This is a genomic window from Comamonas sp. A7-5 (assembly GCF_039581385.1).
GTDB lineage: Bacteria > Pseudomonadota > Gammaproteobacteria > Burkholderiales > Burkholderiaceae_C > Comamonas > Comamonas thiooxydans.
This window is the reverse complement of the sequence record NZ_JBCPWO010000007.1, coordinates 54,812-239,143: the sequence shown is the minus strand read 5'-3', so window position 1 is coordinate 239,143 and position 184,332 is coordinate 54,812. Positions and strand designations below refer to the sequence as shown.

Below are 184,332 nucleotides of genomic sequence, written 5' to 3'. Positions count from 1 at the left end.
CCGCAAGGGCAGCAGTTACGGCCCGCGCGAGCAGGGCCGTTATGCCCAGGAGTTCTACACCACGGTGAAGACGGCCTATACGCTGGCGTGATGCTTGGGGGCTGTTCAAGCAAGCTGCAAAGCTTGAGGGGCCCATTTTTCAGAAGAAGAGCGAGCATGCCCGGGCCGCGCCGCGCCCGCGGCGAAAGCTGCTACGCTGCAGCCCAGGTTTTCGCTCTTCTCTTCCATGGATTCGCTCACCCCTTTGCGCGCCTTTCGGCGCATTGTCGAACTGGGCAGCATTGCCAGGGCCGCCGATGCGCTCGATCTTTCCTCGGCGGCCCTCAGCAAGCAGTTGCGCGCGCTGGAGGCACAGCTGGGTGCGGTGCTGATCCAGCGCACCACGCGCCGCATGAGCCTGACCGATACCGGCCGGGCCTACTACGCCGAATGCTGTCGGCTGCTCGATGGCTTTGACATGCTGGAGCAGTCGGTGCGGGAGCAGTCCGAGCTGGTGACGGGGCGGCTGCGCGTGAACGCGCCGCTGTCGTTTGCGCTGAGCACGCTGGCGCCGCTGCTGGCGCGTTTCATGCAGCGCCATCCGCAATTGCAGATCGACCTATCCATGGAAGACCGACTGGTGGACGCCGTGGGCCAGGGCTTTGATGTCTCCATACGCCTGAGTGCCGAACTGGCGGACTCATCGCTGATTGCGCGGCGCCTGGCCTCGCTGTCGCAAATGTTGTGTGCTTCGCCGGCCTATTTGCAGCAACACGGTCGCCCGGCCAGCGTGGCCGCGCTGCGTGGCCATGCGCTGCTGAATTACAGCCTGGCACAGGCTGACGACGGCCTGCAAGTTCCGAGCGAAGCACGCGCCAGCGTCAACAACAGCCTGATGTTGCGGGAGCTGCTGGTAGCTGGCATGGGCATTGGTGCACTGCCGTCCTTTCTGGCCCGGCCCGCCATCGTCCAGGGCCAGCTGGAGGCATTGAGCCTGCAAGACTGGGCCGAGCCGCCGCGCCATGTCTACGTGGTCTACCCCACGCAACGCCACCTGCTGCCCAAGGTGCGCGCCTTTGTGGACTTTCTGGCCGAGGCGCTGCCTGTGGCCATGGACGGGGATTCTTGACGCCGGATTAAGAGTCTCTCAAGCGCGCGCCTCTTACTCCTGCGAGGCCTGCGCCCTACGCTTGCTGTCCATCAGCCATGAAGGACACAAGCATGACGCAATGCCATGATTTTTCCTGCGCTCTGCCCGCGCAGGTCGCAGCCCATCCAGCCCCTGAACCGGTCCTGTCCGCGGCAGCGCAGGCTGCTCCCGTCATCGATTTCTTCCACGACGTGGTTTGCGGCTGGTGCTATGTGATGTCGCCGCGCCTGCGTCAGGTGGCCCGCGAGCTGGGCCTGCGCGTACGTCAGCGCAGCTTTGTGCTGCAAGCCTCCCGCGCCGAAATGGTGGCCAGGTTTGGATCCATGGAGCAGGCCAAGCAAACCATTCTTGGGCACTGGGAGGCCTGCGCGCAGCATGACGACACCCAGCGCATCGACATCGAAGGCATGCGCCGCGAAAGCTTTGAGTACCCCAGCGGCCTGGCCGGCGCACTGGCCTGCCAGGCGGCCCAGATGCTAGAGGGCGACGAGGCTCACTGGAATCTGTTCGATGCCATACAGCACGCCCATATGAGTGCCCACCGCAACATAGGCGACGCTGAGGTGCTGCTGGACATCGCCACGCACACCGGCTTCGAGCGCAATGCTTTTGCACGCTGCATGGAAAGTGCCGAGGCCTTGAACATGGTTCACCAGGACCTCGCACTGGCTCAGCACCTGGGCCTGCGCAGCATTCCCACCTTGATCGCCCGGGGCCTGCCACCGCTGCAGACCCAGCCCCTGAACATGCTGCGTGAACGGCTGCGCGCCCTGGTGGGCTAAGCCATTTCCTCTCACTTTTTCACTCGCGCCGAAAGGTGCACCGCTTTCTAGGAAACACCCATGAACTTCGCTTTCCGCGCCCGTGTCCGGCGCTTGCCCACCCTGTTGCTCGCGATGGCTGCAGCGTTCTCCGGCCTGGCCCATGCTCACGGTGGCCACACGCTCCCGGCCGGTGCCGGCCAGGATGTGGGCACCAGCCCCTGGGGGCCGGGCGACGAGATCGGCCGCCTGAACCTGATCACGCCCGCCTCGCGCGCGGCCATCCTGCAGCGCATCACGGGCGGGCAGGTCTATGACCTCGCCACCGAGTACTACGTGGGCATGCCCAGCTGGCAGGACGCCGGCGATCCGCACTACCAGTTCTGGATGACGCACACGCCGCGCGGCACCGTGGTGGACGACCCCATGAACGTGGGCAAGAACATGAACGCCACGCGCAGCTACACCGGCACGGCATTTTCCATGTACAGCCATACGGGCACGCACATCGACGCACTCAACCACTTCGGCATACGCGGCAGGATCTGGAACGGCTTCAGCGCCGACGAGCATCTGGGCGACCGCGGCTGGCAGCGCACAGGCATAGAGAAATTCCCGCCACTGGTGGCGCGCGGCGTGCTGATTGACGTGGCTGCGGCCAAGGGCCTGGACATGCTTCCAGACCAGTACCGGATCACGCGCCAGGACCTCAAGGACGCGCTGGAACGCCAGAACGTGACGCTGCAGAAGGGCGATGTCGTGCTGATTCGCACGGGACGCATGAAGCTCTACGAGCAACCCCAGGCCTATATGGCCAAACCGCCAGGGCTGGGCCTGGATGCCGCACGCTTTCTGGCCGAGGATGCCGGCGCCATGATTGTCGGCGCTGACAACCTGAGCCTGGAGACTTTCCCCTCAGAAGTGGACGATGACTATGTGCCGCTGCACAGCTACCTGCTGGCCCAGCAAGGCATTCCCATCATGGAATTGGTGGCCCTGGACGGGCTCTCGCGAGACAAGGTCTATGAGTTCGCATTCATCGGAAACCCGTTGAAGATCCGAGGCGGCGACGCCGCACCGCTGCGCCCGATTGCCATTCCGGTGCGCTGAGAGCGGCGCTTGCCGGAGCCGGTCCCTGAGCGCCGCTCAGAAAAACAATGTGCGCACCCAGGGCGCGGCCAGCACGTTGACGGCACCGGCAATCATCATCACCAGCGATGCCATCACGGCCTGCACCTCGCCGGCCTGGCGCGCCCTGGCCACGCCGCTGCCATGGGCGGCTCCGCCCCAGCTGGCGCCCGTGGCCAGCTTGCTGCGGATGCGGGGCAGCACACGCAGCACGGTCTCGCCCAGCAGCATGGCACTGACACCGGTCAACAGCACGAACAGCGCCGCCAGATCGGTGGGGCCACCCAGCACTTTCTCGGCCTCGATCGCAAACGGTGTCGTGATGCTGCGCACGGCCAGGCCTTTTTGCAGCGCCTCGGACAGGCCGAACATATCGGCAAACGCAATGGTGGTGGAGATGGACACCAGGCTGGCCACAACCACGCCGGTGGCAATCGACATCCAGTGCTTGCGCAGAAGCTTGCGGTTCTCGTACAGAGGCAGTGCAAATGCCACCGTGGTGGGGCCCAGCAGCCAGACCAGCCAGTGTGTCTGGGCGATGTACTGCGGGTAGCTGACATGGGTCAGCAGCGACAGGCCGATCAGCACCATGGGAGTGGCGACTATGGGCATTAGCAACGGATGGGGATGCTTGTGATACAGGCGCTTGTTGACCCAGTAGCAGACCACGGTGGCCAGCAGCGACAGCAGGCCGATGACTTCATTCGACAGCATGGCTTACTCCTCATCCAGGGCAGAGACATCGCGGCTGGACTTGCGCCTTGCCAGCCACAGCTCGAAGCGATAGACACGATCGACTGCCAGTGCGGTCACGGCCATCACGCAGGCTGTGCTGGCCACGATGACGGCCAGAATGCGCAAGCCCTGATGGCGGATCAGATCGGGGTATTCGGTGACCACCAGCATGGCGGGCACGAAGAACAGCAGCATCTCGGCCAGCAGCCAGTTGGTGCCGCTTTGCAGCCAGCGTGCCTTGACCAGGCCCGAAAAAAGGCCCACGGCCAGCAGGCCGAAACCGATCAGGCCGGCGGGCATGCTCCAGCCGAAATGCTGGCGCAGCACATCCATGGCAATCCAGATGGCACTGAGCAGGCACACTTGCAGCACGGCCTTGAGCAGTTGCCAGAGTGTCTGGGCGAAAGAATGGCTGCCGCCCGGGGCGCGAGGGGCGAAAGCTTCCGTAATCTGTGACATGGGTGAATTCTAGGGTTTTCACCTATATTCATAAAATGACTTATTTTCATTTTTTCCATGCGTAAAAGGAATTCTCATGGACTTGCGCGCCCTGCGCTATTTCATCGAGGTTGTGCGCCAGAACGGCTTCACCCGCGCGGCCGACGCCTTGCATGTGACCCAGCCCACCATCAGCAAGATGGTCAAGGCGCTGGAAGATGAATTCGGTGGCCGTTTGCTGCTGCGTGAGGGGCGGGGCGTGCAGCTCACCGATGCCGGCCAGGTGGTCTATGACCGCGGGATGGAGATTCTTGAACAGGCCCAGCTGCTGCGCCGCCAGGTGGCCGAGGTCGACCACATCACGCGCGGCGAGCTGTCCCTGGGCATCATGCCCACCACGGGCCATTACATGGCGCCGGTGATCGCGCTGTTCCAGCAGCGCTATCCGGGTGTGAACCTGCAGGTCAACGAGCAGGGGGCGCGTGCCCAGTACCAACTGATCCAGGAAGGCAAGCTGGACATGGCGCTGGGCCTGTTCGCGGCCCCCGATCCGGCGCTGGAGCGCTACACCGTGGCGCGTCAGAAGACGCGCGTGGTGCTGCCCGCCCGGCAGGTGACAGACCCGGGCCAACCCATGCGCTGGAGCGATCTGCGCGAGCTGCCGTTTGTGCTCTACACCTCGGACTTTGCTCTGCACGAGCATGTGCTGCAGCAATGCGAGGCGGCTGGCTTCACGCCACAGGTCAAGCTGCAGACGCGCTACTGGGATTTCATAGGCCATCTGGTCGCGGCTCATGTGGGTGTGGCCGTGATGTTCGAGCATGTCATCGCCCGCTATGACCCGCAGCGCGTGGCCAGCCGCCCGCTGGTGGAGCCCGAGATCCCCTGGGATGTGGCGCTGATGTGGCGGCCCGGCTACCTGTCGCGTGCGGCCCAGGCCTGGCTGAACTGCGTGCGTGAGGTGTATCCACAGCCGCTCCTCGGTGCTGCTTTTCCGGATTTTCAAAACTGATAGCTGTTTTCCATTGTCCAGTAAGCGATACAAGGCTTTTTGATGCTTGATGCTAGTCCAGGTCTTTGTTGCTAAGCTTGTTGCCATGCCCCGCCCGTTCTCTTCCAATCGCTCCAGCAACTTGCGCCGCAGCACCGTGGTGCGCCAGCCCGCGCTCCGGCCCGAGGTCACGCGTCTGCTGTGCTTTCACAAGCCCTATGGAGTGCTCAGCCAGTTCACGCCCGAGGGCAAATGGCAGGGCCTCAAGGACTGGATCGATGTGCCTGGTGTCTATGTGGCGGGCCGGCTCGATGCCGACAGTGAAGGCTTGCTGCTGCTGACCAATGACGGCCAGTTGCAGGCCCGCATTGCCGATCCGCGCCACAAGATGGAGAAGACCTACTGGGTGCAGGTCGAAGGCATGCCTGGCGAGACGGCACTGCAGCGTCTGCGCGAGGGCGTGGAGTTGAGCGACGGCAAGACCCTGCCCGCCAAGGCCCGCCTGATAGAACCCCAGCCCCTGATGTGGCCGCGCAACCCGCCGATTCGCGTGCGCCAGAACATTCCCGATTGCTGGATCGAGCTCATCATCCGCGAGGGCAGGAACCGCCAGGTGCGCCGCATGACGGCAGCCGTCGGCCACCCCACGCTGAGGCTGGTGCGCATGGCCGTGGGGCCTTATTCGATTGAAGGGCTGGAGCCCGGCCAGTGGCTGGATGTGTTGCCGCTCAGTGGTTCCTAGCGCAAAGTATCGAGCTGCTGCAGCTCATCTTCGTCTTTCGGCAAGGCCGCTGCCTGCCAGCGCGGCAGCGCCGGCCAGGGGCGAAAGCGACTCCAGCCCACTTGCACCTCCTGCAGATTGCCCCGCAGCAGTTGAAGAGCGGTCGCCAGCTCGGATTGGCGAGTCCGCACGCATTCGCGCAGCGATTGCATGGCTTGCTGGCCACGCCCGAAAAAGCGCTGTCTGCCCAACCAATCGGGGGACGGCTGGCATTGGGCATAGGCCAGTGGCAGGCTGCTGACCTCTCCTTCCACCACGGAAATCAGGGCCTGCAGATGCATGTTGAGTTGCTCCTGCGGCATCAGACCCGCCAGTTGCAACTCCAGCGCATCCTTATGAAAACGATAGCGTGCGGGCAGGGCGGCGCTCAGGGTATAGCTGCTGCCGCTGCGCGAGCGGGCACGGTGACTCAGGATGCGGCTGCCTTGCTCCAGCATCGGGCGGACCAACTGCAACAAGGCCTGCTGGTGCTCGGCATCGTTGTGCTTCAGGGGGATGCGCAACTGCGTGCTGTCATAGCCCCGCCATTGCTCGCGCCAGACCATCCAGCCCGCCGTATGCGGTACGAAGAAAATCAGAGTGATCAGGGAGAGCATGGGCACGATGCCCGCCGCCAGCGACCAGGCCGCCCTGATCTCGGCAGCGGCAGCAGCCTCTTCACCCAGACTGACGAGATTGCCGCTTAGCTTGATAAGGGTGGCAAGACTGATGGCAAATGCCAGGCCACAGATCAGAGAAAGCTGCTCGGGCGAATAAAGGCTGTCGGGCAGATGAATCAGGGCGGCCAGTGCGGCGGCGCATCCCAGCAGAACCACGGTTGCGGACAGCAGATAGAACAGGGCGCAAGGGGCCTGCTGCTGGACATCGAGAGCCGGGTTCTGCTCCAGCTCGCGCAGCAACTGCCTGCGGCGCCACCAGCGCAGCGGCTGCCAGAGCAGGGCGCTGACCGCCAGGCCGGCGAGCATGCTGATGAACAGCGCCGAAAAAGCCCATAGCAGCAAGGCTGCCATCAGCAACATACCCAGTCCGACCAGCCAGTTCATGCCCGCGATTGTCCTTTTGAATTGATAGCTGCTTGTGTTTGACGGACAAGCAATCCAGCCTGTTGTGAATGAAAAATCGCGCTGCCTGCAATCGCAGGTCAGCGCGATGGTTTGATGCTACAGGCTCAGCTGCAGCTCTTGTTGTTGGCGCCGTGCATTCCGGCGGCCTTGGCATCGGCCTCGCTCATGTACTTGCCGTTCTTGGTGGTGCCGTAAAAGCGGGTGCCGGGGCAGTGGTAGATCTTGCTGTCCTCATTGGCCCAGACCTTGCCTGCACCGCCGCCAGGTGCGGCGGTCGAGGCCGGCTTGGCGCCTGCAGCAGCCTTGGCAGTGGCCTGCTGATCAATGCCCTTGCGGCCCGAGCAAGCTCCCTTGGAGGACGCCGCGCTCATGGTGGAGCCATCCTTGCAGACAAAGGTCTGCATGTCCGCCTTGGCAGCAGCAGGGGCCGGCGCAGCCTTTGCTGCGGGTTCTGCCGCCGGCTTGGCGGGCATGGGGGCTGTTTTGGCGGCCGGTGCGGCAGGCGCCGCTGCCGGTGCCTGAGCAAGGCTCGCCCATGAGCTGCTGACCAGGGCTGAAGCCAGGCAAATTTTCCATAAATTGCGCATACGAACTCCCTCCAATAGATGTGATGTCACAAGGCGTGACAGGCGCATGCTGCTACGGAAGACCTGATTCCGCAAGCTTCGGCCGTCAGGCTTCAGGTCCCGCTGACATAGGGGTTCAGCTTGCGCTCGCGGCCAAAGCTGCTTTCCGGGCCATGCCCGGGGATGAAGATCGTCTGGTCACCCATGGGCCACAGGCGCTGAACGATGGAGTCGATCAGCTGCTGATGATTGCCCTGCGGGAAGTCCGTGCGGCCTATGCTGCCGGCAAACAGCACATCGCCGACAAAGGCGCGGTCGATCTGCGGTGAGTGGAAGACCACATGGCCGGGCGTGTGACCGGGGCAGTGGCGCACGTTCAGCGTTTCCTGGCCGATGCTCACCGTATCGCCGTCATGCAGCCAGCGTGAGGGCACAAAAGGCTCGGAATGGGGAAAGCCGAACATGGCGCCCTGCTGGGGCAGACCGTCGATCCAGAACTGGTCGCCCTCATGCGGGCCAATGATGGGTAGCTCGTACTTGGCCGCCAGCTCGCTGGTGCCGCCCGCGTGGTCGATATGGGCGTGGGTGATCCAGATGGCCTTGAGATTCAGACCCAGGCGTTCCACCTCCCACTCGATCTGCTCGATATCTCCGCCGGGGTCGATGACGGCCGCATCCATGGTCTGGTCGCACCAGACGAGAGAGCAGTTCTGTTGAAAGGCTGTGACGGGGACAGTGTGATATTGCAACATGGGTGACTTGTATTTTTCGGGCGTTTGCGTAGTCTCGCGGGCTGCGAACCCCGCAAGCATGACACGGCATGACACGCGCATCAAAAATGCCCGCTCAGATTCTGGCGTCATCCCTCATTTGAGCTAGCATGGATGCGAGTGCCCCATTTTGGTGCGGGCTGCTAAAACGTATTTGTGCTGCAAGGCAGCGGGCATTCGCTTCATGGGAGGCGCCCCGACACAGTTTCAAGATCGTTCAGGCCGTGCCAATGCCCATGCAAGCAAGTTCCTCCTGCGGTAGGAATGGTTGGGGGCGGGTCGGCCTGAAGGGAACCAGTTTTTAAACTCCAGGAGACTCCTCATGTCTACCTCTTCCAACCCGCCGACCGACGCCCAGCGTAGTGACGCCCAGCGTGGTGATGCCCAACTCATCGGCATCCCACGGGAAACCTTCCCGCTGGAAAAGCGCGTGGCCACCGTGCCCGATGTGGTCGAAAAACTCATCAAGCTGGGCTTTTCGGTCGCCATCGAATCGGGCGCCGGCGATGCCGCCAACTTCAGCGATGACGCATATCGCGCAGTGGGTGCCGAGGTGCTGCCCAACGCTGCGGCGGTCTGGGCCGCTGCCGACATCATCTTCAAGGTGCGCCCGCCCACCCCGCAAGAAGTCGCGCTGATGCGCGAAGGCCAGATCCTGATCGACTTCATCTGGCCGGCCCAGAATCCCGATCTGATGCAGCAACTGGCTGCCAGGAAGGTAACGGTGCTGGCGATCGACTCGCTGCCCCGGACATTGAGCCGCGCGCAGAAGATGGATGCACTGACCTCCATGGCCGGTGTTTCGGGTTACCGCGCCGTGATCGAGGCCGCCAACGCCTTCGGCCGCTATTTCAACGGCCAGATCACGGCCGCAGGCAAGGTGCCGCCAGCCAAGGTCTTCATTGCCGGCGCAGGTGTGGCCGGTCTGTCAGCCATTGGCACGGCCGCCAATCTGGGCGCCATCGTGCGCGCCAACGACACGCGCGCCGAAGTGGCCGATCAGGTCACATCGCTGGGCGGTGAGTTCGTCAAGGTCGACTACGAAGAAGACGGTGCTGGCGGCGGCGGCTATGCCAAGGTGATGAGCGAGGGCTTCCAAGCTGCGCAGCGCCAGATGTATGCCCAGCAGGCCAGGGAGGCCGACATCATCATCACCACCGCGCTGATACCCGGCAAACCGGCGCCCAAGCTAATCACGGCCGAGATGGTGCAGAGCATGAAGCCCGGCAGCGTGATCGTCGACATGGCGGCCGAGCAGGGCGGCAACTGCGAGCTGACCGTTCCCAACGAGGCAGTGGTGCGCCACGGCGTGACTATCATCGGCTACACCGACCTCGCATCGCGCCTGGCCAAGCAGTCGTCCACGCTGTACGCCACCAACCTGCTGCGCCTGACGGAAGAGCTGTGCAAGGCCAAGGATGGCGTCGCCGTGGTGAATATGGAAGACGATGCGATTCGCGGCCTGACCGTGGTCAAGGACGGCGAAATCACCTGGCCTGCCCCGCCCCTTGCCCAGGCACCCAAGCCAGCCCCCAAACCGGCCGCGGCTGTGGTGGAACAGAAGAAAAGCGGTCATGGTCATGGCGCTGCCGGCCCGCTGCCTGCCAAGACCTTGGCCATTATTTTTGCGATTGCCGCCCTGGCCTTCTGGTTCATCGGTGCCTACGCGCCAGCGGCCTTCCTGGGCCACTTCACGGTGTTCGTGCTGGCCTGCTTCATCGGCTACATGGTGGTGTGGAATGTGACACCAGCCTTGCACACGCCGCTGATGAGCGTGACCAACGCCATCTCCAGCATCATCGCCATTGGCGCTCTGGTGCAGATTGCACCGCCGGGAACGGCGGGTACCGCTCGCCCTGATGACTTGATTCGTTGGCTGGCCTTTGCAGCGCTGGTGCTGACTGCCATCAATATGTTTGGCGGCTTTGCCGTGACACGTCGCATGCTGGCCATGTTCCGCAAATAAGAAGAACGAGCACAAGAGAGAAACACCATGTCCCAAAGTCTCGCAACGGTGGCCTATCTGGGGGCTGCCATTTTGTTCATCCTCAGCCTTGGTGGCCTGTCCAACCCCGAAACCTCGCGCCGCGGCAATCTGTTCGGCATGGTCGGCATGGCGCTGGCCGTGCTGGCCACCGTGTTCGGCCCGCGCGTCGATGCCGGCGGCATCGCCTGGATCGTCGGCGCGCTGGTGGTCGGTGGCGGTATCGGCCTGTATGCGGCCAAGGTCGTCAAGATGACCCAGATGCCCGAGCTGGTCGCCCTCATGCACAGCCTGGTCGGCCTGGCCGCCTGTCTGGTGGGCTTTGCCAGCTATGTCGATACCTCCATCGAGCTGGCGGGCGCAGAAAAAGCCATTCACGAGGTGGAAATCTACGTGGGCATCCTGATCGGTGCCGTCACCTTCTCGGGCTCGCTGATAGCCTTCGGCAAGCTCAACGGCAGGATAGGCGGCAAGCCGCTGCTGCTGCCCGCACGCCACTGGCTCAATCTGCTCGCGCTGCTGGTGGTGATCTGGTTCGGGCGCGAGTTTCTGCATGCCCAAACCGTGGCCGACGGCATGTTGCCGCTGATCGTGATGAGCGTCATTGCGCTGCTGTTCGGCGTGCACATGGTCATGGCCATTGGTGGAGCCGACATGCCCGTGGTGGTGTCCATGCTCAACAGCTACTCGGGCTGGGCGGCTGCGGCGACCGGCTTCATGCTGGGCAATGACCTGTTGATCGTCACCGGCGCGCTGGTGGGCTCCTCGGGTGCCATCCTGAGCTACATCATGTGCCAGGCCATGAACCGCAACTTCATCAGCGTGATTGCGGGCGGCTTCGGCTCTGGCGCTCCCGCCAAGAAGGGCGATGCTTCTGCGGCCGCAGAGCCCCAGGGCGAAGTGGCACCCGTCAGTGCAGCCGAGACCGCCGAGATGCTGCGCGAGGCAAAAAGCGCCATCATCGTGCCCGGCTACGGCATGGCCGTGGCCCAGGCCCAGCACACCGTCAATGAAATCACCCGGACCCTGCGCGAGCAGGGTGTGGATGTGCGCTTTGCCATCCACCCGGTGGCGGGCCGCATGCCCGGCCACATGAACGTGCTGCTGGCCGAGGCCAAGGTGCCTTACGACATCGTGATGGAGATGGACGAGATCAACGAAGACTTCCCCGAGACCGACGTGGCCATCGTCATCGGCGCGAACGACATCGTCAATCCGGCAGCCCAGGACGATCCCGAGAGTCCCATCGCCGGCATGCCGGTGCTGGAAGTCTGGAAGGCCAAGACCTCGATCGTGATGAAGCGCTCCATGGCCTCCGGTTATGCGGGCGTGGACAATCCGCTGTTCTACAAGGACAACAACCGCATGCTGTTTGGCGATGCCAAGAAGATGCTGGATGAGGTGCTGGGGGCACTGAAGAGTTGATGAGATGGAGTGGCCTCTGCTGAGGCGCTCTGCTCCCTCTGCCGCCTTGCTTTGCAATGCGGGAGCCCGGTGTCCCGGGTTGTGGCATATGCCTGTTCTTGAAATGCCTGCGGTTTTCGGCCGCAGGCATTTTTGCTGTCAGAGATGCTGAACGGCGATTTCACCGAGCAGCACGGCGGCAATCACCAGCATCAGCGTGCCCGACAGGCGCGAGACGGCAAGCGCGGCGGCGGGGCGCGAGCGCAGCACGCTTTGCGAGCCCCAGCCCACGCCGAAGTAGACCACGGCGCAACTGGCTGCATGGACCGCGCCCAGAGCCATGATTTGCGCAAACACCGGCCAGCTCTCGGCAGGCCGCACAAACTGCGGCAGCAAGGCCAGCAACAGCAACAGCTGCTTGGGGTTGAGGCCGCTGACGCTGGCACCCTTGATCGTCCAGTGCCAGCGCGTGCCGCTCTCGGCGTCGTCGGCACTGCCTATGGCTGCCGGGCTGCGCCACAGGCCTACGCCCATCCAGGCCAGGTAGAGCGCGCCGGTGGCCGTCAAGGCGGTGAGCAGGGCCGGGTTGTGCGCCACCAGGGCGCCCACGCCCGCGGCCACGGCCAGCGTGGCCAGCAGCGCGCCGCAGGCCAGGCCCAGCGTGGCGGGCAGCACCAGCCGTCTGCCACGCAGACCGGCCGAGATCACATAGGCCCAGTCGGCCCCGGGCGTGAGCACCAGCAGAAAGGAGACGGCCCAGAAGGCGGTCAAGGCGGCGTAGGACACGAAATTCCCTCGAAAAGCGTTGATGCCGAGAGAATATGGAAGAGGAGAGAGAATGTGCTCTCAATATTCGCCGCCTATCGGCTTGAAATTGGAAGAAACTGCCTCGTGAACTCGCTGGATCGAAAAATTCTTGCTGCGCTCGAAAACAATGGCCGCCTCACGGTGACCGAGCTGGCCGAGCAGGTGGGCCTGAGTCTGTCGCCCTGCCACCGGCGTGTGCGTGCGCTGGAGGAATCGGGCGTGATTCGCGGCTACCGCGCCGAGCTGGACCCCGCGGCGCTGGGGCTGGATTTTTCGTCGCTGGTCTTTGTCACGCTCAAGGACAGCAAGTCCGTGCCTGCGTTCGAGGACGCCGTGGCCCGGCTCGACAATGTGGTGCAGGCCCAGCGCCTGTTCGGTGATCCCGACTATCTGCTGCAGGTCGTGGTGCGCGATCTGCCTGCCTACCAGCGGCTTTATGACGAGCAGCTGACCCGGCTGCCCGGCGTGCTGCGCATGACTTCCACGCTGGTGATGAAGCATGTGGTGATCAACAGGCCGCTGACGTCTGCGATGGAATAAGCCATGAAAAAAGCGCCCGTGACGTGAATCATAGGCGCTTCGGTGTTGCCGATGGCGCTCCTTATTTCGGAGCTTTTGGCGCTTTGCCATCAATGCTTTTGATTTGAAATCAATTCAGAAGCTATATATGTAAAGCACTTGATGCTCCTGAATCAGGAGCATCGGAACTCAGGAGCCCAGCTTGAGCGAGCCCTTCATGAGGGCCGAGTGACCGGGGAAGGAACAGAAGAAGGCATAGTCAGTGCCAGCCTTGAGCTTGCTCGCATCGATGTCGAACTTGGTAGTCTCGCCGCCACCGATCACCTTGGAGTGAGCCAGCACGCGTGCATCGCCGGCCTTCACATAGTCGGCGCCAGCACCAGCGGCCATGCCGTCGGTGATCACGGCCTGCATGTCGGCAGCGGTGCTGACCACGATGTTGTGGCCCATTGCGGTCTTGGGCATCTTGCCCACATGCTTGAGAGTCACGCTGAACTTCTTGCAGGACTTGGGCACATCGATGCTTTTGACATTGAACTGCATGGCATCGTTGCTTTCAACGACGGCTTCGCAGCCTGCCGCCATGGCGGGTGCGCTCAGGGCACCGACTGCACACAGGGCCAGGGTCATCAGGATCTTCTTCATTGGCTATTCCTTTTCCTAAAAGCGAAACGGGAACCGCTGTGGCCTTGTCGCCCTCCAGGTTCCGCAGTTCATTCTTTCGGAAACCTGCCCAGCCGGCTCAGTACAACTCATGCTCGCATGGGTTGTACTGTTGCACCTTGCGCTAACTCAATTCGCCGAGCATGCGTGCGTTCACTGCCTTGCAGGTCGCTGCCGGCGTTGCTTGCGCGCTTCAGATCGCCATGTCGTAACCAATGGTGATGGGCGCGTGGTCCGAGAACTTCTCGCCCTTGTAGATGGACTCGGTGCGGGCCAGGGCCGCGATCGCCGGTGTGGCCAGGTGGTAGTCCAGACGCCATCCCACGTTGTTGGCATAGGCCTGGCCCCGATTGCTCCACCATGTGTAGCAGGCATCCGTGGTGTCGGGCTGAAGCTGACGATAGACGTCGACCAGACCGCCGCTGGCCTCGGTCTTGTGCAGCAACTTGCTCATCCAGTCGCGCTCTTCGGGCAGGAAGCCGCTGTTTTTCTGGTTGCCGCGCCAGTTCTTCAGGTCTTCCTTCTGGTGCGCGATATTGATATCGCCGCAGAGCACGAAGTCGCGCTCTGCCTTGAGGTGCATCAGGTGGCTGTGCATCTTGGCGAGAAAGCGGAACTTGGCCTCCTGGCGCAACTCGCCCGAGCTGCCGCTGGGAAAGTAGGCGCTGATGACGGAGAACTTGCGGCCTGGCGTGTCGAAGCGGGTTTCGACATAGCGGCCCTCGGCGTCGAACTCTTCGATATCGAAGCCCACGACCACATCGCTGGGCTCGTGGCGGGTATAGACGCCCACGCCCGAATAGCCCTTCTTCTCGGCAAAGTGGAAGTAGCCCTTCATGCCGGCCAACACCTCGAAGCGCCCGGCCATATCCGAAGCCTGGGCCTTGATTTCCTGGACGCAAATACAATCCGGCGCAGTGGCTTCGATCCAGGCTTCGGCGCCTTTGGTCGTGGCAGAGCGGATACCGTTGAGGTTGAGGCTGGTTAATTTGAACAAGGATGAATCCATGGTGGTGAGTGAGAAGCCAATGGGCGGTGCAGACCGTCTGGCGCAGGATTTTGTGCAGTTTGCCGTCGATGCGGGCGTGCTGCGTTTTGGTGAATTCAAGACCAAGGCCGGGCGCATCAGCCCGTACTTCTTCAATGCCGGCCTGTTCGACGATGGCGCCAAGATGGCCCGTCTGTCCGAATTCTATGCAAAAGCCATTCTGGCCAGCGGCATGGAGTTTGATATGGTCTTCGGGCCTGCCTACAAGGGCATCCCTTTGGCAGCCACGGTGGCGGTGGAACTGGCGCGGCAGGGCAAGAACGTACCCTTTGCCTACAACCGCAAGGAAGCCAAGGACCACGGCGAAGGCGGTACTTTGGTGGGGGCTCCCCTCAAGGGCCGCGTGCTCATCATTGACGACGTGATGTCGGCAGGTACGGCCGCGCGCGAGTCGATTGCTATCATCAAGGCGGCCGGTGCCGAGCCGCATGCCGTGGCCATCGCTCTGGATCGTCAGGAAATGGCGACAGAGAATGGCCAGGACGTGCCGCACAGCGCCGTGCAATATGTGCGCAATCAGCTGGGCATGCAGGTCTGTGCGATTGCCAAGCTGGCAGATCTGTTGCTTTATCTCGAGCAGCAGGGCGGGGATGCCGGGCGCGAGCATCATGAGCGCGTGCTGGCCTACCGTCAGCGTTATGGTGTTGAAGACAAGGAATAAACACGCAAATGAAGCAGGCCTTGCATGCAAAACTGAGTTTGTATGTGGTAGCTACCGTCTGGGCAGGCGCCATGCCGGCTCAAGCTCAGGCCCCAGCCAATAGCGGCGGTATCTACGCCTGCACGGATGCCAATGGGCGGCGCATCACGGCCGACAGACCTATTGCCTCCTGCGTCGATCGCGAGCAGCGTGTGCTTGGTACCACGGGCGTCGAGTTGCGCCGCGTGGGCCCCACGCTGACCGATCAGGAGCGCAGTGCACAGGAGGCCAAGCGCCGCCAGGATCAGGCCGAGCAGCAACGCCTGCGTGAGGAGCGCTCGCGTGACCGCGCGATGCTGGCGCGCTTCCCCAATCAGGGCGTGCATGACGCCGCCAGAGCCGAGGCCATTGCCCAGGTCAACGATGTGATCGGCGTGGCCCAGCAGCGCCAGGTCGATCTCAAGGAACGCCGCCGCAAGCTCAATACCGAGCTGGAGTTCTATCAGAACGACCTGAAGAAGGCTCCCGCCAATCTGCGCCGCCAGTTGGACGACAACACGGAATCTCAGGCCGAGCAGCAGCGCTTCATCAAGCAGCAGGAAGAGGAAAAGCAGCGCATCAACCTGCGCTTCGATGTCGAGCTGCAGCAGCTGCGCAAGCTATGGGCTGATCTGCAGCCGGCCGCAACGCGCTCGCACTGACGGCTGTGCCTTCAGTCTTCGTGGCCGTCTTTGTGCATGGCCATGACCCGACCCAGCAGCAGGGTCGCAATCCAGGCCACTCCAGCGATGATCAAGGGCATCTGCACCAGCAACGGTGCCTGAGCCATGAGCATCAGCGCATCGGCTTGCCACAGCGCCCCATAACCCTTGAACAAGCCATAGGCCAGCCATAGCAGCAGGCCTGCGCTGGCAATGGCGGCCATGCTGCGCATATTGCGGCCGTCACGGCTGCCTGCGGGGATGCGCAGGGCGGTACGCCATAGCCAGCCCACGGAGGCCAGTACCAGCAGCACGCAGGCCGCAACGGACAGCGGCATCCACAACGAAAGAGGAATCAGCGACATGGCGCCGCACTTTAGCCCAGTTGATCCCTGGATGAAAAAGAAAATACCCACCGAAGTGGGTATGCATGAAGGGGCTTGTCAGCGGCTCAGTTTGCGCGCCAGACCACATGGTGGCCCGGCACGGACTGAATGCCCAGCACAGTGGCGTGGTGGGCGAGCAGCTCTTCGAAGGTCTTGGTGATTTCGCTGCTGGCAGTGCTGCCTTCATATTCCGTGGCCACCTGTGTCGCGGTAAAGGAACTGGCTCCAAAGCTTTGCACGATGTTGCGCAGCTTGTCGAGGTTTGGGGTGAACACGGCGTCCATGGCAGCAACTCCTTTTCGGGCAATCAAACCAGTACTGCCCATAGTTTATCCAGCAGCCCGTGTCAGGCAAGAGGGCCTTTGCCCGCATGGCTATTGATTGATGGAGAGCAAGGTGCGAATCACGTCGGAGCGCGTGATGACGCCGACCAGGGTCTTGCCTCGCAGCACGGCAATGAACTGCACGCTGTGCGATGCCAGCTCGTGCAGCAGATCGCCCATGGGTGTGTCTTCCTGCACGCTCATCTCTGGTGCGCGCATCAGTTCCTGGGCTACGGATTGCACTTTGGATGGCCGGCTGCGCAGGCGCTGCCAGAGGTTTTGCTGCTGGCGCGCGCGGTGATCCTGCCAGAGCCAGTCGAACAGGTCGGCGCGCAGCACGCGGCCAATCAGCTCACCTTGCGCATCGACCACGGGAAGGCTTTTGATCAGATGGCGGTGAAACAGCTCGGCGACCTCTTCGAGCGGAGTCTGCGGGCTCACGGTCAGGAGCTTGGCGGACATGACGGTGCCGCAGTTCACGCTGGACAGCCGGCGCTTGATGGCCTCCTCCTCGGCGGCGGCCAGCAGCTCGCCCAGATCCTCGGGTGTCAGGTTGTAGCTTTGCTCGAAGCGCTGCAACAGCTGCTCCAGATCCTGCTCGCTCAGCGCCAGGCGCGTGGTGGGACGCTGGGTCTTGGCCGCTTGGGGCGGCTGGTGCAGGTAGGGACGGCCGCAGGCGCGGTGGTAGAGCACTCCGACTGCTGCAAGAACGCCTGAGAGCACGGCCATGGGAATCAGCAGATGCCAGCCCAGTGGCGCCATCTGGGCCGCAGCCAGGACCGTCAGCAAGGCCACGGCGCCACCCGGCGGGTGCAGGGCACGCAGCAGCAGCATCAGGGCAATGGCTCCTGCCACGGCCAGCGCGGCCAGCGAGGTCTGGGACAGCGTGGGAAACGCCCAGAGCAGCAGCAAGGTATAGAGCGCAGGCACGGTGTTGCCGACGACACAGTTCCAGGGCTGGGCCAGCGGGCTGCTGGGCACGGCGAAGACCAGCACGGCGGTGGCGCCCAGCGGTGCGAACAGGAACAGGGTGTTGGGAAAGAAATGCTCGACCAGCCCCACCAGAATGCCGGCCAGCGCCAGACCCAGACCTGCGCCGATGCTGGCGCGGATCAGCTCTTTCCAAGAAGGGCGCGAGGCCACCGGCCCCAGGCGCTGCCACATTGTTTGCATGACGGACATAGGCTCAGGCTACGGGGCGCAAATTTGATAGCTGCTCCCGCAATGTTGTATTGATTAATGCGGCAATTCTGTCAAAAAAAGCTCCACAGGGTGAGTTGTGGAGCTTTGGCGGGATTGGCGCCGCTTCAGGCGGTTGCGGCGGCTTGAACGGCTCCGGCACTCAGCATTTCGGCCAGCTGCTTGCGGCCCGAGGGCTGCTCGCGCTCGCGCAGATCGTCGGGCAGAGTGGCGGCATCGGCGCGGCGGCCCACGGCGATCACGCATTCGGGCACCAGATGCTCGGGCAGGTTCAGCACCTTGCGGGCTTCATCGGCAGAGAAGCCGCCCATGGCGTGGGTGGCCAGACCCATGGCATGGGCCTGCAGCGCCAGATAGCCCCAGGCGCAGCCCGCGTCGAAGCTGTGCTTGGCGGCGGAAGCCTGCCTGTCCGACAGCAGCACGATCAGCGCGCCGCCATTCAGGCACCAGCGGCGGTTGGCTTCGTTGGGGATCTGCGAGAACGCCTGCCAGTTCGCGTCATCGCGCAGGGCGTAGGCAAAGTGCCAGGGCTGCTTGTTGCTGGCCGAAGGCGCCCAGCGGGCGGCTTCCACCAGCTGCTCGATCTGGGCAGCGCTCAGTGCTTCAGGCACAAAGGCGCGCGGCGACATGCGCTCGATGAATTGCGCGTGGACGGGGACGGTACTGCTACGGGTGGTGCTCATGGTGATATCGCTGAACTGAAAAGAAAAGGGCCCGCCTACTGTACAGAGGCGGGCCCGAAACCATAGCGCAAGCTCCGGCCTTTGTGCCGGAGCCGGAAAATCAGGACTTCTGACCCGATTGCGCGCCGATACCGCGCAAATGGCGCTCCATGCGGAACATCACCAGCGCCATCATCACCATCACCAGGCAGGAAATCAGCAGCGTGGCAAAAGCCGTGTCCATGCCCAGAAACTCCCACTTTTCCTCATCGGGGTTGTCGCCGCGCAGCTTGGCGGCCGTGCGGTCGAACGACAGTGTGTAGTTGGTCAGCAAGGTATTGACGATCTGCGGGGCGGACTGCTGCTGCAGCTTCTTGGTCAGGCTTTCGTTGCCCAGCACCTTCTCCAGCGCCACGGGCAGCCCCTTGATGTAGGCCGCATACGAGCCCTCGCCATGCTCCATCTCGGCGGCCTGGGCACGGTCGTTGATTTCGGAGGCCAGGTTCACCGGATCCATCAGCATGGCGTCTTCGCCCGAAGCCTCGGCGGCTGCCGCAATCGCTGCATCGGCTGCAGCATCTGCGGCGGCACGGGCCATGCGGTCCTCGCGGGTCAGCGAGATGCGGCGAGCCGTCCAGGCGGCATCCACTTCGGCAGCGGCCGCGTCGGCAGCCTCCTTGTCGCAGCAGGAGTTTTCACGTGCCTCGCGCATCTTGATCTGGCGGTTGACATCGTCGGCCGAGGGCAGGGCATCGCCCTTGAGCAGGGGGTGGATGGGATCCAGCCCCTGGCTGCTGTTTTCCGTTTCTACGCGTTTGCGCGCAGCCGTGTCCCGGTAGATGAAGCCACGCAGCAGGCCGTCGGCCTTGCGGAAATCCGGACGCAGGGCGGGGTCGGCCAGACGCTTTTCCATGGGCACGGCGTTGCCGAGTACGCTCAGGTCGCGACCGGTCTCTTCTTCCATGTACTTGAGGTCGTAGGGCGCATCCTTCCAGTTCAGCGCCGTTGCGCCGGCAGTGGCGGTATCGGGCTTCTTGGGCTTGTAGTGGTCCCAGATCCAGTGGCCCATGCCAAACAGCACAAAGATGGAAAAGGCGAGCAAGACAAGACGCAGAACTTGAATCAGCAAATCTTCTGCGCGGCGCAAGAGGGTCAGCATAGGCAGCAAATCCTTGTAAAAAGCTTGAGTGGTCTGCACTTTCAACTATGAAATTGGAAGCGCGTGAATGATCGCGATTGTAGGAAGCGAATCGGAAAGTCGTAATTTGTTACAGCTGAGTCGACAAATGCACGCTTCCGTCCCGCCCAGCGCTCGTTTTTGGGCCGGGGACGCCGGTGCTGCTCCTCTTCACTTCATGAAGGGGCGATGCACCCAGATCCTGTAACGGAATTACGAAACCGCTGTAATGGAGTTTTGATGGATCGAGGCTGGATCATGGGTAAGACGTCGCTGGATAAATCGAAGATCAAGTTTTTGCTGCTCGAGGGCATACATCCCTCCGCGCTCAAGGTGCTGCATGACGCGGGCTACACCAATGTGGAGGCACTGACCGGCGCGCTGGACGGCGAGGAGCTCAAGCGCAAGATTGCCGATGTGCACTTTGTCGGCATCCGCTCGCGCACCCAGCTCACGGCCGATGTGTTCGCGGCCGCGCAGAAACTGGTGGCCGTGGGCTGCTTTTGCATCGGCACCAACCAGGTGGATCTCAACGCAGCGCGCGAGCGCGGTGTGGTGGTCTTCAATGCGCCTTACTCCAACACCCGTTCGGTGGCGGAGCTGGTGCTGGGCGAAGCCATTTTGCTGCTGCGCGGCATCCCCGAAAAGAATGCCGTCTCCCACCGCGGCGGCTGGAAGAAGAGCGCGGAGAATTCCTTCGAGATCCGCGGCAAGACGCTGGGCATCGTCGGCTATGGCTCCATCGGCACCCAGCTGTCGGTGCTGGCCGAAGGCCTGGGCATGAAGGTCATCTTCCACGACGTGGTGACCAAGCTGCCGCTGGGCAATGCCCAGCAGAGCAGCGGTCTCAACGAGCTGCTGGCCCAGTCCGACATCGTCACCCTGCATGTGCCCGAGCTGGCCTCCACCAACGGCATGATGGGAGCGGCGCAGATTGCCGCCATGAAGCCCGGCAGCATTCTCATCAATGCATCGCGCGGCACGGTGGTCGATATCGAGGCGCTGGCGGAATCGCTGCAAAGCGGCAAGCTGCTGGGCGCGGCCATCGACGTCTTTCCCAAGGAGCCCAAGAGCAACAAGGACGAATTCCTGTCGCCGCTGCGTGGCATGGACAACGTCATCCTCACGCCGCATATCGGCGGCTCCACCATGGAGGCGCAGGCCAATATCGGTCTGGAAGTGGCGGAAAAGCTGGTCAAGTACAGCGACAACGGCACGACCACATCGGCCGTCAACTTCCCCGAAGTGGCGCTGCCCGAGCACCCCGGCAACAACCGCATCCTGCATGTGCACGAGAATCGTCCCGGCATTCTCTCTGCCATCAACCAGGTGTTTGCCGACAACGGCATCAATATCGCAGGTCAGTACCTGCGGACCGATGAAAAAGTGGGCTATGTGGTGATCGATATCGATGCCAAGTCCTCGGCGCTGGCGCTGGAAAAGCTCGCGCAGATTGCGGGCACCATCCGCTGCCGCGTGCTGTTCTGAAGCCTTGGCCGCTGAACGGAAAAGGAGACCTTGGTCTCCTTTTTTCATGGACCGGCCATTGGCGATGCCAGAAGCTGGCCCGAAGGGGCGCGACGGACATGGTGTTGCGCGCCGCTGATGCTAGGCTTGTGCCGTTACAGACCCTCCCGCTTGCACAATGAATACACCAATCAAGAGAGAGTTCACCTTTCGTGGCGTGCTGCTTGGCGCGCTCATCACCCTGGCGTTCACCGCCGCCAACGTCTATCTGGGGCTCAAGGTCGGGTTGACCTTTGCCTCGGCGATTCCCGCTGCCGTGATTTCCATGGCGCTGCTCTATCGCTTCAAGGATTCCAACATCCTTGAAAACAATCTGGTGCAGACCCAGGCCTCGGCGGCCGGCACCTTGTCTTCGGTCATCTTTGTGCTGCCGGCGTTGCTCATGCTGGGGCTGTGGACGGGTTTTCCGTTCTGGCAGACGGCATTGATCTGCGCGGCCGGCGGCACACTGGGCGTGCTCTACACCGTGCCCCTGCGCCGCGTGCTGGTGGTGCAGTCCGAGCTGCCCTATCCCGAGGGCGTGGCTGCTGCCGAGGTGTTGCGCGTAGGCGATGAGCAGCGCCATCTCCACGATCCGGAGAACCAGGGCAAGCCACGCAGTTCGGGCTTGCGCGAGCTGGGCTGGGGCACGGGGCTGGCAGCGCTGTTCGGCTTTCTCAGTGGCGGTCTGCGCCTGCTCGGCGATGCCTTCAATTTCTGGATTCCCGCAGGCGGCGTGGCCTTTCGCGTGGCGGCGGGCTTTTCGCCCGCCCTGCTGGCCGCAGGTTATCTGATGGGCGCGGCCGCAGGCATTGCAGTGCTTGTGGGGCTGGCGCTGTGCTGGGGTGTGGTCGTGCCCTGGCTGACGGCCCAGGCTTCTCCTGCGGCCGGCCAGGCGCTCTCCGAGCTGTCCACCCAGCTCTGGGGCAGCAAGGCCCGCTTTCTGGGTGCGGGCGTCATCGGCATCTCGGCGCTGTGGACCGTGGCCACGCTGGCCAAGCCCATTGTCCAGGCGATTCGCAACCAGCCTGCACGCAGCGTCGCCGAGGGTGCCGGTGGCGATGAAACCGACAAGGACATGCCGCGCAGCTGGATGCTGATGATAGGAGCCGCCGCCCTGGGCGTTCTGTTCCTGGTGGTCAATGACTTCATCGTCGGGCATATGCCCGATCTGGCCGCTGGCGCGCGCTACGGCCTGGCGGCCCTGTGCGTGCTGTTCGCGGCCCTGTTCGGCTTTCTGGTGGCGGCGGCCTGCGGCTATATGGCCGGTCTGGTGGGCTCGTCGGCCAGTCCCATCTCGGGTATCGGCATCATCGCCACCTTGCTCATGGGCGTGGCCCTGCTGGGGCTGCATGCCCTGGTGCCGGCCTATGCCAGCGCCGTCGCTGGGCAGATGGGCATTGCGCTGGTGCTGTTCATGGTTTCGGCCGTTCTGGCCATGGCTGCGATCTCCAACGACAACCTGCAGGATCTCAAGACCGGCTATCTGGTGGGGGCCACGCCCTGGCGTCAGCAGATCGTGCTCATCATCGGCTGCCTTGTGGGTGCGCTGGTCATACCGCCCGTGCTGGATCTGCTCTACAACGCCTACGGTTTTGCCGGCAGCATGCCGCGTGCCGGCATGGACCCGAATCAGGCCCTGGCCGCGCCGCAGGCCACGCTGATGATGCAGATTGCCAGCGGCATCTTCAAGGGTTCGCTGGATTGGAGCATGCTGGGTCTGGGCGTGGCCGTGGGCATTGTCGTCATCCTGATCGATCTGACCCTGCGCAAGAGCGGCAAGGGTGCGCTGCCGCCGCTGGCCGTGGGCCTGGGCATCTATCTGCCGCCCACCATAGGCCTGACGCTGACCATAGGCGCGGTGCTGGGCTGGTGCATTGCCAGAGCCATCAAGGCCTATGCGCAGCGCGGCGGCAAGGACTGGACGGCGGCGGCCGAGGAGCGCGGCCTGCTGCTGGCCTCCGGCCTCATCGTGGGCGAGAGCCTGATGGGCCTGTTGATTGCGGCACTCATAGGCTTCAGCGGCAAGGATGCGCCGCTGGCCCTGGTCGGCGAAGGCTTTGCGCCCGCCATGTGGCTGGGCCTGGCCTATTTCGTGGGCCTGTGTGTGTTCTTTTATCGCCGGGTGCTGCGCAAATGAAGACAGGAAGATTCGACGGGAAACAGGCCGAATATCGCCGGGGCAACTTCGGCTTCGCCCATGAGTGGCTGCAGGAGTTCAAGACGCTGGACGAGGTGCTGGAGCGGCTGGACGCGCTGCGTGCCGCCGACCCTGCACATCGCTACCTCTGCACGCTGGACGATGTGAGCCAGTGCAGCTACACCAGCGGCCATGCGAGCCAGGATGAGCGCCTGTATCTGGATGACCCCGAGGACATGGACTGGGACGACCCGGCGCAGGAGCAGGCCCTGACGCTGGCTTCGCTGCAGCACCGGGTGGCGCAGCTGCAGCGGCCCGAGCTGGTGCAGGACTGGGTGCAGGTCTGCGGCACGCTGCTGCTGGCGGCCGAGGATGTAGATGCCCTGCTGCAGGCCAACGGCAGTCCCGAGGTGCTGCTCGACGAGGTGGTCTATGTCCAGCGTCTGCCCGTGCCCAGCGACGAGCTCATGATTGCGGGCCAGCCAAACGGCTATTTCAGCGCGGACTGGGACAGTTTTCAGAACCACGCTGTCATCCGCCATCTTGCGGTGCAATATGGCTATCGCTTCTTCGGCATGGGCGCCGCATGGATGGGGTTTGTGCGCAGCAGCCTGCCCGATGCGGTGCTGGTCGATCGGCTGATAGAGGATTTGCGCATGCTCTACGGCCAGGGACAGGGCGAGGTGCGGGAACATGCGGGCTGGGTACAGCTGGCGTCTGTGCTGCTATCTCGGCGTACGCTGATGCTGGGCTATGCCGAGAATCTGGCCGAAGGCATGGGGCTGGATCAGCCGCCCTATGAAAGCGCCATGAAAAGCTGACAAGGCTGGATTCATCACCGCCGGAGCCGGCCAGGGGATGCCCGGTTTCAGCGGTGATGGTTTTATAGTGTGCGGGCTACCCCCGCGGCGCAGGCCGCTTTTTGCAACTGAAGGAGAAACCAATGGCAGGTCATTTCGAGTTGAGCAAGAGCAGCGATGGGCAGTTCCGGTTTGTGCTGAAGGCCGGCAATGGCGAGATCATCCTCACCAGCGAGCTGTACAAGGCACGGGCGGCGGCCGAGAGCGGCATTGCCTCGGTGCAGACCAACAGCCCGCTGGCCGAGCGCTATGAGAAAAAGACAGCCAGCAACGGCAAGGAGCATTTCAACCTCAAGGCGGCCAACCATCAGGTTATCGGCACAAGCCAGCTCTATGCCTCGGCAGCCTCGCGCGATGCGGGCATCGAGTCCGTCAGGAAAAACGGCGCGACGACGGTCGTCAAGGATTTGACGGGCACTTGAAGCGCATTGCCGGACAGCTCCTGCTGGGAGCGTCAGAGGCCTTTCAGGCCGCTTTGTGATGCCCGTCCACAAACTGCTCTATGGCGCTCCAGAAGCCGTTGGCGCGGAAGATGGTCGAGTGATTCGCCAGGGCGAATTCCTGCACCTGCACCGCCTTGTCCCTGAGGCCGTGCAGCAGGGCGTCAGTGCGCTCGGGCTGCACCACCTGATCGCGTCCGGCGCGCAGCACCAGAATCGGCCCATGGTAATTGCGTAGATGCGCGGCAGAGTCGAACGGGTCGCGCAGCAGCAGTTCCACAGGCAGCCAGCCATACATGCCGCGCACCGTGTTCAGGATGCTGTCGAAGGGCGTGATCAGCACCAACTGGTCCGGCTGGCGCAGGTCGGCCACGGCAGCCGCCACGCCCGTGCCCAGGCTGCGGCCAATCACGGTGATGGGCAGTTGTGGGTGCAGACGCCTGACCTCATCGAACAAGGCCGCGGCATCCAGCTCCATCAGCTCCTGCGTGGGCTCGCCCTCGCTGGCGCCGTAGCCGCGGTAGGCCAGCATATAGATATCGCTGTGCGGCAGGCTGCGCGACAGCTGCTGGCGCCGGTGGGCAATGTTCTCGGCATTCCCGCCAAAGTAGATCACCGCATTGCGCGCCTTGCCGTCGGCCGGGTGCAGCTGCCAGCCCCGCAGCAGCACATCGGCGCGCTGCAGCGAGAAATCGGTGCTCTCGGCCGCCACCCGTGTGCCGCCACCCGGAAAAATCATCTGGCGCTGCTGCGCAAACATATAGCTGCAGATACAGATATAGACCGCCAGGCACAGGGCCAGCAGCCAGAGCAGGGGCTTGAGCAGCTTGGAGAACATGGAGCGCAAAGATATGGGGGTTGCGCCGGATTGTGCGCAGATTTGTGTGGGTTTGGGGTGCGCTTTACCTCGGCTTTATGTAAGCGGTGGTTTGAGGAATTGATAGCGGGTGGTGCGAGTGATGTCTACGTTTGGGGCTTGTTTGGCTCGTGGTGATGCTTTAGCTGTTTGCCTGATGTGGCGAGGCTGATTGCATGCCTGCTTTGCTTGCAGAGGGCGGGTCTCGGCCCGCCTGCCGACCGACTTTCTGCTGCCAGAAAGTCGGCAAAGAGCCAGCCCCTACTGCCCCCGTCCCTCCGGCTTCGCCTGCGGGCAACCTGCGCCGTCAAGCTCTTGGGGCTGTGCGGCAAAACTCACTGCGCGCTTGCAGCGCTCCGTTCAAACAGGTTGCCGCAGATTGGATGACGATGCAGTTGCACTCTGCGGTGCAACTGCCAGCCCCAAGAGCCTGCCGTCGCAGGCGTGGGCAAAAGGGGCAATACCGGGAGCGGGATAGCTTCTTTATCAAATTGATAGCTGTTACTGCAATCGGAATAAACACTTGAAGCCAATTTCGTCATAGCTCTCGCAGGCCGCACGCTCCCGTATCCACCCGTGTGTCAGCGCCTGCGGCGCGCGGTTCGGGCTGCGGGCATTGGCACCGAAGAGTGCCAATGCATCGTGCTCTGACTTGCGGCAACCTGTTTGAGCGGCGCGCGCAGCGCAAAGCGAGTTTTGCCGCACCGCAGACTGAATGGCGTGACGCAGGTTTGCCCGTAGCGAAGCGTAGGGACGCAGACAGTCGGGGCGCATTCTTGGGGTTACGTTTCTTGTGCGAGCAAGAAAGGTAACTCGCCTGCCGGGGCGAGACCCGGCCTCTGTCGTGTACAACAAAAAAAGCGCTTTTTTGATAGCGGCCTACGTTGATGCGATTGAGCTAGAGGCTCATTTGGCTTGAAGTCTCTGTTTTAGCGACATGCCTGATTAGTGGACTGAGGGCGGGTCTCGGTCCGCCATGCCGACTTACTTTCTGCTGCCGGTATGCCGGACCACCAGAAAGTAAGCAAAGAGCCTGACCCTGCTGCCCTCGTTCCTTCGGCTGCGCCTGCGAGGGGAGCAGACACCTAACTATCACGCCCCCAGCAAAAAGTACCCAGCCTTGTGCTGATTCCGACTGCTGCTGACACATAGCTTCAACCGCGCCTCCATGTACTGGCGTACTTCCGAGCGGTCGCACATCTGGGCCAGGTCTTCCCAATAGAGCAGGCTGGTGAAAGAAGGCTTCGCGGACTCAGCCGCGTCGCCCTCGCTCACTTCTGCGGCGCGCGAAAGGGTGGGAACATAAATAGGTCCATTCACCGGGGCGTAGTGCTGCACGGGGCGGCCTGCTGCTTCCTCCTTGCGCCTGGAAGTCAGCACAAAGTAATGCTGGCGGGCGTCTGCCAGATGGGACTTCTTATCGGCGTCGAAGACCTTGTCCAGCCGCTCCAGCCCTTTGGCCACATCGGCGGCGTAAGTCCAGTTGCTCAGGTATTTGGTCTCGATGAACAGAAAGACCTGCCGTGCGGGGTCTGAGATGAGCACATCGGCCAGCTTGCTGCGCAGGCGCTCGTGGCACAGGTAGGCGTGGGTGTCGAAGGAGATATGGGGGGACTGAAGGCCGAGGTCGTCGCGGCCCGTGACTTCCTGGATGTAGCGGTTGAACTGGACGATGCGCTTGGCATAGCCGGCCGTGAATTCGTTGAAAAAGTAACCGGCAAAAAACTTGCTGCAGAGGTTGCGCTCTTTTTCGGATTCGATGAGTGAGGCGTTCGAGAAGATCACTGATTTTTTCCTGGGCAGGCGCCACAGGGCATGGGGACCGAGGACTGGGATGAGCTGCAAGTAATAAGGCCGCAGGCATATGCTGCCTGCGGCCCTGGAGCGTGCTCCCATTATCTGGGGGCAGAGGCACGCCTTGAGGGACGTGCTTGTAACAGAGTTAGGCCAGCTTGGCCTTGAGCAGCTCGTTGACCTGGCCGGGGTTGGCCTTGCCCTTGGAAGCCTTCATGACCTGGCCGACCAGGGCGTTGAAGGCCTTGTCCTTGCCGGCGCGGTATTGCTCCACGTTGGCGGGGTTGGCGGCGATTACCTCGTCGATGATGGCTTCCAGTGCGCCGGTGTCGTTGGACTGCTTGAGGTCCTTGGCTTCGATGATGGCGTCCACATCGGAGCCTTCACCGGTCCACAGCGCCTCGAACACCTGCTTGGCGGAGTTGTTGCTGATGACGTTGCCGTGGATGCGGGCGATCAGGGTGCCCAGCTGCTCGGCGGAGACCTTGACCTGGTCCATGCCGATCTCTTCCATGTTCAGGCGGCGCGAGATCTCGCCCATGATCCAGTTGGAGGCCAGCTTGGGCTGGCCGCAGGCCTTGGCAGCGGCTTCAAAGTAGGCGGCCATGGCCTGGCTTTGCGTCAACGTGGTGGCGTCGTACTCGGGCAGGCTGTATTGCGCTACAAAGCGCGCGGCCATGGCGCGGGGCAGCTCGGGCATTTCGGCCTTGACCTGCTCCACCCATTCGGGCGCCACGACCAGCGGAGGCAGGTCGGGGTCGGGGAAGTAGCGGTAGTCGGCCGCATCTTCCTTGGTGCGCATGGCGCGGGTCTCGCCCGTGTCGGGGTTGAACAGCACGGTGGCCTGCTGGATCTTGTGGCCGTCCTCGATCTGCTCGATCTGCCAGAGGATTTCGTAGTCGATGGCGATCTGCATATTCCTGAACGAGTTCAGGTTCTTGATCTCGCGGCGCGTGCCCAGCGGCTGGCCGGGCTTGCGCACGGAGACGTTGGCGTCGCAGCGGAATGAGCCTTCCTGCATATTGCCGTCACAGATGCCGATCCAGGTGACGATCTTGTGCAACTCCTTGGCGTAGGCCACGGCTTCGGCGGTGGAGCGGATATCGGGCTCGGTCACGATTTCCAGCAGCGGCGTGCCGGCGCGGTTCAAATCGATGCCGGACTGGCCGATGAACTCGTCGTGCACGGACTTGCCGGCATCTTCCTCCAGGTGGGCACGCACCAGACGCACGGTCTTGAGGACGTTGTTCTTGCCTTCTTCCAGATAGAAGCTGACTTCACCGCCTTGCACCACGGGGATCTCGAACTGGGAGATCTGGTAGCCCTTGGGCAGGTCGGGGTAGAAGTAGTTCTTGCGCGCGAAGATGGAACGCGGCGCAATCGTCGAGCCCAGCGACAGGCCGAGCTTGATTGCGCATTCCACGGCCTTTTTGTTCATCACCGGCAGCGTGCCGGGCAGGGCCAGGTCCACGGCGCTGGCCTGGGTGTTGGGCTCGGCGCCGAAGGCGGTGCTGGCACGGCTGAAGATCTTGCTGTTGGTCGCCAGCTGGGTGTGGGTTTCGAAGCCGATGACGACTTCGTAGCCATTGATTAGTTTCACAGTCATGTTCTTGCTTCAAAAAGTGGGCTGTATCCATGGCGCTGCGCATGAAACCGGCGCGGCCCGATCCAGGGACAGCGAGCAAGGGTCGCCCCGCAGCGAGGCTGTCGTCCCCCTTGAGGGGGAAGGCGCGAAGCGACTCAGGGGGTGTTTCATTTAAATGCCGGCGGGGCTCTTCAGGTGGAAGTCTGTCGCTTGCTGGAAGCGGTGGGCCGCGTTCAGCAGTTTGGCTTCGCTGAAGTAGTTGCCAATCAGCTGCAGGCCCACGGGCATGCCGCCGTCGCCGAAGCCTGCGGGCAGGGACAGGCCGGGCAGGCCGGCCAGCGATGCGGGCAGGGTGAAGATGTCGGCCAGATAGTTGCTCACGGGATCGGCCTTGCCGCCAATGGCCCAGGCCGTCGTCGGCGCGGCCGCGCCGGCGATGACGTCGCAGTCCTTGAAGGCAGCCTGGAAGTCGTCGGCAATCATGCGGCGGATCTTCTGCGCCTGCAGGTAGTAGGCGTCGTAATAGCCTTCGGACAGCACATAGGCGCCGATCATGATGCGGCGCTTGACCTCGTCGCCGAATCCTTCGGCGCGGGTCTTTTTGTACATATCGTTGAGGTCTTCGTACTTGGCGGCGCGGTGGCCGAACTTCACGCCGTCAAAGCGCGACAGATTGGACGAAGCCTCGGCCGGAGCCAGGATGTAGTACACGGGCACGGACAGTTCGGTGCGCGGCAGGCTCACGGGAACCAGCTTGGCACCCAGCTTTTCGTATTCCTTGAGCGCTGCGTTGACGGCTGTGCGGACATCGTCGGACAGGCCTTCACCAAAGAACTCGGCGGGCACGCCGATGCGCAGGCCTTCGATCGAGTCACCCAAGCGGGCGCTGAAGTCCTCGGCGGGGTAGTCCAGGCTGGTGGAGTCGCGGTCCAGATCGGGGCCGCACATTTCGGAGAGCAGCAGCGCGCAATCTTCGGCGCTGCGGCCCATGGGGCCGGCCTGGTCCAGGCTGGAGGCAAAGGCGATCATGCCGTAGCGGCTGGCGCGGCCGTAGGTGGGCTTGATGCCGGTGATGCCGCAGAACGAGGCGGGCTGGCGGATGGAGCCGCCGGTGTCGGTGCCGGTCACGGCCGGGGCCAGACGCGCGGCCACGGCAGCGGCGGAGCCACCGGACGAGCCGCCGGGCACGCGCTCGGTGTTCCAGGGGTTGCGCACGGGCTGTGCCGCGTCAAAGCCCACGGGGGCCACGGCCGAGTTCTCGTTGGCGCCGCCCATGGCGAATTCGTCGCAGTTGAGCTTGCCCAGAGTGACCACGCCGGCATCGGCCAGCTTCTTCACCACGGTGGCGTCAAACGGCGACTTGTAGCCCTCCAGCATCTTGCTGGCGGCAGTGGTGGGGAAGTCCTTGGTGACGAAGATGTCCTTGTGCGCAATGGGCACGCCGGCCAGCTTGCCGCCCTTGCCTTCGGCAATCAGGGCGTCGGCCGCCTTGGCCTGGGCCAGGGTGGCGTCTTCATCGATGGCGACAAAAGCGCCCAGCTGCTGGTGCTGCTTGGCGCGGGCCAGGAAATGCTGGGCGGCTTCGGTGGCGGAGACCTGCTTGGCGCGCAGCTGCGCGGCCAGCTCGGCCACGCTCAATTGGTGGAGTTCGGTTTGGCTCATGTTCTGATGTGTCCCGCGCGTTTATTCGATGACCTTGGGCACGAGGAAGTAACCCTTTTCGGCTGCAGGGGCGTTCTGCATGTTGGCGTCGCGGTTATTGCCCTCACTTACCAAATCGTCACGTAGCCGTAAGGCGACGTCCTGGATGGCTGCCACCGGATGTGACAGAGGGCTGACGCCCGAAGTATCCACAGCCTGCATTTTTTCGACGATGCCGAAAAAGTTGTTTAGTTGCGCGAGCATGCGCTTACTTTCGTCTTGCGACAGTTCAAGGCGGGCCAAGTTGGCGATGCGCGCAATGTCTTGATCGTTCAATGCCATAGAAATTATTTAACAGGGCCGCCGCGTGTAAAGCAGTGTTTCTAACCCTGACAGTAGAAGTTATTCACAGGGGATACGGTATTATCTCGGCTTTGCCGCAATACCTCCGTTCGGCTGGTCATTGTGCAAAAAATGCCCACCACCCAGACTCCATTACCTTACATCCCGGCGACGGCTAGCCGATGCGCAAGCCGTGCCTGAGAGGACCCTGAATGTTCGGAGCTTTCCGTCGGTACTTCTCCACCGACCTTGCCATTGACCTTGGCACAGCTAACACCCTGATTTTCGCCCGAGACAAGGGCATTGTTCTGGACGAACCTTCGGTGGTTGCGATCCGTCACGAAGGCGGCCCCCACGGCAAGAAGGTGATTCAGGCTGTCGGCCGCGAAGCCAAGGCCATGCTGGGCAAGGTGCCCGGCAACATCGAAGCCATTCGCCCCATGAAGGACGGCGTGATCGCCGACTTCGTGATCACCGAGCAGATGATCAAGCAGTTCATCAAGATGGTGCATCCGCGCTCGGTGCTGACGCCCAGTCCCCGCATCATCATCTGCGTGCCCTGCGGCTCCACCCAGGTCGAGCGCCGCGCCATCAAGGACGCCGCCGAAGCTGCGGGTGCCACGGCCGTGTACCTGATCGAAGAACCCATGGCTGCCGGCATCGGCGCGGGCCTGCCCGTCTCCGAAGCCTCTGGCTCCATGGTGGTGGACATCGGCGGCGGTACGACCGAAGTGGGCGTGATCTCGCTGGGCGGCATGGTCTACAAGGGCTCGGTGCGCGTGGGTGGCGACAAGTTCGATGAATCCATCATCAGCTATATCCGCCGCAACTACGGCATGCTGATCGGCGAGCCCACGGCAGAACTGATCAAGAAGCAGATCGGCTCGGCCTTCCCCGGCTCCGAAGTCAAGGAACTGGAAGTCAAGGGCCGCAACCTGTCCGAAGGCGTGCCGCGCAGCTTCACCATCTCTTCCAACGAAGTGCTGGAAGCGCTGACCGACCCCCTGAACCAGATCGTTTCCGCCGTGAAGAATGCGCTGGAGCAGACGCCTCCCGAGCTGGGCGCCGACATTGCCGAGCGCGGCATGATGCTGACTGGCGGCGGTGCGCTGCTGCGCGATCTGGATCGTCTGCTGGCCGAAGAGACGGGTCTGCCCGTGCTGGTGGCCGAGGAGCCGCTGACCTGCGTGGTGCGCGGCTGCGGCATGGCGCTGGAGACTATGGATCGCCAGGGCAGCATCTTCACCAGCGATTAATCGCTGTGCAATGTGGTGTTTTGCGGCACGCGGCATAGTGCGCGTACCGCAGCCACTTCCATGAACAGGGCCTGAGTCCGTGATACGCCTGCATACCGCGCTCTCTTTTTGCATTCCTTCTGATCCAGGTGGCCGTGTGCATGCGGCCATGCTGCGGGAGCACGCATGAGCCTGGACACCCTGGACCACCGCGCTCCATCACTGTTCAAGCAACAGGCCTCGCGCACTTCCCAGCTTGCCCTCTACAGCGCCTTGGCGCTGTTTTTGATGGTGGCCGACGCGCGTTTCAAGATCACCACGCCGGTGCGCGCGGCCTTGTCGGTGGCGCTGTCGCCCGTGCAATGGCTGGTGGCCCAGCCCGTGCTGGCCTACCAGAACGCCAGCCGCTATGCCGAGGTGCAGCAGCAGGCCGTGGCCCGCGAGGATGCTGCGCGCAAGGAGCTGGTCGTCATGGCTCAGCGCGCCGAGCTGGCCGACGAGTTGATCAAGGAGAACGAGCATCTGCGCTCCATGCTGGAGTTGCGTGAGCGCTCGTTGACGCCGGGGCAGGTGGCCGAGGTGGTCTATGACAGTCCTGACCCCTATACGCGCCGCGTGGTGATCGACAAGGGGCAGGCGGACAATATTGCGCCGGGCTCGCCCGTGCTCGATGAAAAAGGCGTGATAGGCCAGGTCACGCGCGTCTATCCGACGCGTGCCGAGGTCACGCTGCTGATCGATCGCGATCAGGCCATTCCCGTTTTCAACCCGCGCACTGGCGCGCGCAGCGTCGCCTATGGCGATGCATCCTCGACCCGCGCCGGCGGATTGGAGCTGCGCTTCATGCCCAGCAATGCCGATGTACAGGTGGGCGATCTGCTCACTACCAGCGGTATTGACGGGCTTTATCCCACGGGCCTGCCCGTGGCCAAGGTGGTGACCGTGGACCGCCGTGCCGACTCTGCCTTCACCCGCATCTACTGCGAGCCCGTGGGCCGCGTGCAGGGTGTGCGCCATGTGATGGTGCTCAAGCCCCAGGGCCGTACCGAGCATCCCGAGGCCGCCAATATGCAGGCCCAGGCCGATGCCGAGAAGGCCGACCGGGCTGCCAAGGCGCGTGGCAAAAAGGAGGCGGCCGCTGCCGAAAAGGAGAAGGCCGCCGCTGAGAAGGCGGGGACCAAGGCCGCCAAGCCTGCAAAGGATCCCGCATGATCATGCCGCGCGGCCAGCAGTTGTTGCTGCCGGTCAATCCTCTGTTCATCGTCGTCACCCTGGTGATAGGCCTGGCCGTCAACATGCTTCCGCTGGGTCGCATAGTCTGGCTGCCGGACATGTTGCTGCTGCTGCTGGCCTTCTGGAGTCTGAACCAACCGCAGCGCGTGGGCCTGGGTATTGCCTTTGCACTGGGGCTGGTCATGGATGTGGACCGAGCCTCGCTGCTGGGTCAGCATGCACTGGCCTATACCTTGCTGGTCTTCGTGACGGGCTGGATGAGCCGCCGCCTGCTCTGGTTCTCGAGCCCCGTGCAGGCCCTGCATCTGCTGCCGGTGTTTGCTGCGGCGCACGGCATTCAGGTACTGCTGCGTGTGGCGACGGGAGGTATCTTCCCCGGCCTGGAGTTTCTGATAGCTCCAGTGATCGAGACCTTGCTGTGGCCCGTGGTCAGCGCTTTGCTGCTGGCGCCGCAGCGCCGTGCGCCGGACAGCGATGAAAACCGGCCTCTGTAGATGAAAGCTCCCTTGAGTCGCTGCGCGCCTTTCCCCCTCTCGCTTCGCGGGGGGGAACGACTGCCTCGCTGCGGGGCGGCCCTTGCTTGCAGTCACTGGCTTGGCGTGCGGGGAGCCTGCGCATGATGGAGATTCGCAACACCGAAGTCGAGCTGCAGCGCTTCCGGATGCGTGCAGTCGTCATGGGCTGCGTGGTATTTCTGGCGTTCTGTCTGCTGGTCTGGCGTCTGCTGGTGCTGCAGGTCGAGCGCCATGAGGAGTTTGCCGAGCGGGCCGAGAGCAATCGCACGGCGGTGGTCCCCATCGTGCCCAACCGGGGCCAGATCCTGGACCGCAACGGCGTGGTGCTGGCGACCAATTACTCGGCCTATACGCTGGAGATCACACGCTCCAAGGTCGAGGATCTGGACGAGACCATCGAAGGGTTGTCCGGGGTCATTGAGATCACGCCGCGCGACCGCCGCAAGTTCAAGCGGCTCATGGATGACTCCAAGAGCTTTGAGTCGATTCCTATCCGCTCGCGCCTGACGGATGAGGAAGTTGCCAAGTTTGCGGCCCAGCGCTATCGCTTTCCGGGTGTGGACATCAAGGCCCGCCTGTTTCGCACCTACCCGCTCAAGGAGACCGGCAGCCATTTGATCGGATACATCGGTCGTATCAATCAAAGGGAAAAGGAAGAGATCGACGACTCCGACGATGCCGCCAACTACCGTGGCACCGAGGTCATGGGCAAGCTGGGTGCCGAAAAGAGCTATGAACTGCAGCTCCACGGCCAGACCGGCTGGGAGGAAATGGAAACCTCGGCTGGCGGCCATGCCGTGCGTCGTCTGGGTAGTCGCCCTGCCACGCCGGGACACAGCCTGCAGCTGTCGGTGGACATCAAGCTGCAGAAGATGGTGGAAGACCTCTACGGCAACCGCCGTGGCGTGGCCATCGCCATGGACCCGCGCAATGGCGAGGTGCTGGCCATGGTCAGCAAGCCGACCTACGACCCGAACCTGTTTGTCGACGGCATCGACCAGGAAAGCTGGAAGGCGCTCAACGAATCGCTGGATCGCCCCTTGCTCAATCGCTCCATGCGCGGAACCTATCCCGTGGGCTCGACCTACAAGCCCTTCATGGGCCTGGCGGGCATAGAGACCGGCAAGCGCACGCCGGGCACGGTGATCCAGGACGGCGGCTCCTGGACTTTCGGCGGCCACACCTTCCGCTCCGGCCATGCGCTGGGCCCGGTGGATCTGGCGCGCGCCATCCAGCATTCCAGCAACGTCTATTTCTACACGCTGGCCAACGAGATGGGCGTGGATGCGATCCACGACTTCATGAAGCCGCTGGGCTTTGGCCAGATCACCGGCATCGACCTGCCCGGCGAGGTGCGCGGCGTGCTGCCCAGCAAGGAGTGGAAGCGCAAGACCTACAAGCGCGCCGCCCAGCAGCAATGGTTTGCAGGCGAGACGATCTCCCTGGGCATCGGCCAGGGCTACAACAACTTCACCATCCTCCAGCTCTCGCATGCGCTGGCCACGCTGGTCAACAACGGCTTGAGCTTCACGCCCCATGTGGGCAAGGAGCTGATCGACTCCGTCACCGGTACGCGCACGGCCATTGTTCAGCCGGCACCCGTCAACCTGGGCTACAAGCAGAGCAATGTCGATGCCGTCAAGCGTGGCATGGTGGGAGTGGTGACTGGCGGCACGGGCCGCGGCGTCTTCGGCAGTGCCAGCTATCTGTCGGGTGGCAAGACCGGCACGGCCCAGGCAGTAAGCGTGGGCCAGAAGGAAAAGTACAACGCTGCGCGTCTGGCCGAGTACCAGCGCGACCATTCGCTCTATATCGCCTACGGCCCGGCCGAAGCGCCCAGGATTGCCGTGGCCGTGATTGTGGAGAATGCAGGCTTCGGTGCAGCGGCTGCCGCACCTATCGCACGCCGCATACTGGACTACTGGCTGGTGGGCAACTATCCCAGCGAGGCTGATATCGCTGCCGTGCGCCAGGGCAAGGCAGGCGCACCGATCGGCACGCCGCGCCGTGTGGAAGATATCTCGGTGCTGTCCGACGACGAAACAGCACCTTGATAAATTGATAGCTATTAACGCTTGCTGTGTAATGGTTTAACGCAGAAAAGCGTCATAGCCAGTTTTCAGAATCAGCATGCTGACCACGCCGATGAAAATCGTGCGCACAAAGCCCGTGCCGTGACGCAAGGCCATCCAGGTGCCCAGCATGCTGCCCAGCACATTGGCCAGGGCCAGCGGAATCGCAAAGTGCCACCAGACATGGCCCTTGAGCGTGAACAGCAGCAGTGCCGCGGCGTTGGAGGCCAGGTTCAGCAGCTTGGCGCTGGCCGAGGCGTTGAGGAAGTCATAGCCCAGCAGGCGCACGAACAGGAACACGAAGAAGCTGCCTGTGCCCGGGCCGAAGAAGCCGTCGTAGAAACCGATCAGCAGGCCGATGGCGCTGGCGGTCAACATCTCGGTGCGCCCTGCCAGGCGCGGCTCGTGGTCGCGGCCCAGCTCTTTTTTGGCCAGGGTGTAGCCCAGCACGCCCAGCAGGATGAAGGGCAGCAGCTTGCGCAGAAAATCGGGCGAAATCAACGTGACGGCCCAGGCTCCGAGAAAAGCTCCCACCAGCGTCGTGCCGATGGCGGGCAGCAGCGTAGCCCAGGTGATATGCACACGCTTGCTGTACTGCCAGGCGGAAATGGCCGTGCCCCAGACGGCGGCGCTTTTGTTGGTGCCAAACAGCGTGGCGGGCGTGGTAGTGGGGAAGGCTGCAAACATGGCCGGCACCAGAATCAGTCCGCCGCCTCCCACGATGGCGTCAACAAACCCGGCCAGGGCCGAGGCGAGGGAAACAAGAATCCATTCCATGGAGTAAATGCCTGCAATTGGTGCATGCCGTGAGCAACGCGCGTTGCCGCTGGGCGGCGCTGCCGGAGGCGGGATGAAGAAGCCAGGGAGAGAGCGGGCTTGAATGCCCGAGGATGGCGCCGGCATTGTCGCACCGCTGCCTCAAGCCTGTGCGCAGGCATAAAAAAAGCGCCCACTGTGGGGCGCTTTTGAACGCATCTTTGATGCTTTTATATGTATTGGTCTGGTTGTGTCGAGTTGTCTCCTCGGCCCTCCATGCTGCTTCGTGGAGCAGCGAGAGTGACGAGAATGTAAGGGCTGCACCTGTGTGGTGCATTGGGGAATTCCCTTGGGTTATATCAAAAACGTCTGACAAATGAATCAGAAAGTTTCGTGACATCCTTATGAGTTTTGAGATATTTCAAAAACAATAGCGTCATATGCTTATAAGCAAAAGATCTCTGAGGAATTTGATTCATGGGGCATGACGCCGCGCGGAATTCTTGCGCTCGGACAGACGTTGCGCTCCAGAGCGAATTTCGGGCGCTGACGGGCTTGTCGCAGTGAATCGCTCGGCTTTTCGAGAGGCCGTTTTTCAGGTCGCGTCACGAATCCACTGCGCCGCCTTCTCGGCCATCATCAGCGTCGGGCTGTTGGTATTGCCGCTGGTGATGGTGGGCATGGCGCCGGCATCGACCACGCGCAGACCCTGCACGCCTCGCACCTTGAAACGGCTGTCCAGGACTGCCATCGGGTCGTCGGCGCGCCCCATCTTGGTCGTGCCTACGGGGTGGAAGATGGTGGTGGCGATATCACCGGCCAGACGCGCCAGCTCTTCGTCGCTCTGGTATTGAGCACCGGGCTTGAACTCTTCGGGTTGGAAGCGCGCAAGCGCCGGCTGGCTGACGATGCGGCGCGTGACGCGCAGGCTGTCTGCCGCCACCTGCCGGTCTTCGGCCGTGGAGAGGTAATGGGGTGCAATGGCCGGAGCCTGGCGGAAATCCGCACTTTGCAGTTGCACCGTGCCGCGGCTGCTGGGGTTGAGGTTGCAGACGCTGGCGGTGAAGGCGGCAAAGTCGTGCAGCGGCTCGCCAAAGGCATCCAGCGACAGCGGCTGCACGTGATATTCCAGATTGGGGTGGGCCAACGCCGGATTGCTGCGTGTAAAGGCACCGAGTTGCGAAGGCGCCATGCTCATGGGGCCGCTGCGCTTGAGTGCGTATTCCAGGGCGATGGCCGCCTTGCCCCAGAGACTGCCGGCCATGGTGTTGAGCGTCTTGGCGTTCTGCACCTTGTAGACCGAGCGGATTTGTAGATGGTCCTGCAGATTGGCGCCCACGCCGGGCAGATCGCGGCGCACAGCCATCCCATGGCGCTGCAGCAATTCGCCGGGGCCTATGCCCGACAGCTGCAGGATATGCGGCGAGTTGACCGCACCCGCGCAGAGCAGCACCTCGTGCCCGGCCTGCACAGTCACCATCTCCTCTCCGGTCCAGACTTCGGCGCCGGTGCAGCGCTGGCTGCCGTCCGGCAGATCTTCCAGAATCAGCTGGCGCACCTGGGCGCGGGTCCACATCTCGAAGTTGGGACGGCCGTAGCAGGTGGGGCGCAGAAATGCCTTGGCAGTGTTCCAGCGCAGACCTGACTTCTGATTGACTTCAAAGTAGCCCACGCCCTCGTTGCAGCCGCGGTTGAAGTCGTCGGTGGCAGGAATGCCTGCCTGCTGCGCGGCCTGGGCAAAGGCGTCGAGTATGTCCCAGCGCAGACGCTGCTTCTCCACGCGCCACTCGCCGCTGCCGCCGGTGCTCTTGCTGCCGTGCAGGCGCATGAATTCTTCGCTGGCGCTGCCGACGGCGTCGAGACGCCAATGGTCTTCATGCTGTTTGAAGGCCGGCAGGACCTGCTCCCAGCGCCAGGTGTCGTCGCCGGTCAGCTCGGCCCATTGCTCGTAGTCGCGGGCCTGGCCGCGCATATAGATCATGCCGTTGATGCTGGAGCAGCCGCCCAGTGTCTTGCCGCGCGGGTAGCGCAGGCTGCGACCGTTGAGGCCGGGGTCGGGCTCGGTCTGATAGAGCCAGTCGGTGCGCGGGTTGCCTATGCAATAGAGATAGCCGACGGGGATATGGATCCAGTGGTAGTCATCCTTGCCGCCGGCTTCGATCAGCAGAATCCGGTGATTCTTGTTGCGGGTGAGACGGTTGCACAGCAGCGAACCTGCTGTGCCTCCGCCGATGACGATGTAGTCGAACTGGGTATCACTCATGGGCAGATCAAAAGGCCGGTACAGCTAGGCGCAGAGGCCAGAGCATCAGGCAGTCATGGGCAAAAAGGCTGGTTCATTAGGTGTGATGAGCTTGCGGGTGTCGATAGGGAAAGCGCTCGCATACTCCTGTTTTGGAAGCTGTCGGCGCAGTGCTGGTTTTGACTTTCGCGGATTTTTGATAAAAATTGCAACGCTATCATTACGTGGCATGCGGCAGCGGCCTACGTGCTGCGCTTGGCATGTTCCCCGCGTGGCGCGTTATGCTGGCCCCTGCGGCCAGCCCGCCTCCCTCAAGTTCTAGGAAGCTTTTCTTTGTCCAGCTCAGACCAACTACCTCAATGTCCGCTGCAGTCCCGCGAGGGTCAGCAATGGGCCGTGCCTGTGGGCCGCTGGAGTGCTGCAGAGCTGGGCGACCGCCATATCTGGCGCCGGCTGGCGCCGCAGATCAGGGCGGTGCCCAAGGGCGCGGCCTGGGATTTGCAGCAAATGGTCTGGTTCGACCATATCGGTGCGCAGCTGCTGTGGGAGCAATGGGGCAAGGCCTGGCCGGCCCACTTGCTGACGACCAAGACCCAGCGCTCCATGCTGGAGCGTGTGGCCAGGTTCAGCGAAGTGCCCGAGTCCAAGCCCGAGCCCTCGGGATGGATGTGCGAGGTCAATCGACTGGGCCAGATGGTGATCGATGCCTGCGGGCACTTTTCCAACTTGATCCAACTGGTCGGTCAGTTGCTGCTGGACTGCCTGCGCCTGCTGCGCAATCCGTTTCGTGGCCCCTGGCGCGATATTTCGGGCCACCTCTATGCGACAGGGGCGACAGCCTTGCCGATCACGGCACTCGTCGGCTTTCTGATCGGCGTGGTGCTGGCCTATCTGATGGCGCTGCAGCTGCGCCAGTTCGGGGCCGAATCCTTTATCGTCAACATTCTTGGCATTTCGCTGATCCGCGAACTCGGGCCGCTGCTGGCGGCGATTCTGGTGGCTGGGCGCAGCGGCTCGGCCATCACGGCGCAAATCGGCGTGATGCGCGTGACCGAGGAGCTCGACGCCATGCAGGTCATGGGCATTTCCCAGGGCTACCGGCTGGTGCTGCCGCGTGCGCTGGCGCTGGCCGTGTCCATGCCGCTGGTGGCGTTGTGGACCATTCTTGCTGCACTGGCTGGCGGCATGGTCGCGGCGGACCTGACCATGGACATCACGCCCTCCTATTTCGTGCAAAGCCTGCCTGCAGCCGTGAAGATCGGCAATCTGGTGCTGGCCATGGGCAAGTCCGTGGTGTTTGGCGTGCTGATCGCCCTGATCGGCTGCCACTGGGGCCTGAAGGTAGAGCCCAATACCCAGAGCCTGGGGCGTGGCACCACGGCGGCGGTGGTGTCATCCATCACCATGGTCATCATCGTGGATGCCATTTTCGCCATCCTCTTCAGAAACGTGGGCTTTTAGGATGAACTACCCCCTGTGCGGCTTCGCCGCTTCCCCCCAAGGGGACGACACCTTCGCTGCGGGGCGGCCCTTGCTCGGCGTCTCTGGCTTGGGTCGCGCCAGCCTCGTGGAGCGGGGGGCACGCCAATGACAGAGGTGATGCACAACCGCCGTATCGAGGGTGCCGTGGGTGATTACGCGCCGCCGCAGGATGTGAAGCCGCTGGTGCAGGCAGTGGACCTGTGGACCGAGTTCGGCGAGGGCGAGTCGCGCTTTGCCGTGCACCAGGACTTGAACTTCGATGTCTACCCGGGCGAGATTCTTGCCTTGGTGGGCGGCTCCGGCACGGGCAAGACGGTGCTGCTGCGCCAGATACTGGGGCTGCTCTCGCCATCGCGCGGCACGGTGACCGTGGATGGCCGGCCCTCGCGCGAGGTCATCAGCGGCGAGCTGGCGGCGAGTCAGGTGGGCATGCTGTTCCAGCAAGGGGCGCTGTACTCGGCCTTCAACGTGCTCGACAACATCGCATTTGCGCTGCGTGAGCAGGGCACCCTGTCCGATGCCGTGGTGCGCGATGCGGCCATGGTCAAGCTACAGATGGTGGGCCTCAAGCCCGAGCATGCCTCGCGCATGCCTGCAGACCTGTCGGGCGGCATGATCAAGCGTGTGGCGCTGGCGCGTGCACTGATGATGGATCCGCCGCTGCTGCTGCTCGACGAACCCACAGCGGGGCTGGACCCCAAGGGCTCGGACGAGTTCTGTGAGCTGCTGCGCGATATCCATGCCGAGCTGGGCCTGACCGTGATCATGGTCACCCACGATCTGGATACGCTGTTCGCGCTGTCCACGCGCGTGGCCGTGCTGGCCGAGAAAAAAGTGCTGTTCACCGGAGCCCCGCGCGACGTGGCCAGGATCAAGCACCCGTTTATTGAACATTTCTTCCAGGGAGAGCGTGGCCGCCGTGCCATGGCCCCGGTGCAAGGCGGCGTGGCCGCAGAGGAAAGCTGATGGAAAACAAGTCCCATGCCATGGCTGCCGGCATCTTCGTGCTGGTGGTGGCGACCCTGCTGGCAGGGCTGGCCGTCTGGCTGACGCGCGACAACCGCGAATACCAGCTCTATGAAATGTCCACCAAGGACGGAGTCAGCGGCCTGCAGCCCCAGGCCACGGTGCGCTACAAGGGCGTGCCCGTGGGCAAGGTGGTGCGCATCGGCTTTGACCCGCAGATTCCTGGCAATGTGCTGATTCGCATTGCCGTGGGCGAGGACACGCCGGTCACGCCGGCCACCTACGCCCAGCTCGGCTATCAGGGAGTGACGGGTCTGGCACATATCCAGCTCGACGATGACAGCAAGTCTTCGCAACCGCTCAAGCCCGGGCCCAGCGGCCTGCCGCGCCTGCCCATGAAGTCATCGCCGCTGAACATGCTGGCCGACCAGGGGCCGGTGCTGCTGGAGCGGGTTGACGAAATTTCACGCCGCCTCAATGCCATGCTGGGTGAGGACAACCAGAAGCGGGTGAGCGTGGCGCTCGACAATATCGCTGCCGCATCCGGCGGGATCAAGGATCTGGCCGAGACCATGAACAAGACGGCCAAGGACTTTCCACAGATCACGGCAGATGCGCACCAGACCCTGCAGTCCCTTACCAAGGCCGGCAATGCCGCCACGGGCGTGGCGACCGATCTGCAGCAGACCGTGCGCAAGGTCAATGCCCCCGATGGTCCGCTGCAGCAGATTGCCGAGGGCACGCAGGCCCTGTCGCAGGCGGCCGAGTCGCTGGGGCGCAGCACTTTGCCGCGCATGAACGGCGCGGCCGACGATGTCTCGCGCGCCGCGCGCAGCATGGGCGCGGCCGCGGGCCGCTTCAATGACAACCCGCAATCCGTCATCTACGGCCAGGGAATGGGCTTGCCAGGCCCCGGCGAGCCAGGGTTCGTGGCTCCGGCCAAGTGAAGCCGCAACAAGGACACGACTTGCGCAAATTCGGAACAGGCAGGCTGTTTTTCGATGGAAATGCCTGCTGCCCAGCCTGGCTGGCCTAAGTCCCAAAGGAATCAATATGGCAGACACAAAGACTTCACTCACCGGCCGCGGAGTATGGCGATTGCTGGGCGCTTCTTCCCTGGTGCTGGCGCTCGCCGCCTGCTCGGGCCTGCCCACGGCGCCCACGCAGCCGGTGCGCTATGACCTGGGCGTGGCCGACCTGGCCGCGCCGGCCGCGAACGCAGCCGCCCCTTTGGTGGCGCCGGTGCCTCTGGTGCTGGCCGAAGTCCAGGCTCCGGGCCTGCCCGAGGGCCTGACGGCCATGTTCTACCGTCTGAACTACAGCGACAGCCAGCAACTGCGTGCCTACCAGAACGCGCGCTGGAGCCTGCCTCCCGCCCAGATGGTGGAACAGCGTCTGCGCATGCGTCTGGGGCTGGAGCGCCCCGTGCTTTCGGGCAAGGACAATGTCCGCCCCCTGTTGGCCGACAAGCGCTCGATTGCGCAGCTGCGCGTGACGGTGGACGAGTTCAACCAGGTCTTCGACAACGCCAGCAACAGCCGTGCGCTGCTGCGCCTGAGCGCCAGCCTGATCGGTGTCGGCGAGAGTGCAGGCAACCAGTTGCTGGGCCAGAAGGTGTTCACGGTCGAGGTTCCGGCTGCCTCGGCCGACGCAGCCGGCGGTGCCCAGGCCATGGCACGCGCGGTGGATGAGGCGGCTGTCCAGCTCAGCCGCTGGTTGCAGGGTTACGGGCGCTAGGGCCTGACCAGTCCCAGGCATTTCCGCTCCCAAAGCCCTGCCATGCAGGGCTTTGTTGATTCCGGGCAAGTCCTGCTTACTCGCGGGCAGCTGCTTTGCTGATGTGGGTCAATGGCCGGGCCGGGCCTTGTTCTTAAGCTGCCAGTTCCTCAACCTCGCACAAGGAACTGCCATGGCCAGCCTCGAATGGAATGCCGCTCTCATTCTGGATTTTCCCGTCATGGACGCGGTGCATGAAGAGTTCGTCACCCTGCTGGCCCAGGTGGAAGCTGCGGGCGACGAGCAGCTGTGCGCGCTCTGGGACGAGCTGATTGCCCATACCCAGCAGCACTTCGATCAGGAAGACCGCTGGATGCAGACCACGGGCTTTGCCACGGGCAACTGCCACAGCCAGCAGCACAAGGTGGTGCTGGCCGTGCTGCGCGAGGGGGCGGTCAAGGGCGGGCAGGGCGATCTGGCCACGATCCGCCATATGGCGGCCGAGCTGGGCCCGTGGTTCAGCCACCATGCGCAGAACATGGATGCCGCCCTGGCCCTGCACATGCGCCGCGCGGGCTTTGACCCGGTGACCGGCGCGGTGCTGGTGCCCGAGGCTTTGCCTGCAGAGCCGATCACCGGCTGTGGTGGTGCCTGTGGTGAAACTGAAAAAATGGAAGTGGTAACTGCCTGAAACTGGCACGCGCTAAGGAGAGAGACAGCGAGCAAGCGCAGCCGCTCAGGGGGTCAAGGGTATATTGCCGGGGAGGCCAGGATGGGGAAGATCTTGATCAGTCCGCCGGCCATCACCTCGATGGCCAGCGCGGCCAGAATCAGTCCCATGAGCCGGGTCATCACATTGATGCCGGTCTTGCCCAGTACGCGGGCAATCGGGTGGGCCAATGAAAAGCACACCATGATGGCTGCGGCCACCACCACGCCGTAACCGACCAGCGCCACATGCTGCCAGATGGTGCGCGCTTGATCGGCATAGATCACCACGGTGGACATGGCGGCAGGCCCGGTCAGCAGCGGAATGGTCAGCGGCACGACGGCAATGCTGTTGCCCTCGGCGGCCTTTTCGACGCCGGCTGCCAGCGTGGCATTGTTGGGGCGGTCTTCGGCGGGACGGGCGTTGAGCATGTTCATCGCGCTGATCAGCAGCAGCAGACCGCCGCCGACCTGAAAGCTTTGCAGCGAGATATTGAAGAACTGCAGAATCTGCAGCCCCAGCAGGGCGCAGACCGCAATCACGCAGAAGGCGGCAAAGGCGGCGGTGCGAATCGTCTGCCAGCGCTGCTCGGCGTCGAAGCCGGCCGTGTAGTGGATGAAGAACGGGACGATGGCCAGCGGGTTGATGATGGCGACCAGAGTGATCAACGGCTTGATATCCATTACAGCTCGCCTCCTGGCATGGGGGGCTTCTTGCGACTGTCGGCCTTTTGTGGGGCTGAGATAGCTTGCATCAACACTCCTGTGAAAAAATGGCCGAATCATCGACGCGGCATCAGCCATTACAGCATTGCTGGCGGCCGCGTCGCGGATTTCCCTTTTGAACCATGTTAAGGAGCTTCGCAATGGGCAGCTTTGTTGAACTGACAGCCGTGGATGGCGCAAAAACCCCGGCTTATGTGGCCATGCCCGAGGGCCAGGCACGCGGTGCCATTGTGGTGCTGCAGGAGATCTTCGGCGTGAACTCGCATATCCGCTCCGTGGCAGACCGCTACGCAGCCCAGGGCTATGTGGCCGTGGCACCCGCCATGTTTGCCCGCGTCAAGCCCGATGTGGAGCTGGGTTACAGCGAAGAAGACATGAAGGCCGGCTTTGCGCTCAAGACCGCGGTGGAAGCCCTGCCCGAGCCGGGCGCGCTGCGCGATGTGGAAGCTGCCGTGGCCCATGCGGCGACTCTGGTGCCTGGCGGCAAGATCGGCGTGGTGGGCTTTTGCTGGGGCGGCCTCATGACCTGGCGCTCGGCCTGCAATCTGGCCAGCGTCTCGGCTGCAGTCTGCTATTACGGTGGCGGCATGACGGGCGAGCTGGAGGCCAGCCGTCAGGCGCTATGCCCGGTGCTGGCCCACTTCGGCAGCAAGGATCATTACATCTCGCTGGAGTCCGTCGAAGCCTTCAAGAAGGCCCAGCCCAAGGTGGAAGTCCATATCTACGAAGCTGACCATGGCTTCAACTGCGATCAGCGAGGCTCCTACAACGAAGCTGCTGCAGTGTTGGCAAGTGAGCGCACTCTTGCCTTCTTCGCTCAGCATCTGGGTTGATATAAAAACAATAGCTGCTTGTGCTTGATATATAAGCACAAGCAGCTGTTTTTATCTAAAGCCCGTTGCCGCTGGGCGGTCCCCCATCAGAGACATCAAGCAAGCGCCGCCGCGCAGCGAGGATGTCGTCCCCCTTGGGGGAAGGAGCGGAAGCGCCTCAGGGGCTCATTCTTTTTCTTCGCTTTCCAGATAGCGTCGGCGCCAGAAATAGGCCACCAGCACCACGGTGATGAACACCATGGCCACCAGCGCCCAGATGAAGCCGTCCTTTTTGTGCACGAACGGGATGAACTCGAAGTTCATGCCGAAGATGCCGGCAATCAGGTTCAGCGGCAGAAAGATGGCCGTCACTGTGGTCAACGTGCGCATGATGTCGTTGGCGCGGTTGCTCTGAGCCGAAAAGTGCATCTGCACGGCGGTCTCGGCACTTTGCTCCATGCGGTGAATGTGGTGGGTCACGCGCTCTATATGTTCGAGCACGTCGCGCGAGCGCACGCGCAGCAGTTCGCGCTCATGCTGGCGCGCAAGTGTGTGCTCGGGCGGCCAGCCCTCCAGCGCCTCGGTCCAGTCCTGCACGGCGGCACGCTGGTCTTCGCAGATTTCATCCAATTGGTGCAGCGCCAGGCGCACGTCGAGCACGCTGGCCCAGTTGCTGAAACGCCTGTTGGGCTTGAGCAGTGCCATCTGCCAGTGGTCGATCTGGCGCGTCAGTGTGCGGCGCAGGTCCAGATAGCCGTCCACCATGCCGTTGACCATGCGCAGCATCAGGTCGGCAGGCTCCACGGGCATCTTGGTGCTGACCTGGCGGCTGTCAGTCTTGGCGGGGCCGGAAATCAGGCGTTGCCAGAAGTTTTCCAGCACAAAGCAGCCGTCGGGATGCACGGACAGCAGGATCTGGTCATACAGCGCAAAGCCCACGGGCTGGGTTTCCACGCGTTGCAGCACCGGCGCTTCGCGCTGGCCGCTGTGGGCCGGGTTGTGCGATGGAGGCGGGGCGCTGGATGCAGCACTGCCGGTGCCTGCCATCACTGCAGGCAGGCCTGGCGGTGTGGCCACGGCTGGCGAGGCGGGGCTTCCATTGAGCGGCGGCAGATGGGCGTTGGCCAGGCGGCGGAACACCAGCACGTCGTACACCGAGGTGTAGTCGTAATTGGAAGGGATTGCCGGATTCAGCAGGTCGGAGACATGCAGGTCCACGAGGGCGGAGCCGCCCAGCCTGACCAACATGGTCTGAATGGCCGGCAGTTGAGCCTCCAGCTCCGAGCGTGTGCAGGAGACCCAGTAAAACCCCGTTGTTGCCGCCTGCGTGGGCAGTCCGTCAACAGGCTGGGCATAGAGGGGAGATATATGCAGCACGCGCATGGGAATAGGCAGTCTCGATGTCAGTGCAAAAAGCAGATGTAAAAACGGCCCGTGCAAGCTGCACGGGCCGTCAGATCATGCCTGAAATGCTCTCAGACGCAAGCATGACCTGCGCCGACAGCTATCAATTTTGTTACAGGCCGCGCAGCTTCTTGGCGGCGTCGATGGCAAAGTAGGTCAGGATGCCGTCGGCGCCCGCGCGCTTGAAGGCCAGCAGGGCTTCCATCATCACGGCGTCGTGATCGAGCCAGCCGTTGGCGGCAGCAGCCTTTAGCATGGCGTATTCGCCGGACACCTGATAGGCGAAGGTCGGTACCTTGAACTCGTCCTTGACGCGGCGCACCACGTCCAGATACGGCATGCCGGGCTTGACCATGACCATGTCCGCGCCTTCGGCGATGTCCTGCGCCACTTCGCGCAGGGCTTCGTCGGTGTTGGCAGGGTCCATCTGGTAGACATTTTTGTCGGCCTTGCCCAGGGCGCCGCGTGTGCCCACGGCGTCGCGGAAGGGCCCGTAGAAGGCGCTGGCGTACTTGGCGCTATAGGCCATGATGCGGGTGTGAATATGGCCTTGCAGCTCCAGTGCCTCGCGGATGGCGCCGATGCGGCCGTCCATCATGTCGCTGGGGGCCACCATGTCCACGCCGGCTTCGGCATGGGCCAGGGCCTGGCCGACCAGCACTTCCACGGTGTCATCGTTGATGATGTAGCCGCTCTCGTCGAGGATGCCGTCCTGGCCGTGGCTGGTGTAGGGGTCCAGGGCCACATCGGTCATCACGCCCAGCTGGGGGAATTCCTTTTTCAGCGCACGCACCACGCGCGGGATCAGGCCGTCGGGGTTCAGGGCTTCCTTGCCATCGGGGGTCTTGAGGCTGGATTCGATGGCGGGGAACAGCGCCAGGTAGGGAATCTCCAGCTTCACGCATTCCTCGGCCACGGGCAGCAGCAGGTCCAGGCTCAGGCGGTCCACGCCGGGCATGGAGGACACGGCCTCGCGCTTGTTCTGACCTTCATGCACGAACACGGGGTAGATGAAGTCGTGCGGCGTCAGCACGCTCTCGCGCACCAGATTGCGGGTGAAAGCATCGCGGCGCAGGCGGCGCGGACGATTCTGGGGAAAAGGAGTAGGGCTGGACAAATGCATGGGGAAAATTGTGCCCCATTCGTCATGGCTTGGCTTGCAGCTGCGTGACTATTCCATGACGGCCGGCGCGACAAGGCCCGAGCTTCGAGGTAAAGACGCGGCGCGCAGCGGCTGTGGCGCAGCGCAGGCCTTTACACTGGCTCCATGCTATGGGTCAAAGCCTTTCACATCGTTTTTGTCGCCAGCTGGTTTGCTGGTCTGTTCTACCTGCCGCGCATCTTTGTCAACATCGCCATGGTCACGCCGGGCTCGGTGGCCGAACGCGAGCGCCTGCTGCTGATGGCGCGCAAGCTGCTGCGCTTCACCACCATGCTGGCCGTGCCCGCGCTGGGACTGGGCCTGTGGCTGTGGCTGGGCTGGGGCTTCGCGGGCGGCTGGCTGCATGCCAAGCTGGCCGTGGTGCTGCTGGTCATCGGCTACCACCACAGCTGTGCCGTGCTGCTGCGCAAGCTGGCGGACAACACCTGTCATAAAAGTCATCGCTGGTTCCGTTTCTATAACGAAGTGCCGGTGCTGCTGCTGATCGCTGCCGTGATTCTGGTGGTTGTCAAGCCCTTCTGAATCTTGCGCTGAGAGTAGGAGGCGACTGTGTCCGATTCCGCGGTGCCGGTGATTTCCATGCGCCATACCTCGGCCTGGCCGCTGGCGCTGGTCTATGGCCTGCTCATCGTCTTTGCCAGCTTGTTCCCGTTCGACGGCTGGCGCGCCCAGGGCATCGACCCCAGCGTATTCCTGTTCGCCAGGATTCCGCCGCCGTACTGGACCTGGTTCGACGTCAACACCAATATCGTCGGCTATGCGCCGCTGGGCTTTTTCCTGGCGCTGGCCCTGATGCGCTCGGGCCAGCCCAGGCTGGCCGTGCCGCTGGCTTTTCTTGCCGGCACGCTGCTGTCGCTGTGCATGGAGTTTCTGCAGATCTATCTGCCGCGCCGCGTGCCGTCCAATCTGGATCTGGTGCTCAATGCCGGCGGTACCTTGATCGGTGCCTTGCTGGCTGCGCTGCTGGAGAGGCTGGGGGCTCTCTCGCGCTGGAGTGCATTTCGCAACCAGTGGCTGGGCGAGGGCGGTGCTGGCGTGCTGGTGCTGCTGGCGCTGTGGCCGTTTGCGCTGCTGTTTCCGGCAGCAGTGCCGTTTGGCCTGGGCCAGGTGCTGGAGCGCATCGACGACACCTTGCAGGACTGGCTGCTGAACACGCCGTTCGAAGACTGGCTGCCGCTGGGCGATTTCGCCATGACGCCGCTGTCGCTGGTGACGGAGATGCTATGCGTAATGCTGGGGCTGTGGATTCCCTGCCTGCTGGCCTATTGCGCCGTGCGCCATATGGGCCGCCGCGCGCTGGCCGGACTGCTTCTGGTGGCGGCAGGGGTGGGGGTGACGGCACTGTCGGCCGCGTTGAGCTGGGGTCCGGCCCATGCCTGGGAGTGGGTGGATCTGCCGGTGCGTCTGGGTGTCTGGGGTGGGCTGGGTCTGGCCGTGATTGCATTGCCTGCCTCGCGCAGCATGTGCGCCGTGCTATTGCTGCTGGTGCTGGTGCTGCATCTGAGCATCCTCAATCAGGCGCCGACGAATGTGTACTTCGCCCAGACCCTGCAGGCCTGGGAGCAAGGCCGTTTCATCCGCTTCTACGGCCTGGGCCAATGGCTGGGCTGGCTCTGGCCTTACGTGACACTGGCGTATGTAGTGATTCGACTCTCACGTCGCCAACAGCCTGCCTAGAATGATCCACCATGAGCGACATCCAGAATCAAGACCAGGCCGGCGGCTACTACCAGCGTCATATTTTCTTTTGCCTGAACGAGCGTCCCAACGGTGAGGACTGCTGTGCTCTGCATGGCGCCAAGGCGGGCTTTGACCACTGCAAGCGCAAAGTCAAGGAAGAGGGGCTTGCTGGAAAGGGGTTGGTGCGTGTGAACAAGGCCGGCTGCCTGGATCGCTGCGCCGGCGGTCCCGTGGCCGTGGTCTATCCCGAGGCTGTCTGGTACACCTTCATCGACGACAGCGATATCGATGAAATCGTCGAATCCCATCTCAAGAACGGCAAGGTGGTCGAGCGCCTGGTGCTGCCCGAAAGCGTGGGGCGCTGATCTGGCTGCCTTGAGTCCTTTGGCCGTCCCGACAGGCTTGCGGCAAGGCGGCGCTTGTCTGGTGCGGCCGACTTTGGGCTTGCTTGTTCAGGAACTTTAAGCGTTTTCAAGCGTCAGCCCAATTACAGCAAGCGCAAAAAGCTACAACTAGGATAGCAATCGTGAATTCCCAGACCGAACGACTGACGCTCACCGGCACCGCCGGTGCCATTGAGGCCCTGCGCGATGCGCCGCAACTGGTCGAAGGCCAGAGCCCCAAGGGCGTGGCCATCATCGCCCATCCGCATCCGCTGTTTGGCGGCACCATGGACAACAAGGTGGTCCAGACCCTGGCGCGTGCCTTTGTTCAGTGCGGCTACACGGTCGTGCGTTTCAACTTTCGCGGCGTGGGTGCCAGTGCCGGCGAATATGACGCCGGCAAGGCCGAGCTGCAGGATTTGCTGGCCGTGGTGCAGCAGGTGGCTCCCGAAGGCCCTGTAGCTCTGGCCGGCTTTTCCTTCGGCGCTTTCGTCACCAGCCATGCGCTGGCCCAGCTCTGGGGTACAGGCCGGGTGCAGAAGGCCGTGCTGGTAGGCACCGCCGCCAGTCGCTTCGAAGTGGCTCCCGTGCCTGCCGAGGCCCATGACCAGACCCTGGTGATCCATGGCGAGGCGGACGACACCGTCGAGCTGTCCGCAGTGATGGACTGGGCGCGCCCGCAGATACTGCCTGTTACCGTGATTCCGCAGGTCGGCCATTTCTTTCACGGACAATTGCCTCTGCTCAAGAGCCTGGTGGTGCGCCACCTGAAGTCCCTGTAAGAGCCATTTCCCACACCTTGACGCACGTGAATTGCTGCCCCGTCTTGGTTAACTCCCTTTTCATAGCGCCAGGCCGAGGTATATCCTTGGCCTTGGCCGTTTCCGACGGTAAATCACCGCGCTTACCTTTGCTTTAGCGAGAGTCCTCTTCATGAAGCCCATCTACTCCACACTGCGTGTTCTGGCCGTTGCTGCCGCAGTGGCGCCTGTGTTTGCCATGGCACAGGTGGCGGCCCCTGTTCCTCCCGAAATTGCAGCCCGCAACTATCTGCTGGTGGACGTCACTGCCGGCCAGGTGCTGGGTGCCAAGGACGTCGATGCTCCCGTCGAGCAGGCATCGCTGACCAAGCTGATGTCGGCCTATGTGGTGTTCGACGCCCTGCGCTCCAAGAAGATCACGCTGGAGCAGCGCATGCCCGTGAGCGAGCGTGCCTGGAAGATGCCCGGATCGCGCATGTTCATCGACCCCAAGATGCAGGTGCCCGTCAATGACCTGCTCAGCGGCATGATCATCCAGTCCGGCAACGATGCCACCATGGCATTGGCCGAGGCCGTGGGCGGCACGGCCGAGAACTTCGTCAAGATGATGAATGACCAGGCCAAGGCCCTGGGCATGAAGAACACCAGCTACAAGAACCCCGAAGGACTGACCGAGCCCGGTCACCTGACGACGGCGCGTGATCTGTCCATCCTGGCCCAGCGATTGATGCATGACTTCCCCGAGTACATGCACTACTACGCCACCAAGCAATACAGCTACCCCGGCACGCCTGCCTCCAACGGCAGCAACCGCAATGCCTTGCTGTTCCGCGATCCCACCGTGGACGGCCTGAAGACCGGCCACACCAACGCCGCAGGCTATTGCCTGGTGGCCACGGCCAAGCGAGACCTGCCCAATGTGGGCCAGCGCCGCCTGCTGTCCATCGTGCTGGGAACGGCCAGCGAAAAGGCGCGTGCCAACGAAAGCCAGAAGCTGCTGAACTGGGGTTACACCGCTTTCGATGCCGTCAAGCTGTTTGATTCCGATCAGCCCGTGGCCACTCCCGCCGTCTGGAAGGGCGCTGCCAATGCTGTCAAGATCGGCAAGGCCGACGGCGCCGTGGTGGTGACCGTGCCCTCGGGCACCGGCGGCAAGCTGACCACCGAGGTGGTGCGCCAGGATCCGCTGATCGCTCCTATCGCCAAGGGCCAGTCCATGGGCGTGCTCAAGGTCAAGTCGGGCGCGGATGTGGTGGCCGAGGTGCCGCTGGTAGCGCTTGAGGCCGTCGAGCAGGCCGGCTTCTTTGGCCGTCTGTGGGACACCATCCGCCTCTGGATCAAGTAAGTTCCCTGGCTGGCAGGAGGCGCTCCTGCCAGCGATAGCTCTTGGTCGGTCATGCAAAGTGTCTTGCTGCCGGGGGGCTATTGCCCACAGGTGGTTGTGCTGATTTGCACAAGCTGGTACATTCGAGGGCTTTTCGGAATTTCCGAAGGGATTCACGTTTCCGCATCGGCATCTGTTGCTGCGGATAAACCTTTTGCTTTCACGAAGCAAATTCACGTTTAGGGACGTTTAATTAATGCCAACCATTAACCAACTCGTGCGTCAGGGCCGCACGGTAGAAGTTGTTAAATCCAAGAGCCCTGCTATGGAAAACTGCCCCCAACGCCGTGGCGTGTGCACCCGTGTGTACACCACCACTCCCAAGAAGCCTAACTCGGCTCTGCGTAAGGTGGCCAAGGTTCGTCTGACCAACGGTTTCGAAGTGATTTCGTACATCGGCGGTGAAGGCCACAACCTGCAAGAGCACAGCGTTGTGCTGGTGCGCGGTGGTCGTGTGAAGGACTTGCCCGGTGTGCGTTACCACATCGTGCGCGGTTCCCTGGACCTGCAAGGCGTCAAGGACCGTAAGCAAGCTCGCTCCAAGTACGGTGCCAAGAAGCCTAAGGCTAAGTAATCAGCCCTGGTTTTTTGAAAACAAACGGTGTTTGATTCGCCTGACTGGCGCGGTCAAACGTAGTGGCCCTGAGCACGAATGTTTTGTGCGGGTCGAGTAAGTGAGAGTTTTGAATAGCTCTCGCGGTATCTGAAAAGATGCCAACTGAAGCAAAGATAGAGGTAAAAAATGCCACGTCGTCGCGAAGTCCCCAAACGTGAAATCCTGCCGGATCCCAAGTTCGGCAATGTAGAGCTGTCCAAATTCATGAACGTGATCATGGAAGGCGGCAAGAAGGCGGTTGCTGAGCGCATCATTTACGGCGCTCTGGACCTGATCGAGAAGAAGCATCCCGGCAAGGACCCTCTGGAAGCTTTTGTTGTTGCCATCAACAACGTCAAGCCCATGGTTGAAGTGAAGTCCCGCCGTGTTGGCGGTGCCAACTACCAGGTGCCCGTGGAAGTGCGTCCCGTCCGTCGTCTGGCTCTGGCCATGCGCTGGATCAAGGAAGCCTCCCGCAAGCGTGGCGAGAAGTCCATGGCTCAACGCCTGGCCAACGAGCTGCTGGAAGCTACGGAAGGCCGTGGCGGCGCCATGAAGCGTCGTGACGAAGTGCACCGTATGGCCGAAGCCAACAAGGCCTTCAGCCACTTCCGCTTCTAATCGGAATCTCGCTCGAGATGCAGGGCCGCATGCAAAAACTTGCTGCGGCCTTGTGTCGATTCTGAGCGCCCCCATATAGAGCTGCTGCCTCCTGCGCACAATGCGGGGCCGGCAGTACTCCCATACGATCAAGCAAGGATCCATCATGGCTCGCAAGACCCCCATTGAGCGCTATCGCAACATCGGTATTTCCGCTCACATTGACGCAGGTAAGACAACTACTACAGAACGTATCCTGTTCTATACCGGTGTGACCCACAAGCTGGGCGAAGTGCACGACGGTGCTGCTACGACCGACTGGATGGAGCAAGAGCAAGAGCGCGGCATCACGATTACTTCGGCTGCTGTGACCTGCTTCTGGAAGGGTATGGATCTGTCCTACCCAGAACACCGTTTCAACATCATCGACACCCCCGGTCACGTGGACTTCACGATTGAAGTGGAACGTTCCATGCGCGTGCTGGACGGTGCTTGCATGGTGTATTGCGCTGTGGGTGGCGTGCAGCCCCAGTCCGAAACCGTGTGGCGTCAGGCCAACAAGTACAAGGTGCCTCGTCTGGCCTTCGTGAACAAGATGGACCGTACCGGCGCCAACTTCTTCAAGGTCTATGAAGGCATGAAGACTCGCCTGAACGCGAACCCTGTGCCCGTGGTGATCCCAATCGGCGCTGAAGAAAACTTCCAGGGCGTGGTTGATCTGGTCAAGATGAAGGCCATCATCTGGGACGAAGCTTCCCAGGGCATGAAGTTCGAATACCAGGACATCCCCGCCGAGCTGGTGGAAACCGCCAACAAGTGGCGTGAAAACCTGGTGGAAGCCGCTGCTGAAGCTTCGGAAGAGCTGATGAACAAGTACCTGGAAGAAGGTACTCTGACTGAAGAAGAAGTGAAGCTCGGCGTGCGTACTCGTACCCTGGCCACCGAAATTCAGCCCATGCTGTGCGGCACCGCGTTCAAGAACAAGGGTGTGCAGCGCATGCTGGACGCCGTGATCGACTATCTGCCCGCTCCTGTGGACATCCCTGACGTTACCGGTACCGACCCCGATGACGAAGAGAAGAAGCTGAGCCGCAAGGCTGACGATGCTGAGAAGTTCTCGGCTCTGGCCTTCAAGCTGATGACCGACCCCTTCGTGGGCCAGCTGACTTTCGTGCGCGTGTACTCTGGCGTTCTGTCCAAGGGTGAGACCGTTCTGAATGCCGTCAAGGGCAAGAAGGAGCGTATCGGCCGTATCGTGCAGATGATGGCCAACGACCGCGTGGAAGTGGAAGAAATCCGTGCCGGCGACATCGCTGCCTGCGTGGGCCTGAAGGACGTGACCACCGGTGAAACCCTGTGCGACATCGCCGCGCCTATCGTGCTGGAGCGCATGGTGTTCCCCGAGCCCGTGATTGCACAGGCTGTGGAACCCAAGTCCAAGACCGACCAGGAAAAGATGGGTATCGCTCTGTCGCGTCTGGCTGCAGAAGATCCTTCCTTCCGCGTGCGTACCGACGAAGAATCCGGTCAGACCATCATCGCCGGTATGGGCGAACTGCACCTGGAAATCATCGTTGACCGCATGAAGCGCGAATTCAACGTGGAAGCCAACGTGGGCAAGCCCCAGGTTGCCTACCGCGAAACCATCCGCAGCACGGTCAAGGACGTGGACGGCAAGTTCGTTCGCCAGTCCGGCGGTAAGGGCCAGTACGGCCACGTGGTTCTGACTCTGGAACCCCAGGAAGCCGGCAAGGGCTTCGAGTTCGTCGACGAAATCAAGGGTGGTGTGGTTCCTCGCGAATACATCCCTGCGGTGGAGAAGGGCGTGATCGAAGCTCTGACTTCCGGCGTGCTGGCTGGCTACCCTGTGGTGGACGTCAAGGTTCGTCTGACCTTCGGTTCGTACCACGATGTGGACTCGAACGAAATGGCGTTCAAGATGGCCGCTATCTTCGGTTTCAAGGAAGCTGCCCGCAAGGCCAACCCCGTCATCCTGGAACCCATGATGGCTGTGGAAGTGGAAACTCCTGAAGACTACGCTGGTACCGTGATGGGCGATCTGTCCTCGCGTCGCGGCATGGTTCAGGGTATGGACGACATGGTTGGTGGCGGCAAGGCCATCAAGGCTGAAGTGCCTCTGTCCGAAATGTTCGGCTACGCCACTTCGCTGCGTTCCATGACTCAAGGTCGTGCCAGCTACACCATGGAGTTCAAGCACTACGCTGAAGCTCCTCGTAACGTGGCTGAAGCCATCGTTGCTGCCCGCGCCAAGTAATTGACGCAGGTTTGACGAATCCGTCATAATCTACGGCTTCCAATCGCGGCAGTCCTTTGAGGATTGCCGCGATTTTTGCCGGTCTGCGATCCCATGCCGTCCTGTTTCCTGTGCGGGGCGAGTCAGCAATGAGGTGCAGACCTTAAACATCACACAGGTTTTTGCTCTTTCGGAGAAATCATGGCAAAAGAAAAGTTCGAACGTACCAAGCCCCACGTGAACGTGGGCACCATCGGTCACGTTGACCACGGCAAGACCACCCTGACTGCTGCTATCGCTACCGTGCTGTCCAAGCACTTCGGCGGTGAAGCCAAGGACTACTCGCAGATCGACAACGCCCCCGAAGAAAAGGCTCGTGGTATCACGATCAACACTTCGCACGTTGAGTACGAAACTGCCAACCGCCACTACGCTCACGTGGACTGCCCCGGCCACGCTGACTATGTGAAGAACATGATCACTGGTGCCGCTCAGATGGACGGCGCTATCTTGGTTTGCTCCGCTGCTGACGGCCCCATGCCCCAGACTCGCGAGCACATCCTGCTGTCGCGTCAGGTGGGCGTGCCCTACATCATCGTGTTCCTGAACAAGGCCGACATGGTGGACGACGAAGAACTGCTGGAACTGGTCGAAATGGAAGTGCGCGAGCTGCTGTCCAAGTACGACTTCCCCGGTGACGACACCCCCATCATCCGCGGCTCCGCCAAGCTGGCCCTGGAAGGTGACCAGTCCGACAAGGGCGAGCCTGCCATCCTGAAGCTGGCCGAAGCTCTGGACACCTACATCCCCACTCCCGAGCGTGCTGTTGACGGCGCCTTCGTGATGCCCGTGGAAGACGTGTTCTCCATCTCCGGTCGTGGTACCGTGGTGACCGGCCGTATCGAGCGCGGTATCGTCAAGGTCGGCGAAGAAATCGAAATCGTCGGTATCAAGGACACCGTCAAGACCACCGTCACCGGCGTGGAAATGTTCCGCAAGCTGCTGGACCAAGGTCAAGCGGGCGACAACGTGGGTCTGCTGCTGCGCGGCACCAAGCGTGAAGACGTGGAACGCGGCCAAGTGCTGTGCAAGCCCGGCTCCATCAAGCCCCACACCAACTTCACTGCTGAAGTTTACGTGCTGTCGAAGGACGAAGGCGGTCGCCACACTCCCTTCTTCAACAACTACCGTCCCCAGTTCTACTTCCGTACAACTGACGTGACCGGCTCCATCGAACTGCCCGAAGGCAAGGAAATGGTGATGCCTGGCGATAACGTGTCGATCACTGTGAAGCTGATCTCCCCCATCGCCATGGAAGAAGGTCTGCGCTTCGCTATCCGCGAAGGTGGTCGTACTGTGGGCGCTGGTGTGGTTGCCACGATCATTGCCTAATTCTTAGAAAAGCTAGGAATTAACAATGTCTAAGCAAAAAATCCGCATCCGTCTGAAGGCTTTCGATTACAAGCTGATCGACCAGTCTGCAGCCGAAATCGTTGATACCGCCAAGCGTACCGGCGCCATCGTCAAGGGTCCCGTGCCCCTGCCGACACGCATGAAGCGCTTCGACATCCTGCGTTCGCCTCACGTCAACAAGACCAGCCGTGACCAGTTCGAAATCCGTACGCACCAGCGTCTGATGGACATCGTGGATCCGACTGACAAGACTGTTGACGCTCTGATGAAGCTGGACCTGCCCGCAGGTGTGGACGTCGAGATCAAACTGCAATAAGAGTTTTGGAAGCCTCGCAAGAGGCTTTTAAGGGTCTTTGTTTAACGCGAACTTGCTTGAAAAAGCAGTTCGCGTTAAAATTTGGAGCTTCGCCTTTGATGCGAAGTTTTATTAACCTTCTTTTGTGTGCTAGGCATGATTGCTAAAGCACAACGCTGGGCCAATTGCAGTTTCAGCGGCAAAAGTTTTGGAGCAAACAAATGAGTCTGAGCAACTCCCTGGGGTTGCTGGGTCGCAAGGTGGGCATGATGCGTCTGTTCACTGATGATGGGGACGCAGTGCCTGTCACAGTGGTGGATGTTTCTAACAACCGCGTGACTCAGGTCAAAACCCAAGAGAACGATGGCTATGTGGCCCTGCAGGTCACTTTCGGTGCACGCAAGGCTTCTCGCGTGACCAAGCCTCAAGCCGGCCACCTCGCCAAGGCGGGTGTCGAAGCCGGTGAAGTGACCCGTGAATTCCGCGTGACTGATGAAACCGCTGGCAAGTATGCCGCTGGTGCCGTTCTGCCTGTGGCAGAACTGTTCAGCGTTGGCCAGAAGGTGGACGTGCAAGGCACCTCCATCGGTAAGGGTTACGCCGGCACGATCAAGCGCCACAACTTCAGTTCGCAGCGCGCTTCGCACGGTAACAGCCGTTCGCACAATGTTCCCGGTTCTATCGGTATGGCACAAGACCCCGGTCGCGTGTTCCCCGGTAAGCGTATGACTGGCCACATGGGCGACGAAACCGTCACTACTCAAAACCTCGACGTGGTTCGTATCGACGAAGCACGCCAACTGCTGTTGATCAAGGGTGCCATTCCTGGTGCCAAGGGTGGCTTCGTTTCCGTGCGCCCCGCGATCAAGGCTAAAGCTTCCAAAGGAGCGAACTAATGCAGCTCGAACTCCTGAATGAACAAGGCCAGGCCGCTTCCAAGGTGGAAGCTCCCGAGACTGTGTTCGGTCGTGAATTCAACGAAGATCTGGTCCACCAGCTGGTGACTGCCTACCGTGCCAACGCACGTCAAGGCACTCGCGCCCAGAAGGACCGTGAACAAGTGCGTCACACCACTGCCAAGCCTTTCAAGCAAAAGGGTACAGGCCGTGCACGTGCTGGTATGTCCTCCTCGCCTCTGTGGCGTGGCGGCGGTCGCATCTTCCCCAATCTGCCCGAAGAAAACTTCTCGCAGAAGATCAACAAGAAGATGTACCGCGCCGGTATGGCTTCCATCCTGTCTCAGCTGGCCCGCGAAGGCCGTCTGGCAGTTGTGGAATCCCTGACGCTGGATACCCCCAAGACCAAGGTGCTGGCAGACAAGTTCAAGGCTATGAACCTGTCTTCGTCGGTGATGGTGATCGCTGAAGAAATCGACGAGAACCTGTACCTGGCATCCCGCAATCTGAAGAACGTGTTCGTGGTTGAGCCGCGCTATGCAGACCCCGTGTCGCTGGTGCACTACAAGAAAGTGCTCGTCACCAAGGGTGCGATCGACAAACTCAAGGAGATGTTCGCATGAGCACTACCAAGTTTGACGAAGGTCGTCTGATGCAAGTGCTGGTCGCTCCCATCGTGTCCGAAAAGGCCACTCTGGTTGCTGAAAAGTCCAATGCTGTGACATTCAAGGTGCTGCAGAACGCTACCAAGCCCGAAATCAAGGCCGCTGTGGAATTGATGTTCAAGGTTGAAGTGGCTGGCGTGTCTGTGGTGAACACCAAGGGCAAGACCAAGCGCTTTGGCAAGACCGTGGGCCGTCGCGACAATGTGCGCAAGGCATACGTGATGCTCAAGCCCGGTCAAGAGCTGAACCTGTCTGGGGAGGCTGCGTAATCATGGCTGTTATCAAGCTCAAACCTACGACCCCCGGCCAACGCGGCGCGGTGAAGGTTACTCGCGACCACCTGCACAAGGGTGAGGGTTTTGCCCCCCTGCTGGAAGCTCAATTCCAGAAGGCCGGTCGTAATAACAACGGTCACATCACAACTCGCCACAAGGGCGGTGGTCACAAGCACCACTACCGTGTGGTGGACTTCAAGCGCAACAAGGACGGTATCCCCGCCAAGGTTGAGCGCATTGAATACGACCCCAACCGTACTGCCCACATCGCTCTGGTGTGCTACGCAGACGGCGAGCGTCGCTACGTCATTGCTCCTCGCAACCTGGAAGTCGGCGCTACCATCATCAGCGGCTCCGAAGCTCCTATCCGCGTGGGCAACACCCTGCCTATCCGCAACATCCCCGTGGGCTCGACCATCCACTGCATCGAACTGAAGATCGGTGCTGGTGCTCAGATCGCTCGCTCGGCTGGTACCTCCGCCACTCTGCTGGCTCGCGAAGGCATCTACGCTCAAGTGCGTATGCGTTCGGGCGAAGTCCGCAAGGTGCACATCGAGTGCCGCGCCACCATCGGTGAAGTTGCCAACGAAGAACACAGCCTGCGCCGTCTGGGCAAGGCCGGTGTGAAGCGTTGGATGGGTATTCGTCCTACCGTCCGCGGTACGGTCATGAACCCTGTCGACCACCCGCACGGTGGTGGTGAAGGTAAGACCGGTGAAGGCCGTCACCCAGTTGACCCATGGGGCAATCTGACGAAGGGCTACCGCACCCGTAACAACAAGCGCACACAGACCATGATCGTGTCGCGCCGTAAGAAGTAAGGGGTAGCAAATGACTCGTTCTCTTAAAAAGGGTCCGTTTGTTGACCATCACTTGCTGGCCAAGGTCGAAAAGGCCATCGCCACCAAGGACAAGAAGCCAGTGAAGACCTGGTCGCGTCGCTCCATGGTCCTGCCCGAGTTCATCGGTCTGACCATTGCCGTGCACAACGGCAAGCAACACGTGCCGGTTTATGTGACTGACCAGATGGTTGGCCACAAGCTGGGTGAATTCGCGCTGACTCGTACCTTCAAGGGTCACCCTGCGGACAAGAAAGCCAAGAAGTAAGGAATAGAACATGTCTGAAACACGTGCTGTTCTCCGTGGCGTCCGCCTGTCTGTTGACAAGGGTCGCCTGGTCGCGGATCTGATCCGCGGCAAGAAGGTGGATCAAGCTCTGAACATTCTCCAGTTCACGCAGAAAAAAGCTGCCGTGATCGTGAAGAAGGTTCTGGAATCCGCTATCGCCAACGCTGAGCACAACGACGGCGCCGATATCGACGAACTGAAGGTCAAGACCATCTACGTCGAGCAAGGCACTACGCTCAAGCGTTTCACTGCTCGCGCCAAGGGCCGCGGCAACCGCATCAGCAAGCCTACCTGCCACATCTACGTGACAGTGGGTAACTGAGGCCTTAAGGAAGAATATGGGACAGAAAATCCATCCTACCGGCTTCCGTCTGGCGGTGAGCCGCAACTGGGCAAGCCGCTGGTACGCTAGCAACCGTGACTTCGCCGGCATGCTGGCCGAAGACATCAAGGTGCGCGAGTACCTGAAGGCCAAGCTGAAGAACGCCGCCGTGGCTCGCGTTCTGATCGAGCGTCCTGCCAAGAACGCCCGCATCACCATTTTCTCGGCTCGTCCGGGCGTGGTGATCGGCAAGAAGGGTGAAGACATCGAAGCTCTGAAGAAGGAACTCGCTGCTCGCCTGGGCGTGCCCGTGGCTGTGAACATCGAAGAAGTGCGCAAGCCTGAAATCGATGCCAAGCTGATCGCTGACTCCATCTGCCAACAGCTGGAAAAGCGCATCATGTTCCGCCGCGCCATGAAGCGTGCCATGCAGAACGCCATGCGTCTGGGTGCTCAAGGCATCAAGATCATGTCTTCCGGTCGTCTGAACGGTATCGAAATCGCTCGTACCGAGTGGTACCGCGAAGGCCGCGTGCCTCTGCACACTCTGCGTGCCGACATCGACTACGGCTTCTCCGAAGCCAAGACGACTTACGGCATCATCGGCGTGAAGGTCTGGGTCTACAAGGGTGACACCCTGGGCCGCAACGATCTGCCCGCCGTGGAAACGCCCCGTCCTGAAGACGAGCGTCGTCCTCGTGGTCCCCGTCGTGACGGTCGCCGTGATGGCCGTGATGGCGCTGGCCGTGGTGGCCGTCGTCCCGCAGGCACCAATGCCGCTCCTGCCGATGGCAGCGACAAGCCTGCTGGCGCTGGTGCTGATTCCGTTAAGCGCGTTCGTAAGGCCGACGCGCCCGCTACAGCAGCGGACGGTAAAGGAGAATAAACATGCTGCAACCTGCACGCCGCAAGTTCCGTAAGGAACAAAAAGGCCGCAACACCGGCATCGCTACCCGTGGCAACTCCGTTGCCTTCGGCGATTTCGGTTTGAAGTCTACTGACCGTGGTCGTCTGACCGCACGCCAGATCGAAGCTGCACGTCGTGCAATTTCCCGTCACGTCAAGCGTGGTGGTCGTATCTGGATCCGCGTGTTCCCGGACAAGCCCATCTCTACCAAGCCCGCCGAAGTGCGTATGGGTAACGGTAAGGGCAACCCCGAGTACTACGTGGCCGAAATCCAGCCCGGCAAGGTGATCTACGAAATCGTGGGTGTGCCTGAAGAGCTGGCCCGTGAAGCGTTCCGCCTGGCTGCTGCAAAGCTGCCTCTGCGCACGACCTTCGTGTCCCGTCACATTGGTGCTTAAGGAGATCAACATGACGAAATCTGCTGAACTCCGCCAAAAAGACGTGGCTGGTCTGGAAGCTGAAGTGAAGTCCCTGCAAAAGGCTCACTTCGGTCTGCGCATGCAAAAGGCCACGCAACAACTGGGCAACACTGCGACCATCAAGGCTACACGCCGTGACATCGCTCGTGCCAAGACCATCCTTGCTGAAAAGCAAGCCGCCAAGTAAGGAGCCGACATGACGGAAGCTAAAACATCCCTCAAGCGCACCTTGATTGGCAAGGTGGTCAGCGACAAGCGTGCCAAGACTGTGACCGTTCTGGTGGAACGCCGCGTCAAGCACCCCATCTACGACAAGATCATGATCAAGTCGAGCAAGTACCACGCTCACGACGAGCAAGGTGAGTACAAGCTGGGTGACGTGGTTGAAATCACCGAGAGCCGTCCTCTCTCCAAGACCAAGAACTGGGTTGCTACCCGCTTGGTTCAAAAGGCTGCTCTGGTGTAAGCCTAACCAGGCCCGCCGGCTGCAAAGCCCTTGAAAACGACCCACAATGCTGTGGGTCGTTTTTTTATTTGGGCCGCCAAGAATGCGGTCCGTGCTTTGCAACAAAGGAGATAGTCATGATTAAAGTTGGTGATGCCCTGCCCGCAGTGACCTTGATGGAATATGTGGAAGTGGAAGGCAATGGCTGCAGCCTTGGTCCCAACCCCGTGAAGCTGCCCGAGGCTCTGGCCGGCAAGACTATTGCCGTGTTTGCCGTGCCCGGCGCATTCACGCCCACCTGCTCCGAAAAGCACCTGCCAGGCTATGTGGCCAAGGCCGAAGAGCTCAAGGCTGCCGGCGTGGACGAAATCTGGTGCCTGGCCGTGAACGATGCTTTCGTGATGGGCGCCTGGGGCCGCGATCAGAAGGTGGCTGGCAAGGTGCGCATGATTGCCGACGGCGATGCGGCATTCGCCAAGGCGACCGGCCTGACGCTGGACCTGAACGGCAAGGGCCTGGGCCTGCGCGCCAACCGCTTCTCCATGCTGGTCAAGGACGGCAAGGTTGCGACCCTGAACGTGGAAGCTCCCGGCAAGTTTGAAGTCAGCGATGCCGGCACCATGCTGGCTCAAGCCAAGGCTTGATGGCTGAAGCCCTGAGTTGCTGCGCGCGGGAATGACGCTCTCGCCGCAAGGCGGCTTGGCGCCACAGAAAAAAGGCATTGCCAAACTGGCAATGCCTTTTTCGCATCAGAGGTTCAGAACAGATTCGCCTTGAGGTAGTGCGCGCCTGGAAGCGGATTGTGATAGTAGGGTTCGATGGGCTCGAAGCCCAGGTCCACATACAGTGCGCGGGCAGACTCCATGTCGTCCAGTGTGTCGAGCAGCACATGGTCATAGCCTGCCTGGCGGGCTATGTCGAGCATGGCTTCGGCCAGTTGACGCCCCAGGCCGAAGCCACGAAAAGCCTTGCGCACGAACAGGCGCTTCATCTCGGCGGCATTGGGGTAGTCCGAGTCGTCCAGAGGACGCAGTGCGCAGCAGCCCGCAATGCTGCCATCCACGCGAGCCAGCAGAATCTGCCCACGAGGCGCAGCATATTCGCCAGGGAGGGCGGCGAGTTCGGATTCGAATCCTTGAAATTCCAGGTCGATGTTCAGGCTGTCCGCATACTCCTGAAAGATCTGGCGCACAGCATCCATTTCCTCCAGGCTGGGCGTCAGCAAGTCCACGGCAGGCTTGTCCACGGCAACTAGGCAATGATGAAAGAAGGCCCAGTGTAGCGGCAAGTGCTTTACATGGTTAAAGCAGCTGCCTGCAGCGTCAGAACTCAGAAAGCAGCGCTCTGGCCCAGTTGATGGACCCACCAGGAGAGAGCGCTTGCCACCACGGCCAGCAATGCGGCCAGAACCCGGGTGCTGGCGGTGTCGCGGCTCGCAGCAACGGGTTCCTCCAGCAATTTGTCGCCCGTGACCATGGCCGGGACCAGTTTGTCGCCCTTGAGGCTGTAGCCGATGAGGGCCAGCAGATGCAGTGCGACCAGTGCGTAAATCAGGTACTGGCCCCAGTGGGCGTGGTAGTTGGTTGCCTTGGAGATCAGCTCGCCGGACACAAAACGCGTCAACGGTCCGCTGAAGGCAATTTCATCATCGCTCATCAGCCCGCTTGCTATCTGCGCTATCAGAACGATTAGCATCGCGATGACCGACAGCGAGCCCAGCGGGTTGTGGCCTGCGCGGTCCTGCGTGGTCGACGCGCCACTGAGATAACGCCTCATGGCCGCCGCAGAAGGGATGAAGCTGCCAAAGCGCGACCAGTACCCGCCGACCAGGCCCCAGAGAATGCGAAAGATCAGCAAGGCCAGCACGACCTGTCCCAGCAGCAGATGCCAGTTCATGGCATTGCCGCCCATCTTGGCGGTGACCACCAGGGCCACGATGCAGATTGCCAGCAGCCAGTGAAACAGCCGGGTGGGCAGATCCCAGATGCGTACCTTGTGTGGCCCTGCTGCGGCAGGTCGAATAGGGTTTGTCATGGCTTGTTCATCGCGAATCGACACCGGCATTGTGCCTGCATGGCGTCGAAAGCCAAGTCCGGAAGGGGCCGTGCGTGCTTTCATGTTCCTCTGCCATACTGGACAGGCAGCCGCCTGCGGCAGGCTGTAGAACCAAGAAAGGATACCCCGATGAAAGCTTTTTCCACTCTGGCATTCGCTGCTGTGGTTGCCACCGTGGCCCTGCCTGCCTCGGCACAGTTCGCCAAGGCTGAAGATGCCATCAAATACCGCCAGAGCGCCTTGAGCGTGCTGGGCACGCATTTCAGCCGTCTGGGCGCCATGGCGAATGGCAAGATGCCCTTCGATGCCAAGAGCGCGCAGGAAAGTGCGGAAATTGTGGCCTTCATGTCCAAGCTGCCCTGGGCCGGCTTCGGCGCCGGCACCGAAGGCGGCAAGGCCAAGCCCGAGGTGTGGAAGGAGCAGGCCAAGTTCCATGATCTGTCGGGCAAGATGGAAGCAGAAGTCGTCAAGCTCAATGCTGCCGCCAAGACCGGCAATCTGGACAATCTCAAGACGGCTTTCGGCCCGGCCGCCAATAGCTGCAAGAGCTGCCACGACAGCTTCCGGAATAAGTAGCCCCCTGAGCCGCTGCGCGGCTTCCCCCCAGGGGGACAGCATCTTCGCTGCGGAGCGGCCCTTGCTTGATGCTCCAGGCATGAAAAAACCGACCATTGGTCGGTTTTTTTTTGTGAGCTGCTGTCGCTTGCTATTTCTGTGTTTTAGGCGCTTTTGATATTGAAGTTGCCTGCTATCAAGCGCTGTCAGCTCTGGTTTTTATCAAGCTGCAGCTGGTTCTGCCAGCAGCTTCTCGATCAGCTTGTGCAGTTGCTCAAAGTCAGGCGCGCCGATATAGCTTTTCACGATCTCGCCGCGCTTGTTGACGATGAAGGTGGTGGGGGTGAGTTGCACATCGCCCCAGGCCTTGGCCACGCTGCCGGTGTTGTCCAGCGCGACCTGGAAGGGCAGCTTGCGCGATTCGACAAAGTTCACGACATAGCTGGGCGGGTCGTAGCTCATGGCCACGGCCAGGGTGTCAAAGCCCTTGCCCTGGTACTTCTGGTAGGTGCTGATGATCTCGGGCATCTCTGCCACGCAGGTGGTGCAGCTGGTGGCCCAGAAGTTCACCAGCGTCACCTTGCCCTTGAGGTCGGCGGTGGTTTTCTGGCTGCCGTCCAGCAGCACAAATGTGGATTGCGGAGCCGCGGTCTGCCCTGCACCCGAATACACCCAGGCCCCGACGCCGATGACGGCGGCCGCCACAATGCCTGCGATCCAATGTTTGCTTGCCATAGAGTTTGATTGTGCACAAATCTTCAGCATCTTGCTGATCTGTGGGTTGGTGTGTCAAACCCGCTGAAAGTTCAGTTCTACTGCTTGACCCACGGGTCAACCCTAGGCTTGTGTGACAGGTCGGGCCCGTGCCGCTGCCGATAATGGGCCATGAAGAAAACAGGACTCTGGGCGGTGAACTTGCTTGCCGGTTGCGCGCTGCTGCTGGCAGCCTGCAGCCCGGCGCTGAACTGGCGTACCACCCAGCTCAAGGATGCGCCGCTGCAAGCACTCTTGCCCTGCGATGCGCAAACAGCCACCCGGCCGATAGAGCTGGGGCTGGGTCAGGTACAGCTGTCGGTCGTGGGCTGCGAGGCCCAGGGCGCGACCTATGCGGTGTCGCATTTCGCCGTGGCCGAGCCTGCACGTGCTGCCGAGGCACTGACGTTCTGGCAGCAGGCAGTGCTGGCGCAGCTGAAGTCGGCAGACGGTGCTGCCGCAAGGCTCGATGCCAGGGGCGATGGCCTGTGGGTGCCCAAGGGCACGTTGAACCTGCCGCAGTCCTTGCGCATGACCTTCGAGGGGCTCGGTCCCCGGGGGCAGAAAGTGGTGGGGCATGGTCTGTGGTTTGCTCGCCTGGAGGGCAGTGGCGCCAGGGTCTATCACGCAGTGATCTATGCCGACAAGCTCAGGTCTGCCGAGGCCGAGATGTTTTTTTCGGGTCTGCAATTGCAATAAGGCCCATCCAGATCATGAGCTTTGTGCTTCATCCACCTCATTGCCCTTGTTGATGGCGGCAACAGGCCATAATTTGCTTTCAAGAACTGTGACTACATGACCACGCGCATTCTTTTGCTCACTCACGCTCCTCTGGCCGCTGCATTGCGCGAATGCGCCCTGCATGTGTTTGCCGATAGCGCTGACGACTTGCTGGCCCTGGACGTGCCTTCCGAAGAGGCGCCCGAGGCCACGCTGGAGCGCGCCCTGGCCATGCTGGTGGCGCATGGCGGTCTGGATGCACCGACCCTGGTGCTGACCGATCTGTTTGGCGCCACCCCATGCAATGTGGCCCAGCGTCTCACGGGCCTGTTGCAGGCCAGGCTGGTGGCGGGCGTGAACCTGCCCATGCTTTTGCGCTCCATAGGCTATCGGCATGAGCCGCTGGATGCCCTGGTTTCGCGGGCCATGGTGGGCGGCAGCCAGGGGGTGATGCAGGTAGCCGGCAGTTCCCGACAAAATCAAAGCGCACGACCTTCCAATGATCAAGACCAATATCACCATCAGCAATAAATTGGGCCTGCATGCCCGTGCATCGGCCAAGCTCACCAAGCTCGCCGGCAGCTTCCCCTGCGAGGTCTGGCTGACCAAGGGCGAGCGCCGCGTCAATGCCAAGAGCATCATGGGCGTGATGATGCTGGCGGCGGGCATAGGCTCCGAGCTGGAGCTGGAAACCGATGGCGTGCAGGAGCAGGAAGCCACGGATGCGCTGGTGGCCCTGATCAATGACAAGTTTGGCGAAGGCCAGTAAAGGCTGCCTCGCCTGTGCCGCGGCTTGACCGCGTGCAGGTGGCAGTTGGACGGTTAGCTCTTTTGATAGCAGGCAGGGTCTTGCTGTTAATGAAGTAGAGCGGTTTTGATGCTGTAGTGCAGCGATAGTTGGCGCTGACTGCTGCAAAAACAAGAGCAAGAAGCAAGCAAAAAGCAATCGCGAAATTCGCGAAAGGGCATTCGCCATGACATTTGCCATCCACGGCCTGGCCGTCTCACGGGGGGTTGCCATCGGGCGCGCGGTCGTTGTGGCCTCCAGTCGCATGGAGGTGGTGCACTACTTCATCCGGCCCGATCAGGTGGAGTCGGAGATCCAGCGTGCCCGCACGGCACGCAATGCGGTGATTGATGAGCTGCGCCGGCTTCAGGAGGAAATGCCCAAGGATGCACCTGGCGAGCTTGATGCGCTGCTCGATGTGCATCTGATGCTGCTGCAGGACCAGGCGCTGGCCGAGGCCATCCGCAACTGGATCTCGGAGCGTCTGTATAACGCCGAATGGGCGCTGACCACGCAGCTGGAAATCGTCTCGCGCCAGTTCGACGAGATGGACGACGAGTACCTGCGCGAGCGCAAGGCCGATCTGGAGCAGGTAGTGGAGCGCATTCTGCGCCACATGAAGGGCGCGGCCAGTCCGCTTGCGCAGGTTGCTCCACCGTTGTCTCCGACGGGCGCTGCACCTGCAACCGATGGACAGCAGCTGCCTCTCGACGTCACCACGGAAACCCCGCTGGTGCTGGTGGCACAAGACCTGTCGCCAGCGGACATGCTGCAGTTCAAGAGCAAGGTCTTTGCGGGCTTCATCACGGCCGTGGGCGGCAAGACCAGCCACACGGCCATCGTCGCACGCAGCATGGACATTCCGGCCGTGGTTGGCGCGCGGGCCGCAAGCCAGCTGATTCGCCAGGATGACTGGGTCATCATCGACGGCAACGAGGGCGTGGTCATCGTGGACCCCACGCCCATCATCCTGGCGGAGTACAGCTTTCGCCAGCGCCAGACCGAACTGGAGCGCGAGCGCCTGACCCGTCTGCGCTACACGCCGTCCCTCACCATGGATGGGCAGAAGGTGGAGTTGCTGGCCAATATCGAGCAGCCCAGCGACGGGGCTGCTGCCGTGCGTGCTGGCGCAGTCGGGGTGGGGCTGTTCCGTACCGAGTTTCTGTTCATGGGGCGCAGCGGCAATCTGCCAGGCGAGGAAGAGCAGTACCGTGCCTATCGCGAGGCCATAGACGGCATGCAAGGCATGCCGGTCACCATCCGCACGCTGGATGTGGGGGCCGACAAGCCGCTGGACAAGGCACAGCCCAAGGACTACTACCTCAACCCCGCGCTGGGCCTGCGCGCCATACGCTGGAGTCTGGCCGACCCCGTGATGTTCCGCACCCAGCTGCGCGCCGTTCTGCGCGCGGCGGCGCACGGGCAGATCAAGCTGCTGTTTCCCATGCTGGCCCATCGCAGCGAGATCGAGCAGACCCTGGCCCAGTTGCGCCAGGCGCAGCATGAGCTCGATGTGCGCGGCGTCGCCTACGGCCCGGTCAAGCTGGGCGCCATGATCGAGATTCCGGCGGCCGCCCTGACGGTGCGCAGCTTTCTCCAATATTTCGACTTTCTGTCCATAGGCACCAACGACCTGATCCAGTACACGCTGGCCATCGACCGTGCCGACGAAACCGTGGCCCATCTCTATGACCCCATGCATCCGGCGGTGTTGCGCCTGGTGGCGGAGGTCATCGCAGCGGCCAATGCCGCAGGCAAGGAAGTCAGCGTTTGCGGCGAAATGGCCGGTGATCTGAGCATGACCCGGCTGCTTTTGGGCCTGGGGCTGCGCAGTTTTTCCATGCACCCCGCGCAGATTCTGGCCGTCAAGCAGGAGGTGCTGCGTGCGGACTCCAGCAAGCTTGCTCCCTGGGCCACCGAGGTGCTGGGCAGCGAATGCCCGGCGCAGATGCTGGCGCCCTGAAGAACCCAGGGAACGACCTCGAGGCCGGCAGAAAAGGGATGGATGAATTACGCACATTCGCAGGAAATCGCCCGTGCGCTCGAGCCGGTGCTGGAAGATGCAGCGCTTGCGCAGCAACTGGCTGCGCAAGCCAGGCCAGCCGTGTGGCTGCAGACCACTGCGGTGAAGGATGAAGCGGAGATTGCGTCCGGCAGCACCAAACTTGGCGGCTGTCCCGACCTGCCAGCCGGTGTGCTCTGGCCCGAGCGAGGACGCTATCCGGACCATGAGCAGCGGGTGAAGCCCCATCGCGAAAACAGCCTTGCTCCCGACAGTCGTTGGCGATGGGCCAGGCCGGAGCAAGTCCAGCTATTTCGCAAAGAGGCCTTGCAGCACGTCGCAAGGCTTGAAAGCACTTTTCCGCTGAGCTTTGTGGCGCAGATCAACTTCGCCGAAGCTCGCTCCGCCGGGACTCTGGATGCGGATTTCCCCGAGTCTGGACTGCTGTCCGTCTTCTACGACCTGATGGAGCAGCCCTGGGGTTTCGATCCTGCCGATGCCTGTGCGCTGAAGCTGATCTTCTCCGAGGGCGATGCCGAGCTCGAGCGGCGCCCGCAGCCGCCGGCGCTGCTAGAGCTGCCCGATCACTGTCAGCTCGCTCCTATGGCCTGCGAACTGCATGCCTGCGTCACGGCCTTGCCTCTGGAGAGCGCTCAGTGGGGTTCGCAGGGCCTGGCGCTTGACGAAGAGCAGCGTGACCGCTTTGTCGAATGGTGGTTCGATGACGCACAAAACGCTGCCAGCAGCGGTGGAGAGGATAGCGGTTGCCATCGCATCGGCGGCTGGCCCACGCCTGTTCAGGGTGATATGCAGACCGAATGCGCGTTGGTGGCAGCGGGGCATTACTGCGGTAATGGCGATGCCTACGCGGACGAGGCCACGCGGGCCGTACGCGATACCGCAACGCAGTGGCTTTTGCTGCTGCAGATCGGCAGCGATGAAAAAGGCGGCATGGGCTGGGGCGATGCAGGCCAGCTCTATCTGTGGATGCGCCGCGACGATCTGCGCGCACGTCGCTTTGACCGGGCGCGGTTGGTGCTGCAGTGTTGCTGAAACCCGCCTGCACCGTGGCTGCAGGTGCCAACGGTTGCGAAATGGCTGCGAAACAGGTGTTTGGAGAATTCTTTTTGTGGGAAACGAAAATTAATTGATATTGATTCTCATTTGATGTTACTATTCATCCCAGCTTGCAGCGCAGGACTCTGGTGGGGTATCAAGTGCTGCATTGCTCAGTTTCATCGTGGGGCGACTCGTCGGGCCTGTTCAGCCTGCAGTCGTTTTTGCCAGCCAGCGGTTTGCCGGTTAGCCAGGCGTTTTTTCGATGCAAACAGTAATTTATTCAAAATTCATAGCTTTTAGCGCATGATATGCAACGATTCTGCTATGAATTGACTATGTAAGCTTTACCAGAAAAGCGCATCAAGCTCCTTATTCAGGAGCTTTATTTTTTTGGAAAATACTGGGGCGTGCAGCACTGCTCATTGCATCCGGGCATGAAAAAAGCAGCCACAGGGGCTGCTTTTGTGAGTGCTGTCTTCGGTGCTCAGACGCCTGCGGCATGTGCCTGCTGGTCGGCGTGGTAGCTGGAGCGCACCATGGCGCCGACGGCGGCGTGGGTGAAGCCCATCTTGTAGGCCTCTTGCTCGAACATCTTGAAGGTGTCGGGGTGCACATAACGGCGCACGGGCAGGTGGCTGTTGGTGGGCGCCAGATACTGGCCGATGGTCAGCATGTCGATGTTGTGGGCACGCATATCGCGCATCACCTGCAGGATTTCCTCGTCCGTCTCGCCCAGGCCCACCATGATGCCGCTCTTGGTCGGCACATCGGGGTGCAGCTCCTTGAACTTCTTGAGCAGGTTCAGGCTGAACTGGTAGTCGGAGCCGGGGCGCGCCTCTTTGTACAGGCGTGGTGCGGTTTCCAGATTGTGGTTCATCACATCGGGGGGGGCCGACTTGAGGATTTCCAGCGCGCGGTCGTCACGGCCGCGGAAGTCGGGCACCAGGATCTCGATCTGCGTCTCGGGCGAGAGCTCGCGGATGTTCTTGATGCATTCCACGAAGTGGCCCGAGCCGCCGTCGCGCAGGTCGTCGCGGTCCACGCTGGTGATCACCACGTACTTCAGGCGCAGCGCGGCAATGGTGCGTGCCAGATTCAGCGGCTCGTTCACGTCCAGCGGATCGGGGCGGCCATGGCCCACGTCGCAGAAGGGGCAGCGGCGCGTGCACTTGTCGCCCATGATCATGAAGGTGGCCGTGCCCTTGCCAAAGCACTCGCCGATATTCGGGCAACTGGCTTCCTCGCAGACCGTGTGCAGATTGTTCTTGCGCAGAATGTCCTTGATCTCGTAGAAGCGCGTGCTGGGGCTGCCGGCCTTGACGCGGATCCATTCCGGCTTTTTGAGGACTTCGGCCTGCTCCACCTTCACGGGGATGCGTGCCAGCTTGGCAGCAGCCTTCTGCTTGGCCAGCGGGTTGTAGTTTTCGGCGGACTGCGCTTCGCGCACGACTTCATTGGTGCTCATGATCTTGCCTTCAGGGTGAGAGACGCGCCTTCAGCTGGCGGCCCAGCACGGATGCGGCCTCGTCCCAGGTTGTCTGTACGCCGATTGTAGAAAGGTCCACCGTTCTCAGCCCTGCGTATCCGCAAGGGTTGATTCGCAAATAAGGTTCCAAATCCATATCGACATTGAGGGCCACTCCGTGGTAGGTGCTGTGGCGGCTGACCTTGATACCCAGGGCGGCAATCTTGCCCAGGCCCTCGAAATGCGGCTCGGGCGCCGGGCTGCCCGGTTCGCGATGTTGCGGACGCTGCTCCAGCATGGCATGGCTGCGCGGATCGTCCAGGCGCACATAGATGCCGGGGGCGCCTGCCACGCGGTGGCCGGTGACGCCGAAATGATCCAGCGTGCGGATCACCGCATCTTCCAGCCGGTACACATACTCTTTGACGAAGTAGCCCATGCGCTGCAGATCCAGCAGCGGATAGGCCACCACCTGACCGGGGCCGTGATAGGTCACCTGGCCGCCGCGATTGGTTGCCACCACGGGAATATCGCCGGGGTTCAGAACATTTTCAATTTTGCCGGCCAGCCCCTGAGTGAAGTGGGGTGAGTGCTCGCATACCCATACTTCGTCACGTGTAGCCGAGTTGCGTGTGCGCGTGAACTCCTGCATCGCGACCACGGTTGCTTCATAGCCGGTGCGCCCCAGAAAGCGCAGGTCCATGGCTTCGGGGGGCTGCAAGGCGGAAGCAATCGGGTTATGGCTCACAGCACGACCTTCACCAGGGGGTGAGAGGTCAGTGCGCGGTAGGTATCGTCCAGTTGCTCGCGACTGGTGGCCGTGATGGTGATGGTCACGCCCAGGTAGTTGCCGCCAGAGCTGGGGCGCAGCTCCACCGTGCTGGCGTCAAAGCTGGGGTCGAATTTTTCGGCGATCTTGGTGATTTCATGCACCAGATGCTCATTCTTGACGCCCATCACCTTGATGGGGAACTGGCTCGGATACTCGATCAGCGAATCCTTGCGCGGGTCTTCTTGCTGGCCGTTCTCGTTGGCGGCAGATGGGTTGGGCGTGTCGCTCATGAAGAGTCCTTGGCTGGAATGAAAAATTGCCGTTGGTGAAACAGCCGGTCAATGAGTAGGAAAGATTGTGCGCCACGCCGGGCAGCCCTGCGCACGTGGGCCTAATCCATGGCTTGGCGAGGCCCGCCAACCGGCAAAGCCCCTGGCAGGCGGCAGACAATTCAGGGTAATCAGGTATTTCAATTAGGGCACACTCGCGCCGCACCAAAGCTGAGGGTGGCAGATGTTGTCACTCAGCGACAACCCTCAGGTCTTGTCAAAGACGTTTTGCGCATGACAGTATCAACCCCTATCTAACGACGGGGGTTTTTACTTATAATCAGAGGCTTTGTAAAAAAGTCTTGCCTGGTCAGCGGTGTGAAAGAAAACATGACAAACATGCCCGCTGATTTTCAGGATGAGGACGAAGTCGAAGACTTCAAGCCCCTGACTGCACAAGAAGCCTCTGCATGGCGTTCGCGCTTTCCGCAGGTTTCTGTCTGGCGCATCGTCATCGTTCAGACGCTGGTCGGCGTTATCGTGGCTTTGCTGTCGTGGTTGATGACGGGGCGAGCAGCCGCAGGCTGGTCGGCGGCGTATGGAGCGCTGGCGGTCGTGTTGCCCGCAGCGCTGTTTGCAAGAGGTGTGGTTCGTCAACGGCCGGGAGGTGCCGGGGCGGCCATGGCGGGGATTTTCGGTTGGGAACTGGTGAAGCTGGTGCTGTGCATCGCGATGTTGGCGGCTGCGCCAAAGCTGGTTCCCGATCTCAGTTGGCTGGCGTTGCTGGCCGGTTTGATTGTTGTGATGAAAACGTATTGGGTTGCACTGCTGGTGCGATCCAGTGTCCGAAAAACTGAAGCTTAAGAAGAGAGTTGACGATGGCCGCTGATGCGCACGCCCCAACTGCAAGTGAATACATCGTTCACCACTTGCAACACCTGCAAAACATCAAGCAGAAGTCCGTCATTGATTTCTCAGTCATCAACTACGACTCGATCGTGGTGGCTGGCGTTCTGGGTCTGCTCGGCATCTTCGTGCTCTGGCTGGCTGCCCGCAAGGCGACTTCCGGCGTGCCCGGCCGCTTCCAGGCCGCCGTGGAAATCCTGGTCGAGATGGTGGACAACCAGGCCAAGGCCAATATCCACAACGCCCAATCGCGCAAATTCATCGCTCCTCTGGCACTGACCGTCTTCGTCTGGATCTTCCTGATGAACGCCATGGACATGCTGCCCGTGGATCTGCTGCCCTATCTGTGGCAAGGCGCTACCGCCGACGAACACGCCTACCTGCGTGTTGTGCCCACCGCCGACCTGTCCACCACGCTGGGCCTGTCCTTCGCCGTGCTGGTCCTGTGCCTGTTCTACAGCGTGAAGATCAAGGGCATGGGCGGCTGGGCGCATGAACTGGTGACTGCACCGTTCGGCACTTCCAAGAATCCCGTCTTCGCCCTGATCCTGGGCGTGGTGAACCTGCTGATGCAGGTGATTGAATACGTTGCCAAGACCGTGTCGCATGGCATGCGACTGTTCGGCAACATGTACGCTGGTGAGTTGGTGTTCATGCTGATTGCCCTGATGGGTGGTGCGGCGGCTATGTCGCTCTCTGGTGTGTTGCTCCCCGTGGGGCACATCATTGCAGGCTCTATCTGGGCAATCTTCCACATCCTGGTGATTACCCTGCAGGCCTTCATTTTCATGATGCTGACGCTGATTTACCTCGGCCAGGCACATGAAGCTCACTGACCTTTCCCTCTTCAACCTTTCTTTCCTTTAATCCCTAGGAGTCATCATGGAAAACGTTCTCGGTCTCGTCGCTCTGGCTTGTGGTCTGATTGTTGGTCTGGGCGCTATCGGCGCTTCGATCGGTATCGCCCTGATGGGTGGCAAGTTCCTGGAATCTTCGGCACGTCAGCCTGAGCTGATCAACGAACTGCAAACCAAGATGTTCATCTTGGCTGGTCTGATCGACGCCGCCTTCCTGATCGGTGTTGCTATCGCCCTGCTGTTCGCTTTCGCCAACCCCTTCCAACTGGTGGCCTAAGCTCCGATCAACGCCCTAAATAGAAAGGTGTTGCCGTGAGTATCAACGCGACCCTGTTCGTTCAGGCCATTGTTTTCCTGATCCTGGTGCTGTTCACGATGAAACTCGTGTGGCCCCCGATTGCGAAGGCACTGGATGAGCGAGCCCAGAAAATCGCCGATGGCCTCGCTGCTGCCGACAAGGCCAAGACCGAACTGACCGCTGTCAACAAGCGTGTCGAACAGGAATTGGCCCAGACGCGCAACGAAACAGCTTCGCGGCTTGCGGACGCCGAACGCCGCGCCCAGGCCATCATTGAAGAAGCCAAGGCCCGCGCGACAGAAGAAGGCAACAAGATTGTTGCTGCTGCCCGCGCTGAAGCTGACCAGCAAGCCATTGCTGCCCGTGAAGCCCTGCGTGAGCAAGTGGCAGCGCTGGCCGTCAAGGGTGCCGAGCAGATCCTGAAGAAGGAAGTCAATGCCGGTATCCACGCTGATCTGCTGAACCGCCTGAAGACAGAGCTGTAAGGAAAGCAAAAAATGGCAGAACTCGCCACCATTGCCCGCCCTTACGCCGAAGCATTGTTCAAAGCCTGCGCCGACAAGGCTGCAGACTTGAACAGCACTGTCGCTTGGGTGGAGGAATTGGCGGCGATTGCCGCCAATCCGCAATTGCGCCAACTGGCCGACAACCCGAACGTGAGCGACGCGCAAGTGTTCGATCTCATCACGGGTGTGGCCAAGTCGGCATTGCCCGAGTCCGCACGCAACTTCCTGCGTGTGGTCCTCGAAAACGGCCGTCTGGACGTGCTGCCTGAAGTGGCAGCCCAGTTCCGCAGCCTCGTGAACAGCAAGAGCGGCTCTTCGGATGCCGTGGTGTACAGCGCTTTCCCGATTGAGGATGCAGCGCTGGCCGAGCTTGGCGCCACGCTGGAAAAGCGCTTTGGCCGCAAGCTGAATCTCACCGTGAAGCTCGATGAATCGCTGATCGGTGGCGTTCGCGTCGTGGTGGGCGACGAGGTGCTGGACACCTCCGTCAAGGCCCGTCTGGAACAAATGAAAGCGGCCCTCACCGCGTAATGCGCTTGAGGTCTCGGCTAACACACAAGAAAGAAGGAAAGAGTCATGCAACTCAATCCCGCAGAAATTTCTGAACTGATCAAGAGCCGCATCGAAGGGCTGGCTGCTAGCACTGACGTCCGTAACCAAGGCACCGTGGTGTCGGTGACTGACGGTATCGTGCGCGTGCACGGCCTGTCGGACGTGATGGCTGGCGAAATGCTGGAATTCCCAGCAGGCGCCGACGGTCAACCCACTTACGGTCTGGCTCTGAACCTGGAGCGCGACTCCGTGGGCGCCGTGATTCTGGGTGCTTACGAGCACATCGCAGAAGGCAACACCGTCAAGTGCACCGGCCGTATCCTGGAAGTGCCCGTGGGTCCCGAGCTGGTCGGCCGCGTGGTGAACGCCCTGGGTCAGCCTATCGACGGCAAGGGCCCCATCAACGCCAAGATGACGGACGTGATCGAGAAGGTCGCTCCTGGCGTGATCGCACGTCAATCCGTGGATCAGCCCCTGCAGACCGGTATCAAGTCCATCGACTCCATGGTTCCCGTGGGCCGTGGTCAGCGTGAACTGATCATTGGTGACCGTCAGACTGGTAAGACGGCTGTCGCTATCGACGCCATCATCAACCAGAAGGGCCAGGGCGTTATCTGTATCTACGTGGCTATTGGTCAGAAGGCTTCTTCGATCAAGAACGTGGTGCGCTCTCTGGAACAAGCCGGCGCGATGGACTACACCATCGTCGTGGCTGCCACCGCCTCTGAATCTGCTGCCATGCAGTACGTGTCGGCCTACGCTGGCTGCACCATGGGCGAATACTTCCGCGACCGCGGCGAAGACGCTCTGATCGTTTATGACGACCTGTCCAAGCAAGCCGTGGCCTACCGTCAAGTTTCGCTGCTGCTGCGCCGTCCTCCCGGACGTGAAGCTTTCCCCGGCGACGTGTTCTATCTCCACAGCCGTCTGCTGGAGCGTGCCGCTCGCGTGAACGCCGACTACGTCGAAGCCTTCACCAAGGGTGAAGTCAAGGGCAAGACCGGTTCTCTGACCGCTCTGCCTATCATCGAAACACAAGCTGGCGACGTGTCCGCTTTCGTTCCCACGAACGTGATTTCGATTACCGACGGCCAGATCTTCCTGGAAACCAGCCTGTTCAACGCCGGTATCCGTCCCGCTATCAACGCCGGTATTTCGGTGTCCCGCGTGGGTGGTTCCGCTCAGACCAAGGTTGTGAAGGGCCTGTCCGGCGGTATCCGTACCGACCTGGCTCAGTACCGTGAACTGGCTGCCTTTGCGCAGTTCGCTTCCGACCTGGACGATGCAACCCGCAAGCAGCTGGACCGCGGTGCCCGCGTGACCGAACTGCTCAAGCAGGCTCAGTACTCTCCTCTGTCGACCGCTCTGATGGCTTCTTCGCTGTTCGCAGTGAACAAGGGCTTCATGGACGACATCGAAGTCAAGCAAGTGCTGCCCTTCGAATCTGGTCTGCACCAGTTCCTGAAGACCAGCCACGGCGCTCTGCTCGACCGTCTGAACGAAAAGCGTGCTTTCGACAAGGAAGGCAAGGACGAAGCTGAACTGACTGCAGCCATTACTGCATTCAAGAAGTCCTTCGCTTAATACCGGCGAGGAGTCATCATGGCAGCAGGTAAGGAAATACGCGGCAAGATCAAATCGGTGGAAAACACCAAGAAGATCACCAAAGCCATGGAAATGGTGGCTGCATCCAAAATGCGCAAGGCGCAGGACCGGATGCTGGCTGCCCGTCCATATAGCGAAAAAATCCGCAACATTGCAGCCCATCTTGGCGAAGCTAACCCTGAATATGTGCATCCGTTCATGCAAGTGAACGATGCCAAGAAGGTCGGCGTCATCGTGGTGACGACCGATAAGGGTTTGTGCGGCGGCATGAACACCAACGTGTTGCGTGTCGTCACCAACAAGTTGCGCGAACTGCAGGATGCGGGTGTTGCGACAGATGCAGTGGCCATTGGCGGCAAGGGACTGGGTTTCCTGAACCGTGTCGGTGCCAAGGTGGTCTCTCACGCTACAGGCTTGGGCGACACGCCTCACCTCGACAAGCTCATCGGGCCTGTCAAGGTGTTGCTGGACCAATATGCTGAAGGCAAGCTGAGCGCGGTGTACCTGGCGTACACCAAGTTCATCAACACCATGAAGCAGGAGTCGGTGGTGGAGCAACTGCTCCCCCTGTCGTCCGAAAAATTGCAAGCCGAGAAGACGGGTGCATCGTGGGAATACATCTACGAACCTGACGCTCAAAGCGTCATCGACGAACTGCTGGTTCGTTACGTGGAGTCCCTCGTGTACCAGGCAGTTGCGGAAAACATGGCGTCCGAGCAATCGGCGCGCATGGTGGCCATGAAGGCCGCTACCGACAACGCCGGCAACGTCATCAGCGAGTTGAAGCTGGTCTACAACAAGACGCGTCAGGCAGCGATTACGACCGAGTTGTCGGAAATCGTGGCAGGCGCAGCCGCTGTGTAAACGGCTTTAACGAACAAACAGATTGGAGCAAAAAATGGCTCAAGTACAAGGCAAGATTGTTCAATGTATCGGCGCCGTGGTGGACGTGGAGTTTGCCCACGGCCAGGTGCCCAAGGTGTATGACGCCTTGAAGCTGGAAGGCTCGGCCCTGACCCTGGAAGTTCAGCAGCAGCTGGGCGACGGCGTGGTGCGTACCATTGCCCTGGGTTCTTCGGACGGTCTGAAGCGTGGCCTGATGGTCACCAACACCGGCAACCCCATCACCGTTCCCGTGGGTAAGGCTACCCTGGGCCGCATCATGGACGTGCTGGGTAACCCCATCGACGAACGTGGTCCCGTGGACCAGACCCTGACCGCTGCCATCCACCGCAAGGCTCCTGCTTACGACGAACTGTCGCCTTCGCAGGAACTGCTGGAAACCGGTATCAAGGTGATCGACTTGGTCTGCCCCTTCGCCAAGGGCGGCAAGGTGGGCCTGTTCGGTGGTGCCGGTGTGGGCAAGACCGTGAACATGATGGAACTCATCAACAACATCGCCAAGGCCCACAGCGGTCTGTCGGTGTTCGCTGGTGTGGGTGAGCGTACCCGTGAAGGTAACGACTTCTATCACGAAATGTCCGACGCTGGCGTTGTGAACCAAGAGAACCTGGGCGAGTCCAAGGTTGCCATGGTTTACGGTCAGATGAACGAGCCCCCAGGAAACCGTCTGCGCGTGGCGCTGACCGGCCTGACCATGGCTGAGTCGTTCCGTGACGAAGGCAAGGACGTGCTGTTCTTCGTGGACAACATCTACCGCTACACACTGGCCGGTACCGAAGTGTCCGCTCTGCTGGGCCGTATGCCTTCCGCCGTGGGCTACCAGCCTACCCTGGCTGAAGAAATGGGCAAGCTGCAAGAGCGTATTACCTCCACCAAGGTTGGCTCGATCACTTCCATCCAGGCCGTTTACGTGCCAGCGGATGACTTGACCGACCCCTCGCCCGCCACCACTTTTGCTCACTTGGACTCCACCGTGGTGCTGTCCCGTGACATCGCTTCGCTGGGTATCTACCCCGCTGTGGATCCTCTGGACTCCACCAGCCGTCAGCTGGACCCCCAAGTGGTTGGCGAAGAGCACTACAAGGTGGCTCGCCAAGTGCAGGGTACGCTGCAGCGCTACAAGGAACTGCGCGACATCATCGCGATTCTGGGCATGGACGAACTGGCTCCCGAAGACAAGCTGACCGTGGCTCGTGCTCGTAAGATCCAGCGTTTCCTGTCTCAGCCTTTCCACGTGGCTGAAGTGTTCACCGGCGCTCCCGGCAAGTACGTTCCCCTGTCTGAAACCATCCGTGGCTTCAAGATGATCGTGAACGGCGAAGCCGACCACCTGCCCGAACAGGCTTTCTACATGGTTGGTACCATCGACGAAGCCTTCGAGAAGGCCAAGAAGCTGGCTGCCTAACTGGCTTGCACCCCCTGAGCGGCTTGCGCCGCTTCCCCCTCTCTTTCAGGAGGGGGACGACGCCCTCGCTGCGGGGCGGCCCTTGCTCGGCGTCTCTGGCTTGGGGTGTGCTTGTTTTAGGACCAGTTTTTACCTTTTCTAGGAGCAAAGATGAACACTATTCACGTTGATGTGGTCAGTGCCGAAGAGTCCATCTTCTCCGGTGAAGCGCGCTTTGTCGCCTTGCCCGGTGAAGCGGGCGAGTTGGGCATTTATCCCCGCCACACACCGCTGATCACCCGCATCAAGCCGGGTTCGGTGCGCATCGAAATGCCTGACGGCAGCGAAGAGTTCGTCTTCGTGGCCGGCGGCATTTTGGAAGTGCAACCCAACTGCGTGACCGTGCTGTCCGACACCGCCATCCGCGGCAAGGATCTGGACGATGAAAAGGCGCAAAAGGCCAAGGCTGCGGCCGAGGAAGCCCTGAAGAACGCCAAGGGCGAACTGGACATCGCTCGTGCGCAGTCCGAGCTGGCCGTGATGGCAGCTCAGATTGCGGCTCTGCGCAAGTACCGCCAGAAGCGTTGATGTGCTGTGCCCATGAGCACATGCCATCAGCAGCAAAAAGCCACCGCATGCGGTGGCTTTTTTTATGGACTGTTGCTGCGGAAATCGAAGCGCACTGTGCTTGTCCCAAAAGGAACTGATCCCGAAACCAGCAGGATTCCGAACCGCGGCAGCGCGCAAGCAGCTTAGCCGTTGCAGGCGGCCTGATAGCCGTAGACCACGGAGCTGTCCTTGGGGTCCACATGGCGTGATTTGCGCACCACGGCCTTGCTGGGGTCTTCGCAGAGGGCTCGGATCTGGGCTTCGCACTTCTTGGGGTCATCCTCCTTGAGCTTGCAGCTCAGTGCGTAGTCGTATTCAGCCGGTGCTTCGGCGCCTCTGGGGCTGATGGAGGAGCAGGCGCTCAGTGCCAGGGCAGAGCTGATGACGGCCAGAGAGAACAGAGATTTCTGCATGCTTGAGTGCTTTCTTAAGAAAATACGGCTGCCCCAAAACTAACACAGCCATGCGGGTAAAAAGGTTTTTTCTGGATGGGGCCCACCTGCTTTTTGCATCACCGGGCCTGTTCGCGGTGCCAAAAACAACAAAGGACATGGATGCGCTACAGCGGTACCTTGACGCAATGGAATGACGAGCGTGGCTTTGGCTGGATAGAGGCCGATGGCGGTGGCGAGCGTCTGTTTGTCCATATCAGTGCTTTTGAGCCGCGCCCGCCCGCAGAGCAGCGTCCTCGGCCCGGTCTGCGCCTGGAGTTTTCCGTCGGCATGGAGCAGGGCAGAAAACGCGCGCTTCAGGTTGCATGGCGCGCTGGCGGCCCAGTGCCTCAGGCACGGTCTTCTTCGGTGCGGCGCAACAGCCCTTCTGCAGGGCGTTTGCAGTCCTCGCGTGCGGTGCCTCAGGGCTGGCATGCCTCCAGTGGCTTCAGCTATGGCGTGTTGCTGGTCTGGCTGCTGATGATGCTGGCCACCGCCGTGATTTGGGGCATACCGCGTATCCTCTGGCTGACCTATGCAGGCCTGAGCATGCTGACCTTCATGGCCTACTGGCAGGACAAATGGGCCGCCCAGAAGGGGCAGTGGCGCACGCCGGAAAACACGCTGCAGACCATGGCGTTGGCCGGAGGCTGGCCCGGTGCCCTGCTGGCCCAGCAGTGGCTGCGCCACAAAAGCAGCAAGACCAGCTTTCAGCTGCAGTTCTGGCTCATGGTCCTGATCAATGTGGCGGCCGTGCTCTGGCTGTGTTCGCCGTATGGGCGACATGTGCTGGCCTGAGGCCTCTGAGGTCTGCAGCCGGTGGGTGCGGCTGCAGAACCGGATCAGCGGTTGCGGCCCGGCAGATGCCTTTGGACCACGGGTGTATCGGGCAGGTTTCGCTGCGTGTTGGCCGCGGATTTGCGCGGGAAATGCGCCTGCAGTTGCCGGTTGACGCGCTCCAGTGCCGATACCAGGCCCATGCTGAAATGCCCGCCCTGGAAGGCGGACTGCATATCGCTGATCAGCGTTTGCCATTGCTCGGCGTTCATGGTGCGGTCCAGTGCGCGGTCGGCCACGATTTCTATGGCGTGGTCGGCCAGCAGCAGGTAGATCAGGACGCCGTTGTTGTGCTCCGTGTCCCAGACATGGAGCTTGGCGAACTGCGAGAGCGCGCGCTCGCGCGCCGTGGCATCGCGCCAGATATAGCTCCAGGGCAGGCCGGCCTCGACGCAGATGCGGACCTGACCGGTGTGGCCCAGCTCGCTTTTGGCGATCAGCAATTCCAGCTCCTTGAGCGTGGCAGGCGGCAAGGCCTTGCGCAGATGCTGTTCGGCCCAGCGGTGTCGCACCAGACGTGCCAGGCGTTGAAAGACATTGCTCATTTCACCAGTCCCCCGAGGCGCCACCGCCACCAAAGCTGCCGCCGCCACCGGAGCTGAAACCGCCTCCCGAGCTGAAGCCTCCCCCGCTGCCGCTGCTCCAGCCGCCGCCCCCGCCGGTACTGATATACGGTCCGCCTCCGCCCCGCGAGAGGTTGGAGAGCAGGGTGAAGATCAGGCCAACAACGCCGGCCACGCCTGCAATCAATAGGCTGGTGGTGATCACATAGGCGGCCGTCCCGGCAATGCCTCCAATGATCAGCGAACCCAGCACGCGGCCGAAGATGGCGCGGGCGACGGCAATCCCGATCGGAAAGCCGAAAAACAGCAGCGGAAGCAGAAAGTCCAGATTTTCGGACCAGGATGGGCCCGACTTGCGCGCCTCGGACTGCGGTGCGGGCAGTTTCTCGCCGTGAATCAGCAGGCTCATCTGCTCGATGGCGGCAGACAGGCCACCCGCATAGTCGTCGGCGCGGAAGCGCGGCTTCATGGCGCCGTCGATGATGCGTGCGGCCTGGATGTCGGGAATCGCGCCCTCCAGCTTGCGCGCCACCTCGATGCGCATGCGCCTGTCGTTCTTGGCCACGACGATGAGAGAGCCGTCGCCTATGTCCTTGCGCCCCAGCTTCCAGTTGCTGGCCACGCGCCAGGCATAGGCGGCAATGTCCTCCGGAGCCGTGGTGGCGACCATGAGCACGGCGACCTGGGCGCCGGTCTCGTCCTCCAGCTTCTTGAGCTGCTCGCTCAGCGCCTGTTGATTGCTCTGGCTCAGCGTGCCGGTCTGGTCGATGACGCGCGCCGTCAGCTCGGGCACGGGCTGCAGCTGAGCGCCTGCGCCACCCTGCGCCAGGGCCGGCAGCGCCGACAGCAGCACCATGCTGGCTAAAACAATAGCTGCAAGCGCTTTGTAGAAAAGGGCTTGAGGCGATGTTTGCATGGGTTTAAAGAGCTGTGCGCGCAACTACTTGCTGCCGGCAGGCGCCGCGGGTGTGGAAAAGTCAACCGCCGGTGGCTGCGAGATCTGGGCTTCGTTTTGCACCGTGAAGGTCGGCTTGACCTTGTAGCTGAATACCTTGGCCGTGATATTGGTGGGGAAGCTGCGCGCCAGCACGTTGTAGGCTTGTACGGTGCCTATGTATTCGTTGCGCGCCACGGTGATGCGATTTTCCGTGCCTTCCAGCGTCACACGCAGATCGCGGAACGCCTGGTTGGCCTTGAGTTCGGGGTATTTTTCCGCCACCACCATCAGGCGCGAGAGCGCGCTGGAGATCTCGCCCTGAGCCTGCTGAAACTTGTTGAAGGCTTCGGGGTTGTTGATCAGCTCGGGCGTGGCCTGAATCGAGGTGGCCTTGGCGCGTGCTTCAATCACCCTGGTCAGGGTCTCCTGCTCGAAGTTGGCCTCGCCCTTGACCGTGGCGACAATGTTCGGGATTAGATCCGAGCGGCGCTGGTACTGATTCAGCACCTCGCTCCAGGCAGCCTTGGATTTTTCATCCAGGCGCTGAAAGTCGTTATAGCCGCAGCCCGTGAGGGAGAGCATGGAGGCCGCAGTTGCGATTGCCAGAAGCCAGCGTTTCATGGGTGTTTCCATTCACGAGATTGAGACGGAAACCATAGCATAAGGCCTTGGCAGGCCAGTGTGCGAGCGCAGCCTGTTGCCCTGTCCGCTGCCCGGTGGCGCTAGCATTGCAATCATGTCCACTGTTTCTCCACTCGATGCCCTGCGTGGCGCACAGCGTCCCGGCCCGAAAACTGCGACCTTGCCGCGCCTGTTGCTGGCCGGGGCCACGGGGCCGCTGGGCAACGAGGTGCTCAGTCGCGTGGTTGGCGCGCAGAACTATGCGCTGGTCCAGGTGCTGGCACGCGAGCCCTATGTCCAGGGCCTGCGTGGCATGGAGTTGCTGACGCAACTGCACGGCGATGTGCAGCAATGGCCTGTGCAGAGCGCCGATGTGGGCCTCATCATGTTTGAGCCTCCGCGTCCCTATTACCAGCGCGAGCGCGCCTTGTGGACGCCCCGGCCCGATCAGCTGCAGGCGGTGGCGCAGTGGATGCAGCGCTGTGGTGTGCATACGCTTGCAGTGGTGCTGCCCCACGATATGGGCAGCCTGCCCCAGGCTTTGAAGCAGGGGCTGGCCAATCTCAATGAGCAAGGCGTGGCCACACTGGGCTTCGAACGGCTGATTTTTGTGCGCTCGGCCAGAGAAGCCCAGAAAATCAATGCAGGCCATTGGCTGCAGCGCACGGCAAAGACCATGCTTTCGGCGCTCAGCTATATGCTGCCGCAGACGGAGCGGCCCGTGCGCGCCATGCATGTGGCCCGTCTGGTGGAGGCAGCCTTGCTCAAGGCACCGCCGGGAATTCATGTGGCTCCGCCTGAACTGGTCTGGCGTGCGGCACAGAAAGACGCCCTGCAGTCAGAGCTGCGGAGCTGGCTGGGTTCCTCATGAATTTCGAACAATTTCGCGCACCTTGGTGGCAGCCCGGAGGTCATGTCCAGACCATTTGGGCTGCACTCTGTGCGAAGGGCGGAGAGTCTCCGACGTGGCGGCGCGAACGCTGGGATACGCCCGATGGCGATTTTATCGATATCGATTTTTCAAGCGGCCTGACAAGTGCAAGCGCTCCCACACTGGTGCTGTTTCATGGCCTGGAAGGTTCTTCCTCCAGCCACTACGCCAAGGCCCTGGCACAGGTCTGCGCGCAGCGCGGCTGGCATCTGGCCGTGCCGCATTTTCGCGGCTGCAGCGGTGAGCCCAATCGCTTGCTGCGTGCTTATCACTCTGGCGACTCGGACGAGGTGGACTGGGTTTTGCGCCGGCTGCAGCAAAGCGCGAGCGGCGAATTGCTGGCAATGGGTGTATCGTTGGGCGGCAATGCCCTTGCGCGCTGGGCCGGGCTGCGGCAGCAGGCGGCTGCAGAACTCGTCAAGGGTGCAGCAGTGATCTGTGCGCCGCTGGACCTGGTGGCCGGAGGCGTCAATCTGGGCCAGGGGCTCAATCGCTGGATCTACACCCCCATGTTCATGCGTACCCTGGTGCCCAAGGCCCTCGCCAAATGGCAGCAGTCGCCGGGGGTGTTCGATAGGGAGCGGCTGCAGCGCGCACGCACCCTGCATGACTTTGACGATGTGTTCACGGCCCCGGTCCATGGTTTCAGGGATGCTGATGATTACTGGAGCCGGGCCTCGGCCAAGCCCCTGCTCAAGCAAGTGGCCGTGCCCTTGTTGCTGCTCAATGCGCGCAACGATCCGTTTGTGCCGGCGCACAGTCTGCCCAGGCCCGATGAGGTCAGTGCCACCGTGCAGCTATGGCAGCCGCCGCACGGCGGACATGTGGGCTTTGCCAGCGGGGCCTGGCCTGCCCATGTGCAGGCCATGCCGCTGGCCGTGACCGAATGGCTGGAGCAGTGGCTCTGAGCGTTCGCAGAATAATCAGGAGATGAGTGATGGATGACATCGTGAAGCAGGCCATGGCGAAATGGCCCAACGTGCCGGCCTGCAGCGGCTGGCTGGGTCTGGATGCGCGCGGCCAGTGGTGGCTCAGAGACGAGCAGGCCCAGGCATGCGGCGCGTTTGCCGGCGGCAAGCCCGGAGCCAGGGGCAATCTGCTGCGCCACGAAAAGCTGGCTGAATTCATCGGTCGCAACTATTTGGCCGAGTCAGATGGTCGCTGGTATTTCCAGAACGGCCCGCAGCGTGTGTATGTGGAGCTGGAGAGTGCGCCATGGATATGGCGTCTGCGATGCACAGAGCATGGCCTGCAGCTGAGCAGCCACACGGGCCAGGAGCTGGCGATCGAACAGGTGCAGCAGGTGCTGCTGGATGAACAGGGGCGGCTTTTCCTGGCGTTGCCGCAGGGCCTGGGCATGGTGCACAGCCTGGACATGCTGGATGCCGCGAATGCGCTGGAAGGCGGCGTGCTGCCCGAGGTGCAGGAGGTCGACAGCGCTTCGCTTCCATTGACGTTTGGCTTTGTGCCTAGCCCGCAGGCTCATCAAGTCTGATCGCTGCCTGTACTGGCGTACAAAAGGCGTCCGGTCAAAAATAACAAAACCGGCCAAAGGCCGGTTTTTGCGGAGCAAAGAGCAGAGCTTACTTGGCTGCATCCACCATGTACTGAATGGCGGCCTTGAAGTCTGCGTCCGAAGCAGTGGAGCCGCCCTTGGGAGGCATGGCCCCAACACCTTGAGTGGCCTTCTGCACCATATCGTCCATGCCCTTGGCAATGAAAGGTGCCCAGGCAGCCTTGTCGCCAAACTTGGGAGCTCCGGCTACGCCACTGGCGTGGCAGGCCATGCAGGTGGTGTTGTAGATGTTCTTGCCCACATCGGAGGCCGCGGCAGCTGCGGGAGCCGGGGCGGATGCAGGTGCTGGCTCGGCGGCTGCAACAGCTGCTGCAGGTGCAGCGGCGACGGGGGCCGCAGGTGCTGCTGCGGGGGCATCACCGGCTGCTGCGCCGGCTGCAGGCTGGGGCTCGGGGAAGTTGGCGCCGGCAGCATTGCTCATATAGACCACGCCACGGGCAATTTCCGTGTCATTGAACTCGCCGCCACCCTGGGCCGCCATTGCACCCTTGCCGGCCAGGGCAGAGTGCACCAGCGTTTCCAGACCCTGCTTGATGCGCGGGCCCCAGGCTGCTGCATCCTGGAATTTGGGTGCGCCGGCTACGCCGGTTTCATGGCAGGCCGCGCATTGCGACTTGAAGACTTCCGCGCCACCGCGCAGAGGGCGGTTGGCATCACGAATTTCTACCGTTCCCACTTTTTGCAGACGCATGGCCTTGGCCATTTCGGCATTGGCCGTGCCTGCGCCCGTGGTGTCGGACGAAGTCACGAACTTGACCAGACCGATGATGACGAAGATGGGAACCACAAACGAGAAGAAGACGGCAAGCAACAGCTGCTTGGGTTTTTTAATGGGGCCTGTATGGGCTTCTTCGTGGTGTTGCTCGCTCATGAAGTCCTCTGAGATCGTGGGATGGGGATGAACAAACCATTATAGAAGTGAGGGTTAAGAACGCCAGTGCACGACGATCCGGGTTGACGGCTGCTGCATAAAGGAGTTGAGTTGGATCAACTTTGTGCAGCCAATTTGTGGCGTGCATGAAAAAAGGCGTCCGAAGACGCCTTGTGTGAGAGTGCAAATCTTGGCCCGATTACTGGGCTGTAGTTGCTGCCGCAGGGTTGTTGCTGGCGCTTGCCTCCGTCCAGCCGCCGCCCAGCACCTTGTAGAGATTGACTTGGTTTTGCAGCTGCGCCAGGCGGACCTGAACCACGGATTGCTCCAGTGCAAACAGTGAACGCTGCGCATCCAGCAGATCCAGGTAGCTGGCCACGCCGTTGGTGTAGCGCAGGTCCGACAGCTTGTAGCGAACCTGCTCGGCCTCCAGCTGACGCGATTGGGCATCAAGCTGATCCTTGAGTGCTCGGCGATTCACCAAGGTGTCGGACACCTCGCGGAAGGCCGACTGAATGGAGCCTTCGTATTGAGCCACGGCAATCTTCTGGCTGGCTTCTGCAACCTGCAGATTGGCGCGATTGCGGCCTGCATTGAAGATGGGCAGATACAGCGAAGGCGCAATCGTGAACGCCGCAGAGTCCGACTTGAGCAGATCGGAGATGTCGGAGCTTGCGAAACCTGCCGAGGCGGTCAGGGAGATGTTCGGGAAGAACAGCGCACGTGCCGCACCAATGCTGGCATTGGCGGCAATCATGCTTTGCTCGGCCTGACGGATGTCGGGCCGGCGCAGCAGCAGGTCAGAAGGCAGGCCCGAAGGAACATCGGCCAGGGCAGGCAGATCGCGCAGTTGCTTGCCTTGCATGCTGGTCATCAGATCGGCAGGCAGAGTCTGGCCCACGAGCAGGGTCAGGGCGTTGACGTCGCGCTCGCGCTGACCGGCTTGCTGGGCCAGCGTGGCGCGTGCGCTTTCGGTCAGCGACTGAGCCTGGCGGTAGTCCAGCTCGGAAGCGACACCGGAGTCCAGTCGCAGCTTGGTCAGCTTGATGGACTGCTCGCGTGTGCCCAGGGTACGACGGGAAATGGCCAGCAACTCCTCGTCAGCCTGCAGGTTCAGCCAGGTGTTGGCGACCGTTGCAATCAGACTGATCTGGGCCGCTTTGCGGCCTTCCTCAGTCGCCAGATACTGGGCCAGAGCTTGCTGCTTGAGGCTGCCGATGCGGCCCCAGAAGTCAATCTCCCAGCTGGGCATGGAAAGGCCTGCCATGTACGAGTTGGCATAGCGGCCCGTGGCGGCACTGGGCTGGCGGCTGGCGCTGCCTGCCACACCGAACTCAGGAAACTGGGCGGCACGCTGGATCTGGTACTGAGCCTGCGCCTTTTCGATGTTGAGCACGGCCACACGAAGGTCGCGGTTGTTGTCCAGCGCGAGCTGGATCACCTGCTGAAGGCGAGGGTCCGTGTAGAACTGCTGCCATGGGATGTCGGCGGCCGCGGTGGTGCCAGCCTGCTCGTCGGCGGCAGAGTAATGCTCAGCCACCGGAGCGGCAGGGCGCTCCAGCGTGGGGATGAAGGAGCAGCCACTGGCCAGCAGCGCGCCGGCCAGTGCTACGGGTAGCAAGGTTTTATTCATGTTGCGAGCCTCCCTGTGCTGCAGAAGTTGCCGCCGGGGGAGTGGCGTTGGAGTCCTGCTTGGACTTCTTGCCAAACAGATTGAACACGGCCACAAAGAACACGGGCACCAGGAACACGGAGATCGGCGTGCCAATCACCATGCCCCAGAACACACCGGTGCCGATCTCCTTCTGGCTGGCAGCGCTGGCGCCGGAGGCGATGTACAGCGGCACCACGCCCAGAATAAAGGCCAGCGAGGTCATCAGAATCGGACGGAAACGCAGGTGACCGGCTTCCAGCGCGGCTTCCAGCGCGCTCTTGCCTTCCGCATGCAGGTCCTTGGCGAACTCCACGATCAGAATGGCGTTCTTGGCCGACAGACCGATCACCGTGATCAGTGCCACCTGGAAGTAGATGTCGTTGGGCATGCCGCGCATCAGCATGCCGGCCACGGCGCCGAACACGCCCAGAGGCACGACCAGCAGCACGGACAGCGGGATGCTCCAGCTTTCATACAGTGCGGCCAGACACAGGAACACGGCCAGGATGGAGAACGCATACAGCAGCATGGCCGAGGAGCCCGCCTTTTTCTCGTCCAGAGACTGGCCGGTCCACTCGTAGCCGAAGCCGTCGGGCAGTTCCTGGGCCAGCTTTTCCATTTCCTTCATGGCGTCACCGCTGGTAAAGCCGGGCTTGGCCTGACCAGTGATGCTCATGGAGGGGTAGCCGTTGTAGCGTGTCAGCTGCATGGGGCCGCTGATCCACTTGGCGCTGACCATGGTGGAAAGCTCCACCAGTTGGCCTTGCGCGTTGGGCACCGTCAGGCGCATCACGTCCTCGGGCTGCATGCGACGAGCCGCATCGGCCTGGATGGTCACACGCTGCATGAAACCGTTGTTGGGGAAGTCCGTGGAGTTGGACGAACCCAAAGCGGTCGCCAGTGTGGTGGCCAGATCGCCCATGCTCACACGCTGGGCATAGACCGCATCGCGGTTGATGTCGACCTGCCATTGCGGGGCGTCATCCACGCCATCAAAGCGCACGCCGGCCAGAACCGGGCTCTGGTTGGCCTTGGCAACCAGCTGGTTGCGGGCTGCCAGCAAGGCTGCATGACCCTTGCTGCCACGATCCTGCAGGCGGAAGGTGAAGCCATCGCTATTGCCCAGTTCCGAGATGGATGGAGGCACCAGGGTAAAGATGAAGCCATCGCGCAGCGCTGACATGGCGCCCTTGGCTCGGTCGGCGAAAGACGTGGCGTCCGAGCCCGGGGCTGTGCGCTCGGACCAGTCCTTGAGCGTGGTGAACGCCAGACCCACGTTCTGGCCCTGGCCCATGAAGCTGAAGCCCAGAATGCTCACGATGTGATCGACTTCGGGCTGGCTCAGCACAAACTTTTCCAGCTCTGCAACGGTCTTGCTCGTGCGTTCCAGGCTGGCGCCGGGAGGAAGTTGCGTCAGCGAGATGACATAGCCCTGGTCTTCCGTTGGCAGGAAGGCCGTAGGCAGTCGCATGAACATGAAGACCACGCCGGCAATCACCAGCAGATAGACGATAAAGGCTTGAGCGGAGCGCTTGACCACACCGGAGAGTGCGGAAGAGTAGCGCTTCGTGCCTGCGTCAAACTTGCGGTTGAACCAGTTGTAGAACGGGCCGAGCAAGCCGGTCTTCTTGTCGTGCGCGTGGCCCTTGGGAATGGGCTTGAGCATGGTGGCGCAAAGCGCAGGCGTCAGCGTCAGCGCAAAGAAGCCCGAGAAGAAGATCGAGATGGCCATCACCAGCGAGAACTGGCGATAGATGTTGCCCGTCGCGCCGGAGAACATGGCCAAGGGCAGGAACACCGTCACCAGAATCACGGTGATGCCGACCACGGCGCCCTGGATCTGGCCCATGGCCTTGATGGTGGCTTCCTTGGGCGGAAGGCCTTCCTCGGCCATGATGCGCTCGACGTTTTCCACCACCACGATGGCATCGTCCACCACGATACCGATCACCAGCACCATGGCGAACATGGCCAGAATGTTGATGGTCAGGCCGGCCACCAGCATCACGGCAAACGTGCCGAGCAATGCAATGGGGACCACGATGGTAGGGATCAGGGTGTAGCGGATGTTCTGCAGGAAGATCAGCATCACGATGAACACCAGCACGATGGCTTCAAGCAGCGTGTGCACCACCTTTTCGATGGAAATCTTCACGAACTTGGAGGTGTCGTAGGGCGAGGACCACTTCACACCGGCAGGCAGGAAGGGCTCCATCTCGGCCATCTTGGCCTTGACCAGCTTGGCAGTTGCCATGGCGTTGGCCGTCGAGGTCAGCTGCACGGCCATGGCCACGGCGGGCTTGCCGTCCAGACGGGACTCGAAAGCGTAGCTTTCAATGCCCAGTTCGATGCGAGCCACATCCTTGAGACGCACGGTGGAGCCGTCGGAATTGGAGCGCAGAACCACTTCACCGAATTCTTCGGGCGTGGTCAGCTGGCCGGGCACCACGATCGTGGCAGTGGTAGTGGTGCCGGGTGTGCTGGGCAGGTTGCCAAGGGCACCACCGGAGATCTGCTGGTTCTGCGCGGCAATCGCTGCGTTGACCGATGCAATCGACAGACCGAAGCCCTGGAGCTTGGCAGGATCCACCCAGACGCGCATGGCACGACCCGAGGCAAACAGCTGTGCCTTGCCCACGCCGTCCAGACGCTGGATTTCAGGCACCACATTGCGGTTCACGTAGTCGGCAATGTCGTCACGCGAAGTCTCTCCAGACTCGGCCTGGAAGGCCAGAATCATCAGGAAGTTGCTCATGGACTTGTCCACGCGCACGCCCAGGGCCTGAACGACCTGAGGCAGGCGAGGCAGCACGCGCGAGAGGCGGTTTTGCACGTCCACCTGCGCCAGATCGGGGTTGGTGCCTGGAGCAAAGGTGACGGTCAGCGTGCCTTGGCCGCCCGCAGGGGCGGAGGCTTCCATATACATCAGACCTTGCGCGCCGTTGATTTCGCGCTCGATCAGTTGCAGAACGGAGTCCGTCATGGTCTGTGACGTGGCGCCCGGGTAGGTCGCTGTCACGTTGATGGTCGGAGGTGCGACCGATGGGAACTGTGCCACCGGTAGCTTGGTGATGGAGATCACGCCCGCAATGATCACGAAAATCGCGATCACCCAGGCAAAGATCGGTCTGTGGATGAAAAACTTTGACATGGATCGTGCCTGTTACTTGGCTGCCTGGCCTTCGCCAGCACCTTCGGCTGGTGTGGTGGCTTTCTCTTGCGCAGGTGCGGCGGGGGCCGCAGCAGAGGGTTGTGCTGGTGCGCCGGCAGCCGCATTGTTGATCTCGACGGGCTTGACCTTCTTGGCCCCCATACCCACCTTGATCAGGCCGTCCACCATGACTTTTTCTCCAGCTTTCAGGCCGGATGTGACAACCCAGTTATTGCCACTGGACTGACTGATCTGAACGGGGCGTGGTGCCACGGAGCCATCCTCGGCCACGATCATGACGAAGTTGCCCTTTTCGTTGCGGGTCACGGCTTGTTGCGGAATCAGCGCGGCGTTCTCGACCTGTGCCTGCTCCAGGTGCACGCGTACGTAAGTGCCGGGCAACAGCAGTCCGTCGGGATTGGGCAGCTCCGCGCGCACGCTGACCTGGCCGGTAGTCGGGTCCACGGTCAGGTCGGTGAACAGCAGCTTGCCGGTGTGTGCGTACTCCTTGCCATCGTCCAAATAGACGTGGACGCGCGCTGCGTTGTCACCTACCTTTGCTAACTTGCCGGAACCGAGCGCTTCACGCATGCGCATGATGTCGGAAGAGGACTGAGTCAGGTTCACGTACAGCGGGTTGACTTGCTGAATGGTCGCCAGCTGCGTGGCTTCGCCCTGGCCGACCAGAGCGCCTTCCGTCACCAGAGCGCGGCCGATGCGTCCGGAGATGGGGGCTGTCACGCTGGCATAGCCCAGGTTGACGTTGGCATTGGTGACTGCCGCCTTGCCTGCCGCAACTTGTGCCAGTGCCGCCTTTTCGTTGGCAATGGCCGTGTCGTACTCCTGCTTGCTGATGGCATTGGCTTCCACCAGGGGCTTGTAGCGGCGTGCGGTGGCAGATGCCTGGGCGAGATTGGCTTCGGCCTGTGCCAGGGTCGCCTGAGCGCTCTGCAGGTTGGCCTTGTATGGGGTGTTGTCAATCTGGAACAGGGCCTGGCCAGCCTTGACATCCGAGCCTTCCTGGAACAGGCGCTTTTGCACGATGCCGGCTGCGCGGGCGCGAACCTGAGCAATGCGCGATGGCTCCAGGCGGCCTGGCAGATCGGAGATCAAAGGCACGTTCTGCATGGATACCGTCACTACACCTACTTCGGGTGGCTGTGCCTGAGCGGCTGCTTGTGCTTTTTGAGCTTCCGCGTTTTTGTCACTGCATGCGACTAGGCCCAGTGCAGCAGCCAAGCTCAGGCCGATGACCATGGAGCGGGTGCCGGATGCGGCTGAATGGGACTGATTGTCGGGAGCCTGGTTTGCTTCATACATCGGGTGCATGAACGTCCTTCCGGTTGACATTGTGAAAACGAGAAAAGAGCGCTGTCCGCAGTGGAGCGCTCGTTCGGGTGGAAACCCTAGATGGTTTCCTGCATATCGGTGCTAGGGAAATTATACATACATGCATAAATGTATAATTGCAAACGCTGCGTAAAGCAGTTGAGAAATGGCTTTTCTCGCGGCGATCTATGGCCGGCGATTGATGGAGAGGGTGAGTGATGGCTCGAAGAACCAAGGCTGAAGCGGATGAGACGCGCACCAAGCTGCTGGATGCGGCTGAAGAGGTGTTTTTCGAGAAGGGTGTATCTCGAACCTCTCTGGGCGATATCGCGCAGCGTGCAGGGGCTACACGCGGGGCGGTGTACTGGCACTTCAAGGACAAGATGGATGTCTTTGTTTCCATGCTTGGGCGCATATGCCTGCCTTTCGAAGAAATCTGTGACGACAGGTATGGTGACCTGTTGCCGCTAGAGCGCATTCGTCACTCCATCCTGTGTGTGTTCGAGAGCTTGGACGAGGATGAGCGCAGACGCAAGGTGTTTGAAACGGCGCTATTCAAAATGGAATACGTGGGCGAACTGGCTGATGTGCGTTTGCAGCATATAGAAAGTTCAGGCTTCGCTCGGGAAAAATTTGCGCACGACCTGGCGGCTGCGGCACAGGGGCAGTCCGTGCAGTTGTCGGTATCCCCGGAAGAGGCTGCTCTCGGTTTGCACTCTCTTTTTGTAGGTCTTATACATGGTTGGGTATTGACGGAAGGGAGTTTCTCATTGGTCAAGGTTGGTTCGATGTCGGTGGATGTCTACTTGTCTGGTTTGGGATTTCAGGTGAATTTGTGATTTGGGTGTCCAAACCCGTGCAATAATTGCGGCTGTTGAATTGTTGTTGGCCGTGCAAGCGGCCTGACGGATTCGCGGCTGTAGCTCAGTGGATAGAGTATTGGCCTCCGAAGCCAAGGGTCGTGGGTTCGATCCCCGCCAGCCGCGCCAGCATCGATCTTCGGCAAGAAAAAAGAAATTTCAAAATTTCTTTTTAAGCTGGAAATAGATGCTACAATTCAAGTCTCTTCGGAGGGGTGGCCGAGTGGTTAAAGGCAGCAGACTGTAAATCTGCCCGCTAACGCGTACACAGGTTCGAATCCTGTCCCCTCCACCAGCAATGGTTGAGAAGAGCGATTGCTAGAAATAGCAGTCACGTGCAGTAGTAAATCTGTGCGGGAGTAGTTCAATGGTAGAACCCTAGCCTTCCAAGCTAATGACGCGGGTTCGATTCCCGTCTCCCGCTCCAGTTTGCGAGCAAAGATTTTAGAAGTTGTTTTTGCAGCTTCTTTGCCCATGTGGCTCAGTGGTAGAGCACTCCCTTGGTAAGGGAGAGGTCGCGGGTCCGATTCCCGCCATGGGCACCATTTTCTGGTGCGCTCGCTTGATAGGGTTGCGCCGAAATCCTCTTGCAGTGAATTAATTTTTTCGGAGTCGGAAAAATGGCAAAAGAAAAATTCGAGCGCACCAAGCCCCACGTGAACGTGGGCACCATCGGTCACGTTGACCACGGCAAGACCACCCTGACTGCTGCTATCGCTACCGTGCTGTCCAAGCACTTCGGCGGTGAAGCCAAGGACTACTCGCAGATCGACAACGCCCCCGAAGAAAAGGCTCGTGGTATCACGATCAACACTTCGCACGTTGAGTACGAAACTGCCAACCGCCACTACGCTCACGTGGACTGCCCCGGCCACGCTGACTATGTGAAGAACATGATCACTGGTGCCGCTCAGATGGACGGCGCTATCTTGGTTTGCTCCGCTGCTGACGGCCCCATGCCCCAGACTCGCGAGCACATCCTGCTGTCGCGTCAGGTGGGCGTGCCCTACATCATCGTGTTCCTGAACAAGGCCGACATGGTGGACGACGAAGAACTGCTGGAACTGGTCGAAATGGAAGTGCGCGAGCTGCTGTCCAAGTACGACTTCCCCGGTGACGACACCCCCATCATCCGCGGCTCCGCCAAGCTGGCCCTGGAAGGTGACCAGTCCGACAAGGGCGAGCCTGCCATCCTGAAGCTGGCCGAAGCTCTGGACACCTACATCCCCACTCCCGAGCGTGCTGTTGACGGCGCCTTCGTGATGCCCGTGGAAGACGTGTTCTCCATCTCCGGTCGTGGTACCGTGGTGACCGGCCGTATCGAGCGCGGTATCGTCAAGGTCGGCGAAGAAATCGAAATCGTCGGTATCAAGGACACCGTCAAGACCACCGTCACCGGCGTGGAAATGTTCCGCAAGCTGCTGGACCAAGGTCAAGCGGGCGACAACGTGGGTCTGCTGCTGCGCGGCACCAAGCGTGAAGACGTGGAACGCGGCCAAGTGCTGTGCAAGCCCGGCTCCATCAAGCCCCACACCAACTTCACTGCTGAAGTTTACGTGCTGTCGAAGGACGAAGGCGGTCGCCACACTCCCTTCTTCAACAACTACCGTCCCCAGTTCTACTTCCGTACAACTGACGTGACCGGCTCCATCGAACTGCCCGAAGGCAAGGAAATGGTGATGCCTGGCGATAACGTGTCGATCACTGTGAAGCTGATCTCCCCCATCGCCATGGAAGAAGGTCTGCGTTTCGCTATCCGCGAAGGTGGTCGTACTGTGGGCGCCGGTGTGGTTGCCACGATCATTGCATAATTGATTTGTAGGGGTATAGCTCAATTGGCAGAGCGTCGGTCTCCAAAACCGAAGGTTGTAGGTTCGATTCCTACTGCCCCTGCCACCTCTTAATGGTGGAATCAACAAGAGCCCGCCTTTGGCGGGCTTTTGTGTCTTGAAATTGCACATTTTTGTGCATTTGAAACAAAATATGGCCACTACTCAGGTTGAAACAGTCAGCTCTGCTGCTGACAAAGCAAAATTAGCCGCTGTTGCGGCTTTAGTTGTTGCTTCTATTGCTGGCTTTTATCTGTTGAGCAAGCAAGGTGCGCTGGTTCAGTGGGCGGCTCTGATTGTCGGCCTGGTGCTGGCTGCTGGCGTGTTTCTGATCTCTGAGCCGGGCAAGCGCTTCATTGGCTTTGCTCGTGATGCTTGGCGTGAGGTGAAGAAGGTGGTCTGGCCCACCCGCAAGGAAACCATGCAGATGACACTGTATGTCTTTGCGTTTGTGGTGGTGATGGCCTTGTTCTTGTGGTTCACCGATAAGACGCTTGAATGGGTCTTGTACGACTTGATTTTGGGCTGGAGGAAGTAATGGCTGATGCAGTCGAAACAGATGTGAATGGTGGAGCAGCGGGACCCGCCAATCCCGATCTGCGCTGGTATATCGTCCATGCCTATTCGGGTATGGAGAAGGCTGTCGAGCGCAATATTGCGGAGCGTATTGCTCGCTCGGACATGCAGTCCAAGTTTGGCCGCATCCTGGTGCCTTCCGAAGAAGTGGTGGAAATGCGCAACGGCACTCGCCGCACCACAGAGCGCCGCCTGTTCCCCGGTTATGTGTTCGTCGAAATGGTGATGGATGACGATACCTGGCACCTGGTGAAGCACACCAGCAAGGTGACCGGTTTCGTCGGTGGTGCCAAGAACCGTCCTGCCCCCATCTCTGAAGAAGAAGTTCGCAAGATCGTCGACCAGATGCAGGAGGGCACCGAAAAGCCCCGCCACAAGGTCGAGTTCATGGTCGGCGAAATGGTTCGTGTCAAGGAAGGTCCGTTCGCGGACTTCAACGGCTCCGTCGAGGAAGTCAACTACGAAAAGAACCGTCTGCGTGTCTCGGTCACCATCTTTGGCCGCGCGACTCCTGTGGAATTGGAATTCTCTCAAGTTGAGAAAACTTGAGATTCGCAATAGAATATAGGGCTTCGCATTTTTTGACTCGATGCGAAGCTTTTTTGTAGAGTCAGCAACCTCGGGGAGCTGTTTGCAGATATTGCAAATGGCGCTATACCCGTAAGGAGCTCAACATGGCGAAAAAAATCGTCGGCTTCATCAAGCTGCAAGTGCCAGCTGGTAAGGCCAATCCTTCTCCTCCCATTGGTCCTGCGCTGGGTCAGCGCGGCCTCAACATCATGGAATTCTGCAAGGCGTTCAACGCCCAGACCCAAGGTGTCGAGCCCGGCCTGCCTCTGCCCGTGGTGATCACGGCTTTTGCTGACAAGAGCTTCACGTTCATCATCAAGACCCCTCCCGCAACCGTTCTGATCAAGAAGGCTGTGAAGCTGGACAAGGGCTCTTCCAATCCTCTGAAGAACAAGGTTGGCAAGATCACACGTGCTCAGCTGGAAGAAATCGCCAAGACCAAGCTGAAGGACATGAACGCCGCTGACGTTGACGCTGCTGTGCGTACGCTGGCTGGTTCTGCCCGTTCGATGGGCGTGATCGTGGAGGGTGTGTAAATGGCCAAGTTGACCAAGAAGCAAAAAGCTCTCCAGGGCAAGGTTGATTCCAACAAGCTGTACTCTTTCGCTGACGCCGTGGCGCTGGTGAAGGAAGCTGCAACTGCCAAGTTCGATGAATCCATCGACGTGGCCGTGCAACTGGGCGTGGATGCCAAGAAGTCGGACCAAGTGGTGCGTGGCGCCGTGGTGCTGCCTCACGGTACCGGCAAGACTGCTCGCGTGGCTGTGTTCGCACAAGGCGCCAAGGCTGAAGAAGCCAAGGCCGCCGGCGCTGACGTGGTCGGCATGGACGACCTGGCTGCTCAAGTCAAGGCCGGCGACATGCCCTTCGACGTGGTGATCGCTGCTCCCGACGCTATGCGCGTTGTGGGTCAGCTGGGTCAGATCCTGGGCCCCCGCGGCCTGATGCCCAACCCCAAGGTTGGCACCGTGACTCCTGACGTCGCTACGGCCGTGAAGAACGCCAAGGCTGGTCAGGTGCAGTTCCGCGTGGACAAGGCTGGTATCGTGCACGGCACGATCGGTCGCCGTTCGTTCGATGCCGACAAGCTGCAGGGCAACCTGGCTGCTCTGATCGATGCACTGAACAAGGCCAAGCCTGCTTCCAGCAAGGGTCTGTACCTGCGCAAGGTGGCTGTTTCGTCGACCATGGGTGTGGGCGTTCGCGTCGATACACAATCCATCTCGGCGTAATTGCTAGAAATCGTCAGATGAGCTTTGCTCATCTGGTGTGGTGGGCTGCGGGAGTTGTTGCTCCTGCAGGTCATCCAAGACCGTTGGTGTGATTTGATCACTTAATCACGAAGGCCAACGCAGATGGCGATCCCGCTGCAGATGGAAATTTTTCCTAAACAGTTGGTCGCTGCAACAAGAGCGTGTATGCAGGGCTTGCCTTGCATATGCATTTGAAGGAGTAGACCTTGAGTCTTAATCGCAGTGAGAAAGAAGCGGTCATCAACGAAGTGACCAGCCTCGCCGCTAAAGCTCAAACGCTTGTGATCGCGGAATACCGTGGCATCACGGTCGCCGACATGACCAAACTGCGTGCCGATGCTCGCAGCAAGGGTGTGAGCCTGAGCGTGTTGAAGAACACCCTGGCCCGCCGTGCTGTTGCCGGTAGCGCGTTTGACGTGGTGGCTGACCAGATGACTGGTCCCCTGATCTATGGCTTCTCTGAAGACGCAGTGGCTGCCGCCAAGGTGGTGGCCGACTTCGCGAAGACCAACGACAAGTTGGTGATTCGCGGTGGCGCGTTCGGAGGCAAGGCCCTGGACATCGACGGCGTTAAGCAACTGGCAAACATCCCCTCCAAGGAAGTACTGCTCGCACAACTGTGCGGCTTGCTCATGTCGCCTATCTCGCGTACAGCCGTTGTGCTGGGCGCTCTGGCGGCCAAGAAGGGCGAAGGCTCTGCCGAAGCGGCAACAGAAACAGCCGCAGCCTGAGTGCTCGGCAAAACCAACCAATTTTAGGAAATCAAAATGGCATTCGATAAAGACGCATTCCTGACCGCCCTGGACAGCATGACTGTTCTGGAACTGAACGACCTGGTCAAGGCTATTGAAGAGAAGTTTGGCGTGTCCGCCGCTGCTATGGCTGCTCCCGCTGCTGGCGGCGCTGCTGGTGGCGCTGCTGCTGCTGAAGAAAAGACCGAGTTCAACGTCGTTCTGACCGACGCTGGCGCTAACAAGGTGTCCGTGATTAAGGCTGTGCGCGAAATCACCGGCCTGGGTCTGAAGGAAGCCAAGGATCTGGTCGACGGCGCTCCCAAGACCGTGAAGGAAGCCGCTCCCAAGGCTGACGCTGAAGCCGCTGTGAAGAAGCTGGTTGAAGCCGGTGCCAAGGCTGAACTGAAGTAATTCAGTGAAATCAAGGGCTGGAGACTCGTAAAAGGGTCTCCAGCCTTTGGCGCTTGTGGAGTGCGCTTAAAGAACACACCAAAAAGCAGGTTTCCTAGGGAGTCTGCTTTTTAGTGTCTTCTGACAATCCGACAGCAGAAGATGCCTTGGTTCGGGCGATGTGCAACGCATCGCCGTCAGCCATGGTTGGTAGTGGCCAACCGCCAAGCCCGCAGGAGAACCCTGTGGGGCAGTCGTCGCAGACCCAGGACTCATGTCTTTGCCCGGAGATCTCATGGCCTATTCTTATACCGAACGCAAGCGAATCCGCAAAAGCTTCGGGAGCCGCGATAGCGTGCTCGAAGTGCCTTATCTGCTGCAGATGCAAAAAGATGCCTATACAGCATTCCTGCAGGCAGATGTAGCCCCCAAAAAACGTACCATTGATGGCCTGCAAGCGGCCTTCAATTCCGCCTTCCCCATCGTCTCCCACAATGGTTTTGTGGAGATGAAGTTTGTCGAGTACAACCTCGCCAAGCCCGCTTTCGACGTGCGTGAATGCCAGACCCGTGGTCTGACCTTCGCCTCCGCTGTCCGCGCCAAGGTCCAGCTGATCATCTATGACCGCGAGTCCTCCACGGCTCAGTCCAAGGTGGTCAAGGAAGTGAAGGAACAAGAGGTCTACATGGGCGAAGTGCCCCTGATGACCGACAAGGGTTCGTTCATCATCAACGGTACCGAGCGCGTGATCGTGTCTCAGCTGCACCGTTCGCCTGGCGTGTTCTTCGAGCACGACAAGGGCAAGACCCATAGCTCGGGCAAGCTGCTGTTCTCGGCTCGCATCATTCCTTACCGCGGCTCCTGGCTGGACTTCGAGTTCGACCCCAAGGACCTGCTGTACTTCCGCGTCGACCGTCGCCGCAAGATGCCTGTGTCGATCCTGCTGAAGGCCATCGGCATGACGCCCGAGACCATCCTGGCAACGTTCTTCGTGAACGACAACTTCCGCCTGATGGACAGCGGTGCGCAGATGGAATTCGTGGCCGATCGCCTGAAGGGCGAAGTCGCGCGTTTCGACATCACCGACAAGTCCGGCAAGGTCGTGGTCGCCAAGGACAAGCGCATCACCGCTCGCCACACCCGCGAGCTGGAGCAGTCCGGCACCAAGTTCGTCAGCGTGCCCGAAGACTTCCTGCTGGGTCGTGTGCTGGCCAAGAACATCGTTGATCCCGATACCGGCGAAATCATCGCCAAGGCCAACGAAGAGCTGACCGAAGCCCTGCTCAAGAAGCTGCGCAGCGCCGGTGTGCAGGACGTTCAGTGCATCTACACCAACGAACTGGACCAGGGCGCCTACATCTCGCAGACCCTGCGCACCGATGAAACCGTGGATGAGTTCGCTGCCCGCGTTGCCATCTACCGCATGATGCGCCCTGGCGAGCCTCCTACCGAGGACGCCGTGCAGGCCCTGTTCCAGCGCCTGTTCTACAACGCCGACACCTATGATCTGTCGCGCGTGGGCCGCATGAAGTTCAACGCCAAGATCGGCCGCGAAGGCGCGACCGGTCCCATGGTGCTGTCCAACGAAGACATCCTGGCCGTGGTCAAGATCCTGGTGGACCTGCGCAATGGCCGTGGCGAAGTCGACGATATCGACCACCTGGGCAACCGCCGCGTGCGTTGCGTGGGCGAACTGGCCGAGAACCAGTACCGCACCGGTCTGGCGCGTATCGAAAAGGCTGTGAAGGAACGTCTGGGTCAGGCCGAGCAAGAGCCTCTGATGCCTCACGACCTGATCAACTCCAAGCCCATCTCTGCGGCCCTGAAGGAGTTCTTCGGTGCCTCGCAGCTGTCGCAGTTCATGGACCAGACCAACCCTCTGGCAGAAATCACGCACAAGCGTCGTGTTTCCGCTCTGGGCCCAGGCGGTCTGACCCGCGAACGTGCAGGCTTTGAAGTGCGTGACGTGCACGTGACCCACTATGGCCGCGTCTGCCCTATCGAAACGCCTGAAGGTCCCAACATCGGTCTGATCAACTCGCTGGCTCTGTACGCCCGCCTCAACGAGTACGGTTTCATCGAAACCCCGTACCGTCGCGTGGTGGACGGCAAGGTGACGATGGACATCGACTATCTGTCGGCCATCGAAGAAGGCAAGTACGTGATCGCCCAGGCCAACGCCGATCTGGATGCCGAAGGCAATCTGGTGGGCGAGCTGGTGTCGGCCCGTGAAGCCGGTGAATCGACCCTGGTGTCGGCCGAGCGCGTGCAGTACATGGACGTGTCGCCTGCGCAGATCGTGTCCGTGGCCGCCTCGCTGATTCCGTTCCTGGAACACGACGATGCGAACCGTGCCTTGATGGGCGCCAACATGTCGCGTCAGGCCGTGCCTGTGCTGCGTCCTGAAAAGCCCATGGTCGGTACCGGCATCGAGCGCGTTGCTGCCGTGGACTCCGGCACCGTGGTCACTGCCAAGCGCGGCGGTATCGTGGACTATGTCGATGCCACCCGCATCGTGATCCGTGTGAACGACGACGAAGCCGTGGCCGGTGAAGTCGGCGTGGACATCTACAACCTGATCAAGTATCAGCGTTCCAACCAGAACACCAACATCCACCAGCGCCCCATCGTCAGCCGTGGCGACAAGCTGGCCAAGGGTGATGTGCTGGCGGACGGCGCTTCGACCGACCTGGGCGAAATCGCCATCGGCCAGAACATGCTGATCGCGTTCATGCCCTGGAACGGCTACAACTACGAAGACTCGGTGATGATCAACGAGCGCATCGTGGCTGACGATCGCTACACCTCGATCCACATCGAAGAGCTGGTGGTGATGGCTCGTGACACCAAGCTGGGTGCCGAAGAAATCACACGCGACATCCCCAATCTGTCCGAGCAGCAACTGAACCGCCTGGACGAGTCCGGCATCATCTACGTGGGCGCCGAAGTGCAACCCGGCGATGTGCTGGTGGGCAAGGTCACCCCCAAGGGCGAGACCACGCTGACGCCTGAAGAGAAGCTGCTGCGCGCCATCTTCGGCGAGAAGGCTTCCGACGTGAAGGACACTTCTCTGCGTGTGGATCAGGGCTCGCAAGGCACCGTGATCGACGTGCAGGTGTTCACGCGTGAAGGCATCCAGCGCGACAAGCGTGCCCAGCAGATCATCGACGATGAACTCAAGCGCTTCCGCCTGGACCTGAACGACCAGTTGCGCATTGTTGAAGCCGATGCTTTCGACCGTATCGAGAAGCTGCTGACCGGCCGTGTGGCCAACGGCGGTCCTCAGAAGCTGTCCAAGGGCGCCAAGATCGACAAGGCCTATCTGGACGGCGTGGAGAAGTTCCACTGGTTCGACATTCGCCCTGCCGAAGACGATGTGGCCGCTCAGCTGGAGTCCATCAAGAACTCCATCGAGCAGCAGCGTCACACTTTCGACCTGGCGTTCGAAGAAAAGCGCAAGAAGCTCACGCAAGGCGACGAGCTGCCTGCCGGCGTGCTGAAGATGGTCAAGGTCTACCTGGCCGTCAAGCGTCGTCTGCAGCCCGGCGACAAGATGGCCGGCCGTCACGGCAACAAGGGTGTGGTCTCCAAGATCACTCCTGTGGAAGACATGCCTTTCCTGGCCGACGGCACCACTGCCGACATCGTGCTGAACCCGCTGGGCGTGCCTTCGCGTATGAACATCGGTCAGGTGCTGGAAGTGCACTTGGGCTGGGCCGGCAAGGGCCTGGGCCAGCGCATTGGCGACATGCTGCAAAAGGAAGCCCGTGCTGCTGAAGTGCGCGCCTTCCTGGAAGAGATCTACAACCGCAGCGGTCGCAAGGAAGAGCTGTCTCAGCTGGATGACGGCGAAGTCATGTCCATGGCCAAGGAGCTGACCACGGGCGTGCCGTTCGCAACGCCGGTGTTCGACGGTGCTTCCGAAGCCGAAATCAAGGACATGCTGAAGCTGGCCTACCCTGACGACATCGCTGCCGCCAAGGGCCTGACCGAGACACGCACTCAGGCGTATCTGTATGACGGCCGCACCGGCGAGCGCTTCGAGCGTCCGACCACCGTGGGCTATATGCACTACCTGAAGCTGCACCACTTGGTTGACGACAAGATGCATGCCCGCTCCACCGGTCCTTACTCGCTGGTGACGCAACAGCCTCTGGGCGGTAAGGCCCAGTTCGGTGGTCAGCGTTTCGGTGAAATGGAAGTGTGGGCGCTGGAAGCTTACGGCGCCGCCTATGTGCTGCAGGAAATGCTGACTGTGAAGTCCGACGACGTGGTCGGTCGTACCAAGGTGTACGAGTCCATCGTCAAGGGCGAGCACTCGATCGAAGCGGGCATGCCCGAATCGTTCAACGTGCTGGTCAAGGAAATCCGCTCTCTGGGCTTGGACATCGAGCTCGAACGTTCTTAAGCACTATTAAACAGAGAGCTGCAACCGCTTTAAAACAAAGGATTTGCGCTTGGTTCGTTGCTGAAACCAAGGCAAATCCAGCGGTGGCTGCAATGATTTTTGACGAAAAGGAAAGAGTTACATGAAATCGCTACTCGACCTGTTCAAGCAATTTACGCCTGATGAGCATTTCGATGCCATCAAGATCGGCTTGGCCTCGCCCGAGAAGATCCGTTCCTGGTCTTTCGGTGAAGTGAAGAAGCCTGAAACGATCAACTACCGTACTTTCAAGCCCGAGCGTGATGGTCTGTTCTGCGCCAAGATCTTTGGCCCGATCAAGGACTACGAATGCCTGTGCGGCAAGTACAAGCGCCTCAAGCACCGCGGTGTGATCTGCGAGAAGTGCGGCGTTGAAGTCACACAGACCAAGGTGCGTCGCGAACGCATGGGTCACATCGACCTGGCCGCGCCCTGCGCCCATATCTGGTTCCTGAAGTCCCTGCCTTCGCGCCTGGGCCTGGTGCTGGATATGACGCTGCGCGACATCGAGCGCGTGCTGTACTTCGAAGCCTATGTGGTGACCGACCCCGGCATGACTCCGCTGAAGAAGTTCAGCATCATGACCGAGGACGACTACGACGCCAAGCAACTCGAGTACGGCTACGATGAGTTCACCGCCAAGATGGGCGCTGAAGGCATCAAGGACCTGCTCGAAGGCATCGACATCGACGTCGAGATCGAGCGCCTGCGCAACGATCTGACCGGCTCCGAAGTCAAGGTCAAGAAGAACGCCAAGCGCCTGAAGCTGCTGGAAGCGTTCAAGAAGTCCGGCATCAAGCCCGAGTGGATGGTGATGGAAGTGCTGCCCGTGCTGCCTCCCGATCTGCGTCCTCTGGTGCCTCTGGACGGTGGCCGTTTCGCCACTTCCGACCTGAACGACCTGTACCGCCGCGTCATCAACCGCAACTCGCGTCTGCGTCGTCTGCTCGAGCTCAAGGCTCCTGAAATCATCGCGCGCAACGAAAAGCGCATGTTGCAGGAAGCGGTGGACTCGCTGCTGGACAACGGCCGTCGCGGCAAGGCCATGACGGGCGCCAACAAGCGTGCCCTGAAGTCTCTGGCCGACATGATCAAGGGCAAGAGCGGTCGTTTCCGTCAGAACTTGCTGGGCAAGCGCGTGGACTACTCCGGTCGTTCCGTGATTACCGTGGGTCCTTACCTCAAGCTGCACCAGTGCGGTCTGCCCAAGCTGATGGCGCTGGAGCTGTTCAAGCCCTTCATCTTCGCGCAGCTCGAGCAGCGCGGCATTGCCACGACCATCAAGGCTGCCAAGAAGGAAGTGGAAGCCGGTACGCCCGTGGTGTGGGACATCCTTGAAGAAGTCATCAAGGAACACCCCATCATGCTCAACCGTGCGCCTACGCTGCACCGTCTGGGTATCCAGGCTTTCGAGCCCATCCTGATCGAAGGCAAGGCCCTGCAACTGCACCCGCTGGTCTGCGCGGCCTTCAACGCCGACTTCGACGGTGACCAGATGGCTGTTCACGTGCCCCTGTCTGTGGAAGCGCAGATGGAAGCCCGCGTGCTGATGCTGGCCTCGAACAACGTGCTGTTCCCCGCTTCGGGCGAACCCTCCATCGTTCCTTCGCAGGACGTGGTGCTGGGTCTGTATCACGCCACGCGTGAAAAGATCAACGGCAAGGGCGAAGGCATGGTGTTTGCCGACCTGATGGAGCTGCAACGCGCTCTGGATGCCGGCGAGACCGAGCTGCACGCCAAGATCAGCGTGCGCCTGACCGAGTGGAACAAGAACAAGGAAACCGGCGAATTCGAGCCCGTGACCTCGCTCGTGGAAACCACCGTGGGCCGTGCCCTGCTGTCTGAAATCCTGCCCAAGGGCCTGGCTTTCAGCAACATGAACAAGGCGCTGAAGAAGAAGGAAATCTCCAAGCTGATCAACGCCTCCTTCCGCAAGTGCGGTCTGAAGGCCACGGTCGTGTTTGCCGACAAGCTGCTGCAAAACGGTTTCCGTCTGTCCACGCACGCCGGTATCTCGATCTCCATCGACGACATGCTGGTGCCTCCGCAAAAGGCCGACATCCTGGCCCGCGCAGAGTCCGAAGTGAAGGAAATCGAGCAGCAGTACGTCTCGGGTCTGGTGACCTCCGGCGAGCGCTACAACAAGGTGGTGGACATCTGGGGCAAGGCCGGCGACGACGTGTCCAAGGTGATGATGGACCAGCTCAAGGTCCAGAAGACCACCGACCGTCATGGCAACGAAGTCGATCAGGAATCGTTCAACGCGATTTACATGATGGCCGACTCCGGCGCCCGTGGCTCCGCAGCGCAGATTCGTCAGCTGGCCGGTATGCGTGGTCTGATGGCCAAGCCTGACGGCTCCATCATTGAGACGCCTATCACCGCGAACTTCCGCGAAGGCCTCAACGTGCTGCAGTACTTCATCTCGACCCACGGTGCCCGTAAGGGTCTGGCCGACACGGCGCTGAAGACGGCTAACTCCGGTTACCTGACTCGTCGTCTGGTGGACGTGACGCAGGATCTGGTCGTGAACGAACAGGATTGCGGTACCTCCAACGGCTATCTGATGCGCGCCATCGTCGAAGGCGGTGAAGTGATCGAATCCCTGCGCGACCGCGTGCTGGGCCGTTCGACCGCCGAAGAAGTGCTGCACCCTGAAACCCGTGCCGTGCTGGTGCCTGCCGGTACCCTGCTCAACGAAGACACCATCGAAGAGCTGGAAGCCCAGGGCGTGGACGAAATCAAGGTGCGTACGGCTCTGACCTGCGAAACCCGTTTCGGCCTGTGCGCCACCTGCTACGGTCGCGACCTGGGTCGTGGCGGCCTGATCAACCTCGGCGAAGCCGTGGGTGTGATCGCTGCCCAGTCCATCGGTGAACCCGGCACGCAGCTGACCATGCGTACCTTCCACATCGGTGGTGCCGCTTCGCGTGCCGCCATCGCCTCGAGCGTGGAAGCCAAGTCCAATGGTGTCATCGGCTTCAACAGCACGATGCGCTATGTGTCCAACACCAAGGGCGAGCTGGTGGTGATTTCGCGTTCCGGCGAGATCGTGATCAGCGAAAACGGCCGCGAGCGCGAGCGTCACAAGGTGCCCTACGGCGCCGTGCTGACCATCAAGCCCGATGAAGCCATCAAGGCCGGCAAGATCCTGGCGAACTGGGACCCGCTGACCCGACCCATCATTACCGAATACGCCGGTCAAGTGCGTTTCGAGAATGTGGAAGAAGGTCTGACGGTGGCCAAGCAGGTCGACGAAGTGACCGGTCTGTCCACTCTGGTGGTGATCGACCCCAAGCGTCGTGGCTCTGCCAAGGTGGTGCGTCCCCAGGTCAAGCTGATCGACGCCAACAACCAGGAAGTCAAGATCCCTGGTACCGACCACGCCGTGACGATCGGCTTCCAGGTCGGCGCCCTGATTCAGGTGCGCGACGGCCAGGACGTGGGCCCCGGCGAAGTGCTGGCCCGTATCCCTGTGGAAGGTCAGAAGACCCGCGACATTACCGGTGGTCTGCCCCGTGTGGCCGAACTGTTCGAAGCCCGTACGCCCAAGGACAAGGGCACTCTGGCCGAGATGACCGGTACCGTGTCCTTCGGCAAGGAAACCAAGGGCAAGATCCGCCTGCAGATCACCGATCTGGAAGGCAAGGTCTGGGAAGAACTGGTGCCCAAGGAGCGCAACATTCTGGTCCACGAAGGCCAGGTGGTGAACAAGGGCGAGTCCATCGTTGACGGTCCTGCCGATCCTCAAGACATCCTGCGTCTGCTGGGTATCGAAGAGCTGTCGCGCTACATCGTGGACGAGGTGCAGGACGTTTACCGTCTGCAGGGTGTGAAGATCAACGACAAGCACATCGAAGTGATCGTGCGTCAGATGCTGCGTCGCGTGATCATCGAGAACTCCGGCGATACCACCTACATCCAGGGTGAACAGGTCGAGCGTTCCGAGGTGCTCAACACCAACGAACAGATGCAGAAGGAAGGCAAGCTGCCTGCCACGTACTCCAACGTGCTGCTGGGTATCACCAAGGCTTCGCTGTCGACCGACTCGTTCATCTCTGCGGCTTCCTTCCAGGAAACCACCCGTGTTCTGACCGAAGCTGCCATCATGGGCAAGCGCGACGAACTGCGTGGCCTGAAGGAAAACGTGATCGTGGGTCGTCTGATCCCCGCCGGTACCGGTCTGGCCTATCACCAGGCTCGCAAGGCCAAGGACGAAATGGACGATGCCGAGCGTCGTGCCATCGCCGAAGCCGAAGAAGCCGAGCTGGCCGGTGTGCTGGCTGATGACGTCGAAGCACCTGCTGGCGACGCCTCTGCCGACTAAGCATGGCACTGGGCCGCGGCCGGAAACGGCTGCGGTTCGCTGCTGATGCACCGCGCTCCCGCTCTGCCTTGTGCAGACGGGAGCGTTTTTCATTGATCAAGACACGACTTGCGCAAGCTCGGATCAGGCATGGTGTTTTCTCGATAGAAATGCCCGCTGTGCATCCTGGTCTGCGTCAGTTCTACAAGATTTTCAGGTCTGCTCTTCATGACTTCCAAGCCTTCCCAACCCAAGAACGCCGCTGCCGGTGCTGCCGTGCCCAACGCTCCTGCCCTGTGGCAACAGCTGGATGCAGTGGCCAAGGCTTTGCACGGCATCCTGGGTGGTCAGTCCAGCAAGGCTGTGCTGGCACAGGTGCCGCAGCGCTTGCGTCCGGGAGTGCAGGCCTTGCTGTTCCAGGTGCTGCGCAATCTGGGGCGTGCCCAGGCGCTGCAAAAGCAACTGGCGCCGCGCCCACCGGCACCCAAGGTCAGTGCCTTGCTGAGCACGGCGCTGGCTCTGGCCTGGGATGAGACCCAAGCCCCATATCCGCCCTTCACCCTGGTCAACCAGGCCGTGGAAGCCGCCAAGAACGGCGCGGCACGCGCGCAGTCCGGCTTCATCAACGCCTGCCTGCGCCGCTTTCTGCGCGAGCGCGATGCCCTGGTGAGCGCGACCGACAACGATCCTGTGGCCGTCTGGAATCACCCTGCATGGTGGATTGCCCGGCTCAAAAAAGACCATCCCCAGGATTGGCAGACCATTTTGGCGGCCAACAACGCCCAGCCGCCCATGACGCTGCGGGTGAATGCACAGAAAAGCACTCCAGCTCAGTATCGGAAGGCGCTGGAAGCCATGAATCTGAAAGCGACCGCAGTCGCCGAATGCGGTCTGCAGCTGGAGCAGGCGGTGCCTGTGCAGGAGCTGCCGCAGTTTGAAGAAGGTTGGGCCTCGGTGCAGGACGGCGCGGCACAGGCCGCTGCACCGCTGCTGCTGGCTGGCTTGCCCCAGCCCCAGGGCCGCCCGCTGCGCGTGCTGGATGCCTGTGCTGCACCCGGCGGCAAGACTGCCCATCTGCTTGAGCGCGCTGCGCCCGGCGGCATCGAAGTCACGGCCCTGGAGATTGACCCCGAGCGGGCTCGCCGCATCGGTGAAACCCTGTCGCGCCTGGGCCTGAAGGCCAAGGTGCTGGTGGCCGATGCGTCCACACCCCAGGCGTGGTTTGAATCGCAATGTGGCGGTCAGCTCTTCGATGCGATCTTGCTCGATGCGCCTTGCACGGCATCTGGCATTGTGCGTCGCCAGCCCGATGTGCGCTGGCTGCGCCGTGAGAGCGATGTGGCCCAGCTGGCAGACATCCAGTCCAGGCTGCTCGATACCCTGTGGCCGCTGCTGCAGCCCGGCGGCCGCATGGTCTATTGCACCTGCTCGGTCTTCAAGGCAGAGGGCGATGCCCAGATGCAAGCGTTTCTTGCACGCAACACTACGGCGGCCAGCTTGCCTGCTCCGGGTCATTTAATTCCCGGCAAAGCTGCCAAACACGATTCCGTGGCAGACAATCCCCTGGGTGACCACGACGGCTTTTTTTACGCTCTGCTGGAAAAATTGCGCTAACGCTGTAGCGGGGGCTTTGCGGCGTGCGGCCCGTGCAGCTTCGCTGGTGCTGGCGCTGTCCCTGGTTTTCGTGCTGGCCCGGGCCGATACCGTGCCGCCGGATATCAGCTCCATGCAGGTCACGCGTACCGACGAGGGGGTGTTTCTCTCGGCCAATCTGCAGTTCGAGCTGCCCGGTCAGGTTGAAGATGCCCTGCGCCAGGGCATTCCCATGTATTTCATTGCCGAGGCTCAGGTGCAGCGCGAGCGCTGGTACTGGTCCGATCAGCAATTGGGCGTCGCCACCCGCTATTACCGCATTACGCACCAGCCGCTGACCAGGCGCTGGCGTTTGCATATCTCCAATTCCGCCTTCACCGGCGGCAGCGGCACCGGACTGGCGCTGGGCCAGTCCTACGAGCAGCTGGAGGATGCCATCGCAGCCATTCAACGCATTTACCGCTGGAAGATTCTGGAGTCCGGTCAGCTCGGCTCCACTTCCGGCGTCTCGGTGCAACTGCGCTTTCGCGTAGATCTGTCGTCCCTGCCCAGACCTTTGCAGATTGGGGCTCTGGGGCGCTCGGGCTGGAATCTGCAGCTGTCGCGCACGCAGACGCTGGAGGCCGCTCCCTGATGGCTGACATCAAGCTCCCGGACGGCGAAGCCGGCGGCTCCTCTGCCGCGCGCTGGTCGCGCGCCACGCGCTGGGCCGTTGGCACGGGCGTGGCGCTGATGGTGGTGGTGGGGGTGCTGCTGCTGTTCCTGCTGACTTTGGCCACGAATAACCGGCTGGCCTACGAGCGCAACTACAACTGGCTGTTTGCCGCCAATGTCGTTGTGGCCGGATTGCTGCTGCTGGTGCTGTTCTGGGGCGGCTTGCGCCTGGCTCTGCGGCTCAGGCGCGGGCGTTTTGGCAGCAAGCTGTTGCTCAAGCTGGCTGGCATCTTCACCCTGGTGGGCTTGCTGCCGGGCTTGTTGATCTATGTGGTGTCCTACCAGTTCGTCTCACGCTCCATCGAGAGCTGGTTTGACGTCAAGGTCGAGGGGGCCTTGTCTGCGGGCGTGAGCCTGGCCAGTGCCACGCTGGATACCGTGGCCAATGACATGGCCAACAACACGCGCACGGCAGGCCTTCAGCTGTCTCAGACTTCGGATGCAGGGGCGGCACTGATGCTGGAGCGCATCCGAGATCAGATCGGAGCCTCCGATGTGGTGCTCTGGAATGCATCAGGCAAGGCCATTGCCAGTGCCGGTCAGTCTCAGTTCAGCCTCGCGCCCGAGCGGCCCAACACCCAGCTGCTGCGCAGCTTGAGGGAGCAGGGCGGTCAGCGTGCCGTGGCCAGCATCGAAGGCCTGGATGATGCCGGTGACGTGCCTGCCGATCAGGCTGCGGCCAACGCCAAGGTGCGCACACTGGCGCTGGTGCCCAGCTCGGCGGTGAATCTGTTGGAGGAGGCGCGTTATCTGCAGGCCACGATTCCCCTGCCGCAAGCCCTGGTCAGCAATGCCCTGGCCGTGCAGGAGGCCAATCGCGAGTATCAGGAGCGAGCACTTGCTCGCGGTGGATTGCAGCGCATGTATATCGGTACTCTGACGCTGGCACTCTTTCTGGCCGTGTTTGGGGCCGTGGTGTTGGCCGTGGTGCTGGGCAACCAACTGGCCAAGCCCTTGTTGTTGCTGGCCCAGGGCATGCGCGATGTGGCGCGTGGAGATCTGCGCCCCAAGCCTGCGCTGCAGAGCAAGGACGAGATTGGCGGGCTGACGCGATCCTTTGCCGTCATGACCCAGCAACTGGCCGACGCACGCTCCGACGCCAACCGCAACCTGCTGCAGCTCGATGCGGCGCGCAGCAATCTGCAGACCATTCTGGACAACCTTACTTCGGGCGTCATCGTGCTCGATCGCTCCGGGCGCATCGTCCTCAGCAACCCTGGTGCAACACGCATTCTGCGTGCGCCCATGGCGGTGTTCCAGGGCAAGCGCCTGCGCGATGTCTCTGGTTTGCAGGACTTTGCGCGCGTGGTGCAGGAGCAGTTCGAGATCTTTCTCGGCGATGCTTCGGCCGAGCAGGGGCGGGACCGCTGGCAGCAGGTCTATGAGCTGGACGCGGGCAACGGCAACGGCGATGTGGTGCACAACACCACCAGCCTGGTCATGCGCGGCGCGGAGCTGCCCGACGACCAGCGCCTGCTGGTGTTTGACGACATCTCGGAGATCGTCTCTGCCCAGCGCGCACAGGCCTGGGGCGAGGTGGCGCGCCGCGTGGCGCATGAGATCAAGAATCCGCTGACGCCGATTCAGCTGTCTGCCGAGCGTCTGGCGATGAAGCTGACCGACAAGCTGCAGCCTGCGGAGCAGGCGCTGCTGGCCAAGTCCGTGAAGACGATAGTCGATCAGGTGGGCGCCATGAAGCGTCTGGTCGATGAGTTTCGCGAGTACGCACGTTTGCCGGCTGCCAATCTGCAAGCGCTGGATTTGAATGCACTGGTCGCGGAGGTGCTGCAGCTCTATGGCGAAGAGAATGCGGCGGTGCGTGTGGAGGCATCGCTCGACGAAGCCTGTCCGCTGATTCAGGGCGATAGCCAGCAATTGCGTCAGGTCATCCACAATCTTTTGCAAAATGCGCAAGATTCCACGGCGCAAAGAGCGCAGGAAACAGGGCAGACTCCAGGATCCGTCACCATCGAAACCCGCTGGATGGACACGGCCCAGCGGGTGCGCCTGAGCATCAGCGACAGTGGCACAGGTTTTGCTCCCAATATTCTTCAAAGAGCTTTCGAGCCCTATGTGACCACCAAGTCTCGCGGCACAGGTCTGGGTTTGGCCGTGGTCAAAAAAATCGCCGACGAGCATGGCGCAAGAGTGGACCTGGGTAATCGAGAGGAAGACGGGATAGTGCAAGGCGCGCGAGTGTCGCTATCATTTGTACCTAACGACCGTGCAGGGACGGCTTGATCCCGCTTCGCACAAGGCATAGCAACAGGCTTTAGACACATGGCAAACATACTAGTGGTCGACGACGAACTGGGGATCCGGGATTTGTTGTCGGAAATCCTCAACGACGAAGGTCATAGTGTGGACGTGGCGGAGAACGCCACGCAGGCACGCGTATCCAGGGCCACCCACAACTACGATCTGGTGCTGCTGGACATCTGGATGCCGGACACCGACGGTGTCACCCTGCTCAAGGAATGGGCCACGGCCGGTCAGCTCACCATGCCCGTCATCATGATGAGCGGTCATGCGACCATCGAAACGGCCGTCGAGGCCACGCGCATTGGTGCACTGTCCTTCCTCGAAAAGCCCATCACCATGCAGAAGCTGCTCAAGGCAGTGGAGCAGGGGCTGGCGCGCAGCACCTCCAGCCAGGGCCCGGAAACTGCAGCGCATGCCAGCAACGGCACAGCGCCATCGGCCGTGGTCAGCATCACGGCCCAGGCGGCGGAAGACAATCTGCCCAACTCGCACCAAGGATTCGATCTCGACCGCCCCTTGCGCGAGGCGCGCGACGGCTTTGAAAAAGCCTATTTCGAATTCCATCTGGCCCGCGAAGGCGGCTCCATGACGCGCGTGGCCGAGAAGACCGGCCTTGAGCGCACCCACCTGTATCGCAAGCTGCGCCAGCTAGGCGTGGACCTTGGTCGCAATCGCCGCGGATAATTTCCAAAAAAATCGCAGTTTTCGATTTGGGGTCGAAAAGTGTGCCTATAATCGTGGCTTCGGCGCTCAAGGGTGTTGATGAAAGGCCCGGTAGCTCAGTCGGTAGAGCAGAGGATTGAAAATCCTTGTGTCGGCGGTTCGATTCCGTCCCAGGCCACCAGATTCAAAGCCCTGGATCAGCAATGATTCAGGGCTTTTCTGCATCCGGCTGATTCTTCTCCACTGGTATCGCAGACCGGTGAATGCTTCGGGCTGGAATGCCCCGGCGGGGCAGGACGCGGAAAAATATGCCTATAATCGCCGCTTCAGCAAATTCAAGTTGCTGAACAGCAAAGGCCCGGTAGCTCAGTCGGTAGAGCAGAGGATTGAAAATCCTTGTGTCGGCGGTTCGATTCCGTCCCAGGCCACCAGATTGAAAGCCCTGGATCAGCAATGATCCAGGGCTTTTCTCATTGCCGCCTTGAATGTCTGCAATAGGCCGTGGGCAGCAAAAAGCAGAGCGGCTTGCGCTTGCTTTGGCTCGATCTCAAGGTGTTTCAGCTCCAGTTCGCTTTGTAGGCATGTGCAACCAGCTTTTCATTTGATAGCGCCTGCATGCTGCCGTTAAGCTTGCAGCTTTCATCGTGCACAGACAGGCACAGGAGCGCGTGTGACAGCAGAGCAGCAATCAAGGGCGTCGCAATCGGCAGCGAACTGGCAGCCGGGCCTGATCGCCATTCACGGCAACCAGACCGAGGCGCTGGCCGATACCGTGCTGGCCTGGCTGGCGGCGCATCCCTTGCAGGCGCTGGAGCCCGAGATCGTGCTGGTGCAAAGCAACGGCATGGCCGAGTGGTTCAAGATGCGCATGGCCGAGCAGCAGGGCGTGTGCGCCGCAGCACAGGTCGAATTGCCGGCGCGCTTTGTCTGGCGCAGCTACCGGCAGATTCTGGGCAGGCATGAGGTGCCGCGTGAATCGCCGCTGGACAAGACGCCCATGATCTGGCGCCTGATGCGTCTGCTGCCGCAATGCCTGGGCGAGCCCGCGTTCGCACCGATCGCCAACTTTCTGCGCCCCGGCGAGCCGCAGCGCCTGCTGCAGCTGGCCGAAAAGCTGGCCGACCTGTTCGACCAGTACCAGATCTACCGCGCCGACTGGCTGGCCGCCTGGGAGCAGGGCGAGGATGTGCTGCGCACGGCGGGCCGCCCCGATGTACCCGTTCCAGAAGGGCAGCTCTGGCAGCCCCAGCTGTGGCGCAAGGTACTGGCCGAACTCAATGAACAGGAGCGTGCTGCCACCCGCCCGGCACTGCTGGCGCGGATTCTGGACGCGCTGCAAAGCGGTCAGCCGCCGGTCACGCCGCTGGCGCGCCGCGTGGTGGTGTTCGGCATGAGCCAGATGCCTCTGTCGCTGATGCAGTTTCTGAGCGGCATTGCCCAGCACAGCCAGGTGCTGATTGCCGTTCCCAACCCCTGCCGCTTTCACTGGGCCGATGCCATCGACGGGCGCGAGCTGCTGCGCCAGCAGCGCCGCCGCCATGCCGACAAGGGCGGCAAGGATCTGGCGCAGATTCCCTTGGCCGCCATGCACGCCCATGCCCATCCGCTGCTGGCGGCCTGGGGCCGGCAGAGCCGCGACTATGTGCGCCAGCTCGATGCCTTCGACACCACGGGAGACACCGCCGTGCAATGGGGCTGGCCGCGTGTGGATGTGTATGACGAGGCGGATGCGGGCGAGCTGATCGACGCACCGCTGCTGGCCCAGGTGCAGCAGCGCATTCGCGATCTGGTACCCATGTCTGAGCACCCTGCGGTCGAGATCGCAGCGGCCGACCAGTCCATCGTCTTTCACAAGGCCCATGGCCTGGTGCGCGAGCTCGAAGTGCTGCACGACCAGCTGCTGCAATGGCTGGCCGAGCCTGCCGCTGCAGGCCGCGCAGCGTTGGCGCCGCGCGAGGTCGTGGTCATGCTGCCGTCGATTGAAGAAGCGGCACCCGCCATCCGCGCCGTGTTCGGTCAGTACGGCCGCCACGATGCGCGCCATATTCCCTTTGATATCGCCGACGTGGGCGCGCGCGCCAGCAGCCCGCTGGTGACAGCACTGCAATGGCTGCTCAAGCTGCCTCAGCAGCGCTGCCGTCTGAGCGAGTTGTGCGATCTGCTCGATGTGCCCGCCGTGGCGGCGCGCGTGGGGCTGGAGGCCGACGATCTGCCCCAGCTCACGCACTGGATGGCCGGCGCAGGCATTCGCTGGGGGCTCAACCATGCGCAGCGCGCCCAACTGGGCCTGGCAGCCTGCGGTGATCCCAACAGCGCCTGGTTCGGCCTGCGCCGCATGCTGCTGGGCTATGCCAGCGGGCCGGCGCTGGAGGCCGCCTTCGACGAGGCACAGGCTTTTGCCGGCATGGAGCCCTATGACGAAGTGGGCGGCCTGACGGCCGAGCTGGCCGGATCGCTGGCCAGCTTGCTGGGGCGCATGCTGCAGTGGTGGCAAACGGCTGCAACGGCCGCGGCTCCCGAGGTCTGGGCCCAGCGTTTTCGCAGTCTGATGGACGACTTCTTTGTCGCGCAGGGCGATGAGGACCAGGCCTTGTGCGCCGCACTCGACACGGCCCTGGTCGGCTGGCAGGCCGCCTGCGAGCAAGCGGGCTTCGATGCCCTGATTCCGCTGGAGGTGGCGCAGGAGGCCTGGTTGCAGGCCCTGTCGGAGCCTGCGCTCAACCAGCGTTTTCGCGCTGGCGGTGTGACTTTCTGCACGCTGATGCCCATGCGCGCCATTCCCTTCGAAGTGGTGTGTCTGCTGGGCATGAACGATGGCGACTACCCGCGCCGCGCCACGCGCGTGGACTTCGATCTGATGGCTCTGCCCGGCCAGCAGCGCCCCGGTGATCGCGCGCGCCGCGACGATGACCGTCAGCTGATGCTGGATGCTTTGCTGTCGGCCCGCAGCAAGCTCTACATCAGCTGGGCCGGCCGCCATGTGCGCGACAACAGCGAACAGCCCCCTTCGGTGCTGGTCTCGCAGCTGCGCGACTATCTGCGCCAGGGCTGGCAAGGCGAAGGCAGCTCAGGCCTTTCCGCCAGCGAGCGCGGAGATCTGCTGCTGGCCCAGCGTACCCGCCAGCATCCTTTGCAGCCCTTCAGCCGCCGCTATTTCGAGCAGGCTTCGGGCCTGTCGACCTTCGCGCGCGAATGGTATGGCGCGCATGAAGAGCGGGAAGCGCAGGCGCTGCCGGTCGTGGCCGCCTTCGAGCCCGATCCCGAAGTGCCGCTGACGCTGACGCGCCTGACGGAATTTCTGCGCCATCCCGCACGCAGCTTTCTGCGCAACCGCCTGCAGGTGCGCTTTGAGCAGGACGAGGATCTGGTGGAGGACGACGAGATTTTCAGCGTCGACGGCCTGACCGCTTACGGCCTGATTCAGCAGTTGCAGCAAGGCGTGCGCACGCAGCTGGCGCACGATGCGGCGTTGGACGTGGGCATGCAAGTGCAGCGCCAGGTGCAGCGCCTGGGTCGTGCAGGCGTGCTGCCGCTGGCAGGTCTTGGCAGGCGCGAGGCCGAGGCCTTGCAGGCCCAGGCCACGCCGTCGCTGCTGGCGTGGCAGCAGCAGATGCGGCTATGGCCCCATGCGGCGCCGCGCGAGCGTTTGCTGCTGCACTCCGATGTGGTCACGCTGGATGACTGGATGGATGGCTTGCAGGAGCGTGAAGAGCCGTCTTCGGATGCGGGCCACAGCCGTTGCTGGTTCGCGCTGGAGCCGCGCACGCTGCTGAACAAGAAAGGCGAGCTTCAGGCCCACAAACTGCTGCCCATTTATGTGCGCAGTCTGGCGCTTTCAAGCAGGGGCAGCGACACGCTGATGGGCGTGATCGCACGCGACACCCTGGTCTGGGTGCAGCCGCTGGAGCCGGAGGCGGCCACGCAGCGCCTGCAAGCCTTGATGCAGCTGTGGCTGGCGGGCCAGAACGAGCCCTTGCCGCTGCCTCTCAAAGCCGCCATCGCAGCCGGCCTGGACGATTTGAGCGCCGCCGCACAGGCCTACGAGGGCGGCTACATGCTGGGCGGCGAATGCGAAGACCCCAGCTGGGCGCGCTGCTACCCAGACTGGGAGGCGCTGACGGCCGATCTGCGCTTTCATACCCTGGCCAAGCAGGTCTATGGCCCGCTGCATGACTGGCTGGCCGCGCAGGTGCAGACGGAGGATCTGCCCTTGATGCAGTGCGCAGAACAGAACGAACAACCAGGAGAGCCGGCATGAGCGCGCCCGCCAACCCGATGAAGCCCGGCAGCCAGGCGCTGCAGCCCCTGCATTTCCCGCTCTGGGGCTCGCGCCTGATCGAAGCCAGCGCGGGCACAGGCAAGACCTGGACCATTGCCGCGCTCTATCTGCGGCTGGTATTGGGCCACGGCGCAGAGAACGGCTTTGCCCGAGCATTGATGCCGCCCGACATTCTGGTGATGACCTTCACGCGGGCCGCCACGCGCGAGCTGTCGGACCGCATTCGCGCACGCCTGATCGAGGCCGTGCAATGCTTTCGCGGCGAGGCCGAACCGGCGGCGCACGACAGCTTCTTGCGCGACCTGCGCGATGCCTATGCCGAAGGCGAGCAGCGCGACACAGCGGCCTGGCGGCTGGACATGGCTGCGCAGTGCATGGACGATGCCGCCATTCACACCATAGATGCCTGGTGCCAGCGCATGCTGCGCGAGCATGCTTTCGACAGCGGCAATCTGTTTGATGAAACGCTGGAGGCCGATGAAAGCCAGCGTCAGACCGAAGCTGCCCAGGATTACTGGCGCCAGCAGTGCTACCCGTTGTCGGGCGAGGTGTTGGAGACGGCGCTGCAGGTCTGGCCCGATGTGCATGCGCTGGTCAAAGACATGCAATCGCTGCTGCGCGAAAACGTGCCCGCTGTGGCAGGTGTCTGGTCGTTGGGCGAATGCATTACGCAGACAAATGCAGAGCGTGCGCAGCGACTGCAAGCGCTGGCCGATGGCTGGGAAGCCAAGGCTGAGCGCATGTTGCGCTGGATCGAGGGTGAACTAGACGGCCGCGCCGCGCTGTGGGACAAGCGAAAGCTGCAGGCTCGCTACTACACAGGCTGGTTTGCGGCGCTGACCGTTTGGGCGCAAGACCCACTGAACCAGCCTCTGGAGCTCAGCGACTCCGCCCGCAAGCGCCTGTGCCCAGAGGGTATGGCCGAGGCCTTCAAGGGCTCGACCATGGACTTGCTGCTGCCCACTGAATTCTCCGAGCTGGAGCAATTGCTGAAAGCGTTGACCGAGCTGCCGTCGATCAAGGTGGCGCTGCGCCTGCATGCGGCAGTCCACGTGCAGCAGCGCCTGCTGTGGCTCAAGCGCCAGGCCGGCACTTTCGGTTTTGCCGATATGTTGCAGCGCCTGGATGCGGCTCTGGCTGGCGACAACGGCCCCGCGCTGCAAGCCGGCATCCTGGCCCAGTATCCGGTGGCGCTGATTGACGAGTTTCAGGATACCTCGCCGCTGCAATACCGGCTGTTCGACCAGATCTATCGCACGGCAGACAACAGCGCGGACAGCGCACTGCTGCTGATCGGCGACCCCAAGCAGTCCATCTACGGCTTTCGTGGTGCGGACATCTACAGCTATCTGCAGGCCAGGCAGGCGACCGAGGGCCGCCACTATGTGCTGGACACCAACTTCCGCTCCACCGAGGCGTTGGTCGATGCGGTCAACCAGTGGTTTGTGCAGGCTGAAGTGCGCGAAGGCGAGGGTGCGTTCATGTTCCGCGCCGGGCAGAGCAATCCGCTGCCGTTCGAGAGCGTCAAGGCCAATGGCCGCAAGGAGCGGCTGATGCAGGGCAGCCAGCGCATGGCAGCGTTGACCATTGCCTGGGATGGCAGCAGCGATGAGCCGCTGAGCAATGACGACATTCGCCGCCGTGGGGCGGAGTTCTGCGCCAGCCAGATCGTGCAGTGGCTGATGGACGGTGCCACGGGCTTTGCCGAGGCCGGCCAGCCGCTGCAGCGCCTGCGCCCGGCCGATGTCGCGGTGCTGGTGCGCACGGGTAAGGAGGCCGCTGCCGTGCGCCGTGCGCTGGCGCGGCGCAATGTGGCCTCGGTCTATCTCTCCGATCAGGACTCGGTCTTCGCCAGCGGCGAGGCACAGGATCTGCTGCTGTGGCTGCGTGCCGTGGCCGCGCCTCTGGACGGACTGGCCGTGCGTGCCGGTCTGGCCACGCCCATGATGGGTCTGTCGTTTGACGAGCTCGCATGGCTGGCCAGCGATGACGAGGCCTTCGATGCGCGCAGCGAGCTGCTCAAGGAACTGCACAGTCTCTGGCTGCGCCTGGGTGTGCTGGCCATGCTGCGCCAGACGCTGTACCGCTTTGAATTGCCGGCGCGCTGGCTGAAGGACATGGGCGGCGAGCGCCGTCTGACCAACTATCTGCACCTGGCCGAGCTGCTGCAAGGCGCGAGCGCCCAGCTGGAGGGCGAACAGGCGCTGATCCGCTGGCTGGCCACCCAGATCGAGAGCCCGGGCGCGGCCGGCGATGCTCAGATCGTGCGGCTGGAATCGGATGCCGATCTGGTCAAGGTCGTCACCGTGCACAAGAGCAAGGGGCTGGAGTACCCGCTGGTCTGCCTGCCGTTTGGCGGCAGCTTCCGGCCTGTGGACGGCAAGGCAGCCTATCTTTCGCTGCCCGTGCAGATCGATGGCGCACCCGCGCGCGAGCTGGTGCTGGACTATGACGATGCACAGCTGGCGCAGGCCGACAAGGAACGTCTGCGCGAGGATCTGCGCCTTCTCTATGTGGCGCTGACCCGAGCGCGCCATGCACTGTGGATGGGGCTGGCCCCCATGAAGCGCGGCAACAGCAAAAACTGTGCGAACGAACAGGGTGCGGCAGGCTATCTGCTGGCCGGAGATGTTTCGCAGGCCGCAGCCAGCTGGCGCGCCAGCATCCAGGCTTTGAGCGAGCGTTGCACGCAGATCGCCGTAGTGGATCTGCCGGCCGAACTGCCCGTGCCCACGCGCTATGTTGCCGCGCAGGCCTTGCCCGCCCTGGCCGCCGCGCCCGTGTATGAGGCGCAGTTCGACCGCCGCTGGGGCATTGGCAGCTTTTCGTCGCTGACCCGCGCCATGGCCGCACCCAGCCTGCCGGTCCTGCCGGTGCCCGCACAAAGTCCCGCCGAGGACGAGCGTGCGCTGCAGGCCCTGGAGGCGGGTGAAGCTGCGCTGGACCTGGGCGTCATCAACGAGGTCATGACCGCCCTGCCCAACTTGACCGGATTCGCCGCCGGTGCGCGCAGCGATGCTGCGGTGTGGCACCGCTTCATGCGCGGCCCGGTGGTGGGCAATTTCTTGCACGACCAGCTGGAATGGCTGGCCGCTGAGGACTTTGCGCTGCAGCCCGAGGATGATCCCGACAATAGTGAACCCCTGGCGGCCCGCCTGCTGCGCCGCTGCGAGCGCGCGGGCCGCAAGGAGCAGGCCGCCGATGTGCTGCAGTGGCTGCGCGCAGTGGTGCACCAGCCGTTGGCGCCGCTCGGCGTCTCGCTGGCGCAGCTGGGCGAAGGTGATGCGCTATTGCCCGAGATGGAGTTCTGGCTGCCGGCGCGGCGCCTGTCGGCACCGCGTATCGACGCGCTGTGCCGCCGGCACATCCTTACCGGCCAGCCGCGCCCGGTGCTGCCCGAGCGCGAGCTGCACGGCATGCTGATGGGCTTTGCCGATCTGGTGTTTCACCATGGCGGTCGTTACTGGGTGCTGGACTACAAGACCAACCACCTGGGCCAGGACGGCGCGGCCTACGCCCCTCAGGCGCTGGAGCAGGCCATGCTCGAGCACCGCTATGACGTGCAGGCTGCGCTGTATCTGCTGGCTCTGCACCGCCTGCTGCAAAGTCGGCTGGGCGCGGCTTACGACCCCCGCGAACAACTGGGCGGCGCGCTCTACTTCTTCCTGCGCGGTCTTGATGGCGAGGCCGCCGGCATGCATGTGTTGAAGCCGCCGCTGGCGCTGCTGGACGGGCTTGAGGCGCTGCTTGGCGACTGCGAGAGAGAATCGAAGGAGGTGCAGCCATGAAGGGCCGCCGCAAAGCCGATCTGCAGACGCTGGACCTGTTTGCAGCTCCCGCGGATGGTGACACGATTGCACTAGGCACGACGGACTGGCTGGCCGCGCTGGAGCGACTGGCCGATGCGGGTCTGCTGCGCCGCCTGGACAGCGCCCTGGCGGCCTTTGTCGCCGCGCAGGACGCCGAGGCCGGGCCTGCGCTGCTGGTAGCCACCGCCGTGCTGGCGCAGATGGAGGGGCGCGGTCATAGCTGCCTGCCCTTGAAGGCGCTGGCTGGCGATCCCAATCAGGTTCTCGCCTGGCCCAAGGAGGCCGAGCGTCTGCAGCAATCGCTATGGGAGCAATTGCCCGGCCGGCTGGCTGACTGGCTGCAGGCCCTGCGTCGCAGCCACGTGGTGCGTGTCGTGCAGCCGGGAACGGTAGCGGCAGATCGAGGTCAGCCGCTGGTGCTGCTGGACGGCGCTGCGCCCATGCTGTATCTGCGCCGCTACTGGGACTATGAACGCAGCGTGGCCGCACACATCACCCAGCGCACGGCGACCGATGCGGTGGCGCTTGACGAGCCCAGGGTGCGCGACTGGCTGGGGCGGCTTTTCAGCTCGTCCACCGTTGCCGCGAATGCTGTGGACTGGCAAAAGCTGGCTTGCGCGCTGGCGCTGCGCGGGCGCATGTCCGTCATCACCGGCGGGCCGGGCACGGGCAAGACCTATACCGCTGCCCGCCTGCTGGCGCTGCTGTTTGCCACGGCGCCGGATGCCACCCAGCTGCGCGTCGCGCTGGCTGCGCCAACCGGCAAGGCGGCGGCGCGGCTCAAGCAGTCCATCGACAGCTCGCTGCTGGAGCTGAAGGAGGCCGTGGGCCGCGAGCTGGATCTGGAAGCGCTGGTCAAGCGCATGGGGGCGGCACGCACCCTGCATTCGCTGCTGGGGGCCAGGCCCGACACGCGGCGCTTTGCCCACCATGCGGGCAATCCGCTGGATGTGGATGTGCTCATTGTCGATGAGGCCTCCATGATCCACCTCGAGATGATGGCCGCGCTGCTGCAGGCCCTGCCGCCTACGGCGCGCCTGATTCTGCTGGGCGACAAGGATCAGCTTGCCTCGGTGGAGGCCGGTGCCGTGCTGGGCGATCTGTGCCGCGATGCGCAGCGGGGCAATTACGCGCCGGACACCGCGGCCTATGTCGAGCGCGTGACGGGCCAGTCTCTGCCTGGGCAGTACCTGGCGCCGGCCAGGGCCTTGCCGCTGGCCCAGCACACTGTCATGCTGCGCGAGAGCCGCCGCTTTGGCGGCCCTATCGGTCAGCTGGCACAGGCCGTGAATGCCGGCGATGCACCGGCTGCCATGGCGCTGCTGCGCACGCAAACCCAGGCTGGTCAGCATGCCGAACTCTGGGCTCGTGAAGGCGGTGAGGTCGATGCCGTGGTGCGCAGCGCCGTGCAAGGCCGTGGCGGCATGGCCAGCTATGCCGCTTATGCCGAGGTGCTGGAAAGACATGGGCAGGGCAAGGGGCGCGGCTTTGCCACCGAGGCCGAGCACCGGCAATGGGTGAGGGAGGTGCTGGCCGCCTTCGACCGCTACCGCCTGCTGTGCGCCGTGCGCGATGGCAGCTGGGGCGTGGCGGGCCTGAACCGCGCGGTGGAGCAGGCCTTGCAGGCCATGGGCGTCATTCGCAAGGAGGGCGAGTGGTATATGGGTCGTCCGGTGATGGTCACGCGCAACGATGCGCAGCTGGGCGTGTTCAACGGCGACATCGGCATGGTCCTGCCCAGCTTTGCCGACTCGGCGCGGCTGCGCGTGTACTTCATGCAGGGCGAACATCTGCACCATGTCAGCACGGCGCGCCTGGCCCATGTGGAGACCGCATTCGCCATGACGGTGCACAAGAGCCAGGGTTCGGAGTTCGAGCACACGGCTTTGGTGCTGGCCGCGCAGGGCGGCAACGTGCTCAGCCGCGAGCTGGTCTATACCGGCATCACGCGGGCGCGCAAGGCGTTTTCGCTGTGGACCGAAGTGCCCGGCCTGCTGGCGTCGGCGATGGGCAGTCCCACGCAGCGCAGCAGCGGTTTGCTGGGATTCATGGAGAGTGCTCGGTAGCTTGTAGGTGAGATTCTGATTTGATGGCTGCTGCCGCAATCCAGGTAAGCGCTGGAGTGCTGATTCCGCTCAATCTATACAGGCTCCCCATCTGGCCTTGCTCGAAGTGATGGGTCTGTGGCACTGGCGCAGTCCAAGCGCGAGACGGCCAGCAAGTGCCGCCCCGCAGCCAAGGTCGTCGTCCCCCTTTGGGGGAAGACGCGAAGCGGCTCAGGGGAGATCAGTGCTCGTAAACCGCTTCCCAGTTGGCAAATCCCTTGACCTCGATGGGATTGCCGCAGGGGTCGGTGAAGAACATGGTCCACTGCTCACCGGGCTCGCCTTCGAAGCGCACCTGAGGCTCCAGAATGAAGGTGGTGCCAGCGGCTTTGAGGCGTTCGGCCAGGGCCAGCCAGTCGGGCTTGAGCAGGATCACGCCCAGATGGGGCATGGGCACCATATGGTTGCCGACCTTGCCGGTGTTGCTCACGGCAAAGGGCTGGCCCAGGTGCAGGGAGATCTGGTGGCCGAAGAAGTCGAAATCGACCCAGGTGTCGGTGCTGCGGCCCTCGCGGCAGCCGAGGACGCCGCCGTAGAAACGGCGGGCCTGGTCGAGATCGGTGACGTGGTAGGCAAGATGAAAAGCGCTTTGCATGATGGGGCCGAGCGTAGCATCACCGGGCCCGTACCCGGCACGCTTCAGCGCGCAGCCTTGGCCTGCATGCGTGCCATCAGCTCCTCGGTGTTGCTCTTGCGGTCGGCGTTGACCTTTTGCACCGTGGGGCGTTCGCTCATGCGGGCCAGATAGTCGCGCACCGGCAGTTCGGCCAGCAAATCGCTGCCGCCCAGGATCTTGCTGGCGCTGCTGACCAGCGGCAGATGCACGATGGCGCTGCAGTCGGCCAGCGTGAAGCTGTCGCCCGCGATGAACGGGGTATCGAAGCGGGCCAGCTTGGCAAAGGCTGCGATGTTCTTTTTCAACTGCTCCAGCGTCTTGTCGCGTGTGCCGTCACTGATCTTGCCGCCGAAGAAGGCCTGGGGATAGAGGTTGCGCGCCACCAGCTCCAGGTGCAGATTCAGATAGACGCAAAGCTCACGCACCTTGGCGGCAGCAAAGGGGTCTGCGGGCAGCAGCGGCACCTTGCTGGACAGTGTTTCCACATATTCGATGATGGCGTCGGACTCGCTGATGGCACCATGCTGGGTACGCAGATACGGCACCTTGCCCAGCGGCGATTCCTCGGGATTGGTGCTGCCCAGCCAGGCCAGCTCCTCCGCGAAGGGAATCTGCTTTTCCATCAAGGCCAGCTTGACCTTGTTGTAGTAGTTGCTGGCTGAAAATCCGCACAAAGTCAGCATGCTTGTCTCCTGATCGGTGGTTGTGAATAGGTATACGTGGCCAGTTATCGTAGAGGCAAGTGGCGCAAGCCCTGCGTCGCCAACCGGATAGCGGGCCGGCTTCTACAATCGCTCCATGCATTGGCGCGCGCACCCTCCTCGGCACAAACCGGCAGCCCTTCTGGCTCGCTGGGTGCTGGGTGCGTGGTTCTGCGTGCTGCTGGTCAGCATGCTCACGCCCTGGGCGCGCGCCACGCCGCCTGCTGGCTGGGAGGCTGTGTGCACGGCCAGCGGCAGCACACACTGGGTGCCCAGCCCCGCCAGCGACGATGCCGCCACCCCGCATGGACTGGATTGCGCGCTGTGCCTGCCGCTGCTGGCGCCGCCGCCAGCGCGGCAGCCAGATCCGGGTAGTCACCGCGCCGTTGTCGATGCCCGGCCTTGGGCCGAGGTCGCTCACAGAGCTTTTGTCTCCACCCTTCCGCCCGTACGTGCGCCGCCCTTTGAAACCCTGAAAAACATAGCTGAAGGCGCTTGATGGTCAAGCGTCTCAGATCGATTTGAGATTGACACGACATACGCAAATCAGGCCCAAGCAAGGTCTTGGTTTCAAGGAGAGCATCTTGATGCCCCCTTGTTTGCGTAAGTCCAGACTGAATTTGAATGGAGATGGTTTCATGAATACGCGTCGTTTTACCGTGATGGCCCTGGGTTCGCTGGTCGCTTCGCTGCTGGTTTCGGAGGCCGCCTGGGCCCATGCCGATGCGGCCCATGTCAAGGTCGAGAACGCCTGGGCCCGCGCCAGCGTGGCGGGTCAGCAGGCTTCGGGGGCCTTTATGCGCCTGACGGCCCAGGAGCCGCTCAAGCTCGTCGGTGTGGAAACCACGGCCGCCGCCGTGGCCGAGGTGCACGAGATGAAGATGGAGGGCGACGTGATGCGCATGCGCGCCATCGAGGCCCTGGATCTGCCCCAGGGCGTGGCCGTGGATCTCAAGCCCGGCGGCTATCACCTGATGCTGCAGCAGCTCAAGGCCCCGCTGGTCAAGGACAGCCAGGTGCCTGTGACCCTGGTGTTCAAGGATGCCAAGGGCGCAGTGTCGCGCCTGAGCCTGCAGCTGCCGGTGCGCGTGGCTGCCCCTGCGGCGGCTGGTGCCGGGCACCAGCACATGGGTCATGGTGGTCATCAGCATTGATGACTTGAGCCAGGCGCGCGACCTGCTCCCTTGTTTGCAGCAAACATCGCAAGTGCAGTAAGCTAGTTCCGTGTCCGGTCCCGTCCGGATGCGGATTCTGGTATCCATCCCTGCAGTGGAGAGCACTATGAGCGGCGACGCATCGGCATTTGGTTTCGGCAAGTTCATTCCCGGCTTTGATTTTCTGCAGGGGCTGGCGCAAAGCGCTGGCGCTGCAGCCAATCCCATGGGCCGCGTGCCGCAATGGGTGGCTCCCACCGTAAGCGTGGAAGAGGTTGACAAGCGCATTGCCGAGCTGAAAGCCGTGCAGTTCTGGCTGGAACAAAACAGCCGCGCCCTGGCTGCCACCATCCAGGCGCTGGAAGTGCAGCGCATGACGCTGTCCACGCTCAAGGACATGAATGTCAGCATGAGCGAGCTGGCCAAGTCCTTTCCTTTCCCCGGTGCAGCGCCGGCAGAGCCCGCTGCGACCGGCAATACCGGCTGGCCCATGGGGACCGCCACGGCCGCGCCAGCCGCCGAGCCTGCGGCAGAGCCGGAGCCTGAAGCAGAGCCCGCAGCGGCCGAGGCCGACAGCCGGACCCAGGCGGGCCCCTCTTCTCAGGCCGCCCTGAGCCAGGCCATGCAATGGTGGGGAGCGCTGACCCAGCAGTTCCAGCAGATCGCGGCCAAGGCCATGGCCGAGCCCGTGCCGCCCGAGACGCTGGCGGCCGCCCAGCGCGCCACCGAGATGGCCAGCGGTTTTGCCAAGTCCACCATGGAAAAGGTGATGGCGCAGGCTGGCGGCTTTGGCACTGCAGCTGCGGCGAAAACTGCGGAAAAGAATGCGGCAAAGAGCGCCGCGACAGCTGAACCCAAGCCTGCACGCAAGGCTGCGGCCAAGACCAGTCAACCCAAAACGGCAGCGAGCAAGACCGCAGCCGCTAAAAAAACTGCTGCCAAGCAGCCTGCCGCCAAAAAGACTACAGCCAAAACCTCTGCTACCTCGCGCAAGCCCTGAGCAATCCCTTCCCGCTAAGGTGGAAAATCGTGGTTGCAAGGCATCCACGCTCCAGCAAGAACAGGAGGGCTTATGTCACTGTTTCCCGTCGCTCATGCCAGCCATGAAGACTGGCGCGCTGCGACTGAGCAAGTCGTGCTGCAGCTGCGTGGGCAGTTGCTGCGCCAGTCACTGCAGCCGCACCGGCTGGGTCTGGTCTATATCGCGCAGGGGCTGGTGCCCCATGCGCAGCCCTTGCTGGCGCTGTTGGCGCGCGAGTTGCCCCAGGTCACCGACTGGGTGGGCAGCTCCGGTCACGCCGTACTGGCCATGGAGCATGAGTATTCCGAAAGTTCCTCGCTGGCGGTCATGCTGCTGGACCTGCCCGCAGCCCATTACCGCGTCTATTCCGGCGTGGCACCGCTGGCGCAAAGCGGCGCCGAAGCCGGATTCGAGGCGCATTCGGCCCTGGTGCACTCCAGCATCGATCAGCCTGATCTCGCTGAGCTGCTGCTAGAGCTTTCCGAGCGCATCAGCTCTGGAAATCTGTTCGGGGCGCTCAGCAGCGAGCAGGGCGTGCAGTTTGCCTGCCGCGCCGAAGATTTGCCCCGCTTGCGTGCCCAGGCCAGCGTCGGCATCTTTCATGCCGGCTTTTCCGGCGTGGCCTTCGATGCTGACGTAGCCTGTATTTCAAGACTGGCCCAGGGCTGCGCGCCTTTGGGCGCGGGGCTCGAAATTACCGAGGCCAGAGGCCCGGTGGTGCTGGAGCTCGAAGGCGAGCCCGCCTTGCCCCGACTGCTGCAGATGCTGGATGTGGAAGCCAGCCCCAGCGCCGGAGGCGGCTGGCAGGCTGCGTTGTCGCAGCTGCGCAAGACCCAGGCCGCGATTGCCCCGCTGGGCCGGGGTCTGGAGCGCGGGGCGCTCACCGACGAGGCCCAGGTGCTGCATATTGTGGGGCTGGATCCGGTGCGCCAGGGCGTTGCGCTGTCGTCGCCCGTGGAGGCCGAGCATACGGTGATCTTCTGCCAGCGCCAGAGCAGCGCGGCCCGTCATGAGCTGATGCAGATGGGCGCGGCCCTCAAAGACGCGCTGCAGCCCGACTTTGCCGATGCCGGCCCCGAGACCATGGCCGAGGCGGCCCAGCCCCAGCATATACGCGGTGCCATCTATGTGAGCAGCAAGGGACGGGGCAGCGAGCTGTTTGGCGGCGCCGATGCCGAGCTCAAGCTGCTGCGCCATGCGCTGGGGCCGGTGCCTCTGATCGGCCTGGTGGCCGAGGCACAGCTGATGGACGCACATGTGCATCAGCTAGCCGGCGTGCTGACGGTGTTCACCGGTAAATAGCCTGAAATTTGATAGCTGCTAACGCTTGATTCAAATAGGTTTTAGGAGGTATTTGTTCTGAGATTACGGTTTTAATTGCGCAAGCAGCTATCAAAAAAAGAAAAGCCGTGCCAAAAACGGCACGGCCTAAAACCAGTGACAGCAAGCAAGCGCCGCCGCGCAGCGACGCTGTCGTCCCCCTCCCGTAGCGCGCAGCGCGTAGAGAGAGGGGGAAGGCGCTGGGCCGCCTAGGCAAAGCGACTCAGGGGGTGGTGTAAATTTCCACACCCAGATTCAGCATCAGGCGGTTCGCCCAGCCAAACAGTGCGGCCGAGTGCAGCATGTCCAGAATTTCCAGATCGGACAGACCTGCATCGCGCAGCGGCTGCAGATGCTGCTTGCCAAAGCCGCCCGGCGTGCGCGTCAGTGTCAGCGAAGCCTGGATGATGGCGCGCTCGCGGGCATTGGTGCCGGCGGTCTCGGGCTCGTCAAACAGCTGGGCCATCACATCGTTGCGCTTGGCCAGTTGCTCGAAGCGTTGAGCGTGCACCGAAGCGCAGTACACGCAGCCGTTGGAGCGAGAGACGGCAGTGGCCGCCACTTCACGCTCGGCGCGGGAAAGGCCGCCGGGTGCATACATGATGGCGTTGAAGGCCTGGGAGCGCTCCAGCAGCACCTGGGGCTGACGCGCCAGCAGCAGATAGAAGTCCATGCTCTTGGCCTTGGGGTGGCTGACCTCCAGCACCTGCTGCTGCTCGGGCGTGGCGGTGTCGGGGTCCAGCACCTGCAGCCAGGCCTTCCAGTCCAGCGTCTCGCTGGTAAAGCCGTTGCGGCGCAGCGGCTCGCCGGGCGGTGGCAGATTGGCGGGGTGGACAAAGGGCGCGGCATCGGCAGGCTGGGGGGCCGGCGCTTCGGTCGCGCCGCCCAGCTCTCCCATGGCCTTCACACCCGCCAGCAGGCGGGCCTGATACGAGACAAAGCCGATCAGCTGGGCCAGCAGCACGGTGTCGTTGAGCGACAGGCCGGCGGCGGGAATGGCCAGCAGCGCGGCCTGATCGCTCTGGGCCGGGTTCAGGGCCAGCGTGCGCACAAAGTGCAGCATGGCGTCCAGGCGCGCATTGCCGGTCTGGGCACCGGGCTGATCGAGGATGGCGCGAAGCTCGGGCGTGATGGCTTGGCCCAAGGCCTCGGCGCGCGCACGGTATTCGGCTTCCAGCATGCTCACGCCGCTGACGCGGGCCTGCTCGGCAGCCAGCACCAGGCGCTCGGCCTGGGTCAGATCGCTGTCCAGCTGATTGCCCAGCAGCAGGTCTTCGCAGGCCTGGGTGGCCAGAGCGACTTTTTCGCGCTCGTGGCGAGTGGTGAATGTGGGGCTGCCCTGTTCGAGGCCGGCCAGTCGGTCGATGGTGTCTGTCATGCGAAGTCTCTTGATTTAGGGTTGCAGCTGCCGGATGCGCGCAGCGCTGTCGGCTGCGGTCCATTCCGTGCCATCCAGTTCGGGCTCGGCATAGGCCTTGAGCTTGTCGAAGTGCTGCTCGATATCGTCCAGATAGAACAGCGAGGCCAGGCCCTGGGCCAGCTTGCGCGCCCCGTCGCTGATGGCGGGAATATCGCCCGACACCGTGCCGTGCGAGAGCGCAGCGGGGTAGCAGAAGCAGTGAATCCGGTCGAGACCGGGAAGGTCGCCCTGGAACTCGAACAGCGGGCCCAGATCTGGCGATGCCGACAGCTCGGCATCCTCATCGCCGGTCTCGGGCGTGAAGCGGCTGTTCCACAGCTTTACATGGGCAGCGATGTCCGCAAATTCGGGACGCAGGCTCCAGTCGATGGCAAAGCCTGTGGAGACGATGAGAAAGTCCAGCACGAACACGCCGGCCGAGGTCTGCACCTGCAGCTTGTTGCCTGCTTTTTCCACGCTCTGCACAGCGCAGCCCAGGTTGAAGAAGGCGTTGTCATGGCGCGAGACACGCAGCGTGCTGCCGTGCGGCGGCGGCACTTGCTGGGCGTTGATGTAGTGGCGGATGCGCCATTTCCATGCATCGGGCAGCAGATACTGACCGTGGGTCAGACCGGGCACGCCCGAGCCCTTGGACTTGTTGATCAGCGGCAACTGCTGGCGGCGGATCAGCATGTCCACGCTGGCCGCGCCGTTTTCGAGAGCCGTCGCGGCGCTGTCCATGGCCGAAGCCCCGGCGCCGACCACGCCCACATGCTTGCCCGCCAGCGTGGCGTAGTCCATGGCGTCGGAGGAATGGGCCCAGAACTTCCTGTCCACGCCCCGCATGAAGGCGGGAACCGTGGCGCCGCCCAGGCCGTCGCGGCCTGTGGCCAGCACCAGGCGGCGGGTTTGCCAGGTGGCGGTCACGCCATTGGCCTTGACATCGACTTCCACCACGCCATCGGCCTGCGGGCGCACGGCAATGACTTCATGGCCGTTGCGCACATCGGCGTTGGTCACGCGGCGGTACCAGCGCAGATAGTCCATCCACTGCAGGCGCGGGATCTTGTCCAGCGCTGTCCAGGCATCCAGGCCGAACTGGGCGATGAACCAGGCGCGAAAGGACAGAGCTGCAACCCCCATGGCAGGGCCGGTCAGCTCCTTGGGCGAGCGCAGGGTTTCCATGCGCGCCGTGGTGGCCCATGGGCCTTCGAAGTCTGGCGCGGACTTGTCCAGCAGCACAGGGTTGATGCCGACCTGCTGCAGCGCCATGCTGAGCGCGAGACCGGCCTGGCCGGCGCCGATGACGAGCACGTCATGCACCGGCAGTCCCTTGCGCGTGGAGGGAGGAATCCAGGCCTTGGCAGGCCAGCCCAGAGTGACGAAGTCGTCACGCAGGCGCTCTTCCAGCACTGCAAGCCCCGTGGCGGCGCCTGCCGTAGAAGTTGAATAAGACATAGCTAAAACCCAAAAGCGCCTGAGGCTTGAGCCGCAGACGCATCAAACAAACACCGATAACTTAACACTGCTTGAACCGAAGCAGGACCAAGTGAGAGACACCGAGGAAGGGGCCCCCGCACCGAGGGTGTCGTTCCTCTCCCTTGGCGCGCAGCGCGTAGAGAGAGGGGGGGACGCGGCAGGGCCGCTCAGGGGGTGTTAGTCAATACTTATCTTGGCATCCTTGACCACCTTGGCCCATTTGATGCGATCTTCATGCACGGTCTTCTTGAACTGCTCGGGTGTCTCTTCGCGGATGGTGTTGCCCTGGGAGACAAAGCGCTCGCGCACCTCGGGCTGCTTGAGCACGTCGTTGACGGCCAGGTTGAGCTTTTTGACGATGACCGGGTCCGTGCCCTTGGGCGCGAAGATGCCGAACCAGATGGAGCTGTTGAAGCCCTTGGTGCCCGGCAGGCCGCTGGCGGCAATGGTGGGTACTTCCTTGACGGCTTCCACGGGCTTGGCCGTGGTCACGCCCAGCAGGCGCACCTTGCCGGCCTTGTAGTGGCTCAGAACGGTCTGCACCTGGTTCATGATGCAGCAGGTCTCGCCGCGCAGCACCGAGGTGATGGCTTCGGGGCCGCCCTTGTAGGGCACGTGCACCATGTCCAGGCCCAGACGCGAGTTGAACTCGGCGAATGCCATATGGGTGCCTGCGCCATTGCCGGTGGAGGCGTAGTTGTACTTGCCGGGATGGGCCTTGACCTCGTCGACGAACTCCTTGAGGTTCTTGACGTTGATCACATTGGGATTGATGGTCAGCACATTGGCCACGTCCACCAGCGGTGCGACGGGCACAAAGTCGGCCTCCACGTCGAACGGCAGTTTCTTGTACAGCGCGGCATTGCTACCGTGGGTGGCGGCGGTGCCGAAGTAGATGGTGTAGCCATCGGGCTTGGCGCGGGCCACGAACTCGCTGCCGATATTGCCGGCGGCGCCGCTCTTGTAGTCAATGATGACAGGCTGGCCCAGAATCTTGCCCAGCGGCTCCTGCGCCACACGGCCGATCACGTCCACACCCGAGCCTGCGTTGAAGCCCATGATCATGGTGATGGGCTGATGCGGATAGCTGGCAGCGCCGGGGTCGGCCGCCTGGCTGGCCAGGGGAAGCAGGGCGGCGGCCGCCGTTGTGGCAACAAGACCGGAGATGAAACGGGGCAGCAAACGCATGATGGGACTTGTCCAGAGGAACCTTGAATGCTGTGAATTGTGTCCGTAATTTAATGATTTGCTTCTATATGCTTATGCAGCATTAAGCTTGTGGGGTTAATGCAAAAAAAGCCCAGGTCTCTTGCGAGACATGGGCTGAAATCCGCTGGAAAGTGATGACTCGGAGGGGCCAGCGGAGGGAGCGATCAGGCTTAAAGCGTCAAGAGGCTCTTAGCGACGATAGGGGTTGTGGGGGTTGCGGTCATGGCGGTTGGGCACGCCGTCACCGTCCCTGTCCCAGCGGCTGGCGCGGTAGTCCCAGCGGTTGCCGTGCTGCACCCAGGCGGGCTGGCGGTACACATAGCCGGGGCGGTTCTGCACCCAGTGGCCGGCGCGCCAGACATGGCGATGGCCACGCGGCTCCCAGTAACCAGGGGCCCAGACATAGCCACGGCGCGGAGCGGGCACAGCTTCATAGCGGACCGGGGGCGGTGCGTTGAACTGCACGTTCACATAGGCGCCCTGGCTGGCACCCGCCCAGTAAGCGTTTTGGGCCTGTGCACTACCGGCAAAGCCCAGCAAGGCGAGTGCGCCTGCGGCAGCGACGGTGTGGATGGTGTTGCGGATTGTCAGCATATACGCCTCCTTCATGGGTAGCGGGCTGTCTGTGGGTCCAGGCATCCCTTGGGCTCCATGTTGGAAGGCCAGCGTCAACCGTGGGTTGCCGCTGTGCGAAGTCTTGCAATCTTGTGTGTCTGTTTGGTGAAGAATGTATAAAACAGGCGGCTGATGCAGATACAGCAATCGCATTTAGCTACATATTTGGGAGTGAAGGTCTACCGGCGCAAGGCCGCAAAGGCGGGCAGCTCCCATTTGCGCATGCCCAGCACCAGGGTGTAGCCCTCGATCTTGTTGGGGCCCAGGCGCTGATCCTGCAGATGCTGCTGTGAAAAGTCCTGACCGATGCGCTGAATGCGCTCCACGAAGCTGGGCGCCAGGCTGGGGGCGATGGAGCCATGCACCAGCAGCATGGTCTCGTCCTCGCCGGCAAAAGTGCCGCCAAAATAGTCCAGCACGGCGTTCTCACGGAAGAAGTCCATCACCGGGCCGTTGGTCTGCCAGCGGAAGGTCTTGGCCAGGCGCAGCTTGTAGCGGTTGCCAGGACGCAGCTCGATGATGCCGATGCGGTCCAGCTGCGCCAGATAGCCTATGCCCTCGGGCTCGCTGATGCGGTAGGTGGCGACGATCTGCTCCAGCGTCCACTGGCTGAGCACGCAGATCGCCGTGAGCAGCAGCTTGCGGTCGGCAACCACGGCAATCTCCTGCTCGCGCGTGATCTGCTGCAGCAGCGGCCGGCTGTCGGCCACATTGCGCGCCAGATCGGCAAAGTCCAGGTGCAGGGCGCGGCAGATCTCGTCGATGCGCGACAGCGGCATGTCGCCCTTGGCCAGCATGCGCTTGACGCTGGATTCGGCCATGCCTATGGCCTGGGCCAGGTCGGCATAGGTCATCTGCGCGGCCTTGAGTTCTTTCTTGATGGCGGTGACGAGATCGGCAGTCGTGCTCATGGTATCGGTTGGTAGTACTGGCAGTGCAGCGATATGGCGCAAGTTTAGAAGATTGATGCCGCTGCTTCGGCGGATTTCCATACTGCGCGGCATTCACACAAGGAAGCGCCATGCAACTGCATACCTCATCGATCACGACTGTGGAAATGACGAGCCCCGAGACCTCGGGCACGCTGGAGCAGCGCTTTGCCTTGTTCGGGGGCATGGCCTTGCTGTTCACGCTGGCGCTGCTGATGCCCGGCATGGCTCAGCCCGAGCACTATCACGCCTTTGCCGACCGGCGCGGCTGGCTGGGCCTGCCGCATGCGGCCGATGTGTTGAGCAATCTGGGGTTTGTGCTGGCGGGACTGGCGGGCTGGGTCGCACTGGCCCGTGCCGACTACCAGAAGCTCAACGGCACGGCGCGTGCCCTGTGCGCCCTGTTCTTCACGGGCCTGCTGTGCTCGGGGGCAGGGTCTGCGTACTATCACTGGGCACCGCAGGATTCGAGCCTGGTCTGGGATCGGCTGGGCATGGGCCTGGCTTTCGCCGGCTTGCTGGGCCTGGCGGTACAGACGCGCATTGACGACATCAGCGCCCGCATCACTGCCGGAGTATTGCTGGTGGCCGCACCTGCCAGCGTGGCGGTCTGGGTGCAGACCAGCAATGTGCTGCCCTGGGTGCTGGTGCAGGGCGGCGGCATGCTGATTCTCCTGTGGCTGGCCTTTGTGGCGCCGCGTCGTCACGCGCTGCCCGTTGAGCTGGGCTGGGTTCTCGGCTTGTACCTCGTTGCCAAGCTGCTGGAGCTGTCGGACGGCGATGTGTTCGATGTGACCGCGCAGGCAGTCTCCGGCCACAGCCTCAAGCACTGGATGGCCGCGGCCGCTGCGTGGCCTGTGCTGCGTGCCTTGAAGCAGTGGCGTGAGTCGTAATATTCATAGCGGCGGGCGCATGTTCATCAAGCATCAGCGGCATAAAACCTACAAAAAGATCCGGGCAAGTTGGCACAATGCCTGCAGCGCCACAGGGAGAGATCCATGAATTCCACGCCGACCGTGCATACGGCCGCCGCTGCACCGCAGCATGCCCACCCCAACCAGTTCGCCCTGCTGGGCCAGCGCCGCTTTGCGCCGTTTTTCTGGACGCAGTTTGCCGGTGCGGGCAATGACAATCTCTTCAAGTTTGCCTTCACGGTGATGGTCACTTATCAGCTCAGCGTCTCGTGGCTGCCGCCTTCCATGGCCGGCCTGGTGATCGGTGCGCTGTTCACCCTGCCTTATCTGCTGTTTTCGGCCACTTCGGGTCAGCTGACCGACAAATGGGACAAGACCCGCATGTTCCGTCTGGTCAAGAACCTCGAGATCGCCATCATGCTGATTGCGGCCTGGGGCTTTGTCCAGGCCAATGTGCCGGTGCTGCTGCTGTGCGTGTTCCTCATGGGGCTGCACTCCACGCTGTTCGGCCCCGTCAAGTTCGCCTATCTGCCCCAAGTGCTCAACGACCGCGAACTCACGGGCGGCAACGGCATGGTGGAGATGGGTACTTTTGTCGCCATCCTGCTCGGTCAGGTCGCTGGCGGCCTGCTGATCGCCGTGCCCGAGGTCGGTCATATGCAGGTCGCCATGGCCTGCGTGGCCGTCGCGGTCGTGGGCCGCATCTGCGCGCAGTTCATTCCTCACGCGCCCGCGACCGATCCGGGCCTGGTCATCAACTGGAACCCGTTCACCGAAACCTGGCGCAACCTCCAGCTGGCGCGCCAGCAGCCTGTGGTGTTCCGCTCGCTGCTGGGCATCAGCTGGATGTGGTTCTTCGGCGCGGTGTTTCTCTCGCAGTTCCCCAGTTTTGCCAAGGAGGTGCTGCATGGCGACGAGCATGTGGCATCGCTGCTGCTGGTGATCTTCTCGGTGGGCATAGGTATCGGCTCGCTGCTGTGCGAAGTGTTCAGCCGTCGCCAGGTGGAGATCGGCCTGGTGCCGCTTGGCGCGATTGGCATGAGCGTGTTTGCGATTGATCTGTTCTTTGCCACGCGCGCGCTGCCGCCCTCCGAGCTGATGGGCGTTAACGCCTTTTTTGGCGAGGCCAAACACTGGCGCGTGATGCTGGATCTGGGCCTGCTGGCGCTGTCGGCGGGCATCTACAGCGTGCCCATGTATGCGCTGATCCAGATGCGCAGCCAGCCCACGCACCGCGCGCGCATCATCGCGGCCAACAATATCCTCAACGCGCTGTTCATGATCGCCTCGGCCGTGCTGGCCGGTGCCTTGCTGGCCGCAGGTTGCAGCATTCCCCAGGTGTTTCTGATCACCGGCATTGCCAACGCCATCGTGGCGCTCTATGTGTTCCTGCTGGTGCCCGAATATCTGCTGCGCTTTGTGGCCTGGGTCATCACCCACTTTGTCTACCGCTTCAAGGTGCGTGGCGACGAGCATATTCCGCGCGATGGCGCGGCCGTGCTGGTCTGCAACCATGTGAGCTTTGTCGATGCCATCTTGCTCATGGCGGCCAGCCCGCGTCCCATTCACTTTGTGATGGATCACCGCATCTTCCAGGCGCCGGTGCTGGGCTGGTTGTTCAAGCTGGCCAAGGCGATTCCGATCGCGCCGCACAAGGAGGACCCTGCGACCTATGAAGCCGCGTTCGCGCGGGCCGCGGAGGTGCTGCGCGAGGGCGATTTGCTGGCCATCTTCCCTGAGGGCGGCATCACCTCTGACGGTCAGCTGCAGCCGTTCAAGGGCGGCATCATGAAGATTCTCGACCATGCGCGAGATGACGGCCTGCAGGTTCCCGTCATTCCTATGGCGCTGACCAATCTCTGGGGCTCCTACTTCAGCCGCATCGAGCTGCGCGGCGGCAGGAATGTAGCCATGGTCAAGCCGCTGCGCCGCGGCCTGTTCAACCGCGTGGGGCTGGAGGTGGGCGAGCCCGTGGCGGCTGCTGCGGTCACTCCGGCCCTGCTGCAGCAGAACGTGGCGGATTTGCTGCAGCGTTGAAGGTTGGATGATCAGGGCGCGATCCGGATATCACCCATGTAGGCAAGTCCTTCGCCATGGGTGTTGTCCGAGTCCGCCGAGACAGTGACGCCGATGATGGTGGGCATGGTCTGGGACTCGTCGCCAAAGGCGTGCAGATAGTCGGACGTCAGATTGCGCTGTTCCGTCACCCACTGGCCTTTGTGCGTACTGCCGCTTTGCAGCACGATATAGCGCATGCGATGCGTGAACGCGTTGTGCATGACCGCCCCTACGGGCTGCTTGTTGTCCCAGACATAGCACAGCGTCTCGGCGGGAATGTCCTCTCCGGTGCTGATTCTGCCCAGACGCAGCTTTGCCCGTTCACCAAAGCTCAGCTGCGACTTGTCAAAGTCGAAGGACACGCAGAGCTTGAGTGCCGCATCGTCGCCAGCCCTGGTTTTGATATCGGCCTTGTCGATCATCTGATCCACGCGCCAGCGCCACTGCAGCTGCAGATCGGGTGAAGCACTCAGGTGCAGCGTGTGAACCATATTGCCGTAGGCGTCCTGTGTGCTCACGCGCAGCACATGCCCGCCATCCTGGTCCACCACATTGAATGTCGTCGGATTCTTGTTGGGCAGGGTGGCAAAGTGCCAGGGTCCGCCCAGCGGGCCCGTCGGCATCTGCGAAAAAGCGGGAATGCTGCCGCCCTGCGCCAGTGCCGAGACAGCTAGCGTGGACATGGCCGTGGTGAGCGCTGCCGCAAGCCGGCTTTGCCGGCGTGAGGATTTGTGCAGGGCGAAGGTCTGAGAGTGAAGCCGCATGGATTGCCTGATGATTTTTGAAAGTTGTGGGCGCGGGAGTGGGGCAAGATGCACAAGCTGCAGCCGGTTTGGGGGCTGGCAGCGGGCGGTGAGTATCGCTTTGCGATACTGCGAGACCTGCCGCTTGCTGATTTTGACAAAACACAGGGCCGAAGTTTCGGGCGCATGGATGATTCGTTCGTCGCCGCATGCAAATCGCGGCCCATTTCAACAACCACTGGGAGCCATTTGTGATCAACGTCCTGACCTTTATCCGTCCTCTTCGCAACTGCCTGTGCGCCCTGGGCGCGGCCTTTGCCTTGCTGGGCGGCAGTGCGGTCCACGCCCAGAGCGAAGCCTCTCTGGTGCTGTCGGCCCTGCCTGTGGCATCGGTGGTTGCAGCGGTATCGGGTGGTGCTTCGGAGGAAGTCGTGGCAATACCCCTGTTTCTGTCGGCCGCTGGTGCATCCGTGATCGTTGAGGCCGTGGAGAGCAGTGCCACAGGCGTGACCTATGTGCTCAAGAATGTGGCTGACGGCACCTCGGCCGTGGTCAAGGTCTCTGGCCAGGCCGCAGGCGCCCTGTCGGTCGGTGTGGGCACGGTGGTGCAGACCAGCGCCACGGCGGCCGGCGTGATTCTGTCCACGGCAGGCAAGGTGCTGGCTTTCATCCCCAACGAAATCGGCAAGGCGCTGATGCACAACGAGCGTCTGTAATTCAAGAAGCGGGAGGCACGTATGTTCAAGGAACCGACAAGTGTTGTACAAGCCATGGCGCCCGCTCGACGCGCCGGCATGCCCATTCCCGGCCCTGTGGCGCTGGCGCTGGGCGCCGCGCTGATTGCCTGGGCAGGCTCGGCCGAGGCCGGTCGCAGCTGTGAAGACCGACCGCTGACTGCCGATGTCATGGCCAAGGGGCTGAATCTGGCCGCGCGCACCTCCAAGGCGCTGGATGCCGAGTTTCAGAAGAACGGCACCCAGGTCGTGCTGCTGGCGCGGCAAGGACAGGATTTGAGCAAATACGATCTCAAGTACTCGCACTATGGCTGGGCTTACAGAACACCCGCCGGCCCCTGGCGCGTGGCCCACAAGCTCAACGAGTGCGGCACCGCGTCCGGCCATATCTACCGCCAGGGCCTGGGCGAGTTCTTTCTTGACGATATGTGGCGCTACGAAGCCGCCATTCAGATCCCGACACCGGCGGTGCAGCAGGCCCTGCTCAAGTTCCTGAGCGCTCCCACGGTGCTGCGCCTGCAAAACGAGCCCTACAGCATGGTCAGCTATGTCTGGAGCAGCAAATACCAGCAGTCGAACCAATGGGCGACCGAGACGCTGGCAGCCGCCATGGAGCCGGCGGCGATTCAGAACCGCGCACAGGCTCAGGCCTGGTTGCAGTCCAAGGGCTATGAGCCCAGCGCGCTCATCATCCGGGCGTTCTCGCGACTGGGCGGGCGCATGACGGCTGCCAATATCGCGTTTGACGATCATCCGAATGAAAAGCGCTTTGCCAGCCGCATCGAGACGGTGACGGTGGACTCCGTGACCCAGTGGTTGCAGCGCACGCAACTGGCATCGGCCGTGCGTACCGTGCAGTGAGTTTGAGCCTTTTTGGCTTCAAGGCCTTGCTGAGTATGCGCATGGCGCTACGTTTTTGGAGTAATTGAAAATGAGCAAGTCTCTGCGTTTGCCCGAGAAATGGTTTCGCCGCGGCCTCTGGCTGGTGGCGCTGGTGTTTGCCTTCTTCCTGATCGGTCTGGGTGGGCTGGTGGTGGGCAATCTGCCGCAGCCTGATCGCTCGCTGGAGGTGGAGTCCTTTATTCCGCAGGCCGATGCACAACGTGTGCGGGCCGAAATCGACAAGGCCCAGAAGACGGCCGGCGTGACCCAGAAGGCGCTGGACCGGGCTCAGCTCAAATTCGATGCCGAGCGCGCCCGCTACCAATCGGCACGCGATACCTTCGACAACTGGGTGGCAACCCGTCACGCAACCGAGCGACCCGAACAGGATGCCGAGTTGGTGGTGCGCAGCAAGGCGCTGGACGAGCTCAAGCAGGCTGAGGACAAGGCCCGCCAGGAGCGCGAGAAAGAGGCCCAGACCCATCTGGAGGCCAATCAGGCCGTCTCCAACGCCGAGGCGGAGATGAGCAATCTGCGCGAGCAGGCCTATCCTCAGTACGAAGCCGCCATGCGAGCCAGCGAGCTGCGCGTGTTTCTGTTCCGCCTGGCCATCACCTTGCCCCTGCTGGGCGTGGCGGGCTGGCTGTTCGCCAAGAAGCGCAAGAGCACCTGGTGGCCATTTGTTTGGGGCTTTATCTTTTTTGCGCTGTTCGCCTTCTTTGTCGAGCTGGTGCCTTATCTGCCCGACTACGGCGGCTATGTGCGCTATATCGTAGGCATTTTGGTGACGGTATTGCTGGGGCGCTATGCCATTCTGGCGCTCAACCGCTATCTGGAAAAACAGAAGCTGCAGGAGTCCTTGCCCGAAGAGCAGCGCCGTGAGGAGCTGAGCTATGACGTGGCGCTGGAGCGTCTGTCCAAGAATGTGTGCCCGGGCTGCGAGCGCCCGGTGGATCTCAAGAACACCGAGATCGACTTCTGCCCCCATTGCGGTATCGGCCTGTTCGACCATTGCGGCAGTTGCAATACCCGCAAGAGCGCGTTCTCACGCTTTTGTCATAGCTGCGGCACTGCGGCCGGCAAGATGCTGCCGCGTCCCGATGCGGCGGTGGCAGCACCGCTCCCATCCGGGTCCGACGAGCCAGGATGACCTTGGGCCGGGCTATCGGCATGTCGCGCTCAGCAAAGCTGTGAACTGACGCGATCGCGCCCGGCGGCCTTGGCCTCATACAAAGCCTGGTCTGCCTGCTGCAGCAGCAGGTCCAGGCTTTGATGCGCTTGCAGGCTTGCGGTATGGACCAGGCCAATGCTGACCGTGGCACTCATCGTCTTGTCATTCATGGGCACGCGCAGCTCCCGGATGGCGCGGTTGATGCGCTTGGCGATCTCCTGCGCAGCGGTTGCGTCTACCTTGGGCAGGGCCACGGCGAATTCCTCGCCTCCCATGCGGCCCACGATGTCCTGAGCGCGCAGCACCTGGCTCAGGGTCTGGCTGAAGCTGCGCAGCAATTGGTCGCCTCCCGCATGGCCGAAGCTGTCGTTGATCTGTTTGAAGTGGTCGAGATCCAGCATCAGAATGGCGAAGGGCTGGCCATCCTGGCGGCAACGCTCCAGTATTCTTTGCCCCTGCTTCATGAAGGCGCCGCGTGCCAGCATATCGGTCAGAAAGTCGTGGTTGACGGCATGACTGAGCTTTTGCATCAGCTCGTTGCGAGCCATATGCGATCCGGCCACCGCCAGCGGGCCCAGCACCAGCATGCATAGCCCCATGCGAAATGACAGCGTTTCGAGAAAATGAGCGGGTGTGAATTCAAGCGTGCCAAGCGAAATGAAGATGATGCTGCTCAGGCAAAGTGCTGCCGTGATCAGCGTCAGACTGAAGATGCGATAGCTCAGCGCGCACCACAGAAGAGCCGGCAGCGAGAATGCCAGCGAGCCGGGACCCTTGATCCAGTAACTTATTGTTTCAAGCGCGACGACCGACAGCAGCGGCAGGATGCGAGGCAAGGGGGAGGGCTCGGCCAAGTAGGTAGCTGGAAGCTTGCGTGTTGGCCAGGCCAGAACAATGGGCAAAAATATCATGTAGTTCAGCCACTCGCTGCTCAACCACATGGAAAAAGCCTGCCAGTGCGGTGTATCGAAAACGGCGCTCAGCACAGGCCCTCCCAATATCGCGGCCGTCAGTGCGCCCAGGCCGCTGCCCACGAAGAGGCTCAGGGCGGAGGACTGGCGCTGCATGAACAGAGTGGCATTGCTCTGCCTGTGCATCAACGCCCAGGCCATGCCAACGCCCGCCATATTGGCCATGCTCAGCAGAACTGCAACATCGAGCCGGCTGCCTGTCAGAAGATCCGCAGCGATATAGCCAGCCGAGACCGCCAGTATCGAGCTCGGGCGCAGCCAGCCGGGCTTGTGCAGAAGAGTGCCCAGCAATAGCGCGTTTGCGGGCCAGATCGCCGAGAAAAACCCCAAAGGACGTCCCAGGATACCGAGTAAGGCTGCCACGAACACCATGCATCCCAGGGCGAGCGCGACCGTCCATGCCTGGGTGGCGGTGGTCTGTAGCGAAGGCGTTTGCTTGGGTGAGGAAGCTTCGGTCATGGAGGGGGATGCCGCGAGCGTTTCGTGTCGTGCTTTTCAGTGGCTGTTGGTGGATTTCGATGCCAATCGCCAAAGATGCCGGTTGTTGTCGCTCAATGTGCTGATGTTTTAACAAAAACATACAGAAAATCGGCCTCTTACGCTGCATTGCAGTGGGCAATTGACGAAATTTTTCAATTGAAGGTTTCAATGGTGAAATCTGAAAGCAAAAAAGCCAGAGACTGGCTCTGGCTTTTTTGTGTTCTGCTGCAGCAGATGGAGTCGAAGGCTTAGACCCCCCGTGCGCGATCGGCCTTGAACTGGGCGCGAAACTGGGCAAAGCTGCCTGTGTCCAGCGCGTCGCGGATTTCCTGCATCAGGTTCAGGTAATAGTGCAGGTTGTGGATGGTGGTGAGCATGGGGCCCAGCATCTCGCCGCAGCGGTCCAGATGGTGCAGATAGGCGCGGCTGAAGCCTTCGCGGCCGCCATCGTCCCAGCTCACGCCGCTCTTGCCCGCGCAGGCATGGCAGGTGCAGGTGGTGTCTATGGGCTGGTGATCCACCTTGTGACGAGCGTTGCGGATCTTCAGATCGCCGTAGCGCGTGAAGATGGTGCCGTTGCGTGCATTGCGGGTAGGCATCACGCAGTCAAACATGTCCACGCCATCGGCCACGCCTTGCACCAGGTCTTCGGGTGTGCCAACGCCCATCAGGTAGCGCGGCTTGTTGGCGGGCAGCAGATGCGGCGTGTGGGCCATGATCTCCAGCATTTCGTCCTTGGGCTCGCCCACGGAGACACCACCCACGGCATAGCCGGGGAAATCGATTTCCAGCAGACCCTGCAGCGATTCCTCGCGCAGATTGGTGTACATGCCGCCCTGCACGATGCCGAACAAGGCATTGGGGTTTTCCAGGCGCTGGAATTCCTCCTTGGAGCGCTTGGCCCAGCGACGGCTCATCTCCATGGACTTGCGCGCTTCGGCTTCGGTGGTCTTCTTGCCGTTGGTTTCGTAGGGCGTGCACTCGTCGAGCTGCATGACGATGTCCGAATTCAGAATCGTCTGGATCTGCATGCTGACCTCGGGCGACATGAACAGCTTGTCTCCGTTCACGGGGCTCTGGAAATGCACGCCTTCTTCGGTGATCTTGCGCATAGCACCCAGCGACCAGACCTGGAAGCCCCCCGAGTCGGTCAGTATGGGCTTGTCCCACTTCTCGAAGTCGTGCAGACCGCCGAAGGACTTCATGATGTCCAGGCCTGGACGCATCCACAGATGGAAGGTGTTGCCCAGGATGATCTGTGCGCCCATTTCTTCGAGGCTGCGCGGCATCACGCCCTTGACGGTGCCATAGGTGCCCACGGGCATGAAGATGGGGGTCTGGACCTTGCCGTGATTAAGCGTCAAGGTGCCACGGCGCGCGTGGCTGGTCGGGTCGGTCTTGAGAAGGTCAAACTGCAGCATAGCCCGCTATTTTCCCAGATGCCCGCAAGCACTGCTGCAATAGCCGGTGCATGCCCCAGATTCGCAACCCGTCTTTGCAGCCTGGGCCTACACTGGTGTGCAAGACGAACAGGAGGTTGCCATGCTCAAGATCATGATTGCGGTGGATGGATCGGATGTCGCACTTGAGGCCGTACGCCACGGCATCAAGCTTTTGCAGAGCGGACTGGATGCTCACTTTGTGATAGCTCATGTGCAGAAGGAAGCCACGCTGCTGGAGCTTGCAACCACAGATTCAGATCTGATCGCCAACGCCAGCATTGAAGCCGGCATGGATCTGGTGGCGCCTGCACAGGATCTTCTCAAGGAGGCCGGGGCCTCCTATGAAGTGGAGATCAGCCTGGGCGAAGAGGCCAATACCCTGATCGATATTGCCGAGAGCAATGAATGCGATCAGATCATCATCGGTGCCACGGGCCAGAGCGGCCTGGGCAGCATTCTGATCGGCTCGGTCTCACGCGAGGTGGCCAGACACAGTCGGCTGCCGGTGACGATTGTGAAAATGCCCGAAGTGGCCGAGGCGGATGACAATTCCGCTGAAGATGCTGATTCCTGATTTGATAGCGCTATGTGATTGATCAATAAGCGCTGGAAGGAAATTTGATTGGAGGTCAGGCCGCACGGCGCTGCTGGCCGGATTCACGTCTTTGCCAGCTGCTGCGGCTGCCTGCACGATGGGCTGCAAATTTGCCATGCGGCATGCTGGCCAGACGCATCAGCATCCAGCGGCAATAGCCTTGCACGCTCAGGCATTTGTTGATTTCTTCTTCGGGCAGCGGCCCGGAGACCACGACCAGCCGGTTTGCGCCTTCCCAGTCTCCTGCCATGCGCAGACGGCGTTGCGTGCCCATGGCCCAGGAGTGAATGCGGGTGGGGTGACCATGTTGGTGCACGCGGCCTGTGATTCGGTCAAACGCGATGGCGACCAGCTCGGTCTTGAGGCGATAGGGGCGCTCTCCCGTGATGGCGTTGGGCGCATCACGCATGTCGTAGAGATAGTAGAACCCGGACTTGAGCCGATATCGCAGATGCAGTAAATCCATGAACCATGCCCCCAAGCCTGTGTCACGCAGGACTGCGTGCAGGACATTCTCCATGAAATTGTCACAAAACGGTGTTTTTTCGGGCTCAGGCACTTTCTGGCGAGCTCAGCACCTGTCTGAGCTTGCCCAGTTGTTCATACAGATCGCTGGCGTTTTTGCTGCCCAGTGGAGTCAGCAACTGCTCAAGCCATAGCTCATGCGCGGCAGCCATGGCCTTGAACTGCTTTTTGCCCGAGCGGGTCAGGCGCACGATCATGGAGCGGCGGTCTTCCTCGTCAGCCACGCGTTCCACCCAGCCTTCGGCCACCAGTTGATCGGTCAGTCCGGTCACATTGCCGCCGGTCACCATCAGATATTCCGACAGGGTCTTCATGCGCAGACCTTTGGGAAAGCGGCTGAGTTGTGCCAGGTAGTCAAAACGAGGCAAGGTCGTGCCGAACTCTGTGCGTAGCTGGCTGCGAATGACTTGCTCGATCTGTGTGCTGCAGGTCAGAAGGCGAAGCCACAGGCGCACGGCCTGATGGTCGGAGTGGGACAGGCCAGCCTCGCGTCCCGGGGCTTCGGGCATGTCGATGGAGAAATCCGGATTGTATTGGGCCATGGTTGGCATGGTGCGCAAACTAACGTGCTTTGGGTTCAGGGTTTGGCCGGATTCTAGTGAAAATTTCATGCATTAATAATTTAGATATAAAGTAATTTTTCAAAAGCCAGGAACGGATCACTGTCATGAAAATTGTCTGCATAGGTGGTGGCCCCGCCGGCTTGTACTTCGCTTTGCTGATGAAGCAGATGAGCCCTGAGCATGAGGTGACGGTGGTGGAGCGCAACAAGCCCTACGACACCTTTGGCTGGGGCGTGGTTTTCTCCGATGCCACCATGGACAATATGCGCGACTGGGACCCGGTGACAGCCGCGCAGATCGAGCAGGCTTTCAACCATTGGGACGATATCGAGTTGCTGTTCAAAGGGCGCAAGATTCGCTCCGGAGGACATGGTTTTGTGGGGATTGGCCGCAAGCATCTGCTCAATATCCTGCAAGCACGATGCGAACAGCTGGGTGTGAACCTGGTGTTCGAGACCGATGTGCAAAGCGACGAGGATTATCCGGATGCCGACCTTGTGATTGCCTGCGATGGCGTGAACTCGCGCATCCGCAGCAAGTACGCTGACATCTTCAAGCCCGATATCGTCACCCGCCCCAATCGCTATATCTGGCTGGGGACGAACAAGGTCTACGAGGCATTCACCTTTGATTTCGTGCGCACGCCACATGGCTGGTTTCAGGCGCATATCTACAAGTTCGACGACAAGACCTCGACCTTCATCGTGGAGACCACGGAGGAATGCTGGAAAGCCAGCGGTCTCGACACCGCCGATCAAGAGCAGTCCATTGCCTTCTGTGAAAAGTTGTTCGCGGACAATCTTCAGGGCGAGAAATTGATGACCAATGCCCGCCATCTGCGCGGCTCGGCCTGGATCAACTTTCAGCGCGTGGTCTGCGATCAGTGGTGGTTGAAAAACCGCAAGGGCAGCCATGTGGTGCTGATGGGCGATGCCGTGCATACGGCACATTTCGCCATTGGCTCAGGAACCAAGCTGGCGATCGAGGATGCGATCGAGCTGGCACGCCAGTTCAAGCAGCGGGGTGATGCGGCTGCTCATATTCCCGAGGTGCTGGCGGCCTATCAGGAAGCGCGTCGCGTTGAGACGCTGCGCATTCAGAATGCGGCCTGGAATGCGATGGAGTGGTTCGAGGTCTGCGGCCAGCGCTATTGCGACCAGCTGGAGCCCGAGCAGTTCATGTACTCCATGCTCACGCGCAGTCAGCGCATCAGCCATGAAAACCTGCGCCTGCGTGATGCGCAGTGGCTTGGTGGCTATGAGAAATGGCTGGCCGAAAGAAACGGTGTCGCGGTCGATGCCAAGGCGCCGCCGCCCATGTTCCTGCCCTATACCCTGCGCGGCATCACGCTGAAGAACCGTATCGTGGTCTCTCCCATGGCGCAGTATTCTGCGGTTGATGGCGTGCCTGGTGAGTTTCACCTCGTTCACCTGGGTGCGCGTGCGCTTGGCGGCGCCGGTCTGGTGTTTGCCGAGATGGCCTGTGTCAGCGCCGAGGGGCGCATCACGCCCGGCTGCCCGGGTACTTATAGCGCTGAGCAAAAGCAGGCCTGGAAACGCATCAGCGACTGGATTCACACCAACACCGATGCCAAGTTCGCCATGCAGATCGGCCATGCGGGTGCCAAGGCCTCGACGCGGCTGGCCTGGGAAGGTACGGATCTGCCGCTGGAGCAGGGCAACTGGCCCGTCATGGCAGCGTCGGAGCAGCAATATCTGCAGGGAGTGAGCCAGATCTCCAGGGCCATGACACGCGCCGACATGGATGAGGCGCTGCAGCAGTTTGTGCATGCTGCGCAAATGGCGGCCGACATAGGCGTGGACTGGCTGGAGCTGCACTGTGCGCACGGCTATCTGCTGTCGGGCTTTATCTCGCCGCTGACCAATCAGCGCAGCGATGAATATGGCGGCAGCCTGGAAAACCGCTTGCGCTACCCGCTGGAAGTGTTCAAGGCCATGCGCGCCGTTTGGCCGCAGGACAAGCCCATGTCCGTGCGTATCTCGGCTCATGACTGGGTGCCTGGCGGCATCACGCCCGAAGATGCGGTACAGATTGCCAAGGCCTTCAAGGCCGCAGGTGCCGATCTGATCGACTGCTCATCGGGGCAGGTCAGCAAGCTCGAAAAGCCGGTGTTCGGCCGCATGTATCAAACCCCGTTTGCAGACCGCATCCGACAAGAGGCCGGTATTGCGACCATGGCCGTGGGCGCGATCAGCGAGGCCGACCATGCCAACAGCATCATTGCTGCAGGACGTGCCGATCTGTGTGCGATTGCCAGACCGCATCTGGCCAATCCGGCCTGGACGCTGACCGAGGCCGCCAAGATAGGCTACACGCCTATCGTCTGGCCCAAACAATACTTCCAAGGCAAGCGCCAGATGGAAGCCCTGTTCGAGCGCGAAAAGGCCTTGAAATGAAGCGCCCCCTGAGTCGCTGCGCGCCTTCCCCCCACTCTCCACACGCTGCGCGCTATGGGAGGGGGCGACACCCGTGGCGTGGGGCGGCTCTTCCTTGGTGTCCGAGGGGCGGTTCGCGCCAGTTTCGTGAGCGATGGAGAACTCAATGACAGGCGATCGGAACGATCAACATCAACATGCGCTGGTGACGGGCGCGGGCCAAGGCATTGGCGAGGCGATTGCACGCCAGTTGCTGGCGCAGGGCGCTCGCGTCACGGTGCTGGGGCGTCGCGCCGAGCCGCTGCAAAAACTGGTGGAAGAACATCCCGGTCAATGCCGGATGGTGCTGGCCGATGTGGCGGATGAAGCACAGGTGAAAACAGCGTTTGAGAAGGCAGTGGCTGCGCAAGGTGCCATCAGTATCCTGATCAACAACGCAGGTCAGGCCGGCAGTGCACCGTTCATGAAGATGGATGCCGCGCATTGGCAGCAGATGCTGGCCGTCAACCTGAGTGGCACCATGCACTGCATCCAGCAAGTGCTGCCGGCCATGTCCGCTACGGGCTGGGGACGTATCGTCAATGTGGCCAGCACGGCTGGTTTGGTGGGCTATGCCTATGTCGCAGCCTATGTGGCGGCCAAGCATGGCGTGGTGGGCTTGACACGAGCCCTGGCGCTGGAGTACGCCAAGACCGGGATCACCGTCAACGCCGTCTGCCCCGGCTATACCGAAACAGAGATTGTCAAAACCAGCATTGACCGCGTCGTAGCCAAGACCGGTCGCACACCAGAGCAGGCAATGGCCGAGTTCGTCAAATCCAACCCCCAAGGCCGCCTGGTACAGCCGCACCAGGTGGCGGACGCCGTGCTGTGGCTATGTGGGCGAGGCGCATCAAGTATTACCGGGCAAGCCATAGCCGTCGCTGGTGGCGAAGTCATGTGAACCGGATTTTTGGAGACAGACATGAGCGAATATGCAATCGATCCAGCGCTGCAAGCTGGCAATCACAAGCAGCTGGCGGGCTATAGGGCCACGCATTTCCAGTGGCAGGTGCAGGCTGGCGTGGCAACCATCACTCTCAATCGTCCGGAGCGCAAGAATCCGCTGACGTTTGATTCCTACGCCGAACTGCGCGACCTGTTTCACCAGCTCAAGTGGACGCAGGATGTAAAGGCCGTGGTGCTGGTCGGCGCGGGCGGCAACTTCTGCTCGGGCGGTGATGTGCACGAAATCATTGGACCGCTGGTTGCGCTCAAGGCTCCCGAGTTGCTGATGTTCACCCGCATGACGGGCGAACTGGTCAAGACCATGCGAGCCTGTCCGCAGCCCATCATTGCGGCAGTCGATGGCGTGTGCGCGGGGGCAGGGGCCATCATGGCCATGGCCTCGGACATGCGCCTTGGCACTGCGCGCAGCAAGACCGCGTTCCTGTTCAACCGCGTGGGGCTGGCGGGCTGCGATATGGGGGCCTGCGCCATGCTGCCGCGCATCATTGGTCAGGGCCGTGCGAGTGAGTTGCTCTATACGGGACGCAGCCTGGGCGGCGAGGAGGGTGAACGCTGGGGCTTCTTCAACCGTCTGTGTGAACCCGAGAGCTTGCTGGCCGATACGCAGAAGCTGGCCGCCGATCTGGCCGCCGGGCCCAGCTTTGCCAACGGCATCACAAAGACCATGCTGCACCAGGAATGGGCCATGACGATTGAGCAGGCCATCGAAGCCGAAGCCCAGGCCCAGGCACTGTGCATGCTGACCGAGGATTTCTCGCGTGCCTATCACGCGTTTGTCGCCAAGCAAAAACCGGTATTTCAAGGAAACTGACATGGCAGACACCAGCTATCTGAAGTGGCCTTTTTTCGAGCCCCATCACGCACGTCTGACACAGTCGCTGGATGCCTGGGCAAGGCAGAACATTGCGCATGCGCATGGCCCCGATGTGGATGCCGAATGCCGCAAACTGGTCAAGGCCCTGGGCGAGGCCGGCTGGCTGCGTCATGCGGTTGCGGGTACGGCCTATGGCGGTGCGGGAGAGCAGATCGACACCAGAGCCATCTGCCTGATCCGGGAGACTCTGGCGCGTCATAGCGGGCTGGCCGACTTTGCGTTTGCCATGCAGGGTCTGGGCTCGGGGGCGATTTCTCTGGCGGGCAGCGAGGAGCAGAAAAAACGCTATCTGAGCCTGGTGGCCAGGGGCGATGCGATCTCAGCCTTTGCGCTGTCCGAGCCCGACGCCGGCTCGGACGTGGCGGCCATGGCCTGCGAGGCCACGCTGGAAGGTGATCACTATGTCATCAACGGCGAGAAGACCTGGATTTCCAACGGGGGCATTGCCGACTTCTATGTCGTTTTTGTGCGTACCGGCGAGGCTGCGGGTTCGCGTGGTCTGTCGGCACTGATTGTGGAGGCCGGCACCCCGGGCTTTGAGATTGCCGAGCGTATCAACGTCATCGCGCCACACCCGCTGGCGCGTTTGAAGTTTTCGAACTGCCGCGTGCCTGCCGCCCAGCTCGTGGGCGCGGCCGGCGAGGGCTTCAAGGTGGCGATGCGCACGCTCGATGTGTTCCGCACCTCGGTGGCCGCCGCATCGTTGGGCTTTGCGCGTCGTGCCATGGATGAGGCATTGCAGCGCGCGGCCAGCCGCAAGATGTTCGGTGGCGTGCTGGCTGATTTTCAGCTCACCCAGGCCAAGCTGGCGCAGATGGCCACGCAGATCGACAGCGCGGCACTGCTGACCTATCGCGCAGCCTGGTTGCGTGACCAGGGCGAGAACGTGACACGGGAGGCCGCCATGGCCAAGATGACGGCGACGGAAAACGCCCAGCAGGTGATCGATGCCGCCGTGCAGATCTGGGGCGGCCTGGGTGTGGTCAGCGAGCAGCCTGTGGAGCGCCTTTACCGGGAGATTCGCGCCCTGCGCATCTACGAAGGCGCGACCGAGGTGCAGCAGCTCATCATTGGGCGTGAACTTATCAAAAGTCATAGCTGATAGCGCTTTTGTATCAAGCGTTTGATCCTGTTTTCGCCTGAAAGATCGGAATCATGTCTTACACCGCGCATATCGATACCTTTGCTGCCGACAACCTGCCACCGCCCGAGCAGCAGCCCGAGTTCATTTTCGAGCTGCCCGAGCTGAGGTTCCCCGAGCGCCTGAACTGTGCCGTGGAGCTGCTGGATAGACATGTGAGCGAGGGGCGCGGCGACCGTTTGTGCATTCAGGCCGAAGGCCTGCGCTGGAGCTATGCGGATCTGCAGCTCAAGGCCAATCGCATCGCCAATGTGCTGACGCAGGAGCTGGGACTGCAGCCGGGCAACCGCGTGTTGCTGTGCGCACCCAACAATCCCATGATGGTGGCCTGCTGGTTTGGCGTCATCAAGGCCGGGGGCATTGCCGTGGCCGCCATGCCGCTGTTGCGGGCCAAGGAGCTGTCCACCATCATCGACATAGCGCAGATCAGCCATGCGCTGTGCGATGTGGCGCTGCGCATCGAGGTGCAGGGTGCGCAGGAAAAAACCAGCACGCTCAAGGCCGTGCGCTATTTCAATAGTGTGGAAGCCGATGCCCTGGAGCGCTTGATGGAGCAGGTGGGCGATGACTTCCAGGCCGTGGAAACCGCAGCGACCGATACCTGCCTGCTGGGCTTCACCTCGGGCACCACGGGCGTGCCCAAGGCCACCATGCATTTTCATCGTGATGTGATGGCGGTCTGCGCCTGCTGGCCCGTGCATACGCTGCGTGCCAATGCCGACGATGTGTTCATAGGCAGTCCTCCGCTGGCATTCACTTTCGGGTTGGGTGGGCAGGTGCTGTTCCCTATGTCCATCGGGGCCAGCATGGCCTTGCTGGAGAAAGCCGGCCCCGTGCAATTGGTTGATGGCATTGAGCGATTTGGTGCCAGTGTGGTGTTCACGGCGCCCACGTCCTACCGTGTGATGGCCCAGCAGGGCGAACGCATCCGCCGCACCCGGCTGCGCAAATGCGTGTCGGCGGGCGAGGCCTTGACCGCCTCCACACGCGCGCTGTGGAAGGAGGCGACCGGTATTGAAATCATTGACGGCATCGGTTCTACCGAGATGCTGCACATCTTCATCTCGCACCGCGAAGAGGAGGCTCGTCCCGGTGCCACCGGCAAGGCCGTGCCCGGCTATCGTGCCAAGGTGGTGGATGATGCGGGGGTCGAGGTACCGCCCGGCACCGTGGGCAGGCTGGCCGTGCAGGGACCAACGGGATGCCGCTATCTCAACGACAGCCGTCAGACCAAGTATGTGAGCCGGGGCTGGAATCTGACGGGCGATGCCTATCTGATGGATGTCGACGGCTACTTCGTTTATCAGGCACGCACCGACGACATGATCATCTCGGCCGGATACAACATCGCTGCACCCGAAGTCGAAGAGGCCCTGATGCAGCACGGTTCTGTGGCTGAATGCGCGGTGATTGGCGTGGCCGACAGCGAGCGAGGCCAGATCGTCAAGGCTTTTGTGGTGCTGCGTGCCGGCCATGTGGCCAGCGATGCCATGGTCATGGAGCTGCAGGATTTTGTGAAGAGCCGGGTCGCGCCCTACAAATATCCACGGGCCGTACAGTTCGTCGATCAGCTGCCGCGCACGGCCACGGGCAAGTTGCAGCGCTTTCGCCTGCATCAAACCTGATTGCTATGTTTTTAAAAGCTGCATGTGCCTGATTGAAAAGCGCTGCAGGCAGATTTTGCTGAAGGAATTGTTTGGGTATGAATGAAGTGGCAATGGCTTCAAAATGCTTTGTGACGCAGGTGCCGATTCGTTTTGCGCACTGCGATCCGGCGGGCATCATCTTCTTTCCCCAATATCTGGTGTTGTTCAACGGGCTGGTCGAAGACTGGTTCAACCAGGCGCTGGGCCTGAGCTATGCGGACATGCTGCACAAGGACAAGGTGGGCCTGCCCATCGTGCATCTGGAGTGCGACTTTCGTGCCATCACCCGCATGGGTGAAACCGTGAGTCTGGGCCTGTCGGTTGCCAAGCTGGGCAATCGTTCGCTGACGCTCGATGTGGATTGCACAGGTCCTGAGGGACAGCTGCGCGTGACGGCGCAGAAAGTGCTGGTCTTCACCAGTCTTCAAACCCATCAGGCCATCACTGCGCCGCAACATATCCGCCACGCAATCGAGCGTTGGCAAAGTTCATCCAATCCAACAGAAAACAGGAGTTGAACATGCAAGTACTGCTGCCTCCGGGCTGGCCCCGGCCCAAGGGATATGCGAATGGCGTGGCCGTCAGCGGCCGCCAGATCTATGTGGCCGGCATGATAGGCTGGGACGCCGAAGGCCGGTTTCATACCGACGACCTCGCGGCGCAGGCCAGACAGGCCCTGCACAATATCGTCGAGGTGCTGCAGGCCGGTGGAGCCAGGCCCGAACATATCGTGCGCATGACCTGGTATATCACCGACAAGAAGGAGTATCTGGCGCAGCAGGCCGAGATCGGCAAGGCCTATCGCGAGCTGATTGGTTCATTCAGCGTGGCCATGACGGCCGTGCAGGTGGCCGCCTTGATCGAGGACCGGGCCAAGGTGGAGATTGAGGTGACTGCAGTCGTGCCCGACTGATTGGCAATCTGGGCACGCATAGCCGCTGGGCCTTGGGCGCAGCGGTTTTTTTACGGCTGCTGCTTTGCAGTTTTACCGTTGTGCAGCGCGGTTTGCATTGGGGCAGCGGAGGCTGAGCTATCCTCGCGCCCAAGGAGCTACCTTCCAGCCGTTGCAAGCCCGCTGTTTTGTGAGATGCCATGAAGCCGATATTTGACCCGTACCGACGCCATGTTCTTCAAGGCATGCGTGCCGCAGCATTGCTGACGGGGGGCGCCATGCTGCTAAGTGCCTGTGGTAAGAAGACACCCAAGGCCGCTGCCGTTCCTGCCGGGGCTACCGTATTGGCGCTTGGAGACTCCTTGACGCAAGGTGTTGGCGCCAATGCAGATGCCAGCTACCCCACCCTGCTGGCTGAGCGCACGGGTTGGAAGGTGGTGAATGCCGGTGTTTCGGGCGAGACCAGCAAACAGATTGCGGACCGTCTGCCGGGGCTGCTCGATGAGCACGGGCCATCGTTGGCGATTCTGTGCGCCGGTGGCAACGACTGGCTGCAGCGCAGGAGCGAGCAAGTTGTGCAAGGCGAGATCACGCGCATGCTGCAGCTGTGCAAAGCCAGGGTGACGCCCGTGCTGCTGGTGGCCGTGCCGGAGCTGAGCCTGAGTGCAGCGTTGACGGGGCGCATGAAGGATCACTCCATCTACCAAACCTTGGCCAAGGACAACCGGGTGGCATTGTTGGCCGATGCCTGGAGCGAGGTGCTGGGCAATAGTGCCTTGCGCGCCGATCAGGTACATGCCAATGCCGCAGGCTATGCGCGGTTTACCGAGTTGCTGGTGGCTCAGGCCCGGGCTTCTGGCTTTCTGGCGTAAATCACGGCTCGGCCCAGCGGCTGCGGACCAGGCAGGTTTCAGAAGTCCAGCAGGCTCAGGCCCACGCTGAGTACCGTGCGCTTGTTGTTGTAGTCGATCAGACTGTCGCCATAGCCGCTGAACAGCTGAACATGCAGGCGCAGATTGCTCTTGCCGCCGTTCCAGCCTTCGCCCAGGGTGCGCAGCCACTCGATACGACCGGATCCCTTGCCCTGGCCCAGCGAGCCGCGTGCAGTCAGGCCCAGATAGTTCTGCTCGTTGACGTTCCAGCCCAGCTTGACTTCACCACGACCGATGTAGTCCTGGATATGGGGGTTGTCGTCCTCAAGCGCGCTCTCCTTCATGCGCTGCCAGGCTTTCAGATGCAGCTGCCAGCGGTTGCCCAGCTCGGCCCCGGTCATCAGATACCAGCGGTTCCAGCTGCGCGACAGCGGGTTGCTCTGGCCGTTCGACTGATGAGCTATGCCTATGCCCGAGTAGCGCCAGCGCCAGCCCAGCGGCAGCTGGGCGTCCGTCGGGTAGACATAGAACACCTCGGGCTCGTGGTCGGTGGTGCGGAAGGGCCGCGAGATATCGCCGTTGAACAGCTGCCAGTAGGACTGCTGGGTATAGCCGAACCACAGCGAATCCTTGCCTGTCGAAGTGGGGCCGGTCAGCAGGCCGGAAGCAATCTTGGTGCGGGCCGAGAGCTGCAGGCGCATTTCGTGCTTCTGGTATGGCTGCTCGGTCGTCAGGCCGCGACTGGGCGAATAGGGTTGCTGATTGACCTCGTCGCCCACGACCACGGAAACGGACATGGGGCGGTAGCCGCGGAAGTTGAAGGTGCCGCAGTCCGTGCCGGGCTCCAGTTCGTAGTAGCGCGAGACCTCGGTGTAGCGAGGATCGCGACAGCCGCCATTGGTAGGCGAGAGACCCAGGCCGCTGTCGGCGCCGGCTGTGCTCGCCGTCGCTGAGCTGGCTGGCGTGGTGTGGTTTGCCGAGGCAGGATCCGGTGCTGCTTGTGCGCTTGCCGCTGGGGCACTCCAGCTGGTAGCGGGTGGCGCAACAGCCGGGCTTTGCTTGACTGCCCAGGCGTCGAAACATGCCAGACGGTCGGTGTTGCTGGTGGTGGCTGCGCATTGCTGCCAGCTTTCGGGGGAGGGTAGTTCTGCGCTGTTGGCGGTAACTGGGTTCAAGCCGCCGAGCAGCGCCAGGCCGATGCTCAGGGTCAGGGGATGCGGGGTGAAAAAGCGAATACTCATGGGATCAATCAATGCACAGGCCGGTTGCGGTTGGCAACACCCAGCCCTGCTCAGGGTTGGGCCTTGCGCATGATGAACGCACGTGGTGGAACATTTTCTCCCTCCTGGTAACTGCCGTGAATTTCTGTACCGCAGCTGCCTTCGACCACCTCGCCCAGCCAGGTGCCGGTGATGCGTGAGCCGTCTGCGCTTTCTTCAAGCGTGACCGTGCCCTCGTTCACATCGCCCACCATGGGATGGTTGCTGCCCAGGCGGCTGACGCTGCCTTTGACATTGCCTTGCCATTCGGGATGCGGGCCCAGCACCATGAGGGCGGTTCCCTCACTGCCGGCGACGGAACCCACCCATTCCCCTTGCAACTGCTTGTCGCTCATCTGCCAGTCTCGCGCACAAGTGCTGGCAGGCTTGGAGTCAAACTGCGCGCAAGCGTTGATGGATAAAGCGCTGGCAGCTATGAAAATCAAGGTTCTCAAGGTCATCTCGGCTCTTCAGTTGGCGGCGCCCGGCGCCGCCTGGTCCGCCTGGTTCTTGCGCGCGGCAAATTCTTCGCGCAGCTTGCGCAGCTTCTCGCGCGGGTCTTCCTTGGCCGTGGCCGCATCGAGGCCCATCTCCTTGATGAAGCGGCTGGGTTGGCAGGCCACCATCTCACGGCCCTTTTTGCGGCGCTTGGTCCAGCTCACGGCCAGCGTGCGCTGGGCGCGGGTGATGCCCACATACATCAGGCGGCGCTCTTCCTGCAGCCGTGCTGCCGTTTCATCGCTGACCTGCTGCTGCTTGCCGTCGTCATCGTCCAGCTTGAATGGCAGCATGCCCTCGGTCACGCCGACCTGCATGACATGGGGCCATTCCAGACCCTTGGAAGCGTGGAGGGTGGAGAGCACGACCATGTCCTGCTCCTTCTCGCGTTCGCTGATGGTGGAGAGCAGGGCGATGTTCTGCGAGACCTCCAGCAGGCTCTTGACCTCGGTCTGGGTGCTGGTGCCTGCAGCATCTTCTATCTGGCCGCCAGCACGCTGGGCCATCCAGTCGCAGAACTCCAGCACATTGCTCCAGCGCGCGGCAGCGACAGACTCGCTGTCTTCGCTGTCATACAGATACTGTTCGTAGCCAATTTCCTTGAGCCAGTCGATCAGAAAGCTGCGTGAGGCCTCAAAGCCCATGGTGTGGCGGGCGCGGTATTCCAGGTCGTTGATATAGCGGCCGAATTCCAGCAGGCTCTCGAAGGCCTTGCGCGGCAGCGCCTCCTCCAGCATGGCATTGAACAGCGAGCCGAACATGCTGAGCTTGTGCGCGGCAGAGAATTCCCCGAGTTTGCCCAGCGTGGTGTGGCCGATGCCGCGTTTGGGTGTACCTATGGAGCGCAGAAACGCCGGGTCGTCGTCGTTGTTGATCCAGAGACGGAACCAGGCGCACAGGTCCTTGATCTCGGCGCGGTCGAAAAAGCTGGTGCCGCCTGAAACCTTGTAGGGGATGTTGGCCTTGCGCAGCGCCTTCTCGAAGGGCTTGGCCTGGTGGTTGGCGCGGTAGAGGATGGCGAAGTCCTTCCACGCGGGCTGCGGGTTCATATTGGCGCGCAGGCCCTGAATGCGGGCCACGGCGCGCTCGGCCTCATGCTCTTCAGTGTCGCAGTCGACGATGCGCACGGGTTCGCCCTCGCCGAGTTCCGAAAACAGTGTCTTGGGAAACAGCTTGGGGTTGGGGCCGATCACATTGTTGGCCGCTCGCAAAATGGCGCTGGTGGAGCGGTAGTTCTGCTCCAGCTTGATGACCTTGAGCTGCGGAAAGTCCACGGGCAGCTTCTTGAGGTTGTCCAGCGTGGCGCCGCGCCAGCCGTAGATCGACTGATCGTCGTCGCCCACCGCCGTGAAGTGGGCGCGCTCGCCCACCAGGAATTTGAGCAGCTCGTACTGCGTGGCATTGGTGTCCTGGTACTCGTCCACCAGCACATGGCCCAGCAGGCGTTGCCATTTCTCGCGCACCTCGGGGTGGCCGCGCAGCAGTCGCATGGGCATGCCGATCAGGTCGTCGAAGTCCACGCTCTGGTAGGCGGTCAGGCGCTCTTCATAGCGCTGCATGATGAGCGCGGTGCTGCGTTCGTTGTCGTCCTGCGCCATGGCCAGGGCCTTGCGGCTGTCCCAGCCCTGATTCTTCCAGCCGCTGATGGTCCACTGCCACTGGCGAGCCGTCGCCACATCGGTGGTGCCGCCCGCGCAGTCCTTGAGGATGCCGGTGACATCGTCGGTGTCCAGAATGCTGAACTGGGGCTTGAGACCGAGAATGTGGCCGTCCTCGCGCACCATGCGCACGCCCAGCGAGTGGAAAGTGCAGATCAGCACCTCCTTGGCCTGGCGGCCGATCAGACCGGCGGCGCGTTCGCGCATTTCGGCGGCGGCCTTGTTGGTAAAAGTGATAGCGGCAATGCGGCGCGGCGCCAGACCGGTTTCGATCAGACGGCCTATCTTGTGCGTAATCACACGGGTCTTGCCCGAGCCGGCGCCTGCCAGAACAAGGCATGGACCTTCGGTGTAATGCACGGCCTGGAGCTGAGCGAGGTTGAGACCAGCAGACATGAAGCAGAGTGACCCATCATCAAAAACAAGGACTGGGAGCATACCGCTTCGCTGTGAAGAGCCCTGATGACAGCGCTCACAACTGACAAAAATCAGGGACTCAGCGAGCGTTTCACCTACACGTGCGCCCTCGTGTTACTTGAATAATTGTTGTAATAAGGTGTTAGTTGTGTAGCGTGAAGATTGCATCGTGTCCGGCCTTGATCCCGACAGCGCCAGCGAATTTTCGATGGTTGAGGGATTCATTGTCTTTTCCTCAACCCTCAGGGTGTTGTGCATGGCGAGAACCATCGGTGAAGTGAGCTTGGCCGCAGAACTTTGGACGCCTGCCGTGCAGCAGCGCTTTGAAGCGCTGTTCGCCGTGGCCGCGCGCAAGTCGCTTTCCGGCTGGCGTCAGGTTCCGCGCCATGCGGCCGAAGTGCTGGTGATCGAAGGACTGGAGAGCCTGCTGGCCAGGGCCGAGGCGAGAGCTCCTTGCGTGGTCTATCTCGGCGGCGAGCCGGCCATGCAGCCGCTGGGGCGTTCTTCCCAGGGCTGGGCAGTACATCTTGATGTGGACTTCACGCTGTCCGACCTGATCGACATGCTCGACCGTGCCGCGGTTTTCCTCATGGACTGGAGAGCCCGGCACAGGGCCGGTGAGCCCCTGTCGCTGCAGCGTGCCTTGCAAGAGCTTCAGTCGCAGGGAGTCGACTGTACGCATTGCTTTCAAATCAAATCCTGGGTCGCCTTGCCTGGCAGCGTCAACAGCGCGCAGAACATGCGTGCGCTGGCGCTGCTCGCGCGTGGGCCTATCGATGCCAGATCGCTGGCCGAGCACGCCGGCATTGAGATGTCGCAACTATCGACCCTGCTGTCCCTGCCTCAGATTCAGGCAGTCCTGCGCTGTAGTCTGCGCGGCTCCGAGGACCCCTCCGCTGCGCAGAAATCAATTGCCCAGAAGCAGCCAGCCGCTTCCGTGACGCGTCAATGGCTCAGCAAGCTGACGGGCTGGATTACCCGTGGAGGACGTACATGACATCTTTCATGCCCATGCAGCCCGGCCTGGGCCTGCTGCGGGTGAGTCTGCTGGGGCCCATGGGCGTGGGCAAGACCACGGCGCTGCGCAGCCTGTGCGGGGAATTCATGGCAGGCAGCGATGTGCGCAACCTGGACAAGGTGACGCACAGCAAGGAGTTCACCACGGTAGGGGCGGAGTTTGGCGAGATCGATCTGGGCTCTGGCGAGCGACTGCAGCTGGTAGGCAGCCCCGGTCAGGATCGATTCGATTTCGTGCGCCGCTGGGTGCTTTCTGCATCGGTGGGAGCGCTGCTGATGGTGGACGTCAACGATGCGGGCGCGGTGGACTACGCCTGCGAGATGCTGACGGGGATCGCAGAGCTGGACCAGGCACCTTTGATGGTCATTCTCAGTTGCCGTCCCGCCAGCGGAGCAAGGCTGGAGGCATTCAGCTCCGCCCTGGTTGCCAAAGGCCATGACCTCACCCCGCTTGTTGAGGCTGATCCACGTGATCGCCAGCAGATGCTGGATGCCCTGAGCGTGCTGGCATCGCTGCTGTCCTTGCAAAGTCAGACTCTATGAAGACCCATAACTCCCTCGTGATTCCGCCACATGCCGTGGAGGCAGGTCGGGAAATCCTGGCGCGTGTGGTCGCCCCGGTGGCGGGCGTCCACATCGCCTTGCTCTGTACCCCTGACGGTTTCGAGATTTCAGCGCTGCGCATTCGCAGCGATCTGCCGACCGAACGACTGTCGGCCATGGCAGGCTCGCTCATGGCCATGGCCAAGGCCGTGGCCAATGAGATCGGACACAGGGATTGCAAGCGCCTGACCTTCGAGACGGAGTCGGGCACGGTGGTCTTCCAGGCGGTGAACGGCTCCTTCCCGGCCGTTCTCTGTCTGGTGGTGGATCAGAACGCCTTGCTGGGTCGCGCGCTCTGGGCGGCCGGTGAGGTTGCCACAGGGTACCTGCCCTCTTGATCACAGGTTCACTGGAGTTCTGAGTCTGAGTGGGTGCGCATCTGGCGCACGAGTTCCTTGTCTTGCTTTTTCAAAAGGTGGATTTATGGCCTCTATCCAGGATTCTCTGAACGCTCTGATGACCGCAGACGGTGCTGTCTGCGGCGCTCTCGTGGACAGCGCAAGTGGCATGCTGATGGGCAGCGTAGGCGGCGGCGTGGACATGGAGCTGGCCGCGGCCGGCAATACCGAGGTCGTGCGTGCCAAGATCAAGACCATGCGCATGCTCAATCTCAACGACCAGATCGACGACATACTGATCACTCTGGGCAAGCAATATCACATCATCCGTCCCGTTGCCGCCAATGACGGCGTGTTCTTTTATCTGGTGCTGGACAAGGCTCGTGCCAACCTGGCGCTGGCGCGCCGCAAGACTGCAGATGTGGAAAAGGAACTCAAGCTCTGACGCGCTGTCCTTGTACCTGTCACAGCAGCCTGCCTTGCGCAGGCTTTGTTTTTGGATAGGTCTGCACTGAAAAATTTTCATCGAAGGCCGTGAGAGGGCTGGAGCCGGGCGCTGTCACAATTTGTGCGTGTTGTCCGTTCTACTCATCACCTTTCCCTTCTTTGCCCTGGTGGCTTGCGGCTTTGTCGCCACATGGCGCGGCATCCTGCCCCAGGCAGCGATCCCCGGCCTCAATGCCTTTGTGCTGTACTTCGCGCTGCCTTGCATGCTGTACCGCTTTGGCGCGCAGACACCGATTCATCAGCTGCTCGACATCAACGTCACCCTGGTCTATCTGCTCTGTGCGGTGCTGATGGTGGGGGCGACCGTGCTGCTGACACACGCACGCCTGGGCTGGAACGATGCCGCATTCGGTGCACTGGTCGCTGCTTTTCCGAACACCGGCTTCATGGGCGTCCCCATGCTGGCGGCGCTGCTGGGCGCGCAGAGTGCGGGGCCGGTGATCGTGACCATGGCCATCGACATGGTCATCACCACCTCGGCCTGCATTGCGCTGTCGCGGCTCGATCTGGCGGGAGGGCAAGGAATCTGGCTGGCAGTGCGCAATTCGCTCAAGGGCATGGCGTCCAATCCCATGCCCTGGTCGATTCTGCTGGGCGGCCTGGCCTCTGCCATGGGTTGGGTATTGCCCGGCCCGGTGGACAAGACCGTGGCCATGCTGGCCGCAGCGGCTTCGCCGGTGGCCTTGTTCACCATAGGCGCCGTGTTGGCCCGCTCGCAGATGAACAGCCACGAACGCGTTGCCGTACGCGACTATGTGCCGATCGCACTGGCCAAGCTTGTCGTCCATCCCTTGCTGGTCTGGGCCGTCGGACAGGCCGCGATCTCCATGGGACTGGGGCTTCAGCACGAAACCCTGGTGGTGCTGGTGCTGCTGGCAGCCCTGCCGTCCGCCAGCAATGTGTCGCTGCTGACCGAGCGCTACGGCGCCCACAGCGGCCGCGTGGCGCGCATCATCCTGGTGTCGACCAGCCTGGCCTTCCTCAGCTTCTCCGCTGCCGTGGCGCTGATGACCTGATCAAAAACAAGAGCGGCTTGCGCAAGACCAACCTGCGCAAACCGCTGTTTTGGCTAAAAACCGCAAACAAGCACACCCCAACAAAGAGACACCGAGGAAGGGACGTCCCGCACCGAAGGTGTCGTCCCCCTCCCGAAAAGAGAGGGGGAAGGCGCGAAGCGCCTCAGGGGGAGTGCTCAATACTCCCAGAACATCCGCTGCAGTTCCTTGGTGTTGGCGCCCTTGGTCAGCGCCAGCATGGTCAGCAGGCGTGCTTTTTCGGGGCGCATGTCGTGGGCGACCACCCAGTCGTACTTGTCGTCGGGCTGTTCGGCATTGCGCAGCACAAAGCCGTAGGGCACGCGTGCCGAACGCACGATGAGCACGCCCTTGCCGCGTGCATCCTGCAGCGGCTTGACCATGCGGTCGGCCACCGAGCCATTGCCGGTGCCGGCATGGACGATGGCCTTGGCGCCGGCATCGACCAGGGCATTCACGGCCGTGGGCTGAACGCTGCCGTAGGCATAGACGATGTCCACCTGAGGCAGCTTGTCGATGTTGTCGATATTGAACTCGGAGTTCATGGTGTGGCGCTTGACGGGCGCGCGGAACCAGTAGTTCTTGCCCTCGACCACCATGCCCAGCGGACCCCACTGGCTTTTGAAGGCACCAGTCTGGATGTTGATGTCCTTGTTCACATCGCGGGCGGTGTTGATCTCGTCATTCATGGTGACGAAGACGCCCTTGCCCCTGGCGTCCTTGGAGCCTGCCACGCTGACGGCATTGACCAGGTTCAGTGCGCCATCGGCGGACAGGGCCGTGCCCGGACGCATGCTGCCGACCACGGCAATGGGCTTGTCGGTGTGAACGGTCAGGCTCAGGAAGTAGGCCGTCTCGGCCAGCGTGTCCGTGCCGTGGGTGATGACGATGCCGTCCACATCTGACTGCTTGGCCAGTTGCGAGACGCGCTTGGCCAGGGTCAGCAGATTGTCGTTGGTAAAGCTCTCGGAAGCGATCTGGAACACCTGCTCGCCGCGCACATTGGCGATCTGGGCCAGCTCGGGCAGGCCGGCCAGCAACTTGTCCACAGGTACCTTGGCGGCCGTGTAGGTGGCGCTGTTGACGGTCGAGGCACCGGCACCCGCAATCGTGCCGCCCGTGGCCAGCACCACCACATTGGGCTTGGCTGTCTGCGCCTTGGCCGCCTGCGCGGCCGCAGGCGATGCATCCTGAGCCAGAGCTGCGCCGGGGACGGACAGAATGCCCAGAACGGCAATGGTGGCGGCCAGCAAGCTCTGGCGGAAGACTTGTTTTTGCATGAAGTAGTGCTCCGTGATTGAATGAAACGGCCTCTTGTGGAGCCGAGCCTCACACCATGCAATAGCCATGCCGGCTTGCCCATTCGCGCAAATCCCGATGGATTTGCCAAGCGCCTGCGGTTTATATAAATTGATAGCTGTCAGCGCTTATGGGTAAAGGGCTAAAGAGCTAAAAACCTTAAATTTCAGACGACTTTAGATGCTGAGCGGATCCACATCCACCAGCCAGCGCACCAGCGGCCTGTGCTCGGGCAGCGTGCGCAGCCAGTGCAGATACTGCTGCCAGGCATTGAGAAAGCGCAGCAGGGCGCTGCGGTTGCCGGCTTCCAGCAGCATCTGGGCGCGCTCCACATTGGCCACGCGCTGCACCGCCATGGGGATGGGCGGGTAGATGAACACCTCGTCCAGATAAGGCAGCTTGGCCTCTCTGGCGACCTGGGTGGCGGCATTCAGAAAGGCCTGGGCGGCTTCCTGGGTACGTGCATCGGCCCGGACTATGGCCTGAAAGGCATAGGGCGGCATGCCGGCATCCAGCCGTTCCTTGAGTTGCTGCCTGGCGAACGCCGGGTAGTCATGCTTGCGCAGTGCGGTGTAGACGGCGTTTTGCGGGTCGTGGCTCTGGATCCACATCTCTGGATGGCTGCCCTGTGCCTGCACATATTGCGCGTCGCGCCCGGCACGCCCGGCGGCCTGCATCAGCAGGCAGAACAGCCGCTCCGGGGCGCGATAGTCGCTGGAGTACAGCGCGCTGTCGGGTTGCACGGCCGCCACCAGCGTGATGCGCCGAAAGTCATGGCCCTTGGCCACCATCTGGGTGCCTACCAGCACATCCACATCGCCGGCATGCACCTGGGCCAGCTGCTGCTCCAGGCTGCCCTTGGCCTTGGTGGTGTCGGCGTCGATGCGCGCCACGCGGGCCGGATTGCCGTCGGGGCGTTGCACATTGCGCAGCAGCCGCTCCAGCTCTTCCTGCAATTGCTCCGTGCCTTTGCCAAGTGGCAGGATGTCGGGGTTGCCGCAGCTGGGGCAGGCAAACGGCACACGCTGGGTAAAGCCGCAGTGGTGGCAGCGCAGCGTGCGGTCGCCCTTGTGAAAGACCTGGTGAGCGCTGCAATGGGGGCAGTCGCTCTTCCAGTTGCAGTCGGCGCAAAACAGCACGGGGGCAAAGCCGCGGCGGTTGAGCAGAATCAGGCTTTGCTCGCCACGTTTGACGCGCTCGGTGATGGCCTCGATCAGCGGAGGCGAGAACACGGCGCGTTTGGGCTGCTGGCCCATGTCCACCATTCTCACCCTGGGAAGGCTGGCCGCGCCTATACGGCTGGGCATATGCAGGCGCAGGTAGCGGCCGACATCGGGTTCCGAGGCATGCCAGCTCTCCAGCGACGGTGTGGCGCTGCCCAGTATGACCTTGGCGCCGGTATCGCGCCCGCGCCAGATGGCCAGATCGCGTGCCGAATAGCGTGCCCCTTCCTGCTGCTTGTAGCTGGCGTCATGCTCCTCGTCGACCACGATCAGCGCCAGTTGCGGCACGCTGGCAAAAATAGCCATGCGCGTACCCAGCACGATGCGGGCGCGGCCCGTGTGAGCGGCCAGCCAGCTTTTGAGACGCTGCGGGTTGGTCATGCCGCTGTGCATGCTGACTACGGCGTCCTTGCCGTACTGAGGCACGAAGCGGGCGACAAATCGCTCTTCCAGCTGAGGCGTGAGGTTGATCTCGGGCACCATCACCAGGGCTTGAGCCTCCGGGTTGGCATCCAGCACGGCTTGCACTGCACGCAGATAAACCTCGGTCTTGCCGCTGCCAGTGCTGCCGTAGAGCAGGAACGGGCCGGGGTTTTGCTCAATTTGCTCGAAAACCGCCGATTGTTCGGCACTGAGGGTGAGCAAAGGCGTTGCGCTGCTGGCGTCCTGCGTGTGAGCCATCGTCTCGGTGCTCGCTTGTGCTGCTTCAGCGACTTGTGTCTTCTTGCGCTTGCCGGCTGGCGTCTTGGCTGTCTTGGGCGGAGTCAGCCGCCGTGCCAGCTGTTCGGGCGACATATCGCGCAATTGAGGCGGCAAGGCGGTGACGGCGATCTCGCCCAAGCTGCGCTGGTAATAGTGCGCGGCAAAAGCCACCAGGCGTCGCCAGGCCTGGTTCAGCGGTTCTATGCCCTGCAGCAGGCCGGCAATGCTGCGCAGTTCCACCCCGTCTGGAATGGCTTCGGGGGCGGCGGGCGTATCCCAGACCACACCCAGCAACTCTCTTTTTCCCAGAGGAACGCGCGCCAAGCTGCCGGGCTCCAGCCATGCATCGCTAACGTAGCTCAACAGATCACCTACGGCGCTGTGGGCAGGGGTCTGGACGGCAACGTAAACGATATGGGACATGGAGTTGGATCAGGGGAAGGCGCTGCAGAGGCCGCGGTTCCTCAGAGCTATAGCAGATTTTGAGGCCTGCAAAGGCTTTGCGTTCTGTGGATAACTTTGTGAGAAACAATGTGCGCGAAAGGCCTGAGCAAGTCCTGTTCGTGTTTGCAAGCCGGCAGGATGGCTGAGTGGTTGAATAATTAATTTATTTAAAACAAAGACTTATATGTATTCATGAGGCGATGAGGAGCTTGCTTCGGAGGAGTGTTGGCCGGGAGTCTGCATCGCCATATCTGTGCATAAATCAGGCGGCGAGTCACTGTCAACCGAGAAGCTCCCTAAACCTAAATGCTTCCAAACCGCTGTGCAAAGTTCTTAACTTCGCAAAAAATAGCACTAGAGCCAGCAACCATGAGGCATGCAGTTATCTTGAAGCATCCATATGTGGATAACTTCCGTCAATCGATGCCAAGGTGGATGAAAAAATAAAAAAGCGCCAAGCACTGCTGGCGCCGAATTTTTCAGGGTCTGAGATTTAGTGATTTGAAATCAATGATTTGCTGCCGCTTTGCTGCATCTCAGACCGGCAATTGTCGCTCAATAACCATTTGATTTTATCGGGTGATTGAGGCCCGTTGTTCTGCAACAAATGCCTGGGAAGGCACTTGTTGCAGGGGGAGTCAGTCCTTTGTGCGCAGCAGGCGCGAGTGGCTGTGCACAGCTTCGACCAGCGCGGCCACATGTTCGGGCGGGGTGAACTGGCTGATGCCGTGACCCAGATTGAAGATGTGGGTGGGGCCGGTGGTGCTCTTGTCGGTATGAGGCTTGCCAAAGCTGTCCAGCACGGCACGCGCCTGGGCGGCGACCTGCTCGGGTGCGGCAAACAGCACATTCGGGTCGATATTGCCCTGCAGCGCCTTGCCGGTGCCGCCGACCTCGCCGCCCACAATGGCGCGCGCCTTGCCCAGATTGGCCGTCCAGTCCAGACCCAGCACTTCGCAGTCGATGTCCTTCATGTCGGGCAGCCAGATGCCGCCACCCTTGGTGAAGACGATGCGGGGCACGTCGCTGCCGTCCACGCCGGTGCGCTTGAGCTGAGCCAGCACGCGCTTGGTATAGGCGAGGCTGAATTCCTGGAAAGCACCGTCGGCCAGCACGCCGCCCCAGCTGTCAAAAATCATCACGGCCTGTGCGCCGGCATCGATCTGGGCGTTCAGGTATGCAGCCACGCTGTCGGCGTTGACTTCCAGGATGCGGTGCATCAGGTCGGGGCGCGAGTACATCAGCGACTTGACGGTGCGGTAGTCATCGCTGCCCTTGCCCTCGGTCATGTAGCAGGCCAGAGTCCAGGGGCTGCCCGAGAAGCCGATCAGCGGCACACGTCCATTGAGCACCTTGCGGATATTGGTGACGGCGTCAAACACATAGCGCAGCTTGTCCATGTCGGGCACGGCCAGCTCGGCCACGGCGGCCTCGTCGCGCACGACCTTGGCAAAGCGCGGCCCCTCGCCTTCGGCGAACGACAGGCCAAGGCCCATGGCGTCGGGCACGGTCAGAATGTCGCTGAACAGAATGGCTGCGTCCAGCGGGAAGCGATCCAGCGGCTGCAGGGTCACCTCGGTGGCGTAGTCCACATTGGTGGCCAGGCCCATGAAGCTGCCGGCCTTGGCGCGGGTGGCCTTGTACTCGGGCAGGTAGCGTCCCGCCTGGCGCATCAGCCACAGGGGCGTGTAGTCAGTAGCCTGGCGACGGCATGCGCGCAGGAAGGTGTCATTGGTCAGGGGGGCGAAACTCATATGCCGATTGTCGCCCACTCCGGCTTTCCCATTCACCACAATCCCGAGCGGCAATTCAGCTCTCTGTGCAGGTATAGCTGTTGCAAGGCCTTGTCACGAAAACGTCATCCAAATGTCGCGCAGGCTTCATCTGCGTTTTCCACAATGGCGCCACGCAGACACACCGTGTGGCACAGGCAGGCCGCCAACTGCGTCCAACACCGGAGGAAAGCAGACATGAGGCATCCCGAGATTCTTGATGCGCTGAATGGCCAGAGCATCGCGACGACACAGTCATCGGCTCCCTCGCTTTCCCATCGTCCCGCTAGTCCCGCACACGCTGCAGCGCCCGCTTTGCGCCTGCAGGTGCGCTGGGCCCGGCATCTGGACGAGGTTCGCCAGGCCCAGCGCCTACGCTACCAGATCTTTGCCGAAGAAATGGGCGCTGTGCTGCAGACGCCTGTGGCTGGCCACGATATCGATGTCTTTGACGATTTCTGCGAGCATCTGATGGTTTGCGATGAAGAGCAGAACAAGGTGATCGGCACCTACCGTCTGCTGACCCCCGCCCAGGCCCAGCGTGCCGGCGGTCTGTACAGCGATCAGGAATTCGATCTCTCGCCCATCAACGCCTGGCGGGCACAGATGGTCGAGCTGGGGCGCAGCTGCGTGCATGCGGAGCATCGCCAGGGCGGCGTGATTCTGGCGCTCTGGGGGGCGTTGGCCGAATTCATGCAGCGCAACCGGCTCGAGGCCATGGTGGGCTGCGCCAGCATTCCCATGCAGTACCCGGGCCTGGCCCATGGCGAAGGTCCGGCACGCATCTGGCAGCAACTGCGCCAGAGCCATCTGGCCGAGCCCGAGTTGCAGGTGCGCCCCCGAGTAGCCCTGCCCGAGGAGTTGGCGCATATCAGCAATGTCTCGGCAGATGCGTTGAAGGTCGAGCCGCCAGCGCTGATCCAGGGCTATCTGCGTGCCGGTGCCAAGGTGCTGGGGGCGCCGGCCTGGGACAGCGACTTCAATACGGCCGATCTGCCCATCATGATGCGCATGCAGGATCTACCCTCTCGCTACCGTCGACTGTTCGGGCGCATGAAGGCCTGAGGCGAGAGCAGAAAGCAAAAAGCCTGTGGCCATGCCACAGGCTTTTTTGATGGCGGGACGGGTCATGCCGCGTGGCTGGGCTCATCTTCCAGGCCTTCGGCAAACAGGCCCAGCGCCGTAACCATCAGGCCCAGCATGAGGAAGGCATAGGCTGCAATGGACAGCACCAGACTCATGCTGTAGCCCCATTGCAGAACCGAGCAGGCCCAATCCCAGGACCCATAAAGCGCGCTGCACTGATTGCTGGCCGGCATGTGCACATACCAGGTGACGGCGATCCACATCAGGACCAGCATCACCACCGTGGTGCGAAGCTTGTGCGACGGCGTCTGGTCCATGTTCTTGAGCAAGACCAGCGGTATGGCTCCGCCCCAGACAAACATCATCAGCCAACTGAAGGCAGGAGCCTGCGCCAGTGCCTGTTGCAACCAGTGCATCTTGGGCATGCTGTTGATGCTGGCCAGGATGTCCCAGGCAAAAGGCAGGGCCAGACCGGCGATTGCCAGACTGGCCAGCGCCAGTGCACGCAACAGGCAAAGACGTTTGTGAGACGGCTGGTGGATAAGGTTGGCATGCATGGCTTACCTCCTGTGCAGTTCAGGCAGTCCGCAGTGGTCAACGCGTGCAAGGCTGGCAAGGGCTGGAAACTGCGGTTGCGCCTGGCTTGTGGGCAGTTCCAGTCTAGAGCTTTTGCCTGGTTTGTGCCATAGGCACTATGCGCCTGCTTGAAGTCGCGCTCCACTCCAAGGCGAGGCTGATGTGCACAGTCGTAAAGTTGATTGCGCTAGGTTCATTGAGCTTGCCGGGGCTGGCATCAGCTTACCCCTGGGGCTAAGCTTGGTCTGCTCGACTCAGGGCCATGACCCCGCAGCGCCGGGCAAAGGAGTTCTTATGCTGAGCCATTCTGCTGTGACGACGATGCTGCCGGTGATGGATATGGCGCGTGCTCGTGCTTTCTACGAAGAAAGCCTGGGTCTGCAGCCAGGAGAGCTGCGGCCCGATGGAAAGTTTGTCTACCTGGTTGGCGGCAGTGCGCTGGCCCTGTTTCCAAAGCCTGGCGGCACCAAGGCCGAGCACACGGCCATCAGCTTTCGGGTGCCCGATATCGCTGCCAGCATTCGGGAACTGAAAAGCCGGGGTGTGGTGTTTGAGGACTACGACTTCCCCGACTTCAAGACCGTCAACCATGTCTGCGTGCTGGGGTCCGAGAAAGCCGCCTGGTTCAAGGACACTGAGGGTAACTACCTCTGCCTGCACGAGGAAGTGGCGCCAGCCTGAATTGCGTCATGCTCTGTGCGCGGTAATGGCCTAGATCTGTTTGAGTGCGTCAAGCACCTCGCTTTTGGAGAGCAGCTCGCTCAGCACCACAGGCTGCTTGCCGGGCAGGTACAGCACGTAGACGGGGACGCCGCTGCGCCCCAGCGATTGCAGTGCCTGGGTGATGGCCGGGTCCTGGCGCGTCCAGTCGGCGCGCAGCAGCTGCACCTGGTGCTGCGCAAAGGCCGCAAGCACCTCGGCATTGCTGAGCGTGGTGCGCTTGTTGACCTGGCAGGTCACGCACCAAGCGGCCGTGAAGTCCACAAACACCGGCTGGCCCGAGGCATGGGCAGACTGAACCTTGTCTGCCGACCAGGGTTGCCAGAGTTCGCCGACCTGTGTTTGAGCCTGGCCCGCAGGCTCGGCCTTGATCAGCGGCAGGGCGTAATAGGCCACGCCCGCGGCCAGCAGCAGGGCGAGAGCGCCGAGGCTGATGCGGCTCTTGCCGCGCAGGCCCAGGGCCCAAATCAGCGCGGCCAGCACCAGCAGCAGGGCCAGCAGGGCCGCAGCGGCATCCATGCCGCCCTGATGGCCCAGCACCCAGACCAGCCAGACCACGGTGGCAAACATGGGGAAAGCCATGGCGTGGCGGAAGGTCTGCATCCAGGGGCCGGGCCGCGGCAGCCAGCCCACGACGGCAGGCACGAAGCTGGCCAGCAGATAGGGCAGGGCCATGCCGACGCCGAGTGCGGCAAACACTGTCAGTGCCTGCGCCGCAGGCATATCGATGGCAAAGCCCAGCGAGGCCCCCATGAAGGGCGCCGTGCAGGGCGAGGCAATCGCCACGGCCAGCACGCCGGAGAGAAAGGAGTCCAGCACCGGGTTGCGCGCCTGGGCGCTGGCAATGCTGCTGGGCAGCAGGCTGCCGAACTCGAACAGTCCGGCCAGATTCAGCCCCAGCACGGTGAACAGCGCCGCCAGCAGCGACACGACCACGGGCGACTGCAGCTGGAAGCCCCAGCCCAGCTGCTGGCCGGCCGCGCGCAGGCCCAGCAGCAGTGCGCCGAGTGCCACAAAGGACAGCACCACGCCTGCGGTATATGCCAGCCCGCCCAGCCTCTGGGCCTGGCGGTTCTGGCCATGGCCCGCAAAGCCCAGCACCTTGATGGCCAGTACGGGAAACACACAGGGCATGAGATTGAGGATCAGGCCGCCGATCAGGCCGCCCAGCAGGGCCGCCCAGAGGCTGCCTGCACTGGCCGTATTGCCTGCCGGTAGGGGCTGTGAAGCGGTCTTGTTGGCCTCCAGCGCCGCTGCCAGGGCCGGCGATACGCCAGCCAGTGCGGGGGCGCTCCATCGGCCCTGCACGGCCAGTTCGCTGCGCCAGCCAGCGCTTTCGCCGCGCTCCAGCGCGGCAGCGCGCTCAGCAGGCGGCAGGGCCAGCACCACGGCCAGTTGCGCCGCGGTTTCGCCGCGCATATCGGACAGCGGCATGTTCTCTCCCACCCAGACCTCTCCGTCCCAGTGCTGCTTCCAGTCCTTGCCTGACTCTGCGGCATGTTTGAAGGTGTCGGCGTTCTCGGGATAGAACTCCAGTGTTTTGCCCTTGAGGCTGGCCGGCAGTCCGGGTATGCGCAGCGTCACTCGGTCGTCGGGCAGGTTCGTGCCTTCGGCCTTGCCGGACTCAACAAGGGCCTGGCCGCCCTGGCTCAGCGCCTGGGGCTGGCCGGCCTGTGCCTGCACAAAGGCCTGGCTGTGAGGGGCGCTGCTGCCCTGAACGGGGATCTGCAACTGGAAGTTGCCGGACTCGGGAATGCATTCCACGCGGCAGACCAGCCATTCGGCGGCCAGGCCCAGATCCACTACGCCTGAGGCCGGTGCCTTGAAGTCGGCAGCGACCTTGATGGGCACGGGCAGCAGCACCGTGTCCTCATAGCCATAGTTGACCAGGGGGCCCACGCGCAGCGCATGAGGCAGCGGCCAGGCGATGGGGCCGGCCTCCAGGCCCGGAGGCAGTTGCCACTGCAGCACGGTGGGTAGGCCCGAATCGCCAGCATTTTTCCAATAGGTATGCCATTCGGGTTGATGGCTGATCTTCAACCCCAGCCAGAAGACCTGACCGGCGGTGATGCCCTCGGGGGCCTGGGCCACCAGCTCGGCCTGCACGCGCGGCGTCTGCACGGTGGCGGCACCCGAAGCCGCATTTTTGAGCAGGATCTGCGCGCCAGCGCCGGTGGCAAAAGCACAGGCCCAGACGGCCAGCGCCAGCATCAGCCAGAGTGAAAGGCGCTGCGAGAGGCGGCGGGGTCCGGTGGTCAGGGAAAGGGCTTGAGAAGACATGGCGGACGGTGGGAGTCTGTTGCGGTGTTTTTGGTTCCCTGCACGGGGGCGGCCGATTGGCAAAACCAATGCTTGCATAGGCGCATGGTATTGGACAGAAGGCGCGGGCGGACTCCATCATGGCTCGGCCTGCAAGGCTCAAACAGCCCGCAGCCGGAGCCGGTCGCAGGAGTCCGTTGCCGGGCAATTACAGGAGACAAGCATTATGGTGAATACATCACGCCGCCGCTTTCTTGCCACCTCGACTGCCTGTGCTGCCACCGCGCTGCCTTGGCATGCGGCCGCTGCGCCCGGCTATCCGGACAAGCCGGTACGAGTCATCGTGCCGTTTCCGGCCGGTGGCACCACCGACGTCGTGGCCCGGCTGACCATGCAGAAGCTGGGCGAACTTGCGGGCCAGTCCTTCGTGGTCGACAACAAGAGTGGCGCCAACGGCGTCATAGGCTCCGAGCTGGCGGCCCGCGCAGCACCCGACGGCTATACCTTGCTGATGAACACGGCGGGAGCGCAGACCCTGAGCCCAGTGCTCTACAAGACCGGCTACGAGGCGCTGGCCAGCTTCGAGCCCATCAGCCATCTGTGCGATGTGGGCTTTGTGGTGATTGCGCGCAAGGACCTGCCCGTCAACAGCATGCAGGAGCTGACGGCCATGGCCAAGCAGGGCAAGCCGCTGAGCGCCTCCTCGGGCAGCAGCATGATTTCGCTGATCACCGAGCAGTTCAAGAAAGTGATCGAGGCACCGGGCATCGTGAATGCCCAGTACAAGGGCACGGGCCCGCAGATGCAGGCCGTGGTGGCGGGCGAGGTGGACTTTTCGTTCGACTCCTTCACCTCGGTGGAGATGATTCGCGCAGGCAAGGTCAAGGCCCTGGCCGTGCTGCTGCCCCAGCGTGTACCGACCTTTGCGCAGCTGCCCACGCTGCGCGAGCTGGGCATAGCGGGCATGGATTTCAATTCCTGGTCGGGGCTGCTGGCTCCCAAGGGTACGCCTCAGGACATCGTGGGCTATCTGGCCCAGCAGATGGACAAGATCATGCAGATGCCTGATGTGCTGGCCAGGCTTGCCGGCTACAACTACATGCCGCGGCGCAGCACGCCCCAGGAGTTCGGTCGGCTCATTGCCGCCGACCATGAGCGCTGGAAGCGCATCGTCAAGGAAACAGGCATCACCCTGGGCTAGCTTCGCGCGAAGCAGATCCGGCCTCCGCGGCCAGGTTGGCGACGGAGCTGGGCGGCTGCCCGCCCACCTCGGCTGGGATGGCGATGCGCTTGCAAGGCTCGGCACTGGCCATCAGCGCATCGCTGTCCACGGGGGCCTGTGCTTGGAGTTCCTCTGCCGTCTGGGCCTGCGCCTTCGTCCTTGCGGGCTGTGCCGGGGCCTGGGCTGCAGCCGGCAGCATATGCGCCTGGCGCCAGTGGCCCCAGCGGTAATAGGCCAGCATCATCAGCATGGAGCAGACGGAGCTGATGGGAAAGCTCCACCAGATGGCATCCACGCCCATCACGGGTTGCAGCCAGCGCGCCACGGGCACGCGTATGCCCCACATGGCAATTGCCAGGATGAGCACTGGCGCCATGACGGCACCCGTCGAACGCACCACGCCGGCCAGCACAAAGGTCACGCCGAAGAAGAGGAAGGAGCCTATGGCAATGTGGTTGAGGTGGCGGGCCACCTCCAGTGAGGGGCTGCCGCTTGGCAGAAACCAGCCCAGCACATGGCGGTCCAGCAGCACGATGAGGACGATCAGGCTGCCCGTCATCAAGAGGTTGCCCAGCATGCCTGCATTGGCCGTGGCGCTGACACGCTGCCAGAGGCCCGCCCCCACGTTCTGCGCCGCCATGGACGAACAGGCCGCGCCTATGGCCATGGCCGGCATCTGCACATAGGTCCACAGTTGCAGCGCTGCGCTATAGGCGGATGCCGTCTGCACGCCATGCTCATTGACCATGGAAATCATGGCGATCATGGCCAGCGAGATCATCACGATCTGCACGCCCATGGGCAGGCCCTTGACCACCAGAGTGCGCACGATCGTCAGATCGGGCTTGAACAGTCCCAGCTGCCGGCGACCTATCCACAAGGGATGGCGGCGCAGGCGCAGCCATCCCAGCAGGGCAAAAAAGCTCACGGCATTGGCAATCAGCGTGGCCACGGCCGAGCCCTGGATGCCCATGCGCGGCACGGGGCCCCAGCCAAAGATCAGCAGAGGGTTGAGCGCCATGTCCAGCGCCACGACAACGAGCAGAAACCAGAACGGCGTTCTGGTGTCTCCCGCGCCGCGCAGGGCCGCCGTCACAAAGCTGAACATGAACAGCAGCGGAATGGCCAGAAAGATGACCTTGAGATAAGCCTCGGCCAGCGGCAGCGCTGCTTCGGGTGTGCTCATCCACAGCATGAGATGGCGCGACAGCGGCCAGCCCAGCAGGGCAATCAGCAGCGAGACAACACCAAAAAACGTCGCGCTGGTGCCAAGCACACGTTTGGCTTGCGCGATGTTTTTCGACCCCATGCTCTGGGCAATCAGGATATTGGTCGCCATGCTGATGCCGAACACCGCGCCGATCAGCGCAAACATCACGTTGTTGGCATTGGCGGTGGCCGTCAGCGCGGCCTCGCCCAGGTGGCCGCCGACCCAGATGGCATTGACCGAGCCGTTGAGCGACTGCAGCACATTGCCGGCCAGGATCGGCAGGGCAAAGACCAGCAAGGTGCTGGCAATCGGGCCCTGGGTCAGGTCGCGGGTCTGGGGCTTGGAGTTGGCGGTGCGCGCACTCTGGCGCGGGGCGCTGGCGGAGGCTTCAGGCATCGGCCCATTGTGGGGCATGTCGGCTGGTTGCGGTTGACGGGCGGTGGGCCAGGAATCCGGGGCATGTGGTGGTTTCGGGGCGCTGGCGCAGCTACGATGATGGCCATGAGCAATACCCCGACCACTCCCGCAAGCGCGCTTCCCCGCTGGCCCTCGCGCTTCTGGGTCCAGGCCTCGGCCCATGACTTTGCCCTGGCCCAGAACAATGGCCTGGCCGCAGACACCGTGGCCGTGCTGCCCGTGGCAGCGGTGGAGCAGCATGGGCCGCACCTGCCGCTGTCGGTGGATGCCAGCCTGATAGAGGGCGTCATCGATGCCGCTCTGGCCCAACTGCCCGCCGAGCTGCCGGTGCTGTTTCTGCCGCCGCAGAACATCGGTTTTTCGGTCGAGCATACGAACTATGCAGGCACCTTGAGCCTGCAGCCGGCCACGCTGATTGCACTGTGGACGGAGCTGGGCGCCTGCGTGGCGCGCGCCGGCATCAGGAAGCTGCTGCTGCTCAACGGTCATGGTGGCCAGGTCAGCGTGATGGACATCGTTGCGCGCGAGCTGCGCATCCGGCATGGCCTGCTGGTCTACAGCGCCAGCTGGTTCGGGCTGGTGGACGATGCGGCCAACCAGCAGTTCTGCGCGCATGAGCATCGCTTCGGCATTCACGGCGGCGAAGTGGAGACCTCGATGCTGCTGCACCTGGCGCCCGAGACCGTGCATATGGAGCGTGCGCAGAACTTCGCTTCCAGCTCTGAGCAGCGGGCCGGCAAATACCACTTCATCGGCAATGGCCGCAGCGCCAAGCTGGGCTGGGCCATCGAGGACTACAACCCGGCCGGAGCCGTGGGCAACTCCGCCGCCGCGACGGCCGAGCGTGGCGCGGCCATGGTGCGTTCATCGGCTCAGGGCCTGGTCAGGTTGCTGGGCGAAATTCATGACCTTCCCCTGAGCACGGTGGGAAATCAACCACAGCCGCTTTGAATTCAGGAGCTTTTTACGCAAGAACAGCCTGCATTTGCAGGCTGTTTTGTATTGAAAATCAATGCTATCAATCGCTATAAGCTACTGAAAGCATAGCTATCAGTATCACTGTTTCGGAATCTTGGCCGTGGTGATGACATCGCCCCAGCGCTTGATTTCCGACTGCAGCAGCTTGGCGGTCTGCTCGGGAGTGCTGGCCTGGGCCTGCACATTTAGTTCGCGCAGCTTCTTGGCGACCTCGGGGTTGTTGACGGCGGCGTTGATTTCCTTGTTCAGACGCGCGATCACGGGGGCTGGTGTCTTGGAGGGCGCAGCCAGCGCATTCCAGGACGAGGCCACAAAGCCCTTGACGCCGGATTCCTGGGCCGTGGGCACATTGGGCAGCAGTGGCGAGCGCTTCTCGCCCGTCACCGCGAGCAGGTTCACGGCCTTGGAATTGATCTGGCCCATGATGGGCGTGAGAATTTCCACGGCCGCATCGATCTGCTTGCCGCGCAGCGCCGTCACCACGGCGGGCGTGCCGTTGAAGGGCACGATCTGCGCATCGATGCCGGCCGTGGTCTTGAACAGCTCGGCCGCCAGGTGCTGGGTGCTGCCCACATTGATGCTGCCCAGATTCAGCTTGCCGGGATTGGCCTTGGCATAGCTCACCAGCTCGCCCAGGTTCTTGAAGGGCGACTTGGCATCGGTGATGACGCCAATGTCAAAGTAGCCCAGCGTGGAGATGGGCGTCAGGTCCTTGACCATGTCGAAGGGCAGACTGTTGAATAGATTCACCGTGACGGCGCTGCCGTTGGACATGAGAAACAGCGTATGTCCGTCGGGCGCAGCCTTGGCCACGGTGTCGGCCGCCACGATACCGCCCGCGCTGGGCTTGTTGTCTATGACCACGGGCTGGCCGAGCTGGGTGGACAGCTGCTGCGCCACCACACGGGCCGTCACATCGGCCACGCCGCCGGCACCAAAGGGTACGACGATGCGGATGGGGCGGTTGGAAAGGCCTTCGGCCTGGGCGGTGGTGGCTAATCCGCTCAGCAGGGCAGCCCCCGCTGCGGCACTGATCAGGGATTGGGTAAAACTGCGGCGTTTCATGCTTGTCCTTCTGTCTGAAACTTTTTATCCAGAGAGTGTGCCGCCGAAAAATGCCGAGAGGCAGCCGCAAAGCGTTCTGTCTGCTATGCCGCACAGGTATGGCTAGTTACCGCTTGCTTGCAGGGCAGTCAGCCCCCAGTGATGCATGACCTCGCGCAATATCAGCAGGGCCGCCGCATGTTCAGCGGTCTGCGGCAGCTGCGGGTCGGCATGGCCGGGCTGCTGGGCCTGGCGTGCCAGCAACTCGAACATATTCTCGATCGCCTCGCGCGAGGCCTGTGTGGCTTGCGGGTCGGCCGTGGCACCATGGATCAGTTGCCGCAGCAGCGGGTCTGTCGTTTGCAGCAGGCTGGCGCCTGCAGGCAGCCAGCGCCCGGCCGGCATGACGGCATCCTCCACATCGGCAATTGCGTTTTCCAGCATCAGCGCATTGGGCATGCGCTGGGCAAAGGCCTTGACCAGGGTGGCAATGCCGATGGGCAGCCGGTGCTGCTGTGCGCCTATGTCAAGTGTCAGCGCCGTATCGCCAAGACTGAGAAAGATGGAGTCCATTGCGGCTTTGTAGCACTTTGCGTTGGCTGGCTCCTGGCCTGAAGGGGATCAGGCGCTGGTGATCCAGCTTCTGTATTCGGCGCTATCGAGATGGTTGAGCGTGTTGAAGCTTTGCAGCATCAAGCGCTTGGGGCTGATGCTGAATTCGGTTACTGCAATATTGCGCAGCCGCATATTGAGGGCAATGGTCACCTCGGGCGCGGTGCCAAGCACCTGGCCCACGGCAGTGGAGATGGGGCCGCCGCTGCTGACCAGCAGCACGTTCTGGCCGCTGTGCTGGTGGCGTATCTCCTCGAGCACCTGGTGCACGCCGTCCGCAAAGCCGTTCCAGTCGGGCATGCCCTGCGGGCTGATGGTGCCTCCCATCCATTGCGCCAGTGCGTCGCACAGCAGACGGAAATGATGGCGGTACAGCTCGGGCGTATCGGGCCTTGGCAGGGGGGCCGGGTGGATGGCGCGCAGCAGGGCTTCGCTGTCGTACTCGTTGAGTCCGGGCCGGCTTTGTGCCTCGGGGCCGGAAGCACTGCCCAGGCCCTGGATGATGCCGGCCAGCGTCTGCTGATGGCGCTTGAGCGTGCCTGCATAGACGGCGTCGAACTTCAGACCTCGCTCACGCCAGTATTCACCCAGGCGCACGGCCTGTTCCTGGCCGCGTGGGCTGAGCTGGTCGTAATCATCCGCGCCAAACGAGGCCTGGCCATGGCGCACAAGGTAGAGGTTTCCCATGGCGCGGATGTTGGGCCTTGCCCGCTTGCGGCGCTGTCATGCCTGCGACCTGCTGGCGCTTGGGTGACAGCACACGGGCGGGCATTTCCGCAACCGTCGTCAGGATTGGCGCACGGACAGGGTGTGCTGCTCGGTTAAGATAGTTGAGAGCGATTCTCAAAAACATAAAAAATACGCTCCGCTTTCGGTACTGGTTCACGGATCTCTTGCACTTGGCTGGCAGGAGGCTTGTCGGTTTCGAGGCGGAGCGTGTTTTTTTATGCCTGTTCACCATCTGGAGCCCTCCATGTTTCGACGACCCCTGTTTGCACTGGCCGCCGTTGCCAGCCTGTGCGCCCCTGCGCTGTCCGCCCACGCCGAGGACATCACGCTCTATACCACCCGTGAACCGGCTCTGATCCAGCCCTTGCTGGCTGCCTTCACGGCGCAGACCAAGATCGGCGTGAAGACGGTCTTCGTCAAGGACGGCCTGCTGGAGCGCGTCAAGGCTGAAGGCCAGCGCTCGCCTGCCGACGTGCTGATGACGGTGGATATCGGCAATCTGCTGGATCTGGTGGACGGTGGCGTGACCCAGCCAGTCAAGTCCAGCACTCTGGAAGCCTCCATTCCTGCCCAGTTGCGTGCCGCAGACAACCAGTGGTTTGCGCTGTCCATGCGGGCCCGCGTGCTGTATGCCGAAAAGGACATGAAGATCGGCGCCTTCCGCTATGAAGACCTGGCCAAGCCCCAGTTCAAGGGCAAGGTCTGCAGCCGTGCCGGCCAGCACCCCTACAACACGGCGCTGATCGCCGCCATGATCGCCCATGACGGCGAAGCCAAGACCGAGCAGTGGCTCAAGGGCGTCAAGGCCAATCTGGCGCGCAAGGCCACCGGTGGCGACCGCGACGTGGCGCGTGACATTCTGGGCGGCATCTGCGATGTGGGCCTGGCCAACACCTATTACGTGGGCCATATGAAGGCGGCCAAGGAAGGTACGGACGCACGCAAGTGGGGCGATGCCATCAAGGTCGTCAAGCCTACTTTCAACGATCCCAAGAGCGGCACGCATATCAATATCAGCGGCGCCTCGGTGGCCAAGCACGCGCCCAACCGCGATCAGGCCGTGAAGTTGCTGGAGTTCCTGGTCTCCGAACCGGCTCAGAATATGTACGCCCAGGCCAACTACGAGCACCCTGTGCGCAAGGGCGTGACGCTGGACCCCGTGGTGGCCCAGAGCATTGGCGAGATCAAGATCGATCCGCTGCCGCTGACAGAGATTGCCAAGCACCGCAAGGCTGCCAGCGTGCTGGTCGACAAGGTGGGATTTGATAAATAAGTAGCCCCCTGAGGCGCTGATGCGCCTTCCCCCTCTCTCGCTTCGCGGGAGGGGGACAACACCTTCGCTGCGAGGCGGCTCTTGCTCGGTGTTCCTTTGATGGAGCATGCCTGTCCAAGGGCCGTTTCCTTTTTGATTTTTTGATGTTTTCTTATCTTCGTTCAGGGCTCAGACCCGTCGGGCCGGTGTGGCAGGGCGCAAGCTGGTTGATTGCGCTGGGGGTGTTTGCGCCCATTGCCTCGCTGGCCTGGCTGGCGCTGGGGGCGGACTGGGCGCACTGGCAGGATCTGCTGCGCTATGTGCTGCCCGATGCCGCTGCCAATACGGCCTGGCTGCTGGGCGGGGTGGGCCTGGTGGTGCTGGTGGTGGGCACGGGCTGTGCCTGGCTGGTGACGGCCTGTGATTTTCCGGGGCGGCGCTGGCTGCACTGGGCGCTGCTGCTGCCGCTGGCTATGCCGGCCTATATCGTGGCCTTTGCCTATCTGGACCTGCTTCACCCCATAGGCCCGGTGCAAGGCGCGCTGCGCTGGTTGCTGGGTTACGACAGCCCGCGTCAGTGGCGCCTGCCCGATCTTCGCTCCATGGGCGGTGCGATCTTTGTGCTGGGCTTCACGCTCTACCCCTATGTGTACATGACGGCGCGCTCCATGTTCATGACCCAGCCGGCGCATCTGATGGAGGCCGCACGCTCGCTGGGTGAGACCCGCTGGGGTGCTTTTTGGCGCGTGGCCCTGCCCATGGCGCGACCGGCGCTGGTCGTGGGTCTGAGCCTGGCGCTGCTGGAGACACTCAACGATATCGGGGCGTCCGAGTTTCTGGGCGTGCACACACTCACGGTGTCGATCTACACCACCTGGGTCACGCGTTCCGATCTGGCTGGTGCCGCGCAGATTGCCTGCTCCATGCTGCTGGCCGTGGTGGCCCTGGTCTGGCTGGAGCGTCAGGGCCGCAGTCGTCAGCGCTTTGGCTCGGCCCAGCGCATGCGGGCCATAGCGCCGCACCGCCTGCCCGCAGGCAGGGCCTGGCTGGCAACACTGGCCTGCAGCCTGCCGGTGCTGATCGGCTTTGCTGCGCCAGCTGCCTATCTGGCCTGGGAAAGCGGCAAGCGTCTGGTGCAGGGCTCGGGCGTGTCCGAGGGCCTGGTCTCCAGTCTGCTCAACACGCTGGGACTGGCGCTGGGCGTGACCGTGATCGCGGTGGCCGCGGGTCTTGTCGTGGCCTGGGCCACGCGCACTGGCATCAGCACGCGAGCGCCGTCACGCTGGCCAGCGCAGTTGGCGGCGCTGGGCTACGCCGTGCCGGGCACGGTGCTGGCCATCGGCCTGTTGACGCCAGCGCTGGCGTTCGACGCCGGGCTGGCCCAGCTGTTCGGTATGGGCGGCCTGCCGCTGATGGGGCAGGGCATTGTGCTGGTGGCTGCCTGCGTGATTCGCTTTCTGGTCATGCCCGTGGGCGGTATCGAGGCTGGACTGGTGCGTATTCCGCCGACGCTGGAGCAGGCATCGCGTCTGCTGGGCGAAAGCCGCCTGGGCACGCTGCGCCGCGTGCATCTGCCGCTGCTGCGGCCCGCCATGGCCACCAGTGCCATGCTGGTGTTTGTCGACGCCATGAAGGAGTTGCCCGCTACCTTGCTGCTGCGCCCGGCCGATTTCGATACCCTGGCCACCTGGCTCTATGCCGAAGCCGCGCGCGGCACCTATGAGGAGGGCGCGATCGCCGCGCTGTGCATTGTGATCGCGGGGCTGGTTCCCGTCATGCTGCTGGCGCGTGCCCAGCTGTCGGGTAGTCAGCGATGAATATGCATGAAAATCGGCTCAAGCGCTTATGGGTATTGCGCAAGCAGCTATTGAATATGAATAGGATGAACAGGACTTGTGCAAACAAGAATGCAGCAACGGACGGCCTCCCGAGGCAGTCGTCTTGCCTGAACCCGTTTTGCATAAGTCGTGATGAAGTGACTGCATGACCGCCTCTCTACAAATTGCGCAGCTGCAACTGGGCTATGACACTCCCAAGGGCTTGCACACCGTGCTGCAGGGCTTTGATCTGCAGGTGCCTGCAGGTCATATCGCCAGCCTGCTGGGTCCCTCGGGCTGCGGCAAGACCTCCGTGCTGCGAGCGATTGCGGGTTTTGAGCCGGTGCGCGCGGGCAGCATTCATCTGGGCGAGGTATTGCTCTCCGGCCCCGGCACGCATCTGCCTCCCGAGCAGCGTCATGTGGGCATGATGTTTCAGGAGTACGGGCTGTTCCCGCATTTGACGGCCGTGCAGAACGTGGGCTTCGGCCTGCGCCGTATGGGCAAGCCAGAGCGCGACAAGCGTGTGCAGGAGCTGCTTGCCGTGGTGGGGCTGGCGAATTCAGGTAGCAAGTTCCCGCACGAGCTGTCCGGCGGTCAGCAGCAGCGTGTGGCGCTGGCGCGGGCCCTGGCGCCGTCCCCGGCCTTGCTGCTGCTCGATGAGCCATTTTCCAATCTCGATGCCGCCACGCGCGAGCGCCTGACGCTGGAGGTCCGCGACATTCTGCGGGCCACCGGGCAGACGGCGATTCTGGTCACGCACAATGCGCAGGAGGCCGAAACCATGGCCGACCAGATCTGCAGGATGACGCCAGTTCAGCTCTGAGCCGGCCCTGAGGTTTAAAGCAGGACGCGGCCTGAGGTGACGGTCACGGTGTGGCCGCCTACCCAGAGCTTGCCGTTGGCTGCGGTCTGGACATGAACCTGTCCGTCACGGCCCACGCATACGCCTTGCGCGGCGATATAGGGAGTCTGCAGCAGACCCTCGCCCGTCAGCCATTGGGCCAGCGCTGCATTCAGGCTGCCGGTGACAGGGTCTTCGCTCGCGGTATCGCCGATCAGGGCGCGCACTTCCAGACGTGGTTGCGCTGAGGTCACTTTTTCTTGAGCTGCTTCTTCCGCCTGCTTGGCAAAAGCGCGGGCCTCGCGGCTGGAGCGGCCAATCAACGGGGCATCCTCTGCCACCTCATAAATGGCCGCCAGACCGGTTTTGGCACCCAGCTTTTTGAGTGCGCCAAAGTCTGGCTCCACACTCAGAACCGTATCGGGGTGGTCCAGCAGCATTCCCAGCCAGGGCGAGCCGTTGTAGAGGCTGCGTGCCATCAGCAACTGCTCACGCTGCAGGCCCAGAGCCTGCAGCACGGGTGCCAGTTCCTCTTCGGAAATCTCCTGAGAGTCGAGTGAGGGTGCTTCGAAAAACAGCGCACCTTGCGCATCGCAGCCAATGGCTACCAGGCCTTTTTTGCACTCCTGAAGCACTTGCTCGGGGTTGCGCGGCTGGCCGCCCTGGGCCAGCCAGGCATGGCAGCTGCCCAGCGTGGGGTGGCCGGCAAAAGCCAGTTCGCCCGCGGGCGTGAAGATACGCAGCTGGTAGTCGGCGCCCGCAGCCAGCCCCTCGGGCGTGGGCTGCAGCACAAAAGTGGTTTCCGACAGATTGGTCCAGCGCGCGAAGGCCTGCATCTGCGCATCGCTTAAGCCATCGGCACCCAGCACCACGGCCACGGGGTTGCCGAGCAGCGCGGTATGCGTGAACACGTCCACGGTCATATAGGGATGAGAGAGAGGGCTGGTATGTGCGGAGGCAGACATGGGCAGCGATTGTCGGCAAAAAGAAAAACCGGCGCTGCACGGAGGTTCGTGGCAGGCCGGTTGATGGGGCATTGCACATGCCATGGGGTGCTAGAGACGCCGAGCAAGAGCCGCCTTGCGGCGATGGCGTCGTTCCCCTCCCGAAAAGAGAGGGGGAAGGCGCGTCAGCGCCTCAGGGGGTGTTGCTGCGGATGGCGTCAGCCAGAGCAGCAATGCCAATATTTATCTGCTCGGCAGACACTGTCACGTAGGACAGGCGCAGCGTGTTGTTCTGCGCATCGCCGGCGTAGAAGGGCGCGCCGGGCACGAAAGCCATATTGCGCTCCACGGCCTTGGCCAGCAGGGCCTGGGCGTCCATGCCCGCAGGCAACCTGACCCAGAGGAACATGCCGCCCACAGGACGTGTCCACTTCACGTCGAGACCGGCCAGCTCACGCTCCAGAGCCATCAGCATCACATCGCGCTGAGCCTTGTACATGGCACGGATGGTGGGCACATGGCGATCCAGGAAACCGTCCTTGATGACTTCGGCCACCACGCGCTGGTTGAAACTGGGGGTGTGCAGATCGGCGGCCTGCTTGGCCTGGGTCAGCTTGCCATACACGGACTTGGGCGCGACGATGAAGCCGATGCGCAGGCCGGGGGCCAGCACCTTGGAGAACGAGCCCATGTAGATCACACCCTCGGGGTTGCGTGCAGCCAGGGGCAGAGGGGGTTCTTGTTCGTACCAGAGGTCGCCGTAGGGGTTGTCCTCGATCAGGGGAATGTCCAGCTCCCTGGCCTTGTCGACCAGAGCCTGGCGGCGCGCATCACTCATGGTGCGGCCCGTGGGGTTCTGGAAGTTGGGCAGCACATAGGCCAGTCGGGCCTTGTCGGCGCCGCTGCCGATCTGCTTGGCAAAGTCCTCGATCAGCATGCCTTCGTCATCACTGTCCACGCCCACGGCCACGGGCTCCATGGGGGTGAAGGCCTGCAGGGCGCCCAGGTAGGTGGGCTTTTCGACCAGCAGACGGCTGCCCTTGTCCAGGAATACCTTGCCGATCAGGTCCAGCGCCTGCTGGCTGCCGGTGGTGATCAGGATCTGCTCGGGATCGACGTTCCAGGGCAGGAAGTCGGCAATTGCCTGGCGCAGCGGGGCAAAGCCCTCGGTGGTCGAGTACTGCAGGGCTGCAGCACCGTCGCGCTGCATCACGGTCTGGCAGGCTTCTGTGAACGCGTCCAGGGGGAAGGCCTTGGGGGAAGGCAGGCCGCCAGCCATGCTGATGATGCCGGGGCGGTCGGTCAGCTTGAGGATCTCGCGGATGGCGGAGGAATTCATCTTGGCAGCACGTTCTGCCAGCGTCCAGGTTGTCATAAAACAGTACTCGATCTCTACGTTTCCAGCCCGGGCAGGGCTGGCCGGTGTGCATTCTCACGCCGTTGTCGGGCATGTGCCGGCCCGAGCTTGGGGCTCGGGATGCAATCGTTGCGGCGCACAAGGCGCTGCAACCATGCACCAGCAGGTGGGCTTATTGTGTCGCGACCGGTTTGCCTGTGTGGGCTGGCGGGCAATTGCGACAGTGTGGTCTGCAGCCGGTGAGGCCGCAGGCCGTGACCATAGCCCTGTGTGGAGGGCGGCCAAGAGAGGTTGATGGACTCAATATACGCGTGAGACCATTACA

Annotated in this window: 174 protein-coding genes and 7 tRNA genes; 118 read left to right on the top strand and 63 right to left on the bottom strand. The window is 62.1% G+C overall.

Translation table 11 applies throughout. The features are described 5' to 3' along the window. The first annotated feature begins 226 nt into the window (after positions 1-226). From AAIL67_RS15195 to AAIL67_RS15185, 3 genes are all read left to right on the top strand, one after another. On the top strand, positions 227-1,108 hold the full coding sequence (locus AAIL67_RS15195; RefSeq protein ID WP_343484313.1) for a LysR family transcriptional regulator: 882 nt from the start codon (positions 227-229) through the stop codon (positions 1,106-1,108). Positions 1,109-1,200: 92 nt separating this feature from the next. Further along, the gene (locus AAIL67_RS15190) at positions 1,201-1,911 is read left to right on the top strand and encodes a DsbA family protein (protein ID WP_343484312.1); all 711 of its coding nucleotides are present in this window, start codon (positions 1,201-1,203) and stop codon (positions 1,909-1,911) included. A gap of 60 nt (positions 1,912-1,971) precedes the next feature. Beyond that, positions 1,972-3,000 (top strand): cyclase family protein, encoded by a 1,029-nt coding sequence (locus tag AAIL67_RS15185; protein WP_343484311.1) that lies wholly within the window; start codon positions 1,972-1,974, stop codon positions 2,998-3,000. A 36-nt stretch (positions 3,001-3,036) separates the two neighbouring features. Here AAIL67_RS15185 and AAIL67_RS15180 read toward each other — a convergent pair whose 3' ends face one another. Further along, positions 3,037-3,732: an LrgB family protein gene (locus AAIL67_RS15180; RefSeq protein ID WP_224649527.1), complete on the bottom strand. Its 696-nt coding sequence runs from the start codon at positions 3,730-3,732 to the stop codon at positions 3,037-3,039. Positions 3,733-3,735: 3 nt separating this feature from the next. After that, entirely contained in the window at positions 3,736-4,212 is a 477-nt protein-coding gene (locus AAIL67_RS15175) for a CidA/LrgA family protein (protein WP_343484310.1), read from the bottom strand. 76 nt (positions 4,213-4,288) lie between these two features. On the opposite strand from AAIL67_RS15175, the gene AAIL67_RS15170 reads away from it, so the two are divergent. Then, positions 4,289-5,203, top strand: a complete 915-nt coding sequence (locus tag AAIL67_RS15170; protein ID WP_343484309.1) for a LysR substrate-binding domain-containing protein — start codon at positions 4,289-4,291, stop codon at positions 5,201-5,203. A 49-nt stretch (positions 5,204-5,252) separates the two neighbouring features. Next, positions 5,253-5,924: a pseudouridine synthase gene (locus tag AAIL67_RS15165; RefSeq protein ID WP_224651053.1), complete on the top strand. Its 672-nt coding sequence runs from the start codon at positions 5,253-5,255 to the stop codon at positions 5,922-5,924. Here AAIL67_RS15165 and AAIL67_RS15160 read toward each other — a convergent pair. The 3 genes from AAIL67_RS15160 to AAIL67_RS15150 all read right to left on the bottom strand — a co-directional run bounded on the left by AAIL67_RS15160 (position 5,921) and on the right by AAIL67_RS15150 (position 8,345). After that, entirely contained in the window at positions 5,921-7,006 is a 1,086-nt protein-coding gene (locus tag AAIL67_RS15160) for a hypothetical protein (RefSeq protein ID WP_343484308.1), read from the bottom strand. The two genes, AAIL67_RS15165 and AAIL67_RS15160, sit on opposite strands and share 4 nt — an antisense overlap. A gap of 125 nt (positions 7,007-7,131) precedes the next feature. Then, a complete protein-coding gene (locus AAIL67_RS15155; RefSeq protein WP_231905969.1) occupies positions 7,132-7,614 on the bottom strand; it encodes a hypothetical protein in 483 nt (160 codons plus the stop codon). A 92-nt stretch (positions 7,615-7,706) separates the two neighbouring features. After that, entirely contained in the window at positions 7,707-8,345 is a 639-nt protein-coding gene (locus tag AAIL67_RS15150) for an MBL fold metallo-hydrolase (protein ID WP_034375307.1), read from the bottom strand. Positions 8,346-8,685: 340 nt separating this feature from the next. Between AAIL67_RS15150 and AAIL67_RS15145 the strand changes: the two genes are divergently transcribed. Both AAIL67_RS15145 and pntB read left to right on the top strand, forming a co-directional pair. Next, complete coding sequence (locus tag AAIL67_RS15145; protein ID WP_343484307.1) at positions 8,686-10,329, top strand: Re/Si-specific NAD(P)(+) transhydrogenase subunit alpha; 1,644 nt, start codon at positions 8,686-8,688, stop codon at positions 10,327-10,329. 27 nt (positions 10,330-10,356) lie between these two features. Further along, positions 10,357-11,772 carry a Re/Si-specific NAD(P)(+) transhydrogenase subunit beta gene (gene pntB / locus AAIL67_RS15140; protein ID WP_003070358.1) on the top strand — a complete coding sequence of 472 codons (1,416 nt, stop codon included), beginning with the start codon at positions 10,357-10,359 and terminating at the stop codon, positions 11,770-11,772. Positions 11,773-11,910: 138 nt separating this feature from the next. Here pntB and AAIL67_RS15135 read toward each other — a convergent pair whose 3' ends face one another. Beyond that, entirely contained in the window at positions 11,911-12,537 is a 627-nt protein-coding gene (locus AAIL67_RS15135) for a LysE family translocator (protein ID WP_343484306.1), read from the bottom strand. A gap of 105 nt (positions 12,538-12,642) precedes the next feature. Here AAIL67_RS15135 and AAIL67_RS15130 point away from each other — a divergent pair, with 105 nt between their 5' ends. After that, positions 12,643-13,098 carry an Lrp/AsnC family transcriptional regulator gene (locus AAIL67_RS15130; RefSeq protein WP_034380910.1) on the top strand — a complete coding sequence of 152 codons (456 nt, stop codon included), beginning with the start codon at positions 12,643-12,645 and terminating at the stop codon, positions 13,096-13,098. A gap of 168 nt (positions 13,099-13,266) precedes the next feature. On the opposite strand, the gene azu is transcribed toward AAIL67_RS15130, so the two are convergent. Beyond that, positions 13,267-13,722, bottom strand: a complete 456-nt coding sequence (gene azu / locus AAIL67_RS15125) for an azurin (RefSeq protein WP_003070364.1) — start codon at positions 13,720-13,722, stop codon at positions 13,267-13,269. Between the two features lie 211 nt (positions 13,723-13,933). Then, the gene (locus AAIL67_RS15120) at positions 13,934-14,737 is read right to left on the bottom strand and encodes an exodeoxyribonuclease III (protein ID WP_034357855.1); all 804 of its coding nucleotides are present in this window, start codon (positions 14,735-14,737) and stop codon (positions 13,934-13,936) included. Positions 14,738-14,747: 10 nt separating this feature from the next. On the opposite strand from AAIL67_RS15120, the gene pyrE reads away from it, so the two are divergent. Continuing rightward, the gene (gene pyrE / locus AAIL67_RS15115) at positions 14,748-15,449 is read left to right on the top strand and encodes an orotate phosphoribosyltransferase (protein WP_045839220.1); all 702 of its coding nucleotides are present in this window, start codon (positions 14,748-14,750) and stop codon (positions 15,447-15,449) included. Between the two features lie 8 nt (positions 15,450-15,457). Then, positions 15,458-16,129 (top strand): hypothetical protein, encoded by a 672-nt coding sequence (locus AAIL67_RS15110; protein ID WP_063665393.1) that lies wholly within the window; start codon positions 15,458-15,460, stop codon positions 16,127-16,129. Positions 16,130-16,140: 11 nt separating this feature from the next. Here AAIL67_RS15110 and AAIL67_RS15105 read toward each other — a convergent pair whose 3' ends face one another. The 5 genes from AAIL67_RS15105 to AAIL67_RS15085 all read right to left on the bottom strand — a co-directional run bounded on the left by AAIL67_RS15105 (position 16,141) and on the right by AAIL67_RS15085 (position 19,859). Continuing rightward, positions 16,141-16,494 (bottom strand): hypothetical protein, encoded by a 354-nt coding sequence (locus AAIL67_RS15105; protein ID WP_063665394.1) that lies wholly within the window; start codon positions 16,492-16,494, stop codon positions 16,141-16,143. Between the two features lie 86 nt (positions 16,495-16,580). Beyond that, positions 16,581-16,799: a hypothetical protein gene (locus tag AAIL67_RS15100; protein ID WP_003070377.1), complete on the bottom strand. Its 219-nt coding sequence runs from the start codon at positions 16,797-16,799 to the stop codon at positions 16,581-16,583. Between the two features lie 90 nt (positions 16,800-16,889). After that, entirely contained in the window at positions 16,890-18,011 is a 1,122-nt protein-coding gene (locus AAIL67_RS15095) for an HPP family protein (RefSeq protein WP_223305602.1), read from the bottom strand. A 134-nt stretch (positions 18,012-18,145) separates the two neighbouring features. Then, complete coding sequence (locus tag AAIL67_RS15090) at positions 18,146-18,721, bottom strand: nitroreductase family protein (protein ID WP_034380918.1); 576 nt, start codon at positions 18,719-18,721, stop codon at positions 18,146-18,148. Between the two features lie 100 nt (positions 18,722-18,821). Beyond that, positions 18,822-19,859, bottom strand: coding sequence for a hypothetical protein (locus tag AAIL67_RS15085; protein ID WP_034357916.1), 1,038 nt, complete (start codon positions 19,857-19,859; stop codon positions 18,822-18,824). 276 nt (positions 19,860-20,135) lie between these two features. On the opposite strand from AAIL67_RS15085, the gene serA reads away from it, so the two are divergent. The 4 genes from serA (at position 20,136) to AAIL67_RS15065 (ending at position 24,805) form a co-directional block, all read left to right on the top strand. Beyond that, positions 20,136-21,365: a phosphoglycerate dehydrogenase gene (serA, locus tag AAIL67_RS15080; RefSeq protein WP_034357918.1), complete on the top strand. Its 1,230-nt coding sequence runs from the start codon at positions 20,136-20,138 to the stop codon at positions 21,363-21,365. Positions 21,366-21,522: 157 nt separating this feature from the next. Further along, positions 21,523-23,523, top strand: a complete 2,001-nt coding sequence (locus AAIL67_RS15075) for an oligopeptide transporter, OPT family (protein ID WP_343484305.1) — start codon at positions 21,523-21,525, stop codon at positions 23,521-23,523. Further along, positions 23,520-24,344, top strand: a complete 825-nt coding sequence (locus AAIL67_RS15070) for a hypothetical protein (RefSeq protein ID WP_343484304.1) — start codon at positions 23,520-23,522, stop codon at positions 24,342-24,344. The genes AAIL67_RS15075 and AAIL67_RS15070 overlap by 4 nt, the downstream gene beginning before the upstream one ends. A 122-nt stretch (positions 24,345-24,466) precedes the next feature. Beyond that, positions 24,467-24,805, top strand: a complete 339-nt coding sequence (locus AAIL67_RS15065) for a YegP family protein (RefSeq protein ID WP_034357874.1) — start codon at positions 24,467-24,469, stop codon at positions 24,803-24,805. A gap of 43 nt (positions 24,806-24,848) precedes the next feature. On the opposite strand, the gene AAIL67_RS15060 is transcribed toward AAIL67_RS15065, so the two are convergent. The 5 genes from AAIL67_RS15060 to gatC form a co-directional block, all read right to left on the bottom strand. After that, entirely contained in the window at positions 24,849-25,661 is an 813-nt protein-coding gene (locus AAIL67_RS15060; RefSeq protein WP_034406984.1) for an alpha/beta fold hydrolase, read from the bottom strand. Positions 25,662-26,771: 1,110 nt separating this feature from the next. After that, on the bottom strand, positions 26,772-27,464 hold the full coding sequence (locus tag AAIL67_RS15055) for an excinuclease ABC subunit A (RefSeq protein WP_343484303.1): 693 nt from the start codon (positions 27,462-27,464) through the stop codon (positions 26,772-26,774). Positions 27,465-27,621: 157 nt separating this feature from the next. After that, complete coding sequence (gene gatB / locus AAIL67_RS15050) at positions 27,622-29,079, bottom strand: Asp-tRNA(Asn)/Glu-tRNA(Gln) amidotransferase subunit GatB (RefSeq protein WP_063665398.1); 1,458 nt, start codon at positions 29,077-29,079, stop codon at positions 27,622-27,624. 150 nt (positions 29,080-29,229) lie between these two features. Further along, the gene (gatA, locus tag AAIL67_RS15045; protein WP_034380933.1) at positions 29,230-30,720 is read right to left on the bottom strand and encodes an Asp-tRNA(Asn)/Glu-tRNA(Gln) amidotransferase subunit GatA; all 1,491 of its coding nucleotides are present in this window, start codon (positions 30,718-30,720) and stop codon (positions 29,230-29,232) included. Positions 30,721-30,741: 21 nt separating this feature from the next. Then, the gene (gene gatC, locus AAIL67_RS15040) at positions 30,742-31,041 is read right to left on the bottom strand and encodes an Asp-tRNA(Asn)/Glu-tRNA(Gln) amidotransferase subunit GatC (RefSeq protein ID WP_003070403.1); all 300 of its coding nucleotides are present in this window, start codon (positions 31,039-31,041) and stop codon (positions 30,742-30,744) included. Positions 31,042-31,253: 212 nt separating this feature from the next. Here gatC and AAIL67_RS15035 point away from each other — a divergent pair, with 212 nt between their 5' ends. From AAIL67_RS15035 to mrdA, 4 genes are all read left to right on the top strand, one after another. Beyond that, a complete protein-coding gene (locus tag AAIL67_RS15035; protein WP_003059473.1) occupies positions 31,254-32,297 on the top strand; it encodes a rod shape-determining protein in 1,044 nt (347 codons plus the stop codon). A 165-nt stretch (positions 32,298-32,462) separates the two neighbouring features. After that, a complete protein-coding gene (gene mreC, locus AAIL67_RS15030; protein WP_003070406.1) occupies positions 32,463-33,488 on the top strand; it encodes a rod shape-determining protein MreC in 1,026 nt (341 codons plus the stop codon). Next, entirely contained in the window at positions 33,485-34,003 is a 519-nt protein-coding gene (mreD, locus tag AAIL67_RS15025) for a rod shape-determining protein MreD (protein ID WP_034357886.1), read from the top strand. The genes mreC and mreD overlap by 4 nt, the downstream gene beginning before the upstream one ends. A gap of 122 nt (positions 34,004-34,125) precedes the next feature. Continuing rightward, the gene (gene mrdA / locus AAIL67_RS15020) at positions 34,126-36,078 is read left to right on the top strand and encodes a penicillin-binding protein 2 (RefSeq protein WP_034357888.1); all 1,953 of its coding nucleotides are present in this window, start codon (positions 34,126-34,128) and stop codon (positions 36,076-36,078) included. Between the two features lie 36 nt (positions 36,079-36,114). On the opposite strand, the gene AAIL67_RS15015 is transcribed toward mrdA, so the two are convergent. Further along, positions 36,115-36,873: a TSUP family transporter gene (locus AAIL67_RS15015; RefSeq protein ID WP_343484300.1), complete on the bottom strand. Its 759-nt coding sequence runs from the start codon at positions 36,871-36,873 to the stop codon at positions 36,115-36,117. A gap of 574 nt (positions 36,874-37,447) precedes the next feature. After that, on the bottom strand, positions 37,448-39,115 hold the full coding sequence (locus AAIL67_RS15010) for a GMC family oxidoreductase N-terminal domain-containing protein (RefSeq protein WP_343484299.1): 1,668 nt from the start codon (positions 39,113-39,115) through the stop codon (positions 37,448-37,450). Positions 39,116-39,427: 312 nt separating this feature from the next. Between AAIL67_RS15010 and AAIL67_RS15005 the strand changes: the two genes are divergently transcribed. The 5 genes from AAIL67_RS15005 to AAIL67_RS14985 all read left to right on the top strand — a co-directional run bounded on the left by AAIL67_RS15005 (position 39,428) and on the right by AAIL67_RS14985 (position 43,949). Further along, complete coding sequence (locus AAIL67_RS15005; protein ID WP_034393270.1) at positions 39,428-40,555, top strand: ABC transporter permease; 1,128 nt, start codon at positions 39,428-39,430, stop codon at positions 40,553-40,555. A 138-nt stretch (positions 40,556-40,693) separates the two neighbouring features. Continuing rightward, positions 40,694-41,542, top strand: coding sequence for an ATP-binding cassette domain-containing protein (locus tag AAIL67_RS15000; protein ID WP_045839399.1), 849 nt, complete (start codon positions 40,694-40,696; stop codon positions 41,540-41,542). Then, entirely contained in the window at positions 41,542-42,489 is a 948-nt protein-coding gene (locus tag AAIL67_RS14995) for an MlaD family protein (RefSeq protein WP_343484298.1), read from the top strand. The genes AAIL67_RS15000 and AAIL67_RS14995 overlap by 1 nt, the downstream gene beginning before the upstream one ends. Positions 42,490-42,595: 106 nt before the next feature. Beyond that, positions 42,596-43,279 (top strand): ABC-type transport auxiliary lipoprotein family protein, encoded by a 684-nt coding sequence (locus AAIL67_RS14990; RefSeq protein ID WP_224649546.1) that lies wholly within the window; start codon positions 42,596-42,598, stop codon positions 43,277-43,279. A 172-nt stretch (positions 43,280-43,451) separates the two neighbouring features. Then, entirely contained in the window at positions 43,452-43,949 is a 498-nt protein-coding gene (locus AAIL67_RS14985) for a hemerythrin domain-containing protein (RefSeq protein WP_034407005.1), read from the top strand. A gap of 53 nt (positions 43,950-44,002) precedes the next feature. On the opposite strand, the gene AAIL67_RS14980 is transcribed toward AAIL67_RS14985, so the two are convergent. Continuing rightward, on the bottom strand, positions 44,003-44,650 hold the full coding sequence (locus AAIL67_RS14980; protein ID WP_003059455.1) for a MarC family protein: 648 nt from the start codon (positions 44,648-44,650) through the stop codon (positions 44,003-44,005). A gap of 182 nt (positions 44,651-44,832) precedes the next feature. On the opposite strand from AAIL67_RS14980, the gene AAIL67_RS14975 reads away from it, so the two are divergent. Continuing rightward, on the top strand, positions 44,833-45,525 hold the full coding sequence (locus AAIL67_RS14975) for a dienelactone hydrolase family protein (protein WP_224649547.1): 693 nt from the start codon (positions 44,833-44,835) through the stop codon (positions 45,523-45,525). Between the two features lie 165 nt (positions 45,526-45,690). Here the strand turns inward: AAIL67_RS14975 and AAIL67_RS14970 are convergent, their stop codons facing one another. Both AAIL67_RS14970 and hemB read right to left on the bottom strand, forming a co-directional pair. After that, positions 45,691-46,887 (bottom strand): magnesium transporter CorA family protein, encoded by a 1,197-nt coding sequence (locus tag AAIL67_RS14970; protein WP_224649548.1) that lies wholly within the window; start codon positions 46,885-46,887, stop codon positions 45,691-45,693. A 133-nt stretch (positions 46,888-47,020) separates the two neighbouring features. Then, entirely contained in the window at positions 47,021-48,031 is a 1,011-nt protein-coding gene (gene hemB, locus AAIL67_RS14965; RefSeq protein WP_034357905.1) for a porphobilinogen synthase, read from the bottom strand. A 144-nt stretch (positions 48,032-48,175) separates the two neighbouring features. Between hemB and AAIL67_RS14960 the strand changes: the two genes are divergently transcribed. From AAIL67_RS14960 to AAIL67_RS14860, 21 genes are all read left to right on the top strand, one after another. Continuing rightward, entirely contained in the window at positions 48,176-48,592 is a 417-nt protein-coding gene (locus AAIL67_RS14960) for a CopD family protein (protein WP_003064013.1), read from the top strand. Positions 48,593-48,649: 57 nt separating this feature from the next. Then, a complete protein-coding gene (locus AAIL67_RS14955; RefSeq protein WP_034357922.1) occupies positions 48,650-49,747 on the top strand; it encodes a VanZ family protein in 1,098 nt (365 codons plus the stop codon). Positions 49,748-49,758: 11 nt separating this feature from the next. Further along, entirely contained in the window at positions 49,759-50,115 is a 357-nt protein-coding gene (locus AAIL67_RS14950; protein ID WP_003074660.1) for a hypothetical protein, read from the top strand. A gap of 161 nt (positions 50,116-50,276) precedes the next feature. After that, positions 50,277-50,915, top strand: coding sequence for an alpha/beta fold hydrolase (locus AAIL67_RS14945; RefSeq protein ID WP_003064008.1), 639 nt, complete (start codon positions 50,277-50,279; stop codon positions 50,913-50,915). A gap of 151 nt (positions 50,916-51,066) precedes the next feature. Continuing rightward, complete coding sequence (locus tag AAIL67_RS14940) at positions 51,067-52,239, top strand: D-alanyl-D-alanine carboxypeptidase family protein (RefSeq protein ID WP_003064007.1); 1,173 nt, start codon at positions 51,067-51,069, stop codon at positions 52,237-52,239. A 235-nt stretch (positions 52,240-52,474) separates the two neighbouring features. Then, positions 52,475-52,852 carry a 30S ribosomal protein S12 gene (gene rpsL, locus AAIL67_RS14935; protein ID WP_003059441.1) on the top strand — a complete coding sequence of 126 codons (378 nt, stop codon included), beginning with the start codon at positions 52,475-52,477 and terminating at the stop codon, positions 52,850-52,852. 168 nt (positions 52,853-53,020) lie between these two features. Next, on the top strand, positions 53,021-53,494 hold the full coding sequence (gene rpsG / locus AAIL67_RS14930) for a 30S ribosomal protein S7 (RefSeq protein WP_003059438.1): 474 nt from the start codon (positions 53,021-53,023) through the stop codon (positions 53,492-53,494). Between the two features lie 145 nt (positions 53,495-53,639). After that, entirely contained in the window at positions 53,640-55,748 is a 2,109-nt protein-coding gene (gene fusA, locus AAIL67_RS14925) for an elongation factor G (protein WP_003064006.1), read from the top strand. 180 nt (positions 55,749-55,928) lie between these two features. Beyond that, the gene (gene tuf / locus AAIL67_RS14920; RefSeq protein WP_012836789.1) at positions 55,929-57,119 is read left to right on the top strand and encodes an elongation factor Tu; all 1,191 of its coding nucleotides are present in this window, start codon (positions 55,929-55,931) and stop codon (positions 57,117-57,119) included. 25 nt (positions 57,120-57,144) lie between these two features. Continuing rightward, a complete protein-coding gene (gene rpsJ / locus AAIL67_RS14915; RefSeq protein ID WP_003059431.1) occupies positions 57,145-57,456 on the top strand; it encodes a 30S ribosomal protein S10 in 312 nt (103 codons plus the stop codon). Between the two features lie 200 nt (positions 57,457-57,656). Continuing rightward, complete coding sequence (gene rplC / locus AAIL67_RS14910) at positions 57,657-58,331, top strand: 50S ribosomal protein L3 (protein WP_003059417.1); 675 nt, start codon at positions 57,657-57,659, stop codon at positions 58,329-58,331. Continuing rightward, complete coding sequence (gene rplD / locus AAIL67_RS14905) at positions 58,331-58,954, top strand: 50S ribosomal protein L4 (RefSeq protein ID WP_003065421.1); 624 nt, start codon at positions 58,331-58,333, stop codon at positions 58,952-58,954. The genes rplC and rplD overlap by 1 nt, the downstream gene beginning before the upstream one ends. After that, positions 58,951-59,265, top strand: coding sequence for a 50S ribosomal protein L23 (rplW, locus tag AAIL67_RS14900; protein ID WP_003059415.1), 315 nt, complete (start codon positions 58,951-58,953; stop codon positions 59,263-59,265). Before rplD ends, rplW begins: the two co-directional genes overlap by 4 nt. A 2-nt stretch (positions 59,266-59,267) precedes the next feature. Continuing rightward, positions 59,268-60,092, top strand: a complete 825-nt coding sequence (gene rplB / locus AAIL67_RS14895; RefSeq protein ID WP_003059414.1) for a 50S ribosomal protein L2 — start codon at positions 59,268-59,270, stop codon at positions 60,090-60,092. Between the two features lie 10 nt (positions 60,093-60,102). Beyond that, positions 60,103-60,378, top strand: coding sequence for a 30S ribosomal protein S19 (gene rpsS, locus AAIL67_RS14890; RefSeq protein WP_003059413.1), 276 nt, complete (start codon positions 60,103-60,105; stop codon positions 60,376-60,378). Positions 60,379-60,388: 10 nt separating this feature from the next. Then, positions 60,389-60,721 (top strand): 50S ribosomal protein L22, encoded by a 333-nt coding sequence (rplV, locus tag AAIL67_RS14885; RefSeq protein WP_003059408.1) that lies wholly within the window; start codon positions 60,389-60,391, stop codon positions 60,719-60,721. A gap of 16 nt (positions 60,722-60,737) precedes the next feature. After that, complete coding sequence (gene rpsC, locus AAIL67_RS14880) at positions 60,738-61,607, top strand: 30S ribosomal protein S3 (RefSeq protein ID WP_003059406.1); 870 nt, start codon at positions 60,738-60,740, stop codon at positions 61,605-61,607. A gap of 2 nt (positions 61,608-61,609) precedes the next feature. After that, positions 61,610-62,026, top strand: coding sequence for a 50S ribosomal protein L16 (gene rplP, locus AAIL67_RS14875; RefSeq protein WP_003059405.1), 417 nt, complete (start codon positions 61,610-61,612; stop codon positions 62,024-62,026). Between the two features lie 10 nt (positions 62,027-62,036). Then, positions 62,037-62,234: a 50S ribosomal protein L29 gene (gene rpmC / locus AAIL67_RS14870; RefSeq protein WP_003059403.1), complete on the top strand. Its 198-nt coding sequence runs from the start codon at positions 62,037-62,039 to the stop codon at positions 62,232-62,234. A 9-nt stretch (positions 62,235-62,243) separates the two neighbouring features. After that, positions 62,244-62,513, top strand: a complete 270-nt coding sequence (gene rpsQ, locus AAIL67_RS14865; protein ID WP_003059401.1) for a 30S ribosomal protein S17 — start codon at positions 62,244-62,246, stop codon at positions 62,511-62,513. A 116-nt stretch (positions 62,514-62,629) separates the two neighbouring features. Next, positions 62,630-63,136, top strand: a complete 507-nt coding sequence (locus AAIL67_RS14860) for a peroxiredoxin (protein WP_003065420.1) — start codon at positions 62,630-62,632, stop codon at positions 63,134-63,136. A gap of 113 nt (positions 63,137-63,249) precedes the next feature. On the opposite strand, the gene AAIL67_RS14855 is transcribed toward AAIL67_RS14860, so the two are convergent. Beyond that, entirely contained in the window at positions 63,250-63,738 is a 489-nt protein-coding gene (locus AAIL67_RS14855; RefSeq protein ID WP_063665406.1) for a GNAT family N-acetyltransferase, read from the bottom strand. An 83-nt stretch (positions 63,739-63,821) separates the two neighbouring features. After that, entirely contained in the window at positions 63,822-64,526 is a 705-nt protein-coding gene (locus tag AAIL67_RS14850; protein WP_063665410.1) for a DUF4017 family protein, read from the bottom strand. A 150-nt stretch (positions 64,527-64,676) separates the two neighbouring features. On the opposite strand from AAIL67_RS14850, the gene AAIL67_RS14845 reads away from it, so the two are divergent. Continuing rightward, positions 64,677-65,123, top strand: coding sequence for a cytochrome c (locus AAIL67_RS14845; protein WP_034359043.1), 447 nt, complete (start codon positions 64,677-64,679; stop codon positions 65,121-65,123). 201 nt (positions 65,124-65,324) lie between these two features. Here the strand turns inward: AAIL67_RS14845 and AAIL67_RS14840 are convergent, their stop codons facing one another. Further along, positions 65,325-65,837, bottom strand: a complete 513-nt coding sequence (locus AAIL67_RS14840; RefSeq protein ID WP_034359045.1) for a TlpA disulfide reductase family protein — start codon at positions 65,835-65,837, stop codon at positions 65,325-65,327. Positions 65,838-65,987: 150 nt separating this feature from the next. On the opposite strand from AAIL67_RS14840, the gene AAIL67_RS14835 reads away from it, so the two are divergent. The 5 genes from AAIL67_RS14835 to AAIL67_RS14815 all read left to right on the top strand — a co-directional run bounded on the left by AAIL67_RS14835 (position 65,988) and on the right by AAIL67_RS14815 (position 70,417). Further along, a complete protein-coding gene (locus tag AAIL67_RS14835) occupies positions 65,988-66,554 on the top strand; it encodes a hypothetical protein (protein WP_343484294.1) in 567 nt (188 codons plus the stop codon). Between the two features lie 96 nt (positions 66,555-66,650). Beyond that, positions 66,651-67,106: a PTS fructose transporter subunit IIA gene (locus AAIL67_RS14830; protein WP_034359049.1), complete on the top strand. Its 456-nt coding sequence runs from the start codon at positions 66,651-66,653 to the stop codon at positions 67,104-67,106. Then, positions 67,075-67,344 (top strand): HPr family phosphocarrier protein, encoded by a 270-nt coding sequence (locus AAIL67_RS14825; protein ID WP_034407599.1) that lies wholly within the window; start codon positions 67,075-67,077, stop codon positions 67,342-67,344. Before AAIL67_RS14830 ends, AAIL67_RS14825 begins: the two co-directional genes overlap by 32 nt. A 205-nt stretch (positions 67,345-67,549) precedes the next feature. Beyond that, on the top strand, positions 67,550-69,325 hold the full coding sequence (gene ptsP, locus AAIL67_RS14820; protein ID WP_034359054.1) for a phosphoenolpyruvate--protein phosphotransferase: 1,776 nt from the start codon (positions 67,550-67,552) through the stop codon (positions 69,323-69,325). 42 nt (positions 69,326-69,367) lie between these two features. After that, entirely contained in the window at positions 69,368-70,417 is a 1,050-nt protein-coding gene (locus tag AAIL67_RS14815; protein ID WP_343484293.1) for a YwqG family protein, read from the top strand. A gap of 490 nt (positions 70,418-70,907) precedes the next feature. Here AAIL67_RS14815 and lipA read toward each other — a convergent pair whose 3' ends face one another. From lipA to AAIL67_RS14800, 3 genes are read right to left on the bottom strand one after another with little or no spacing between them, the layout of a single operon-like run. After that, complete coding sequence (gene lipA / locus AAIL67_RS14810) at positions 70,908-71,888, bottom strand: lipoyl synthase (RefSeq protein ID WP_003059385.1); 981 nt, start codon at positions 71,886-71,888, stop codon at positions 70,908-70,910. 10 nt (positions 71,889-71,898) lie between these two features. Beyond that, a complete protein-coding gene (lipB, locus tag AAIL67_RS14805) occupies positions 71,899-72,591 on the bottom strand; it encodes a lipoyl(octanoyl) transferase LipB (RefSeq protein WP_034359058.1) in 693 nt (230 codons plus the stop codon). A 41-nt stretch (positions 72,592-72,632) separates the two neighbouring features. Continuing rightward, the gene (locus tag AAIL67_RS14800; RefSeq protein ID WP_003065410.1) at positions 72,633-72,950 is read right to left on the bottom strand and encodes a DUF493 family protein; all 318 of its coding nucleotides are present in this window, start codon (positions 72,948-72,950) and stop codon (positions 72,633-72,635) included. A gap of 378 nt (positions 72,951-73,328) precedes the next feature. On the opposite strand from AAIL67_RS14800, the gene AAIL67_RS14795 reads away from it, so the two are divergent. The 9 genes from AAIL67_RS14795 to AAIL67_RS14755 all read left to right on the top strand — a co-directional run bounded on the left by AAIL67_RS14795 (position 73,329) and on the right by AAIL67_RS14755 (position 80,528). Next, complete coding sequence (locus AAIL67_RS14795; protein WP_003065409.1) at positions 73,329-73,793, top strand: ATP synthase subunit I; 465 nt, start codon at positions 73,329-73,331, stop codon at positions 73,791-73,793. Positions 73,794-73,807: 14 nt separating this feature from the next. Beyond that, positions 73,808-74,671 (top strand): F0F1 ATP synthase subunit A, encoded by an 864-nt coding sequence (gene atpB / locus AAIL67_RS14790; RefSeq protein WP_003065408.1) that lies wholly within the window; start codon positions 73,808-73,810, stop codon positions 74,669-74,671. 46 nt (positions 74,672-74,717) lie between these two features. Beyond that, a complete protein-coding gene (atpE, locus tag AAIL67_RS14785; RefSeq protein ID WP_003059376.1) occupies positions 74,718-74,969 on the top strand; it encodes a F0F1 ATP synthase subunit C in 252 nt (83 codons plus the stop codon). A 35-nt stretch (positions 74,970-75,004) separates the two neighbouring features. Then, positions 75,005-75,475: a F0F1 ATP synthase subunit B gene (locus AAIL67_RS14780; RefSeq protein ID WP_003065405.1), complete on the top strand. Its 471-nt coding sequence runs from the start codon at positions 75,005-75,007 to the stop codon at positions 75,473-75,475. Between the two features lie 12 nt (positions 75,476-75,487). Then, a complete protein-coding gene (locus tag AAIL67_RS14775) occupies positions 75,488-76,027 on the top strand; it encodes a F0F1 ATP synthase subunit delta (RefSeq protein ID WP_003065404.1) in 540 nt (179 codons plus the stop codon). Between the two features lie 45 nt (positions 76,028-76,072). Next, positions 76,073-77,632 (top strand): F0F1 ATP synthase subunit alpha, encoded by a 1,560-nt coding sequence (atpA, locus tag AAIL67_RS14770; RefSeq protein ID WP_034359061.1) that lies wholly within the window; start codon positions 76,073-76,075, stop codon positions 77,630-77,632. A gap of 18 nt (positions 77,633-77,650) precedes the next feature. Continuing rightward, entirely contained in the window at positions 77,651-78,517 is an 867-nt protein-coding gene (gene atpG, locus AAIL67_RS14765; protein WP_003065400.1) for a F0F1 ATP synthase subunit gamma, read from the top strand. A 34-nt stretch (positions 78,518-78,551) separates the two neighbouring features. After that, the gene (gene atpD / locus AAIL67_RS14760; RefSeq protein WP_003065399.1) at positions 78,552-79,961 is read left to right on the top strand and encodes a F0F1 ATP synthase subunit beta; all 1,410 of its coding nucleotides are present in this window, start codon (positions 78,552-78,554) and stop codon (positions 79,959-79,961) included. Between the two features lie 150 nt (positions 79,962-80,111). Further along, entirely contained in the window at positions 80,112-80,528 is a 417-nt protein-coding gene (locus tag AAIL67_RS14755; RefSeq protein ID WP_003059364.1) for a F0F1 ATP synthase subunit epsilon, read from the top strand. Between the two features lie 164 nt (positions 80,529-80,692). Here the strand turns inward: AAIL67_RS14755 and AAIL67_RS14750 are convergent, their stop codons facing one another. Next, complete coding sequence (locus AAIL67_RS14750) at positions 80,693-80,962, bottom strand: hypothetical protein (protein ID WP_034359063.1); 270 nt, start codon at positions 80,960-80,962, stop codon at positions 80,693-80,695. A gap of 141 nt (positions 80,963-81,103) precedes the next feature. Between AAIL67_RS14750 and AAIL67_RS14745 the strand changes: the two genes are divergently transcribed. Continuing rightward, the gene (locus AAIL67_RS14745; protein ID WP_063665409.1) at positions 81,104-81,778 is read left to right on the top strand and encodes a cold shock and DUF1294 domain-containing protein; all 675 of its coding nucleotides are present in this window, start codon (positions 81,104-81,106) and stop codon (positions 81,776-81,778) included. A gap of 44 nt (positions 81,779-81,822) precedes the next feature. Here AAIL67_RS14745 and AAIL67_RS14740 read toward each other — a convergent pair whose 3' ends face one another. From AAIL67_RS14740 to AAIL67_RS14730, 3 genes are read right to left on the bottom strand one after another with little or no spacing between them, the layout of a single operon-like run. Further along, on the bottom strand, positions 81,823-82,362 hold the full coding sequence (locus tag AAIL67_RS14740; RefSeq protein ID WP_034359067.1) for a TPM domain-containing protein: 540 nt from the start codon (positions 82,360-82,362) through the stop codon (positions 81,823-81,825). Position 82,363: 1 nt separating this feature from the next. Further along, positions 82,364-83,296: a YgcG family protein gene (locus AAIL67_RS14735; RefSeq protein WP_343484292.1), complete on the bottom strand. Its 933-nt coding sequence runs from the start codon at positions 83,294-83,296 to the stop codon at positions 82,364-82,366. Positions 83,297-83,320: 24 nt separating this feature from the next. Then, a complete protein-coding gene (locus tag AAIL67_RS14730) occupies positions 83,321-83,938 on the bottom strand; it encodes a LemA family protein (RefSeq protein ID WP_003065385.1) in 618 nt (205 codons plus the stop codon). Positions 83,939-84,053: 115 nt separating this feature from the next. Between AAIL67_RS14730 and AAIL67_RS14725 the strand changes: the two genes are divergently transcribed. From AAIL67_RS14725 to AAIL67_RS14715, 3 genes are read left to right on the top strand one after another with little or no spacing between them, the layout of a single operon-like run. After that, the gene (locus AAIL67_RS14725; protein WP_343484291.1) at positions 84,054-84,809 is read left to right on the top strand and encodes a hypothetical protein; all 756 of its coding nucleotides are present in this window, start codon (positions 84,054-84,056) and stop codon (positions 84,807-84,809) included. After that, positions 84,806-85,777, top strand: a complete 972-nt coding sequence (locus AAIL67_RS14720) for an alpha/beta fold hydrolase (protein ID WP_343484290.1) — start codon at positions 84,806-84,808, stop codon at positions 85,775-85,777. Before AAIL67_RS14725 ends, AAIL67_RS14720 begins: the two co-directional genes overlap by 4 nt. A 29-nt stretch (positions 85,778-85,806) precedes the next feature. Next, positions 85,807-86,364 carry a DUF2946 family protein gene (locus tag AAIL67_RS14715; RefSeq protein WP_343484289.1) on the top strand — a complete coding sequence of 186 codons (558 nt, stop codon included), beginning with the start codon at positions 85,807-85,809 and terminating at the stop codon, positions 86,362-86,364. An 88-nt stretch (positions 86,365-86,452) separates the two neighbouring features. Here the strand turns inward: AAIL67_RS14715 and AAIL67_RS14710 are convergent, their stop codons facing one another. The 4 genes from AAIL67_RS14710 to AAIL67_RS14695 form a co-directional block, all read right to left on the bottom strand. Further along, entirely contained in the window at positions 86,453-87,316 is an 864-nt protein-coding gene (locus AAIL67_RS14710; protein WP_034394903.1) for a c-type cytochrome, read from the bottom strand. A gap of 199 nt (positions 87,317-87,515) precedes the next feature. Continuing rightward, complete coding sequence (locus AAIL67_RS14705; protein ID WP_034359075.1) at positions 87,516-88,949, bottom strand: efflux transporter outer membrane subunit; 1,434 nt, start codon at positions 88,947-88,949, stop codon at positions 87,516-87,518. After that, positions 88,942-92,121: an efflux RND transporter permease subunit gene (locus tag AAIL67_RS14700; RefSeq protein ID WP_034359077.1), complete on the bottom strand. Its 3,180-nt coding sequence runs from the start codon at positions 92,119-92,121 to the stop codon at positions 88,942-88,944. Before AAIL67_RS14700 ends, AAIL67_RS14705 begins: the two co-directional genes overlap by 8 nt. 12 nt (positions 92,122-92,133) lie before the next feature. After that, positions 92,134-93,441 (bottom strand): efflux RND transporter periplasmic adaptor subunit, encoded by a 1,308-nt coding sequence (locus AAIL67_RS14695; RefSeq protein ID WP_052057678.1) that lies wholly within the window; start codon positions 93,439-93,441, stop codon positions 92,134-92,136. Between the two features lie 227 nt (positions 93,442-93,668). Between AAIL67_RS14695 and AAIL67_RS14690 the strand changes: the two genes are divergently transcribed. From AAIL67_RS14690 to recD, 24 genes are all read left to right on the top strand, one after another. Next, positions 93,669-94,289: a TetR family transcriptional regulator gene (locus AAIL67_RS14690; RefSeq protein ID WP_003065361.1), complete on the top strand. Its 621-nt coding sequence runs from the start codon at positions 93,669-93,671 to the stop codon at positions 94,287-94,289. Between the two features lie 74 nt (positions 94,290-94,363). After that, positions 94,364-94,439, top strand: a tRNA-Arg gene (locus AAIL67_RS14685). 80 nt (positions 94,440-94,519) lie between these two features. Beyond that, positions 94,520-94,605, top strand: a tRNA-Tyr gene (locus AAIL67_RS14680). A gap of 58 nt (positions 94,606-94,663) precedes the next feature. Next, positions 94,664-94,737 (top strand) — tRNA-Gly (locus tag AAIL67_RS14675). A gap of 43 nt (positions 94,738-94,780) precedes the next feature. Then, positions 94,781-94,855, top strand: a tRNA-Thr gene (locus AAIL67_RS14670). A gap of 75 nt (positions 94,856-94,930) precedes the next feature. After that, on the top strand, positions 94,931-96,121 hold the full coding sequence (gene tuf, locus AAIL67_RS14665) for an elongation factor Tu (RefSeq protein WP_012836789.1): 1,191 nt from the start codon (positions 94,931-94,933) through the stop codon (positions 96,119-96,121). Positions 96,122-96,130: 9 nt separating this feature from the next. After that, a tRNA-Trp gene (locus AAIL67_RS14660) sits at positions 96,131-96,206 on the top strand. A gap of 87 nt (positions 96,207-96,293) precedes the next feature. Continuing rightward, positions 96,294-96,677 (top strand): preprotein translocase subunit SecE, encoded by a 384-nt coding sequence (gene secE, locus AAIL67_RS14655; protein ID WP_012836790.1) that lies wholly within the window; start codon positions 96,294-96,296, stop codon positions 96,675-96,677. Then, positions 96,677-97,264, top strand: a complete 588-nt coding sequence (nusG, locus tag AAIL67_RS14650; RefSeq protein ID WP_003065695.1) for a transcription termination/antitermination protein NusG — start codon at positions 96,677-96,679, stop codon at positions 97,262-97,264. The genes secE and nusG overlap by 1 nt, the downstream gene beginning before the upstream one ends. 125 nt (positions 97,265-97,389) lie before the next feature. After that, positions 97,390-97,821, top strand: a complete 432-nt coding sequence (gene rplK, locus AAIL67_RS14645) for a 50S ribosomal protein L11 (RefSeq protein WP_034359623.1) — start codon at positions 97,390-97,392, stop codon at positions 97,819-97,821. Next, entirely contained in the window at positions 97,822-98,517 is a 696-nt protein-coding gene (gene rplA, locus AAIL67_RS14640; RefSeq protein ID WP_003065693.1) for a 50S ribosomal protein L1, read from the top strand. A gap of 227 nt (positions 98,518-98,744) precedes the next feature. Further along, entirely contained in the window at positions 98,745-99,269 is a 525-nt protein-coding gene (gene rplJ / locus AAIL67_RS14635; protein ID WP_003065692.1) for a 50S ribosomal protein L10, read from the top strand. A gap of 36 nt (positions 99,270-99,305) precedes the next feature. Next, positions 99,306-99,683 carry a 50S ribosomal protein L7/L12 gene (rplL, locus tag AAIL67_RS14630; RefSeq protein WP_003065690.1) on the top strand — a complete coding sequence of 126 codons (378 nt, stop codon included), beginning with the start codon at positions 99,306-99,308 and terminating at the stop codon, positions 99,681-99,683. A gap of 274 nt (positions 99,684-99,957) precedes the next feature. Continuing rightward, entirely contained in the window at positions 99,958-104,070 is a 4,113-nt protein-coding gene (gene rpoB, locus AAIL67_RS14625; protein ID WP_003065687.1) for a DNA-directed RNA polymerase subunit beta, read from the top strand. A gap of 121 nt (positions 104,071-104,191) precedes the next feature. Continuing rightward, entirely contained in the window at positions 104,192-108,415 is a 4,224-nt protein-coding gene (gene rpoC, locus AAIL67_RS14620; protein WP_003065685.1) for a DNA-directed RNA polymerase subunit beta', read from the top strand. A 207-nt stretch (positions 108,416-108,622) separates the two neighbouring features. Next, complete coding sequence (gene rsmB, locus AAIL67_RS14615; RefSeq protein ID WP_253233324.1) at positions 108,623-110,008, top strand: 16S rRNA (cytosine(967)-C(5))-methyltransferase RsmB; 1,386 nt, start codon at positions 108,623-108,625, stop codon at positions 110,006-110,008. A gap of 43 nt (positions 110,009-110,051) precedes the next feature. Further along, entirely contained in the window at positions 110,052-110,621 is a 570-nt protein-coding gene (locus tag AAIL67_RS14610) for a DUF4390 domain-containing protein (RefSeq protein WP_034359628.1), read from the top strand. Further along, on the top strand, positions 110,621-112,942 hold the full coding sequence (locus tag AAIL67_RS14605) for an ATP-binding protein (RefSeq protein ID WP_224649553.1): 2,322 nt from the start codon (positions 110,621-110,623) through the stop codon (positions 112,940-112,942). Before AAIL67_RS14610 ends, AAIL67_RS14605 begins: the two co-directional genes overlap by 1 nt. A 39-nt stretch (positions 112,943-112,981) precedes the next feature. Beyond that, positions 112,982-113,647: a response regulator gene (locus tag AAIL67_RS14600; protein ID WP_224649554.1), complete on the top strand. Its 666-nt coding sequence runs from the start codon at positions 112,982-112,984 to the stop codon at positions 113,645-113,647. Between the two features lie 84 nt (positions 113,648-113,731). Next, positions 113,732-113,807, top strand: a tRNA-Phe gene (locus tag AAIL67_RS14595). A 174-nt stretch (positions 113,808-113,981) separates the two neighbouring features. Further along, positions 113,982-114,057, top strand: a tRNA-Phe gene (locus AAIL67_RS14590). A gap of 239 nt (positions 114,058-114,296) precedes the next feature. Then, positions 114,297-117,884 (top strand): exodeoxyribonuclease V subunit gamma, encoded by a 3,588-nt coding sequence (gene recC, locus AAIL67_RS14585; protein WP_343484288.1) that lies wholly within the window; start codon positions 114,297-114,299, stop codon positions 117,882-117,884. After that, positions 117,881-121,693, top strand: coding sequence for an exodeoxyribonuclease V subunit beta (recB, locus tag AAIL67_RS14580; protein ID WP_343484287.1), 3,813 nt, complete (start codon positions 117,881-117,883; stop codon positions 121,691-121,693). The genes recC and recB overlap by 4 nt, the downstream gene beginning before the upstream one ends. Beyond that, entirely contained in the window at positions 121,690-123,780 is a 2,091-nt protein-coding gene (recD, locus tag AAIL67_RS14575; protein WP_343484286.1) for an exodeoxyribonuclease V subunit alpha, read from the top strand. The genes recB and recD overlap by 4 nt, the downstream gene beginning before the upstream one ends. A gap of 220 nt (positions 123,781-124,000) precedes the next feature. Here recD and AAIL67_RS14570 read toward each other — a convergent pair whose 3' ends face one another. Beyond that, a complete protein-coding gene (locus tag AAIL67_RS14570) occupies positions 124,001-124,414 on the bottom strand; it encodes a VOC family protein (RefSeq protein ID WP_034405219.1) in 414 nt (137 codons plus the stop codon). 44 nt (positions 124,415-124,458) lie between these two features. Beyond that, the gene (locus tag AAIL67_RS14565) at positions 124,459-125,118 is read right to left on the bottom strand and encodes a glutathione S-transferase (protein WP_059441656.1); all 660 of its coding nucleotides are present in this window, start codon (positions 125,116-125,118) and stop codon (positions 124,459-124,461) included. 115 nt (positions 125,119-125,233) lie between these two features. On the opposite strand from AAIL67_RS14565, the gene AAIL67_RS14560 reads away from it, so the two are divergent. From AAIL67_RS14560 to AAIL67_RS14545, 4 genes are all read left to right on the top strand, one after another. Then, positions 125,234-125,635, top strand: coding sequence for a hypothetical protein (locus tag AAIL67_RS14560; protein WP_045840201.1), 402 nt, complete (start codon positions 125,234-125,236; stop codon positions 125,633-125,635). Positions 125,636-125,774: 139 nt separating this feature from the next. Continuing rightward, a complete protein-coding gene (locus AAIL67_RS14555) occupies positions 125,775-126,290 on the top strand; it encodes a copper chaperone PCu(A)C (protein WP_034405223.1) in 516 nt (171 codons plus the stop codon). A 127-nt stretch (positions 126,291-126,417) separates the two neighbouring features. After that, the gene (locus AAIL67_RS14550; RefSeq protein WP_343484285.1) at positions 126,418-127,290 is read left to right on the top strand and encodes a PhaM family polyhydroxyalkanoate granule multifunctional regulatory protein; all 873 of its coding nucleotides are present in this window, start codon (positions 126,418-126,420) and stop codon (positions 127,288-127,290) included. Positions 127,291-127,362: 72 nt separating this feature from the next. Next, positions 127,363-128,613 carry an FIST N-terminal domain-containing protein gene (locus AAIL67_RS14545; protein WP_003065653.1) on the top strand — a complete coding sequence of 417 codons (1,251 nt, stop codon included), beginning with the start codon at positions 127,363-127,365 and terminating at the stop codon, positions 128,611-128,613. A 241-nt stretch (positions 128,614-128,854) separates the two neighbouring features. On the opposite strand, the gene AAIL67_RS14540 is transcribed toward AAIL67_RS14545, so the two are convergent. From AAIL67_RS14540 to AAIL67_RS14520, 5 genes are all read right to left on the bottom strand, one after another. Next, the gene (locus AAIL67_RS14540) at positions 128,855-130,009 is read right to left on the bottom strand and encodes a peroxidase-related enzyme (RefSeq protein WP_343484284.1); all 1,155 of its coding nucleotides are present in this window, start codon (positions 130,007-130,009) and stop codon (positions 128,855-128,857) included. 15 nt (positions 130,010-130,024) lie between these two features. Next, the gene (locus AAIL67_RS14535) at positions 130,025-131,488 is read right to left on the bottom strand and encodes an NAD(P)/FAD-dependent oxidoreductase (protein WP_343484283.1); all 1,464 of its coding nucleotides are present in this window, start codon (positions 131,486-131,488) and stop codon (positions 130,025-130,027) included. 198 nt (positions 131,489-131,686) lie between these two features. After that, on the bottom strand, positions 131,687-132,697 hold the full coding sequence (locus AAIL67_RS14530) for a tripartite tricarboxylate transporter substrate binding protein (RefSeq protein WP_034352982.1): 1,011 nt from the start codon (positions 132,695-132,697) through the stop codon (positions 131,687-131,689). 210 nt (positions 132,698-132,907) lie between these two features. After that, positions 132,908-133,312 carry a YXWGXW repeat-containing protein gene (locus AAIL67_RS14525; protein ID WP_343484282.1) on the bottom strand — a complete coding sequence of 135 codons (405 nt, stop codon included), beginning with the start codon at positions 133,310-133,312 and terminating at the stop codon, positions 132,908-132,910. A 200-nt stretch (positions 133,313-133,512) separates the two neighbouring features. Further along, positions 133,513-134,244 carry a helix-turn-helix transcriptional regulator gene (locus AAIL67_RS14520; protein ID WP_003065639.1) on the bottom strand — a complete coding sequence of 244 codons (732 nt, stop codon included), beginning with the start codon at positions 134,242-134,244 and terminating at the stop codon, positions 133,513-133,515. A 110-nt stretch (positions 134,245-134,354) separates the two neighbouring features. Between AAIL67_RS14520 and AAIL67_RS14515 the strand changes: the two genes are divergently transcribed. Together AAIL67_RS14515 and AAIL67_RS14510 are read left to right on the top strand one after the other, a co-directional pair. Beyond that, positions 134,355-135,155 carry a hypothetical protein gene (locus AAIL67_RS14515; RefSeq protein ID WP_343484281.1) on the top strand — a complete coding sequence of 267 codons (801 nt, stop codon included), beginning with the start codon at positions 134,355-134,357 and terminating at the stop codon, positions 135,153-135,155. A gap of 105 nt (positions 135,156-135,260) precedes the next feature. Beyond that, complete coding sequence (locus tag AAIL67_RS14510) at positions 135,261-137,213, top strand: MFS transporter (protein ID WP_343484280.1); 1,953 nt, start codon at positions 135,261-135,263, stop codon at positions 137,211-137,213. Between the two features lie 11 nt (positions 137,214-137,224). Here the strand turns inward: AAIL67_RS14510 and AAIL67_RS14505 are convergent, their stop codons facing one another. Continuing rightward, on the bottom strand, positions 137,225-137,998 hold the full coding sequence (locus AAIL67_RS14505) for a DUF3047 domain-containing protein (RefSeq protein WP_343484279.1): 774 nt from the start codon (positions 137,996-137,998) through the stop codon (positions 137,225-137,227). Between the two features lie 188 nt (positions 137,999-138,186). On the opposite strand from AAIL67_RS14505, the gene AAIL67_RS14500 reads away from it, so the two are divergent. The 3 genes from AAIL67_RS14500 to AAIL67_RS14490 all read left to right on the top strand — a co-directional run bounded on the left by AAIL67_RS14500 (position 138,187) and on the right by AAIL67_RS14490 (position 140,743). Beyond that, positions 138,187-138,693, top strand: coding sequence for a hypothetical protein (locus AAIL67_RS14500; RefSeq protein ID WP_343484278.1), 507 nt, complete (start codon positions 138,187-138,189; stop codon positions 138,691-138,693). A gap of 21 nt (positions 138,694-138,714) precedes the next feature. Then, positions 138,715-139,572, top strand: coding sequence for a DUF2145 domain-containing protein (locus AAIL67_RS14495; protein WP_343484277.1), 858 nt, complete (start codon positions 138,715-138,717; stop codon positions 139,570-139,572). Between the two features lie 70 nt (positions 139,573-139,642). Beyond that, positions 139,643-140,743 carry a serine endopeptidase gene (locus AAIL67_RS14490; RefSeq protein ID WP_343484276.1) on the top strand — a complete coding sequence of 367 codons (1,101 nt, stop codon included), beginning with the start codon at positions 139,643-139,645 and terminating at the stop codon, positions 140,741-140,743. Between the two features lie 29 nt (positions 140,744-140,772). On the opposite strand, the gene AAIL67_RS14485 is transcribed toward AAIL67_RS14490, so the two are convergent. Beyond that, positions 140,773-142,194 carry a diguanylate cyclase gene (locus tag AAIL67_RS14485; protein ID WP_343484275.1) on the bottom strand — a complete coding sequence of 474 codons (1,422 nt, stop codon included), beginning with the start codon at positions 142,192-142,194 and terminating at the stop codon, positions 140,773-140,775. A 269-nt stretch (positions 142,195-142,463) separates the two neighbouring features. Next, entirely contained in the window at positions 142,464-143,636 is a 1,173-nt protein-coding gene (gene tgt, locus AAIL67_RS14480) for a tRNA guanosine(34) transglycosylase Tgt (RefSeq protein ID WP_343484274.1), read from the bottom strand. A 121-nt stretch (positions 143,637-143,757) separates the two neighbouring features. Here tgt and AAIL67_RS14475 point away from each other — a divergent pair, with 121 nt between their 5' ends. Further along, entirely contained in the window at positions 143,758-144,231 is a 474-nt protein-coding gene (locus AAIL67_RS14475) for a universal stress protein (RefSeq protein ID WP_012836812.1), read from the top strand. A 55-nt stretch (positions 144,232-144,286) separates the two neighbouring features. Here AAIL67_RS14475 and AAIL67_RS14470 read toward each other — a convergent pair whose 3' ends face one another. Continuing rightward, positions 144,287-144,709 (bottom strand): hypothetical protein, encoded by a 423-nt coding sequence (locus AAIL67_RS14470; RefSeq protein WP_052088768.1) that lies wholly within the window; start codon positions 144,707-144,709, stop codon positions 144,287-144,289. Between the two features lie 94 nt (positions 144,710-144,803). Further along, on the bottom strand, positions 144,804-145,286 hold the full coding sequence (locus tag AAIL67_RS14465) for a MarR family transcriptional regulator (protein ID WP_223305668.1): 483 nt from the start codon (positions 145,284-145,286) through the stop codon (positions 144,804-144,806). 158 nt (positions 145,287-145,444) lie between these two features. On the opposite strand from AAIL67_RS14465, the gene AAIL67_RS14460 reads away from it, so the two are divergent. From AAIL67_RS14460 to AAIL67_RS14425, 8 genes are all read left to right on the top strand, one after another. Next, positions 145,445-147,757, top strand: a complete 2,313-nt coding sequence (locus tag AAIL67_RS14460; RefSeq protein ID WP_063665069.1) for a bifunctional salicylyl-CoA 5-hydroxylase/oxidoreductase — start codon at positions 145,445-145,447, stop codon at positions 147,755-147,757. A 145-nt stretch (positions 147,758-147,902) separates the two neighbouring features. After that, a complete protein-coding gene (locus AAIL67_RS14455) occupies positions 147,903-148,679 on the top strand; it encodes an SDR family NAD(P)-dependent oxidoreductase (RefSeq protein ID WP_343484273.1) in 777 nt (258 codons plus the stop codon). A 21-nt stretch (positions 148,680-148,700) separates the two neighbouring features. After that, on the top strand, positions 148,701-149,555 hold the full coding sequence (locus tag AAIL67_RS14450) for an enoyl-CoA hydratase family protein (RefSeq protein ID WP_063665070.1): 855 nt from the start codon (positions 148,701-148,703) through the stop codon (positions 149,553-149,555). Between the two features lies 1 nt (position 149,556). Continuing rightward, positions 149,557-150,720: an acyl-CoA dehydrogenase family protein gene (locus AAIL67_RS14445; RefSeq protein ID WP_343484272.1), complete on the top strand. Its 1,164-nt coding sequence runs from the start codon at positions 149,557-149,559 to the stop codon at positions 150,718-150,720. A gap of 53 nt (positions 150,721-150,773) precedes the next feature. After that, positions 150,774-152,384, top strand: a complete 1,611-nt coding sequence (locus AAIL67_RS14440) for a benzoate-CoA ligase family protein (RefSeq protein ID WP_343484271.1) — start codon at positions 150,774-150,776, stop codon at positions 152,382-152,384. 77 nt (positions 152,385-152,461) lie between these two features. After that, positions 152,462-152,923 (top strand): thioesterase family protein, encoded by a 462-nt coding sequence (locus AAIL67_RS14435; protein WP_082877429.1) that lies wholly within the window; start codon positions 152,462-152,464, stop codon positions 152,921-152,923. A gap of 2 nt (positions 152,924-152,925) precedes the next feature. Beyond that, positions 152,926-153,318 carry a RidA family protein gene (locus tag AAIL67_RS14430; protein WP_012836821.1) on the top strand — a complete coding sequence of 131 codons (393 nt, stop codon included), beginning with the start codon at positions 152,926-152,928 and terminating at the stop codon, positions 153,316-153,318. 179 nt (positions 153,319-153,497) lie between these two features. Beyond that, positions 153,498-154,169, top strand: a complete 672-nt coding sequence (locus AAIL67_RS14425) for a GDSL-type esterase/lipase family protein (RefSeq protein ID WP_045840188.1) — start codon at positions 153,498-153,500, stop codon at positions 154,167-154,169. A 38-nt stretch (positions 154,170-154,207) separates the two neighbouring features. Here AAIL67_RS14425 and AAIL67_RS14420 read toward each other — a convergent pair whose 3' ends face one another. Genes AAIL67_RS14420 through AAIL67_RS14410 form a run of 3 tightly spaced genes read right to left on the bottom strand, consistent with a single transcriptional unit; the run spans position 154,208 to position 157,980 of the window. Further along, complete coding sequence (locus tag AAIL67_RS14420; protein ID WP_063665072.1) at positions 154,208-155,410, bottom strand: phospholipase A; 1,203 nt, start codon at positions 155,408-155,410, stop codon at positions 154,208-154,210. Positions 155,411-155,460: 50 nt separating this feature from the next. After that, on the bottom strand, positions 155,461-155,889 hold the full coding sequence (locus AAIL67_RS14415; protein ID WP_034405266.1) for a hypothetical protein: 429 nt from the start codon (positions 155,887-155,889) through the stop codon (positions 155,461-155,463). A gap of 9 nt (positions 155,890-155,898) precedes the next feature. Continuing rightward, positions 155,899-157,980 carry a UvrD-helicase domain-containing protein gene (locus AAIL67_RS14410; protein WP_063665074.1) on the bottom strand — a complete coding sequence of 694 codons (2,082 nt, stop codon included), beginning with the start codon at positions 157,978-157,980 and terminating at the stop codon, positions 155,899-155,901. Positions 157,981-158,257: 277 nt separating this feature from the next. On the opposite strand from AAIL67_RS14410, the gene AAIL67_RS14405 reads away from it, so the two are divergent. From AAIL67_RS14405 to AAIL67_RS14385, 5 genes are all read left to right on the top strand, one after another. Continuing rightward, positions 158,258-158,998, top strand: coding sequence for a hypothetical protein (locus tag AAIL67_RS14405; protein WP_343484270.1), 741 nt, complete (start codon positions 158,258-158,260; stop codon positions 158,996-158,998). Beyond that, positions 158,995-159,561 (top strand): GTPase, encoded by a 567-nt coding sequence (locus AAIL67_RS14400; RefSeq protein ID WP_034393641.1) that lies wholly within the window; start codon positions 158,995-158,997, stop codon positions 159,559-159,561. Before AAIL67_RS14405 ends, AAIL67_RS14400 begins: the two co-directional genes overlap by 4 nt. Next, positions 159,558-159,959 carry a roadblock/LC7 domain-containing protein gene (locus AAIL67_RS14395; protein WP_063665075.1) on the top strand — a complete coding sequence of 134 codons (402 nt, stop codon included), beginning with the start codon at positions 159,558-159,560 and terminating at the stop codon, positions 159,957-159,959. The genes AAIL67_RS14400 and AAIL67_RS14395 overlap by 4 nt, the downstream gene beginning before the upstream one ends. 85 nt (positions 159,960-160,044) lie before the next feature. Further along, positions 160,045-160,404 (top strand): hypothetical protein, encoded by a 360-nt coding sequence (locus tag AAIL67_RS14390; RefSeq protein WP_003065585.1) that lies wholly within the window; start codon positions 160,045-160,047, stop codon positions 160,402-160,404. A 127-nt stretch (positions 160,405-160,531) separates the two neighbouring features. Beyond that, positions 160,532-161,482, top strand: coding sequence for an AEC family transporter (locus AAIL67_RS14385; protein ID WP_343484269.1), 951 nt, complete (start codon positions 160,532-160,534; stop codon positions 161,480-161,482). Between the two features lie 176 nt (positions 161,483-161,658). On the opposite strand, the gene AAIL67_RS14380 is transcribed toward AAIL67_RS14385, so the two are convergent. From AAIL67_RS14380 to hemE, 3 genes are all read right to left on the bottom strand, one after another. After that, entirely contained in the window at positions 161,659-162,780 is a 1,122-nt protein-coding gene (locus AAIL67_RS14380; protein ID WP_045840183.1) for an asparaginase, read from the bottom strand. Positions 162,781-162,975: 195 nt separating this feature from the next. Continuing rightward, positions 162,976-165,147: a primosomal protein N' gene (priA, locus tag AAIL67_RS14375; RefSeq protein ID WP_063665076.1), complete on the bottom strand. Its 2,172-nt coding sequence runs from the start codon at positions 165,145-165,147 to the stop codon at positions 162,976-162,978. A gap of 659 nt (positions 165,148-165,806) precedes the next feature. Further along, on the bottom strand, positions 165,807-166,922 hold the full coding sequence (hemE, locus tag AAIL67_RS14370; protein ID WP_045840207.1) for a uroporphyrinogen decarboxylase: 1,116 nt from the start codon (positions 166,920-166,922) through the stop codon (positions 165,807-165,809). Between the two features lie 216 nt (positions 166,923-167,138). On the opposite strand from hemE, the gene AAIL67_RS14365 reads away from it, so the two are divergent. Next, entirely contained in the window at positions 167,139-168,005 is an 867-nt protein-coding gene (locus tag AAIL67_RS14365) for a GNAT family N-acyltransferase (RefSeq protein ID WP_052057580.1), read from the top strand. Between the two features lie 62 nt (positions 168,006-168,067). Here the strand turns inward: AAIL67_RS14365 and AAIL67_RS14360 are convergent, their stop codons facing one another. Further along, complete coding sequence (locus AAIL67_RS14360) at positions 168,068-168,583, bottom strand: hypothetical protein (RefSeq protein ID WP_034405273.1); 516 nt, start codon at positions 168,581-168,583, stop codon at positions 168,068-168,070. Positions 168,584-168,896: 313 nt separating this feature from the next. Between AAIL67_RS14360 and AAIL67_RS14355 the strand changes: the two genes are divergently transcribed. After that, a complete protein-coding gene (locus AAIL67_RS14355) occupies positions 168,897-169,283 on the top strand; it encodes a VOC family protein (RefSeq protein WP_012836833.1) in 387 nt (128 codons plus the stop codon). Positions 169,284-169,313: 30 nt separating this feature from the next. Here the strand turns inward: AAIL67_RS14355 and AAIL67_RS14350 are convergent, their stop codons facing one another. Further along, positions 169,314-171,602 carry a thioredoxin family protein gene (locus AAIL67_RS14350; protein WP_343484268.1) on the bottom strand — a complete coding sequence of 763 codons (2,289 nt, stop codon included), beginning with the start codon at positions 171,600-171,602 and terminating at the stop codon, positions 169,314-169,316. A gap of 205 nt (positions 171,603-171,807) precedes the next feature. On the opposite strand from AAIL67_RS14350, the gene AAIL67_RS14345 reads away from it, so the two are divergent. Continuing rightward, positions 171,808-172,782: a tripartite tricarboxylate transporter substrate binding protein gene (locus tag AAIL67_RS14345; RefSeq protein ID WP_280041555.1), complete on the top strand. Its 975-nt coding sequence runs from the start codon at positions 171,808-171,810 to the stop codon at positions 172,780-172,782. Here the strand turns inward: AAIL67_RS14345 and AAIL67_RS14340 are convergent. Next, the gene (locus tag AAIL67_RS14340; protein WP_059441431.1) at positions 172,769-174,409 is read right to left on the bottom strand and encodes an MATE family efflux transporter; all 1,641 of its coding nucleotides are present in this window, start codon (positions 174,407-174,409) and stop codon (positions 172,769-172,771) included. The two genes, AAIL67_RS14345 and AAIL67_RS14340, sit on opposite strands and share 14 nt — an antisense overlap. A gap of 96 nt (positions 174,410-174,505) precedes the next feature. Between AAIL67_RS14340 and AAIL67_RS14335 the strand changes: the two genes are divergently transcribed. Beyond that, positions 174,506-175,381, top strand: a complete 876-nt coding sequence (locus AAIL67_RS14335; protein WP_083994784.1) for a creatininase family protein — start codon at positions 174,506-174,508, stop codon at positions 175,379-175,381. A 105-nt stretch (positions 175,382-175,486) separates the two neighbouring features. Here the strand turns inward: AAIL67_RS14335 and AAIL67_RS14330 are convergent, their stop codons facing one another. The 3 genes from AAIL67_RS14330 to AAIL67_RS14320 all read right to left on the bottom strand — a co-directional run bounded on the left by AAIL67_RS14330 (position 175,487) and on the right by AAIL67_RS14320 (position 177,751). Next, positions 175,487-176,473, bottom strand: a complete 987-nt coding sequence (locus AAIL67_RS14330; RefSeq protein WP_034353070.1) for a tripartite tricarboxylate transporter substrate binding protein — start codon at positions 176,471-176,473, stop codon at positions 175,487-175,489. 102 nt (positions 176,474-176,575) lie between these two features. Then, the gene (locus AAIL67_RS14325; RefSeq protein WP_224649599.1) at positions 176,576-177,025 is read right to left on the bottom strand and encodes a hypothetical protein; all 450 of its coding nucleotides are present in this window, start codon (positions 177,023-177,025) and stop codon (positions 176,576-176,578) included. A 48-nt stretch (positions 177,026-177,073) separates the two neighbouring features. Next, positions 177,074-177,751 carry a histidine phosphatase family protein gene (locus AAIL67_RS14320; RefSeq protein ID WP_224649601.1) on the bottom strand — a complete coding sequence of 226 codons (678 nt, stop codon included), beginning with the start codon at positions 177,749-177,751 and terminating at the stop codon, positions 177,074-177,076. Positions 177,752-178,037: 286 nt separating this feature from the next. On the opposite strand from AAIL67_RS14320, the gene AAIL67_RS14315 reads away from it, so the two are divergent. From AAIL67_RS14315 to AAIL67_RS14305, 3 genes are all read left to right on the top strand, one after another. Then, complete coding sequence (locus AAIL67_RS14315) at positions 178,038-179,066, top strand: extracellular solute-binding protein (RefSeq protein ID WP_343484267.1); 1,029 nt, start codon at positions 178,038-178,040, stop codon at positions 179,064-179,066. Between the two features lie 143 nt (positions 179,067-179,209). Next, positions 179,210-180,862 (top strand): iron ABC transporter permease, encoded by a 1,653-nt coding sequence (locus AAIL67_RS14310; protein ID WP_034353081.1) that lies wholly within the window; start codon positions 179,210-179,212, stop codon positions 180,860-180,862. A gap of 166 nt (positions 180,863-181,028) precedes the next feature. Beyond that, positions 181,029-181,688: an ABC transporter ATP-binding protein gene (locus AAIL67_RS14305; protein WP_034353083.1), complete on the top strand. Its 660-nt coding sequence runs from the start codon at positions 181,029-181,031 to the stop codon at positions 181,686-181,688. Between the two features lie 14 nt (positions 181,689-181,702). Here the strand turns inward: AAIL67_RS14305 and AAIL67_RS14300 are convergent, their stop codons facing one another. Both AAIL67_RS14300 and AAIL67_RS14295 read right to left on the bottom strand, forming a co-directional pair. Beyond that, positions 181,703-182,671, bottom strand: a complete 969-nt coding sequence (locus AAIL67_RS14300; RefSeq protein ID WP_063665083.1) for a PhzF family phenazine biosynthesis protein — start codon at positions 182,669-182,671, stop codon at positions 181,703-181,705. A gap of 172 nt (positions 182,672-182,843) precedes the next feature. Continuing rightward, positions 182,844-184,025, bottom strand: a complete 1,182-nt coding sequence (locus AAIL67_RS14295) for a PLP-dependent aminotransferase family protein (RefSeq protein ID WP_063665084.1) — start codon at positions 184,023-184,025, stop codon at positions 182,844-182,846. Positions 184,026-184,332 lie beyond the last annotated feature (307 nt).

Bases quoted from the DNA above. Each gene is read 5' to 3' on its own strand.
- AAIL67_RS14550 (WP_343484285.1), top strand. From the start codon at position 126,418: ATGAGCGGCGACGCATCGGCATTTGGTTTCGGCAAGTTCATTCCCGGC.
- AAIL67_RS14755 (WP_003059364.1), top strand. From the start codon at position 80,112: ATGAACACTATTCACGTTGATGTGGTCAGTGCCGAAGAGTCCATCTTC.
- AAIL67_RS15175 (WP_343484310.1), bottom strand. From the start codon at position 4,212: ATGTCACAGATTACGGAAGCTTTCGCCCCTCGCGCCCCGGGCGGCAGC.
- AAIL67_RS14445 (WP_343484272.1), top strand. From the start codon at position 149,557: ATGGCAGACACCAGCTATCTGAAGTGGCCTTTTTTCGAGCCCCATCAC.
- AAIL67_RS15085 (WP_034357916.1), bottom strand. From the start codon at position 19,859: ATGCTGACCCTCTTGCGCCGCGCAGAAGATTTGCTGATTCAAGTTCTG.
- recB (WP_343484287.1), top strand. From the start codon at position 117,881: ATGAGCGCGCCCGCCAACCCGATGAAGCCCGGCAGCCAGGCGCTGCAG.
- rpoC (WP_003065685.1), top strand. From the start codon at position 104,192: ATGAAATCGCTACTCGACCTGTTCAAGCAATTTACGCCTGATGAGCAT.
- rpmC (WP_003059403.1), top strand. From the start codon at position 62,037: ATGACGAAATCTGCTGAACTCCGCCAAAAAGACGTGGCTGGTCTGGAA.
- AAIL67_RS14415 (WP_034405266.1), bottom strand. From the start codon at position 155,889: ATGACCTTGAGAACCTTGATTTTCATAGCTGCCAGCGCTTTATCCATC.
- rplA (WP_003065693.1), top strand. From the start codon at position 97,822: ATGGCCAAGTTGACCAAGAAGCAAAAAGCTCTCCAGGGCAAGGTTGAT.
- AAIL67_RS15010 (WP_343484299.1), bottom strand. From the start codon at position 39,115: ATGAGTGATACCCAGTTCGACTACATCGTCATCGGCGGAGGCACAGCA.
- AAIL67_RS14515 (WP_343484281.1), top strand. From the start codon at position 134,355: ATGCAACTGCATACCTCATCGATCACGACTGTGGAAATGACGAGCCCC.
- AAIL67_RS14800 (WP_003065410.1), bottom strand. From the start codon at position 72,950: ATGAGCGACACGCCCAACCCATCTGCCGCCAACGAGAACGGCCAGCAA.
- AAIL67_RS14830 (WP_034359049.1), top strand. From the start codon at position 66,651: ATGACCACGCGCATTCTTTTGCTCACTCACGCTCCTCTGGCCGCTGCA.
- priA (WP_063665076.1), bottom strand. From the start codon at position 165,147: ATGTCCCATATCGTTTACGTTGCCGTCCAGACCCCTGCCCACAGCGCC.
- AAIL67_RS14490 (WP_343484276.1), top strand. From the start codon at position 139,643: ATGAGCAAGTCTCTGCGTTTGCCCGAGAAATGGTTTCGCCGCGGCCTC.
- rpsJ (WP_003059431.1), top strand. From the start codon at position 57,145: ATGTCTAAGCAAAAAATCCGCATCCGTCTGAAGGCTTTCGATTACAAG.
- fusA (WP_003064006.1), top strand. From the start codon at position 53,640: ATGGCTCGCAAGACCCCCATTGAGCGCTATCGCAACATCGGTATTTCC.
- AAIL67_RS14380 (WP_045840183.1), bottom strand. From the start codon at position 162,780: ATGCAAAAACAAGTCTTCCGCCAGAGCTTGCTGGCCGCCACCATTGCC.
- hemB (WP_034357905.1), bottom strand. From the start codon at position 48,031: ATGCATTTGTCCAGCCCTACTCCTTTTCCCCAGAATCGTCCGCGCCGC.
- azu (WP_003070364.1), bottom strand. From the start codon at position 13,722: ATGAAGAAGATCCTGATGACCCTGGCCCTGTGTGCAGTCGGTGCCCTG.
- rpsL (WP_003059441.1), top strand. From the start codon at position 52,475: ATGCCAACCATTAACCAACTCGTGCGTCAGGGCCGCACGGTAGAAGTT.
- AAIL67_RS14390 (WP_003065585.1), top strand. From the start codon at position 160,045: ATGGCCTCTATCCAGGATTCTCTGAACGCTCTGATGACCGCAGACGGT.
- rplK (WP_034359623.1), top strand. From the start codon at position 97,390: ATGGCGAAAAAAATCGTCGGCTTCATCAAGCTGCAAGTGCCAGCTGGT.
- AAIL67_RS14860 (WP_003065420.1), top strand. From the start codon at position 62,630: ATGATTAAAGTTGGTGATGCCCTGCCCGCAGTGACCTTGATGGAATAT.
- rpsC (WP_003059406.1), top strand. From the start codon at position 60,738: ATGGGACAGAAAATCCATCCTACCGGCTTCCGTCTGGCGGTGAGCCGC.
- AAIL67_RS14465 (WP_223305668.1), bottom strand. From the start codon at position 145,286: ATGCCCGAAGCCCCGGGACGCGAGGCTGGCCTGTCCCACTCCGACCAT.
- AAIL67_RS14420 (WP_063665072.1), bottom strand. From the start codon at position 155,410: ATGAGTATTCGCTTTTTCACCCCGCATCCCCTGACCCTGAGCATCGGC.
- gatA (WP_034380933.1), bottom strand. From the start codon at position 30,720: ATGAGCCAAACCGAACTCCACCAATTGAGCGTGGCCGAGCTGGCCGCG.
- AAIL67_RS15185 (WP_343484311.1), top strand. From the start codon at position 1,972: ATGAACTTCGCTTTCCGCGCCCGTGTCCGGCGCTTGCCCACCCTGTTG.
- AAIL67_RS14360 (WP_034405273.1), bottom strand. From the start codon at position 168,583: ATGCATGCCAACCTTATCCACCAGCCGTCTCACAAACGTCTTTGCCTG.
- AAIL67_RS14295 (WP_063665084.1), bottom strand. From the start codon at position 184,025: ATGACAACCTGGACGCTGGCAGAACGTGCTGCCAAGATGAATTCCTCC.
- AAIL67_RS14530 (WP_034352982.1), bottom strand. From the start codon at position 132,697: ATGCGTTTGCTGCCCCGTTTCATCTCCGGTCTTGTTGCCACAACGGCG.
- AAIL67_RS15165 (WP_224651053.1), top strand. From the start codon at position 5,253: ATGCTAGTCCAGGTCTTTGTTGCTAAGCTTGTTGCCATGCCCCGCCCG.
- mrdA (WP_034357888.1), top strand. From the start codon at position 34,126: ATGATGGAGATTCGCAACACCGAAGTCGAGCTGCAGCGCTTCCGGATG.
- AAIL67_RS14990 (WP_224649546.1), top strand. From the start codon at position 42,596: ATGGCAGACACAAAGACTTCACTCACCGGCCGCGGAGTATGGCGATTG.
- AAIL67_RS14720 (WP_343484290.1), top strand. From the start codon at position 84,806: ATGAATTTCGAACAATTTCGCGCACCTTGGTGGCAGCCCGGAGGTCAT.
- AAIL67_RS14695 (WP_052057678.1), bottom strand. From the start codon at position 93,441: ATGTATGAAGCAAACCAGGCTCCCGACAATCAGTCCCATTCAGCCGCA.
- nusG (WP_003065695.1), top strand. From the start codon at position 96,677: ATGGCTGATGCAGTCGAAACAGATGTGAATGGTGGAGCAGCGGGACCC.
- AAIL67_RS15065 (WP_034357874.1), top strand. From the start codon at position 24,467: ATGGCAGGTCATTTCGAGTTGAGCAAGAGCAGCGATGGGCAGTTCCGG.
- secE (WP_012836790.1), top strand. From the start codon at position 96,294: ATGGCCACTACTCAGGTTGAAACAGTCAGCTCTGCTGCTGACAAAGCA.
- AAIL67_RS14745 (WP_063665409.1), top strand. From the start codon at position 81,104: ATGCGCTACAGCGGTACCTTGACGCAATGGAATGACGAGCGTGGCTTT.
- AAIL67_RS15195 (WP_343484313.1), top strand. From the start codon at position 227: ATGGATTCGCTCACCCCTTTGCGCGCCTTTCGGCGCATTGTCGAACTG.
- AAIL67_RS14535 (WP_343484283.1), bottom strand. From the start codon at position 131,488: ATGTCTTATTCAACTTCTACGGCAGGCGCCGCCACGGGGCTTGCAGTG.
- AAIL67_RS15150 (WP_034375307.1), bottom strand. From the start codon at position 8,345: ATGTTGCAATATCACACTGTCCCCGTCACAGCCTTTCAACAGAACTGC.
- AAIL67_RS14425 (WP_045840188.1), top strand. From the start codon at position 153,498: ATGAAGCCGATATTTGACCCGTACCGACGCCATGTTCTTCAAGGCATG.
- AAIL67_RS14315 (WP_343484267.1), top strand. From the start codon at position 178,038: ATGTTTCGACGACCCCTGTTTGCACTGGCCGCCGTTGCCAGCCTGTGC.
- AAIL67_RS14750 (WP_034359063.1), bottom strand. From the start codon at position 80,962: ATGCAGAAATCTCTGTTCTCTCTGGCCGTCATCAGCTCTGCCCTGGCA.
- AAIL67_RS14955 (WP_034357922.1), top strand. From the start codon at position 48,650: ATGCGCCATACCTCGGCCTGGCCGCTGGCGCTGGTCTATGGCCTGCTC.
- AAIL67_RS14940 (WP_003064007.1), top strand. From the start codon at position 51,067: ATGAAGCCCATCTACTCCACACTGCGTGTTCTGGCCGTTGCTGCCGCA.
- AAIL67_RS14500 (WP_343484278.1), top strand. From the start codon at position 138,187: ATGCAAATCGCGGCCCATTTCAACAACCACTGGGAGCCATTTGTGATC.
- AAIL67_RS14320 (WP_224649601.1), bottom strand. From the start codon at position 177,751: ATGGGAAACCTCTACCTTGTGCGCCATGGCCAGGCCTCGTTTGGCGCG.
- rplP (WP_003059405.1), top strand. From the start codon at position 61,610: ATGCTGCAACCTGCACGCCGCAAGTTCCGTAAGGAACAAAAAGGCCGC.
- pyrE (WP_045839220.1), top strand. From the start codon at position 14,748: ATGGTGGTGAGTGAGAAGCCAATGGGCGGTGCAGACCGTCTGGCGCAG.
- AAIL67_RS14355 (WP_012836833.1), top strand. From the start codon at position 168,897: ATGCTGAGCCATTCTGCTGTGACGACGATGCTGCCGGTGATGGATATG.
- AAIL67_RS15110 (WP_063665393.1), top strand. From the start codon at position 15,458: ATGAAGCAGGCCTTGCATGCAAAACTGAGTTTGTATGTGGTAGCTACC.
- AAIL67_RS14690 (WP_003065361.1), top strand. From the start codon at position 93,669: ATGGCTCGAAGAACCAAGGCTGAAGCGGATGAGACGCGCACCAAGCTG.
- AAIL67_RS14565 (WP_059441656.1), bottom strand. From the start codon at position 125,118: ATGCTGACTTTGTGCGGATTTTCAGCCAGCAACTACTACAACAAGGTC.
- atpE (WP_003059376.1), top strand. From the start codon at position 74,718: ATGGAAAACGTTCTCGGTCTCGTCGCTCTGGCTTGTGGTCTGATTGTT.
- AAIL67_RS14845 (WP_034359043.1), top strand. From the start codon at position 64,677: ATGAAAGCTTTTTCCACTCTGGCATTCGCTGCTGTGGTTGCCACCGTG.
- AAIL67_RS14495 (WP_343484277.1), top strand. From the start codon at position 138,715: ATGTTCAAGGAACCGACAAGTGTTGTACAAGCCATGGCGCCCGCTCGA.
- AAIL67_RS14455 (WP_343484273.1), top strand. From the start codon at position 147,903: ATGACAGGCGATCGGAACGATCAACATCAACATGCGCTGGTGACGGGC.
- AAIL67_RS14975 (WP_224649547.1), top strand. From the start codon at position 44,833: ATGGGCAGCTTTGTTGAACTGACAGCCGTGGATGGCGCAAAAACCCCG.
- AAIL67_RS14715 (WP_343484289.1), top strand. From the start codon at position 85,807: ATGGATGACATCGTGAAGCAGGCCATGGCGAAATGGCCCAACGTGCCG.
- AAIL67_RS14605 (WP_224649553.1), top strand. From the start codon at position 110,621: ATGGCTGACATCAAGCTCCCGGACGGCGAAGCCGGCGGCTCCTCTGCC.
- AAIL67_RS14340 (WP_059441431.1), bottom strand. From the start codon at position 174,409: ATGCCTGAAGCCTCCGCCAGCGCCCCGCGCCAGAGTGCGCGCACCGCC.
- rpoB (WP_003065687.1), top strand. From the start codon at position 99,958: ATGGCCTATTCTTATACCGAACGCAAGCGAATCCGCAAAAGCTTCGGG.
- AAIL67_RS15015 (WP_343484300.1), bottom strand. From the start codon at position 36,873: ATGGAATGGATTCTTGTTTCCCTCGCCTCGGCCCTGGCCGGGTTTGTT.
- AAIL67_RS15060 (WP_034406984.1), bottom strand. From the start codon at position 25,661: ATGTTCTCCAAGCTGCTCAAGCCCCTGCTCTGGCTGCTGGCCCTGTGC.
- AAIL67_RS15035 (WP_003059473.1), top strand. From the start codon at position 31,254: ATGTTCGGAGCTTTCCGTCGGTACTTCTCCACCGACCTTGCCATTGAC.
- rplW (WP_003059415.1), top strand. From the start codon at position 58,951: ATGAGCACTACCAAGTTTGACGAAGGTCGTCTGATGCAAGTGCTGGTC.
- AAIL67_RS14555 (WP_034405223.1), top strand. From the start codon at position 125,775: ATGAATACGCGTCGTTTTACCGTGATGGCCCTGGGTTCGCTGGTCGCT.
- AAIL67_RS14305 (WP_034353083.1), top strand. From the start codon at position 181,029: ATGACCGCCTCTCTACAAATTGCGCAGCTGCAACTGGGCTATGACACT.
- AAIL67_RS14325 (WP_224649599.1), bottom strand. From the start codon at position 177,025: ATGGACTCCATCTTTCTCAGTCTTGGCGATACGGCGCTGACACTTGAC.
- AAIL67_RS14330 (WP_034353070.1), bottom strand. From the start codon at position 176,473: ATGAAACGCCGCAGTTTTACCCAATCCCTGATCAGTGCCGCAGCGGGG.
- AAIL67_RS14835 (WP_343484294.1), top strand. From the start codon at position 65,988: ATGAAGAAAACAGGACTCTGGGCGGTGAACTTGCTTGCCGGTTGCGCG.
- AAIL67_RS14730 (WP_003065385.1), bottom strand. From the start codon at position 83,938: ATGAAACGCTGGCTTCTGGCAATCGCAACTGCGGCCTCCATGCTCTCC.
- AAIL67_RS15160 (WP_343484308.1), bottom strand. From the start codon at position 7,006: ATGAACTGGCTGGTCGGACTGGGTATGTTGCTGATGGCAGCCTTGCTG.
- AAIL67_RS14510 (WP_343484280.1), top strand. From the start codon at position 135,261: ATGAATTCCACGCCGACCGTGCATACGGCCGCCGCTGCACCGCAGCAT.
- AAIL67_RS14525 (WP_343484282.1), bottom strand. From the start codon at position 133,312: ATGCTGACAATCCGCAACACCATCCACACCGTCGCTGCCGCAGGCGCA.
- mreD (WP_034357886.1), top strand. From the start codon at position 33,485: ATGATCATGCCGCGCGGCCAGCAGTTGTTGCTGCCGGTCAATCCTCTG.
- rplD (WP_003065421.1), top strand. From the start codon at position 58,331: ATGCAGCTCGAACTCCTGAATGAACAAGGCCAGGCCGCTTCCAAGGTG.
- AAIL67_RS15000 (WP_045839399.1), top strand. From the start codon at position 40,694: ATGCACAACCGCCGTATCGAGGGTGCCGTGGGTGATTACGCGCCGCCG.
- gatB (WP_063665398.1), bottom strand. From the start codon at position 29,079: ATGACTGTGAAACTAATCAATGGCTACGAAGTCGTCATCGGCTTCGAA.
- AAIL67_RS14705 (WP_034359075.1), bottom strand. From the start codon at position 88,949: ATGAATAAAACCTTGCTACCCGTAGCACTGGCCGGCGCGCTGCTGGCC.
- AAIL67_RS14485 (WP_343484275.1), bottom strand. From the start codon at position 142,194: ATGACCGAAGCTTCCTCACCCAAGCAAACGCCTTCGCTACAGACCACC.
- AAIL67_RS14725 (WP_343484291.1), top strand. From the start codon at position 84,054: ATGTCCACTGTTTCTCCACTCGATGCCCTGCGTGGCGCACAGCGTCCC.
- AAIL67_RS14440 (WP_343484271.1), top strand. From the start codon at position 150,774: ATGTCTTACACCGCGCATATCGATACCTTTGCTGCCGACAACCTGCCA.
- AAIL67_RS14600 (WP_224649554.1), top strand. From the start codon at position 112,982: ATGGCAAACATACTAGTGGTCGACGACGAACTGGGGATCCGGGATTTG.
- AAIL67_RS15145 (WP_343484307.1), top strand. From the start codon at position 8,686: ATGTCTACCTCTTCCAACCCGCCGACCGACGCCCAGCGTAGTGACGCC.
- AAIL67_RS14980 (WP_003059455.1), bottom strand. From the start codon at position 44,650: ATGGATATCAAGCCGTTGATCACTCTGGTCGCCATCATCAACCCGCTG.
- AAIL67_RS14335 (WP_083994784.1), top strand. From the start codon at position 174,506: ATGATGGCCATGAGCAATACCCCGACCACTCCCGCAAGCGCGCTTCCC.
- AAIL67_RS14995 (WP_343484298.1), top strand. From the start codon at position 41,542: ATGGAAAACAAGTCCCATGCCATGGCTGCCGGCATCTTCGTGCTGGTG.
- AAIL67_RS14700 (WP_034359077.1), bottom strand. From the start codon at position 92,121: ATGTCAAAGTTTTTCATCCACAGACCGATCTTTGCCTGGGTGATCGCG.
- atpA (WP_034359061.1), top strand. From the start codon at position 76,073: ATGCAACTCAATCCCGCAGAAATTTCTGAACTGATCAAGAGCCGCATC.
- AAIL67_RS14775 (WP_003065404.1), top strand. From the start codon at position 75,488: ATGGCAGAACTCGCCACCATTGCCCGCCCTTACGCCGAAGCATTGTTC.
- AAIL67_RS14345 (WP_280041555.1), top strand. From the start codon at position 171,808: ATGGTGAATACATCACGCCGCCGCTTTCTTGCCACCTCGACTGCCTGT.
- AAIL67_RS14825 (WP_034407599.1), top strand. From the start codon at position 67,075: ATGATCAAGACCAATATCACCATCAGCAATAAATTGGGCCTGCATGCC.
- tuf (WP_012836789.1), top strand. From the start codon at position 55,929: ATGGCAAAAGAAAAGTTCGAACGTACCAAGCCCCACGTGAACGTGGGC.
- serA (WP_034357918.1), top strand. From the start codon at position 20,136: ATGGGTAAGACGTCGCTGGATAAATCGAAGATCAAGTTTTTGCTGCTC.
- AAIL67_RS15180 (WP_224649527.1), bottom strand. From the start codon at position 3,732: ATGCTGTCGAATGAAGTCATCGGCCTGCTGTCGCTGCTGGCCACCGTG.
- AAIL67_RS14950 (WP_003074660.1), top strand. From the start codon at position 49,759: ATGAGCGACATCCAGAATCAAGACCAGGCCGGCGGCTACTACCAGCGT.
- AAIL67_RS14735 (WP_343484292.1), bottom strand. From the start codon at position 83,296: ATGCAAACATCGCCTCAAGCCCTTTTCTACAAAGCGCTTGCAGCTATT.
- rplL (WP_003065690.1), top strand. From the start codon at position 99,306: ATGGCATTCGATAAAGACGCATTCCTGACCGCCCTGGACAGCATGACT.
- rpsG (WP_003059438.1), top strand. From the start codon at position 53,021: ATGCCACGTCGTCGCGAAGTCCCCAAACGTGAAATCCTGCCGGATCCC.
- hemE (WP_045840207.1), bottom strand. From the start codon at position 166,922: ATGAGTTTCGCCCCCCTGACCAATGACACCTTCCTGCGCGCATGCCGT.
- tuf (WP_012836789.1), top strand. From the start codon at position 94,931: ATGGCAAAAGAAAAATTCGAGCGCACCAAGCCCCACGTGAACGTGGGC.
- atpD (WP_003065399.1), top strand. From the start codon at position 78,552: ATGGCTCAAGTACAAGGCAAGATTGTTCAATGTATCGGCGCCGTGGTG.
- AAIL67_RS14960 (WP_003064013.1), top strand. From the start codon at position 48,176: ATGCTATGGGTCAAAGCCTTTCACATCGTTTTTGTCGCCAGCTGGTTT.
- AAIL67_RS14430 (WP_012836821.1), top strand. From the start codon at position 152,926: ATGCAAGTACTGCTGCCTCCGGGCTGGCCCCGGCCCAAGGGATATGCG.
- AAIL67_RS14540 (WP_343484284.1), bottom strand. From the start codon at position 130,009: ATGACAGACACCATCGACCGACTGGCCGGCCTCGAACAGGGCAGCCCC.
- rplV (WP_003059408.1), top strand. From the start codon at position 60,389: ATGTCTGAAACACGTGCTGTTCTCCGTGGCGTCCGCCTGTCTGTTGAC.
- AAIL67_RS14545 (WP_003065653.1), top strand. From the start codon at position 127,363: ATGTCACTGTTTCCCGTCGCTCATGCCAGCCATGAAGACTGGCGCGCT.
- lipA (WP_003059385.1), bottom strand. From the start codon at position 71,888: ATGAGCACCAATGAAGTCGTGCGCGAAGCGCAGTCCGCCGAAAACTAC.
- mreC (WP_003070406.1), top strand. From the start codon at position 32,463: ATGAGCCTGGACACCCTGGACCACCGCGCTCCATCACTGTTCAAGCAA.
- AAIL67_RS15155 (WP_231905969.1), bottom strand. From the start codon at position 7,614: ATGCGCAATTTATGGAAAATTTGCCTGGCTTCAGCCCTGGTCAGCAGC.
- AAIL67_RS14310 (WP_034353081.1), top strand. From the start codon at position 179,210: ATGTTTTCTTATCTTCGTTCAGGGCTCAGACCCGTCGGGCCGGTGTGG.
- AAIL67_RS15075 (WP_343484305.1), top strand. From the start codon at position 21,523: ATGAATACACCAATCAAGAGAGAGTTCACCTTTCGTGGCGTGCTGCTT.
- AAIL67_RS14740 (WP_034359067.1), bottom strand. From the start codon at position 82,362: ATGAGCAATGTCTTTCAACGCCTGGCACGTCTGGTGCGACACCGCTGG.
- AAIL67_RS14435 (WP_082877429.1), top strand. From the start codon at position 152,462: ATGAATGAAGTGGCAATGGCTTCAAAATGCTTTGTGACGCAGGTGCCG.
- AAIL67_RS14850 (WP_063665410.1), bottom strand. From the start codon at position 64,526: ATGACAAACCCTATTCGACCTGCCGCAGCAGGGCCACACAAGGTACGC.
- AAIL67_RS14400 (WP_034393641.1), top strand. From the start codon at position 158,995: ATGACATCTTTCATGCCCATGCAGCCCGGCCTGGGCCTGCTGCGGGTG.
- AAIL67_RS14300 (WP_063665083.1), bottom strand. From the start codon at position 182,671: ATGTCTGCCTCCGCACATACCAGCCCTCTCTCTCATCCCTATATGACC.
- AAIL67_RS15070 (WP_343484304.1), top strand. From the start codon at position 23,520: ATGAAGACAGGAAGATTCGACGGGAAACAGGCCGAATATCGCCGGGGC.
- recD (WP_343484286.1), top strand. From the start codon at position 121,690: ATGAAGGGCCGCCGCAAAGCCGATCTGCAGACGCTGGACCTGTTTGCA.
- AAIL67_RS14410 (WP_063665074.1), bottom strand. From the start codon at position 157,980: ATGTCTGCTGGTCTCAACCTCGCTCAGCTCCAGGCCGTGCATTACACC.
- AAIL67_RS14505 (WP_343484279.1), bottom strand. From the start codon at position 137,998: ATGCGGCTTCACTCTCAGACCTTCGCCCTGCACAAATCCTCACGCCGG.
- AAIL67_RS15170 (WP_343484309.1), top strand. From the start codon at position 4,289: ATGGACTTGCGCGCCCTGCGCTATTTCATCGAGGTTGTGCGCCAGAAC.
- AAIL67_RS15105 (WP_063665394.1), bottom strand. From the start codon at position 16,494: ATGTCGCTGATTCCTCTTTCGTTGTGGATGCCGCTGTCCGTTGCGGCC.
- lipB (WP_034359058.1), bottom strand. From the start codon at position 72,591: ATGGACCTGCGCTTTCTGGGGCGCACCGGCTATGAAGCAACCGTGGTC.
- AAIL67_RS14395 (WP_063665075.1), top strand. From the start codon at position 159,558: ATGAAGACCCATAACTCCCTCGTGATTCCGCCACATGCCGTGGAGGCA.
- atpB (WP_003065408.1), top strand. From the start codon at position 73,808: ATGGCCGCTGATGCGCACGCCCCAACTGCAAGTGAATACATCGTTCAC.
- AAIL67_RS14365 (WP_052057580.1), top strand. From the start codon at position 167,139: ATGAGGCATCCCGAGATTCTTGATGCGCTGAATGGCCAGAGCATCGCG.
- tgt (WP_343484274.1), bottom strand. From the start codon at position 143,636: ATGCTGCAGTTTGACCTTCTCAAGACCGACCCGACCAGCCACGCGCGC.
- AAIL67_RS14405 (WP_343484270.1), top strand. From the start codon at position 158,258: ATGGCGAGAACCATCGGTGAAGTGAGCTTGGCCGCAGAACTTTGGACG.
- AAIL67_RS14560 (WP_045840201.1), top strand. From the start codon at position 125,234: ATGCATTGGCGCGCGCACCCTCCTCGGCACAAACCGGCAGCCCTTCTG.
- AAIL67_RS15190 (WP_343484312.1), top strand. From the start codon at position 1,201: ATGACGCAATGCCATGATTTTTCCTGCGCTCTGCCCGCGCAGGTCGCA.
- AAIL67_RS15095 (WP_223305602.1), bottom strand. From the start codon at position 18,011: ATGCAAACAATGTGGCAGCGCCTGGGGCCGGTGGCCTCGCGCCCTTCT.
- AAIL67_RS14475 (WP_012836812.1), top strand. From the start codon at position 143,758: ATGCTCAAGATCATGATTGCGGTGGATGGATCGGATGTCGCACTTGAG.
- AAIL67_RS14985 (WP_034407005.1), top strand. From the start codon at position 43,452: ATGGCCAGCCTCGAATGGAATGCCGCTCTCATTCTGGATTTTCCCGTC.
- AAIL67_RS14710 (WP_034394903.1), bottom strand. From the start codon at position 87,316: ATGAGCGAGCAACACCACGAAGAAGCCCATACAGGCCCCATTAAAAAA.
- AAIL67_RS14520 (WP_003065639.1), bottom strand. From the start codon at position 134,244: ATGAGCACGACTGCCGATCTCGTCACCGCCATCAAGAAAGAACTCAAG.
- AAIL67_RS14970 (WP_224649548.1), bottom strand. From the start codon at position 46,887: ATGCGCGTGCTGCATATATCTCCCCTCTATGCCCAGCCTGTTGACGGA.
- pntB (WP_003070358.1), top strand. From the start codon at position 10,357: ATGTCCCAAAGTCTCGCAACGGTGGCCTATCTGGGGGCTGCCATTTTG.
- AAIL67_RS14460 (WP_063665069.1), top strand. From the start codon at position 145,445: ATGAAAATTGTCTGCATAGGTGGTGGCCCCGCCGGCTTGTACTTCGCT.
- rplB (WP_003059414.1), top strand. From the start codon at position 59,268: ATGGCTGTTATCAAGCTCAAACCTACGACCCCCGGCCAACGCGGCGCG.
- rpsQ (WP_003059401.1), top strand. From the start codon at position 62,244: ATGACGGAAGCTAAAACATCCCTCAAGCGCACCTTGATTGGCAAGGTG.
- AAIL67_RS14815 (WP_343484293.1), top strand. From the start codon at position 69,368: ATGAATTACGCACATTCGCAGGAAATCGCCCGTGCGCTCGAGCCGGTG.
- AAIL67_RS14450 (WP_063665070.1), top strand. From the start codon at position 148,701: ATGAGCGAATATGCAATCGATCCAGCGCTGCAAGCTGGCAATCACAAG.
- rplC (WP_003059417.1), top strand. From the start codon at position 57,657: ATGAGTCTGAGCAACTCCCTGGGGTTGCTGGGTCGCAAGGTGGGCATG.
- atpG (WP_003065400.1), top strand. From the start codon at position 77,651: ATGGCAGCAGGTAAGGAAATACGCGGCAAGATCAAATCGGTGGAAAAC.
- rsmB (WP_253233324.1), top strand. From the start codon at position 108,623: ATGACTTCCAAGCCTTCCCAACCCAAGAACGCCGCTGCCGGTGCTGCC.
- AAIL67_RS14350 (WP_343484268.1), bottom strand. From the start codon at position 171,602: ATGTCTTCTCAAGCCCTTTCCCTGACCACCGGACCCCGCCGCCTCTCG.
- rpsS (WP_003059413.1), top strand. From the start codon at position 60,103: ATGACTCGTTCTCTTAAAAAGGGTCCGTTTGTTGACCATCACTTGCTG.
- ptsP (WP_034359054.1), top strand. From the start codon at position 67,550: ATGACATTTGCCATCCACGGCCTGGCCGTCTCACGGGGGGTTGCCATC.
- gatC (WP_003070403.1), bottom strand. From the start codon at position 31,041: ATGGCATTGAACGATCAAGACATTGCGCGCATCGCCAACTTGGCCCGC.
- AAIL67_RS15090 (WP_034380918.1), bottom strand. From the start codon at position 18,721: ATGAGCACCACCCGTAGCAGTACCGTCCCCGTCCACGCGCAATTCATC.
- AAIL67_RS14570 (WP_034405219.1), bottom strand. From the start codon at position 124,414: ATGCAAAGCGCTTTTCATCTTGCCTACCACGTCACCGATCTCGACCAG.
- AAIL67_RS14840 (WP_034359045.1), bottom strand. From the start codon at position 65,837: ATGGCAAGCAAACATTGGATCGCAGGCATTGTGGCGGCCGCCGTCATC.
- AAIL67_RS15100 (WP_003070377.1), bottom strand. From the start codon at position 16,799: ATGGACGCCGTGTTCACCCCAAACCTCGACAAGCTGCGCAACATCGTG.
- AAIL67_RS14795 (WP_003065409.1), top strand. From the start codon at position 73,329: ATGCCCGCTGATTTTCAGGATGAGGACGAAGTCGAAGACTTCAAGCCC.